The 230,686-nt window shown below is 59.5% G+C and carries 175 protein-coding genes, 2 tRNA genes and 5 pseudogenes (2 of these 182 running past the window's edge); 75 read left to right on the top strand and 107 right to left on the bottom strand.

The window, feature by feature from the left end; all coding sequences use genetic code 11:
- The 3 genes from rpoB to BE0216_RS10015 form a co-directional block, all read right to left on the bottom strand.
- Nucleotides 1-706, bottom strand: partial view of a DNA-directed RNA polymerase subunit beta gene (rpoB, locus tag BE0216_RS10025; protein ID WP_094636546.1) — the 5' portion only. The gene continues 2,825 nt to the left of window position 1, outside the view; the window shows 706 of its 3,531 coding nt (coding positions 1-706); it begins with the start codon at nucleotides 704-706; its stop codon lies off the left edge, out of view.
- Between the two features lie 363 nt (nucleotides 707-1,069).
- Nucleotides 1,070-1,651 (bottom strand): hypothetical protein, encoded by a 582-nt coding sequence (locus BE0216_RS10020; RefSeq protein ID WP_094636545.1) that lies wholly within the window; start codon nucleotides 1,649-1,651, stop codon nucleotides 1,070-1,072.
- A 511-nt stretch (nucleotides 1,652-2,162) separates the two neighbouring features.
- Nucleotides 2,163-3,164 (bottom strand): HhH-GPD family protein, encoded by a 1,002-nt coding sequence (locus BE0216_RS10015; RefSeq protein WP_094636628.1) that lies wholly within the window; start codon nucleotides 3,162-3,164, stop codon nucleotides 2,163-2,165.
- Nucleotides 3,165-3,184: 20 nt separating this feature from the next.
- Here BE0216_RS10015 and BE0216_RS10010 point away from each other — a divergent pair, with 20 nt between their 5' ends.
- On the top strand, nucleotides 3,185-3,829 hold the full coding sequence (locus BE0216_RS10010) for a tRNA (cytidine(34)-2'-O)-methyltransferase (protein ID WP_072723600.1): 645 nt from the start codon (nucleotides 3,185-3,187) through the stop codon (nucleotides 3,827-3,829).
- A gap of 185 nt (nucleotides 3,830-4,014) precedes the next feature.
- Here BE0216_RS10010 and BE0216_RS10005 read toward each other — a convergent pair whose 3' ends face one another.
- The 6 genes from BE0216_RS10005 to BE0216_RS09980 all read right to left on the bottom strand — a co-directional run bounded on the left by BE0216_RS10005 (nucleotide 4,015) and on the right by BE0216_RS09980 (nucleotide 10,679).
- On the bottom strand, nucleotides 4,015-5,379 hold the full coding sequence (locus BE0216_RS10005) for a PFL family protein (RefSeq protein WP_094636542.1): 1,365 nt from the start codon (nucleotides 5,377-5,379) through the stop codon (nucleotides 4,015-4,017).
- Nucleotides 5,380-5,399: 20 nt separating this feature from the next.
- Nucleotides 5,400-5,672 carry an ACT domain-containing protein gene (locus BE0216_RS10000; RefSeq protein ID WP_094636541.1) on the bottom strand — a complete coding sequence of 91 codons (273 nt, stop codon included), beginning with the start codon at nucleotides 5,670-5,672 and terminating at the stop codon, nucleotides 5,400-5,402.
- Nucleotides 5,673-5,734: 62 nt separating this feature from the next.
- Nucleotides 5,735-6,505 carry a potassium channel family protein gene (locus BE0216_RS09995; protein ID WP_158217190.1) on the bottom strand — a complete coding sequence of 257 codons (771 nt, stop codon included), beginning with the start codon at nucleotides 6,503-6,505 and terminating at the stop codon, nucleotides 5,735-5,737.
- Between the two features lie 151 nt (nucleotides 6,506-6,656).
- The gene (locus BE0216_RS09990) at nucleotides 6,657-7,613 is read right to left on the bottom strand and encodes an alpha/beta hydrolase (RefSeq protein ID WP_226805771.1); all 957 of its coding nucleotides are present in this window, start codon (nucleotides 7,611-7,613) and stop codon (nucleotides 6,657-6,659) included.
- An 18-nt stretch (nucleotides 7,614-7,631) separates the two neighbouring features.
- Nucleotides 7,632-9,353, bottom strand: coding sequence for a CocE/NonD family hydrolase (locus BE0216_RS09985; RefSeq protein WP_094636538.1), 1,722 nt, complete (start codon nucleotides 9,351-9,353; stop codon nucleotides 7,632-7,634).
- A gap of 69 nt (nucleotides 9,354-9,422) precedes the next feature.
- Entirely contained in the window at nucleotides 9,423-10,679 is a 1,257-nt protein-coding gene (locus tag BE0216_RS09980) for an MFS transporter (RefSeq protein ID WP_193042857.1), read from the bottom strand.
- 312 nt (nucleotides 10,680-10,991) lie between these two features.
- Between BE0216_RS09980 and BE0216_RS09975 the strand changes: the two genes are divergently transcribed.
- Nucleotides 10,992-11,615: a TetR/AcrR family transcriptional regulator gene (locus tag BE0216_RS09975; RefSeq protein WP_094636537.1), complete on the top strand. Its 624-nt coding sequence runs from the start codon at nucleotides 10,992-10,994 to the stop codon at nucleotides 11,613-11,615.
- Between the two features lie 87 nt (nucleotides 11,616-11,702).
- Here BE0216_RS09975 and galK read toward each other — a convergent pair whose 3' ends face one another.
- Genes galK through BE0216_RS09960 form a run of 3 tightly spaced genes read right to left on the bottom strand, consistent with a single transcriptional unit; the run spans nucleotide 11,703 to nucleotide 15,027 of the window.
- The gene (gene galK / locus BE0216_RS09970) at nucleotides 11,703-12,950 is read right to left on the bottom strand and encodes a galactokinase (protein WP_094636536.1); all 1,248 of its coding nucleotides are present in this window, start codon (nucleotides 12,948-12,950) and stop codon (nucleotides 11,703-11,705) included.
- Between the two features lie 17 nt (nucleotides 12,951-12,967).
- Entirely contained in the window at nucleotides 12,968-14,218 is a 1,251-nt protein-coding gene (gene galT / locus BE0216_RS09965; RefSeq protein ID WP_094636535.1) for a galactose-1-phosphate uridylyltransferase, read from the bottom strand.
- A 5-nt stretch (nucleotides 14,219-14,223) separates the two neighbouring features.
- Nucleotides 14,224-15,027, bottom strand: coding sequence for a DeoR/GlpR family DNA-binding transcription regulator (locus BE0216_RS09960; protein WP_072723585.1), 804 nt, complete (start codon nucleotides 15,025-15,027; stop codon nucleotides 14,224-14,226).
- Between the two features lie 238 nt (nucleotides 15,028-15,265).
- Between BE0216_RS09960 and BE0216_RS09955 the strand changes: the two genes are divergently transcribed.
- Nucleotides 15,266-16,414: a quinone-dependent dihydroorotate dehydrogenase gene (locus BE0216_RS09955; RefSeq protein WP_094636626.1), complete on the top strand. Its 1,149-nt coding sequence runs from the start codon at nucleotides 15,266-15,268 to the stop codon at nucleotides 16,412-16,414.
- A 13-nt stretch (nucleotides 16,415-16,427) separates the two neighbouring features.
- Here the strand turns inward: BE0216_RS09955 and BE0216_RS09950 are convergent, their stop codons facing one another.
- From BE0216_RS09950 to BE0216_RS09920, 7 genes are all read right to left on the bottom strand, one after another.
- Nucleotides 16,428-17,822, bottom strand: coding sequence for an NADH:flavin oxidoreductase/NADH oxidase (locus BE0216_RS09950; protein WP_094636534.1), 1,395 nt, complete (start codon nucleotides 17,820-17,822; stop codon nucleotides 16,428-16,430).
- 173 nt (nucleotides 17,823-17,995) lie between these two features.
- Nucleotides 17,996-20,263: a transglycosylase domain-containing protein gene (locus BE0216_RS09945; protein ID WP_094636533.1), complete on the bottom strand. Its 2,268-nt coding sequence runs from the start codon at nucleotides 20,261-20,263 to the stop codon at nucleotides 17,996-17,998.
- A 143-nt stretch (nucleotides 20,264-20,406) separates the two neighbouring features.
- A complete protein-coding gene (locus tag BE0216_RS09940) occupies nucleotides 20,407-21,126 on the bottom strand; it encodes a Crp/Fnr family transcriptional regulator (RefSeq protein ID WP_094636532.1) in 720 nt (239 codons plus the stop codon).
- A gap of 146 nt (nucleotides 21,127-21,272) precedes the next feature.
- Nucleotides 21,273-22,433: a lipoate--protein ligase family protein gene (locus tag BE0216_RS09935; protein ID WP_094636531.1), complete on the bottom strand. Its 1,161-nt coding sequence runs from the start codon at nucleotides 22,431-22,433 to the stop codon at nucleotides 21,273-21,275.
- Nucleotides 22,434-22,569: 136 nt separating this feature from the next.
- Nucleotides 22,570-23,604: a 3-isopropylmalate dehydrogenase gene (locus BE0216_RS09930; protein ID WP_094636530.1), complete on the bottom strand. Its 1,035-nt coding sequence runs from the start codon at nucleotides 23,602-23,604 to the stop codon at nucleotides 22,570-22,572.
- A 102-nt stretch (nucleotides 23,605-23,706) separates the two neighbouring features.
- On the bottom strand, nucleotides 23,707-24,909 hold the full coding sequence (locus tag BE0216_RS09925) for a glycosyl hydrolase (protein WP_094636529.1): 1,203 nt from the start codon (nucleotides 24,907-24,909) through the stop codon (nucleotides 23,707-23,709).
- An 86-nt stretch (nucleotides 24,910-24,995) separates the two neighbouring features.
- Nucleotides 24,996-27,188 carry an alpha-galactosidase gene (locus tag BE0216_RS09920; protein ID WP_094636528.1) on the bottom strand — a complete coding sequence of 731 codons (2,193 nt, stop codon included), beginning with the start codon at nucleotides 27,186-27,188 and terminating at the stop codon, nucleotides 24,996-24,998.
- 212 nt (nucleotides 27,189-27,400) lie between these two features.
- On the opposite strand from BE0216_RS09920, the gene BE0216_RS09915 reads away from it, so the two are divergent.
- Both BE0216_RS09915 and BE0216_RS09910 read left to right on the top strand, forming a co-directional pair.
- On the top strand, nucleotides 27,401-28,168 hold the full coding sequence (locus BE0216_RS09915; RefSeq protein WP_094636527.1) for a hypothetical protein: 768 nt from the start codon (nucleotides 27,401-27,403) through the stop codon (nucleotides 28,166-28,168).
- Nucleotides 28,169-28,266: 98 nt separating this feature from the next.
- Nucleotides 28,267-28,905, top strand: a complete 639-nt coding sequence (locus tag BE0216_RS09910) for a YesL family protein (RefSeq protein ID WP_094636526.1) — start codon at nucleotides 28,267-28,269, stop codon at nucleotides 28,903-28,905.
- A 105-nt stretch (nucleotides 28,906-29,010) separates the two neighbouring features.
- Here BE0216_RS09910 and BE0216_RS09905 read toward each other — a convergent pair whose 3' ends face one another.
- The 5 genes from BE0216_RS09905 to BE0216_RS09885 form a co-directional block, all read right to left on the bottom strand.
- A complete protein-coding gene (locus BE0216_RS09905) occupies nucleotides 29,011-30,054 on the bottom strand; it encodes a LacI family DNA-binding transcriptional regulator (protein WP_094636525.1) in 1,044 nt (347 codons plus the stop codon).
- A 103-nt stretch (nucleotides 30,055-30,157) separates the two neighbouring features.
- Nucleotides 30,158-32,839, bottom strand: a complete 2,682-nt coding sequence (locus BE0216_RS09900) for a glycoside hydrolase family 2 protein (RefSeq protein ID WP_094636524.1) — start codon at nucleotides 32,837-32,839, stop codon at nucleotides 30,158-30,160.
- 11 nt (nucleotides 32,840-32,850) lie between these two features.
- Nucleotides 32,851-33,744 (bottom strand): carbohydrate ABC transporter permease, encoded by an 894-nt coding sequence (locus BE0216_RS09895; protein ID WP_094636523.1) that lies wholly within the window; start codon nucleotides 33,742-33,744, stop codon nucleotides 32,851-32,853.
- Complete coding sequence (locus BE0216_RS09890) at nucleotides 33,741-34,805, bottom strand: carbohydrate ABC transporter permease (protein ID WP_094636522.1); 1,065 nt, start codon at nucleotides 34,803-34,805, stop codon at nucleotides 33,741-33,743. The genes BE0216_RS09895 and BE0216_RS09890 overlap by 4 nt, the downstream gene beginning before the upstream one ends.
- 103 nt (nucleotides 34,806-34,908) lie before the next feature.
- Nucleotides 34,909-36,306 carry an ABC transporter substrate-binding protein gene (locus tag BE0216_RS09885; protein WP_094636521.1) on the bottom strand — a complete coding sequence of 466 codons (1,398 nt, stop codon included), beginning with the start codon at nucleotides 36,304-36,306 and terminating at the stop codon, nucleotides 34,909-34,911.
- Between the two features lie 566 nt (nucleotides 36,307-36,872).
- Here BE0216_RS09885 and BE0216_RS09880 point away from each other — a divergent pair.
- Nucleotides 36,873-38,708 carry an ABC transporter ATP-binding protein gene (locus tag BE0216_RS09880; protein ID WP_211279916.1) on the top strand — a complete coding sequence of 612 codons (1,836 nt, stop codon included), beginning with the start codon at nucleotides 36,873-36,875 and terminating at the stop codon, nucleotides 38,706-38,708.
- Between the two features lie 112 nt (nucleotides 38,709-38,820).
- Here the strand turns inward: BE0216_RS09880 and BE0216_RS09875 are convergent, their stop codons facing one another.
- Nucleotides 38,821-40,188 (bottom strand): GH1 family beta-glucosidase, encoded by a 1,368-nt coding sequence (locus BE0216_RS09875; RefSeq protein WP_094636520.1) that lies wholly within the window; start codon nucleotides 40,186-40,188, stop codon nucleotides 38,821-38,823.
- Between the two features lie 186 nt (nucleotides 40,189-40,374).
- Between BE0216_RS09875 and BE0216_RS09870 the strand changes: the two genes are divergently transcribed.
- From BE0216_RS09870 to BE0216_RS09860, 3 genes are all read left to right on the top strand, one after another.
- Nucleotides 40,375-41,433 (top strand): GDSL-type esterase/lipase family protein, encoded by a 1,059-nt coding sequence (locus BE0216_RS09870; RefSeq protein WP_094636519.1) that lies wholly within the window; start codon nucleotides 40,375-40,377, stop codon nucleotides 41,431-41,433.
- A gap of 3 nt (nucleotides 41,434-41,436) precedes the next feature.
- Nucleotides 41,437-43,290, top strand: a complete 1,854-nt coding sequence (locus tag BE0216_RS09865; RefSeq protein ID WP_226805770.1) for a sialate O-acetylesterase — start codon at nucleotides 41,437-41,439, stop codon at nucleotides 43,288-43,290.
- A gap of 187 nt (nucleotides 43,291-43,477) precedes the next feature.
- Nucleotides 43,478-45,652, top strand: a complete 2,175-nt coding sequence (locus tag BE0216_RS09860; protein WP_226805829.1) for a glycoside hydrolase family 36 protein — start codon at nucleotides 43,478-43,480, stop codon at nucleotides 45,650-45,652.
- A 25-nt stretch (nucleotides 45,653-45,677) separates the two neighbouring features.
- On the opposite strand, the gene BE0216_RS09855 is transcribed toward BE0216_RS09860, so the two are convergent.
- The 6 genes from BE0216_RS09855 to BE0216_RS09830 form a co-directional block, all read right to left on the bottom strand.
- Entirely contained in the window at nucleotides 45,678-48,188 is a 2,511-nt protein-coding gene (locus BE0216_RS09855) for a S9 family peptidase (protein WP_094636517.1), read from the bottom strand.
- 224 nt (nucleotides 48,189-48,412) lie between these two features.
- Nucleotides 48,413-49,636 carry an App1 family protein gene (locus tag BE0216_RS09850; protein ID WP_226805769.1) on the bottom strand — a complete coding sequence of 408 codons (1,224 nt, stop codon included), beginning with the start codon at nucleotides 49,634-49,636 and terminating at the stop codon, nucleotides 48,413-48,415.
- A 45-nt stretch (nucleotides 49,637-49,681) separates the two neighbouring features.
- Nucleotides 49,682-50,089: a glycine cleavage system protein GcvH gene (gene gcvH, locus BE0216_RS09845; protein WP_094636515.1), complete on the bottom strand. Its 408-nt coding sequence runs from the start codon at nucleotides 50,087-50,089 to the stop codon at nucleotides 49,682-49,684.
- Nucleotides 50,090-50,182: 93 nt separating this feature from the next.
- Nucleotides 50,183-51,430 carry an NAD(+) diphosphatase gene (nudC, locus tag BE0216_RS09840; protein WP_094636514.1) on the bottom strand — a complete coding sequence of 416 codons (1,248 nt, stop codon included), beginning with the start codon at nucleotides 51,428-51,430 and terminating at the stop codon, nucleotides 50,183-50,185.
- 21 nt (nucleotides 51,431-51,451) lie between these two features.
- Nucleotides 51,452-52,294 carry an alpha/beta fold hydrolase gene (locus BE0216_RS09835; protein WP_094636513.1) on the bottom strand — a complete coding sequence of 281 codons (843 nt, stop codon included), beginning with the start codon at nucleotides 52,292-52,294 and terminating at the stop codon, nucleotides 51,452-51,454.
- A gap of 37 nt (nucleotides 52,295-52,331) precedes the next feature.
- Nucleotides 52,332-52,967: an NUDIX hydrolase family protein gene (locus BE0216_RS09830; RefSeq protein WP_094636623.1), complete on the bottom strand. Its 636-nt coding sequence runs from the start codon at nucleotides 52,965-52,967 to the stop codon at nucleotides 52,332-52,334.
- A 116-nt stretch (nucleotides 52,968-53,083) separates the two neighbouring features.
- Between BE0216_RS09830 and trxA the strand changes: the two genes are divergently transcribed.
- The 5 genes from trxA (at nucleotide 53,084) to BE0216_RS09805 (ending at nucleotide 56,463) form a co-directional block, all read left to right on the top strand.
- Complete coding sequence (gene trxA / locus BE0216_RS09825; RefSeq protein WP_094636512.1) at nucleotides 53,084-53,449, top strand: thioredoxin; 366 nt, start codon at nucleotides 53,084-53,086, stop codon at nucleotides 53,447-53,449.
- A gap of 316 nt (nucleotides 53,450-53,765) precedes the next feature.
- Complete coding sequence (locus BE0216_RS09820; protein ID WP_094636511.1) at nucleotides 53,766-54,779, top strand: aggregation-promoting factor C-terminal-like domain-containing protein; 1,014 nt, start codon at nucleotides 53,766-53,768, stop codon at nucleotides 54,777-54,779.
- 166 nt (nucleotides 54,780-54,945) lie between these two features.
- The gene (locus tag BE0216_RS09815) at nucleotides 54,946-55,368 is read left to right on the top strand and encodes a hypothetical protein (RefSeq protein WP_094636510.1); all 423 of its coding nucleotides are present in this window, start codon (nucleotides 54,946-54,948) and stop codon (nucleotides 55,366-55,368) included.
- The gene (locus tag BE0216_RS09810) at nucleotides 55,358-55,588 is read left to right on the top strand and encodes a helix-turn-helix transcriptional regulator (RefSeq protein ID WP_226805768.1); all 231 of its coding nucleotides are present in this window, start codon (nucleotides 55,358-55,360) and stop codon (nucleotides 55,586-55,588) included. The genes BE0216_RS09815 and BE0216_RS09810 overlap by 11 nt, the downstream gene beginning before the upstream one ends.
- A gap of 332 nt (nucleotides 55,589-55,920) precedes the next feature.
- The gene (locus BE0216_RS09805) at nucleotides 55,921-56,463 is read left to right on the top strand and encodes a hypothetical protein (protein WP_094636508.1); all 543 of its coding nucleotides are present in this window, start codon (nucleotides 55,921-55,923) and stop codon (nucleotides 56,461-56,463) included.
- Between the two features lie 536 nt (nucleotides 56,464-56,999).
- Here the strand turns inward: BE0216_RS09805 and BE0216_RS09800 are convergent.
- Complete coding sequence (locus BE0216_RS09800) at nucleotides 57,000-58,919, bottom strand: DUF4012 domain-containing protein (protein WP_094636507.1); 1,920 nt, start codon at nucleotides 58,917-58,919, stop codon at nucleotides 57,000-57,002.
- A gap of 232 nt (nucleotides 58,920-59,151) precedes the next feature.
- On the opposite strand from BE0216_RS09800, the gene BE0216_RS09795 reads away from it, so the two are divergent.
- Nucleotides 59,152-59,781, top strand: a complete 630-nt coding sequence (locus BE0216_RS09795; protein WP_094636506.1) for an arsenate reductase/protein-tyrosine-phosphatase family protein — start codon at nucleotides 59,152-59,154, stop codon at nucleotides 59,779-59,781.
- 88 nt (nucleotides 59,782-59,869) lie between these two features.
- Here BE0216_RS09795 and BE0216_RS09790 read toward each other — a convergent pair whose 3' ends face one another.
- From BE0216_RS09790 to BE0216_RS09740, 11 genes and pseudogenes are all read right to left on the bottom strand, one after another.
- Nucleotides 59,870-61,216, bottom strand: coding sequence for a hypothetical protein (locus BE0216_RS09790; protein ID WP_158217189.1), 1,347 nt, complete (start codon nucleotides 61,214-61,216; stop codon nucleotides 59,870-59,872).
- Between the two features lie 42 nt (nucleotides 61,217-61,258).
- Nucleotides 61,259-62,699: pseudogene (locus BE0216_RS09785) on the bottom strand (polysaccharide biosynthesis tyrosine autokinase).
- Between the two features lie 334 nt (nucleotides 62,700-63,033).
- Entirely contained in the window at nucleotides 63,034-65,670 is a 2,637-nt protein-coding gene (locus tag BE0216_RS09780) for a glycoside hydrolase family 2 protein (RefSeq protein WP_094636622.1), read from the bottom strand.
- A gap of 23 nt (nucleotides 65,671-65,693) precedes the next feature.
- Nucleotides 65,694-66,701, bottom strand: a complete 1,008-nt coding sequence (locus BE0216_RS09775; RefSeq protein ID WP_094636505.1) for a glycoside hydrolase family 130 protein — start codon at nucleotides 66,699-66,701, stop codon at nucleotides 65,694-65,696.
- 6 nt (nucleotides 66,702-66,707) lie between these two features.
- Complete coding sequence (locus BE0216_RS09770) at nucleotides 66,708-67,547, bottom strand: carbohydrate ABC transporter permease (protein WP_094636504.1); 840 nt, start codon at nucleotides 67,545-67,547, stop codon at nucleotides 66,708-66,710.
- Between the two features lies 1 nt (nucleotide 67,548).
- The gene (locus BE0216_RS09765) at nucleotides 67,549-68,469 is read right to left on the bottom strand and encodes a carbohydrate ABC transporter permease (protein WP_094636503.1); all 921 of its coding nucleotides are present in this window, start codon (nucleotides 68,467-68,469) and stop codon (nucleotides 67,549-67,551) included.
- Between the two features lie 2 nt (nucleotides 68,470-68,471).
- Nucleotides 68,472-69,761: an extracellular solute-binding protein gene (locus BE0216_RS09760; protein WP_094636502.1), complete on the bottom strand. Its 1,290-nt coding sequence runs from the start codon at nucleotides 69,759-69,761 to the stop codon at nucleotides 68,472-68,474.
- 113 nt (nucleotides 69,762-69,874) lie between these two features.
- Entirely contained in the window at nucleotides 69,875-70,888 is a 1,014-nt protein-coding gene (locus BE0216_RS09755; RefSeq protein WP_094636501.1) for a LacI family DNA-binding transcriptional regulator, read from the bottom strand.
- 281 nt (nucleotides 70,889-71,169) lie between these two features.
- Entirely contained in the window at nucleotides 71,170-71,484 is a 315-nt protein-coding gene (locus BE0216_RS09750) for a hypothetical protein (RefSeq protein WP_143249283.1), read from the bottom strand.
- Between the two features lie 471 nt (nucleotides 71,485-71,955).
- A complete protein-coding gene (locus BE0216_RS09745; protein WP_094636499.1) occupies nucleotides 71,956-72,660 on the bottom strand; it encodes a hypothetical protein in 705 nt (234 codons plus the stop codon).
- Between the two features lie 5 nt (nucleotides 72,661-72,665).
- Nucleotides 72,666-74,105: an AAA family ATPase gene (locus BE0216_RS09740; protein ID WP_094636498.1), complete on the bottom strand. Its 1,440-nt coding sequence runs from the start codon at nucleotides 74,103-74,105 to the stop codon at nucleotides 72,666-72,668.
- A gap of 460 nt (nucleotides 74,106-74,565) precedes the next feature.
- Between BE0216_RS09740 and BE0216_RS09735 the strand changes: the two genes are divergently transcribed.
- Nucleotides 74,566-75,975, top strand: a complete 1,410-nt coding sequence (locus tag BE0216_RS09735; protein ID WP_094636497.1) for a hypothetical protein — start codon at nucleotides 74,566-74,568, stop codon at nucleotides 75,973-75,975.
- Between the two features lie 113 nt (nucleotides 75,976-76,088).
- Nucleotides 76,089-76,910, top strand: a complete 822-nt coding sequence (locus tag BE0216_RS12100) for a hypothetical protein (protein WP_143249282.1) — start codon at nucleotides 76,089-76,091, stop codon at nucleotides 76,908-76,910.
- A gap of 267 nt (nucleotides 76,911-77,177) precedes the next feature.
- Here the strand turns inward: BE0216_RS12100 and BE0216_RS09725 are convergent, their stop codons facing one another.
- From BE0216_RS09725 to pssD (BE0216_RS09670), 12 genes are all read right to left on the bottom strand, one after another.
- Nucleotides 77,178-78,119: a capsular polysaccharide synthesis protein gene (locus BE0216_RS09725; protein WP_094636496.1), complete on the bottom strand. Its 942-nt coding sequence runs from the start codon at nucleotides 78,117-78,119 to the stop codon at nucleotides 77,178-77,180.
- 34 nt (nucleotides 78,120-78,153) lie between these two features.
- A complete protein-coding gene (locus BE0216_RS09720) occupies nucleotides 78,154-79,209 on the bottom strand; it encodes an NAD-dependent epimerase/dehydratase family protein (protein WP_094636495.1) in 1,056 nt (351 codons plus the stop codon).
- 36 nt (nucleotides 79,210-79,245) lie between these two features.
- Complete coding sequence (locus tag BE0216_RS09715; protein ID WP_211279915.1) at nucleotides 79,246-81,000, bottom strand: thiamine pyrophosphate-binding protein; 1,755 nt, start codon at nucleotides 80,998-81,000, stop codon at nucleotides 79,246-79,248.
- Nucleotides 81,001-81,129: 129 nt separating this feature from the next.
- Nucleotides 81,130-82,074: a glycosyltransferase family A protein gene (locus tag BE0216_RS09710; protein ID WP_094636494.1), complete on the bottom strand. Its 945-nt coding sequence runs from the start codon at nucleotides 82,072-82,074 to the stop codon at nucleotides 81,130-81,132.
- On the bottom strand, nucleotides 82,071-83,609 hold the full coding sequence (locus BE0216_RS09705; protein WP_094636493.1) for a lipopolysaccharide biosynthesis protein: 1,539 nt from the start codon (nucleotides 83,607-83,609) through the stop codon (nucleotides 82,071-82,073). Before BE0216_RS09705 ends, BE0216_RS09710 begins: the two co-directional genes overlap by 4 nt.
- Before the next feature lie 207 nt (nucleotides 83,610-83,816).
- On the bottom strand, nucleotides 83,817-84,905 hold the full coding sequence (locus BE0216_RS09700) for a polysaccharide pyruvyl transferase family protein (protein ID WP_158217188.1): 1,089 nt from the start codon (nucleotides 84,903-84,905) through the stop codon (nucleotides 83,817-83,819).
- Between the two features lie 64 nt (nucleotides 84,906-84,969).
- Nucleotides 84,970-85,848, bottom strand: a complete 879-nt coding sequence (locus tag BE0216_RS09695; protein WP_094636491.1) for a beta-1,6-N-acetylglucosaminyltransferase — start codon at nucleotides 85,846-85,848, stop codon at nucleotides 84,970-84,972.
- A gap of 3 nt (nucleotides 85,849-85,851) precedes the next feature.
- Entirely contained in the window at nucleotides 85,852-86,928 is a 1,077-nt protein-coding gene (locus BE0216_RS09690) for a hypothetical protein (RefSeq protein ID WP_143249281.1), read from the bottom strand.
- Between the two features lie 175 nt (nucleotides 86,929-87,103).
- Nucleotides 87,104-88,120, bottom strand: coding sequence for a glycosyltransferase family 2 protein (locus BE0216_RS09685; protein WP_094636489.1), 1,017 nt, complete (start codon nucleotides 88,118-88,120; stop codon nucleotides 87,104-87,106).
- A gap of 112 nt (nucleotides 88,121-88,232) precedes the next feature.
- Nucleotides 88,233-89,318 (bottom strand): glycosyltransferase family 4 protein, encoded by a 1,086-nt coding sequence (locus BE0216_RS09680; protein ID WP_094636488.1) that lies wholly within the window; start codon nucleotides 89,316-89,318, stop codon nucleotides 88,233-88,235.
- A 2-nt stretch (nucleotides 89,319-89,320) separates the two neighbouring features.
- Complete coding sequence (gene pssE, locus BE0216_RS09675) at nucleotides 89,321-89,815, bottom strand: PssE/Cps14G family polysaccharide biosynthesis glycosyltransferase (protein WP_094636487.1); 495 nt, start codon at nucleotides 89,813-89,815, stop codon at nucleotides 89,321-89,323.
- Between the two features lie 9 nt (nucleotides 89,816-89,824).
- On the bottom strand, nucleotides 89,825-90,280 hold the full coding sequence (gene pssD, locus BE0216_RS09670; RefSeq protein WP_094636486.1) for a PssD/Cps14F family polysaccharide biosynthesis glycosyltransferase: 456 nt from the start codon (nucleotides 90,278-90,280) through the stop codon (nucleotides 89,825-89,827).
- A 352-nt stretch (nucleotides 90,281-90,632) separates the two neighbouring features.
- Here pssD (BE0216_RS09670) and BE0216_RS09665 point away from each other — a divergent pair, with 352 nt between their 5' ends.
- The 13 genes and pseudogenes from BE0216_RS09665 to BE0216_RS09605 all read left to right on the top strand — a co-directional run bounded on the left by BE0216_RS09665 (nucleotide 90,633) and on the right by BE0216_RS09605 (nucleotide 105,139).
- Nucleotides 90,633-91,823, top strand: a complete 1,191-nt coding sequence (locus tag BE0216_RS09665; protein WP_094636485.1) for a glycosyltransferase family 4 protein — start codon at nucleotides 90,633-90,635, stop codon at nucleotides 91,821-91,823.
- A complete protein-coding gene (locus BE0216_RS09660) occupies nucleotides 91,810-92,424 on the top strand; it encodes a serine acetyltransferase (RefSeq protein WP_094636484.1) in 615 nt (204 codons plus the stop codon). The genes BE0216_RS09665 and BE0216_RS09660 overlap by 14 nt, the downstream gene beginning before the upstream one ends.
- Nucleotides 92,424-93,785, top strand: a complete 1,362-nt coding sequence (locus tag BE0216_RS09655) for a glycosyltransferase (RefSeq protein WP_094636483.1) — start codon at nucleotides 92,424-92,426, stop codon at nucleotides 93,783-93,785. The genes BE0216_RS09660 and BE0216_RS09655 overlap by 1 nt, the downstream gene beginning before the upstream one ends.
- A gap of 4 nt (nucleotides 93,786-93,789) precedes the next feature.
- Nucleotides 93,790-94,806 (top strand): capsular polysaccharide synthesis protein, encoded by a 1,017-nt coding sequence (locus tag BE0216_RS09650; RefSeq protein ID WP_094636482.1) that lies wholly within the window; start codon nucleotides 93,790-93,792, stop codon nucleotides 94,804-94,806.
- Nucleotides 94,807-94,818: 12 nt separating this feature from the next.
- The gene (locus tag BE0216_RS09645) at nucleotides 94,819-95,679 is read left to right on the top strand and encodes a glycosyltransferase family 32 protein (RefSeq protein WP_094636481.1); all 861 of its coding nucleotides are present in this window, start codon (nucleotides 94,819-94,821) and stop codon (nucleotides 95,677-95,679) included.
- Complete coding sequence (locus BE0216_RS09640; protein WP_094636480.1) at nucleotides 95,654-96,547, top strand: glycosyltransferase; 894 nt, start codon at nucleotides 95,654-95,656, stop codon at nucleotides 96,545-96,547. The genes BE0216_RS09645 and BE0216_RS09640 overlap by 26 nt, the downstream gene beginning before the upstream one ends.
- Before the next feature lie 28 nt (nucleotides 96,548-96,575).
- Complete coding sequence (locus tag BE0216_RS09635) at nucleotides 96,576-97,820, top strand: hypothetical protein (protein WP_143249280.1); 1,245 nt, start codon at nucleotides 96,576-96,578, stop codon at nucleotides 97,818-97,820.
- Nucleotides 97,813-98,697 carry a glycosyltransferase gene (locus tag BE0216_RS09630; RefSeq protein ID WP_094636479.1) on the top strand — a complete coding sequence of 295 codons (885 nt, stop codon included), beginning with the start codon at nucleotides 97,813-97,815 and terminating at the stop codon, nucleotides 98,695-98,697. Before BE0216_RS09635 ends, BE0216_RS09630 begins: the two co-directional genes overlap by 8 nt.
- 1 nt (nucleotide 98,698) lies before the next feature.
- Nucleotides 98,699-100,225 (top strand): flippase, encoded by a 1,527-nt coding sequence (locus BE0216_RS09625; protein WP_193042856.1) that lies wholly within the window; start codon nucleotides 98,699-98,701, stop codon nucleotides 100,223-100,225.
- A 12-nt stretch (nucleotides 100,226-100,237) separates the two neighbouring features.
- Nucleotides 100,238-101,398 carry a glycosyltransferase gene (locus BE0216_RS09620; RefSeq protein ID WP_094636477.1) on the top strand — a complete coding sequence of 387 codons (1,161 nt, stop codon included), beginning with the start codon at nucleotides 100,238-100,240 and terminating at the stop codon, nucleotides 101,396-101,398.
- Between the two features lie 87 nt (nucleotides 101,399-101,485).
- The gene (locus BE0216_RS09615) at nucleotides 101,486-102,610 is read left to right on the top strand and encodes a glycosyltransferase family 2 protein (protein WP_226805828.1); all 1,125 of its coding nucleotides are present in this window, start codon (nucleotides 101,486-101,488) and stop codon (nucleotides 102,608-102,610) included.
- Nucleotides 102,611-102,810: 200 nt separating this feature from the next.
- Nucleotides 102,811-104,379: an IS21 family transposase gene (istA, locus tag BE0216_RS09610; RefSeq protein WP_193042855.1), complete on the top strand. Its 1,569-nt coding sequence runs from the start codon at nucleotides 102,811-102,813 to the stop codon at nucleotides 104,377-104,379.
- Nucleotides 104,303-105,139: pseudogene (locus BE0216_RS09605) on the top strand (ATP-binding protein). Before istA ends, BE0216_RS09605 begins: the two are co-directional and overlap by 77 nt.
- A 706-nt stretch (nucleotides 105,140-105,845) precedes the next feature.
- Here the strand turns inward: BE0216_RS09605 and BE0216_RS09600 are convergent.
- Nucleotides 105,846-107,360: a polysaccharide biosynthesis tyrosine autokinase gene (locus BE0216_RS09600; protein WP_094637288.1), complete on the bottom strand. Its 1,515-nt coding sequence runs from the start codon at nucleotides 107,358-107,360 to the stop codon at nucleotides 105,846-105,848.
- A gap of 353 nt (nucleotides 107,361-107,713) precedes the next feature.
- Here BE0216_RS09600 and pssD (BE0216_RS09595) point away from each other — a divergent pair, with 353 nt between their 5' ends.
- From pssD (BE0216_RS09595) to BE0216_RS09545, 11 genes are all read left to right on the top strand, one after another.
- Nucleotides 107,714-108,148 carry a PssD/Cps14F family polysaccharide biosynthesis glycosyltransferase gene (pssD, locus tag BE0216_RS09595; RefSeq protein ID WP_211279943.1) on the top strand — a complete coding sequence of 145 codons (435 nt, stop codon included), beginning with the start codon at nucleotides 107,714-107,716 and terminating at the stop codon, nucleotides 108,146-108,148.
- 15 nt (nucleotides 108,149-108,163) lie between these two features.
- A complete protein-coding gene (locus BE0216_RS09590) occupies nucleotides 108,164-108,679 on the top strand; it encodes a glycosyltransferase (protein WP_094637286.1) in 516 nt (171 codons plus the stop codon).
- Nucleotides 108,680-108,700: 21 nt separating this feature from the next.
- Nucleotides 108,701-109,816 (top strand): polysaccharide pyruvyl transferase family protein, encoded by a 1,116-nt coding sequence (locus BE0216_RS09585; RefSeq protein WP_094637285.1) that lies wholly within the window; start codon nucleotides 108,701-108,703, stop codon nucleotides 109,814-109,816.
- Nucleotides 109,817-109,828: 12 nt separating this feature from the next.
- Nucleotides 109,829-110,320, top strand: coding sequence for an acyltransferase (locus BE0216_RS12245; protein ID WP_094637284.1), 492 nt, complete (start codon nucleotides 109,829-109,831; stop codon nucleotides 110,318-110,320).
- Between the two features lie 14 nt (nucleotides 110,321-110,334).
- Entirely contained in the window at nucleotides 110,335-111,348 is a 1,014-nt protein-coding gene (locus tag BE0216_RS09575; protein ID WP_143249325.1) for a glycosyltransferase family 2 protein, read from the top strand.
- 6 nt (nucleotides 111,349-111,354) lie between these two features.
- A complete protein-coding gene (locus BE0216_RS09570; protein ID WP_094637282.1) occupies nucleotides 111,355-112,302 on the top strand; it encodes a glycosyltransferase in 948 nt (315 codons plus the stop codon).
- Nucleotides 112,299-113,411: a glycosyltransferase gene (locus BE0216_RS09565; protein ID WP_094637281.1), complete on the top strand. Its 1,113-nt coding sequence runs from the start codon at nucleotides 112,299-112,301 to the stop codon at nucleotides 113,409-113,411. Before BE0216_RS09570 ends, BE0216_RS09565 begins: the two co-directional genes overlap by 4 nt.
- A 4-nt stretch (nucleotides 113,412-113,415) precedes the next feature.
- A complete protein-coding gene (locus BE0216_RS09560) occupies nucleotides 113,416-114,711 on the top strand; it encodes an O-antigen ligase family protein (protein ID WP_094637280.1) in 1,296 nt (431 codons plus the stop codon).
- Complete coding sequence (locus BE0216_RS09555; RefSeq protein WP_094637279.1) at nucleotides 114,698-116,146, top strand: oligosaccharide flippase family protein; 1,449 nt, start codon at nucleotides 114,698-114,700, stop codon at nucleotides 116,144-116,146. Before BE0216_RS09560 ends, BE0216_RS09555 begins: the two co-directional genes overlap by 14 nt.
- Nucleotides 116,146-116,874, top strand: coding sequence for a capsular polysaccharide synthesis protein (locus tag BE0216_RS09550; RefSeq protein WP_094637278.1), 729 nt, complete (start codon nucleotides 116,146-116,148; stop codon nucleotides 116,872-116,874). The genes BE0216_RS09555 and BE0216_RS09550 overlap by 1 nt, the downstream gene beginning before the upstream one ends.
- A gap of 231 nt (nucleotides 116,875-117,105) precedes the next feature.
- Entirely contained in the window at nucleotides 117,106-118,056 is a 951-nt protein-coding gene (locus tag BE0216_RS09545) for a glycosyltransferase family 2 protein (protein ID WP_094637277.1), read from the top strand.
- Nucleotides 118,057-118,594: 538 nt separating this feature from the next.
- On the opposite strand, the gene BE0216_RS09540 is transcribed toward BE0216_RS09545, so the two are convergent.
- From BE0216_RS09540 to BE0216_RS09515, 6 genes are all read right to left on the bottom strand, one after another.
- Nucleotides 118,595-119,002 carry a hypothetical protein gene (locus tag BE0216_RS09540; RefSeq protein WP_094637276.1) on the bottom strand — a complete coding sequence of 136 codons (408 nt, stop codon included), beginning with the start codon at nucleotides 119,000-119,002 and terminating at the stop codon, nucleotides 118,595-118,597.
- On the bottom strand, nucleotides 118,999-119,550 hold the full coding sequence (locus tag BE0216_RS09535; protein ID WP_226805766.1) for a helix-turn-helix transcriptional regulator: 552 nt from the start codon (nucleotides 119,548-119,550) through the stop codon (nucleotides 118,999-119,001). Before BE0216_RS09535 ends, BE0216_RS09540 begins: the two co-directional genes overlap by 4 nt.
- Before the next feature lie 48 nt (nucleotides 119,551-119,598).
- Nucleotides 119,599-120,105: a hypothetical protein gene (locus tag BE0216_RS09530; RefSeq protein ID WP_143249324.1), complete on the bottom strand. Its 507-nt coding sequence runs from the start codon at nucleotides 120,103-120,105 to the stop codon at nucleotides 119,599-119,601.
- A gap of 487 nt (nucleotides 120,106-120,592) precedes the next feature.
- Nucleotides 120,593-121,783 carry an ATP-binding protein gene (locus tag BE0216_RS09525; protein WP_226805765.1) on the bottom strand — a complete coding sequence of 397 codons (1,191 nt, stop codon included), beginning with the start codon at nucleotides 121,781-121,783 and terminating at the stop codon, nucleotides 120,593-120,595.
- 121 nt (nucleotides 121,784-121,904) lie between these two features.
- Complete coding sequence (locus BE0216_RS09520) at nucleotides 121,905-123,191, bottom strand: amidohydrolase family protein (RefSeq protein WP_094637274.1); 1,287 nt, start codon at nucleotides 123,189-123,191, stop codon at nucleotides 121,905-121,907.
- Nucleotides 123,191-123,436, bottom strand: coding sequence for a hypothetical protein (locus tag BE0216_RS09515; RefSeq protein WP_094637273.1), 246 nt, complete (start codon nucleotides 123,434-123,436; stop codon nucleotides 123,191-123,193). The genes BE0216_RS09520 and BE0216_RS09515 overlap by 1 nt, the downstream gene beginning before the upstream one ends.
- Nucleotides 123,437-124,170: 734 nt before the next feature.
- Here BE0216_RS09515 and BE0216_RS09510 point away from each other — a divergent pair.
- The 5 genes from BE0216_RS09510 to BE0216_RS12240 all read left to right on the top strand — a co-directional run bounded on the left by BE0216_RS09510 (nucleotide 124,171) and on the right by BE0216_RS12240 (nucleotide 131,366).
- Entirely contained in the window at nucleotides 124,171-124,605 is a 435-nt protein-coding gene (locus tag BE0216_RS09510; RefSeq protein ID WP_094637272.1) for a hypothetical protein, read from the top strand.
- Nucleotides 124,606-125,210: 605 nt separating this feature from the next.
- Entirely contained in the window at nucleotides 125,211-126,872 is a 1,662-nt protein-coding gene (locus tag BE0216_RS09505; protein WP_094637271.1) for a sugar transferase, read from the top strand.
- A 234-nt stretch (nucleotides 126,873-127,106) separates the two neighbouring features.
- Nucleotides 127,107-128,549 (top strand): ATP-binding protein, encoded by a 1,443-nt coding sequence (locus BE0216_RS09500; protein WP_094637270.1) that lies wholly within the window; start codon nucleotides 127,107-127,109, stop codon nucleotides 128,547-128,549.
- 1,164 nt (nucleotides 128,550-129,713) lie between these two features.
- A complete protein-coding gene (locus BE0216_RS09495) occupies nucleotides 129,714-130,949 on the top strand; it encodes an MFS transporter (RefSeq protein ID WP_404801814.1) in 1,236 nt (411 codons plus the stop codon).
- A 9-nt stretch (nucleotides 130,950-130,958) separates the two neighbouring features.
- Nucleotides 130,959-131,366, top strand: coding sequence for an MFS transporter (locus BE0216_RS12240; protein WP_404801813.1), 408 nt, complete (start codon nucleotides 130,959-130,961; stop codon nucleotides 131,364-131,366).
- 467 nt (nucleotides 131,367-131,833) lie between these two features.
- On the opposite strand, the gene BE0216_RS09490 is transcribed toward BE0216_RS12240, so the two are convergent.
- A complete protein-coding gene (locus tag BE0216_RS09490) occupies nucleotides 131,834-132,574 on the bottom strand; it encodes an HNH endonuclease family protein (RefSeq protein ID WP_169714285.1) in 741 nt (246 codons plus the stop codon).
- 138 nt (nucleotides 132,575-132,712) lie between these two features.
- The gene (locus BE0216_RS09485; protein ID WP_094637269.1) at nucleotides 132,713-133,588 is read right to left on the bottom strand and encodes an aldo/keto reductase; all 876 of its coding nucleotides are present in this window, start codon (nucleotides 133,586-133,588) and stop codon (nucleotides 132,713-132,715) included.
- 346 nt (nucleotides 133,589-133,934) lie between these two features.
- Between BE0216_RS09485 and BE0216_RS09480 the strand changes: the two genes are divergently transcribed.
- Nucleotides 133,935-135,896 (top strand): sugar porter family MFS transporter, encoded by a 1,962-nt coding sequence (locus BE0216_RS09480; RefSeq protein ID WP_094637268.1) that lies wholly within the window; start codon nucleotides 133,935-133,937, stop codon nucleotides 135,894-135,896.
- Nucleotides 135,897-136,125: 229 nt separating this feature from the next.
- Here the strand turns inward: BE0216_RS09480 and BE0216_RS09475 are convergent, their stop codons facing one another.
- From BE0216_RS09475 to pdxS, 9 genes are all read right to left on the bottom strand, one after another.
- On the bottom strand, nucleotides 136,126-141,360 hold the full coding sequence (locus BE0216_RS09475) for a glycosyl hydrolase 53 family protein (RefSeq protein ID WP_094637267.1): 5,235 nt from the start codon (nucleotides 141,358-141,360) through the stop codon (nucleotides 136,126-136,128).
- A gap of 231 nt (nucleotides 141,361-141,591) precedes the next feature.
- Complete coding sequence (locus BE0216_RS09470) at nucleotides 141,592-142,647, bottom strand: LacI family DNA-binding transcriptional regulator (RefSeq protein WP_094637266.1); 1,056 nt, start codon at nucleotides 142,645-142,647, stop codon at nucleotides 141,592-141,594.
- Between the two features lie 32 nt (nucleotides 142,648-142,679).
- Nucleotides 142,680-144,794 (bottom strand): beta-galactosidase, encoded by a 2,115-nt coding sequence (locus tag BE0216_RS09465; RefSeq protein ID WP_094637265.1) that lies wholly within the window; start codon nucleotides 144,792-144,794, stop codon nucleotides 142,680-142,682.
- 51 nt (nucleotides 144,795-144,845) lie between these two features.
- Nucleotides 144,846-145,814, bottom strand: coding sequence for a carbohydrate ABC transporter permease (locus BE0216_RS09460; protein WP_094637264.1), 969 nt, complete (start codon nucleotides 145,812-145,814; stop codon nucleotides 144,846-144,848).
- Nucleotides 145,811-146,728: a carbohydrate ABC transporter permease gene (locus tag BE0216_RS09455; protein WP_094637263.1), complete on the bottom strand. Its 918-nt coding sequence runs from the start codon at nucleotides 146,726-146,728 to the stop codon at nucleotides 145,811-145,813. The genes BE0216_RS09460 and BE0216_RS09455 overlap by 4 nt, the downstream gene beginning before the upstream one ends.
- Before the next feature lie 136 nt (nucleotides 146,729-146,864).
- The gene (locus BE0216_RS09450; protein WP_094637262.1) at nucleotides 146,865-148,217 is read right to left on the bottom strand and encodes an ABC transporter substrate-binding protein; all 1,353 of its coding nucleotides are present in this window, start codon (nucleotides 148,215-148,217) and stop codon (nucleotides 146,865-146,867) included.
- A gap of 792 nt (nucleotides 148,218-149,009) precedes the next feature.
- Nucleotides 149,010-152,921: an ABC transporter ATP-binding protein/permease gene (locus BE0216_RS09445; RefSeq protein ID WP_094637261.1), complete on the bottom strand. Its 3,912-nt coding sequence runs from the start codon at nucleotides 152,919-152,921 to the stop codon at nucleotides 149,010-149,012.
- Nucleotides 152,922-153,268: 347 nt separating this feature from the next.
- The gene (pdxT, locus tag BE0216_RS09440; RefSeq protein WP_094637260.1) at nucleotides 153,269-153,889 is read right to left on the bottom strand and encodes a pyridoxal 5'-phosphate synthase glutaminase subunit PdxT; all 621 of its coding nucleotides are present in this window, start codon (nucleotides 153,887-153,889) and stop codon (nucleotides 153,269-153,271) included.
- Between the two features lie 302 nt (nucleotides 153,890-154,191).
- The gene (pdxS, locus tag BE0216_RS09435) at nucleotides 154,192-155,067 is read right to left on the bottom strand and encodes a pyridoxal 5'-phosphate synthase lyase subunit PdxS (RefSeq protein WP_094637259.1); all 876 of its coding nucleotides are present in this window, start codon (nucleotides 155,065-155,067) and stop codon (nucleotides 154,192-154,194) included.
- A gap of 522 nt (nucleotides 155,068-155,589) precedes the next feature.
- On the opposite strand from pdxS, the gene BE0216_RS09430 reads away from it, so the two are divergent.
- Entirely contained in the window at nucleotides 155,590-157,410 is a 1,821-nt protein-coding gene (locus BE0216_RS09430) for an AMP-dependent synthetase/ligase (RefSeq protein ID WP_094637258.1), read from the top strand.
- 103 nt (nucleotides 157,411-157,513) lie between these two features.
- Here BE0216_RS09430 and uriT read toward each other — a convergent pair whose 3' ends face one another.
- A complete protein-coding gene (gene uriT, locus BE0216_RS09425) occupies nucleotides 157,514-158,944 on the bottom strand; it encodes a uridine transporter UriT (protein ID WP_094637294.1) in 1,431 nt (476 codons plus the stop codon).
- A gap of 403 nt (nucleotides 158,945-159,347) precedes the next feature.
- Between uriT and BE0216_RS09420 the strand changes: the two genes are divergently transcribed.
- Nucleotides 159,348-160,766, top strand: a complete 1,419-nt coding sequence (locus BE0216_RS09420) for an MFS transporter (RefSeq protein ID WP_158217235.1) — start codon at nucleotides 159,348-159,350, stop codon at nucleotides 160,764-160,766.
- Between the two features lie 53 nt (nucleotides 160,767-160,819).
- Here the strand turns inward: BE0216_RS09420 and BE0216_RS09415 are convergent, their stop codons facing one another.
- A complete protein-coding gene (locus BE0216_RS09415) occupies nucleotides 160,820-161,830 on the bottom strand; it encodes a LacI family DNA-binding transcriptional regulator (RefSeq protein ID WP_094637256.1) in 1,011 nt (336 codons plus the stop codon).
- A 123-nt stretch (nucleotides 161,831-161,953) separates the two neighbouring features.
- Here BE0216_RS09415 and BE0216_RS09410 point away from each other — a divergent pair, with 123 nt between their 5' ends.
- A complete protein-coding gene (locus tag BE0216_RS09410) occupies nucleotides 161,954-162,889 on the top strand; it encodes a nucleoside hydrolase (RefSeq protein WP_072723466.1) in 936 nt (311 codons plus the stop codon).
- Nucleotides 162,890-163,427: 538 nt separating this feature from the next.
- Here BE0216_RS09410 and araA read toward each other — a convergent pair.
- The 10 genes and pseudogenes from araA to BE0216_RS09360 form a co-directional block, all read right to left on the bottom strand.
- The gene (araA, locus tag BE0216_RS09405; RefSeq protein WP_094637255.1) at nucleotides 163,428-164,945 is read right to left on the bottom strand and encodes an L-arabinose isomerase; all 1,518 of its coding nucleotides are present in this window, start codon (nucleotides 164,943-164,945) and stop codon (nucleotides 163,428-163,430) included.
- Nucleotides 164,946-165,203: 258 nt separating this feature from the next.
- Nucleotides 165,204-165,896 carry an L-ribulose-5-phosphate 4-epimerase gene (locus BE0216_RS09400; RefSeq protein ID WP_094637254.1) on the bottom strand — a complete coding sequence of 231 codons (693 nt, stop codon included), beginning with the start codon at nucleotides 165,894-165,896 and terminating at the stop codon, nucleotides 165,204-165,206.
- Between the two features lie 282 nt (nucleotides 165,897-166,178).
- A pseudogene (locus BE0216_RS09395) lies at nucleotides 166,179-167,815 on the bottom strand (xylulokinase).
- A gap of 162 nt (nucleotides 167,816-167,977) precedes the next feature.
- Entirely contained in the window at nucleotides 167,978-169,093 is a 1,116-nt protein-coding gene (locus BE0216_RS09390; RefSeq protein ID WP_094637252.1) for a LacI family DNA-binding transcriptional regulator, read from the bottom strand.
- Between the two features lie 364 nt (nucleotides 169,094-169,457).
- Nucleotides 169,458-170,306 (bottom strand): ribonuclease HII, encoded by an 849-nt coding sequence (locus tag BE0216_RS09385; protein WP_094637251.1) that lies wholly within the window; start codon nucleotides 170,304-170,306, stop codon nucleotides 169,458-169,460.
- Entirely contained in the window at nucleotides 170,303-171,067 is a 765-nt protein-coding gene (lepB, locus tag BE0216_RS09380) for a signal peptidase I (RefSeq protein WP_226805764.1), read from the bottom strand. The genes BE0216_RS09385 and lepB overlap by 4 nt, the downstream gene beginning before the upstream one ends.
- A 100-nt stretch (nucleotides 171,068-171,167) precedes the next feature.
- Nucleotides 171,168-171,533 carry a 50S ribosomal protein L19 gene (gene rplS, locus BE0216_RS09375; RefSeq protein WP_072723454.1) on the bottom strand — a complete coding sequence of 122 codons (366 nt, stop codon included), beginning with the start codon at nucleotides 171,531-171,533 and terminating at the stop codon, nucleotides 171,168-171,170.
- A 269-nt stretch (nucleotides 171,534-171,802) separates the two neighbouring features.
- Nucleotides 171,803-172,237, bottom strand: a complete 435-nt coding sequence (locus BE0216_RS09370) for a DUF1893 domain-containing protein (RefSeq protein ID WP_158217234.1) — start codon at nucleotides 172,235-172,237, stop codon at nucleotides 171,803-171,805.
- Between the two features lie 8 nt (nucleotides 172,238-172,245).
- Nucleotides 172,246-172,818, bottom strand: a complete 573-nt coding sequence (locus tag BE0216_RS09365; protein WP_094637248.1) for an ECF transporter S component — start codon at nucleotides 172,816-172,818, stop codon at nucleotides 172,246-172,248.
- A gap of 175 nt (nucleotides 172,819-172,993) precedes the next feature.
- Nucleotides 172,994-173,899, bottom strand: a complete 906-nt coding sequence (locus BE0216_RS09360; protein ID WP_094637247.1) for a DUF362 domain-containing protein — start codon at nucleotides 173,897-173,899, stop codon at nucleotides 172,994-172,996.
- A 354-nt stretch (nucleotides 173,900-174,253) separates the two neighbouring features.
- On the opposite strand from BE0216_RS09360, the gene BE0216_RS09355 reads away from it, so the two are divergent.
- Nucleotides 174,254-174,475: a transposase gene (locus BE0216_RS09355; RefSeq protein WP_404801832.1), complete on the top strand. Its 222-nt coding sequence runs from the start codon at nucleotides 174,254-174,256 to the stop codon at nucleotides 174,473-174,475.
- Nucleotides 174,476-175,233: 758 nt separating this feature from the next.
- Here the strand turns inward: BE0216_RS09355 and pgi are convergent.
- Entirely contained in the window at nucleotides 175,234-176,931 is a 1,698-nt protein-coding gene (pgi, locus tag BE0216_RS09350) for a glucose-6-phosphate isomerase (protein ID WP_094637246.1), read from the bottom strand.
- Between pgi and BE0216_RS09345 the strand changes: the two genes are divergently transcribed.
- From BE0216_RS09345 to BE0216_RS09330, 4 genes are all read left to right on the top strand, one after another.
- On the top strand, nucleotides 176,924-177,139 hold the full coding sequence (locus tag BE0216_RS09345; RefSeq protein ID WP_143249323.1) for a hypothetical protein: 216 nt from the start codon (nucleotides 176,924-176,926) through the stop codon (nucleotides 177,137-177,139). The genes pgi and BE0216_RS09345 overlap by 8 nt on opposite strands.
- A 21-nt stretch (nucleotides 177,140-177,160) precedes the next feature.
- Nucleotides 177,161-177,233 (top strand) — tRNA-Thr (locus BE0216_RS09340).
- Between the two features lie 100 nt (nucleotides 177,234-177,333).
- Nucleotides 177,334-177,414: transfer RNA gene (locus BE0216_RS09335), tRNA-Leu, on the top strand.
- 199 nt (nucleotides 177,415-177,613) lie between these two features.
- Nucleotides 177,614-178,615 carry an AEC family transporter gene (locus BE0216_RS09330; protein WP_094637245.1) on the top strand — a complete coding sequence of 334 codons (1,002 nt, stop codon included), beginning with the start codon at nucleotides 177,614-177,616 and terminating at the stop codon, nucleotides 178,613-178,615.
- Between the two features lie 248 nt (nucleotides 178,616-178,863).
- Here the strand turns inward: BE0216_RS09330 and BE0216_RS09325 are convergent, their stop codons facing one another.
- The 5 genes from BE0216_RS09325 to rph form a co-directional block, all read right to left on the bottom strand.
- Complete coding sequence (locus tag BE0216_RS09325) at nucleotides 178,864-180,123, bottom strand: aminoacyltransferase (protein ID WP_158217233.1); 1,260 nt, start codon at nucleotides 180,121-180,123, stop codon at nucleotides 178,864-178,866.
- Nucleotides 180,124-180,165: 42 nt separating this feature from the next.
- Nucleotides 180,166-181,431: an aminoacyltransferase gene (locus BE0216_RS09320; protein ID WP_404801812.1), complete on the bottom strand. Its 1,266-nt coding sequence runs from the start codon at nucleotides 181,429-181,431 to the stop codon at nucleotides 180,166-180,168.
- Between the two features lie 6 nt (nucleotides 181,432-181,437).
- Nucleotides 181,438-182,706: an aminoacyltransferase gene (locus BE0216_RS09315; RefSeq protein ID WP_094637243.1), complete on the bottom strand. Its 1,269-nt coding sequence runs from the start codon at nucleotides 182,704-182,706 to the stop codon at nucleotides 181,438-181,440.
- Between the two features lie 114 nt (nucleotides 182,707-182,820).
- Nucleotides 182,821-183,531, bottom strand: coding sequence for a non-canonical purine NTP pyrophosphatase (locus tag BE0216_RS09310; protein ID WP_094637242.1), 711 nt, complete (start codon nucleotides 183,529-183,531; stop codon nucleotides 182,821-182,823).
- A 69-nt stretch (nucleotides 183,532-183,600) separates the two neighbouring features.
- Nucleotides 183,601-184,365: a ribonuclease PH gene (gene rph, locus BE0216_RS09305; RefSeq protein WP_094637241.1), complete on the bottom strand. Its 765-nt coding sequence runs from the start codon at nucleotides 184,363-184,365 to the stop codon at nucleotides 183,601-183,603.
- A 166-nt stretch (nucleotides 184,366-184,531) separates the two neighbouring features.
- Here rph and BE0216_RS09300 point away from each other — a divergent pair, with 166 nt between their 5' ends.
- Nucleotides 184,532-185,869, top strand: a complete 1,338-nt coding sequence (locus BE0216_RS09300) for a nicotinate phosphoribosyltransferase (protein WP_264299047.1) — start codon at nucleotides 184,532-184,534, stop codon at nucleotides 185,867-185,869.
- 163 nt (nucleotides 185,870-186,032) lie between these two features.
- Here the strand turns inward: BE0216_RS09300 and BE0216_RS09295 are convergent, their stop codons facing one another.
- Nucleotides 186,033-186,326 (bottom strand): DUF3039 domain-containing protein, encoded by a 294-nt coding sequence (locus BE0216_RS09295; protein WP_169714283.1) that lies wholly within the window; start codon nucleotides 186,324-186,326, stop codon nucleotides 186,033-186,035.
- A 107-nt stretch (nucleotides 186,327-186,433) separates the two neighbouring features.
- Between BE0216_RS09295 and coaD the strand changes: the two genes are divergently transcribed.
- The 7 genes from coaD (at nucleotide 186,434) to ilvN (ending at nucleotide 192,499) form a co-directional block, all read left to right on the top strand.
- Nucleotides 186,434-186,934, top strand: coding sequence for a pantetheine-phosphate adenylyltransferase (gene coaD / locus BE0216_RS09290; protein ID WP_094637239.1), 501 nt, complete (start codon nucleotides 186,434-186,436; stop codon nucleotides 186,932-186,934).
- Between the two features lie 2 nt (nucleotides 186,935-186,936).
- Nucleotides 186,937-187,692, top strand: a complete 756-nt coding sequence (locus BE0216_RS09285) for an ATP synthase subunit B family protein (protein ID WP_226805763.1) — start codon at nucleotides 186,937-186,939, stop codon at nucleotides 187,690-187,692.
- A gap of 126 nt (nucleotides 187,693-187,818) precedes the next feature.
- Nucleotides 187,819-188,439: a YceD family protein gene (locus BE0216_RS09280; RefSeq protein WP_094637238.1), complete on the top strand. Its 621-nt coding sequence runs from the start codon at nucleotides 187,819-187,821 to the stop codon at nucleotides 188,437-188,439.
- Between the two features lie 158 nt (nucleotides 188,440-188,597).
- The gene (rpmF, locus tag BE0216_RS09275) at nucleotides 188,598-188,792 is read left to right on the top strand and encodes a 50S ribosomal protein L32 (protein ID WP_094637237.1); all 195 of its coding nucleotides are present in this window, start codon (nucleotides 188,598-188,600) and stop codon (nucleotides 188,790-188,792) included.
- A gap of 322 nt (nucleotides 188,793-189,114) precedes the next feature.
- Nucleotides 189,115-189,795 carry a ribonuclease III gene (rnc, locus tag BE0216_RS09270; RefSeq protein WP_226805825.1) on the top strand — a complete coding sequence of 227 codons (681 nt, stop codon included), beginning with the start codon at nucleotides 189,115-189,117 and terminating at the stop codon, nucleotides 189,793-189,795.
- Nucleotides 189,796-189,990: 195 nt separating this feature from the next.
- Entirely contained in the window at nucleotides 189,991-191,919 is a 1,929-nt protein-coding gene (locus tag BE0216_RS09265; protein ID WP_094637235.1) for an acetolactate synthase large subunit, read from the top strand.
- Between the two features lie 25 nt (nucleotides 191,920-191,944).
- The gene (gene ilvN / locus BE0216_RS09260; protein ID WP_072723426.1) at nucleotides 191,945-192,499 is read left to right on the top strand and encodes an acetolactate synthase small subunit; all 555 of its coding nucleotides are present in this window, start codon (nucleotides 191,945-191,947) and stop codon (nucleotides 192,497-192,499) included.
- 206 nt (nucleotides 192,500-192,705) lie between these two features.
- Here ilvN and BE0216_RS09250 read toward each other — a convergent pair whose 3' ends face one another.
- The 3 genes from BE0216_RS09250 to BE0216_RS09240 form a co-directional block, all read right to left on the bottom strand.
- Nucleotides 192,706-194,508, bottom strand: a complete 1,803-nt coding sequence (locus BE0216_RS09250; RefSeq protein ID WP_226805762.1) for an MFS transporter — start codon at nucleotides 194,506-194,508, stop codon at nucleotides 192,706-192,708.
- A 25-nt stretch (nucleotides 194,509-194,533) separates the two neighbouring features.
- Entirely contained in the window at nucleotides 194,534-197,110 is a 2,577-nt protein-coding gene (locus BE0216_RS09245; protein ID WP_226805761.1) for an alpha-L-arabinofuranosidase C-terminal domain-containing protein, read from the bottom strand.
- Nucleotides 197,111-197,288: 178 nt separating this feature from the next.
- Nucleotides 197,289-198,659, bottom strand: coding sequence for a glycoside hydrolase family 27 protein (locus BE0216_RS09240; protein WP_094637234.1), 1,371 nt, complete (start codon nucleotides 198,657-198,659; stop codon nucleotides 197,289-197,291).
- A 420-nt stretch (nucleotides 198,660-199,079) separates the two neighbouring features.
- Between BE0216_RS09240 and BE0216_RS12015 the strand changes: the two genes are divergently transcribed.
- Nucleotides 199,080-200,459, top strand: coding sequence for a LacI family DNA-binding transcriptional regulator (locus BE0216_RS12015; protein ID WP_226805759.1), 1,380 nt, complete (start codon nucleotides 199,080-199,082; stop codon nucleotides 200,457-200,459).
- 123 nt (nucleotides 200,460-200,582) lie between these two features.
- On the opposite strand, the gene BE0216_RS09230 is transcribed toward BE0216_RS12015, so the two are convergent.
- Together BE0216_RS09230 and BE0216_RS09225 are read right to left on the bottom strand one after the other, a co-directional pair.
- Nucleotides 200,583-201,332: a hypothetical protein gene (locus BE0216_RS09230; protein WP_094637233.1), complete on the bottom strand. Its 750-nt coding sequence runs from the start codon at nucleotides 201,330-201,332 to the stop codon at nucleotides 200,583-200,585.
- 306 nt (nucleotides 201,333-201,638) lie between these two features.
- Nucleotides 201,639-202,607, bottom strand: coding sequence for a family 43 glycosylhydrolase (locus BE0216_RS09225; RefSeq protein WP_094637232.1), 969 nt, complete (start codon nucleotides 202,605-202,607; stop codon nucleotides 201,639-201,641).
- 434 nt (nucleotides 202,608-203,041) lie between these two features.
- Between BE0216_RS09225 and BE0216_RS09220 the strand changes: the two genes are divergently transcribed.
- Entirely contained in the window at nucleotides 203,042-204,061 is a 1,020-nt protein-coding gene (locus BE0216_RS09220) for a LacI family DNA-binding transcriptional regulator (RefSeq protein WP_094637231.1), read from the top strand.
- Between the two features lie 190 nt (nucleotides 204,062-204,251).
- On the opposite strand, the gene BE0216_RS09215 is transcribed toward BE0216_RS09220, so the two are convergent.
- Together BE0216_RS09215 and BE0216_RS09210 are read right to left on the bottom strand one after the other, a co-directional pair.
- On the bottom strand, nucleotides 204,252-206,057 hold the full coding sequence (locus tag BE0216_RS09215; RefSeq protein ID WP_094637230.1) for an ABC transporter ATP-binding protein: 1,806 nt from the start codon (nucleotides 206,055-206,057) through the stop codon (nucleotides 204,252-204,254).
- Between the two features lie 21 nt (nucleotides 206,058-206,078).
- Nucleotides 206,079-207,926, bottom strand: a complete 1,848-nt coding sequence (locus BE0216_RS09210) for an ABC transporter ATP-binding protein (RefSeq protein ID WP_169714282.1) — start codon at nucleotides 207,924-207,926, stop codon at nucleotides 206,079-206,081.
- Nucleotides 207,927-208,318: 392 nt separating this feature from the next.
- Between BE0216_RS09210 and BE0216_RS12295 the strand changes: the two are divergent.
- Both BE0216_RS12295 and BE0216_RS12230 read left to right on the top strand, forming a co-directional pair.
- Nucleotides 208,319-208,843 (top strand): annotated as a pseudogene (locus BE0216_RS12295) (ATP-binding cassette domain-containing protein); the annotation flags it as partial.
- A 264-nt stretch (nucleotides 208,844-209,107) separates the two neighbouring features.
- Nucleotides 209,108-210,818 (top strand): annotated as a pseudogene (locus BE0216_RS12230) (ATP-binding cassette domain-containing protein); the annotation flags it as partial.
- A 12-nt stretch (nucleotides 210,819-210,830) separates the two neighbouring features.
- On the opposite strand, the gene BE0216_RS09200 reads toward BE0216_RS12230, so the two are convergent.
- Nucleotides 210,831-211,562 carry a type 1 glutamine amidotransferase gene (locus BE0216_RS09200; protein ID WP_094637229.1) on the bottom strand — a complete coding sequence of 244 codons (732 nt, stop codon included), beginning with the start codon at nucleotides 211,560-211,562 and terminating at the stop codon, nucleotides 210,831-210,833.
- Nucleotides 211,563-211,653: 91 nt separating this feature from the next.
- Here BE0216_RS09200 and cysS point away from each other — a divergent pair, with 91 nt between their 5' ends.
- On the top strand, nucleotides 211,654-213,300 hold the full coding sequence (cysS, locus tag BE0216_RS09195; protein WP_094637228.1) for a cysteine--tRNA ligase: 1,647 nt from the start codon (nucleotides 211,654-211,656) through the stop codon (nucleotides 213,298-213,300).
- A gap of 40 nt (nucleotides 213,301-213,340) precedes the next feature.
- Here cysS and BE0216_RS09190 read toward each other — a convergent pair whose 3' ends face one another.
- Nucleotides 213,341-214,246 (bottom strand): cation transporter, encoded by a 906-nt coding sequence (locus BE0216_RS09190; protein ID WP_094637227.1) that lies wholly within the window; start codon nucleotides 214,244-214,246, stop codon nucleotides 213,341-213,343.
- 336 nt (nucleotides 214,247-214,582) lie between these two features.
- Between BE0216_RS09190 and ffh the strand changes: the two genes are divergently transcribed.
- The gene (gene ffh / locus BE0216_RS09185) at nucleotides 214,583-216,244 is read left to right on the top strand and encodes a signal recognition particle protein (RefSeq protein ID WP_094637226.1); all 1,662 of its coding nucleotides are present in this window, start codon (nucleotides 214,583-214,585) and stop codon (nucleotides 216,242-216,244) included.
- A gap of 340 nt (nucleotides 216,245-216,584) precedes the next feature.
- On the opposite strand, the gene BE0216_RS09180 is transcribed toward ffh, so the two are convergent.
- Nucleotides 216,585-217,538: a serine hydrolase gene (locus BE0216_RS09180; protein WP_094637225.1), complete on the bottom strand. Its 954-nt coding sequence runs from the start codon at nucleotides 217,536-217,538 to the stop codon at nucleotides 216,585-216,587.
- Nucleotides 217,539-217,786: 248 nt separating this feature from the next.
- Here BE0216_RS09180 and BE0216_RS09175 point away from each other — a divergent pair, with 248 nt between their 5' ends.
- Nucleotides 217,787-219,001, top strand: a complete 1,215-nt coding sequence (locus BE0216_RS09175) for an endonuclease/exonuclease/phosphatase family protein (RefSeq protein ID WP_094637224.1) — start codon at nucleotides 217,787-217,789, stop codon at nucleotides 218,999-219,001.
- 11 nt (nucleotides 219,002-219,012) lie between these two features.
- Here BE0216_RS09175 and BE0216_RS09170 read toward each other — a convergent pair whose 3' ends face one another.
- On the bottom strand, nucleotides 219,013-220,113 hold the full coding sequence (locus BE0216_RS09170; RefSeq protein WP_143249321.1) for a sensor histidine kinase: 1,101 nt from the start codon (nucleotides 220,111-220,113) through the stop codon (nucleotides 219,013-219,015).
- 115 nt (nucleotides 220,114-220,228) lie between these two features.
- The gene (locus BE0216_RS09165; RefSeq protein ID WP_094637222.1) at nucleotides 220,229-220,966 is read right to left on the bottom strand and encodes a response regulator transcription factor; all 738 of its coding nucleotides are present in this window, start codon (nucleotides 220,964-220,966) and stop codon (nucleotides 220,229-220,231) included.
- A gap of 175 nt (nucleotides 220,967-221,141) precedes the next feature.
- On the opposite strand from BE0216_RS09165, the gene BE0216_RS09160 reads away from it, so the two are divergent.
- The 4 genes from BE0216_RS09160 (at nucleotide 221,142) to rimM (ending at nucleotide 224,771) form a co-directional block, all read left to right on the top strand.
- Nucleotides 221,142-223,238 carry a C39 family peptidase gene (locus BE0216_RS09160; RefSeq protein ID WP_094637221.1) on the top strand — a complete coding sequence of 699 codons (2,097 nt, stop codon included), beginning with the start codon at nucleotides 221,142-221,144 and terminating at the stop codon, nucleotides 223,236-223,238.
- Nucleotides 223,239-223,409: 171 nt separating this feature from the next.
- Nucleotides 223,410-223,877: a 30S ribosomal protein S16 gene (rpsP, locus tag BE0216_RS09155; protein ID WP_094637220.1), complete on the top strand. Its 468-nt coding sequence runs from the start codon at nucleotides 223,410-223,412 to the stop codon at nucleotides 223,875-223,877.
- A gap of 16 nt (nucleotides 223,878-223,893) precedes the next feature.
- Nucleotides 223,894-224,127 (top strand): RNA-binding protein, encoded by a 234-nt coding sequence (locus tag BE0216_RS09150; protein WP_072723402.1) that lies wholly within the window; start codon nucleotides 223,894-223,896, stop codon nucleotides 224,125-224,127.
- A 29-nt stretch (nucleotides 224,128-224,156) separates the two neighbouring features.
- Nucleotides 224,157-224,771, top strand: coding sequence for a ribosome maturation factor RimM (rimM, locus tag BE0216_RS09145; RefSeq protein WP_094637219.1), 615 nt, complete (start codon nucleotides 224,157-224,159; stop codon nucleotides 224,769-224,771).
- Between the two features lie 317 nt (nucleotides 224,772-225,088).
- Here rimM and BE0216_RS09140 read toward each other — a convergent pair whose 3' ends face one another.
- Together BE0216_RS09140 and BE0216_RS09135 are read right to left on the bottom strand one after the other, a co-directional pair.
- Nucleotides 225,089-227,815 carry a family 16 glycoside hydrolase gene (locus BE0216_RS09140; RefSeq protein WP_094637218.1) on the bottom strand — a complete coding sequence of 909 codons (2,727 nt, stop codon included), beginning with the start codon at nucleotides 227,813-227,815 and terminating at the stop codon, nucleotides 225,089-225,091.
- Nucleotides 227,816-227,897: 82 nt separating this feature from the next.
- On the bottom strand, nucleotides 227,898-228,572 hold the full coding sequence (locus BE0216_RS09135) for a YesL family protein (RefSeq protein WP_094637217.1): 675 nt from the start codon (nucleotides 228,570-228,572) through the stop codon (nucleotides 227,898-227,900).
- 255 nt (nucleotides 228,573-228,827) lie between these two features.
- Between BE0216_RS09135 and BE0216_RS09130 the strand changes: the two genes are divergently transcribed.
- Nucleotides 228,828-229,877, top strand: a complete 1,050-nt coding sequence (locus BE0216_RS09130; RefSeq protein ID WP_094637216.1) for a glycoside hydrolase family 43 protein — start codon at nucleotides 228,828-228,830, stop codon at nucleotides 229,875-229,877.
- A 23-nt stretch (nucleotides 229,878-229,900) separates the two neighbouring features.
- On the opposite strand, the gene BE0216_RS09125 is transcribed toward BE0216_RS09130, so the two are convergent.
- On the bottom strand, nucleotides 229,901-230,686 hold the 3' portion of the coding sequence (locus BE0216_RS09125) for an alpha-L-rhamnosidase-related protein (RefSeq protein ID WP_094637215.1). Its footprint extends 2,016 nt past the window's final position; the window shows 786 of its 2,802 coding nt (coding positions 2,017-2,802); its start codon lies beyond the right edge, outside the window; it ends in the stop codon at nucleotides 229,901-229,903.

The raw sequence follows: 230,686 nt of genomic DNA, 5'->3' as shown, positions 1-230,686 counted from the left end.
CGGAGGCGATCTCGGACTTGCTCATGCCGATGGCCATCAGGAACACGATGGCGGACTGCTTGCGCTTGCGGTCCACGCGCACCTGCGGCTGGTCCTTCTTGTCCACCTCGAACTCAAGCCACGCGCCGCGGCTGGGGATGATCTTCGCGCCGAAGACCTCCTTGTCGGAGGTACGGTCCTGCTGGCGGTCGAAGTACACGCCCGGAGAGCGCACGAGCTGCGAGACGATGACGCGCTCGGTGCCGCCGATGATGAAGGTGCCGTGCGGGGTCTGCAGCGGGAAGTCGCCCATGAACACGGTCTGGGACTTGATCTCGCCGGTGTCGCCGTTCTCGAATTCGGCGTTCACGTACAGCGGCGCGGAGTAGGTGTAGTCCTTCTCCTTGCACTCCTGCACGGTGTGGCGGGGTTCCTCGAAATACGGATCGGAGAACGTCAGGCTCATGGTCTGGGCGAAGTTCTCGATCGGGGAGATCTCCTGGAAGACCTCGTCGAGGCCGGAGATGTGCGGCACGGTGTTGGTGCCGTTTTCGATATCCTCTTCGACGCGCTTCTTCCAGCGGTCGGCACCGATCAGCCAATCGAAGCTGTCGGTCTGCACGCCCAGCAGGTAGGGCACATCGATGGGTTCCTTGATGGAACCGAAGTTCACGCGGTCCGAAGCCTTATGCAGTTCGATTTCGCGGCTATCGGCGCGCGCGTTCATGGTGGTGTTCGTCGTAGCTTCAGTGGCAGCCAATGGACGTTCCTTATCGCTCGCTAATCTTTCGGCGGAATTCCGCCGTTTTTCCGGGTCAGACGCCGGCACGGCCACCATATGCCTGTGCGGGCGTTCATCGTCGTTGGTGGGGCTTAAAGCCCTGGTCGGCATGCCCGCAATATGACACACCTCATGCAAAGTCACGAGACTACCCGTACACACGGACATTCCCATCCGCCATCCCGACAGACATCCCCGCCTCGTCATCCCGAGCGGAGTCCGAAGGACGGAGTCGAGGGATCCCCACCCAGATGAGATCCTTCGACTCCGGCTGCGCCTGCGCTCAGGATGACACCGCGTAAGGCCGTTTCACTGGACGGTGAACACCACCTGGTCGCTGGTCACGTCGGGAACGTCTTTGAGACTGAGCCGCGCCACATAGGTGCCGGCGTTCACCGTGGGCCAGGACGCCTCATCCGTGCATTCGGTGAGTGTGGCGTTCGCATTCGTGTTCCACGTGATCGTCTGGATGTCCTTGTCGCCCTTGGCCATCAGCAGCATGCGCGGATCGGCCGCGCACACATCCGACCTCCAGATGGTCTCCTCGCCGGAGGTGATGGTGAGCACACGGCTGGAGTCCGAAGCGTCAATCAGACAGCTGCCCGAGCCTTCGTGCACGATCGAGGCGGAGAACTCCATCGCTCCTCCGACCGCAACGGACTGCGACTGCGCGGTGAGCTGCAGGCTCACGTTCTCCGCCGTGCAATCCTTGGTGCCGCTGGACTGCTTGCTTTCTGGCACCTCCTCGCGCGAGATCGCGTATATGTCGTCATGGTTGATCAGGGCTCCTATGGCGCTCGCGCCGCGGGTCAGGCTGTAGCAGCAGAACACCACCACCGCGATCACCAACACCAACGCCACCGCCACCACGATGCGGCGGCGACGGTACATCGCCCTCTTCTTGCGTGCCTTCGCGCTTAACGGCTTGCGTTTCTTCGACGACGTTCCGCCCGATCCTCCTCGAGTGGGGATGCCCGGCCTCTTCGACGAGGCGCGTGCGGCGGTGCCTCGCGAAGCTCCCGCCGCACGCGACCGACCGGCCGAGGCCGCGCGTTTGGACGGACCGCCGACTTTCGGCGACGAGGAACGCGACGAGGAATTCGCCCCGGATCCGCTCCCACGCCGGGTGCCCGCGGCACGGCCGGCGTTGTCGGCGCGGCCGTTCCCGGCGGAACGTGGATGTCTGGTCTGAGGCATACCCACGAGTGTATGCCCTCCTCACCGCATCCTCGTGCGAGACACGGCATCCCCATCTCCTTTTCACATGCGACCGCATCATCCGCCGTCACCCACGTTCGGCAATCCGTCGAAGCGCACGCGACGCCATCCGCCCCAATCCAACCAGCCGAACAAGGACGAGGGAATCCGCCGCGCCTCCGTCAGACCAAGCCGCCCTCAACCATTAGCGGGGCAGACGCAGCGAGCCGTCGGCAAGGATTTCGATCAGACCGTCCTCATCCAGCGAGGCGATGCAGGAGTCGAGCTGCACATGGTCCTTCCACAGCGATTCCACCTGTTCGCGCGGCAACGACGTTTGCGCTCCGGGCAGCGTGCGCAACGCGTTCAGCACGATGCCGCGCACCTGGCGATCGGTGCCTTGGAAGCGCTGCCGCGGCCGCGTGCGTTTCTCACCCAGTCCCGGCAGACCGGATTCGAGAAACAGGCACTCCCCCGCAATCGGGCAACGCTCGCACAGCGGCTTCTTCGCCACGCACACCACCGCGCCCAACTCCATCACCGACTGGTTCCACATCACCGAAGCGGACGGATCCTGGGGAAGCACGGTGTTGGCGAGTTCGCGTTCGGTCGCGCTGGCCGCCCCTCCCATCGATTCCTTACCGAGGAACACGCGACTGAGCACGCGGCGGATATTCGTGTCGATCACCGCGATTCGCCTGCCGAACGCGAAACTCATCACCGCGCTGGCCGTATAGTCGCCGATGCCGGGCAGCGCAACCAACTGTTCATAGGTGCGCGGCAGTTCGTCGGCGTAGCGTTCGGATACCGCTTGCGCGCATTCCTGCAATCGCAGCGCGCGGCGCGGATACCCCAGCCTTCCCCACATGGTGATGACCTCCGCCGTCGACGCGCCGGCGAGCGCCGTCGCGTCCGGCCACAATTCCATCCATGCCTGCCAGTACGGCACCACGCGGCTCATCTGCGTCTGCTGGCTCATCACTTCGGAGACGAGCACGCCCCACGGCGTCGCGCGTCCGAACCGCCACGGCAGGTCGCGCGCGTTCGCCTCCCACCATGCCGTCAGTCGCTTCGCGATCCGCGGCGCGGCAGCCACGGCCCGACTCTCCCCATCAGTTCGAGCACAGGCCGCAACCCGCTCCTCCTCGTCATTTCGAGCGGAGGGCACAGCCCGTAGTCGAGAAATCCCATACGCAGTGTCGTTCATCATTCATATTCTTAGCAGCTATGACGAACGATATGAAACGCCCTGAGGAATCCCAAGTCGGCAAGATGTTCGAATACGGCTACCGCAAATCGAATTACGGCCCGGACGAATTGGTGACCGACGCGCACGGCAATCCGATCTCCGTGGTCGACGCCATGCTCACGGCGGAGAAGGCCGCGGCGACGGAAACCGTGACGCCCCATCTGTGCTATTACTCGCCGCGCATTCCCGGCAACACCGGTTCCGCGATCCGCCTGTGCGCGGTGACCGGAACGATCCTGCATCTGGTGGAGCCGTTGGGGTTCAACCTGCGCGACACCAAGCTGCGCCGGGCCGGCCTCGACTATCACGATATGGCGCATGTGGTGCTGCATCCGAATTTCGACAACCTCGTCGAATCGATGCCGAACTCGCGTATCATCGCGTTCACCGCCCATGCCACCAAGCTCTACACCGAGGTGGAGTACCGTCCGACCGATATTCTGCTGTTCGGCCCGGAGCCGGGAGACATTCCCGATCCGATGGATATCATGGCCGGCCCGCATGTGGCCGAGCAGGTGCGCCTGCCGATGCGCCCGAGCCTGCGCTCTCTGAATCTCACCAACTGCGCGTCGATCGCCATCTACGAAGCATGGCGTCAGCTGAATTTCGCCGGCGGGAAATAGTCGTAATCGAGTTTGGTGTGTCCGAACTCGCAATAATGCCCTTTTCTCCGTCATCCCGAGCGAAGCCCGCAGGGCGGAGTCGAGGGATCTCTAACCTTTGGGATCCCTCGACTCCGCTCGGGATGACACACAACATGCCCGGCGTCCTGCGCTCGGGATGACGCACGACGAATAGACGTCGTGCGTCAGTTCTTGAAGCTGTGGATCGGGGCGGGGATGCGGCCGCCGCGGGTCACGAACGCCTCGCAGCTCGTCTGGTTCACCGGCATGATCGGCGCATAGCCCATCAGGCCGCCGAAGTTCGCCATCTCGCCCACGCCCTTGCCTTCGACCGGAATGATGCGCACGGCGGTGGTCTTCTGGTTCACCATGCCGATGGCCGCCTCGTCGGCGATGATGCCGGAGATGGTCGAAGCGGTGGTGTCGCCCGGAATCGCGATCATATCGAGGCCGACCGAACACACGCAGGTCATGGCCTCGAGCTTCTCAATCGTCAGGCATCCGGCACCGGCCGCGTCGATCATGTTCTTGTCTTCGGAGACCGGGATGAACGCGCCGGACAGGCCGCCGACATATGAGGAGGCCATGATGCCTCCCTTCTTCACCTGGTCGTTGAGCATGGCGAGAGCCGCGGTGGTGCCGGGCGCGCCGACCTGTTCCAGACCGATCTTCTCGAGCACCTCGCCCACCGAATCGCCCACGGCCGGGGTCGGCGCGAGGGAAAGGTCGATGATGCCGAACGGAATGCCGAGGCGACGCGACGCTTCCTGCGCGACCAGCTGGCCCACACGCGTGATCTTGAACGCGGTGCGCTTGATCGTCTCGCACAGGAATTCGAAATCCTTGCCCTTGGCCGCGTCGAGCGCGCGGGAGACCACGCCGGGACCGGAGACGCCGACGTTGATCACGGCGTCGCCTTCGGTCACGCCATGGAAGCCGCCGGCCATGAACGGGTTGTCGTCGGGCACGTTGCAGAAGGCCACGAATTTCACGCACCCGTAGGAATCGTTGTCGCGGGTGGCGTAGGCGATGTCTTTGACGATATGGCCGAGCAGTTCCACCGCGTTCATGTCGATGCCGGTTTTGGTGGAGCCGACGTTGACGGACGAGCAGACGATGTCGGTTTCGCTCAGCGCCTGCGGCAGCGAGCGGATCAGCAGCTCCTCGGCCGGGGTCATCGACTTGGAGACGAGCGCGGAGTAGCCGCCGATCAGGTCGACGCCGACCTCTTTGGCCGCACGGTCAAGCGCGTGCGCGATTTTCACGAAGTCCTCGGAGGTTGTGCACGAGCTCGCGCCGACCAGCGAGATGGGGGTGACGGTGATGCGCTTGTTCACGATCGGAATGCCGTAATCGCGTTCGATGGCCTGTCCGGTGGAGACGAGGTCGCGCGCGTAGGTGGTGATTTTGCGGTAGATGTTGTCGCACACCTCGTCCACGGTGTCGGCCGCGCAGTCGAGCAGGCTGATGCCCATGGTGATGGTGCGCACGTCGAGCTTCTCCTGCTCGATCATCTGATTGGTCTCGTGGACCTCCATGATGTTCAGCATGGTTCGTTCCTTTCGAGACGTCAGATGCGGTGCATCTTCGTGAAGATCTCTTCGCGCTGGCAGCGGATGCGCACGCCGATCTGCTCGCCCAGCTGGTCGAGCTCGTCGACGATGGTGCCGAACTCCTCGTCGGCCTCGGTCACGTCGACAATCATCATCATGTTGAAGAATCCGTCGATAATGGTCTGCGAGATGTCGAGCACGTTGATCTTGCGCTCGGACAGGTAGGTGCAGACGCGCGCGATGATGCCGACCGTGTCCTGGCCGACCACGGTGATGATTGCCTTGTTCATGGAGGTTTCTCTCCCACTTCGAAATATATGTGTGGACTCGTTCAGTATAGTAGAGGCCGGGATTATCGCATCCGTTTGTGCAGTTCGCCCACGCGGTCGGACAGCATCTCCAGCTTGCGTTCGATTTTGTCGGCCTGGGCGGTGGTGACGGGCGCGGTTTTGTCGCCGTTGAGGCTGATCTCCTTGATCACCCACGCGGCGCAGGCACCGGTGATCACACCGATCAGGGCGATGCCGGCGATCACCACCGCCACCGTGATGAGTTTGCCTTCGGCCGTCACCGGATAGTATTCGCCGTATCCGATGGTGGTCACGGACACGAAGGCCCACCACAGCGCGTCCGTGTAGTTGTCGATCGACGCGCCGGGCACGCCGCGTTCCGCCTCGAGCACCAGCAGCGCTCCGGTGGAGAGCAGCAGCGCGCCCGCGCAGGCGATGTAGATGTTGATATGCCCGCGCACCCAGGAGAGCGAGCCGCGGTGCAGCGCGTACAGCGCCGCCACCACGCGCACGAAGCGCAGGCCGGGGATCAGCGGGGCGACCAGGATCAGCAGGCCGAGGATATGCTTGCTCATCCACTTCCAGCTGTGTTCGGCCACGTACATGGTCAGTATGTAGTCCACCGCATAGAACACCCACAACAGGTTGAGCAGGATTTCGATGCCCAGCGAGACGCCCGCGGGCGGCTGGCAGATCACGTCGACCGCATACAGCGCCAGGAACGCGACCGCCGAGCCGAGCAGCGCCCACCGGTTGCTCCGATCCCATTCGGCCATCGGCATGTCATGCAGAATCCGCGGCACCCGTTTGGCCCATTTCACCAGACTCGTCATCAGCTTCATAGAAGACCACTGTATACAAACGAGGCTCCTGTTCGAGAAGGAATCAACAAAACCTTCCCCAACAGGAGCCCTAGGTTCAGACCGCCCTAGGCCTCGCGCTGAGCCGTGATGGAGAATCAGCGGATTCTCCCAAACCACGAAACTACGCGCAGTATGTGTTGCAGAAATCCGCGATGTCGGCGATGGCCTCGCGCGCCTCGCTCGCTCCCGGATCGCCGGCCTGGGTGATGTTGAACACGTGACCGAGCGGCCGTTCGCCGCCGCGCGCCCACACCTTCATCGCATGGTCGCGGTGGCGGGCATGGAGGATGCGCGCCAGCTCATAGCTGTTGTCGGCGATGAAATCCTCCACACTGGTGACCATATACACCGGTGGCAGCCCCTCGCCCGCATCCACCACCAGCTTGTCCAAATCCAGATAGGGGTTCATCATCACATGGTCGCCGGGCGTCTGGAAGTAGCCACGCCCGTAATACGACAGCGCGGTGGCATGCACGCCGCCGGACAGGCGGAACATGCCCGAGGTGACCGCGAGCGCGCGCACGTCGATGGCGCACGGCTTCACGCCCAATGCCGCGGCCAATTGCGCGGAGCCGTTCGCCGCGCACAGGTACAGCGCCAACGCTCCTCCGGCCGAGTCGCCCGTGACGCACACCCTGCTCGTATCCAGCCCGTATTCGGCTCCGTGGGCCGCGACCCACTCGAGCACCGCCATCGCATCCTTCAGCTGAGAGGGGAAGCTCACCGTCGGCACCAGCCGATAGTTGGCGTTCACCACGGCGAAGCCCCGCGCCGCCAGCAGCATGTCGCGACATTCGTTGTTCTCTTTGTTGCCGTAGTACAGGCCGCCGCCGTGGAAGTCCACGATCACCGGCAACGGGCTGTCGGCCGGCGAATCGGCGGGCTTGTAGATATCCAGCAGGTGGGCGGTTTTCGCCTCGTCGTCGACCGCGCCGTCCTGATTCCCCGTATAGGGCAGGTCCTTGATGCGTTCCACGCCGTCCGGCAGCTTCTGCGCCGCCAGATGGGGAGCGTCGCCTTTGGCCATGGCGGCGGCGTTGCCCGCGAACAGATTCAATACTTCCTGATCGATCATCATTAATCCTTTCTACGGTATTCACATTCGGTCGGCGGTTGTGATCGGCAGCACCACCGCCGACGGGGTGGCCGCTCCCATATGGATGGTTTGGCGCGCGGTCACCGCCTCACGCTGCGCGCTCCACAGTCCGGCGGTGTTCGTATGCACGGAGTATTGCGGGAAGTCGGATGATGAGATGTCGCATCGGATGCGTGAGCCGGCGGGCACCTTCCAGCAGATGTCCCACATGTCGACGCTCACCCGCCGCACTTCGCCGGGCGTGTAGTCGGGCGCGTCGGGATCGTCCAAGGCGAGGGTGGTGATGGAGCTGCGGTAGTTGCGCGCCGTGCCGTCCGGGTCCACGCACATCAGTTTGGCCGTGAACGCGGTGTCGGCGGCGGAGCTGGACACGTACAGTTCCACGCGGATCGCCCCTTGGATGTGCAGATCCTCGTCGAGCGGCTGCGACACGAAGCTCAGCACGTCGTCGCGGTAGCCGGACCGCGGCTGGATGCGCGCGCCGATCTCGCCCATTGTGGTCAGCAGCGCCTCCCCGCCGCGGGTGGGCACCGGGTCGTTGGGATCGTAGTCGTATTCCAGCGCGCCTTCCGCCGGCGGAGCGAGGGTCAGCTCGTTCTCGCCGCACGCGTCCTTATTCCGCCCGACGGCCAGGTACAGCCTGACTTCGCCGCTTCCGGCGGCATCGCCGGCGTCGAGCGGCCAATGATCCGTGGTGTGCCATGAGTCGTCGCCGATTTCGTAGTATTCCACCTTGCGGCGCGGAGTTTGGCGTCGTTTGAGCGTCAGGTCGAACCATTCGAGCGCGGCCGGCACTTCGGTGGCGTCGAGTCCGCTCGGTTCCAGTCCTTCCAGCGGATTGAGGAAGTAATGGTTCCAACAGCCGATGCGCAGCCAGGAATGCTCCTTGGCCTGCGGGTTGAGGCTCCGGTATCCGGTGAGTGCGCTGCCGAGATGGTGGTCGAACCACCCTTCGTGGATGAACATGGGCACCGTGACCTTCGCGGGGATGGATTTGAGCAGCCCCCAGAAACCCTCGTCCCAGTAGGGGTCGTCTCCTCGCGGATGGCTGATCCAGTCGCGGTACCAGTCCAACCGGCCGCCCCACATGTCCTCGTCCACACTCAGTTGGGGACGGTGGAGCGCGGATTGCAGGTAGTCGGCCTCCACCGGATGTCCCGCGTTCTGCATAGCCCACGCGGTCAGCACGTCGCAACGGAACGCGCCTTTCTGGTATGCGGAGGCGAAACGGTCGGTGCCGTAGTGGTTGGCGCAGATGGACGCCACTTTGGGGGTGGTGATGTCGGCCACCACCCAGCATGTCAGCGCCAGGTACGAGGTGCCCCACAGGCCGACCACATCGACCCAGTCCCGCTCCTCAAGCCAGGCGAGCAGATCCGCGCCGTCGTCGCGTTCGTTGACGTTCGGCTCCCACTCGCCACCGGAGGTGTGGGTGCCGCGGCACCATTCGCACACCATCGCGTATCCCCGACGCGCCAACTCCTCGCCGTGCAGCTCCCACAGCGGCACCTGCTGCGGGTATGGGCACCGCACCACAATCGTGGGGTACGGACCCGGCATCGCGGGCGTGTAGATGTCGGCCGTCAATTCCACGCCGTCGCGGCAGACAACCGTCTCGGTGCGTTTGGGATCGGCCTCGCATACGGGCGCGTAGGCGGACTGTTCGTATTGCCGGCGGATGTTCGCCAGATAGTTGTTCATGAATTCATCGGCATCGCTCATTGCGGCTCCTTGTGATGGGTCGTCCGTCATGCGCGGATGGCGGTTGTCCGGCCGATCCGCGCGCCGGTTTCATCGGTTGGTGCGCGCGTCCTTGGCGGGACGCAGTTTGTAGGCCATGATGGCCGCCGCGGCGGCGATCACATAGAACGCGACATTGCCCACCAGTGACGGCAGGTAGCTGCCGGTCAGGTCGTACACGGCGCCGTGCGCGGTGCCGGCGATGGCCGAGGCGACCGAGCCGAACACGGAGACCACGCTCAGAATCGTGGCGTAGTCCTTCTGGCCGAAGAACTGGCGGATCATCCAAGGCAGGGCCACCAGCACCACGCCTTGGCCGAGTCCTGCGAGGAATCCGGCGATGGTGGCGGGCGTCACGGCTCCGGACAGCGCCATCAATCCCCAGCCGATAAGACCAACGGCGGCGTAGATAAGGATCACCAGCTCGGTTTTCATACGGTCGAGCAGCATGCCGATGGTCGCCTTGCCCACCGCGGCGCCGAGCATGATGCCGGAGACCACCAGCGAACCCTGCTCCAACGTCAGGCCCTGCGCCACCTCATGGCCGGAAACGTGCTGCACCATGGCGGCCACCACCTGCAGCAGCACGGAGACCACGACCAGCAGCGCGAACGACTTGGTTTTGAACGCCTGCTTGGCGCTCATGCCGGTGAGTTCGGTCTGTACGCCCCGCTTCTCATCGGCGCTGGCCACATGGCCGTACGCATATTCGTTCCGACTCGCGTCCGGACGGAATTTGAACGCGAAGATCGCGAAAGGCAGGATGCATACCGCCAGCACCAGCGCGGTGATGCGGTATGACGAACGCCAGCCGAGATTGGTGATCCATGCGGAGACGATGGGGTTGAAGATCATGCCGCCGATGCCGCTGATGCCCAGGGCGATGCCCATCGCCAAGCCGAGTTTGTCTTCGAACCAGTTGGTGAGCAGCACGCTGGGAGCCAGGGAGATCGGGATGACGTATGCGACGCCCATCAGCGCAAACGACACGTAGAACTGCCACAGTTGGGTGAAGAACGACTGGAGGAGGAACAGCAGCGCGACCACGGTGATGCAGACGGAGATCAGCACGCGCGAGTCGACGCGTTTCATGATGCCGCCGGCCAGCAGCATCGTCGGCATGGCGGCGATGGCCATAATCGACGAGGCCAACGCGATCTGCGCGCGGGAGATGCCCAGCTCTTCGCACAGCGGGGTGTAATACAGGCCGGCCGTGTTGACGATCAGGCCGAAACCGACGAGCGAAAGCACGCAGCATCCGGCGAACACCAGCCACGGCCTCCAGTTGGTTTTGTGTTGTGACGACATATGAACCTCCATGTTCATGCGCGGTTTTTCCGCATATATGCGCGGGTCGGACCGGTGGTCCGCCCGCCCTTCGCGCCGGACAGCCTTGCCCGGCACGGCACCGTGGTCGATCGGTGACGCATCGCTGCGATACGACCGTCACCTTCGCGGTACTCGCTTCCTCTTGGTAAGTAAGTACTTACTTACCAATGTGGATTAGAATAATACGAGGAGGAAATCTTGTCAACGCGTGTCGTCGACGACGGGTCCGCCCCGCCGTCGGAGGCGCGGCGACTATATTGATGAAGACAGAGGCACACGAGGAGAGGCACCATGAGAAAACAACGTTCCCAACGGGTCAAGGACATCACGCAGGCGGCGATGGAGGTGCTGTCGGAACGCGGCTTCTACGGCATGACCATCCAGGAGGTCGCGGACCGCACCGGACTCAGCCAGGCGGGAATACTGAAATACGTCAAGAACAAAAACGGACTGCTTTCGCTCATCCTCGAAGAATACGACGAACACGGCAACGGGAATATGGGCAAGCAGTATCTGGATGACAAGCTCTCCCTATCCAAGGAGGAGCTGGAGCGCTCGCCGGCGCTGATGCCAGAATGGTACCGCATCATCGCGCAGGAAAGCCTACGCAATCCCATGCTCACACAGCTCTATATCGTGCTGCGCGCCGAAGCGCTGGACCCCCACCATCCAGCCCATGACTACTTCGCCCAACGAGGAGAGCGGCTGCGCGAAGAAGTCGGACGCTTCCCATGGAAACTGCCTCCGGAATTCTCCACACCGCAATCGATAGCGCTGCTGTCCATGACGGTGGGCTCGGCGATGGAGGGCTTGCAGTCCCGCTGGCTCGGCGAGCCCAACATCGATCTGCTCGACACCTGGGCGCAATACGAGAACATCCTCTTCCCGCTCCCCCACTGGCAGGGCTATCGCTAGCTCCCTCCGCGTCACACGCCCTTTCGGACGCCGCACAACAAAACGCCCTCCGTCTGAGACGGAGGGCAATGTCGTTACCGTAACTCACTATTCGCGTGACGCACTCGGCGCTGCATACGCAGCCAGTGCGCGCGGTGCGTGGAAGCCTTGACGTTCGAATTCGTCGGCGATAAGCTGGGCGACCTCCTGGGAGCGGCCCTTATCCACCAGCGCGATGATGGAGCCGCCGAAGCCGCCGCCGGTCATACGCGCGCCGTACGCGCCGTTCTTGCGGGCCACGTCCACGGCGATGTCGAGTTCGGGAACCGTCACCTCATAATCCGCGGCGAGCGAATCGTGCGAGGCGTTGAACAGGCGTCCGGACGCTTCGATGTCGCCCTGTGCGAAGGCGCGCACGAAGGAGCGCACGCGTTCGATTTCGGTGACCACGTGGCGCACGCGCTTCTTCATGGTCTCGTCGTCCAGCGCGTCCAAGGTCTCCTTCAATGCCTGGAATTGGTCGTCCGCTTTGGCGATGCCGTCGGCGGCGACGCGCAGGTTGGCCACGCCGAGGATGCGCGCGGCTTCCTCGCAGGTGGCGCGGCGCTGCGCGTACTGGCCGTCGTTAAGCTGGTGCGGCGCTTGGGTGTCGACCACGAGCAGTTCGAGTCCGTGGGCGTTCAGATCGAAAACCTGCTGGGAGACGTTCTCCAGCGCGGTCAGCTCCGGACGGCAGTCGAGCAGCAGCGCGTGTCCTGGAGTGCAGCGCATGGAGGCGGACTGGTCGAGGCCGCCCGTGGAGGCGCCGGCCATTTCGTTCTCCGACTTGATGGCGGCGTTGATCAGGGTCACGCGTCCCGCATCGGACGAGCCATATCCCAAGCCGTACACCTCGTCCAAGGCCAGCGCGGTGGAGCAGGTCATGGCGGCGGACGAGCTCAGGCCCGAGCCCAGCGGCACGCAGGAGGCGAAGGCCGCGTCGAAGCCCTGCACCTGGTCGAATCCGGCCTCGCGCAACGCCCACGCCACACCCACCGGATAGGCGACCCAACCGTCGACGCCGCCGGCGGCGAGTCCGTCGAGGTCGGCTTCGGCGACCTGATCGGGCTTCACGTCGGAGACGACATGCACCACGGTGTCCTCGCGCGGAGCGAGGGCGATGAAGGTGCGGTGCGGCAGCGCGATCGGCAGGCACAGGCCCGCGTTGTAGTCGGTGTGCTCGCCGATCAGATTCACGCGACCCGGAGCGGCCCACACGCCGGCGGGCTGCTTGCCGTAGGTCTGCACGAACAGGTCGGTGGCGATGCGCACGCCTTCGTCGTGCGAAAGCGGCGCGATGAATTCAACAGCAGTCATGATGATTCCTTGTGGGGTCAGTCGGCGATGTCGATGGCTCCCAGCTCATGGAAGCGCTGGGCGATGAGTTCGGGGGTGGTGTCGGAGATCCAGGCGGCCATGCCGGATTCGGATCCGGCGAGGTACTTGATTTTGTTGGCGGCGCGGCGGAACGAGAAGAACTGCAGGTTCAGACGGTAGTGCTCGCGGCGCGCGTCGTGGATCGGCGCCTGATGCCACGCGGCGATGTACGGCAGGTCCATGCCCAGGCCGTCGCCCTTGTCGAAGAAGGCGTTGCCTCGCTTGAGCAGCGTGGAGTACATCTGCGCCAGATCCCAGCGTTCCTGGTCGTCGAGCTCGTCGAGCGTGAGCACGTCGCGCACGGGTGCCACATGCACCTCGAGGGGCCAGCGGGCGGCGGCCGGCACGTAGGCGATCCACGAGTGGTTGCGCATCACGATGCGCTCCCCCGCCTCGATCTCGGCGTTCATGATGTCTTTGAGCAGGTTGCCGCCGGTCTTCTCGAAGTAGGCTTCGGTGTGCTTGAGCTCGGTTTCCATCTTGGGGGCGATGAACGGATAGCAGTACACCTGGCCGTGCGGGTGGGCGAGCGAGACGCCGATCTCCTGTCCGTGGTTCTCGAAGGGGAAGATCTGCTCGATGCCGTCCATCTTGGAGATCTCCGCGGTGCGGAAGGCCCAAGCCTCCACGACGGTGCGCAGACGGGTCACGGGCAGGTCGGCGGGCAGGCCGGTTTCGTTCGGGTCGAAGCAGATGACCTCGCAGCGGCCGGCGGCGAGTTTCCTCTCCCACAACGGGTTGCCGTCGATGTATTCCACCGCTTCGGAGCGGCCGGGCACCTTGACCATGGAGGGGAAGCGGTTCTCGAACACCACGACGTTGTAGTCGGTGTCGGGCACCTCGCCGTCCTGGTACGGGTCGCCGGGCTTGCGCGCGGCCAGCGGATTGCCGGTGGCGGTTGCGCCGGGGCCGGCGGTGATTGGGCGGTTCATGCGGGCGGTGGCCATGGGGATCCAGTCGCCGGTCAGCGGGTCGCGGCGCATCTCGGGGGCGGCGTAGGGCACCTCTTCGCCGGCGGCGTTCAGCTGGTTGGAGAAACGGTACGCCAGCTCGCGCGGATCGTTCAGTTCGCGCGTTTTCGCACCGGAGACGTATTCGGGATCGTCGTCCAGATAGAAAAAGTCACGTCCGTCCGCCAGGGTCGTCGGTGTGATGCGGATATGCTCCTTCGCATACGCCCCAGGGGTGTAGTTCGCGAATTGCGACATTGTTGTCACTCACTTTCCTCTTCGGGTTCGCTCTGATGGGCCAGAACGAGTTCTTTCACCAAATCCTTGGTTTTGGCGGCGGAGTCGGGGTCGAGTCCGTCGTCGGTGATCACCGTGTCCACCTGGTCGAAGCGTGCGAACAGCGACAGCGACGTGCAGCTCCACTTCGTATGGTCGGTCAGGATGATCGTGCGGTCGGCGATGTCCATCATCGCCATGTCGGTGGCGGCCTCCAGCGAGTTCGGCATCAGGAAGCCGCGCGGGATGGAGACCGAATGTGTGCCGAGGAACACGGTGTTGACGCGCAGGGACGCGACCACCTTGTCGGCGATGGGGCCCACCAGCGAGTTGGAGCGCGTGATCACGCCTCCGGTGACGATCACCTCGACGTCCTTCGATTCGAGCGCCTGCACCAGCTCGGCCACGGGGATCGAGTTGGTGAGGATGGTGATGCCGCTGGCCTGCTGCGATTCGAGCAGATGCTGGGCGAAGACGTAGGCCGTGGTGCCGCCGCCGATGGCGATCACGTCACCGGGAGCCACGTATTTCACGGCCTCTTGGGCTATGGCGTCCTTCAGGCCGATGTCCATCTGCGATTTGACCGAGAACAACGGCTCGCTCAGCAGAGTGCTGGTGGTCACGGCACCGCCGTGGACGCGTTTGAGCAGGCCTTTGTCGGAGAGTTCGGCGATGTCGCGGCGGATGGTCATCGCTGACACACCCAGCTCCTTCGACAACGCCGTAATGCGCACGGCACCACGCGTGCGCAGTCTGCTCAGAATGAGGTGCTGACGCTGTGACGAAATCATACGAACATTATCGCACATAAAAGCTCATATTTCAAACCCGAATGAGCGATTCTTATAAAATTTGCGTCAACTTTCGCACATGCCCATATTCCATTACAACGCTTTAACCACCGCGAATCAACAAACCTTGAAAACAAGCCGATCCCGACGCGGGCAGACACCCCTATGGTTAAAACGTTGTAAAACCGCGAGGCGAAACCGTTGTAAAAACGGCATCGACCGTGACACAATGGACCTCATGAGTTACGTTTCCGAAAGCTTTTGGCACGACGCCGTCAACAAAGCCACCACCGACCTGTTCACCTTCGGGTATAAGTACATCATCAAGCCGAACTTCGTGTTCAACGTGCCGCCGGACGAGGCGCACGACCGCATGATCACCTTCTGCCAGCTGACCAAGAACATCGCGCCGCTGATGTGGCTCGAGCGCCAGATGCTCAACTACACCGATCCCGTGCTTGAAACCACGGTGATGGGCGTGGACTTCGTCAACCCCTTCGGCCTGTCCGCCGGCCTCGACAAGAACTGCGAGATGCCGGTGCTGCTCGACAACGCCGGATTCGGCTTCGAGACGGTCGGATCCACCACCTCCCGCGTCTGCCCCGGCAACGCCAAGCCGTGGTTCCATCGCCTGCCCGAATACGATTCGATGATGGTGCACGTCGGATTGGCCAACATCGGCTCCGACACGGTGATCGAACGCGCCGAGCAGGCGTGGACCAAGGCCCGCTCCATGCAGATCTCCGTCTCCATCGCCCGCACCAACGATTCGCTCACCGGCGACCTCGCCGAGGGCATCGAGGACTACTGCGTCTCTATGCGCCGCGCCGCCGGCCGCACCGCCATGGTCGAGGTCAACGTCTCCTGCCCCAACACCAAGGCAGGCGAGCCTTTCACCGCCAGCCCCGACAATCTCGACCAGCTGTTCGCCGCGCTCGACCAAATCGACCGCCCTCAGCCCACGCTGGTCAAGCTCCCGCTCAACAAGCCGTGGGCCGAGCTCAAGGACCTGCTCGACGTGCTCGCCGAGCACAACGTGCAGGGCCTGTCCATCGCGAATCTGCAGAAGGACCGCACCGGTCTCGCCATCCCCCACGATTGGGAGGGCGGCCTGTCCGGTGGCCCCACCTACCGCGCCAGCAACGCCCTCATCAGCCAGGTGCGCCGCGAGTACGGCGACCGCTTCGCCATCGCCGGCATCGGCGGCGTCTTCACCCCCGAACAGGCCTATGCCAAGATTCGCGCCGGCGCGGACCTGGTGATGTTCATCAGCGCGCTGATGTACCGCGGCCCGCAGCAGATCACCGTACTCAAGCGCGGTCTGGCCGAGCTGCTCAAGCGCGACGGCTTCGAACACGTCTCCGAAGCCGTCGGCGCGGACCTGTAAGTCGCCTTACGAATCAGTACGTGCCGCGCAGATATTGCGGCGGGTACGGCATGTCGGATGCGCGCACGCCGAGCTTATCGGCGGCGCGCATCGGCCAATAGGGGTCGCGCAGCGCGGCGCGGCCGATTTCGATGGCGTCCGCGTCTCCGGCGCGCAGGATCTTCTCCGCCTGCTTCGCCTTGGTGATCAATCCCACCGCGGTCACCGGAATCCCGACCTTCTCACGCACCTGCTCGGAGAACGGCACCTGGTAATTCGCCTTCACGGGAATCGTCACGCCGTCGATGATGCCGCCGGTGGACACATCCACCAAATCCACGCCATGCCGCTTCATCATGGCGCACACCGCGATCGTCTGGTCCAGATCCCAGCCGCCCGCCGCCCAATCGGTGGCGGAGACGCGCACCAGCAGCGGCATATCCTGCGGTATCGCGGCGCGAACCGCATCCACGATCTCCAGCAGAAAGCGCGCGCGTCCGTTCAGGTCGCCGCCGTATTCATCGTCGCGTTCGTTGCACAGCGGATCGAGGAACTGCGAGATCAGATAGCCATGCGCGGCGTGCAGTTCGATCGCCTGGAAGCCCGCCGCCACCGCACGCCCGGCAGCATAGGCAAACGCGGTCACGATGCCGTGGATCTCGTCCACCCCCAAGGCACGCGGCGTATCCAACGAACCGAACGGGATGGGCGACGGTGCCACCGTGGGCCATCCGCCGGCCTCGGCGGGCACGTTTTCGCGGTCGTACCCCACGGCGAAGCAGCCGGTGGAGGCTTTGCGACCGGCATGGTTGAGCTGGATGGCGGGGACGGCGCCCGCGACCTTGATGCCCTCGACGATCCAACGCCACGACTCGATCTGCCCGTCCTCCCACAGACCCACGTCGCATGGGGAGATACGTCCCTCAGGCGCGACGGCGGTCGACTCGACGATGATCATGCCGAATCCGCCCATCGCACGGGACACGTAATGCTGGTAGTGGAACGGCGTGGGCTTGCCGTCGCGCGCGAACGCCGAATACATGTCCATCGGGGGCAGCCACACGCGGTTGCGCATGGTCACGCCGCGCAGGGTCATTGGCTCGAACAGTTTGACGCCTGCGGCACTCTCCCGCTTTTCGGAGCGCGCGGCCTTCATATCCGGATTTTCCGATTTCGGCTGCGACTTCGGCTTCTTTGCGGCTTTCGCCCGTTTCGCGTCCTTCACACCCTTCTCTTTCTTCCCGCTCTTCGGGTGTTGCGATGATTCCCCGCCACTCCGGGTCTTCGCGCCCTTCGGGCCTTTCGAGTTTTTCGAGCTCTTTGCGCTCTTCGCGGCCGCATCCTGGGCGGCCAGCGTCACCGCCTCCAATTCAGGCACGTCGAAACCCCGAAAATCGAAATTCTCATGCTTCTGGTCGTTCTGCGTCATTGGGCCCTCCGTTTCGATGGCGTCGCCTCGGCACGGACGCCTCTACCCACATATTGTAGACGGGCGTTCACCGCTGTCGGTGAACGCCCGTCGAATACACACCCAACTCAAGATGGGATCCGCCCGTGCCCCAGCGCCATCGCGTCCGAGGCGCAGACCCTCAGCCCTCGGCGTCAGTCATCCTGGTCGTCGGTGGTGCCGTCCGTCGAGTTGGTTGTCGTCGAGTTGCTATTGCTGTTGTTGCTGCGGTTGGTCGTACTGGACTGTGTGGTGCCTTGGATCGAGGTCACCGTGCTGCTGGTCGCCGTGTACTTCGACGACGCCTGTCCGTAATCGTTGTCGATGGCCAGCTGTTTACGCTCCGCATAGGCGTTCATGAATCTTCGCCATGCGGGGGCCGCGATGGTGGAGCCGTCCCAGTACGAGTTGTATACGCCGTTGATGGAGATGTTCTCGATCGCGGTCGAGCCCTGCGCGTCGCCGACGAGCACGAAGGTGGCGATCTCGTTGGGAATGAAACCGCCCGTCGTCACATAGGTGTTGCCGTTCGTACCGGTTTTCGCGAAGGTTTTGCGGCCGTTGTCCAACTGGGCTGAGCCGCCCGCGCCATCCGATCTGACCACGCCCTGGTTGAGTGTGTAGGCCAGTGTCTGGATGATCTCCGGGTCAACCGCCTGATGGCAGTTGGCGGAGGGCACGTCGATGTCGTTGCCGCTCTTGTCGGTCACCTTGGTCATAGCGATCGGATCGCACTGCACGCCGTTGGAGGCGTACACGGCGTAGATGCTGGCCATGGTCAGCGGCGAGACGTTCACCGTGCCGATCAGCATCGACGGCGTGAACGAGGTGCTCTCCTGCAGCGTCGATCCCGTGTAGGCGTCGTGGTAGCCCAGTTCGGTGGCGGTGTCGGCCACCGCGCATAGGCCGATGATCGCACCCATCGAAGCCTGCGTGGTGTTATGCGAACGCACCAGGCCCAGGAATGGGCTTTCCGGATTCGTGGTGCCGCTGCTCAACGCGTTCTGCACCGACCATATCGTCGAACCGCCGTTATAGCCGTCGCAGTCGAATTCCGACTGCGCGTATCGTGTGGTGGTCTGCAGGTTCTCGTTGATCGAGCGCCCCGCCTCCATCCATGCGATCAGGTTGACCGGTTTCCACGAGGATCCGATCGGGAAGCCCGTTCCGCCGCCGTCCACCATATCCACCGCATAGTTGATGGAGGTTTTGGTCGGGTCCGAAGCCGCGTCCGAAGTGGCATCGTATGTTTTGTTGATACCGAATCCCAACACCTCGCCGGTGCCCGGTTTGACCGATGCCATAACGATTTCCATGCCGCTGGCGTCATCCGCGGGAATCGTATTGCGGGCCTCCTCCATCAGCAGGCTGTTCGCGTCGACGTCCAGTGTGGTCACAATCGTCAGACCGCCCTCGTTGAGCAGCTTCTCTCGTTCCTCGGCGGTTTCGCCGAATTCCTCGGAGTTCTCGATTTTGTGCACCACATAATCGCAGAAGAAGGCGTAGTCGCCGGCATCCTGGCAGCCCACCTGCACGTCCTGGATATCGAGCGTGTCGACCAGCGGGGTGTTCACCGCCTCGTCGTGCTCCTCCTGCGTGATGTAACCCTCCTGCAGCATCAAATCAAGCACGATGTTGCGCTGCTGTTCGGCTTCGGCTTGGTTCTCCTCCACCGAGGGATCGTAGTTGCTCGGATTCTTGGTGATGGCGGCGATGGTGGCCGACTGCACGATATTGAGTTCGGAGGCCGTCGTATTGAAGTAACGTTCGGCGGCGGTTTCCACGCCGTACAGGTTGATGCCGAACTGGGCGATGTTCAGATAGCCCTGCAGGATCTCCGCCTTGGAGTAGGTCTTCTCCATCTGCACGGCGATAAGCATCTCGCGGATCTTACGCGCGATGGTGTCTTCCGAAGCGTGGTACTGCGCGATGGGGTCGTTGTCCTCAATCGCCTGCATCAGCAGCACGTTCTTCACATACTGCTGGGTCAGCGAGGATCCGCCCTGCTGGGCGCCGCGGAGCAGATAGGTCTGCACGAACGCGCGGAGCACGCCCTGCACGTCCACGCCGGAATGCTGCCAGAAGCGACGGTCCTCTCGCGCCACCATGGCCTGCTGCATCGGCTCGGAGATGTCCTTCAGCGGCACGACGATGCGGTTCTGGCTGTAGAACTGCGCGATCTCCGTGGTGCCGTCGTTCGCGTACATAATCGACTTCTGCGGCAGACTGGTCACGTCGAAGTCCACGCCTTCCACCTGCAGCGACGGCACGACGGCCCTGGCCACGGTATTGGCGCCGAACACGGCCGGCATGAACAGCAGACTGGCCACCACACCGCCGGACACGGCAAGCACGACATAGGTCAGCATGAGTACGAGCGCGCGATGAACTGTTACAGACTTCTCTTTGGGCATGCTGCTCATTCTAAAGGGGCCGCTCTACCAAGTCCGCCCCCGTAAACACCATCGCGACGAATCGTCACAAGAACCGCACTCTCCTAAAAAATACTGGGAGAAAGCCCGGAATACCGCCAAAGGCGACACAGACCCGATCGGCCGCGGGGACTTCAGCGACGGGAGCGCCGAATCAGCATGCCGGGCTGGTAGATGATGATCGAACGGCCGTCGCGAGCGATCCAACCGCGGTTGGCGAAATCCATCAGCGCCTTGTTCACCGTCTCACGCGACGAGCCGACCAGCTGAGCCATCTCCTCCTGGGTGAGATCATGCGGCACCTTCAATCCGGCTTCGACCGGCTCGCCGAACCGCGAGGCGAGGTTCAGCAGTGTTTTGGCCAAGCGCGCCGGCACATCCATGAACACCAGATCGCAGATGCGTTCGTTGTTGGCCCGCATGCGCCCGGCCAACACCTGCAGCATATCCACCGCCACACGCGGATGCTCATCCAGCCAGGCGAACAGGGCCTCGCGCTCCAAATAGACCACGCGCGTGCCGTAGTTCATCGCGATCGCGGAGGCGGTGCGCGGGCCGCCGCTGGGGTCGAATACCGGAATCTCCCCCAACACCTCACCGGGCGCGTGGATGGACAGCAGCTGAATGCGCTCGTCGTTCGATTGGCGGATCAGCTTCACACGCCCCTCTTCCAGCAGATACATGCGGTGATCGGTGTCGCCTTCGGAAAAGATATAGTCGCCCTTGTCGTATACGGCGGATTGCAGATGAGGAATCAGTTCCTCGGCCTCCTCGGGAGAGACCTGTTTGAACAACGCGGTATGCAGCAGCAGATTCTCCTCCTCAGGAGTCGCGTTCGGCTTCTCCATGCTCATCGCACCGTCCTTGTTCATCGTGATCGGTCAGCGTAGACCGTCCGCCTATTGTATCGCGGCGCATCCATGAAGGTCGATTTTGAATTTGGTGTGTCCGTTTGTCGACAAGGCCCCAAAATCCACACCGAACTCAAGAATCAATCGTTTTATATGAGATCGTCTTCGCGGCCAGGCACACCAAACTCGCCGATCAGGTAATCGACGAGTTCCTCACGGGTGAGTCCCGTCTGGCGTTTGAGCGGATCGACCCGTTTCACGGCGGATTTCACGGCCTTGTCCGACATCTTCTCGCGGCTGGTGTTAAGCACGCGACTCATTTTCCGCGCGTCGATGTCGTAGGAGAGCGTCACATGGTGCAGCACCGCGCCCATGCCGCGGCCGGCATCTTCCAGAGCGCCATCGCAGCCCATACGAGGCCGCGGGAACCGCCGTTGCGCGGCACCGCCGATTTTGCCCGACTGTGAGGCGATGTCGTTCAATCCGCTGAACCGCACGTCGATGTTCAATTTACGCAAGGTTTCGACCAGCCAATGGTCGCACAGACGATAGGATTCCTCGATGTCGATTCCCTCGACGAACCACAGAGGCGCATACAGCGAGTAGGTGAGGGTATTGCCCGGTTCGATGAACATGGCGCCGCCGCCGGTGCAACGGCGTACCACCGAGAAACCCAGTTCGCGCGCAACGTCGAGATTGACCTCGTCGGGTTCGGATTGGAACCGGCCGATCACCACGCATGGCGCGGCCCATTCCCAGAACCGCAACGTCGCGGGCCGCGTGCCGGCAGCGACCTCGCGCGCCCATCGTTCGTCGATGGCCATCTGCTCGGCCGGCAAGCGCGGATGGTCGCGCACCACCACAAGCTCACGCGCCAACGCCTCCCAGCGTTTCCACATATCACTCGCGTTCGTATCGTAGCCGTTCGCGTCATGAACGATCGTGCCACGGGAGTCATCGGCTCCATGGCCGGCGGTTCCATGAACATATCCCGACTGGTTCGTCGCGCGTGCGAACGCGGTTTCGATGGCTTGTGCGTCGGTACCCACAAGCCGCGCCCCGTTATGGCGGGCGATCGTTTCGCCCACCGGTTCTCCGCAAATCAACGCCCGTTCGAGGTCTCGTAACAACGCGTCGCACGCCTCATTCGTTCCCTCGATGAAGAAGTCGCCATCGATACGGCATGACGTCATATGCCCCGCCTCGTCGACATCCACACTGACGGCGACGAGTTTGCCGCCGGGGGTTTTGCATTCTCCTCGCCGCGCGCGCGTCGTTTCCCCACCGAGTTCAGATGTCGTACCAACCATGGCACACCAGCATAGCAACGGGAACGGCCGCCATCCCGATTCTAGGGATGGCGGCCGTTCCCGTGTGGTCGTGTTCGGTATTCAACGTCTTATGCGCAACGCGCGGCGTTCAACATCCGACATCCAGCGCTTGTCATTACGCGATGCGGGCGAGGATGTCGCGGCCCACCTCGTCGGTGGAACGCTGCGTGGAGCCCAACTCCTCGATATCCGCTTCCACGGCCGCGTCGATTTTCGCGGCGGCCTCGTCGAATCCGAGATGGCGCAGCAGCATCGCGGCGGAGAGGATCGCGGCGGTCGGATTGGCCTTGTTCTGCCCGGCGATGTCGGGCGCGGAGCCGTGGATCGGCTCGAACATGGACGGGAACTCGTTGGTCGCGTTGATGCAGCCAGAGGCGGAATAGCCCACGCCGCCCACCACTGCGCCGGCCTCGTCAGTGAGGATGTCGCCGAAGAGGTTGTCGGTGAGGATCACGTCGAAACGGCTCGGATCGGACACGAGGAAGATCGTGGCCGCGTCGATGTGCTGGTAGTCGTGCGTGACCTCCGGATATTCGGCGGCGACCTTCTCGACCAGACGCTGCCACATGTCGCCCGCGTTGACGAGCACGTTCTTCTTGTGCACGAGGGTCACATGCTTCCTGCGCTTCATAGCCAGCTGGAAGGCGTAGCGCACCACACGCTCCACGCCGTATGCCGTGTTGATGGACACCTCGGTGGCCACCTCGTGGGGGGTGTCGCGACGGACCGCGCCGCCCGCGCCGCAGTACAGGCCCTCGGTACCCTCGCGCACCACCACGAAGTCGATGTCGCCCGGGTTGGCAAGCGGCGAGGTGACGCCCTTGTACAGCTTGGAGGGGCGCAGGTTCACGAACTGGTCCAGATCGAAGCGCAGTTTCAGCAACAGGCCGCGTTCCAGAATGCCGGCCTTGATGCGCGGATCGCCGACCGCGCCCAGCAGAATCGCGTCATTGGTCTTGATGCGCTCCTCCTCATCCTCGGGAAGGATCGCGCCGTCACGCAGATAGCGTTCCGCGCCAAGATCGAAATGCTCGTAGGTGAACTCAGCCTCGCCCTGCGCGGCCTTCTCCAGCGCCTGCTGGGCCCACGGGGTGACTTCCTTGCCGATGCCGTCGCCGGGAATCACGGCGATCTTGTATGTCTTTGCCATGCAGGATAACCTACACGCGCGCGCGACCTCCAAGCCCGCCGCGTTCCGTCTGATGGACAGGCGCCCTGCCACATCACGCGCCAGCATCCGGTCGAACCGACGTCATTCGTACATCGGCGGCACTTCCCCGGCAAGACGCATGAACCCATCGCGCGCGAAATCACGGAAATCCGCGGCGTATGGGGATCCGACGGCCGGAGTGCCATAAGCGCCGGTTCCGACCGCTTCCTCGGAGTTTCGCCATGGCAGATACCACAACACACGTCGGGCGTCCTCATTGCACGTCGCCGCAGACAGCAGATAGCCGGTCCAAGGGCGGGATGAATCATCGGCGAATGCCGCGGCGAATTCCCTTGGCGATCCGATCTCAGTGGCGGCGGCGAGTTTCCCCCGCTCACGGGACATCCCTCCGACCATCGTCAGCATCGTCGTCAGATCACGGTGACGGTCCGCCGGGGAGGTGACGGCCAAATCCTGGTCGATGTCCCAGTAGTCGTCAAGCCCCAACACGTCCACATACGCGTCGCCCGGGTAGCCGAACAGATAATCATGCTCGCGGGAGGCTGTGGAGGACATATCGATGCGGCTTCGATCGGGGGAATACGCATACAGCAGATTATGCAGGCCACGCACGTCGCGCAGGTATTCCACGGTCATACGCCACAGGGCGGCATAATCGTCGCTTGACGTATCGGTGGTCTCCATGGACGAGCCCGGGCACCACCAGAACCAGGTACCCGTGTGCTCGTGATAGGGGCGGAACACCACTGGAATCGGCATTCCATCCTCGTCGGTCACCGAAACCAGAAAATCCGCCACCCGGTCGAGCCACTCACAGTATTTGTCATGCGATCGCCCGCCCGGCAATACGGCCGTCACCGAACCGAGTGCCATATTCTCGCCGTATCCCCGCTCCGTGATCGGATTGACCGAGTGCCAGCTCACGGTCACTACGGCACCCATGTCATAGGCGCGGCGCATCTGTTGACGGATATCCACGAAGGGGATGCGGTCGATATTCCGATTCCAGCCGAGTTCGATTCGCCCGAGATCGAATCCCCATACCGCGGGATAATCGTCGGTCACGGCGAGAACGTCCGAGTCATGGCCATCATCATGCACGCAGAACGTCTCGTCCTGATGGCCGACCATCGCGAATTCGCCCGAATGCCGATGCAGCGCGTCGAACAGCGCTCTGGCGCGCGGCGAAAGGTCCGGATCGACCGGAATGGGAGCATGCTTCGCCAGCGTATCGACGCCCTCCCCGTTCACGGCATGGTTGGAGACCTGCGATTGCGCATTCATAGCGTTTCCTTTCTTTTCCGGTGTTTCCGTCACTTGTCTGGCATCCGCCCATGGCATACCGCAGGCACGACGTTCGGATATCCCTCTCACTGCGCGTCGAATTCGAGGATGATGGCCTGCATCGGCCACAGGTTAGGCAGCTGCAGGCCCACTTCGGCGAGCAGACGGCCCGAAGCCACGAAACCTTCGGACTGCCGTGCCATGGTCAGCCACTGCGGTGTGATCCAGCCCCATTTGGCGGCCCCCACCTCCTCACGCAATCGGATGCGGTAGTCTCGCCGTGGATCCAGTCCCGGCACATACAACCGTTCGGCCAGCCAATCGGCGATGTTGTCCACACTCGCCACAACCCACACGGCGTGCTCACCCTCCGCGTCGACGACGCCGCGGGCGCGCAAAGATGGATCCGCAAGGTCGGCATGCAGGATCCGGCCCGTATGCAGCAAACCACGCAGTTCCTTATACAATGCGACGAATGCGGCAAGCCTCGCCACTTCGTCATCATCGCATTCCAGGATGTTCCATTCAAAACCGGCGCATCCGGTCAACGACACGGCGGCCCGATAACTCACTTCAGTGGCGCGCCCCGTGGAATGCGCCGGACTCGGCCCTACATGGGCGCCGATCATCTCAGGAGGCACGATGAGCTCGGTGAACCGCTGAATATCGACGCGGTCCCGCGGATCATTGGAATCGGAAGCCCAAATGCGGTCGGCATGCCGCAGAATCCCAGCATCGGTACGGGCACCGCCGGACGAGCAGCTCTCGATTTCCAATCCGGGGAATTCGGCTTTAAGCTCGTCGAACAGCCGGTAACAGGCCAGAGTCTGATTATGCAGTCCATATCGACCATCACGCTGATGCACCGGCTCGGTGACTTCACGGTTGTGATCCCACTTGATGTAATCCACACCAAGATCGCGCACGCAGGCGACCATCTGGTCATGGATATGGGCATACGCGTCTGGATTCGCCAGATCCAACACGTACTGGCTGCGGTAGGATAGGTCGCCGCGGTTCGGCACGGCCGAAGGTCTGGCAAGAATCCAATCGGGATGCACGCGGGCGAGATCGGAATCGAGATTGACCATCTCCGGTTCGAACCACAGTCCAAACTGCATACCCAGGGCATGCACATGATCGGCCAGGGCGTTGAGTCCATTCGGCCACACCTCGGGATCCACCCACCAATCCCCCAGACCGCGCGTGTCGTCGCGGCGCTTATGGAACCAGCCGTCGTCGAGCACGAACCGCTCCACCCCCGCCTGTGCGGCGCGGTCAGCCAAACGCATCAGCGTGGCTTCGTCCTGCTTGAAATACACAGCCTCCCAAGTGTTGAGGGTGAACGGCCTTGGATTCGAAACGGGATCGACCCGCTTCGGCATGGCGCGCAGCCATGTATGGAATCGTGCGGCCATGCCGTCAAGTCCGCAGTCCGAATAGGAGAAACACACCTCCGGCGACTCGTACCGTTCCCCCGTCGACAGGCGAATCTCCGCCGGCCCGACCAGTTCCCCGGCACCGATCAAGGGCTCGTGCTGAGGCAGGTTGTCCACGCGATAGGTCTGGTTACCGCTCCATGCAAGATGGCAGGCCCAGATCTCACCGGTTTCCCAGCGCGGCTCGCCCACGGATGCGATGAACAGCCACGGTGAATCATGCCCTGTCTTGCCACGTCGACAGTCTCGTGTGACGGAGCCGACCGGCATGGAGGCGACGAACGGCTGTTTTTCCAAAGGCCAACGTCCAGTGAACTGGGTGAGCGTGTCGACACGACGCGGGCACGGCATCACGCCATCGAGCCAATTGACGATCAACGGTTCGGCACCGGCGCCATCCGCCCCCGTATTGGTCAGTGCATGTCGGACGACGAGCAGGCCGCCTTGCTCCAGCGACAGCATGATCTCCAACCGAAGTCCGTTCATCTCATCCACAGCTTCGATCGACAGCTTGGTATTGGCCTGTGAGGCATAATCGATGGCGGTCCAGCTGGCGAATGCCGGCAGTCCGCCACGGTGGGCCTCCAATCCCGGCCTACCGCCCCACCCCTCGGCACCTTGCGGCAACAACGACGGGCGCCATGCGGCGTCGGGCTTGTTAGGCGGGGTGTCCTTCAAGGTCATGGCGTCAAGCGCGGCAAGCGCCGCCTCGTCCGCCAACAGCTCGCCGCCGAGGTCACGTCCCCAATACTCCACCTGCGGCATCTGATCGGGAGGCGTCTTGACCACCACACATACGCCGTCACGCCGAAGCACCTTGTGCGGGCCTTGATCGAACATCGTCGTACTCTCCTTCCTGCATGCCTCGCCATATCCGTCCTCGGCCCTTTCCGAGGACGCATCATGGCCGACGCGTCCGGCCTACGTTGCGGGACTTTGACGAGACGTTCAGCAACGGCATACCTTTACCAAGAAACACTATACATTAATCGGTTAAGTGACATGCGTTTTTTGCGTTATAGTGGAGACATATTCATTCCAAAGGAGGCACCATGGCATCAACGGCCTCTCCACCGAACCGGAATCGCGACGCCATCTCCGCACGACAGGCGGAGGCCATCGACACGTTGTCCCAAGACATCGCCTACCACAAACGCTCCCGTCTCCACATACTCCGTTCGCTGCCTTGGAACCGCAAATGGGCGTATTTCCGCGACCAGCTATTGGCACGCACGGTTGCGGCACTGGCCGTAATCGGCATAGCCCTATATCTGGCGATACAGCTGCTCACACCATCGGTGCCGCCAAAGCTGTATGTCGCGGTATTCGGCGACGTCATTTCCACCCAGGATGCGCAGACCCTGCAGCAGCGTGTGGCATCGGCGTTCGACCTGCCCGAGGGACGCGATGGCGGCGTTCGCATCGACGCGAACTTCGATATGGATGACAGTGGTCTGAACAAACTGCAGTCCATGCTCGCCAGCGACGAAATCGACATCATCATCGCCTCCCCCGATGATTTCAGCACCCTCTGCGGATACGGCTATCTCACCGACCTGAACGCATCGTTGGAATCGAAACAAGTCAAAGAATTATCCGATCTGTTCGTCACATACGCGGGATTCGATGACGACGATGACGCCGACCCCGACTACAACGGATCCGGCAAAGGCGCGGAAGCGCCATTCGGATTGAGACTTAAGACCTCCACAATCTGGGATACGCTTGAATCCGCCGATTCCGATGCGATTATCGGCCTCGCACAGGATTCCCGCAATCAAGACACCGCACGTCGTTTCGTGTCCTTTCTCATCCCATAGCCATCACCGGCGTCGGAAGCGGTTGGACGCGTGCGACTTGACAATCATGTTCCGGATACCAGACCAATCAACGCACACCACACACATCGAGGAGCCCCATGCAGATATTCAAGCAAGACAGCCCGTTCAATGAGTTCATGTCACGCATCGGCGACCTGGCGATGATCAACGTCGCTTGGATCATCTGCTGTCTGCCGATCGTCACCATCGGCGCGTCGACCGGCGCGATGTACGAAGTGACGCGACGTCTGCATGAGAACGACGACGCGCATGTGCTGCGCGCGTTCCTTGCCGCGTTCCGTCGTCGGTTCACGGTCTCCCTGGCATTGACGCTGATCGCTCTGGCCTTCGTCGCCCTGGCGTCGTTCGACCTATGGTGGTTGACGAAAGGCGTGCCGGATGCGCCATACGCGCCGGTGGTGTACGGCGCGACGATAGCGGTGGCGACGGTGGCATGGGCCGGATTCGGCTTCGTGTTCCCGGTCATGGCCCGCAGCACGCTGTCCGCGATGGCGCAGATCCGGCAGTCGTTCCGTGTCGCCGTCGCGCACCCGTTGACCACGGTGGCGACGTTGTTCCTCAACGCGTTGCCATGGATCATCGCCGTCGCCGTTCCGGGCGGGCTCGCCTTCACCGTATTTTTCTATGGACTGCTGCTTTCGGCCGTCACCGCCTACATCGTCGTATACCTCATGCTGCGTGCGGGCATGATCACGGCGAGAGCCACCGAGCAATAGACGCCACGACCATACGCAGCGAGGCGATCAGACGTCACATCATTGCCTGATCGCCTCGCTGCACATGATTGTCATCAATGCCTACCAATCCACCCGATAAGACGTTCAGCGAACGCCGCCGGGCACGCAGGCGGCGGCCGTGGAGCCGCGAGGAATCAGCTCATAGGGATCCTCGAGTTCGTTCTCGACCTGTTCGCCGGCGATCTGCCGCAACAGCATCGGCACCAACTGCTTCCCCGAAGCGGGCACGTTGCGTTTCAACGCCGTCAGCCCCGGCGTCACCGCCCGGCAGACGAACGAATCGTCCCATGAGACGATGGACAGCTGCTCGGGCACGGCGATACCTTTGGCGACGGCCGTCTGCAGGCCGGCGATGGCCATGCTGTCGCTATCGTAGACGATGGCCGTGGGAGGTTCGGAGAAAGCCATCAGACGGGCTGTGCAGTCAGCGCCCGCCTCCGGCGAATAATCGCCGTGCAGGCAGTCGTAGTGCATGCCCATCTCCGAAGTCTCCTCGATAAACGCACGATCGCGGCCGAAGGTATGGCCGTAGCGCTCCGGACCGGCCACACGCGCGATATGCGTATGCCCCAGCTCGTGAAGGAAGTCCACGACCAACCGCGCCGCCGCGACATCATCGCTGGTCAACGTGGGAAGACCGCCGGTGACGGACGGATCCGCCAACGCCACCACCGGCACCTCAGGATGCTGCTTATACAATTCGATACGGGGATCGCCGATCTCCACATTGGTGATGACCACGCCGTCCACGCTGCCATCCGCGATCCAGTCACGGTGGATGGACATGGTGTCGCCTCCGACGGGGATGATGCGCAACATCAGCGAATAGTTGTTCCGCTCAAGTTCGGTGCACATGCCGGAGAACAGCGCCATCGAATACGAATCGACGGAAATGGTCTCCGGACTATAGGCCAGCGCCAGGCCGATGGCACGGCTGCTGGCATCGGACAGCGCCTTGGCGGCGCTGTTGGGCTTCCACCCCATGCTGTCGGCGACTTTGAGCACTTTGTCCCGGGTCTTCTCCGAAACCCCGGGCTTGCCGTTCAACGCATAAGAGACAGCGCTGTTGGACACTCCTGCAGCTTTCGCGACGTCGGAAATCGTGACCTTCGATTTCAACAGCGCCATCGCTCCCTCCTTGGTCGTCGAATGAACGGTGAATACGTTCCACCGGCCGTATGCCCAAGCATACCGTGGGTTCGGCCGGTTTCACGACTTCATCCATCCGCCGTCAGCGTGCCGCCGCCTTTAAATCATTGGCGCAGCGCAACACGTTCGCGGCGATGAACGCCTCGGGGACAAGTCCCTTCGCCGCACGAATGTGCCAGGTCACCGTCTCGCCGGGCAGCAACGTGACCATACCGCCATCGATGCGGGCGTCGGCATCGACTTTGTCGACCATGCAGAACACGTCTCGCGCATAGGATCGCGCAGTGACGGTGAGGTCGTAGCCGTCCGCCGTCGTCTCGACCACAGCCTCCAGAGGCGCGGGATCAAGCGACTGGTCGATGACCTCGGCGGGGTTGAACACGGCGCGGGAGATGCTGCCATCCGCGCATTCGGCGACGATCAGCTCGTTCGCGGGGTCGCCGAATCCGGCCACCGCGTCGTCCAGCCACAGGGTCTCATGGGAAACGGCATCCATCGCCACCTCGAAATGCTGCGAGGCCAATACCTCACCACTCAATGTGCGACGTTCGACGGTCCAAACACCCCGCCACGGCTTCCTCGCATCGTTGAGAACCACCAGCGCCAGGCGGTCCGGCTCCACACGATTGCCCTCCCAGCTTCTATCCTCACGCTCCTGTTCGGACAGACGCGGTTGGATGGTGGCCAGACGAGGGGCGAAGAAGTCGCGCGAGGCGTGCCACAGGGGTTTACGATGCCCGTAGTAGTCCACGGCGGCCCAACTCACCACGGGCCAGTCGTCGTTCAGCTGCCAGATCAGCGTTCCCGCGTTCACCGGCTCAAGCGAACGCATATGCTCCACACCGAAACGGATCGCATGGGCCTGCTGCAGCTGGCACGCCCAATGCCAATCCTCGACATCGGACCAGTAATCGGTGGGGATGAGCCAGTCGCGGGTTCCGTCGGCACGATAGCTGACGTCGTCGATATGCCCCGGCGTCAGATGCGAGCGCATGCCGCGCGCCAACTTGATATTGCCTCCGGAAGCCTTCTGATGGACCAGCATCTGCTTGCCGAACGGATCGAGCTTCTCGTCATGCACCACTCTGGTGAGGGTGGAGAAGGCCGGCGGCGCCTGATAGCCGAATTCGTCGGCGAAACGCGGCGTATAGTTCGCGTAGGCGCGATAGTCGACCCGGTTCCACACATCCCAGATGTGCATGGTTCCGTCGACATCCTTATTGGCGTCGACGAATCGGGTGAAGCTCATCGGGGAGCTCGGCAGATAGACGGTGTGACCTGAATCGAGCTGAGACAGCAGTCGGGGGAACAGATCGGAGTAGTAGTAGTCGCCCCAATCCTTCTCACCATATCCGTAGGCGTTGGAGGGCAGATCGTCATCGCGCAAAGCCTGCTTGACGCCTCCCCATTCGCTGTAGGCGACGTAGTTCTCATTCGAACCGTTCCAGACCACCAAGCTCGGATGCGGCGCCAATCTGGTGATATGCTCACGCGCCTCGGCCTCGATCTCGGCCTTGGTGCCGGCATCCTCCGGATAGGCGGCGCAGGCGAGCATGAAGTCCTGCCAGACCATCACACCCAATTCGTCGCACAAATCGTAGAATTCGTCGGATTCGTAAATGCTTCCGCCCCAGGCGCGCACCATATTGGCGTTCGACTCGACGAGATCGCGCATGCGCGGCTCCACCAACGCGTCCCCGCGGGAGAGGAAGGCATCCACCGGAACCCAGTTCCATCCTCTGGCATGCACGGGCACATCATTGACGTAGATCTGGAACGGCCTGCCGACCTCGTCGGCCCGCGTATCCACTCGAACGGTGCGGAATCCGATACGTCCGCTCCATTCGGCCGCACCGTCGCCGGCGTCGACGGCCACGTCGTACAACGGCTGATCGCCATAGCCGACAGGCCACCAGAGTTGGATCTGGGGCAGGGTGACACTGATTTCGGCGGTATCCCGCCCTTGCTCGATTTCACCGACGACGGTGAGATCGGCACCATGTCCCTTCACAGCAACGCGGAACGGCACCGGGCACTGTCCTGCGTGAGCCTGTGATGAGGTCATAACCCGTCCTTGGCCCTCGCGCTCGATCTCCACGGTGACGTCGAGCGCACCGGTGCCGTCCGGAAGCACACGCGCGATCGGCCGAACGGCCTTAAGCCGCACGTCGGACCAGGAATCGATGCCGATGTCCCGCCACATGCCGGCGTTGGCCACGTCGATGCCCCAGTCCCATCCGAACTGGTAGGAGGGCTTGCGCAGCTGGTTGAACGCGTGGTGTTCGGTGTGGGGCCAGTATCCGAGCTCCTGCTCCCGACGGTCGGATTCGCGCACGGATGAGGCGAACGTCACGGTGAGCGTGTTCTCCCCCTCACGCAGCGCCGCCCGGGCATCCCATCGGTAAGAACGATGGTAGTTCTCGGCATGTCCGATGGGCTGGCCGTTGATCGCCAACGAAGCGACCGTATCCAGACCTAAGGCGACAAGATCGTGACGGGTTGCGCCCGCGTCATGCCATGCGAAGGTGGTTTCGAACTGCCAATCCACATCGCCGATCCACTGCTGGCGGGTCTCGTTGTCGCCGTCGAACGGCTCATCGATCAGACCGGCCGCCACTAGGTCAAGGGTGACCTCACCCGGCACGGTTGCGGGGATGCCGGCGGCTATGGCCTCTCGCAGGTTTTCAGGCGCCACCTGCGGATTCAGCGCGCGAACGGTCCAATGCTCACGAATGGGACGGAAAGTGTTGGGGGTGCGGGTCATATCCTATCCTTTTATTCCTTGACGGCACCTGCGGCGATGCCGTTGTAGATCTGCTTCTGGAACACCAGGAACAGGATCAGCATCGGCAGCAGCGTGATGATCACGCCTGCGCAGATCAGGTTGTACTTCGAGCCCATGGGCCCCGTGAACGAGTACAGGGCGATCGCTATGGTTTTCAGATCCGAATCCTGCAGATACAGGTTCGACGCATAGTATTCGTTGTACACGCCGACGCCCTTGAGGATCATGCAGGTGACGATGGCGGGCTTGAGCAGCGGCAGCAGGATCTTCGAATAGACGGTGAAGTACGACGCGCCATCCACGATGGCGGACTCGTCGAGCGAGACCGGAATGTTCTCGAAGAACTGGATGAACACATAGATGGAGATCACATCGGTGCCGCACATCATGAGGATGTATCCCCACATGGTGTTGACCGCGCCGATATTGACCATCATCTTGTACAGCGCCACCTGCATCGCGATACCGGGCAGCAGCGCGGCCACGGTGAACAGACCTCGAATCACGGTGTTGCCGGGGAAGGTGAAGCGGCTCAGCACATACGCCAGCTGGGTGCCGATCAGCGTGGTGATGACGAGCACCACCACCAGCACGATGATCGAGTTGCGGAAGGCCACCGCCATATTCGACGTGGTGAACGCATCGATGTAGTTCTGGAAGTTGAACCAGTTGCTCGGCATGTCCATCACGGACGTGCTCTGGTATTCCTTCTCGGTTTTGGCGGCGGTCACAAAACAGCTGACCAGCGGCAACAGGAAACAGAAGGCGAAAAAGATCAGGCTGAAATATTTCAGAAAGACGAAGAAGCCATTCTTGAACTTGTACCAGGGGGAGGCACCCCGCTGGAACGCGCGCTCCTTGGCCAACGCGACCGCATCAGTCATCGTGCCACCACCTTTGCTTTGGATTCTCGGGATGTATTGGGACCGTTTCGGAAGATCGGCGCGCTTTTCGCCGCGATCTTGCGACGCTGACGCTCGATTTTGCGCGCCCGTTTCTTGGCTTTGGCCACGCCATCGTCGGCGTCTTTGAACACGTAGTTGAAGAACAGCTGCTGCAGCATGGCGCAGATCAGGATGATGATCAGCAGCACGATGGCCATGGCGGAGGCCAGACCGACCTTCTGGTTGACGTGGGCAAGACGGTCCATGCGCACAAAGTAGGTGGCGGTGCCGTTCGCGCCCGTGGTGATCACGTAAGGTCCTTCGAAGGCGGAAAGCGAGCCGGTGATCGACAGGATGATGTTGAGCACGAGAATCGTTTTGATGCCGGGAAGGATAATGTGGCGGAATTGCTGGAATTTGTTCGCGCCGTCGATCTCAGCCGCCTCGTACAGCGATTTATCGATCGACATCATCGCGCCGATGAACAGAATCACGTTCTGGCCCAGATACCGCCAGATGGAGGCGCCCACCAGCGACCAGTTGTTGATGGACTGGTCCTTAAGCCAATACGGCAGCGAATCCAGCTGGAATCCACACCATTGCAGCACGGTGTCGAACACGTAACCGCGGGTGTAGAAGAATTTGAAGATGAAGCCCACCGCGATGCCGTTGATCAGGTAGGGGAAGAAGTAGATCGCCTTGAAGGCGCCACCGCAACGGACCTTGAACGCCAGGATGGTCGACAGGTACAGCGCGATGGCGACCTGGATGAGCGCTCCGGCCATGTAGTACAGGCTCAGTTTGAGCGACGAAAGCGTGTCCGGGCGGGTGAACACGTCGATGTAGTTCTCCAAGCCCACCCATTCGCGCGGGCCGATGTATTTCATTTTGAAGAAGCTGTAGCCCACCATACTGGCGAACGGCAGATAGGTGAATACGATGAGCAGCGTGAGCGGGATCGCGCAGAACGCCACGATGATGCCGGTTTTACGCCAGTCCCTCGGCTGTTTGTTGGTGGGGATCTCGGCCACGGCCGCCGATTCCGCGGTTGTTGAAGTCATGTCTTCCCTCTTTCGGGTATTCCGTCAACGTGAACATGGAAGGGGTGTCGGACGATGCCGGAGCGGTCCGGCACCCCCTAGATGGTTGGAATCGACACAGGGCTCAGTCGGCCACCGTGGTGTATTCGGGCTCGATGCCCTCGTCCTCAAGCGCCTGGTTCCACTTGCCGTTCCACTCCTCGACCATCTCGTCGTAGGTCATATCGCCGTTGGAGGCGTGCTCGACGATAGCCTGGACGCGGGCGTCGCCGCTGGCGTTGATGGCCAGCTCGGAGTCGGAGTTGAGGTCGTTGAACAGATCCTCCTCGCCGTCCACGGCAGGCTCGTCCTCAAGGAAGGTCACGTTGTCGAACTCACTGTACAGCTCGGGCAGCTTGTCGTTCTCCTCAAGCATGCTCACCGGCAGACCGCCCTCGTTGTAGGCGAAGCCGGACTTGTCGGTCATCCACTTGACGAAGATCATCGCGGCCTCCTGGTTCTCCTTGGAGGAGTCCTTGTTGATGCCGTAGGCGTAGTCGGCGGTGGAGGAGGTGTACTGCTGGCCGTCCACGGTGATGGGGAACGGCATGTATCCGATATCGTCGGCGTTGTCGCCGGCGGCCTGCATCTGGGAGACCGCCCAGGAACCGAGCACCATGGTGGCGATCTCGCCGTTGTTCATCTGGGTCTTGGACCCCTCCCAGTCGGTGGTGGAGTAATCGTCTTCGGTCAAGCCGTCGGCCACGGCCTCGTAAAGGATCTTGTAGACGTTGTACATATGCGTGCCGTCGCCCGGATCGGAGAAGGGATCCTGCGTGTGGAGCAGCTTCTGGTTCATATACGTGGCGTCGCCGGTGGCGGTGCCGCCGACGTAGGCGTCCCAGGCGCCCATCGTCCAGCCCGCCGCATAGTTGGTGTACAGCGGCGTGGCGTCGGTGTTGTCCTTGATGGCCTGCAGATCATCGAGGAACTCCTCCGGGGTGGTCGGCAGCTCGGTGATGCCGGCCTGCTCGAACACGGCCTTGTTGTACACGATGCCGACGGCGTTGCCGGTGGACGAGATGCCGTATACCTCATCCTTGTAGTGCTGCGCGTACACGTAGTGGACGAGGTCCTTGAGGTCGTCGACCTTGCCGTACGACAGGAAGTAGTTGCCCAACTCGGAGGCGTCCACGGTCGGGATCATCATGATGTCGCCCCAATCGCCGCCCTGCAGTCGGGTCAGCGCGCTGTTGCCGTAGTCGGTGCCGGCGTCGACCTCAACCGTGATGTTGGGGTACATCTCGTTGAATTCGGCGATGTATTGCTCCCAGGTGGTGCCGTTGTAGCTGTCCTGCAGCATGTCGGTGCGGTGCGAGTACAGCTTGATCGTGGTGGTGATGTCGGTGCCTGTGGTGCCAAGCTCGATGTCTTTGTACTGCAGGTCGGTGGTCTCGCTGGCCGATTCGCCTCCGCAGGCGGCCAAACTGATGGCGCAGGCGCTGGCGACGACGGCAGCGGCGATCTTCTTCAATGCCTTCATATCCGATCCTCTCACTATACGTGGATTGAGATGATGTTGTTGTTGGACGGAATCCGCCCGTCGACCTATGAGACGACTCAACAATGAGTCACGCTCGCAGCCTTCCGCACCAATTCATCGCCACTGAACTCTGTTTCAGTGCGGATGGCCTGAGCTTAACACAACACGCCGCAACATGTCAACCGGTTAAGTTGTCGGCGAGTCCACCCAAAAATACGCAGAGGCGCGACATCCATGGCATAGAGCCTTCACATCCCCTGATCCATCATAAGCCACCCTCACAGAAAACCGCTATATTACAACGTTTTCACACTATTCATCCCCGCTGCGGACGCTACACGAACAGCTGTCTGAAGGCATGGTCCCCAGCGGTTTTCACCGACGGCAGCCTGGTGTGCCGGACAGTATGATTCAGTACTTTTTCATCTCTTTTTCATATAAAAACGTCTTTTAGCATCTTTTTCTTACGGTTTTACTTAATCGGTTATGCTCTTTCGGTATTCTTGAATGTAGCGAAGAACAACAACGGTTATAGACGATTCCTGCGCAGATGGAGGCAACGCACCGTGGCAACAGACAAAACCGAGAATTCCCAGCACGTGCAAGACATCCCCGCCGACACCCCTTGGTCGTTCGAAGAATACCTGGCCGCATACCGCAGGCACGCCGGGCATCCCATCCAAATCCTGCTGAGGCTGATTAAGGGCAACACCGGCGACCTGTTCATCGCCATGCTGGGATTGGTGGCCAAACAGTCACCGGTATGGGTGATTCCGATCGTCACGCGCAACATCATCAATATCGTCACCTATCCGGAACAGCACTCGCTGCATGAGTTCTGGCTCAATCTCGGCATAGGACTTGCTTTCGTCGTGCAGAACATCATCACGAATTGGGTGTTCGCCTATCATCTGGGCAAGGCAAACCGTTCGGTCGAACAGAAACTCCGTGGCAGTCTCGTCGTCAAGCTCCAACAGCTGTCGATACGGTTCCACAACGAGACGCAATCCGGCAGATTGCTGTCCAAAGTGATGCGCGATGTGGAAAACGTCGAAACACTGTTGGACCAACTATTCCGCAGTCTGCCGTTGGTGACGCTCGACATCACCATAGCCGTCACGGTCACGGCTTTCGCCAGTCCTAAAGTGCTGCTGTTCTTCGTATGCTCGGTGCCGGTCGCCGTCATCGCGCTCTATTGCTTCCGCAAGCCCATCCGTGAGACCAACCATGACTTCCGTTCCCAAATGGAGCGGACGCAGGCTGCCGTGGCGGAGATGATCGAGATGATCCCCGTCACCAGGGCGCACGGGCTTCAACAGGTGGAGATCAAACAGATGAGCCGCAAACTCGCCGGCATCCACGACACGGGACTGAGACTGGATGTGGTCAACGGCGTCTTCGGCGCCACCAGTTGGGTGATCTTCCAAGCGTTCCAACTCGGATGTCTCGCTTTCACCGGATATATGGCGTGGCAGGGTCAGATTCAGGTGGGAGACGTGGTTTTGTTCCAGACGTACTTCGCGCAGATCGTCAACGGCATCTCCAGCCTTATCAACCTGTACCCTGTGCTCACCAAAGGCGTGGAATCCATCAGCTCCATCGGAGAGATTCTCCAGGCGGACGATGTGGAGCAGCATTCGATCCTCGCTCCGACAGGCGCAATCCCCAACGATTTCAAGGGCGATGTGGAATTCCGTAACATTGATTTTCGATACAGTCCGGAATATCCATGGGTGTTGAGGGATTTCTCATTGAACGTGCCGGCGGGGCAATCGGTGGCCTTGGTGGGGGATTCCGGCTCCGGCAAGTCCACCCTGCTCAATCTGCTCATCGGCTTCGCCCAACCGGAGAAAGGCCAGGTGCTCGTGGACGGCACCGACCTCAACGCCACCGATCTCAACACGTACCGTCATCATATCGCCGTGGTTCCGCAGAACACCATCCTGTTTTCAGGGACGCTGCGCGACAACATCGCCTATGGTCTCGACGATGTGGATGATGCCGCGGTGGAACAGGTCATCCGTGAAGTGGGGCTCGAGGACGTGGTTTCGGAATTGCCGAACGGCGTGGATACGAAGCTCGGCGAACACGGCGGCACGCTGTCCGGCGGGCAACGGCAGCGCATCGCCATAGCCCGCGCGCTGATCAGAAACCCACGCATCATCATTTTCGATGAGGCGACCAGCGCCTTGGACTCCGTCTCCGAACGCAAAGTGCAGGAGGCGACGGAGAAGATGATGGGTCGGTGCACGACGTTCATCGTCGCGCACCGGCTGTCCACCATCCGCAACGCGGACCGCATCGTCGTCATGGAGCATGGTCGCGTCATCGAGGAAGGCACCTACGACGACCTGATGGCCGCCCACGGCAAGTTCTACAGACTCAAGAAACTCCAGGAGTAGTCCTCGACGCGCAGGCGCGGTCCGTGTCAGCGCAGCGACATCGCGTCGTGGGGCGGGAGCCCGTTCGAGACTCGCGTCACGGACGTCCCGCCGCTGTTGGCTCCCGCGATTGTCACAGGCCCCGTTTCGCGATGACGTCGCGATACCACAGGAAGCTGTCTTTCGGGATGCGCTCCAACGTCTCGTAATCCGTATAGACGAGGCCGAACCGGCGCGCGTATCCCCAGGCCCATTCGAAGTTGTCCATCAACGACCAGGCGCAATAGCCCCTAAGGTCGACGCCTTGATCGATGGCGTCGAGAGCGGCGGCGAGATGGCGGCGGTAGTAGTCGACGCGCTTGACGTCATGCACGGCCTTGTCGCCGTTGCCATCCGTCTCCAGCGTGTCGACGACGGCGATGCCGTTTTCCGTGACGATGAGGGGCAGACGGTAGTCATCCCACACTCGCACCAGAAGATCGGTCAGTCCCTTGGGATCGATGTTCCACCCCATTTCGGTATGGGGACCTTCGGTGGGTAGGAAATCCACATCGGAGGCACCAGGGTTGGTGGACGCTTCGGTGGATTGCGGGAACTGCGGGCGGTCCGACATGGCCAGCAGGTTGGTGGAGTAGTAGTTGATGCCCAGAACGTCGATCGGCTGGTGGATCTGCTCCAGATCCCCATCTTGGACGAAGTTCCAATCGCAGATGCCGTGGGTGATGGCGAACAGCTCATCCGGGTAGTATCCACGCAGCATCGGATCGAGGAACGCGCGGTTGGCGATGAGATCGAGACGATGCACGGCATCCGCATCGCCGCGGTTCATCTGCAGATTCAGAGTGACGGACAGATCGGCCGCCTCACCAACCTCCGCCCGCACGGCCTGACACATCAGACCATGCGCGAGATTGAGGTGGTGCACCGCCGGGAACGCGCCGGGGCCCAACCCGAGACCCGGCGCGTGCTCGGTGCCTCCGTAGCTCAGGTATGAGGAGCACCAGGGCTCGTTAAGTGTGATGTATGTGTGCACCCGATCGCCGAGCCGCCCCGCCACGATGCCGGCATATTCGCCTAGGCGGTATGCGGTTTCACGGTTGAGCCACCCGTTCTTGTCCCCGAGATACTGGGGCAGGTCCCAGTGGTACAACGTCACGATGGGGGCGATGCCCTTGGCGAGCAGCATATCGACGAAACGCTCGTAATAATCAAGACCTTCGGCGTTCGGCGCACCGTTCTCGACCGGCATCACGCGCGGCATCGCCACGGAGAACCGATAGGCATCGACTCCGAGATCCGCGAGCATCGCGATGTCCTCCTGCCAACGGTGGTAGGAATCGCAGGCTATGTCACCGGTGTCCGAGTTGAGCACTTTGCCCGGGGTATGTGAGTACGTGTCCCAGATGGACGGGCATCTCCCTCCTTCATTGACGGCGCCCTCGATCTGGTATGAGGCGGTGGAAGTTCCGAACAGGAACCCTTCAGGAAATGTGGTGGTCATGGATTCCATCCTCGCAATCGTATGTCCATTGTCGATTGTTGTCGGTCGGGCCACGGCATGCCGGACACCCGACGAACAAAGTCAGTGTATCATGGGTATTAACCGGTTAAGTCCTTGTGCCGACGATGGTGTGTCGCACTCAATAGGACCGCGTAACCGTAACCGATACTCTGCAGTGGAAGGACCATGATGTTCGTCTCCCCCAATCACCCGGCCATCCGTACGATGGGACGAATCGACGAGACAGACCCGACGCGCCCCATATGGGTGTATCCCTACACGCAGGCGACGTTCCGTTTCACAGGAACCACGCTTGCCATGCGTGTCGTCAACACCCGCACCTACGGAGACAGCCACATAGGCGCGGTGATCGACGGATTCCAAGTCAAGGCGCGCATTCCCCTCGACGGCACGGAAACAACCATCCCCCTGGCCGAAAACCTGCCCGACATCGAACACGAGGTCACCGTGTTCAAACGTCAGGACGGTCAACACCATATCCAAATACTCGGTTTTGAGTTCGACGATGGCGCTGAGATCCTACCGCCGGCCACTCCATGCCCAGACAGACGCATCGAGGTGTTTGGAGACTCCGTCTCATGCGGCGAGCGCAACGAGGCCACACTCTACGCCGGCCGACCCGATCCCGATGTGGATCTAAGCGCCTACAGCAACGCCTGGTTCTCCTATGCCGCCATCACGGCACGCGACCTTGGCGCGCAGCTGCACGATGTCTCCCAAGGCGGCGTCTCCCTGCTCGACGGCATCGGCTGGTTCAACGGCCCCGACTACATCGGCCAGGAAAGCATGTGGGACCGCATCGAATACAACCCCGCCTTGGGCGAGTCCAAACCTTGGGACTTCTCCCGCTATACCCCGCACGTCGTGATCGTGGCCATCGGGCAGAACGACGCGAATCCCAATGATTTCATGAAAGACGACTACGACGGCGAACAGGCCCGCCATTGGCGCGCGCGTTATACGGATTTCCTGCGCTCGTTGCGCGGCGCGTACCCCCATGCGCGCATCGTATGCATGACCACCGTACTGCAACACGACCCCTCCTGGGACCGGGCCATCGACGAAGCCTGCCGGGCGAGCGGCGACCCGCTCGTCACGCATCTGCTGTTCTCCCGCAACGGATCAGCCACTCCGGGTCATCCCCGCATCAGCGAGCATGAAGAGATGGCCCGTGAGCTCATCGCATATCTCGCCTCGTTTGGTCCCGAAATCTGGGAGGATTGACCCATGTCACACGACGAATCCCATATGGGCGCGACCACCGGTCCAGCCCCCGGCGCGAATCTCACCGGCACCGCGAACATGGCGGAGGCGTCCGATAAGCCGCACGCCCCCATGGAGTTGCGCCCCGCCGCCGTGTTCTCGCACCGCATGGTACTGCAGCGACGCCGCCCCATCCCCGTATTCGGCACCGGAGAGCCCGGACGCACCGTCATGGTCACGCTGGCCTCGAGCGAGAGATCCGGAATGCTCGCCTTATGCGGCGACGGCCGCAGCGATTCCGTCGTCGCCAGCGGCACCGTCGGAGACGATGGGAACTGGCTGGTGGAGCTGCCGCCGCTGGAGGCCGGCGACGGATACGAGCTCACCGTCACGGACCGCTCCGGGATCAGACTCGTCTACCACCATGTGGGTGTGGGCGAGGTATGGCTTGCCGGCGGGCAGAGCAACATGGAGCTCGAGTTGCGCAACGCGGCGGACGGCGAGCGGGCGGTGAATGATTCCGCCGATCCGGGGCTGCGGTTTTTCAACACCCCCAAATGCGGGCATGTCAGCGACGAGCTGACGCGCCTCGAGAATGAATCCGTATGGGTCGTCTGCGCGCCCGACACCAGCGGCGCCATGTCCGCGGTGGCCTACTGGTTCGCGCACCGGTTGCGTGAACGGCTGGAGACGCACGTGCCCATCGGCATCATCGACTGCTATGTGGGCGGCACATCGATCAGTTGTTGGATGAGCGAAACAACCTTGGAGTCCTCTCCGTCCGGACGAGGATATCTCGAACGGTATCATGCGATCGTCGATGGCAAAACCGAACGGCAGATGCACGAGGAAACGGATGCCTGGCAACGTGACTTCGACGCGTGGAACGCCGCCATCGCCGCGGATCAGGCGTCGCAGCCGGATATCGATTGGGAGACGCTCAACGCCCGTCATGGCGAATGCCCGTGGCCTCCGCCGATGACCACGTTCTCTCAATACCATCCCACGGGACCCTTCGAGGCGATGATCTGCCGAGTGGCACCGTATGCGCTCCATGGATTCCTGTGGTACCAAGGCGAGGAGGACGAACGATTCGCCGATGACTACCGCGCGATGCTCGGGATGCTTGTCGGCGAATGGCGCGCACGGTGGGAAGGCGAAACGCTCCCGTTCATCATCGCGCAACTGCCGCAATGGATATCCAAATCGGATTTCGATGCGGGCATCGACCACCGCTACTGGCCCGTGTTGCGCGAGGCACAGCGGGATGTCTCGCTCGCCATCGCCGACGTATACACCGTTCCACTCATGGATTGCGGCGAATTCAACAACATTCATCCCACGGACAAGCGCACACCGGGCGAGCGCCTCGCAAACGCCGCACTCAACCGGATCTATGGATGCGCCGACGTTCCAGCGGACGTCCCCGAACCGGTGTCATGGTCGTATTCATCCAACGAGAATGCAAGCGATGACGACGCCGGCGACGCAAACGTCCACGTAAGCGCAGGATCCGTCATCGTACGGTTCGACCATGCCGAAGAACTACGCTTCTCCGACAAGAACGCCAGCCTCGAGCCTCCGAAGCACTTCGAGTCGAGGGAATCGACCCCGTCGTTCCGTCCGGCGGGCGCATCCGGATTCGAAGTCTCCACGGACGACGGCGTCTGGCATCCGGTCGCGGCACGGATCACGCATTCCGCGGATGATCCGGGCGAATCCTTTGTCACGTTGCCCTTGCCCGACACGCTTCATCCGACCGGCATCCGTTACGGATGGGCCAGCTGGGGCGTCCCGCCGTTGTCCAATCGCTGGGATATCCCGGCATTCCCGTTCTCCCATCTCATTCCCCACGCGTCATCGACTACCATTCGTTGATATCACCCACAGTAAGGAGAAGACCTTGCCTGCATTCTCAACACCTCCAGCCTGCCCATCCCCCGATGGCCATCGCATCGTTCCGGATGACCAAGGCCGTTTCGTCTGGGGCAACGGCGTTATCTCGCTGGCCTTCGAGGCGACGGCCGATCATCCCGTCAGTATGATCGGCATGTCGGGTCAAGGTATGACGCCGACGTCGCCGGATGGCGTCGCACAACGCGACGCCAAACCGATCGTGGAGATCTCGACCCCCATCACCGGATCCAACGACAACCGTCTAGAGCTGGCCGAAACCTTGGCCGGACAGCAGCTGCGGTTCGACCACGCCCGCGCAACAACGCCGCCGCGGCATGACGATATGACCCCATATCGGCTGGAGATCACACAAACGGCGTCCTTTGACGCGCTGCAACCGCACGGGAGGACGTTCGGCGACGAAGCCACGGAACATACCGACAGCTCACCATGCCCGGCGCAATGCCCGTCAGGCATCACCGTAACCTCGGTGTTCGAGGCCTACCCCGGCGTCTCCGCGGCGCGGACCTACACCCGCATCTCAGCCGATGCCCCGTTCATCGTGGAGGCGATATCCTCATGCAATCTCACCTTGCCGATGGACGCCAACGACTGCGATACGGAGCATGCGACCATATTATGGGCAGACTCCGCTTGGGCCGTGGAAAACGACTGGCATGCCGCGCCTTTGCGTGACACCACCCTGCGCGACCGCAGTTTCGCCATCAACCCGGGCATCTCAAGCTCCGTGTTCGCGCGGCGTTCCACTTCCACATGGAGCACCGGAACATCGCAGCCGGACGGCGTTCTCGAACTCGCGAGGCTTGATCGGAAGCCGGTTTGCTCCGTGATGTGGCAGATCGAACACAACGGCGCCTGGACTTGGGAGATCGGCGAGAACTTCCCTGGACTGCGCGTGGCCGCTTTCGGCCCCGAATACCGCGATCACCAGTGGTGGACCACCGTCGACCCGGAACATCCCTTCGAGACGGTGCCGGTGTCGTTCGCCATAGCGGCCGGAGACTGGCAGCAAGCCAACGCCGAGATGACGTTCCAAAGAAGGGCGCTGCGCCGCGCGAAGGCCATCGAACTTGGGCGGTCTAACGAATTCACGCATATGCAGCATACGGTCGTCTATAACGATTACATGAACACCCTGTTCGGCGATCCCCGCCTCGACAAAGAACTGCCGCTTATCGACGGCGCGGCGAAGGTCGGTGCCGACGTGTTCTGCATCGACGCCGGCTGGTACGACAGCACCGACGGCGGCTGGTGGAATATGGTGGGCGAATGGCAGGCATCCGACAACCGCTTCGGCGACATGGGCTTGGCTGGCCTGGCCGAGACGATTCGCGTGCGAGGCATGGGCTTGGGCCTGTGGCTCGAGCCTGAGGTGGTCGGCATCGGCTCACCGCTGGCGAGCAGCCTGCCGGACGAGGCGTTCTTCATGCGCCATGGGGTGCGCGTGAGCGATTCCGGGCGTTATCTGCTCGATTTCCGCTCCCCTGCCGCCCGCGATCATGTGACGCGGACCGTGGACCGGCTGATCGACGAATTCGGCGTGGTCTTCTTCAAATTCGACTACAACACCATACCGGGTGTCGGCACCGAGCTGAATGCCTCATCCGCAGGCGAGGGATTGCTGGACCACTGCCGTGCCTATCTGGATTGGTTGGACGATCTTCGCCGACGCCATCCCGATGTGATGATCGAGAACTGCGCGTCCGGTGCCATGCGCGCCGATTACGCCCAACTGTCCCGTCTCGACATGCAGTCGACATCCGACCAGTGCGATCCTCTGGTGTACGCGGCGATCGCCGCCGGCGCCGGTCTGACGATTCTGCCCGAGCAGCAAGGCAACTGGGGCTACGCCCAGCAGGAGATGGATGACGAGACGGCGATCCTCACGTTGGCCGCCGGCATACTTGGCCGCCTGTATCTTTCCGGATTCCTCGACCGCATGGACGATAATCGTCTCGCATTGGTGAGGGACGCCATCGCGTTGCACCGCACGGTATTGCAGTCGCAGCAATCCCTGGTTCCTTGGTGGCCTGCGGGCTTGCCTGACTTCAACGGCGACTGGCTGGTCGCCGGGCTTCGACCCGCTGCGAATTCGAATGACGACGGCTATCTGACGGTGTGGAGGCGGTCCGGTGACGCCTCGTGTTCCTTCGCACTGCCGGACCACGTCGGATTGGAGCAGGTATTCCCCAATCCCGACGCTCCCGAACATGCGCCGAGCGCGAAACCATGGTCCTTCACCCGCGGCGATGATGGCATGGTCACGCTTACCGCCGGCACCACCGACGTCCCGTCGGCACGCATCTTCCGAATCACCCGATAAGACGGACCGGGCGTGATGGGCGTCCTTAACGCGCGATGCCCATCACGCTCAGGCACCACGCGTTCTCGTAGGAGACCTCCTCCCACTGCTTGTAGCGGCCGGAGATGCCGCCATGCCCAGCTTCCACCTCGATTTTGGCCACGGCGTCGAATCCGCGCTCATGCATGGCGGCCAGCCATTTGAGCGGCTCCACCACCAGCACACGCGTGTCGTTCATCGACGTGGTGATGAAGATCTTCGGGAACGGGCCGCTTTCGGGCAAATTCTCATACGGCGTGTACGACTTCATGTACCGGTACACCTCGGCGTCGTGCAGCGGGTCTCCCCACTCGTCCCATTCGGTCACGGTCAGCGGCAGCGACGGGTCGAGAATCGAGGTCAACGCGTCCACGAACGGCACATCCGCCTCGATGCCGGCGAAACGGTCAGGCGCGAGATTCGCGACCGCTCCCATCAACAGGCCGCCGGCCGATCCGCCGTTCGCCACGGTCCGGCGCGCATCCGCCAGTCTCGCATCCTGCAGGGCGATGGTCGCGTCGACGAAATCCTCGAAGGAGTGCCGTTTGTTCAGCCGCCGCCCCTGCTCGTACCAGGCGCGGCCCATCTCGCCGCCACCGCGGATATGCGGCACGGCGTACAGCACGCCACGGTCGAGCATGCTCAGACGGGACACCGAGAACCCTGGATCCGAGCTGATCTCATACGCGCCATAACTGGTGATGAACATGGGGGCGTCCTGCACGGGCAGATCGCGACGCCACACCAGCGACACGGGCACGCGCTCGCCGTCGCGCGCGGTGATCCACACACGCCGTTCCATATAGTCGCGCGCGTCGAAACCGCCCAACACCCGCGCGCGCTTGAGCAGCACGTCCTCGCCGGTGACCGGATCGATTTCGCGCAGCTCACCGGGGCGTGTGTAGCTGGAGAAGGAGTAGCGCATGCGCGGCGCCTCATACGAGGGGTTGCCGCCCGCGCCGATCGAATACAGGCGACGGGTTTCGCCCGGCATCTCATCGGCCGACGCGCCATCAAAGGCGGAAAGACTGTCCTGCGCGGACGGCCGGCGATGCGGCCCGGCGGTGTCGTCGGCGATCAGCGGCTCGACGTCGATCTGCGCTCCGAACGCCTCCGCGAACATGGAATCGCCATAATCGTCCACATCCCAGTCGTTCTCCAACGCGGGCGGTGTGAGCTCGCGGAAGCGCCACGCACGCCCGGCCAGAAAGTCTTCGGCGGCATCCCGCTTGGTCATCATCGCCACGCGCGGCAGACCGTCGGCACGATAGCTCAAGCTGACGAAATGCTGGTGAATCGCGATCCCCTCGATACCCAATCCGTGCATGCCCTGCAGGATGGGCGGGTTCACGGGATTGAAATACGGCGTGGCGATCGGCCGCGCCGAAGCGCCCGGTTCCACGTCATCGCCACGCTCGCAACCGTATGGGGAGCCGGCCGCCACGCACACGCCCTCACCCAAACGGTAGGGCGGCTCGTGCTCGCGCATATCGATCACGTCGATTTCGAAGTTCGGATTCTTCGCATTGTGGTAGACCACCGCCAGCGGAATGTCCGCGCCGTTCTCGCCGGCCCCTTCGAAGCAGGCGAAGCTCACATCGTATTCCACACCCGACTCGCGCGGGATGAACGCGCGGAATTCACCCTCGGGCGTGTCGACGGGCAGCATCAGCACTTCGGTGGTGGTTTTCGAACCGGTGCCGATCACCACGTTACGCTCGTCGAAGCTGATGCCCACGCCGGCCCAGAATCGTTCGTCGGCCTCGCGGTACGCGCATGTGTCCGATTCGACCGGCGTGCCGACCTTATGCCGCCATATCGCGCACGGACGCCATGCGTCGTCGAGTTCCACCCAGAACACATATCGTCCGTCGGGTGTCAGGCATGCGCCGCCGATGCCGGTGAACACCTCCGGCAGTTCGGTATGCTCGCCGGCCCCTTCGGCCGACAGGTCGCGGATATGAAAATCGTAGCGTTCGTCGCCGGTCACATCCACGCCGTACAGCAGCCAGCGGCCGTCGCGGCTTAAATCCATGCCGCCCAGACGGAAGAAATCATGACCTTGCGCCTCGACGTTGGCGTCGAACACGATCTGCTCGCCGGGCATCGACCCCGGTTCGCCTTTGGGATCCACCTGCGGCGGATCCCAATCGTCAGCGCCGCGAATCGGCAATCGGCATTGGATGCCGTACTGCCGCCCCTCCTGCGTGCGCGTGAAATACCAATAGTCGTTCACACGCGTGGGCACGGACATGTCGGTTTCCTCGACATGCGATTTCAACTCCTCGAACAACGTGCCGCGCAATCCGACCAGATGCGCCATACGCGCCTCGCAGTACCGGTTCTGCGCGTCCACGTATTCGCGCACCTCGGGCGCGTCCTTGTCGCGCATCCACGCGTAGTCGTCGTTGAACACGTCGCCGTGGAACTCCCGCGTCTCGGGCGCGCGCCGCGCCACGGGCGGGCGCATGCGCGTTTCGTCAAAGGAGGTCATCGCCATCACCGTCTCGTCACTCATACGCGCGATTATATGGGTTCCCCCGCATTTTCCGCGCGTCACGCACGGCGAAGACCCGATTGCGTCAACTCGCTGCGTATCCAGTTGGCACTTGATGCCTCCAGTTGGCACCCGGTATCCGACACTTTCCAACAAGATGGGCGAAATCAAGCCGATTCCATTTACGGTAATCATCTCGCGGGTGCCAAATGGAGGCATCAAGTGCCAACTGGTTCAAAAAGGGATCAGGCCATATGCGTTTTGAGATACGGCAACATGGTTTTCAGCAGGTTCGACCCCGTGGTTCCCGTGAACACCGGCACGTCGGTCACCGGCATGGGCTGCGTGGTGGTGATGCCGGTCATCGGCGAGAATCCCAGTGATTCCTTGGGCGAGAGCTGACGGATTGCGATGGCGAGCACGCGCCCCGGATAGCGTTTGGCGATGGTCGCGTATGTGGTGGGGTCCTTCTGCCCATCGTCGCCCACGAGGATGAACTTCATATCGGGGAAGTCGGCCATGAGCTGCTCCGCGAATTCCAGCTTGTGCTGCACGCCCGACGGCACGAAGGTTTTGGGCCGCGGATCCAGATCCCGCAGCAGCAGCGGCCCCGGCGGATAGCCGTGATCTTTGATGAAATGCCGGATGGAGCTCTCCACGTTCCACGGCGAGGTCGACAGGTAGAAGAACGGCGCGTCCGGGAACAGATCGGCGAGTTTGTTGAACAGCACGTTCATGCCCGGAACCGGCGCTTTTTTCTTCGGATTCAAAAACAGCAGATTCCACGCGGCCTTCCAGAACACGGGCGCCTGCGTGACCATAATCGTGTCGTCCACATCGGAGATGATGCCAACCTTCGCGCTGGAGGGGATCGTGTACAGGTTCGCGCCCACCGGCTTGCGGCGGCTGGTGCGGTAGGAGACGCGGTGCACGCCGACCGGCAGCTCGTGCTCGGCCAGCAGGTCGAGGTATCCGGCCGTGTCGGAGACCGCGTATTCCAGGCTGGTCATCTGTTTGGGGTCCGGCTTGTCGTATACTTCGGACGCGCCGACCTGCAAGGTGTTCAGCGGCACTCCGTCGATACTGATGCGCACATGCGTGTGGGGCGCGGCGATGGCCAGCATGCCGCGGATGCCGCGTTTGACCGCCCCCTCCTGCGAGTGTTCGGGCCCGTAGACCGTGCGGCAGATGAGCCGTGAGTATTGGTCGGTGCCATAGCCCACATAGGGTTCGATGCGCGGATACCACCCGAGATGCCGCACCACCGCGGTCGACAGGCGCGACCAGACGCCGAATCCGCCGATGATCGCGCGGCGGGTGACCTGCACCAGCGGGGGTTTGCCTTCGATGCGTTCGTGCCGTGACGCCGTGTCGAAGTTGGTGACCGTGGTGCGCGCGGGAATGGGCACGGTGGCCATCTCATCGGCTTCCGTCTCGAATGATGCTGCTTCCCTGCGTGGACTATTCATGTTCCCCAATATAAGCCATGATCCTGAACCGGCGTGCGGTCTGGCTCAGCGCACCACTTTCGCGTATTGCTCGGCGTTCAGCAGTTCGGGTTCGTCGTCGTCGAGTTCGATTTTGAGGATCCACCCCTCGCCGTACGGGTCGCCGTTGATCACGGAGGGATCGTCGGCCACGTCGCGGTTGACATAGCGGATGGTGCCGGAGACGGGGCTGACCAGAGGCTGCACGGCTTTGGAGGATTCGAGTTCGACGATTTCGTCGCCGGCGTCCACATGCTCGCCCGCCTCGGGCAGGTCCACGAATACGAGTTCGCCGAACTGTTCGGCGGCGTATTCGGTGATGCCCACGACGGCGAGCTCGCCGTCCGTAAGATTCACCCACACATGGTCGTCGGAGTATTCCAGATGGCTGGGGATGTCGAGGTTCAGCGGTTGTTCTTCGTTGTGTTCACTCATGCTCTCCAGCCTATCAGCCCGTCATGTCGAGAGATCCCTCGCCTCATCCCTTTTCGTCATGCCGAGCGGAGCCGTAGGCGCAGTCGAGGCATCTCACAGCTCCCGTCCGAGCCACTCCTCGATCATGTAGCGGGCGATGGTGGCTTTGCCCGGCGCGACCATCCGCCCCGAAATCAGCTCGGCGGTGTATTCGTCGCGCGTCACCCACCGTGCGGTCGTCGTTTCGGTGCCGTCCGGCCGCGCATCGGTGTTGATCGCATGCGCTTTGAACGCCACCATCAGCGAGGCCGGATACGGCCACGGCTGCGATCCCAAGTACCGCACCTCGCCCAGCCTGATGCCCACCTCCTCCAAGGTTTCGCGCCGGCAAGCGTGTTCCAGGTTCTCTCCGGCCTCCACGAATCCCGCGGACACCGAATACAGTCGCGCGTCCTTCCACGCGGCGTTGTGCTGCAGCAGCAGCCGGTCCTGCCCATCGACCACCGCGGTGATCACCGCCGGTTCGACGCGTGGGAACAGCACGCGGTTGCCGTCCGCCTGGTTCGTGCAACGCTGCGCCCATCCGCTCATCGCCGTTTCGACCGGGGCTCCGCAGGTGGGGCAATGCCGCTGCCTGCTGTGCCAGATGCTCAGGGTGATGGCGCTGGTCGCCTGCCCCGCCTCACGCGCGGTGGCGTGCGGAGCGAAGCCTCGCAGATCGACCCAATCGAATCTGGTGACGGCCTGCTGCAGCAGCGTCGGCTTGGGAGTGTTCTCTTCCGGCGCACCGCCCACCGAGTCGTCGAAGGCGTCGTCCGCGCCGAGTCCGGCCGAATCCGGCACCGCCCGCAAGGCCGCGTCGGCGGATGCGGGAGATGTTCCGCCCACGCCCGCGCGAACACCCATCGTCCCTGCGGGGCCAGGCGTTCCGATCGCGCCCAGATGCCCGTCGACGGTTCCGGAGTCCTCGACTCCGGCCACAGACGGGGCAGCTGTGACTGTACCAACACCCGCCTCAGGCACGCGGGTGATGTCGATAGCCAGCACATGCTCGTCCCGCACACCGCCGTAGGCACCGAGGAACATGGCCACGGCTTGCGGATAGCGGTCCAGTTCCGCAAGCACGTACGCGCCGGGCAGGGTGGCCAGACGCATGCTGACGGTTTCGCGGTCCACGAGTTCGCCTTGGCCGCGCGGCACGGCGATCCGCCCGTTACGGGTCAGAATCACCTTGGTCGCGGTGTCGGCGAGCAGCGAGGCGACGAGACCGGGTTCGCCGCGGCGCTCGGTCTGATAGTCGATGTCGCCCTGCGCGAGCGGCAGAAACGGCAACGCCTGAGTGAGTGCCAATGGAGAAAACATAGGGTATCGCCTTTCTAACGTTCACCGTCCCTGCACGCGCTTGACGAGGTCCACGAGGGCGCGGGCCACCGTGTCTGGATGTTCCACGGCGCTGAAATGGCCGCAATCCTCAATCTGCGTGAACACGGCGTTGCCACCGATGCGTTCGGCGAGCGGACGCATCACGCTCGGATTACTGGTTGGGTCGAGAGTTCCGGACACCACAGCCACCGGCACGTCGATCGACGCCGGCACATCGGTCAGATCCGCGCGCCCGTAGGTCATGCGCTGCCGCCATGCGGCTCCGGCCGGCGTCTGGCTCTGGATCCACGCGGTCATTTTCTCCACAAACGCCGGCGAGCGCTTCACGCTGGAATCCCCCGGTTGCGGCTGCGCGAAATGCATCACCGGTTCCAGAGAATCGCTCCGTTCGCACGCGTCGGCCGTGGCGAGGCGCCCTTCGCCGCCGACGCCGTCGGATGCGGCCATGGTGTCGCATAACGCGAGTCCGGCCACCGCTTCGGGGTGGATTCGGTAGAGGTTCGTGGCCATGTATCCGCCCATCGACAGCCCAGCCCATATGGCTTGCTCGTATCCGCCTTCGCGCATCAGCCGCACGTAGGCCTCGCCCGCGCGGTTCAAGGCCTGCGGATAGGATCCGTTGGGCTCCTGCGGGCCAGATTCCTCCGCCGTGGGAACGCCGGATTCGCCCGAACCGGGCATGTCGGGTGCCCAGATCGGGAACGCGGGTATGCCTTCGGCGTCGGCGATGCGCGCGATTTCGGCCGCGCATTCGTCCCACATGCGGTGGTCCACCGGGTACGCGTTGATCAGGATGAGCGGCAGCCCCTCGCCGCCGCGGTAGATATGGTTCGCGATGCGCATATTCCTCCTATGCCCTATCTCTTATGCCCCTACGCCGTCAGATTCCAGCCCAGGCCAACGCCCGGCGCACGATTCGGTCATGGCCGTTAACCATCTGCGCGAGGAAGGTCTCCATCGTGCCGCCGCGCGGATCGACCCATTCCACGTCGAGCGTCTCGTCCTGCGGCTTGCAGTCGCCGGCGATCGGCACCACATAACATAGGGCGATCGCATGCTGGCGCGGATCGTAGTATTCGCTCAGTCCCGGTGTGGGGAAGAATTCCGCCACGGTGAACGGCTGGAGGTTCGCCGGCAGCATCGGCAGGGCGATGTCGCCCAGATCCTTGGCCACGTTGCGCGCGATCGCCTCGCGTAGGCTTTCGTGGAACAGCACGCGTCCGGTGATCAGCGTGCGTTCGATGTTTCCGTCATCCGACACGCATAGCAGCGATCCGACCTGGCTGATGCGACCGAGGTCATCGGTGCGCACCGGCACGATCTCCACATAAGTGATGGGCAGTTGCATCCGGGCTCGTTCGATGTCGTCGCGGCCGAGCCATCCGGGCGGATTGCCGCGGCCCGCGCCGCCCGATCCGCGGATGAAATCCTCGGGCGTGATCGAATCGAATTCGCCGCGACGGCGGCCGGCGTCGAAGTCGCCCTCGCTGGGCACCTCATCATTCAGGACTGGCATGGTTCCCATTATCGCGCGCGTTCGCGCATTCGCCTATTCTCCCGGCGTAAAGACGACGTAAATGTTGAGTGGTGATGGGAAGCTGAAGTCGTGTAATCCAAGGTAAGGAGCAGATTATGGCCACCCATGCCATCAGCACCGCTGAGTTCGAGAAGACCATCACCGACAATGAGATCGTGTTCGTGGATTTCTGGGCCACCTGGTGCGGCCCGTGCCGCTCGTTCGGCCCGGTGTTCGAGGAGGCGAGCGAAAAGAATCCGGATGTGTTCTTCGCGAAGGTCGATATCGACGCCAACCAGGAGCTCGCGCAGGCCGCCGGTGTGCAGGCCGTGCCCACGCTGATGGTCGCCAAGCAGGGGCAGATCATCTTCCAGCAGGCCGGCGCGCTGCCCGCCGAGGCGCTTGACGATCTGATCGGCCAGGCCAAGGCGCTCGATATGACGCAGGCCGCCGACGCTGCCGACAACGCCGACGCCGAGTAAAACGGTCTGAGATCCTTCGACTCCGGCTGCGCCTCCGCTCAGGATGACCCCTCTTCGTCATGCTGAGCGGAGCGTAGCGAAGTCGAAGCATCCCCATGCAAACTCCTTCCTCGTCATGCTGAGCGGAGCGTAGCGAAGTCGAAGCATCTCCCACACGAAGCGCAACGGAGTCGAAGAGCCTCTCACACGTGGCAACGCCAAGGCATTCCATCCCGTCTACCCTTTTCGGGCAGGCGGGATTTCACATTATGCACACACTGACTTACACTGGAAGAAGTGTGTGCGCACACGTATTATCCGCCGACCAAGGAGCGTAATGGCCAGCCATCGCAAGAACGTCCCCACCCTGAAGTCCCTGAGCAAGCGCCAGTGGATGAAGATCGCGGCATCTTTCGCCGCAGTGGGAATGCTTGCCACCGCCGGTGTGGTGACGAACACCTTCTACCGCAACGAGCTCGCCGCTTCGCAGTCCGTCACCGAATTCTCCGCCACCGACACGTCCGGCGTCACCGTCTCCCGTGGCACGTCGCGCGATTCCCTCAAGGGCGCCGACAGGAACACCACGTTCGTGACCGTGAAGATCAACGGCGAAACCCGTATCGTGCTTGGCGAGAAGGATTCCTTCACCGACGTCAAATCCGTGCTCGACGCGGGTAACATCACGCTTGAATCGGGCGACACCGTCTCCCCCGCCCTGACCGACGAGGTCGACGAGTCCACCGTCATCACCATCGAACGCGCGGGTGCCGAGCTGGAGACCTCCCAGACCGCCATCGCGTTCAACACCGTCTATAAGGAGACCGACGACCTCGCCGAAGGCGAGGAGGAGGTGGAATCCGAAGGCGAGGAGGGCGTGATGGAGACCACCAGTCTGGTCACACGCGCCGGAGACACGGTCGTCTCCTCCAACGTGTTCGCCTCCTATGTGAAGAAAGCGCCGGTCGACCGTGTGATTCTGGTCGGCACCGGCAGCACGGCGTCCAGCTCCGGCAGTTCGTCCGACGCGAACCTCGGCACCACAGTGCCGGCCAGCGAGATGCAACAGTGGGCGCATGACTATCTGATCTCCAACGGATACAGCGAAAGCGACTTCTCCGCCGCCGTGTACATCATCAACCACGAGTCCGGCTGGAATCCGACCGCCACCAACGCCAGCTCCGGCGCATACGGTCTGGCCCAGGCGCTGCCGGGCAGCAAGATGGCCTCGGCCGGCGCCGATTGGCAGACCAACTATCAGACGCAGTTCAAGTGGTTCGTCAGCTACTGCAATGGCCGCTACGGCTCGCTCGCCGGCGCGTACGAGTTCTGGGTCGCCAACCACTGGTACTGATCGCGAAACGCCTTCGTAAAGCCCCGCCGCGTGCGGGGCTTTACCATATCCCCCCGTCATTTGCCCTCGAAATTGCGTCAACGGTGCTAGATTCTTCTATAGAACGGCCGCATGGATTCGATGGCGGCGCGTCGGTACCGCGATATGGAAGAGGAGCGATTTCACGATGACCTTCAACCGATATATCTCATTGCGCATGGTCGTCGAAATAGTGGGAGCGGTGTGCTGCGCCCTACTGCTGCTGTTCCAGAACAATCTTGTTGGGGTGATCGCCACGGCCGTCGTCGCCGTGCTGTGGATCGTCGGCGAGGTGCTGGTGTTCCTGGTGCTCGACCGGCAGGATCCGCGCCGCGACGAGCTTTCCGACAAGCATCAGAGCGACGCCATGCAGTTCGCGTTGACCACGATGATCGCCGTGCTGATTCTGCTGGGGTTCGTCTATACCATGCTGGCGCTGCTGCAGCCTGGGATGCACCAGATTCGGCCGATGACGCTGCCGACGCTCGCCATGGCCGCGTTGGCGCTCTCCGACGCACGCTACCTGTGGCTGGAACATCAGGGGGCCAAGGGGGATGACGATGAGGACTAGCCTGAAACTGCACCGTCTTGAGAAGGATATGAAGCAGTCCGATCTGGCGGATCTGGTCAATGTGCGCCGCGAGACCATCGGGCGCTTGGAGCAGGGCCTGTATTGCCCGTCGCTGCGGTTGGCCATGGATATCGCGAAGGTGTTCGATACCACCGTGGAAGACCTGTTCAGCTTCGACGACGAGGACGACGCCGCGTCGACGTCGGGCAAGGCCGCCTGACCAGCGAAAGCCATACCCGACACGGTGAAACGACACGCCGAAACGCGATTCGATGCTCGATTTTTCGTAACATACGTCACATTTCACCGGCATCGTTGATATTCCGCGGGTTTCCCCACCTGCACATCGTTCGGGGGTGTGCGAATCCCCTCACATCACGTGATGGACTTGTCACACAGCGGCGATTTTACGCCGTTTTCCGTAAGTTTCCCTCGTCTGAAGGGGGTGTATAGTAAAGCACTGTACACGGAGCAAGGGGATGACTCTGAACTCCACAACCCAAGTCTCAGGGGACTTCGAGTCCCGCATCTGAGAGGTAAAGGACAACTACTATGAAGAAGAAGATCGTGGCCCTCTTCGCCACCATCGCCGCCGTTCTCGGCTTCGGCTTCGCCACCGGCACCGCCATGGCCGTTGAGAACTACTCCACGACCGGCACCATCTCCGGCAACACTGTGACCGCTTCCGCTCCGGCCGGCACCTTCGCTGCGAACGAATCCGTCGACGTCACCTACGACACCACCTACGTCTCCGACGTTGTGGCGATCGCCGTCAAGACGGTCAACGCCAAGGCCGATGGCTCCCTGACCCTGAAGTACATCCTGACCGACGCCGGCCTGGAGAAGGCCGATAACGGTGGCTTCACCATCTCCGCCGTTGGCAAGACCTCCGGTAGCTCCTTCAGCGCCACCGTCAAGACCGGTGACAACACCCCGGCGACCGGCGCTCCGTCCAACGGTGCCAGCAACAATGCCACCGGCACCAAGACCACCGCCAACACCGGCGCCTCCGTGGCTCCGTACGGTGTGGCCATCGTCCTGATGGCTGCCGCTGGCGTGGCTCTGTTCGCCGTGCGCAAGAAGGCCACCCGCTGAATTCACCTTCAGTAGGTAATTCTTCAAAGGTCCTCGAGAGGCAACTCTCGAGGACCTTTCCGTATTGTCGTCACTAAGCGCAGCGAACGCAGAAAGCCCCATCCGTAAGATTCCCTTTACCGGCCGTCATCCTGAACGCAACAAACGCAGTCGCCCCATCCGCGCTCCCTTATCGGTCGTCATCCTGAGCGCAGCAAACGCACGAAGCCCATCCGCGTTCCTTTTATCGGGTCGTCATCCTGAGCGGAGTGAGCGCGGCGAACGCAGTTGAAGGATCTCACTCCACAAACCGCATTTCGCCTGGGGCCAGATGCGTCACGAATGCATAAGTTCTGAAGGTGCCACCTCCCCGCCGCACGAGATCCTTCGACTCCGCTGCGATCCGCTCAGGATGACGACAAATAAAAGTTGTCTCCCGGCTGAGGGGCGCCTAGAACGACGACAAAATAAGACGACAAGAATGGACGGCAAAAAGTAAGAAAGGGCGGGTGCCGCGTGTAAGCCAGCACCCGCCCTTTGCCGTCCGTTCAGGAGAATTACTCCAACGTCGGAGTCTGCCGCAAGGTGATCTCCTTACCCTCCGCCTCACTTGACGACGACACGTGAATCGTGAATTCACAGCTCTCGCCAGGCTGCAACGTCACCGTTTTCGAACCGTAGGTCAATCCCTCGTGCACACTCAACGTATCGAATTCGCTGTCGTCCACTCCGCTGCCGTCGAACTCCCAGCTCACCAGACGGCCTCCAGCCGGCGCATACACATACGTCGTGGTCTCGATCTCCCCGGATCGCGGTTCGCCATTCCAATATCCGCGTACCAGCTCAGGCAATGATGTGGCGGCATCAGTGGGGGCCGTATTCGTCAACTTCACATGCAACGCATACTGGCGTTCCCCGTTCGGATAGGTTTTCTCATATTCCAATGAGACCTCTCGTTCGAGATACCAATCCATTTTGCCCTGGGTCAGATCGTTGAAATACAGGCCGGCCACCGGTTCGGTGGGATCGTTCTCCAATTCGCCCGCGATGGTGGTGCCAGCGAGAACCTCCTGTTCGTCCTCATGGGCCGACCACAGCATGATGTGTCCGTCGGTGACGGCGCCGCTGAGCGCCTTGATCAGTTCGGTGTTATTGCCTGACGTATGCGTGACATGCTCGAACACCTCTTGGGCGGCCAGCGCGAAGAACGCGTCCTGCGTCGTCTGTGTGTCGAAGCGAACATAACTGTCGCGCAGCAGGGTCTGCACCGTGTTCTGTCCGTCCAGAACCGTGCCATCCGACATGGTCATGCCGCCGGTGACCGCCAGCATACGCTGCAAAGCCACCGGATCCACGCTGATCACACCGTCGACGTCCTGGTTCTTCAACAGCTTCCACATCACCGTGCCGATATACGCGGAGCGCGGGAAATCAGGAGTGAAATTGATATCCTGCTGGTATTCAGCAAGATACTCGCCGAACAACACCTTCTCTTCACCAGTCAGCTCCACCACAGGTGTTTCGGACACCTTGCTTGCCGAATCGAATTCCGAAACCGAAATCGCGCCATTGCTCACGGTGATCACACCCCATGAGCCAGGAATGCCGCCTGTGGTACGCAATTCGGCGTTGTTCTGCGATATCAGCAGATAGTTGCGTGTCTGCCCGTCCTCAAGCCCCAGCATCTTCGGCAGCAGCTGCGCCGCGCGCGAGACGGTGTCGAGCAGCGACGAAACCGTGTTGAATTGGGTTTTCGCACTATCCACCGCGTTGGCCAACTGTTCGATCCGCATGCCGTCCACGGCCTGCAGCTCGTCGTTGGCCTGGCTGATCACCTCACTGGCCGTTGTCAGATCCGTCGCCCGGCTGGCCAGATCGCCGATCTGTACCTGTCCGTTCTGCACACTGATGGAGTCCAGAGAGAATCCATCCAACGCAGAAGACAACGACGGCAGCGCGTCGGTGGACACCGTCTCCAACGCGCCCACCACGGATCGCACCGCGCCGATATCCGACCCCACATACGGCATCCAAGAGGCGAGCGCCCAGATCGGACTGTTGGTCTGCTGGTAGGCCGCGTCGATATGGTCCGCCAGGTCGTTCAGCCCGCTGACGGCTTGGTCCATATCGCCGCCGCTCACACTGGTTTGGATCTGCGAGACGGCCGCCACCGCCTGTTCGACCTCGTTTTTCGCTTTCAATCCGGAGATGCCGAACCATGCGCCCAAGGCGATCAGCACGCCCAGCACCACCGCCACGGCGATCAGAATGCGACGGTTGCGCTTGCGCCTACGTTCACGCAGCCGGCGTTGGGAGGCGCGACGGGACCGGTGCTGCCCTCCCGGGTTCCCGTCGCCCGATGATCGTGCCGATGGCGAGGACTCCGATGCGGACGGCGGCGTCGGCGGTTCCATCCTCGCCATAGGGGCGTCCGTCAGCCCGTCGAACAGATTGTCGCCATCATTGTTGAATGTCATGGATTCGTCTCCTTCCACGCCTGAAGTTCCGCTCTCCCAGGGCGGTGGCGTGCTCGTGTCCTTATCCCGGTCGATATCCCCACTCCACAATACCGTGCCCCACCCCCGAAGCCGCAAGGTTTCCTACCCCCTTGCAAAACACCCAAAAACGTTCTCGAAACCCCCTGTTGTATAGTGCTGTCTGAAGCACAACGGCCGTCGGTCGATGCCGATTCGAGTAAAGGGGCTTTTCATGCATATCATGTTCGTCTGCACGGGCAATATCTGCCGATCCCCCATGGGCGAACTGTTGACCCGCCGCTACTTGGAACGCACCACGGTGCAGGTGTCCAGCGCGGGCACGCAGGGGCTTGAATCGCATGCCATCGACCCGTCCAGCAAATATCTGATGAACGCGGTGGGCATCGACACCACTAGTTTCCGCTCCCGCCGGCTGACCCGGCAGATGGCCGAATCCGCGGATCTGATCCTGTGCTTCGAGAAGCGCCAGCGCGCCGATATCGTCACTTTGGCCCCGAACGCCAACCGTTACACCTTCCTGCTCACGGATTTCGCAAATATGTGCGAATACTGCGCCAAAGACAATCTCGTCAAGGGCACGACCATCCAGGACCGTCTGCGCTCCGTGATCTCCGCCTCCACGCTGATCCGCCCGATGCTGCCCGTTTCCCAGAACATCGCCGATCCGCACCGCCAGTCCTTCGACAAGTTCCAGCTCGCCGCCGAGCAGACCAACGCCGCGTTGCGCACGATATTCGCCAGTATGCGCAAGCATTATGTGGATGAGCAGGCGCTGCAGGTCGATCAGAATCTGCAATTCCCCGATTTCATCGACGTGCTTCAGGGCGCGCCCGACGAATGATGCCGTGAGCGCGGATCGGGGCCGTGCCGCCGACGGCAGGAATCCGATGCTCCCGGTTTCAAGTGTTGCGCGCTCATGCGCTATTGCGTTATTGCCCTGACTCGGCGCTTGTCCCGTTTTCGCCGCCAGTGGCGGACTCCGAGCCTCCAGCGCCAGGTTGGGTATTGGCTGTCCCGCCGCTTTGGCCACCACCGTCGCTACCAGTGCTACCAGTGCTGTCGGTATTGCCGGTTCCGCCAGTATTACCGGTGCCGCCAGTATTACCGGTGCCGCCAGTATTACCGGTGCCACCGGTATTGCCGGTGCTACCGCTATTGCCAGCGTTACCGCTATTGCCGGCGCTACCGGTGCTGCCGGTACCGCCCGTGCCACCGCCGGCGTTCGGCGTCGACGTGTTGTTCCCCGCGGATTGCGACGTGCCGGCGTTCGATTGTTGCGGTGTATTGGTCGTCGTGTTCCGCTGGTTCTGATAATAGTTCTGCGCCGCAGCCTCGAGGTCGCTCGCCGATGTGTCGACGTTCTGCACGGCCGTGTTCAACGCCGTGACGGCGTTGTTTAAAGCGTCCAATGTGGGATTGGATTGTTCCAGCAGCGTGTTGGCGGTCTCGATGGCCTGCAGCAGCGTCTCGCGCGTGGATTCGTCGGCGACCGCGCCGGCCGTCTCGTCGTATCGGGTCTGCGCGTCCGTGGTCAGGGTTTGCAGACTCGCTTTGGCATCGTTGACGTCTTTGGTGTTCTTGCTGGCGTTGACGTTGGCGACCGCTGTTTTCAACGTGGTGTTCCGGTTGTTGATTTGGTTGACCAGCGTCTGATTGTTGGAGGCCGCGCTGTGCAGTTCGTCGGCCGTATCCGCATCGCAGGGAACGGGGTCGTCGCCGGATTGCGCTTCGCTTATGGCGGCCTGCAACGCCGTGATCGTATTCGAGTCCGCCACTTGGCCGGCGGTGATCGTCTGCGCGTCGACTGCCGTTTCGAGGGTGCCGTCCAGTCTGCTTATGGCGCGTTCCACATCGCTCACGCTCTCGTCGCATGTGTTTTGGGCGCTGGCCAGAGCACGCTGGTCGCTTTGCATGGTCCAAACCACCCATGCCGCAACCGCCGACCCCACGACGATCACGCCGGCGGCCACGGCGGCGATGATCACACGCCGTTTGCGCCGGGCTTTGCGCGCGGCGCGTTCGGCATCCTGGGCCGCGGCGGCTTCGGCGTCCGGCTCGTCGTCCACCGAGGAGTCGAAGCGGACTCCGCTGAAGATGTCGTCGTCCGCTTGCGCTCCGGCGGTCATTCCCGTGCCCGCATCGGCGGTTCGCTCCGTTGGCGCCGCCGATTGTTCCTTGGGCGCGGGCACCTGCGAGAAATCGATCACAGGAATATCCCAGTCGGTGGTGACGATGTCGCCGCTCGACCGGGGTTGTTCGTCCGGCACTCTGTTCATACGTTCACGCCATTCGAATCTGTTTGCTGGAGGATTTGAGGATTACTGGTTGTCGGTCTTGTGGCGGCGTGTTTTGTCTTTGCCGCGCGCGTGGCCGCCATCCTCTTCGTAGTAATAAATAGTAGTAGCTGCCTTCGCGCTTCTTCTTCGGGTCGGCGAAGTTGAACACGAAGCCGAGCACCGGTACACCGGCCGATTCGAGCGAATCGTAGGCTTCGGCCAGATCCTTCTTCTCACACACGCCCTTGCCTGCCACCAGAATCACGCCGTTGGCCCAACGGCCGAACACGGAGGCGTCGTTCGAAACGCTCAGCGGGGCGGTGTCGATGATCACATAGTCATACTGCGTGACCGCCTGTGAGACCAGCTTGGCCATGGTTTCGGAGTTGAGCAGGATGCTGGGGTTGGCTGGGCGCTTGCCGGCGGCGAGCACATGGAGATTCGGCTTCCAGTAGCTCTGCACCACATCTTTGGGCATCATCTGGCCGGAGAGCACGTGGGCGAGGCCCACATGGCCTTCGATGTCGAGATGGTGGGCCACCGAGGGGTGCCGCAGGTCGGCGTCGATGAGCAGCACCTTGGCGCCGTCCTCCGCCAATGCGGCGGCCACGTTGATGGTGGTGGTGGTTTTGCCCTCGGCCGGAGACGACGAGGTGAACACCAGCACCTGACCTTGTTCGTTCGCGCGGTCGGCACGCAGGAACGACAGGTTGGTGTGGATGCGACGGAATTCCTCGGCGAGTGGACCGCCCGGCTGTGCGACCACCATCGGACGGCTGCCTTCCAGCAGCTCGTCCTGCGGCACGGTGCCGAGCGACGAAGCGCCCACAATGCTACGCACGTCGGAGGATTCCTCCACCTTCGTGTTGAGCATCTCACGCACGACCGCGCAGCACACGCCCAGAATCAGGCCGGCCAGCGCGCCGACGGCCAGATACAGCGCCACGCGCGGCGAGCTGGCCGACTGCGGCACCTGCGCCCGCTGCACCACGGACAGCATGACGGGATTCACATCCTCGTCCAGCGTGCCCAGCGAGGTGGAGACCTGGTCACTCAGACTGTCCGCCACGGCGTTCGCCAGCTGCTGGGAAAGCTCGGGATCCACGGTTTCGGCCGTGATGTCGACCATCAGCGTGCCCGAGGGGTTGCTCACCGTGATCAGTTCGGCGACCTCGCTGACCGTCATGTTGAGGCTGAGATCGTCGATGACCGTATCCAGCACGGTTTCGGTTTTCGCCAGTTCCGGATAGGTTTCGATCTGCGAATTGATATACGAGCTCGCCGTGTTGAACTGCGACAAGTTGCCGCTCGCCGTATCGCTGACCGCCCCCTGGCCGGACATGGCCAGCAGCTCGGCCGTGGCGGAGTACTTCTTCGGCGTGGTGAACGTGTATGCGGCGACTGCGGCCAACACCACCACGAACACCACCACGACCATGATGACGTGCTTGCGAATCATCATCAGCAAATCGGCAAGCGTCACACCCTGTTCCTCAGACGCTTCCATTTCTTCTTGAGTCATAACCCCTACTGTTCGCCTATGTGACAGAATACGGCTGTTAGCCTATCAGATCGGGGGTACGGCTTACCTCGTCCGTTCCCTTCTTCCGCATCTCTTCACGAAACACCGACCATACCCTCCTCAACCTCACCCCACCACACCCCCACTCGCCGTCATATCGCTCCATCGCCATACGACCGCTCACAGTCATGCTGCAACCACGGCACAGGTCTTTCCAAACACCGATCCGAACAATGCATAATGCCGGCTTGCCATGACAGTGAGAGCGCCATGGCAAGCCGGCATTATGAATTGTTTATCGGTTCTTCAGATCGTTGGCGCAGCGCAGCACGCGAGCGTCGCCATACATGGGCGGATCGTCCACTTGCCCGCCTGTGATATGGAACGTCGCGGTTTCGCCCGGCAGAAGGCTGACCAGTCCATCGTCGACCGTTCCACCCACTTTATCGGCCATGCAGAAGAGGTCACGGACATACGATCGAGCCGTGACGTCAAGGCGATAGCCACCGATTTCCTCGCTCACTTGAGTATCGAACGGCCGCGTCTCCAACGTCTGTTCCACGATCTCAACCGGGTCGTAGATGACGCGCGACCAATTCGCATCCTCGGTCGAAGCGACCACGAGCTCATTGCTTGGGTCCGAGAACTCGACGACTTCCCTCGGCAATGGAACACGCGTCACGCAGAACGCATCCACCGATGTCTCCAAAGCGACCGATGCCAGTTCCCGTCCACTGAGGTCGACGCGTCGACAATTCCAGACGAATCGATACGATTCAGAACTGTCGTTGACCAGGATCAACGACAAACCATCCGGTTCAAGCGCCACGCCGTCCCACGAATACCGTTCCCGGCATTCGTCGCTGACCGTCGGCCGAATCATCGCCAGACGTGGGGCGAAGAATCTGCGGGACGCATACCATAACGGCTTGCGATGGCCCTCATAGTCGACCGCGGCCCAAGAGATAACCGGCCAATCGTCGTTGAGCTGCCATATGAGCACGCCTTGATTCACCGGTTCCAGCGCACGCATATGTTCGGCTCCGAACCGCACCGCCTGGGCCTGCTGCAGTTGGCACGCCCAATGCCAGTCCTCAACGTTCTCCCACCTGTCGCTGTCGAGCAGCCACTGGTTGTCGGCGTTCCTATCGGGATTGACATCCTCGAACCGGCCGGGCGTGATATGCGATCTCATGCCTTTCGCCAGTTTCTCGTTACCGTGGTCGATGGCTTTCTGATGGTTGAGCATCTGCGGCGCGAACGGATCCATCGGCAGGTCGTGGACGACTTTGGTCAGAGTGCTCCATGCGGGTGGCGCTTGGTATCCGAATTCGTCGCAGAATCGCGGCACACGTTCCGCATATCGACGATAGTCGGCCTTATTCCACACATCCCACAGGTGGCAGGTGCCATCCTCCGGTTTGTTGGGGTCGGTATATGGGGAGAAACTGATGGGGGAACTGGGAATATACGCGGCGGTCGTCCGAAGCTCCTTGAGCAGTTCCGGCAACTGGTGAGCGTAATAGTGGTCGCCCCACGGTTTGTCATGGCGTCCGGCGTCGTCAGCGGGAAGATCGTCATCACGCAGTCCGATGCCGAGCCATCCGGTCGCCTCCATGTAGTTTTCATTGGAGCCGTTCCAAATGACCAGACTGGGATGCGTGTTCAGCCGCGCGATCTGCTCACGGGCTTCGACGTCGACCTCCGCTTGGGTTTCCAGATCCTCCGGATAGGCGGCGCAGGCGAAGGGGAAGTCCTGCCAGATCATGACGCCGTGGCGGTCCGCGAAATCGTAAAGCTCCTCGCTCTCATAGAGGCCGCCGCCCCATATGCGCAGCATGTTGCTGTTGGATTCGACAAGATCAACCATACGTGCGGTGATGAGTTCAGGCGTGGCACGGCTGATAAGCGCATCCGCGGGAACCCAGTTATATCCCCGCGCATGCACGGGACATCCGTTGACATGAATCGAAAACGGCCGACCATATCGGTCCGCGTCCACATCGATCGCGACGGTTCGGAAGCCCACACTCCCCTGCCATTGCGAACATGAACGCGACTCTTCCGGCAACCGGATTTCAAGCGTGTAGAGATGCGGTTCCCCGTATCCCACCGGCCACCACAACGCCGCTTGCTCGACCGTCAAACGCATCTCGATCGTATTGCGGTTCGCGGGAATCGTCCGCTCGCATGAGGCGACCAGATTATCCCCGTCGTACAGCTCCGCGATCACCGGCGCTTCGGAACGGTCGCCGGCACGCGTGGTGTCCACGACGCAATCCAAAACACCCGTACCGTCTTCCCTGACGTCGGCTTGGGTGACGACCTGCTCCAGTCGGCAGCCGGACCAGGATTCCAAGCCTATAGGCTGCACGATGCCCACGTTGACGGCGTTGACGCCCCAATCCCAGCCGAATGAGGAAGCTGGCTTGCGAATCTGGTTGAACGCCGGCAACGACGCATGCGGGTACACGCCGTAATCACGTTCGCGCATTTCGGTGTATGTCGTGGGTGCCGCGAACTCGACCGTCAGCGTATTCTCCCCGTCACGCAAGTAGCGTCCGACATCCCACCGGTAGGTGCGATGGAAGTTCCGCGCCATACCGACCTGATGGCCGTTGAGTCGAACGGAGGCGATGGTGTCCAACCCGAACGCGACCAAATCGTGCCGTTCGAGCCCGTCGTCGTTCCAATCGAACGTGCAGCGGTATTCCCAATCGCATCGGCCGATCCACTGCAGCACCTGTTCGTTGCAGCCGTCGAACGGGTCGTCGATAAGACCGGCCTCCATCAGATCGACCGTCACCTCGCCGGGGACCCGAGCCGGGATCCCCCGGCCGAGCGTGTCGCGCAGCTCGGCCGGAATCTCCTGTGTGGTGAGCGCCCGTACCGTCCATCCGTCCGATAAACCACGGAAGACGTTGTCTCGCATATATCCCATGTCGTCTCGCTGTCTCAGTCGAGCGCGGCGACGAACGCGTCGCCCCACTGCCGTTCCGGATCATGGATCGCGACCGCGAGCGTCGTATCCGATTGTCCGTAATAGGCGAACCATTTGCCATGGAATTTCACCAGGCCTTCCACGAACGTCACGTTCGGGATCAGACCGTGGTGGTCTTCGAAGCTTTGCGGCTTCAGCCACGGGGTCTGCATGCGGGCGATGACCTGGTCCGGGTGGTCGGGATCGATGGCGAACTGTCCGCAACGGTAATCGACGTCCCAACCACCCTCCGGCTTCGGGGTGCGGGTGGCGCCATTCATCACGAACAACAGTAGGCCGTTGTCCGTGAGCACCGGGGGCGCGCCGATTTCGACGAGGTCCGCGTCGAACGTGCCCGCGGTGGGCTTGTACATGGGTTCCTCATCGGTGGTGCCGGGAGTCCAGTGGATCAGATCGTCGCTGGTCGCCCAATAGATGCAGCCCTCACCGAAGTACATCCACCACTTTCCCTGCATTTTGTGGGGAACGATCACGCCCGCCTTCGACCAATTGTGTCCGTGCGCGTCGGGCGTGGGCTTGAACGTGTCGAAGTCCTTGAACAGCGGGCCGTGTTTGGTCCAATGCTCGAGATCCGTGCTGGTCGCCAGGCACAGCTGCGCTTCGCGCCGGTCCCAACCGGTGTAGGTCAGGTAATAGGTGCCATCGATGACGGAGATGCGCGGATCCTCGCATCCGTACCGCTCGTATTCATGCTCCGGGGAGATGATGGGATCGCTTTGCCGCTCGAAATGGACGCCGTCCTTGCTGCGGGCGATACCCAGATGCGAAACGATATCGTCCGCATGGGCCCGGTAGATGAGCACGACTTCGTCGTCGACCACCAGCGCGGCGGGATTATACAGGTTGGACGACTCCCATGAACCGCCCAATGGGGTCAGGATCGGATTGTTCTCGTAGGGGACGAACGGTCCGAGGGGGAAGGCTGCTCCGGTGAAGAAGCTGGTTGCGTGGTGAGCGGTCATTACAGATTATCCTTTCGTTGCCGCACCGATGTTGGTGGTCTGGAAATACTTTTGGAACACGCAGAACAGCACGATCACGGGGAACGCCAGCACCGTGGCGCCGGCGAGGATCGCTCCGTTCGGATTGGCCATGGATGTCGAGACGCTGGCGATGAAGTTCGCCAGAGATACGGCCAACGGCTGCATGCTCGTGTCTTTGGTGATAAGGAACGGCCATAGGAACTCGTTCCAGGGGCCGATGAACGTGACGAGGATCGCGGTCACCAACGCGGGACGAACCAGCGGAATGGCGATGGTCCAAAGGATTCTGATCTCGCCGGCCCCGTCGATTCTCGCGGCTTCGAAAATGGATCGAGGCAGCGCTTTGAAGAACTGCGCGAAGATGAACACCGCCGTCGTGTTGATCAGGAACGGCAGGATCATGCCTATGTAGGTGTCGCCCAATCCGTAGGAGCGGGTGATCTGCACATACAGGGGAATCATCAACAGCTGGAACGGAATCATCTGCACCAGCAGCATCAGTACCCACACGCCTCCTCTGCCACGGAAATCGAGGCAGGACACCGCATATCCGGCGAGCAGACCGAACACCACCGTGCCCAGCAGAACACCACCGACGAAAATCAGTGAATTGCACAGCGATTGCAGCAGATCGATGCGGCTGTTCGTCTCCACGAAGTTCTCAATGGTCCAACCGGAGGTCGGCAGGAGCTTGTCAGGGGTGTTGGTCGGATTGTCCTGGAACGCGCCGACGACCATGAAGTAGAACGGGAACGCGAACATCAAAGCCGCCAGTATGATGACGACGTAGCGCAGTACGACGCGCACGGGATGTGGATGTCGCATGTCACTTCTCCTTATTCAACTGGTTGGCGATCATCGACATCAGACCGACGAGGATGACAAGGAGCATGCCGATGGCCGACGCCAGATCAGGATTCTGCTGCTGGATGCCGAGCTGGTAGATCAGCAGCACCGGAGTGGTGCTGGATCCATCGGGGCCTCCGCCGTTGGTGAGTAGGTAGGGTTCCGTGAAAAGGTTGGAGCCGGTGATGATGGCGAGCACCAACACCAATGTGGTGGTGGAACGAACGCTGGGGACCGTCACATGCCAGAACCGTTGCAAGCCGTTGCATCCATCCATTTCGGCCGCCTCATGCAGTTCCTTGGGCACGTTCTGCAACGCCGCGAGATACAGCAGAATATAGAATCCGAGCTGTTTCCATGTGACGTACAGCGCGATCAGCGGCATCGCGAGCCGTGTGTTGGACAACCACGACGGGTCGGGCGCCCATGAGCCGAGGATCGAGTTGATCAGACCGTTCTGGGAGAACAGCAGCAGCCATACGCCGACCAGGGACACGCTTGCGGTGATGTAGGGAAGGTAGAACGCGATGCGGAACATGGCCGCCCAGCGGACGCCGGCGTTGAGCACATTGGCCAGAATCATCGAAAGGACCACGGTCAATGGAACGTTGATCACCAGGAACACCAGAATGTTGCGGAACGCCTGCAACACGTCCGGATCGCTCAGCACGGTGATGAAGTTCTCAAATCCGACAAACGGCTTATCCACGTTCACGCCGGGAGCGGTGAAGAAGTAATCATGGAACGCCATATAGATGGCATATCCCAGAGGATAGGCGAAGATCACCAGGACGAAGATCACATACGGCAGGGCGAACAATCCGCCAATCGGCTGTTCGCCGAGCCACCGCCGCCATCCGCCGGTACGGGGATGGCGGCTCGTGTGGGTGGCCCCGCTCATGGTCAGCCTTCCTTGACCAGATCGTTCACCGCGCTTGCCGCGTCGGCGACGAACTGCTCGGAGGACGCGCCGCCGAAGATGATGTCGGAGGACCACAGTTTGCGGAACTCCTGCCACACTTCGGTGGAGTTCGTCAGGCTCGGCACATCGCTCATACGCTGAGCCTGTTCGATGAACGGCTCATAGTCGGGATTCTGCGCGGCATACTCGTCGAACACGCCTTCATCGTCCTCGCGCATGGGAATCTGTCCCGTCGTTTCAATGAACTTCTTGTCGGCCTCCTTGCTGGTGGTGTACTGCATGAAATCCCACGCCGTGGCCTGGGCCGAGCATGTGGTGAACATGGACACGTTCTTCGAATCGGCGAACGTCGTCACGTCCTCACCGCCATCCTTGGTGGGCACAGGCATGACGCCGACGTTCACGTTGTCCTTGTAGGAGGCGATGGCCCAAGGTCCGGCGAGCTGCATGGCGGTGTTGCCCTGCACCATAGGATCGTCCGTATACTTCTCCTTCGGAGCGAGGTTCTCGTCATACAGGGTTTTGAACAGTTCGCTGACCTCCTGCCCGGCCTCGTTGTCGAAGGTCGCCTCGCCGTCCTCGACAAGCGGGGTGCCGCCGGTCGCGGCGAGATACAGCGGATAGAAATCGTTCCACGGCTGGTAGAAGTCGTTGGTCGGCACCGGCCAGATGGCACTTTGCGAGGCGCCGCTTTGCACGATCTTCCTCGCTCCCTCAAGGAATCCCTCGTAGGTGTCCATGCCGGGGTTCTCCGGGTCGATGCCCGCCTTCTCGAAGATGTCCTTGTTGTACAGGATCATCACCGGATTCGCCTTCCACGGCATCTGGTAATAGCTGCCGTCGGTCTGGTAGAGTTCCGCGCTGTCGCCCGTGCGCGATTCGATGTATTCGTCCGCGCCTTCGAATTCTGACAGGTTCACCAATCCGCCCTGACGCACCCAGCCAGGCACGGCGGCCGCGGAAATGTTGTAGATGAGGCACGGGCTGGTGCCTGCGGTGATCGCCGCCGTGATGGCTTCTTCGGACGAGGACGACGCCGGAATCTCCTGGGCGGTCACCTGCTCGTCAGGATGCTCGGCGTTCCATGATTCGACCATTTCCTCGCCCCACGCGACTTCCTGCGCGTTATTGGACAACCAGATCGTGATGGGACCTCGCGCGGATGCCGCGTCATCGGAAGAGTTGGCGCTGCTTCCGCATCCGGAAAGCATCATCGCCGCCGCGGTGACCAAAGCCGCAGGCGCCACCAGTTTTTTGAATAGTTTGTTCATTGTTTTCCTCCTTGAAATGCAATGTTTGGAAAAAGGCAAAGCGGTACCCACACCACGGCCCTCATGGCCTGGCGAAGGATATGTTTTGGAATGATAGGGGGTCGAGAAGGCCTCTAGGCCAAATGTGACCCTTCCGTGCTTGCGCGCCATCGAATGGTCTCAGGCAAAGACTGCACTGCCTTCGGCATGTCACCATCGATGTCGGCGAGTAAACGTTGAGCGGCCAATTGGCCTCGATTGTATGCATTGGTGGACACGCTGGTCATAGGAGGATTCAAATGTACCGAAATCGGATCGTCCTCGTAACCAACGATGGCAAGATCTTCGGGAATGGCCAGTCCCTGCGATCCCGCGTACGACAGTCCTCCGATCGCCATCACGTCATTCGCGTAGATGATCGCGGTCGGGGGTTCAGAAAGAGCCAGCAATTCACGCGTCAGCTCCACACCTTGTTTGGCTGTGAAATCCCCCTCATAAAGCAGTTCACGGCTTCCGACCCGCTCAACGTACCCTTGGGCGCGTTGCTGCGAGTGGACATATTCGAGAGGACCGGACACATGCGCGATACGTGTGTGTCCGAGTTCATGCAGATGATCGACGACCTCCTGCATAGGGCCCCGGTCGTCCACCCACACCGTCGAGAAATCCTCGAATTGATAGTCGTCGCCCGATTCCATAAGAACCGCCTTCATATGCAGTTCTCGCAAAAGGCCGACGCGCCAGTCGTCACATCGCATATCCAGTACAACGAACCCGTCGACCCGCCCTTGAGACATCGAACGGTACGCGCGCTCTTCCGCTTCACGATCGGTGACCGTCTGCAGAACAAGCGCGATCTCCCTTTTCGAGAGTTCCAGCTCGAGACCGGAGAGGAACACCGGAAAGAACGCATCCGCATACAGCACCTCCGGATCCCTCGCCAGCACAATGCCGACGGCGTTGGTTTTCTTCTCCACCAGCGCACGGGCGGCCTGGTTGGGGATCCATCCGAGCTTTGCGGCCGCGTCAGTGACTTTCTTAGCCGTTGCCGCCGATATGGTGCGATGCCCGTTGAAAACATGCGAGACGGTTCCTTTGGTCACGCCCGCTTCTCTGGCCACGTCCGCTATCGTCGGTTTGCTGCTCATGATTCCTTGTTACCTCCTTCCTTGGATTTTCAAACTCGAGAGGCACTCGAGCCTTGGTGGTATCAACCATATGGCCTTTCACGCAAACAGTCAAACCGATTTGATTATCGGCGTGTCAAATCGGTTTGATTGGTTTGCGTAACAGTGAAGCCGTTCCACAAAAACTCTCGCCTGACCATATTTCGCTGCCATTTGCATCACGCCGCACACGCCATCGAGCCGCGACACATCGTTGCGCCACGCCGTATCCGTCGCCCCATACCTCGCCCGTCGCAGCGCCATCACACCATCGCGCCACACCTCGCCCGCCGCAGCACCATCACATCTGCATCGTCGCGCCACGCCGCATCCGTCGCTCCACACCTCATCCGCCGCAGCACCATCGCACCACACTGCATCGTCGCCCCACACCACACCTCGCCCACCGCAGCGCCACCACACCATTGCCCGCATCGCACCGCCCTCCCCGGCACCATCACGCCGTCGCGCCACACCGCATCGTCGCGCCACGCCGCGTCCACCACGGCACCACGGCACCACGGCACCATCACACCGTCGCACCACACCGCATCGTCATGCCACGCCGCGTCCACCACGGCACCATCACACCGCCGCGCCACACTGCATCGTCGCCCCACACCACACCGTTGTTCACCCCCTACACCATTCAACATGGGCGAACCATTAGCCATCGCAGCTCATCCGCATCAAGCACCCCATCGCGACCGAATCGTCAATACGCTGCGCACCAGCCTCGACCAAGTCCCCAATTCAAACAATTAGTGATTTCGGCAACACCCACAGCCGCCCGGGCATCAATCCGCGTTAACGGTAGTGGATTTGGGGACTTGCGGATATCGATCTGCGTTAGCGGTAGTGGGGTTTTGGAGTTGCCCCGCGTATGCGCGTTGAAATACAAGGCCGGATACTTGGCGTATGGCCCAAAGCCCACTACCGCTAACGCAGATGGATGTTTGCAGACGCTCAAATCCACTACCGCTAACGCAGATATCCGCGTCCAGAAAGAAGCGCCACTGAAACCAGACTCCGCAGAACAGCGAAAGACACTATTCGGGAATGGCCAGGTGCAGGTTCGAGCCTCGTCGCAGCGAGGAGACACCTTCTTGCAGAACGCTCCAAGTAGTTTGGTAGTCGCCGGGCACCGCCACTTCCGGGCTTCGCATAAAAGCCTTGAATTGGGGCAGGTCGTTGGAGAACCGCCTGCGGAACGATTGGGCGAGTTTCGACTTCTCGGAGTTGGAGAGGCTGTCGGATCTGTTATGCAGGGCATGCTCCATATTTCTGGAGAAGTAGTAGATCCGGTACGGCACCTCATGCTTTTGATACGTCAGGCACGAGATATCCGATAGTTTGCGCAATGATTCCCTTTTTCTGCGGTTGCGCAGGCGTATGCTTTCCGTTTTGCTGGTGAGTATGCGATCCTCACGATATTCGATCGCGTCCGCCTCGCCCGCAAGCACGAGGTCGTCCGGAATGAAGGCGCCATCCGTATCGCAGATCTGCACGATCTGCGCGATGTCTTTCCACTGGTAGCCGCGGTCACGCTTCAACTCGCCTAGAATCAGCTCGCGCACCCGGTCACGAGGTTCTTTGGAGGTTTGCGAGACGGTCATATCGCCATGCACAACGTCGAATTTCACGAGACTGTCGCTGAACAGTCGTTGGAACACGCTTCCGAGCGCGGTTTCCTCCGTGGGCCCTTCCACGATGAGCAGAACAACCTTTTTGGTCACCGGAGTCGCGTTCGCCATGGGGATCACTCGCCTTCGGGGAAGCCGGAGTCGTAGAACGCGCCGTCGATGTCGAATATGTTGGTCGGCTCGTACACGGTTTCCGCTTGCCCGCCGAGGTTGATCGCACGCAGGTATTGGCTGCGCAGGTTGCTTTTCTCCCGGCTGCCGCGGAATTTGATATAGCGCCGTTCAGGATTGGTGGTGGTGAACACCAGCGATCCTTTGTTCAAGGTCTCCAGAGGGCGCAGGTTATGCGCGGTGAAGATCAGCTGCCCTCGGCCGTGATTCTGCAGCACCTGCAGAATCTCCCCCAGGAGGAATTCGAATACGCCGGAATCCAATTCGTCGATGGCGACGCAGGCGCCGGGCTTAGAGTACACGTCAATGAGCAGGGTGAGAATCGAGACCAGTTTTTTGATGCCTTCGGATTCACACCGCAGCGGCACGGTCGTTCCGCCGCGGGTGCAGGTGATTTCCACTCGTTCGGCAGGTGTTCCGTCATTGCCCAGCATGCCGCCAAGCTGGACGATGCCCAATGAGAGTCCCGGCACCAGTGCGGAAAGCACCGGGGTCATTTTCTCGACCGTGTTGCGCAGATCGCGAAGCTGCTTCGCGTTGAGGGTGGCCGGTTCGGACAGGTTCACGGTAAACGACGCGTCCGCCAGTCCGCCCCGCTCCCCCTCGTGAGTCGCGATGCTCAGATAGTTCAGCATAGAGACCGCGTATTGCGAAACGCCGACCACCGCCAGGTCAGCCAAGGCGAACCGCTTCATGCTCGTGACGAGCCGGGTCAGAGATGCGACCGCCGAAGCGGTGCCTGACATATTCGCGGAGACGTTCGCGGCCGCTTTTTTCAGCTCGGCGCTGGCGCTGAGCTTATTCATCAGGGATATGAAGTCTTCCGAGAACATCAGCGTGGTGTTCTTCTCGATCGCCAGGCGCTGCGCCACGGCCAATCCGGTTTTCGCGTTGCCATCCAACGATAGAGCGTCTTTCCAGAACCGCTTCGGCTTCAGTTCATACCCCCATGAGGCACCGGTATGCAGAGAATACGACAGCATGATGCGCATGGGATCGTTTTGGCAGAGGTCTTTGCATGCGAGTTCCTCACCAAACAGCGTCGCCCCTTTGTCGCTTTCACGGATTGTCGCCCTATAGATGAATTGCGTCTCAGCGGCTTGCGTTTCGTCATTGAAGAGAACGCCTTCGACGACGATTTCCGCCTCGCCGCTTTCCTTTGACACGCAGTCGACGGCGGCTTTCTGAATGCTTTTTCCGCTCCACAGGCGTTTCACTATGCCGAGCGCTTGAATCACGGAGGTCTTGCCAGAACCATTCTGTCCGTAGATGCCCACAATATCGGCATCCGGAGCGGGCTCGCCTTTTTTCCACGCTGACAACGCGATTTCGCCATGCCCAACGTTCTTGAAACCATTCAGCGTGATCGACTGAAGACGAATCATGGCGCTCCTTTCGCCGTATTCACCCCATTCTATACGCAATCAAGGTAAACCACCTTAAAATTCGTAAAAACCCAACGCTTTTTACGACAGTTTACCCCCAACAATAAAAACGCAGCCACGGGATTCCACTGCCAAACTTTGGAATCTTTGTCATTTCAGCATGTTCTAGACATGGAATTTTTGTCATTTTCGCCTATTTCAAACATGGAATTTTTGTCATTCGGGAGCAAGGCCGCTCTACATCACTCTCGCCAGTGGTTTCACGCCCGCACGGCAAACCGCGAATACGTTGCCCGAACGTTAGTGCTCGCGCAGTGTATTCGCCGGTGTATTGTTTAGGGGGCAGGGTTATGCGCTCGCGCACCTGCCGCAACCGCCACGAAAGCGATGCCCACGGGGGAAGAGGAACGCTCGGGCCGCAACGCACGTCTCCCCTACCTATCCGGAGCCAAGGAGTTTTGTGATCACGCAACCTTCCGCCACCGCCACTACTGCTGACAGCACTGTCACCGCCGCCTCCGACGGTGCCATCATGCCGCGCCATGACCTCGACCGTCAGCATTCCAACGCCACCGCCACTACCGCCGCCTCGCGAAGCGACATCCTGTTCTTCGCCGCATTGGCGCTTCTGCCCGTCGACGGCACGGTCGTCGGCTTCTACCAGCCGTTTTGGACTCCGATCAGCCCGTGGCTGTTCGTGGCGTATTGCTTGTGTAATTGGCGGTATCTGCGCGAAACGTTCCGCCATTATGCCGCATTTCTGATGTTGCCGGTGGCATTGGCCGCGCTTTCCATCCCGGGTTGGCTGGCGTTCGGATTCCACCGTATGGCCGTGGTGATGAGTCTGACCGGCGTGTTGGGCGCGGTGGCCACGCTGGCGGCGGTTCATATCGCCGTCGATTGCAAGGGTCTGCCGTGGCGGCGCATGGTGCGCGTGGTGCTCGCCGCGTATTGGTTCGCGTTTGCCGTGGGTGTGTTGCAATGGGTGGCTTTGCGTCTGCAAGTCGACACGGTGGTGGATTATTTCACGCAGTTGATGGCCCGCGACTATCTGCCGGCGGATTCGCCCTGGGGTGGCAATCGACCGCAGTTCCTGTTTGCTGAACCGAGTTATATCGGCATGCACTTGTTCGGCATTTTGCTGCCGTTGTTCTGGCTGGCCCGCCCGCGTGATGCGGTGTTGGCGAAGCGTCTGCGCGATCTGATTGTGGTGTTCGCCGCGGGCAGCATGCTGATGGGTGCGGGCACGCGCATCGTTCTGGACACGGTGGTCGCCATGGTGGTGGTGATTGTGGCGCAGGTTCGCTGGCGTGACGCTTCGCACAGGCGGCATGGTTTGCTCGCGCTGGCCGGAACGGCCGTGTTCGCAGTGGTTGGAGTGTTCGCCAATTCGCGTTTGAGTTCAATTCTCGATCATGGCGCGGAGGGCGACGGCTCGTTTTTCGCGCGCATCTGTCAGAGTCTGGGACCGTTGTGCGGTCTGCCGGAGCATCCGTGGACGCTGATTTGCGGATATGGCGCGGGCAATATCATCGAGGCCACGCATGCCGGTGCCGGCCGCGCGGTGGGATTGCTGAACGCGTGGGGTATGAATTCCACCGGTCCTGCGAATTGGTATGCCACGAAAACCGCGGACACGATGTTCACCATGAGCGGTTACACGAGTTTCCTCACCGAGTTCGGTCTGGTTGGCCTGTGCGGACTTGTGGCGCTGGTGCTTTGGCATATCGCGCGGCATCATGCGTGGAGCAAACAGACGGTGTGCTGGCTGTTGCTGGTCGCGTATCTGTATGTTCAGTTCGAGGGATATGCCTTCGCCGCCATTCCGCTGCTAGTGTGGGGTGTCACACATGATGAGAGGCTGCGGTAGCACCTGCTCGTTTCGCTTCTTGAGGGTTTCCTGGATATCATGGAGTGAAGTGGTTCGACAACGACGTCGCCTCCACGAACCATCGCAGCGTCCCCTGAAAGCAAAGAAACATTATGAACATTCGTCAGCATTTTCCCCACGCATTAATCGCGGCCATAGCCGCAGTCCCATGCTGTATATTCACCGTTCCCGCATTGGCGAACGATTCCCCCACCGACACGTTTGCCGTGTCAGTGAACGAATCCTCGATATCCGTCACCGCCACGATTCCCGACGAGTTTATGGAAAGCGGTTTCCCGTATCTCTGGGCCACGGTCAACGACGAGATATGGGGCCCTTACGGCGACGGCGTCAATTCTGCGGTGTCGTTCAGCATGCCGATTACGCCCGAGTGCGGAATCACCTACCATATCGCCGTACACGCCGGCGATGATCTATCCATGGTGGCCGAGCTCGGCACCACAACCGCGGCACTCCCCGATTCCACATGCACACCCGGAGGCGATGCCGAGCAACCCGCTCCCCCACCACCGACTGAACCAGCCGAACCGACCAAGCCAACTGAACCAGCCGAACCCGTTGACCCCATCGAACCATCTGAGCCTTCAAACCCTGTAGAGCCGTCAAATCCAACAGTCCCCACAGATCCAATCGAGCCCGCCGAACCGACCGCTCCAGCAGTTCCGACGGAGCCGACCACTCCCACAAATCCAACTCCATCAAATCCCGCGACGCCCACGAATCCTCAGGATTCCCCAACCTCCGCAGACCCCACTTCCACACAAAACACCACCACTCCCAAAGACTTATCAACACCAATGCCCACCACCGGTGTCAACATCACCGGCATCGTATACCTCCTAATCACCATTCTGGCCATAAGCCTCGTTGTCTGCGGTCTCCTTCTGTCGCTCCGCAAAACCCGTAACGCATAGTTATAGTCACAATAAATTGTTGGCAAGTGTCGGTAGTGTCCAAAAGGATGCGCACTTGTAGCTCACCTCTCCTCATCAAGACCGAATCGAAAGCGCGCAGGAATCCAGACGTTATCCTTCTTGGAGGCTTAACAATTCTAATTCCCCGCCTAATCTCCAAGAAGGCATTTATGACCATGTGGGATTAGTACGATATAAGGGCCGTGAACATCGTCTCAGAGATGACGTTCACGGCCCTTATATCTGCGACAGGATGCGGCAGTTTCACTAGATCTGAGATGAGTGATACAGATTAGACGGTTCTTTCATTAGGAGTGCATATAATGTCGGTTTGCCGGAGTCCGATATTAGCTGGTATTTCTCTTTCCAAGACAACTTATATAGAGAAGTGGAATCAGATGGAAGGAAATCAGCTGCGGGCTTGTTCAGCATCGACTGCATATACAGCGTATCTCCGTTGTTGTCAGGGATGCCTTCAATGGCATTGTGTGCATCAGTTATGGTTGTATACGCGAGGTTGATGACTCGGTCAACAAGGAGATAATCAATCATTATGTCCACTCTATGATGATATTCATCAAACATATCGATAATCCATTTGAACAAGGGTTCGCCTGCACATCCGCCCCAGCAATATGCCGTCCAGAAAAGAGACCATTGAGAATCCCATACTCCTCCGCGGAATGTTTGACTTCCTTGACGTATGGAAAAGAGTCGTTTTCCCTCTAACATCGAGTCGATACTGTTGGACATGAATAAAGTGGCGTCAAGCCAAATGCCGCCATGCAAATACAATAATTCAAAACGTAAAAAATCAGAAAAATGTGTTAATGTAATTTCGCCGGTTTCTACATATCGTAAAAAAGTTTTAGACCTTGGAGCGAAATCGGCAAAATTCTTTTCTGACAATAAGTGGACAGGACGATTTCCTGCATGGTCCAGAACGGATTGATAGCATTTTTTCACAATCTCAGGAGCTTCTTCCAGTCCCTGCCACCACATAATCCATATAGGAGCGTCCGAAGAAATCGTGGAATCTTCCATTGAATTCGATTTATCGTATTGCACATACGGTGCAATACGCGTCGCTAAAAAAGCCTCAACTTTCCTTGAGTACCATTTTCCGCACGCTGGTATTTTTTTAGATAAAACTCGCAAGAAAGTAATGGTGAGGCCAAAGTGATGTAAATAATTAACATATTTCTTCATGAAGTATTATCAACTTTCTTTTGTCGCAGGTTGATTAGAGGAATCGCCTAATCAAGTATTTCAGAGTGGGTTTGGCTCCTGTTTTGGTGATATGTTTCAGTGAGGGGGTGCCTCCGATGAGTCGGTCGAGTCGGCCTTGTCGGCCGGGGCTTTCGAGGTGTGGCTCGTTCTCGTGTCCGTTCAGGTAGGCGCGTAGTTGCGCCTGCAGTCCGGTTCGGGTGTCGGTCAGTTGTTCTTGTGTCAGGCCGGTGGTGGTGAGGATTTTGTTGTTGTCGATGACGCGGTCGTACATCCTGTCGTAGCGGATCTGGTATTTCGCTCCGTGCGCTTGTTCGAATTCGTCCATCGGGCAGTCTTTCACTACCAATGGCACAATTTGCGCGTAGATGTCGGCCACCGTGCGCCATGTCTGATGTTCGGAGGTCGAGACGGTGAACGCCTCGCCCATCGCCTGGTCGTTGCCGATGAGGAGGGCTATCATGCGGGCGACGTCGCCGCCCCAGGTCATCGTGCCTTGTTTCTGCAGGATCTCGTCGGGCAGGGGCACCGGTATGTGGCGTCGCGCGCGCCATAGCCAGGCGTCGGATTCGTGGACGGCGAGTTGGAATCGCCCGCCGCCGTCGTAGGTGACGGCGGGGCGGACGATGGTCCAGTTGGTCGTGCCGCTTTGGAACAGCATGTCCTCGCAGCGGGCCTTGGCCAGCGCGTATTCGTCGGTCGCCAGGTAGTCCGGGTCGTCGACCACGTCGAGAAGGCGTGGGGATTCCTCGCGGATCACCGGGGAGTCGGCGTACACGCGGTAGGAGGACACGAACACGTATTGTCCGGTGGCGTTGAGGAACGAGGCGGCCCGGTTCCGGAACTCGGGCGTGGACCAGATCATGAAGTCGATGATCGCGTCCCAGCGCGTCGAGAGCAGACCGTCGAGAAAGGATCCGTCCTTCGCGTTGCCGGTCCGGTACTCAAGGCGCGGGTCGTTCGAGGCCCGTTGCCTGCGGCTGGTCACGGTCACCTGATGTCCCATCCGTGTGAGGAGCTCGCTGACGTGCGCGCCCATCGCTCCGGTGCCGCCCAGGATCAGTATGCGCATGGAGATTCTCCTTCCCGTTCTTCTTTCCTCCGTCGTCTATCGTCCGAGGATTTTCTTGATGGTGTTGACGCCCTTGTCGCCGAGCACGCCGCGGACGGCTTCCTTGACCGCTCCCGCGGCGTTGGTCTCCAACGTAGACATGATACGTAGGGCGTCGCTCTCGTTCTGACTGTCGGTGAACACCTCGAAGAGCATGGGTTCGTCCGTCTGCTCCGCGGTGGTGAACCGGTCGATGTTGTCGTGGTATTCCTTTTTGCTGCTCGCGCTCAAGTATTCGAATCCGAGGTCCTGCGCGTAGTGTTTGAGCAGTTCGTGGGAGCGGTTGCCGTAATGGCCCCGCGCGGCCATGTACGCGTCGGCCTCCTGGCCGAATCTGGCGGCCTTGTGGTTGTAGTTTTTGAACTCGGTGCCGACGCCGTTGTTGATGACCATGATGCGCACGTTCCTGCCGATGTGGTGGTTGCCGAGCGAGTTCAGGTCGTAGAAGCACGCGAGGTCGCCGATCACACCGAAGAACAGTTTGTCCGGAGCGGCGAGGGAGGCCCCGATGAGGGAGGACATGCAGCCGTCGATGCCGAATCCGCCGGTGTTCGAATAGCAACGGATGGATTGATCGACGGGGAAGAAGTTCCAGCTGCGCAGCGAGTTCAGGATCGCCAGATGCAACACGGATCCGGCCGGCAGCTTCGACGCGGTTTGTTGCGCGCACCAGATGTTGGAGAACGGCAGGGTGGGGATCTTCGACCTGAGCTTCGCATCCTCGGACCGCCACTCGTCGAGCAGACGGTTCGCGGGGGTTGCCGGGCCGTCGGTTTGCGATGCGTAGGCTTCGAAGAACTCGGTTTCCCTCATGTCGAAGATGTATCGCAGTTTGTTGAACGCGTCGCGTGGTTCGCCGTCCGGGCTGACCCGCCAGACCTCCCTGGCGTTCGGACTCGCGTACGCTCCGGAGATCTCTCCGAGGTGGATCATGACGTCCACCATCCGGCAGCCGGGCATGTAATTGGTCTGATTGAGCAGCAAAACGGATTCGACCCAGTATTCGCCGGTGTAGTTCGAGGTGCGGTCGCCGATCACCACGGCCCCGTATTCGCGGCAGAAATCGTCGACCGCCTTGGCGAGCCGCTCGCTCCAAACCGTGTGGGCCCCCACGTACACGGCTATGCGCTTGCCTTTCAATGACGGAAGGTCGTCGCCCCGTTCGACGCGGTCGACGTAGTGGACCGCGGGCAGTTGGGCGACGTCGAAGTTGTCGCTGTAGGTGGTCACGAGGTTGACGTGCACGGGCCCGCCGCCGTTGCGGGTGAGCTCAAGCAAGGCGCGGTTCAGGTTGGCCTCGCACAGCCAGCGGTCGTCGTTGCTGTGCACGGACGGGCATTGCACGCTGGCCCTGCAGACGTCGTTCGGCTCGTTGGTGCGGTCGAGCATCTGCGGGGACATATTGCCCGCGCGGCCGAGGTGCTGGGAGCTGGTCACGGCCAGCACGGGCAGCTTGCGATAGTACGCTTCGGTCAGTCCCGGCATGTAGTTGCGCGACGCGGTCGCGCCGGTGCAGGTCAACGCGACGGGCTCGCCCGTTTCCGCGGCCATGCCGCATGCCATGTAGGCCGCGGAGCGTTCGTCCACGGAAGAGAAGACCGTGAAATACGGATCGCGCTGCAGGCAGGCGACGAACGTGATGTTCGTTGCTCCTGGGCTCGCCACGACCCTTCGCACTCCGTGGTGCTTCATGAGCGCCACGAGGATCTGCACGTTCACTTCATCTGTGTATCCGGCGGATGTCGTCATCATCGTTTCCTTTCCTTGTCATTCGATTGGTGTGGGGATTCTGGTAGTGTCGGAGCGGGGAAGGAATTCCCATTCTTTAATGAATATGTGCTGGAAGCTGTTGGCGATATCTGAACATATGCAGTTGTGTAATTAATAGATGTCGCACGCATGATTGGGTAGTTGTTGCTCAGGAGGACGACTTATCTCTAATACGAAAGTTTTAATACCGTAAATAAGAAAATCGACGGGCTGAAAATTTCTTAATGCATAATTGCATTTAGTGCGCATACATTTTAAGCGAGCCATTTTTATCCATGCGCTTTTGTCTTTGTCGTCCATTTGTGGGATGGAGGTGATCGTCTGTTCCAGCGCCGTGAAGAGTCCTTCTTGCCTGGAAATGAGATCATCGTAAGTTCGAGGCATGTGTGAATGGCTGTTCTCACGTACAACGTATTTGTATAGTGGCTTTTGAATATATCCGCATTTTGATATAAAGCTGATAGGAAGCAAGAGCTGCCAATTCTGCCCTTCACGATATTCGTATATGTGCATGGTGGGAATGGCTTTGTGTAATATATCAGTCCTGGCGATATAGGCTGCGGGGGTGAAGACGCAGTTCCTTTCATATATTAAATCCGAAAAGAAAGGATCGTCGGATGTGGACGGCTCAACACGTTGTTGGGTGGAGCAGGTGGTTGTGGGATCTTTGTCGTTAACAATCAAGCCTTGGCAGACTGCGAAGCCGCAATCCGGGTGTCTCTCCAGAAAGTTGATTTTCTCAGCTACCGCATCCGGCATGAGAATATCGTCCGCATCCATCCACATGACATAAGGTGTGGTGAGCTTTTGCAGTCCCAGATTGATAGCGGCAGCTTGACCTTTATTGGGCTGGGAAAGATAGAGAATTTGGTATCCCCTTTTTTTGAATAATGGTTGATACGAGTCCAATATCTCTTTAGTTCCGTCTGTGGATCCGTCATTGACGAAAATAAGTTTGATATCGGGATAGGTCTGAGCCAAAAGCGAATCAAGAAACCTTGAAATATATTCTTCTCCGTTGTAGCAAGGGACTATGAGAGATATTGCTTTGGTCATTTCTGTCTCCTTAATCTTTTGATGATGTTTGATGTCATCTGTATGCAATATCGCATCTCTTCAGTTTTTCTATATCTCATGTACAACAGCGCAATGGGCAGAAGCGTGGTAATCGGAAGCATCGTTCCGAACTGAATGTATGCGTTACCAAATGGGATGTTGTGTGAAACGATTGAAAGGATGGCTGCGCAAAGGACCACCTCCACTAGATGACATCCATACTCGGCCAAATATGGCATACAGCTCCGGTGGAACATGTATTTGTATACGATGTAGGGTCTTGATATGCTTGCCACCAGACCGCTGACAACTATGCCTAAATACACTCCGGGCAAGCCCAAGAAATATGCCGCTATAACCCCTATGGTTATGTTCAGTATCGCTTGGCATACGGGGACCCACTTGTCCGGTTCAAATATTCCAGCGGCATCTTTCACGTTGGTGAGGCCTACACGCATGCCTGTAAAATAATAGTTGAGACACAGCAAAGCGATTGTGGCATCATCGATCAGCATGTTGGGCCCTAACCATATGATTATGAATGGTTTCATTAGGACGAATAGACAAATAGAGCTCCAGCCGAAGAAGCAAAAACAGAGGAAATCATATCTCTTTGTGATTTCCATTTGTTTTTCTCTTGATTCCGTCGCTATTAGATTGCCAAAGCCTGCAGTAGCGCTGTTGAAAAACGATGCAATGAATGTGTTCACGAGATTGATTATCATCGTGAAATTTGAGACTAATCCTACAACTTTTGTGCTTATAAATATGGAAGTGATAATATTTGATGTTTGATAGACAGATACTCCTCCAATTTTATGAAATATTAATGCTTTGATCTTGGTGAAAATGATTGAACGTTCTTCTTTTGATAGTTTCGAACTATTTTTTTTGCGAAGATATGGATATTGTCGATTTGTGAACCAGTTCAAATATAGCTTTCCCACCAACTGTAGAACAGCATTGATGATTAGATAGCCGATAAAATTTCGATAAATCAATAAATAGATGATTTGTATGATTGTGATTGATAGTTTTATTACGAGATTAATGTTCGTGACTAGATAGTTTCTCTGATCAGCATTTAGTATCGTGGTTTTATAACTAATGAGATAGGAAGTTATGGAATCAAAGAGAAAGATACAGTAAATCAGTTCGATATTTTCAATTTCGTCAACTCCATTCACTACGTATCCAAGAAATGGTATCAGTGAAACACCGAGGACGGCAACGATCAACGCGATGATTCTATAAGCAATACGGTAGAAGTTGATTAATGCTTGAATCTTTCTTATGTCACTCTCTGCCAACGGCTTGTACAAGCTGAAACTAATCGCTGCGCCGACTCCCAGCTCTGTGAGTGACAACATCCCAAGAATATTGGTGAACAGTCCATTGATGCCAAGATATGACGCGCCAAGCGTATAGATAAAAACTGTTCTGGATATAAAACTAATCAACGAGTTCGACAAATTGCCGATTGTTGCCCAGAAAAAATTTTTCAAGGCATATTGCGTACGGTTTTTTTGTTTCATGAATGATTGTCTTCCAGAAAAGCTCATAATAGTTTGAATTAATTAGCAAAACATATTCAAATCTGACAGGTTTTGCGACACAGCATCGGAATATGCCAAGATATGGCCGATAGATTGTAAAGACACATGCGTCAGACCGGAGAAGGTTTCTTCATGGATTAGGCCTTTCTACTGAGACAACGGCTAGCCCGATATTGTCAGTCGCCATCATTCAATTTCCATAGCTTTATCGAGCCAGGCTTGCGACTCAGCACGGTGACGTTCGAGCAGCCGGTCGACCTTGTCGTAGTCGATCACGGGGGCGAGACCGTCGTCCATCACGACAGCGTTGAGATCGAATAGACGAAACAAGGTCTCCATGCGCGAGTTCATACTACCCTTCATGCCATCTCGATTGAATACAGTAAATTGCTTATGGAACAGAATCGAGAAACAGCAAGCGTGATAGGAATCAGTGAACACATACTCCGACTTGGAGAAGAGCTCAACAAAATCCTGCGGGCCTGACACATATGTCTCCGGATCACGCAAATCAAGCATGCGGCGCACCCTGCAGTTATGAGCAGTCGCGTATTCCTGAATAGTGCGCTCCTGCGCCGCACTTGGTTTCCCTATAAAGTAGGTGAGCACGTATCGGTCATCACCTGAGACAAAGTTTTCTGTAATCTTAAGCCACTCTTTTGAGGTAATCATGAGTGTAGGATCTAGCACAACAGCCGCATTCAAGTCTGCAACTTCTTTAATCAATTCTCGAGCGCGATCCTCGCGAACTGAAATCGCTTTTAAGCGAGGGAGATATTCCCGAAATACAGGACCCACGCTACCGTCAATCCTAGATACACCTATACTGGCGGCATAACTGATGGTAGGCACATCAGAAGAAGCAAAAGATCCTAGACGAAGGGATAAGTCTTCTTTGGAAAGCCATTCATAATTCCATACCTGATCAGAGCCTATAACTACCGTCTTCAGTTGATTATTGCCTCGAACCTTTAGACCTTTATAAGCAGTCAAAGAAAAGATGTTGTTAGAAGCATATCTGGTTGTAAACTGCTTTGCCTTGCTGATGCGTTTCCAATAGAGTTTATGATTTTGTGAAATACTCGCCTTAATCATCCTGAGGACTGTAGAAAAAGGACGAATATAGTATTTAAAGATACTATATCGGTATATATCTAAATGAATCGTTGTGCATGTATCCTTCCCACCCAGTAACTGCACAAGAGCATAGTTCTGTAGTCTGTTACCATAGTTGTCGATATCGTTGATAGTTAGTATTGCAATTTTCTCGTGCACGATGATTACCGTAAGCCTTTCAGTAAGATATATTGAAATGTGCACAACATCTCAATTTGAAAATCTAATTAGACGATCTGATTTCTTTTGCGATTTTCATAATTACGTTGTTGTCAATTCTTTCATCAAATTTTCTCGCAAAAAGCATAGCAGAATTGCGTAATGTCTCTAAGTCACAAGCTCTGAAGACATAAGGATTTCCTCTCTCCCAATCGATAATACGCATAATTGATGCATAGTCATCGTCTGGTTCTGGACGAAAAATATTTTTTCGGAGCGGAGAATTCAGAAGCATAGTCTGTAAGAACATTTCATCTGCACAATATGAATTGGTAAACATTTTTTGATAGTATGACCAATTTGTGATTACATAGTCTACAAAATTTCGAGTAATACTGAACCACTGCGCGCCTTTACCAAGTGTTTTTGTGCATGACTGAAGCCTATCGACGTGTATACTCTTTTGAATATTACTTAGAGCGAAATCGACATAACTGCAGTGCCTTCCGAGTTGATTTTGGAAAGGGTGCCAGATCGCGATTCTATCACGTGTACTAGTGCTTATAGAATCACCTATCTCCGTAAAATGAACAAATTCTTTTCCGTTATGCTCTTCAAAGAAACGATCAATATAATCTATCTTATGCAATGGTAAATCCATGCCAGACAATAGATGATAATAATCACAATTGCTCTTGCGAGATTCTTTTAGTAAAAGCATCTCGCAAAAAATCTGTCTATCTCCACCCCACGAGATGTTCATGCGAGGAAGAAACCTCAAAGACGCATGTTCGGTCAATCCTTCAAACATTTGTTGATTAAAACTTTTCGATCCATTATCCACATGTAAGAAAATAGAACAACGTTCGTCATCAAGAAGAGATATAAGCGTCTTTAGTTGATTCCAGTTGTTGTGAGCCATAATCAAAAAAGCATGTTTCATATCTCATCCTTTTTTATGTAAAGCATTTAGGCTGCTATACAAGTGGCTATGAGTGTAGATATTTTGTTTGCCTGCAGATTTTTCAAAGAAGTTATCTCGCTCTTTCGACATATAAACAATCATTCCAATAACAATGAATGTTAAGCCCCATTTGTAATTACTGTTTAAAGAATGAGAGGTTAAAAAATTAGCAAATTCAAATAGGATAATAAATGTGATATAGATGTTATCTGCTGTTAAGTTCCAAAAACTGTTTATAAAAAGAAATAAGATTATCGGACCCATTTCAAGAGCAATTTGTATTAAGTCCATCTCTAAACTGAAACCGAGTACGATATCGGTTGAGCCATATCCAAATGCTCTATAATCAGAATTGATTAGCGTATCCAAAAAAACATTGCGTCCCATGGTGAAATGCTGTTGAGTGTCATGAAAAATATTAAAAAAGATTTCTTCCGTTTGAGGAAGTAACAGCCAGTAGTATATATAGGTGACAAGTAAGAAAAATAGTTTCAATACTTGACGATTCCAAGTTGGAAGCTTTTTATCCAGATTCAGAAAAAAGGGTAAAATGAAAAAAAGAATTGCGAAAATGATTGCCAATCGTTTAAAAGTAGCTATAACATAGAGGACACTTAATATTGTCAGAAGACGGTTCTTTCTGTAATAACAATAGAAAAAACATAAAGTAATCGACATTCCAGCAAAGTAACTAGACTCAAATGGCGATGAAGAATTTGCATAATCAGCGTTGACAATCATATCGATTGAAACATGTTTGAAGCCAAGTTCGCATAGATAGCCAATCACTGAAGAAATGAATATTATTACCATGCAATTTTGAAGCTCTTTAAAAGAAAGCGTATTCAACACCCCATAAGCCATTATGGCTGGTAATAAAATCTTGAGAAGATTATCAACAGTGAGGGAGGTAAACTGTCCTGTCTGAAGAATTTGAAGGCATGAAACAAACGTGATTCCTATTATGAGCAGAATAATCTGCTTCGTCTCTTTCCAGAAATAATTGTGATGTCGATAAAAGAACATATGTATTATCGAGAATCCAATAGTGGTCAACATGGTGAAATATTTCATTCTCACCAATAAATTGTCCGAACTAACTCCTTGCGCTATCAGAAGACCATCTGTCATGCTTAGCAGTATGTATGTGGCACAGAAGAAGAAACAAGTTAACTGTCGTGTTATGTCAAACTCGACTAGAAAGCCTCGTTTCGCGACTTTTTTGGGAAAAAACTTATTTGTTGTTGAATTCATCTTTATTACAGCATTTCATTAGGCGAGTGCTACGAGAAAAAAAGATACCTAAATCATATAAACCTATGTCAATAAGAAACAGTTTCAAAGCATATTTTTGAGGCAATTGTTGAAAAAGATTATATTTCGTGGCTTGGCGTAATTGCTTAGATAGCCTTCGGGCAGTTTTTTTAGTATTGGGATCTGTTTTTTTATCTGGCAACACACAATAGGCATCGATAAGTAATTTGGTTCGATAAATTGAATAAGTTGGAATCTTTGGTAGAGATTCGTATAAAACATCAAGTTGCTGGACAACATATTCATCATCAAGAGAAAACTGGAGTTTTCTCATTGAGGAAACCCCATCCTCCTCCCGATATCGATATATCTGCCGGTTGAGATATGCGACAGAATCAATTGATGCAAGCAATTCATTGACAAATAATGCATCTTCTCCGAATATGAGGTTTGGCCTGAATCGCAGACCTTTCTCCTTCAAGATTGATGTCTTAAGAAGAAATGCCCATACGTAATTGCCGATAGCCCCTCGATGAACATGTTCCATGGCGCGTTCGGAACCAGAGAAATCATCTATAGGAAACGATGCAAGGACTTCTTTTGTTCTAGGTAGCGGACCATAACTGTTAAATGGCTGAAAATCGAAGTGAAGAACATCAGCTGGTTTTTTTTGCAATGCTTGAATTTCTAATTCTAAAGCATCGCCGATGAGTTCGTCATCTGCATCAACGAACTGTAGATATTTACCAGAGGCATGATCTATACCGATATTTCTAGCAATTGAGACACCTGCATTTTCTTGATGAATAACATGTATGCGATGATCAATTGAAGCCATTTCATAAGATAAGGCCAACGTATTATCGCTCGAGCCGTCATCAACAATGATAATTTCGATATTATCGTAAGTTTGTGCAGTAAGACTCGTGATGCATGAACGTAAATATTTCGCTGCATTAAAAGCAGGAATAATCAAAGATACAAGAGGCTTTGTCATAACGTCGCCTTTGGACAGGTTTCTTCGACAAGATATGGGCAAGAATCAAAGGACGAACACATGAGAGGACTGAGTGCCATATGCGGTGTATGCGCTGTTAAGGGATAGTTCATTAGAAGCCCTTTTCGTCATGGGAATGATCAGCAAGCAACTCGTCATAGATGGACAGCAGACGTTTAATATGCGAATCCAAAGAAAAAAAATCATAGGCCTTCGTATGAGCATTGTTGCTGAATTGTTGCCAAAGTTCTTTGTCCGTGCATAGCTTAAGCAACCTTTGTTTCAAAGCTTCTACATCACCTGGTCGGACAAGGAAACCATTTACGCCATCGTCCACAGCTTCGGGAATCGCCGCGATGTTAGTGGAGATATTGGGAATCCCATAGCCCATACTTTCAAGGATTGTCATGGGCAAACCCTCATTGTATGAAGGCAATACGTTCACTAGTGTATTGGCAAACACTTGTTCACGATTGTCCGGAGTGACCCATCCTCCATATGAGGCACGTCCTTCCAAGCCGAATTCAGAGATTTTCTCAATCGGACGATAATCCTGGTCGTCTCCGTATAAACGAAGATTCATAGTTGGAATCTCATCTTTGATGGCGGCGAATGCTTGTAACAAGTCGTCCACACCTTTTCGTTTGATTAGTGCACCATAGAACAGTATGTCCGTTGCGGATGCACATGCCATATTCGATGACTCGACATGTACGGCATTGCGAAGGACCTTTATCTTCTGCGTTTGTCCTTGCATAACCTCGCTGATGAAGGGTCTCCATTTTGTGCCGAGAATTAGCATACGATCGGCGGAACAGAAGATATAGCGGATCAGTTTTCGTACTAAAGGCCACTGGTTTTTGTACCATGTCTCGATTTCCGCACCGTGCATGTGAATAATAGTTTTTGAACCAAGAGTGTTGGCAAGAAGTACAACGAACCCTTCACGGAACACACTGCCTCGCTCTGACATATGCACGTGTACGATATCGATATCGTGCTTGCGGATGGTGAAGGCAATGCGCGCGAAACCGAGCAGCATCTTCTTGATTTTCCCCCATGCGCCAGCTCTCGTTGCAGTGGCAATATATTCCAGATGAGTCGAGTCACAAAAGTCTGACGCCTTTTGATAATTCTGCACAACAGTCAGCATGCCACCGACAGTATTCTCATCGACCCCTACCATAAGAACCCGCATGACTATCGTTCCTTCTGATTAGAGGATGTTAAGAATTTTTCAATTACATCAATAGCTTTGCCCTGTTGAGAAACATATCGTTCGAAGGAATGTGTTTCAGCTACGTAGAGCAACGACGGCAGACTATTGACATCTATGCACTTCAGTATGTAATTCTTTGCGGCAAAGGCATCAGCGATTTCAATTTGATGATTGTCGACATGCTCTCGGAATTGTTCTAAACGAGGAACGACGACAACTGGTTTGTTGGCTTTAAGTCCTTTGACGATAGTCCCAACACCGCCATGCGTGACAAGAACATCACAGTCGTCGATATACGTATCGAACTTTTCTGGAGAAAAAAATTTGTGGGATTCTATTAATCGAGGGAGATAACTGCTATATCCTGTCTGCATAACAACCTCGTCCTGTATTTTTCCATCACGGACAAAGTCATCAATGGACTGAATGAGACGGTTGAACTGGAATTTTTGAGTTCCAACAGAAACGAAAATCACCCATACTCCCTAGAAAATCGGTCCAACGTATACAGATTTGGGATATATAGGAAGAAGTTCACGCCATTGCACTAGGAAAAGATCAGCAAATGGGTACACAAGTTTCCCTGTCAGTGATTTATCTTTCACGCGCGCAAAAGATTCAATGTAAATAATTTTGCATCCGCATAGCTTTCCAATGAGACAGAATGGAAACGCAACCAAGGCACCTGTCGAAATGATAACATCTGGACACTCTTGCGTGAGCATTTTATATGCAGTTGCAACTAGTTGAAAGAAATGTTTAATGAACCCTTTCTCATGCCGATTAATCTGTGGAACGGTGTAAATTCTACGAGTTTGGCTATCTATTGCTTGTTCACATGTCTCAGTGACAAAGAAGGCATCATTTTTCTTTGCAATCCCACTTAAACAGCATAATTCTTCCCAATGTCCCCCAGATGAGGAAACAAAACATATCTTCATCTGGCGCTCCATCCGTTTACGTATAAGAAACGAGAAATAGGCAGAGGAGAAAAAAATCCGACATAACGGCCGTTATCGGTCAATATCAAGCTGTCCACAACTCACCCTTCCTTGGCCATGCAATCCCAGTCTTTCCAATAAACTACAGGTAACTATAGTCATTAGGGGGGTACGTTGTCGACATACCCTCGTCGATGATTCAAAAGTCTTCACATGCCGCACGGCAACCGCAGCCAATTTAACGAATTGGCGTTATTCCTGGTGTTTCATCACATCCCAGGTGATTCCCCTCGTCCGATAACGGCCGCTATGTATTCGTAATACCGTTCGGCATGTCTTCTATGGAACGCTGATGAAGATTGCGTTTATTGGTCACAAGCGCATCCCTTCCCGCGAAGGCGGCATCGAAGTCGTGGCGGAGGAGTTGTCTACTCGCATGGCCGCGCGAGGCGAACAAGTAGTCGTATACAACCGTAGGGGGCACAATGTTGCCGGCGCCCAATACGACAATTCAGCCAATCGGGATGACACGCCTTATGTATATAAAGGAGTGAAGGTCATACCTGTCACCACCATTGATGTCAGGGGGCTGGCCGCGCTGACCTCATCGTTCTTTGCCACCCTGAAAGCGATCAAAGCCCGCCCTGACGTGATTCACTATCACGCCGAAGGTCCTTGCGTGCCGTTGCGATTGGCTCATTGGGCGGGCATCCGCACCGTGGCCACAATTCATGGTCTTGACTGGCAACGCGCCAAGTGGGGCAGGTTCGCATCCGCGTACCTGAAGTTGGGAGAGCGGATCGCCGCGAAGTACGCGAACGAGATCATCGTGCTGAGCCGCAACGTGCAGCGGTATTTCAAGGATACGTATGGTCGTGATGTGCGGTTCATTCCTAACGGAATCGAGCGTCATCAGCCGGTGCCGGCTAAGGAGATCTCCGAACGCTATGACTTGGGCAAAGACGACTACGTGCTGTTCCTAGGCCGCATCGTTCCGGAAAAAGGCGTGCACTATCTGATCGAGGCCTTCAAACGACTCGACACCGACAAGAAGCTGGTCATCGCCGGAGGGTCTTCGGACTCTGCTGACTACTACGAGCAGATCAAAGCCGCCGTTGCAGAAGACCCGCGTATTATTCTCACCGGCTTCGTCGAAGGTCGAACCTTGGAAGAGCTGTACAGCAATGCGTACCTCTATGTATTGCCCAGCGATCTCGAAGGCATGCCGATGAGTCTGCTGGAGGCCATGAGCTACGGCAACGCATGCCTCACCTCGGACATCCCCGAATGCGCCGAAGTAGTGGGTGACCATGCGGTTACGTTCCATCACAGCGATGTCGATGACTTGCGAGACCGGTTGGGTGTCCTGCTTGCGGATTCTACCCGCATAAACGAGCTCAAGAACGAAGCCTCAGACTACATCACCGACAAATATGAATGGGATAAGGTCACTGGTCAAACCCTTGATCTCTACGAAGGGAAAACGAATGCGCCTTTCCTGCAGGTTTGCGAGAGCGGATGGAGAGCATATGAATATGTGTGAGCTGGTTTCTGCTGATTTTCACCGTTATTCAACAGATGTTTCTTTTGTGGCTCATGCAAAGACACGTTATGCCGAGCAAGGTTTTCGTTATATGGAGTTATTCAGGAAGGCGAAAGCATCTCGAGGAGTGTTGTATTACTGGCGTCGTTGGCGTCTATTCCAGTTTTCAAAGAAAACAGGAATACAGATAGGATTTGATGCCACTATTGGCGCTGGTTTATATCTTGGACATCGTGGCGTTGTGCTCGTCAATGGCAAGGCTAGGCTCGGCAGCAATGTCAACATTAACCCGGGTGCTGTCATAGGTCAGGAGAATAGAGGGAAACGTGTTGGAGCCCCTCAGATAGGTAATCGCGTATGGATTGGTTCCAACGCGGTGATTGTCGGTAACGTGCGCGTCGGCAACGACGTTCTTATATCGCCTAACGCCTATGTCAATTTTGATGTCCCAGACCATAGTGTGGTTATTGGCAATCCAGCGCGAATCATCCACCGGGACAACGCAACCGATATGTATTGCCACAATCTCGTTCCTAATCTGGAACCAGATGAGGATTTTTCGGTAACGGTAGATTTTCTCTCTAACGGGATGAGTGTCTGATGAAAATCCTGTTGGTCAACAAATACTTTTACCGTAAAGGTGGAGCCGAGACCTATTTCTTCGATTTGGCCGAAGGATTGCGGGCGCTTGGTCATGAAGTCGCGTTCTTCTCCATGCAGCATCCGAACAATGAGGATAGCTATTGGAGCAAGTACTTTGTTTCTGAAAAAGATTACGTGGGCAAGATTTCTGCGTTCCGACAGGCTAAGGAAGCCGCGACACTTATTTATTCCTTTGAGGCCAAACGGAAGTTTGAAGCACTGTTGGAAGAATTCAAACCGGACGTGATTCATCTGAACAACGTACACCGTCAGCTGACTTTGTCGATTCTGGATGCCCCATATCTGAAACGACACCACGTGCCTGTGGTCTACACCGCGCACGATTACATCCTGCTCTGCCCCGCCTACACGATGGTGAACGGGCATGGCAAAGTGTGCGACCTGTGCCTGAATCGTCGGTTCAAGCACGCATTGGATAATACCTGCGTCAAAGGCTCCAAGGCGAAAAGCGCTCTGGCCATGATGGAGGCCGAATTCCTTAAATGGCATAAGAGTTACGACAAGATCGATTTGATCATCGCTCCCTCCGAGTTCATGAAACGCAAACTCGAGGAAGGCGGGTATGCCGGTCGCGTTGTTGCCATGCAGAACTTCCTGACCACCAGTCAGATGGAAATGGCTCAGAAGGTGGTCAATACTCACAAATTTGAGGACGAGGCTGCCGGACAACACCCCTACTTCCTGTTCTTCGGTCGTTTAAGCAAGGAAAAAGGCATCCTTACGCTCGTGCAGGCCTTCCTCAAAGCCGCAGGATTGCGCTCCGCGTCTTCGTCACCCCGAGCGGAGCAAAGCGAAGTCGAAGGATCTCATCCCGTGCTCCCTTCCAACTGGAATCTGCACATCGTCGGCGACGGCCCTGAACGCCAAGCCGTCGAACGGATGATCAACTCCGCTGGAGCCGAAGCCCAATCTCGTATCAAACTCCTGGGTTACAAAACCGGCAAGGACCTCCAACGAGAGGTCGGCAACGCCCGATTCTCCGTACTTTGTTCCGAATGGCGCGAGAATATGCCTTATTCCGGCCTTGAATCGTTGGCAGCTCAAACACCAGTAATCGGCGCAAACATCGGGGGCCTCACCGAACTCATTAAAGAAGGAGAAAACGGTTTGGGTTTCCTGCCTCAAAATATAGTAAGCCTTGCAAATGCTCTTCTCTCGGCTGTGAATATCAAGAAAGACAATTATGCCCAGATGCAACAACGAAGTGCAGCGTATATAAATCGGCGGTGCAAGCAAGACGGGTACGTCAGTTCGTTAGAAAAAAGGTACCAAAGCGTTTTAGTGAGAGAAAGCGAATGAAGGAATGACGAAGAATCACAATAGGGTTAGTCGTCTAGCCCATCGGTTATGCGAAGAACTTTATGCAACACAAGAAGTTGCCACAGAAACCTCTTGGTATGAAGCACTAGAAACCCTCCGTGCCAAGATGGATATTCAAATTATGGCGCACAATGGTGTGGTAGAGACCTCTTCCAAGCGCAAGCGCTTGATTCGCAAACATGAGATAATGCTTGATTATCTCGAAAAGAAATATGGGGTTTTTTATCGTAATTATGACTATGATGCTTCGTTATCATTACGTAATCCAAATTTGGAGGGAAGAGTCTGGTCGTGCTGGTGGCAAGGCATTGAGAACGCTCCTGACATTGTGAAATGTTGTGTGGAATCAATTCAGCGCAATGCTGGCAAGCATAAAGTAACAGTTATAACTGAAAAAAATCTGAGCCAGTATGTGCAGTTCCCAAACTGGGTAAATGAAAAAAAACGCAAGGGGATTATGTCTCTGACGCACTATTCTGATTTATTACGAATGAGTCTGCTTGCACAGTATGGAGGACTTTGGTTAGACGCAACATTTCTATGCACAGAAAAAATTGAAGATGCATTGTTCTCGATGCCGCTTTTTACAATCAAACGCCCGGACTATTTGCATTGCTCTGTAGCGCAAGGGTATTATGCCAACTACTCACTGGGTTGCAATATAGATAATCGATGGATTTTTCGCACACTTCGAGATTTTTATTTACATTACTGGTCTCAAAATGATTACTTGGTTGACTATTTGCTAACGGATTATCTCATTGCGCTCATGCAAAAACATAATAAGCGTATTGCTGATGCTTTTGCTGAGGTAGAACCAAATAACCCTCGATGCGATGATTTATGCAAATTGCTCGGAGAGCCATACGAAGGAAAGAAATGGACTGAACTTTCCGAAAATACAGGATTGTTCAAGTTGACATGGAAGCAATCATTTCCTATAGAAAAAAAGGGAAAGCAAACATATTATGGAAAGATTCTACAAGAATACTATCCGTAATAGAGCGTACCAATCGACTGTCTATCGATAGAGGAGTCAAGATTGAAACTTGAGAACAAGACTATACATTACTGCTGGTTCGGAGGTAAAGAACTCAGCAAAACAGCCCTTAAGAGTATTGCTAGCTGGGAAAAATATGCACCTGAATATAAAATTCAGCGATGGGACGAAAGTAATTTCAATTACGAAGATTGTGTATTTTCAAAGAAAGCATATCAGTCGCAAAAATGGGCGTTTGTATCTGATTATGCACGTTTTGCCATACTGCATCAGTACGGAGGAATATATCTAGATGTGGGATCAGAGTTGATACAGCCTTTGGCTGCTGTGGAGAATGATGTGCCATTCAGCTCTTTTGAATTTTTCTCAAATACAGTGAATTCTGGATTGGTACTCGCGGCTAACCCATATGACGCATTGATAAAAGAAACAATGGATGTGTATCAAAAACTGGATTTTGTAGACAGCTCTAATTTTCTTGCAGTGCATACTGTAAACACGATTTTTACTTTTGTGTTGTCAAAGCATGGACTTGTCCCTAAAAACAAAAAACAGAAAATTGGAGATTGGATTATCTTTGACTCACAAGTTTTTAATCCTTTCTTTGGTTTTTTCGGATATCATCTTAAAAAAGATACAATTGCTATTCACCATTACTCATCTTCATGGTGTACTGCTGTGGAAAAAAAGAAATCAAATATTTTTAAAAAAATAACTCCTTTTTTGGGATGGAAAATTGCAAATATTGTTTCGTCAATGATTGCTGAATTACAAGTCAATGGCATGACAAAAGGTTTTCAGCATATTAAAGAAAAAGTAAAAGGAATTTTAAGAAGGGAACGGGGAAATGCCTCAGAAAACTTCTGGATATGATTCTCTCGCTTTTGTCATCCTAAACTACTGCTCCGAGAAAGATACGAAAAAATGTGTTTCACAGCTCCTATCTTTTGGCAAAGATTATCATATTATCGTTGTTGACAATATGTCTCCTGACGACTCCTATATCAATTTGTTGAATCATTTTTCAGAAAGTGAACAAGTTGATGTGATTCAGTCAAGTTCGAATGACGGTTATGCAACTGGAAACAATTTTGGGATTCATTTTGCGAAAGGAAAATATGGAATAAGAACTATAGGAATCATGAATCCAGACGTATTCATTCCAAATGTCGGAGTGATTGATGACTTGGTTGCATTGCTTTGGTCTGACGAGGAATGTATCTACGTTGGGGGACGACCCATTAATTCTGCCGACCCCAAAACTTCTATGCCAGCTTTTTGGAACATACCAGATTCAATCGGAGTGGTAAGAAATACAAGTTTATTAACAAAATGGACTGATGCGCAGCACCAGTCTCATTGTTTACGTATTTCTGATGATGTCTATAAGGTCGAATGTGTGACTGGATGTTTTTTTCTGGCAAAATATAAGCTTCTGAGTGAAATCAACTTTTTTGATGAAGGCACCTTTCTTTACAACGAAGAAAATATTCTTGCTCTGCGTGCGCAAAAAGCGGGTTATTATGGGCTGGTTAACAATGAGGTGAGTTACTATCATAATCATTCCAGCGTGGAAGAGAAGCAATCATTAAGTAGCAAACTAAATGCGACGAAACCTTTTTTTCTCTCTCGGAAATATTTGATTAATACATATTATTCAAAGCTTCTCCTTCCTTTTCTCTATATAAGTGAAGGAATTAATAAGGCTGTTCTTTTTTTCTCTTTTTTAAAAAACCGGTAGAACCAATTTTAATAAAGCACTAGTTAATATGTCTAAAATATTTTTATCAGAGAAAAGCAATCCATCGGTAAACGCATTAGTTTTTTTATTGGCGCTATCCTTTTCGGACAGTTTATTTGGATTGGTGAATGACGACACTTTTAATATAGCCAGTATTGTAAATGCGAGTTTTATTGGGCAGGTTGGTCTGTTATTTTTTTCGACATATCTTTATTTCCGAAACTGCAAAGTAAAAATATATGTCAATTATTTAAACATATTGATTCTTTTACTGATTGCTATGTGTTTTTTTGCAGCATTTAGATCTTTTCAATTAACAGGGCAGCCCTTCCTGCGTGGCATATTACCTCAGAGAGGATTTGTGATTTGTTTGATTTGCGCATTGTTGCTCAAACGTCCCATCGCAAATCAAATGATCGATGTGAAAAAAATTATTGATGGGATTATCATTATCGGCACAATCGTTTCTTTTTTATATTTTCTTCAAGCTTTTTCAGGTGTACAACTTTTTCAAGTAATGTCAAATGAGCGTTACGGATCAGTGAGGTTGTATATTAAAAACTGCTTTTGTGATTTAGCTGGTATTTTTGCCTTTTGGAAACTATGCAACACAGGTATTCTTCGGTATTTGCTTCCATCTACATTAACAATTGCTCTCTGCATTCTTGTTTCTAAAAGCAGATTGGAACTTATTTCGCTGATTGCTGTATATATCTTTATCTTTTGTATTGCAAAATGTAGAGCTGACTATAAGTTTCTTTTGTTGATTCTTTTTATTCTGGTTGCTTGTTTGTTTCTTTCTACCAATTATGGACAAACTCTTTTAGCGAATTTTAATCCAATTACTGCCGAAGATACAAGTTCAATTCGAGATGAAGGGAAAGCGCTCTATGCTAATCAACTTAACAGCTCCACTGTAAGTTGGTTGTTTGGGTGTGGATACCCAAGTTCAATCTATTATCCTGCGTATGTGAGATCTGGCATGGATCGTGGATTTTTGCTGGTTGATAATGGTATTTCAGCGTTCACATATGTATATGGCCATGTTGGATTGATGCTTATCATATGTGTTTTCTTGTTTATGTTGCGTCAATGTATTAGACGATCAAATGAGACAAATAGAGTATATTGTCTTGCTTTTCTTATATTTAATCTTGTTTTATCTTCAAATATAACTTGGTGGTGGACTTCAAGTTCTTGGCAAGTTGTGATGGCTTTTTTCGTTGCTTTTTCTGCTGCTGATCCCATCAACAAAGGAGTGCAGCATGTTTAACTATTGCATTGTCATCGTCACTTTTAATCGTCTTTCTTTGCTCAGGGAATGTTTGGAACATTCAATTGAGCAGATAACCAGACCTAGCTCGATTGTTGTAATTGACAACTGTAGCACTGACGGTACACGAGAGTTTCTCGATGAATTTTCGAAAACTGTTTGCGACATCCATATCCATCATATGAAGGAAAATATTGGTGGCGCGGGAGGCTTCAAACGTGGACTCCAAGCCGCTATCGAAGAAACTGATGCTGATTGGTTCATGCTGATTGATGATGATGCAATTCTTGATTATGATTGCATGTCTCAGCTTGTGCCGAGTTTTGATAAACAAATACATGCATATGCTTGCGTAGTTCGTACAGATGATGAAATCATTACTATGCATCGACGTCGTAACGATTCTCCGGTATCAATTTCAGAATATTCCCTCCCATCTTTCAACTGCGATTTGGCATCATTCTGTGGACTTATGATAAGTCGTTTGCTCGTGAGCAAAATTGGCTATCCACAAGAAGATTATTTTATCTGGTTTGATGATACAGAGTATTCCATGAGATTTAAGCAGATCACACCCATAGTGGTGCGAACTGACGCAGTGTTAAATCACAAAATTAACCGCCGGTCTGACAAGGAAGAGATAAATGTAATCTCATGGAAAAACTACTATGGCACTCGTAATTGTATTCATGCATATAAAAAACACAAGCAATGGAGTAAATTCCGCAAAGCAATTTATTTCACTGTCAAAGAGATTTTTTGTCAAATAGCAAAAGGAAATGTATCAGCCGTAAAGTTATATTGTTCGGCACTATTTGATGCTGTAGTGAATCGTATGGGGAAAAACTCACATTATTTGCCTGGAGTAAAATATTAAAATGGTTGAGGAAAATGTACCAAAGATTCAAAGTATTAAACTTAATTTGCTGATGAATGCAATATTGAGAACGTCTGCATTTATTTTTCCGCTAATAACATTCCCATATATATCTCGTGTTTTGGGAGCATCCGGTAATGGCGCTGTCACTTTTGCTGAATCAATTGTCAATTATTTTTTAATTTTTGCGCAGTTAGGTATTCCCACCTATGGAATAAAAAAATGTGCTGAATGTCGTCACGATACGAAGAAGCTCAATCGTACAGTACAAGAACGTACAGTACAAGAATTATTGATTATCAATATTTCTACAGTGATTGTGTCGTATATCGCGCTCATTGTTATGGTGTTAATAGTTCCACGCTTAATTGAGTATCGTGTACTTATTCTTATTTCCTCTATATCAATTTTACTTAACGCATGCGGTATGGACTGGTTGTTTCAGGCTCTTGAGCAATACTCATATATCACATTCAGGAACCTTGGATTTAAATTCTTATCCATTATCTTAATGTTTATTTTTATTCATTCTCCAGAAAATTATGTGATTCTAGGAGCAATAAACGTAGTAGGTAATTATGGATCAAATATTCTGAATCTGTTATATGCTCGGCGTTTTTTGTCGTTTAAGCCGATGGGGGAGTATAATTTTCGACAACACGTCAAGCCAATACTTGTTTTCTTCCTCTTGTCGGTGTCAATCACCATCTACACAAGTCTTGACTCTGTGATGCTGGGCTTTATGTCGACCACTGCCGCAGTTGGATTCTTTGCGGCGGGAACAAAAATGAAAGTCATTCTTACTAGTGCTGTTTCTGCCATTGGGAATGTCATGCTGCCCCGTATGTCAGACTATGTCGCCAATGGTAGGATTAACGATTTCCATCGAATGGTGAGGAAGTCGCTCAACCTTGTGCTGTTGATTACTACGCCGTTGACAATCTATTTTTTTGTAATGTCTGATGCTACTATCGATTTTCTTGCAGGAAAGGGATATGCGCCAGCCATTGTGCCTATGAGGATACTATCGTTCACTGTAATCATTATCGGTATTACCAATGTGCTCGGCCTTCAGGTGCTAGTACCTACTAATCGCGAGAAATATGTCGCTATATCAACTATCATTGGTGCAGGTGCAGACTTTTTCGTTAATTTAATATTTATCCCTAGGTTGGGTGCTTCAGGCGCCGCGTGGGCAACCTTAATTGCTGAATTCTCGGTACTTATAGTCCAGGTTGTTGTTCTACGGCATGAAATCAACATACTCATACAAGATATCAAGCCATTTCGAATCGTGTTCTCCGGAGTCATTGCTTTTGTTGTTTTGCTGGTATTGCATACAGGGTTTGAGGGCTTGTCTTCTTTCCTTCAATTATTGATCACTGCCCCTGTGTTCTTTTTTAGCTACTGTGTTTCTTTGTTCATTTTCAAGGAGCCATTCACGCAGATATATTTGCAACAATTGATTACTCAAATTAATAAATCTCGCCGTTTGAACAATCTTTCAAATAAAAACATGAAACGATGAAAAAGTTTTAATATGACCACCTCAGATTCTTACAAACAACTTCTCGTATTTGCAAGCGGCAACGCTCAGGATCCGCTCACCTGGTCTAATGTACCTTACATGTTTATTAATGCGTTTAAGCGAAATTACCCTAATATTGAAATTTCAATCTGCGATATTCAAATAGAACATCCTAACTCAGCCATTTGGCTGTTTGGCAAAATTTATAACAAAATCATTACTCCGTTTTTGGGTTCACTATGCACATTCAATAGAACTTCTATTTATCAGCATTATATCAATGCTATATTGCGTAAATCTGTCATCCTGTTGAAATCGGAGCCCGCAATTCTGTTGTCATTCGATTTCAGTAATCTTCCGCCCAAACGCCCTGATGATATCAGCTGTCTGCTATGTGATTGGACGATTAAATACGAGATTGAAGAGCATCAAAAACGTCAACCAACATATTTTGAAAAGAGAAAAATCCGGCGACAGGAGCACATAATCGCCAAAGCGGATCATGTGACTTCAATTTTCCCTTACGCAGCTCGATTTATCGAACAAGAATGCCCTAACGTGCAGGTGTATTATTCTGGAAAATCAGTCAACATTGACAAAAACATTCCTGCTAACGTAAATCGCGAACACAGTAACAGATTCCTGTTTGTGGGGAATCAGACGTATTTACCTGGATTGTGTATCATTATAAAAGCAATCAAACAATATAACGTCAAGCATGCTGATAGTCCTGTATGTCTGGATGTCATAGGTATGACAGAGGAAGTTTGTGCTGACCATGATTCTCATGTTGTGTTCCATGGATATCTCAATAAGAGCAACTCTGAGCAAGCTGAACGTTATTACTCAATGATAAGAAATGCAAGAGCGCTGATTGCCGTTTCTGATAGATGGGTCGGGGCATCTTCGATTATGGAAGCTATGAGTTTGGGAACACCAATGATCATAACACCAAACAGAGAGTTGGAAACAATGTTTGGGAAAGAATTGCGATCTGGATGGTGGTGTTCATATTCGTCGCAAAGCGTTCTTAACGCTATTGAGGAATCCATGGTATTGCCAAGCCGCAAGCTAAGGGAAATGTGCGAAAACGCTATTGCGGAACTTGACCAATGCGACTGGGATTCCCTAGTCAGGCGATGGGCTCGCAATGTCGGCATCGATCGTGAATAAAAGCCACAATCAGATTCCACTCGCTATTCTCTTGGAGCATTGGACGGCTGGTTATCATACCTATCTGAAATGGAGGCAAAAGTGAAAATGCTTGCGCGGAAAACAATCAAATTTGCATGGAACGCATTGCCTGGAAAGAAAGTGTTTTATCGATGGATTCTCAATCGCGCTGTATATTGTAAAAAAGAGGAGATCCCGAATTGCCGAGAAATCGTTGAAGCAGCTTCACCTCGACCGCGACCAACTTCTCTCGCCTTAGATTCCTTCAAATATCCGGCATCATTGGACGTATCGATAATCGTACCTTGCTATAACGTCTCGGAGTATGTGGAAGACTGTCTAGAATCCTTGAAGCAAAGCGATTGTTCATATGAGATCATAGCTGTGGATGACGGTTCAACTGATGACACTTTACTCAAACTGGAAGCTTGCGCTAGGCGTGACAGCCATATCAAAATAATTCATAAAGAAAATGGTGGATTAGCCTCCGCTCGTAACACCGGTATTCCGCATGCCTGTGGACGATTCATATTATTTGTTGATTCCGATGATTTAATCAAAAACGATGACTATCTGAAGCACCTGCTGCATACACAGAAAAAAACAGAAGCAAAAATCGTTACGGGAGTTTGGGAACCAGTCGACGAAAAAGCCAACATCAAGGGGGGCTCTCGCTCTTTAGTTCAAGAAGGGTTTGCGTGGGGGCGTCTATATGACCGTTCAGTCTGGGAACACCTGCGTTTCCCAGAAGGGTATCTATTCGAAGACAGTGTCATCGGGTACTGCTGTATACCGTTTTTTCAACGAAATCAAATTGAGGATACAGGTGCCGTCTATTTATACCGCACTCGCGATGGTTCAATCATGCGCTCTCTAGGTAATAATCCTAAAGGGGTCGATACCTATTGGGTAATTGTGGAAATGCTTCGACTTCGTGATGAACTCGGCTTAGCTGCAGACATGCAGCTTTACAGGATGCTAATTCGTCAGTTTGGCACCATGGCCTACGAGCGCATCTATTGTTTGTCCGATGAGCAGAAACGAGCGTTCTTTTGTCTATGTTGTGATTTGCTTGCTGAAGAGCCTTTCAAAACAATGAAGCTTGAATCACCAACACTCATAGAACATTATGTGGAGTTGGCGTTGAAAACCCATAAATACGACTTGTGGGAACAAACTGCGAAACTTCCGCCACTAAATTTCGAACTTTGAAGTTTTATAGTCAGGGGCTTTGAATGGCCATGAGTGTACTGATTATTTGATTTGTTGAGGTCCGTGGTTATTGCGGTTGGGGGCCGTTGTGGGTTTTGTGGGTTATTTTGTTTCGAGGCCGGGGTTATTGCGGTCGGAGACATGGTTGGTTAGGCTCCTTTCACCATGCGAGGGACGTGTGGTGAAAGGAGGTACCTTCAATGGTACGGAAAATCAAGGCGAAGACGATCCTGCGCCTGAGCGAGCGGGGTCTGTCGGGCCGCGCGATCGCGAGATCCCAGGGGGTCGCGCGCCGAAGCGTCGCCGAGACGCTCGATGCCGCGACGTCGGCCGGTGTCGGCTGGGCTGACGTCGCGGGCAAGACCGATGACGAGGTGTACGCCCTGTTGTTCCCGGGGCGTGGTGATCGTGAGAGCGTGTACGAACGGCCGGACTGGGCGAGGGTGCATCGTGAGCTGGCGCGTGTGGGCGTGACGTTGAGGATCCTGCACGGCGAGTACATGGACGGATGCCGGCAGGCCGGGAAGCCCTACATGGGGTACGACAGGTTCTGCAAGCTGTACGCGGCGTATGTGGCGGGACTCGGCGCGGCCTCGCGCGTGGAGCATAAGGCCGGCCGGACGATCGAGGTCGACTGGGCGGGCAAGACCATGCGGATCGTCGATCCGGTCACCGGGGATTCGTCGAGGGTGTACCTGTTCGTGGCCGTGTTGCCGTTCAGTCGGTACGCGTTCGTGGAGCCCGCCCTGGATATGGGGCAGAACTCGTGGCTGCGCTGTCATGTGGCGATGTTCGAGTGGTTCGGCGGTTCCACGCCGCGCCTGGTGTGCGACAACCTCAAGACCGGCGTGGTCAAGCATCCGCGTGAGGGCGAGGTCGTGTTGAACGACGCGTACCGGGGACTGGCCGAGCACTATTCGGCGGCCGTGCTGCCCGGACGGGTGAGGAGGCCGAAGGACAAGCCCTCGGTGGAGAACACCGTGTGGCATGCCACGATGGCGTTGGCCGGAGCGATGCGCGACCGTGAATTCGGCTCGCTCGACGAGCTGCGCGCGGCGATACGCGCATGGCTCATGGAATACAATTCCCGCCCGTTCCAGAAGCGCGACGGATCCAGGCTTTCCGTGTTCGAAAGCGAGGAGGGGCCACTGCTCATCGCGCTGCCCCCGTTGCCGTACGAGGTGGCGGACTGGGTCTACGGCAGGAGGGTCCAGGCCAACGGCCACGTCGCGTGGGCGCGCAACTGGTATTCCGTCCCGCACGCGTACGTCGGCTCCGCCGTGGATTTGCGGATCGGGGCGAGCACGCTCGAGGTCTGGCGCAAAAACACCAGGCTCTGCACGCACAGGCTCCTGCCCGCCACCGTCGCCAACAGGTATTCGACGAACGAGGCCGACCTTCCCGATAAAGCCACATGGAAGCCGTGGGACAGGAAACGCTGCGAGCAATGGGCCCGGCGAATAGGCCCCGGCTGCGCCGCCGTGATCGGCAGGCTGTTCGCCGCGGAACGACTCGACGAGCAGGGCGTGGATCCCGCGCTGGCGGTGCTGAGGCTTTCGAAACGCTATTCCGCGCAACGCCTGGAGAACGCGTGCGCGTTGGCGTTGCGGTCGGCCGCCTCGCCACGCTATTCGCATATCCGGCCGATCCTCGAATCCTGGCAGGACCGGACCGACGAAATCCCCGACGACGATGGCGGCGGCATCGGCGATGGTCCCGGCGCCGGTGGCTGGGTGCGCGGCGGCTACTACGCGAGCATGGGAAGGTGACGGGCAGATGATCATCGACACCGAGACCAAGCGCAAGCTGCGCGAGATGAGCGCCCAGGACCTGCTCGACGCGTTCGAACGCCTGGACGAGCGAACCATCGTGCCCCTGAGCCATGCGGAGACGGTCAGACTCGCGGTCGACAACGCCCACTCCGTCCACGTGGACGCCAAGATCCAACGCCTGGTCAAACGCGCCGGGCTGCGCTACCCCCAGGCCGACCTGCGGAGCATCGACCTCGTGGAGAAACGCGGGCTCGACAGGAGCGTGCTCGCCGGCCTCGACACCGGAAACCATCTGGAGCAACGGCTCAACACCGTGTTCCAGGGAGCCACCGGCTCGGGCAAATCGCACCTGTTGTGCGCGCTGGCGAAATCCGCCTGCCGGGCGCGGTACCGCGCCATCTACATCCGCTTGCCCGACCTGGCCGAGCAGGTGACGGTGGCCGCCGGCAAGCCGGGCGGCGTGCCCAAGCTCGTGCGCAAATACGCCACCTACAACCTGCTCGCGATAGACGAATGACTCGTCGACAAACCCGACGAACCATTCAAACGCTTCCTCCTCGAACTCATGGAACTGCGCTACGACACCGCCAGCACCGCGTTCGCCACCCAATTGGCGACCAAGGAATGGCACCGCCAACTCGGAGGAGACACCATCGCCGACGCCATCCTCGACCGCATCGTGCACAACACGATATGGATCGACACCGGCGAATACAACATGAGACAACGACACGGGCAAACCATGCTCGACAACTAACCGAACAGGCCGGTGGCGCCCAACCAGTCCGCCACCGGCCCCACCCCGCCATAACCCCGGCCTCCAAACACAATAACCAGCGGCCTCAAACACTACAAATACTCATCTACGTGTGTCGTCCACAGCCCTAAGCCTTGTCACAGGCGGTGGCTTCAAGAAATGATAACGCCCGGTTTTTCCTGCACACTTTCTGATTCGGGCTTGGAAAGGGGAACATGTTCCTGTAACGGAGCAATGACGTTTGATGAGGGCCGCGGATGTTTTCGGCGGCAAAACTAGGCATGAACTCGCATTGTGATATGGGGAGACGTGTGGGCATTGTCGACCGTAAGCGAAGTTATCTAGTTGACTATCGCGCATCTTTGAACAGAAAGCATCCATCTAATTGGACTGCCTCTTTCCAGTTGTCGGGAATCTCATCGGTTTGAGATCCACTGTCGGATACGTGTCAATTAGAGCGACGAGGGTCTGCGGCAGCACATTCCATCTCTCCGGCCGCATTCTTTCACACATGCGTTTGAGCACGACCGCCGTGGGGAATACCTTCGGCCCGTCGTATGTGGAGTCCGCTCGAAGCATGCTCGAGCGAGTGGTCATCGTCCGATTGTGGATCCTGTTGTGGTGCCTGCATAAATTGCGGATTGACCGTCGAATCTCTTTTTCGGTTTTTCACCTTCGCAGTAGAGACTCGACCTTCGCTATCCTTCTAAGCTTTCCGGCTTCTTTTGGCGCGGCGTTGCGATGAACGGTGCGAGCTTTTCTCTTCTCCGTAGTATGCGGCGTAATTGTGGTCGCCGTAATAGCCGTTGTATCCGCCGCCGTCGGCGAGGTTGAACACGAAGCCGAGCAGCGGCACGTTCACGTTGCGCAATTGCTCGGCTGCGGCGCGCAGTCCGCGTTTGAGGGTGATTCCACGGCCGGTGACCAGCAGCACGCCGTTGCCGTGCGCGCCGAATACGGTGGCGTCGTTGGCCACGCCCATCGGCGAGGTGTCGATGATCACATAGTCGTATTGTTCCATGGCCTGTTCGATGACCATACGCATGGTTTTGCCGTTGAGCAGCACGCTGGCGTTCTGCAGGCGGGGACCTGCGGGGATGATGGAGAGGTTCGACTTCCAATAGGTCTGCGTCACATCTTCGAGGCTCGCTTGTTTGGAGAGCACGTGCGCCAATCCCACACCGCCTTCCAGGTCGAGGTGTTTCGCGACCGATGGGTGGCGCAGGTCGGCGTCGATAAGCAGCACGTTGTCGCCATTTTCGGCCAATACGGCGGCCAGATTGCAGGAGATGGTGGTCTTGCCTTCATGCGGCGAAACCGATGAGACCACGATGAGATGGCTTCGCTGGTCTTCCGACGCGGTGACGAACGAGAGACCGGTGCGCAGGCGTCGGAATTCCTCGGCCAAAGCCGATCCGGAGTCAGCGACCACAATCGGTGCCGCTTGGGCGAGCGCTTCGTCGCGCGGCACGACGCCCATGATCATGGCGTCGTCGACGACCGAGTGAAGATCCTCCACATCCCGGATATGGCGCGACAGCATGTCGCGCACTATGGCCGCGCATACACCGAGTATTAGGCCTGCCATCAGCCCGACTGAGAGGTAAAGGGCCACGCGCGGCGAGCTGGGTTCGGCGGGCGTGGTGGCGGTTTGCACTACGGAAAGTTTGACCGGAGACACGGTGCCTTCCGTGTCGTACAGCGAAGTGGCGACCACTTCGGAGAGCGCGTTGGCCACGGCATTGGCAGCATTGGCGGCCAGCTGCGGGTCACCACTGACGGCGGAGACGTTGAGCAGGTAGGTGTTGGACGGATTGGTCACGGTGATCATGGACGTCAGCCCTGCAGCGGTAAGATCATCGTCGCCGAGTTCATCCAAAGCGGGTTCGAGCACCGCTTCGGTGGTGGCCAACGTGGGATAGCTTTCGATCTGCCCACTGATGTAGGAGCCTGCGGTGTTCACTGTGGTGATGCTGTCGTCGCCGGTGTCGGCCGAATATGTGGCGAACATCTGCGCTTCGGCGGTGTATTGCTTGGGGGCGAGGAACGTGTACGCGCACACGCCCACCACCACGATAACGAACACGACGATGGCCGTGGCGATATGCTTGCGCAGCATGCGCGCGAGATCCAGCAGCGTCAGCCCCTCTTCGGTCTGATCGTCCATCTTCAGAGGCTGGTTCATGACGTTCCCCGTCATCATCTGCTGCGCAATCGTCATCGAGGGGCTGCCACCCCCTTCAGTATTCGTCTGCGATACATGCCATGCAGCCATGATTCCCTCTCGTAACAGCTTTCCCAACATTGCACTAAGAGGAATTTTACGGGGGGATTGTGACGAGAACTCGCCGTAAAATCCCCCTAATTAACCCCTACTAGGGGGGTGTGAATCTCGCAAAGCGGGTCTCACAAAGTCCTCTCTCTAAAATCGCTCATTCTTCTCGTTCGATATCGCACTAAGCGCACTTTTGAGCCCCTGACGCGGTACCCATAAAACTCTCCCGATAACGGCCGTTATGTCGGAAGTGTCGTTGTGGGTTTCTTGCGCGGGGTCGTTCGGTGAAGGTGTGTCTGGTGGGGTCCAGCGGCGGGCATCTGGCGCATCTTTACATGCTTCAACCGTTCTGGCGTGACAAGGATCGTTTCTGGGTCACCTTCGACAAGGAGGACGCGCGCAGCCTGCTGCGGGACGAGCGGGTCTATCCGTGCCATTATCCGACGAACCGCAATCTGAGGAACCTGGTCCGCAATATCGGGGTCGCCTGGCGGGTGCTTCGTAAAGAAAAGCCGGATCTCATCGTTTCGTCCGGCGCGGCGGTCGCCGTCCCGTTCTTCTGGCTGGGCAAGCTCTTCGGCGCGAAGACCGTCTACATCGAGGTGTTCGACCGCATCGACAAACCCACGATGACCGGGCGGATGGTCACTCCTGTCACGGATCGTTTCGTGGTGCAGTGGGATGAGATGCGGCGCGTGTATCCCAAGGCGGTTTGTCTGGGAAGCATCTTCTAAAGGCGGGGCGAGCAGATGATATTCGTAACCGTTGGCACTCATGAGCAGCCCTTCGACCGTCTGGTCCGGGCCGTGGACGAGTTGAAGGGCGATGGCGTCATCGCGTCGGACGAGCAGGTGTTCATCCAGACCGGATTCAGCACCTACACGCCCCGGCATTGCGAGTGGGCGAAGCTGCTGCCGTATCAGGAGATGCAGCAGCGCGTTCGTGATGCGAGGATCGTCATCACCCACGGGGGTCCGTCCAGTTTCCTCGCGCCGTTGCGAATCGGCAAAATCCCGATCGTCGCGCCCCGTCGGGTGGAATACGGCGAGCACGTCAACGACCACCAGGTCGATTTCACACATGACGTCGCCCAACGATTCGACAACATCATCATCGCTAATGACAAGAACGAACTCGCCGACGCCATCCAAAATTACGGCCATCTGGTGGCTGACATGTCAACCGAGGGGCTCTCCCACAACGACGAATTCTGCCAGCATTTCGAGTCCCTGGTCACCGACCTGCTCCCCGCAAAGGAGGCCTAGCCTGTGGCGAATGTAGGAATCATGTCGATGCAGAGGATCGCGAATTACGGTTCGTTCCTGCAGGCGTACGCGTTGCGGACGATGCTGGAGGAACTCGGTCACGACGTGCAGTTCGTGGATTACCACGTCTGCCCGCCAGTGATTCGAGACGCTTCGGAAAGCGACGGACGTCTAGCACGTACAGCGAAGAAGGGATTGGCTGCTTTAGGCGGCAAGGCGCCGCTGTCTCAGAGGCTTGCGTTCATTCGGCACAAGAAGAACTTCGCGCAACGCTACATGCCGCTGTTGGGAGTGACCGAACGACCGAATTACAATCCGCAACTCGACTGTCTGGTCATCGGCAGCGACGAGGTGTTCAACTGCATCCAGAAGAACACGAACGTCGGATTCTCGCCAGAACTATTCGGCGCAGACAGCCAAGCGAAGCGTGTCATCACTTACGCCGCGTCCTTCGGCAACACCACATTGGAGAAGCTGGACCAGTACGGTAAAACGGAAGAGATCGCCAACTATCTGCGCGCAATCGATGCCGTGTCCGTACGGGACGCCAATTCCGGAGCAATCGTCAATGCGTTGACCGGCTCGACGCCTGAATATCATCTCGACCCGGTACTGGCCTACGATTACATGGGCAAGTGCGACCGCATCCCGAATCTGCGCACCGACGAGAAGTATCTGATTCTCTATGCCTACTCCAACCGCATCACCGAGGCGGAAGGACGATGGATCGCGGAATACGCGAAACAACGCGGTCTGAAAGTCTACGCGATCGGCGGGGCGCAGCCTTGCGCCGACCGTTTCATCGACTGCTCGCCATTCGAAGTGCTGGCGTATTTCAAGAACGCCGAAGCCGTCATCACCGACACGTTCCATGGCACGATCTTCTCCGTCATCACGCATCGCCCATTCGCGACCTTGGTACGCAAAAGCGTGGGAACCGGCTACGGAAACGAAGAAAAGCTGACCGATTTGCTAAGGCGTCTCAACCTGTCCTCACGCGCAACCTACGACATCGCCAATGTCAAGCAGCTGCTGGAACAGCACATCGACTTCGACGCAACAGATGCCATCATCGCCGAGCAACGCCAACATACTTTCAGATACCTCTCAAAAGAAATTGCTTTACACACGGTTTAGAAAGAACTCGAAATGATTAGATTCTTTAAACGAGTCTTACGTATGCTTCAAGCGGCTCATATGCCCTCATGGCTAAGAGTCATTCTTCTTAACAAAAGTGGATATGACATTGATAGCACAGCATTAATACGTTCTGGAATCCGTTTTTATGTGTCTGACCTGCAGATGGAAACTGGTAGTTTCTTGGGGAATAATTGCGCCTTATATTCAAGTGTACGTTTTCCCTGCAAAGTTATCATAGGGCAAAACAGCAAGATAGCTCCCGAAGTAGTGTTTTGTGGAAGCACCCACGAAATAGGCACACCGAACTGCCGTGCAGGAAAAGTCTTTAATAAGGATATCGTAATCGGTGACGGATGTTGGGTCGGAACAAGAAGTATTTTACTCCCTGGAGTCACTATAGGTAGCGGATCAATCATCGCCGCAGGCGCTGTTGTCGCTTCTAACATACCCGAAAATGAGCTATGGGGGGGGGTGCCCGCTAAAAAGATACGCTCCTTGTGAACGTTGGGAAAAACATGAAGTACGATAAAGTTTCAATAATCATTCCAGTGTTCAATGTTGTCAATTATATTGAACACTGTGTAACTTCGGCCTGTGCCCAAACATACGGCAATATCGAAATCATTCTTGTGGATGACGGTTCTTCAGATGGTTCCGGACAGAAATGCGATGAGCTAGCAGAACAAGATGCAAGAGTACGGGTGATTCATAAAGGAAACCATGGAGTAAGTGCAGCACGTAATACCGGCATTGAAGCAGCTCTCGGTCAATGGATTTGCTTCATTGATGGCGACGATTACGTGGCTTCTGATTATGTTGAATACCTTCTTGGCTTGGCTCAAACTTTCAACGCACCGACTGCAGTGACACTTGATGTGATAACCCCATGGAAAAAAGGAAATCAGGCAACGGGCAAAAACTTATTGTATACACCAGAACAGGCAACTATAGCGATGCTCTGCTATCGCTTTCCCATAGGTGTCTATTCCAAGATTTTCCGCAAAGATTTTCTCGATGCGAACAAAATACGTTTCTTTGAGGATTTAATTATCGGCGAAGGTTTTAATTTCAACTGTCTGGTTATGCAAAAAGCCGAAAAAATCGCAGTCGGAAGCCATACTGTCTATTACTACAGAAAAGACAATCCTAATAGCGTTACAACAAAGTTTGATGCTCAAAAATGGGAGAACGGGCTTCATGCAATCAATGTAATTCGAGAGAATTTGTCTCTAGAAAACAAAAAGATAATGAGAGCATTTTTATATACCTATTGGAGAACACATACGGATGCATATGATTTGATTATATTATCGCATTCCGAATGCAAATATCGAGATATGTATGAAAAGACATTATCTGTTACCAGAAAATACGCACTCCACTCTCTGAGCGTACCAGTATCGACACAAAATAAAATACGTGCCATCATCATGTTCATTTATCCAAAGATAATCCCTTACCTCATGTTAAGACGTCGCCGAAAGCACAATGCAGAAGTGTCAACGCAAGGAAATGATGGAGCTAGGTGATTCTCAATGATAAGAATTGCTGCAGGAGTTGTGCTTTTCAATCCACAAGAAATAGCACGGGTACAGATGGGATTACGTCATATTGCAGAGCAAGTCGAAACGTTGTACATCTATGACAATTCCACTGTCCCTACCCCACTTGATATGCCAAGTGACGTGGTGGTGATATCAAATCATCGTAATCTTGGTATAGCCCACGCATTGAATGCCATTATGCACCGTGCCGATCAAGATGGATTTGATTGGGTCGTCACACTCGATCAAGATTCTGTAGTGCCCAAAGGTCTGGTCGAGGCTTTTTCTGATGAAATCAACTCCTCTCAAGAGAACATAGGGATTATATGTCCTCAGGTCATTGATAAACGGCGGATATACAATAGCCAACCCGTTCAATCACCAGACAGAGAATACGTTTCTAAGGCCATCACTTCAGCAAGCTGCACTTCAATCAAAGCCTGGAAGATGATTGGACAATTTGACGAATGGATGTTCATCGATCTTGTCGATAACGAATTCTGTAAACGTATGACTACTTCAGGATTCAAAATCCTTCGGTTGAATCGTTGGGTGCTTGATCAGGAATTTGGAACAATCACTCCGAAACCAATATCACAGCAGCGTTTTTGGCTGGAACTATCCAAAATCACTCATATAAAGAATCTCGCAAAGTTCTCATACAGCAAGCAGGTAAACTCACTCCGCGTTTACTACGTGCACCGCAACATCATCTACGCGAATCGCAAACTACGACACTATGGGCAGGTCGGATACAACAGTTTTAACTGCAGAGGTTATCTGGGCTTCATCATTAATTATTCATTACCGAGCATATTGAGAGCGCAACATAAAAGACGTGTTCTACACTCCATCGTCAAAGGAACTCTTGACGGGTTGAAGGCTCCAGTTGAGGTGTGGTCCGCTCCGGAACTGGAGCTTCGTGGGGTGGCGGAATGACTCGAATTCTCATTATCAACACTGCCGGTATGGGTGTCGGTGGTATCACCACGCATATGTTGAGTTATTTGCGGGAAGTCATCAGCGATTTCCCTCAAACCAGTGTCGACATCGTTGTAACCGGGGTTCGCGACGAGAATATGTTGCAGCAATTTCGAGATATCGGTTGCAATCTGATTGAATTCCCGGACCGTAAAGCAGCGACTACATCATACCTGTTCAAGCTTCGGCTGCTGATGCGCCGCAATGCCTATGACGTGCTTCATGTTCATGGCAACAGCGCCACGATGGCATTGGAGCTCTTATGCGGTGCAATGTGTCGGATTTCCACGCGCATTGCCCATTGTCATAATTCGCTCAGTGGACACATGCGGTTGCATAAGGTCCTGGGCCCGGTGTTCCGAGCGTCATACACTAAAGCTTTCGCCTGCTCTCAGCAGGCCGGGGAATGGCTGTTTGGTCAAGATGGTTTCACTGTGCTGCCGAATGCTTTGAATCTCAGCCTGTACCGATTTGATCAGGCAACCCGAGTGGAATGCCGCAGTCAGTTGGGCATTCAAGATCACACTATGTTGATGGGACATATCGGCAACTTCAACAATCAGAAGAATCAGACGTTCGTGTTGGATGTGTTTCAGACCTATCGCAATCAGCATAATCGTGATGCCGCGCTTGTCTTCATTGGCATTGGAGAGAAACGCGCTGCCGTCCAGGCCAAGGCGGAGCGCCTCGGGCTAAGCGGTTGCGTTTTCTTCCTTGGAATACGCAACGATATACCGCGTTGGCTGCAAGCTATGGACTGCTTCGTGTTTCCTTCGTCATGGGAAGGTTTCGGCACTGTCATTATTGAGGCTCAGGCTACTGGTTTGCCTGCGTTGATTTCTTCGAAAGCTCCTGAGGCTGTGAAGTGCTCCGAGAATTGCCAATTCGAAGATCCGGCGCATTCCGCATTGGAATGGGCGGACAAGGTGGACAAGCTTTTGAAGATGCAAACAAAGAGACGTATTCAAACACATGCTTTCAGCGAATACGACATCTCGAAAACCAAACGAATCCTTGAAGAAGCTTACCGGTTGACCGAAAACGGCAACAACAGGCAGGAGTTATAAGACGATGACAATATTCGGCATGATATGGCTTGCGATTGTCATCTTTGCTTTCTGCTTGAAAGACATACGTCCCCTGATAGTTATGACGATACTGGGATCGGTTTTTCAGTGCAATAACGTCATTACATTCGCTGGAACCGGTATCGGCCCGCAGATCATCACCTCAGCTCTGTTCGTGATACGAGTTCTCATCCTGCGGCTTGGCAGGTGGTATCCAAGACGTGCAATGAGAACTGTCCGTATCGGCACCATAGTGGTACTGCTTGCTGTTTTTCTTTCCCTGTACGCCAACGAAGCTTCCGTAGCAGCCCAACCGTTATCCTACAAACTGCGTATCGTGCAGCTTTGCGTCTATATAGCATGCGCGTGGGCCATGAGCTCAGTGTCCAGTCTTGTGGACAACCAATTTGTTTTCAAGATGATTCTCTATATCACAGTATTCCTTCTTGCGGTCGGAGTATTGCAGTTAGCAATCACGTCAGGGCTTCTCCCCCATCTGACTCTAGTTAATGAGTTGTTTTATAATGACCACGGCGAGGTGACCTATTACTATCGGACAGGCTACTTCAGAATTCTGTCAACATATCAGGAGCCCTCGTATTACGCCTGTTTCATCGTCGGCGCATTCTATTTCCTCCTCTGTATTCAAAAGTCTTTCCGATATAAAAAACTGTTAATTTCAGTTATTTTGATAGAAATTCTTCTGACTTTCTCATCGACAGCTTATGGAGCTTTAGCAATCGGTGGAGTTCTATTCGTAATCGCGGCTCCTGGAATAAAGCGCAAAGCTTATCTAATCGCTATTGGTCTCGTAACTGCGCTTCTCATGTTCAGTTTCTTCACTGAGTCCCTTAATGAAGTGATCTTCAATAAAAGCAGTTCTGGATCTGCTGCTGCGAGAAATGGGTGGAATGCGGCTGCGCTACGCATGTTTGAATCATCTCCTTTTTTTGGAGTTGGATATAAAAAATCACGTGCCAGCTCTTTTTATTTGACAGTATTGTCAGAGCAAGGAATCATTGGTATGACAGCTATTGTTTTACTAATAACTGCAGTATGTCTTCCATTATTAATGCGAAGAAGTATAGCAAAAATAGGAATAATTAATTTCGCTCTTCGAATTGCCGTATTGTGCGCTTTCGCATGCATGTTCATCGCAGTGCCGGATTTGGATATTGCGCCTCTATGGATGTGGATGAACTGTTTGCTGCTTTCTTCATACCCCTCCGAGCAAGCTCTAAGACAACGAGATTACAGCCCTACCCTTACTGCAGGAGCCAGGAATATTGGCAAGTATTAAGAAAAATTTTCTTTATGCATCAGCATATAAGCTTCTAGAGCTGCTGCTGCCTCTCATAACATCGCCGTTGCTGTCTCGACGGCTAGGTGCGGAAGGCCTAGGCGCATATTCGTACAGCTATGCCATTGTCTCCCTGTTCGTTATGGTCGCCGAGCTGGGTTTGTATCGGTATGGGATGCGTGAGATCGCCAAGGCGAAAACCAGTCAAGATTTGTTAAATCAGACATTCTCGGACATCTTCGCTACACATGTGGTGAACGCCGCCATTGTGATAACGGCATATTATATGATTGCGCCTTTACTATGGGGAAACCATCCGTGGATTTTCATGATACAAGGGCTATCGATTGTGGGCAACATGATTGATAACGCTTTTCTCTTCGTCGGCATGGAGAATATGCGGCCACTAGTAGCCCGCGACACAACGGTAAAAATCGTTACTTTCATATTGATCGTGATACTTGTCCAACAGCCGTCGGACTTGTTGTTATATATCGTCATCATGTGTTTTTCCAGCCTAACTGCGCGATCTATTGCTTTATGGTATGGACGACACTATGTTTCCTTTGTCAAGCCATCGGTTTCTAACTGTCTGAGGCATTATCGAGGCATGTTTAAATTGATGGTACCCGTGGTGGCGGAAGGCGTTTACAACAATATCGGCAAACTCATGGTCGGCTCGTTGTTCAGCAAATCTGATGTCGGATATATGGAATTATCGTCCAAAGCGACAACGCCTAAGACCATCATTGCCTCACTTGGGACCGTGATGTGCCCCAATATCGCCAGAATGCATGCAGAAGGCAAGCACCAGCAAGTGCGGAGCAAATTTATCGAATCATTCACAGCGTGTATGGCTATGTCCTACGCCGTCGCGTTCGGCATCTCTGCCGTCGCGCCGGAATTCGCGCCATGGTTCTGGGGGCAAGACTTCGCTTTCTGTGCGCCATTGATGACCGGCTTCGCCATCAGTATTCCATTCTGGACCGTGGGCGAAGTAATCCGCAACCAGTACCTACTGCCCACTGGAAAGGATAACCAGTACATGGCGGCTTTCCTAATCGGCGTCGGTTCTCTATCGATATTCTGCATTCTCTTAGTGCCAAGATTCGGAGCCTTGGGCGCGGTCACCTCCACCATCTGCGCCGAGGCCGTGATGAGCATCGCTCAGACGCTTTTTATTCGTGGTGAAGTACCAGTCATCAGCCCGCTGTTGGGAACATTGCCATACCTATGTTGCGGCGCGTTTATGTTGTTGGATGTCAGATTATTTGCTTCCGTATTTTCAATCGATGCCGGATTTCAAGTACTGGCGGAAATTTGTATAGGAATTTTGACGTTCGTTTCTACCGCAGCAATTTATGAAGCCGTCACCAAACGGTATCTACTATTACGGGTGGTTGCCGGCACGCTAAAAACAATGAGGAGTCGATAATGAACAGCGTTTATACAGCCTGGTGGCAAGGCTTTGACAAAGCTCCAAAAATAATAAGAATGTGCCATTCAAGTCTGCTGCACGCAGCAGATGCGTGTTCGGCACAGGTTATTTCCATAACTGACAAAAACTTGGACGACTATATCGATTGGCCCGGGAAGATTGTCGATAAATACCGCAAAGGCATTATCCCCGCAGCGCATTATTCTGACCTTCTGAGGTTTTCGCTACTTCGTAACCATGGTGGCATATGGAGTGACGCATCCATGTACTTCAACAAACCTTTGCAACAAGATTGGTTTGAGAAAGAGCTATTCACTTTCGCGAGAGAAGCACCAGATTCAAAACGTATAACCAATCGGTGGCTTATGTCATTCATCGGAGGGCAGCGCAACTTCCCGCTCTTTGGATTACTGACTGATTTTTGGATTGATTACTGGATGCATGAGGATGATCTGATTGCATATCTGATCACCGATAACATCATGTATCTAGGATACAACACCAACAAATCCATTCACGAGGCATTTAATAAATGTCCCAGGATGACGCTCCCTGTAGATTATTTCGAACGAAGACTGGGAACAATTTTTAGCTCAGACACTCGAGAAAAGCTCGAGAAAAATGACGGATGTTTTAAATTGACTTATAAGCAGGATTTTCCAGAAGCCATCCATGGAAATCTTACACTATATGGCCATCTTTTAAAGGAGCAAGGAATTGAATAGGTTCATATACTATTGTCGCAAATTTTTTTCTGCACTAAAGAATAACTTTAAAATTTCTCGAGTAAAGAAATGGGGAATTAGAATACCTATATTCAATACATTGGTTTTTTTGTCGCATCGCCGCCCGACAGCATTTTCTTTATTCTGCGAATACCAACACGACAAACTGGTCAATAAATATCTTCTTAGAAAGTATTCAACTGTAATCAAATCATACGAACTAAGGTAATAATGACGATTTCCATTGTTGCGCCTGTCTATAATGTCGCTCCTTATCTTGATCAGTTCATATCGAGTATAACCAACCAGACATATTCTGATTTTGAATTACTTCTAGTTACAGATAAACCCACTGACGCATCCGTAGAGATTTGCCAGCACTATGCCCGAGAAGATCAAAGAATTCGCGTCTTAGAACAATCCACCAACATGGGTGTGGCCAAAGCGCGCAACCGTGGGCTACAAGAAGCCCAAGGCGATTATCTTATGCTGGCGGACAGCGACGACTACTTAGCGCCTTGCGCATTGCAAGACAGCCTGAATCTCCTCACGGATTCACAAACTGATATTGCATATTGCGGGTATTGGACCGATCGCGATGGGGATATCCGGCAAAAACGTTTTCGCTTCTTCAAAGGGCGATACTCGCATAACCAAGCGGTGACAGAACACCTGAATCTCCACACGTTGTACGGGTATCCATGGGGCAAATTATTTCGCAGGGAAGTGCTCGAAGACGTTTGGAACCCAGAAGACATGTCATATGGAGAAGACGGCGTATTCAGCTATCGCGCTTTATACAACGCGGAACGAGGCGTGGCCTTCACCGACAAACCGATCTACTATTACCGCATTCGGCGAGATTCATTGACCCAACATGGGCAAGGCTTTAGGGAAAGAGATCTCGAAATACTCAAGCAGGTTCAATATGTACGCGAATGGACCAAAGACGAAAGCTTTGCGCATCCTCTTAACGTATTCGAATTCATTTCATATACAGGTATGATGCAGAAGTATCTGGCCGCCGACGCAACCGTACGCAACGAATTCACCGAAGAATTCATGACCATGAAAACCGCCTGCGACAGCACATGGAAGAGTTGCCTGTTGCATGCCAAGAACCCCGCCTTCAGACTTCGCGCGCTTCGTTATGGCTTGCGCAGGCTGGAATCGTTGCGTTAATCAGAGGCTGTGGGTGTTTTCTTGGAGACTGACAAAGAACTCAGTCTCCAAGAAAACACCCACTCCCCTATCGCTCGTCCTTAAACAGTTGAGAGATCAAGCGGCCGATGATGCAACGCTCCTGCCGTCGTGATCATCACCAGTGCAGAGGAAGCGTTCCAAGCGCTTCTGGAAAGAGAGCCAACGGGTTCTCATCTTCCTACACCACCAGCGCGTCGAGCCCAACACAAAGCCACTCAAATTGACAGTAAAACATGGAGGTGAGTAAGCTAGGCGCTTGTAGCTCCCCGCCGTCCTCCGGGACTGGCGGGGTTTATTGTACTGCAAGGAAGCATCATGGAACAGAAGAAAGTGGCAGATAGCGCCCGAATGGTTTACGTACAACGATCTGAAGCGAACATGTTCATGCCGAGGTAGTGGCATGCGGACCATCTGCGTGAGGTAACGTAGGTTGTGCCCGATAAGGGGCTATGGGTTTTTCAATACGTACACGGGCCTCTGCGAGCGCAGGTCCATGCTGCCTTGGCGGAGACGCCAATCATGCTGATTCAAGTTCCGAATCACTGGAGACAAATCGTAAAGGAATCTGCAGCGGCGGAATTTCATGCTTCCGTAACCTCTCAAGCAAATCATGCCTGATGTATGGCCATATCACCACAGCCGCTTCCGACGCATTGATTTCAGCTGCATCATTCCGGTCAAATGCAACAGCATATCTATGTTCTGATGTGAAAAAAGGAACCAAATCGTCATTCGACGAATCCGTCTGAGACGACGTCTGCACTTCCGAGGTCATCACGAATTCAAAAGGCCACGGCTTGTCGGCAACGGCATCAAGCTCAAAAGCAATAGAGATACGCGGAGATAACGTTTTATCAGATAGTTCTACCGCAATATCTCTATCACTGGTTTCTCGCATAAGGACGATTCGTTGCACTTGCATCATTGACCAGCCGTTTCTTGCGCAGGATGACAAGAATCAATGGAGAAATCACCGTCATCAAGTTTCTCGCCATCCGCATCCCCAACGCCTGTGACAACAGCCATAGAGACACCGCTGTTATCCCCATCACCAGATGAGAGAATTCCCACTATGGATCCCGGCGCTTTCGTCTCCCAGCGCACAGTCCCCCAGGCCGGCCCCATGGACCAGGTGTCTGACTCAATTACAGCGGTGCCCGGAATGACGAATTCTTTGCGAGAGTACTGACGAAGCCCCTCCGGCTTGTTCTCAGCAGGTTCAATCTTGTATTCAAGACGCGCCCCGACTTCCAAAGCATAATCGGTAAGCAGTGAAACAAGTTTGGTTTTCCCGTTCTCAATCTGTGAAACATATGCCTGCGAAACGTTCATTTCCTCCGCAAGCTGCGCTTGCGTCATGCCACGACGTTTCCTCATGGCGACGAGTTCTTCCAAAAGATCATTGCCTGCTTTATACAAGTCATAGGCAAGCTCTCGATAGTCATATAGGCTGCTGTCGACCACGTCAATCACCCACCTTTAGAAACAGTCTAGACAATATATAACTAATAGTTATATAAATCAAGTCTGGCGAGCCCATCCGTCAAGACTCCGTCGCTGATGTATAGCAATCGCACGATCAATATGCTCATTCTGAGCGGCATTAATCGCCGCATCATCGCCGCTTCGCACGTCTTTCAAATGCATATGAAGCCCGAACACACAGTCGGATAATTCTTCTGGCTCCGACTCGTATTGGCGAATCTGCTCTTTCTTCACCCCATTCAACTGCCGCACATCACGATGCCAACGAAGTTCAAAAAGCGGACACCCCTGTTGCCGTGCGCGAGCGACCGCCACGACTTCCGTACCAGGACGCGCTTTACCCGCCGACACTCGTTCAATCGCCTCTTCCACATAGGCCTCAGTCTGATACTTGCATTTTTCAAAACGTGTTGACGAAAGATTCCCCCAGCGAAGCTCCTCGTTCGCGGCTTTCTCAGCGAACCAACGTGCGATCGCGCGCGGAAGCGTCTCGCCTTCCTCGCGAGAAATGTCTTCACCAAACCAGTCATAATGAACAGGCACACCTCTAGCGCACCTGCACTGTACCTCTTGCATAAGCCCTCCCCGTCGAAGCCTTTTGCCATATCGTATACCTTGAACCAACCGTTAGCCACTGGACGTTGCCGTTGTTCGAGAATCCCAGGATAAGGACTGGCAGCACAGGAAGAATCTCCAAGAAGAACGTCCACCTCCTATCTCCCATCTTCAAATGGTTGAGGATCAGACTGCCGCCGGCGTAGCGATCTTCGCAGCCAGAGATATGAAAAGATAGAAAAACATAAACAAAGATATGAAAAGATAAACAAAGATATGAAAAGATATGAACTAGGCAAAGAGTATAGGCATCAACAGCAACAAGCGCATGTCCTTCGCAGCGAAAGATGCACCTAGAGCACTGAGTCAACCCGAACCATGGAACAAGTGTTAGAATAATCGAACATATGCGATTATGTTTGAAATACCGAACACATACAGATTGTTTGCAATATGGCTCAGCCTATCAACAAACTCACCAGCGACCGTCATAGGTCTGTTGAGTTGCTGGGACCGCACGGAGGATGTATTCACCCATACCAGGAATGGTATATGCGACTTTCCCATGTTCCGGCTGATATATCAGCCCAAGTTGTATCAACGATTCACGCACCATGGATACCTCTTTGGGTTTCTTGCCCATCGCTTCGGCCACCCGCGCCGAATCACACGGATCATCCTCACTGATTCTCGCCATCGCAGCCAGATATCTCCTACCAGACTCCTTAGCTCGTTGCCATCTCGATGTATAGAGCCCTTCATCAAGTTCCGCCCTGGCGATTGGCTCGCCCTCAAGCACAGCTTGCAAACCTGTGGGATTAGAAACGGACGCATCCCATGCGGCCCTTCCATACGCCTGAATGAAATACGGGTAGCCATGTGAAATCTCGACGAGTCTGCTGATTGCCTCGTCATCGAACGGGCGACCCATCCTCTGCGCGGGTTTTTGGAAGCCATCCGCCGTGTCCTCATCCGACAGCTGCCCGATACGCTTGTAGGAGAACAGCCGTTCCGCGTATGAGCGAGACTTCGTCAATGTTCCCGGCAAGTTGGGAAGGCCAGCACCGATGATGTAGAAAGGAAGCCCGTCCTGCCCCATTTTATGCTGTAACGCAACGAGGGCACCAAGGGGCTTGCTAGCCATCTCCTGCAGTTCGTCGATAAATAGGAACAGTCCCGAGTTCTCCTTGGCCAGTTCTTCCGAGAGTCTCCTGACGATGGCCTCCAACCGGAAGGGATTCGTACGAATCCTCTCTTCATCCGAGAGCCTCACGTTGGCACCGATACCGAGGAAGCTGAACTCTACCGAATCAATCCTCGACATCACCTCCGACAGCTTCTCGCGCAGCGCCATCGATCTCACGTTGACCGCGGCAAGAGCGATTTCGTTAAAAAGCTCGTCGTAATCGGTTTCCGCGTTCCCAGTCGCTTCCATTCGAGCTGTGACCATTCCCTGTCTCGCGGCGAGATCCTGCAGAGAAAGCAACAGCACCGTTTTCCCCATGCCCCGAAGTCCACTGAAAATAACCCCTTGGTTCATCAACTTCAGTTTCGTGCGGGCGATTATTCGACCGATGCTTTCAATGTCGGCATCACGCCCCACCAGTTCGGGAGGGCGCATACCAGCTCCAGGCATGAAAGGATTCAGAGCATCGAGAGCAACCACTACCCCACCTCCATCACATCAAGGCTTTCTAAACTAATCTATCATAATCTAAATAAATCTAATGTAATCTAAAGCAATCTAAAAACCTGGGGGCATACATTTGAAGATCACCTGCAGCTCCCTACCTCTCATCTTCAAACGGTTGGGGAATCAGGCGGCCACTGACGTAGCGCTCCTTGATGTCGCGATCGTCACCGGTGTAGATGAAACGTTCCAAACGCTCCTGGGGCGAGAGGTCCAACGGGCTCTCATCCTCGCGCACCACCAACGCGTCGAACTCATACCCCGGCTCAAACGATCCGACCTTGCCGAAGAACGAGCCCGGCACCTTGGTGGCCATATGGAACGCTTCAGACAAACGCAACGGTCTGTCCCGCTCACAACCGGCCTCGAACGTCTTCGCTTTGGACGCTTCGACCGACATGACGATATGCCGATTCATATCCGGCTCATGACTGCCGGCCACATCGCTCGCCACACACACCTTCAACCCCGCGTCCAGGTTGCGGCGCACCGGCATGATCCCGCTGGACAAGTCAAGATTGGACTGCGCGCAATGCGTAAGCCACACCTCACGCTCCCGAAGCACGTCACGCTCACGATCGGTCAACCACACGCAATGCGCCATAATCGTGCGGTTCCGCGGCATCAGACCATACCGTTCGTACACCTCGGCATATGACGGCACATCCGGATGGAGCTCACGCACCCACGCGATCTCGTCGCGGCTCTCATCCAAATGGGACTGCACCGGCAGACGATACCGCTCCACAAGCTCCCCCAGCCCTTCCATCAGCGCCTCCGTAGTGGAGGGGACGAAACGCGGCGTGACGATGAAGCCCACGTCCGGCGTGGTCTCGCGTGACTTTCTGATCAACTCCTCAGTGCCGGCGAGACTCGCCTGCGTGCTTTCGACAAGGTAGTCGGGCGCGTTACGGTCCATGTTCACCTTACCGACCACGGGTTTCAATCCGGACTGCTGGCACAGTTCCATAAGGCGCAGCGTGGATTCGTTATGGAGCGTGGCGAAAGCGCTGAATCGCAACGTGCCCGCACTCCACATCGCGGTGATGAACCTGCGATACCAATGGTCGGCCATAGCCAGGTCCGCATACTTGGACTCGGCGGGGAACGTGTATTTCTCCAGCCAGTCAAGCAGCTCATAGTCAAAGCCAAGACCGGCAAGCGGGTATTGGGGTGCGTGGACGTGCAGGTCGTTGAAACCGGGAATGATCAGGCAGCCGCTGCGGTCCACGATTGTGAGATCGGCATCGGCATACGCTTTCGGCAGGGAGCTGACGACATCGATGACCGTGCCCTCGTCATCGACCACCACGTATCCGTCTTCGAACACTTCGAAGCGATCCGGAGTGGGCGTGTGCAGAACATCGCCTTTGTAAGCGAACATCACAGGGCCTCCTTAGCGACGACGCCGGCCACGGGCATAGATGCGACGCCCGATGACGCCGGCGAAAACGTCTTCGCACCAACAGAAGCAACCATATCCGATTCCTCGGTCTCTTCCTGCTGCTTGGGCTTGGGAAGCAACAGATTCAGCACAACCGCGGTCAGCGCGCCCACGGCGGTGCCGGAGGACAGGAAATACTGCACCCAGTCGGGGAACATCTGCAAAACATCAGACGAAATACCCATGGATCCGACGGATAACGCCCGGTTTCCCGCGCACTTTCTGGCTTGGGCCTTCGGGAGGGAACATGGCTCGTCTCGGATACGATTTCAGTCGCCAAACAATGAAAACCGCGATTTGTCACTTAACCTCATAATCGCAGGTAGCGCGAGAGCCGGCCCCTAAGATACTCAGGGCGTCCGGCTCTCACTTCCATTCCCCAGCGGGGTTGGCTTGCTTCTAATATAGTAACCTTCACCGATTATCGTCCGGCTCATGACTGTCGACCACATCACTCGCCACACACCTTCAATCCCGCATCCAAATTGCGGCGCACCGACATGATGCCGCTGGACAAGTCAAGATTGACAGTCTGTAGCGAATTACTAGTGAGAGTGAGAGTAAATAGATCGCCCAATTGCAGCTCCCCATCGGACTCTGGGACCGAGGGGCTTATCATACCTTTCCGTGTATTCGAATCCAGCCTTGTCCCAACTGCTCCTAGGCGGCTGGATTCAACGGAACATACGTTCCGTGTGACCGATGATGATACGACTCGGGTTTTCATATTCTGTGTCAGATAACCGGACAGATACAGCATCAACCAGACGACTTTGAGATCGGGTTTCAGACAGGAGAATAACCACTACTTTATCCAGATATTAATAGTTCGAATTAGCTGAAATATACCTGCGGATTTAATCAGAGTTATTGTTATGGGCTATCATGTTGTAGACGCCGATAATATGGAGGTATTTACATGAAAGCATTGCAGGGATTTAAGGCCGTGGAACTCGTTGTTCCCACCGGCAAATCGACGATGACCGTCACGGATTCCGTGATCCGTTTCAACAAGGCCACTGCCGTCGAGCTCGGATACCCCACGTACGTTCGCGTGCTGGTCAACGAGAAGGAACAGCAGATCGCCGTCCAGGCATGCACCGCCAAAGACGCCAACGCCATCAAATTCAGCAAGGGCGACGGCAAGCAGGCCGGCTCCGTGAGCATCAAAACGCCTGCCGTGCTCGAAGCGGTCACGAAGTTCTTCACGCTGAGCAACCCCAGCGACGACGAGATCGACCAGCGCGTGATCAACGGCGTGAACATGCCCGACAGCAAGGCCATCGTCTTCAACGTCGCCGACGCCGAAACCAGCGTCACCAAGCGCCGCGGACGCCGCAAAGTCAGCGAATAATCATCCCCAACGGTGGTGGGCCACGCGCTTCGCATGGCCCACCACCATTTGCCACTACTCAAGCGGCAATCGGATGGTGGCCCGATCCACCAATCAGACCATCATTCCCCTCTCACATCATCGAGTCGATGGGCGAACCCCAGAACAATAAAAGATATGAGAGGAAAGAAATACGACTTCGTAGGGAAATAAAAACCACTTTCCGTATTTCATCTTTCCTCTATAGATTTATATTTCCTCTTCCACGGCGTTATCAGGTATTAAGAAGTATCACGTCACTAAAACGCCAAACGAAACTCGTTATATCCTCCGCGCCTTGGGCACCACTCCTTTCCCACAAAGCCCATCCTCATTCTTCGCGGGAATACGGGCGGAAGCGTGCTCTATAGACTTGCCAAGGCAGACTCAAATAAAGCCCCCTTTCTGTCATAAACATCCATAACCCCCTTTCATATCTGCGCATACTGGCAGAAGCCCAATTACTGCACGAAAATCGCTCCCCTCGACTATTCTCGCATTCGACACACCTCTTTCGCGATAAAGGGGGTATACTCTGTATCTTGAATATAGGGAATCAGACGAAACGAAGGAATGCTTAACAACCGATGACGCAGTCAGAGTACGGGGCGGGTCGTGGTGCGGCGTCACACAGTCAGACCGGGAGAACAGCCGATGCGCGCGAATCAGCGCCGGCCACGTTCTTCGATGGCTCATATTTTTCGGTCGACGCCGAAGGCATTCCGCAACCGACCGGCGAAAGCAAAGAACCCCGTATCAAGGATCATTCCGTACCGCAGTGGCGATATGCCTACAACGCCACGCTTGTGGTGCTCGATGCGATCATGCCGCTGATCGCATCGGCCATGATGTTCCTGTTCAATCGGGCGAACTACAACTATCTTCTGCACAACCACGACTACCCGGTCAGCAATCTGGTGGTGTTCCTGGTGCTGACATGCGTCTCATGGCTCGTGAGCCTCGCCGCGATGCACTGCTACGAGCGGCATCTTATGGGCGAGGGCTACACGCTCTACAGTAAGATCATCAGCGCGGGATTCGTCTACTTCATCATCCTGTGCACGGCGGCGTACCTGTTCAAAATCGATTTCCCACGGTCGATGAACGTGCTCGTGCCCGTACTGACCACACTGTTCACCCTGGTGGAACGCTGGTGCATGCGGATGGCGTTGCATCGCAACCGCAGAAAAGGCGAATACAACTATCCCACCATCCTCGTCGGCTCACCCGAAGGGATCCACGCGGCAATCACACGCCTACGCAAAAGCACCGGCATCGGATACAAGCCCATCGCAGTATGCCCAGTCGCCCTGGACAGCGTAGATGACGGAGGCCCCACGGCGGCGCAGCATCTCGTATCGGTGCCTTTCACACCACGGGACGAGGCGGAGGCGCGACTACGCGTGCTCGCCATGAACTCGCATCTGCCGCAGACGGCGAAACGACTCGGAGCTTCGACTGTGCTCATCGCCGACGTGCTGACACGCGAATCGGAAACCATGCGCACGCTCTCGCTTGCGGTGGAATCCATGGGTATCGAACTGGCGTTCACCACATCGGTCGCGGACCTCGGCGGATCCCTGCTGCATCTGCGCAACGACCCGACCATGCCGGTCCTCACCGCCCGGCTGCCGCAGTATTCGCAGACCACCCGCGTCATCAAACGCATATTCGACATCGTGATGTCGTCCATCGCGCTGATCGTCAGCTCGCCGGTCATGCTGTGGGTGGCGTTCAAGGTGAAGCAGGAAGACGGTGGTCCCGTGTTCTATTCGCAGCAGCGCGTCGGCATCTACGGCAAACCGTTCACCATGTACAAGTTCCGCTCCATGCGCACCGACGCGGACGAGATCAAGGCGCGGCTCGCCAAGGAGAACGGCATGGAGAACCGGTTCATCTTCAAACTCAAAGAGGATCCGCGCGTCACCAAGATCGGCAAGTTCATTCGCAAAACCTCGCTGGACGAATTTCCGCAGTTCTTCAACGTACTCAAAGGCGACATGAGTCTGGTCGGGCCGCGCCCGCCGCTGCCTGAGGAAGTCGCCCGCTATGGGACGCTCTATTCCACCCGACTGCTCGTCAAGCCGGGCATCACCGGACCATGGCAGGTCTCCGGACGAAGCGACCTCACGAAGGAGCAATCCGAATTCGCGGACGTCTCCTATATCCAGACGTGGTCCATCACCGGAGACATCGCCCTGCTGTGCAAAACGGTGATGGCGGTGCTCAGAGGCACCGGATCATACTGATCGCGGGCGGAGCGGCTATTGGCGTTTCGACGCTCTCTCGTTTGTTCATTTCGGTTTTCGGCCGGGGACAGTCCCGGCCTTTTTCTTTTCGCGACTCGTGCTTGCCTCTGATTCTTTGAGGGGCATTTCGGTGCGGAGATGCGGAGGCACAGGCATTGGGGAAAAATCGCAGGCTCCTCATTAGACCTCCGTGCGTATAATACTTATGAGTATTATACGCACGGAGGTCTAAATATGTTTGTGGGACGCGAACACGAGTTAAGGGCATTGAGACGTCAATGGGAACGTGACAACTTCCAAATGATGGTGATCCTCGGGCGCCGGCGTGTGGGGAAAACGGCCTTGTTGGACGAATTCTCGAAGAACAAACGGACCCTGTACTTCACCGCAAGCCAGCAAACCTCGACCAACAATCTACGGGACTTCTCTCGCGTCATCAACGCATTCTTCAATCAGCCCTCTGCCACTCCGCAGTTTTCGACATGGGGCGACGCGTTCGATTACGTCATCGCAAAAGCCAAAGCACAGCCAAGAGAACGGATTCTCCTCGTTTTCGACGAATTCCCCTATGCGGCTCTGAGCGAGCAATCACTGCCTTCCACCCTGCAGATTGCCATCGACCATGGTTTCAACGACACCAACGTCATGATGGTGTTATGCGGCAGCAACGAAGGCTTCATGGAAAGCGAGGTGTTGGGCTACAAAAGTCCTCTGTATGGCAGGCGAACCGGGCAGATCCGCCTCAAACCATTCAACGCCTTTGAAGCCGCACATATGCTGGAGTTCGCCTCCACCGAAGATAAAGTGCGATACTACGCCACGTTTGGCGGCACTCCGTATTATCTCAAGCAGATCCGCCCCGATTTGAGCTTCGAACAGAACGTCACCGAACTCATGTTCGATACCAGCGGACTGCTGTATGAAGAACCCCTGATGCTCCTTAGACAGGAGCTACGAGACCCAACGGTATACAACTCAGTGATGAACGCCATCGGAGCAGGAGCCACCAGGCAAAACGTCATCGCGGACCAAGCGGGTGTCTCCCCCGCCAGCGCGGTCAGCAAATATCTCAAAGTCTTGGAGGATCTTGGACTCATCGAACGACAGGTGCCTTTCGGAGAGGATCCTTCGCGATCCCGTAAGGGGCTGTGGCGGATCCGCGACCCCTTCTTCGCATTCTGGCACCGATTTGTCGGGCCTCATATGGCAAGCATAGAAAACGGCACCGGCGAGACGGCGGCCAGAACGGCGGTGTTCGGGCCGGCTCTCGACACGTACGTCGGACAGCAGTTTGAAACGATATGTCAACAGTGGATCACGCGTGCGAACGGCGAAGGAGACTTGCCTTTCCTCGCATCCGAATTCGGCAAATGGTGGGGCGGAGACCCGCGCACGCGCGAACAGGCCGATATCGACGTCATCGCTGCCAATCGCAGTGAAGGGAGGCTCCTGCTCGGCGAATGTAAATGGAAGAACAGCCTGAACGTCGCGGATACTATCGCCACACTACGGTCGCGCTCCCACCTGATTGCCGGTTTCAATGAGCGCAGCTATGCGTTGTTCCTCAAAACCGAGGAGCTCGCCGAGACCGCGCGGCAAAGGAATGAAGCCGATCTACTCGTCATCTCAGCCGAAATCATGTTCGGCGGCGACGCGGGCACAGCATCGAACGCATAAGCATGACGTGCGGGCGCGGCGGCTAGCGGTAAAGGTCTTGGGACGAAAGGAATTCGACTTTGCCCGCGTATTTGCTTCGCGTCGCTTCGGAGACTTCAACCTTGCTGAAGAACATGAAATATGTGGTGTCGTAGCCGGAGATAAGTCGCCCTCGACTCTGTAAATAGCATACTTATAAGTATCCTACTCGTAAGTATGTTATTTGCATGCTTACGGGTCTCTTGTATGCAAGCAATCGGTGCAAAGGAGCGATAGGCCACTCAAACGCTGCGGGAGCTTTATCCCGCGCGCTGTAGTCAGGGAAAATCGCACGGTGTCCTAATACGGCATGGGCTGCAACTTGAGCATTCCGGTCGCGCGGCCATATAAAGGCGACTTCGTCCATGCAGCCTATGAATGACATATATCAAATCACGTTTCATCAAATTACGATTTGATAGGTTTTCAAGCGAAAGTAGAGCCGTTGACGTTTGATTGGTTCTCAGCGTGGAAGGGTCGGCGTATGCTGACGATTCATCCACGCTGAGGGGCATGTAAGCGTGGATGAATTGTTACATACTGTCGACTCATCCATGGTGAATGTGGTGAGCGTGGATGAATGGCTAGTAACTGTCAATCCGTCCACGTTAACGAGGCCGTCACCGTGGATGAATGGTCACTAACTGACAACCCATCCACACTGACGAGCGTTACCGTGGACGAACAGTCAGCAACCATCAATCCATCCACACTGACACAGACGCTACCGTGGACGAACGGTCAGTAACTGACAATCCATCCACGCTGGGGGAATATGAGCGTGGATGACATGACAGTAGCTATCGAAGCATCCACTCCAACATAACCAGACCAGGCGCAATCAGACCGAAACCGGATGGGAACGGACCGGGCCCAAACGCAATCAGACAGGATTGGACGGAAACCGACGGGACGGAAACGGACCAGGCGCAATCAGACCGGAATCAAACGGAACCGGACAGAACGAACCGTAACCAGACGGAACCATCAAAACGGAACCGGACGCAATCAGACAGGATCGGACGGGAACGGATGGAAACCGGACGGGACCGGAACCAAACGGATGGGCACAGGTGGGCGTAAAGTGTTCGCGTCGCCGCAAGCCTAGACAGGGCGCGCCGACGGCAGGAAGAAGATGCAGAACGAATGGCCGGAGCCGTAAGCACAACACGCCGTAACGCAGTGCTGACCCAAGAGGACTCGTATAAGAACGGACACCTCACAAGGGCCGCCTTCATCTCCATCGCCATATTGACCTTCATCACCTTTGTCGGCAATTTCACGCAATTGCAGTTGAGCGCCGCCCTGCCAACCATCGTCTCCGAATTCGGCATCTCCGTGACCACCGGGCAATGGCTCACCTCCATCTTCCAGCTCGTGATGGGCGTGATGGTGCCGCTGACCGCGTTCCTCACCCGGCGGTTCTCCACACGCCAGATCGTCATCGCGTCCATGGCGGTGTTCACCATCGGATCGCTGCTGGCGTGGCTCGGATCGTCCTTCGTGCTGGTGCTGCTCGGGCGACTGCTCGAGGCGGTCGGCACCGGCGTGATGTGGCCGGTTCTGCAGATCACCGTCTTCTCCATCTATCCGCTGTCGCGGCGCGGCATGGCCATGGGCACGGTCGGCATGGCCATGAGCGTGGCACCCGCCATCGGACCGACCATCGGCGGATGGCAGACCGACATGAACGGTTGGCGCTCCATCTTCCTGACGCTCACCGTTATCGGCGCCATTTCCTTGATTGTGGCCGCGCTCTGGCTGCGCAACTTCGGCGCGAACGATAAGGATGCCAAAGCGGACTTCTTCTCCGTGGGCCTGTCGATTTTCGGATTCGGCGGGCTGATGTTCGGATTCACGAACATCGAATCCTATGCGTTCACGCATCCGATGGTGTGGGTGCCCATGATCATCGGGTTGGGCGGCATCGTATGGTTCGTGATGCGACAGGTGCGTGGGGCACGGCGTTTCAAGGAGGCGGCACAGTTCGTGGCGCGAGCCAAAATGGGCGTCGCCGCCGGCGAGGGCACGGCGCCCAGCGCCGAAGCCATCGCGCGGGCCAAAGCCACTCAGCCGCCCCTGTTGGATCTGGGCGTGCTCAAGAACCGATCGTTCACCATCGGCACGCTATGCGCGTCGCTGTCGTTTTTCGCGTTCAGTTCGATTATGGTGATCATGCCGCTGTACATTCAAGACGACCGAGGATATTCGGCTACCATGAGCGGCCTTATCATGCTGCCCGGCGCACTCGGACAGGCCATCTCACAGTTTCTCGGCGGCAAAACGCTCGACCGTCTCGGCGCGCGACCAGTGGCGCTGATCGGGTCGATCACCTTGCTGTTCGGAACCGCCATGATGAGCACCATCAGCGCGGATTCGTGAATCTGGTGGGTGTCGATCTGGCAGTTCGTGCGGCAGATCGGCATGGGCTTCGTGCTGATGCCCATCACCACATGGTCGTTGAACTGCCTGGAGCCTTCGGAGGTGTCGGCAGGGTCGGCCGTGACCAATACGGCGAGGCAGATCGCGGGTGCCGTGGGCGCGCCCGTGCTGGTGATTCTTATGGAGACGTTCACCGACATGCGTCATGCGGCGCTGGGTGGCGGAGCGGAAACCTATGCGGCCGCGAACATCTTCGGAGTGCAATGGGCGCTGCGCATCAGCGCTTTTCTGGTGTTGTGCATGGTGGCGCTTGTGCTGTTCGGCGTCAAGGGCGACGGTGCCGGTTCGACGCGCGACGTGACCCAGCGCGCCTTGGCCCGCGCCCGCGCCCAACACGAAGCGCACCGCGGCAAATAACCCACTTCCCCGCTCTCCTCGCCCTCCGACAGGACGGGGTTCGGGTTTGGTGTGTCCGAATTGGGAGAGAAGGCGTTTTCCCCACACCAAACTCGAGAATCAAACGTTTTACCCACGCACCTCTTCGAAGCCGGACACACCAAACTCGATATCACTGCGTGCGCAACGCCAAAAGGGCAAAGCTGACGAGCAGGGGGAGCGAACCTCACAGACAAGATCCGAACTCCATGGGCAGGATTCAGAAAACGACGTCTGCAAGATTTGGGAAAATACGGGTTATGAGAGTTTGAGGAATAGCGGTTGCGGGCACAACCGAAATTTACGAAACGCGTGGGTGGGCGACTCTGACGAGTTATTCTCCGCATGGAGAACGCACGGATAGAAATAACAAGACAGAGCCAAACGAACCCCCTCCGGACATCGAATCGCTGGCGAGCAAAGCGCTGGCTCCAATAGGAGACAGCGCTTCAGGATTCGGGAACGGGCTGGCCGGGGCAGGAGTGGAGCACGGCGAGCATGGCGTCCTTCTCCTTGGAGGTGACGGTGAGCTGGTATTTGGCTTTGACGCCGATCTGGCGGGCCACGTACGAGCAGCGGTAATCGCCGTTCGTCGGCAGCCAGTAGGCGGCCGACGCGGAGCCCTTATCCTGGTTGGCGGCGCCGTCCACCGGCAGCAGGTTGTATGGATCGTTGCCGAAACGATACCGTTCGGCGGTGGTCCAATCGCGTGCGCCGGACTGCCACGCGTTCGCCAAGGCCACCACATGGTCGATCTGCACCAGCGCGCTTGTGTCGACGCCGCGCACAAACTGGATCATTTCGCCGGTGTAAGGGTCGTCAAGCGTGCCGGACTGCACCTGGCAACCGCCCGGATACGTGTAGACCACGTCGGTCAGATCGCGCGCCAGCACATCCTCACGCACGTCGCAGCCGTTGCCGTCGTCGTCGGTTTCACGGAAGCCGAACAGATCGCGGTCGTAGCCGGACGAGTCGGGATCGTCATCCACGGTGAGCGTGGCGAGCGTGTCAGCGGCATCGCCGGTGGCCGTATATCCGCCGGTGATTTTGGACACGGTAGGGCTGAACATCGGCAGTCCCAGACCGATGCTGACGCCTGCCATCGCGGCAATCACCAGCAGGATCAGCACGCGTTCCAAAGGATTCGACGCGTTGAAACGACGCTTCCTGAAATGCGTTCTACGCGCCATCATGCCTCCACATCCACTGCATGGCACACCCGAACCCAGGACTGTCCGACAGCATCATCTGACGCACGCCTCCTCATGACGCGTCCGTCGCATGGGCGTACCCACCACATGACGCCCCACCGTGTGGCGCATTCGTCGTCACGCATAGGTGAAGGTGAGCGGGTCGTGGCCGGCGCGGGTGGGTCCGTCGAGCGCGTCGATCGCGGCGTGCTCGTCGGCGGTGAGCGCGAAGGAGAACAAGTCGAGGTTCTCACGCTGTCGTTCGGCGTGCACGGATTTGGGGATGATGATCGTGCCGTTCTCCACATGCCAGCGCAGAATCACCTGTGCCGGGGAGACGCCGTGCGCTTCGGCGATGCGTTCGATCGCGCCGTCGCCGGCCGCCAGATCCGCGCCGCGGGCCATCGGGGAATACGCCTCCACCGCGATGCCGTGCTCCTTGCAGAAGGCGACCACGCTGCGCTGCTGCCAGGTGGGATGCAGTTCAATCTGGTTCACGGTGGGCCATTCGCCGGTCTCATCATGCAGGCGTTCAAGATGTTCGGGCAGGAAGTTGCATACGCCAAGCGTGCGCACGCGGCCTTCCTCACGCAGGCGCGCGAAAGCCTTCCATGTTTCGCCGCTGCGCCAGTCGAAGGGGGTGGGCCAATGCAGCATGTACATATCCACGTAGTCGAGCCGCAGCAGGCTCAGGGAGTCGTCGAAGGCTTTGAGGGCCGAATCGTAGCCCTGCTGCGAGTCGCGCAGCTTGGTGGTGACCCACAGGCTCCGTCGGGCTTCGCCGGCGTTGTAGCCGGTGGAGGCGAGCGCGCGGCCCACGCCGGCCTCGTTGTTGTATCCGGCGGCGCCGTCGATATGCCGGTAGCCGGCTTCCAAAGCGCTCTCGATGACGGGCACCACGCCTTCGTCGTCGATGCGCAACACGCCAAGGCCGATCTGTGGGATCCGATTGCCGTCGGAGAGCTCGATGGACGGGATGGCGGGGGCGGTCGCTGCGGTCTGGTCGTCGGTCATGGTTCCTCCTTCGATGCTGTGTTCAGAGTACGTCCCGCACGCGATATGCGCACGCCTTCGACCCGCCCACGCGCGGCCGCCTGTCTGCGCAGTATCGCCGGCATACCCACCTGGTCTCGCACCCGCCCGCGCACGGCCGCCTGCCACGGCCCCGTCCGGACTCACGCAGTCCGGACCTCGGCCCCGCCCGTGCGCGGCTGCCCGCCCTCTCTCCCCTGCCCCGCGCGGCCGATATCCGTTTCGCTTGCCGAATATTCGGCAACATACGATAAGACGCCGCGTGACGAACCCGTCCGAAACGGCTAGGATGGTCATGTTCCCCGTTGAGCGTTTGAGAGGAAGAGCGATGGCGGGACTGTTTCAGGCGGTTTCGAAACACAGCAACCCGTTGGGCAATCGCGTGCAGCCGCGTGGCACCGGTCGGTATACGTTTGGCCTGGCGCTCAGCGCCGGTCTGGCCGGTCTGCTCTACGGATACGACACTGTGTCGATCTCCGGCGCGATTGATTTTCTGCAGCACCGTTATCACCTGTCCACCATGCTGCAGGGACTGGTGATCTCGTCGATTATGATCGGCGGCGTGTTCGGCGCGGCGATGGCGGGTTTCCTGTCCGATAGGTTCGGCCGACGCCGCATCCTGCTGGCCGGCGCGGCCTTCTTCTTCGTGGCGGCGTTGTGGAGCGCGTTCACGTTCTCGCCGTTCGATCTCATCATCGCGCGCATCGTCGGCGGCGTGGGCATCGGTTTGGCGACCGCGTTGGCGGTGACCTACATCACGGAGTCGGCCCCCACCAGCATTCGCGGAACACTGGCGTTCTCGTTCCAGCTGTTGGCCATCTGCGGCATCTTCCTGACGAATGTGATCAACTATTTCATCGCCGAGAACGGCTCCCTGTTTTGGAATGTGGAGTGGGGCTGGCGTTGGATGCTGGGCCTCGGCGCGGTGCCGGCGGCCGTGTTCTTCATCGCGATGCTGGTCGTGCCGGAATCCCCGCGCTTCCTAATCCAGCAGGGCCGTGAGGATGAGGGTTTCCAAGTGCTGGAGCATATTCTCGGCACCACGCGCGCCCGCGAGCAGGTGGAGGTCATCCACGAGTCGGTGGTGCGTGAGCGCGAGCTCAACGCCTCCTTCCTCGACCTGTTCCGCCCCGGCCTGCGCAAGGCGTTGGGAATCGGCATTTTTCTGGCGATCGGCAACCAGCTCGTCGGCATGAACGCGATCTCCTACTATGGTCCGACGATGTTCAAACATCTGGGCTTCGGCGACAACACCGAGTTTTTGGCGGCCTCCTGCGTGGGCGGTGTGGAGCTGGTGTTCACCGTGATCGGCATGTATCTGATCGACGCGGTGGGACGCAAACGCCTGATGGCGATCGGTTCGGCTCTGATGGCCGTATTCGCGCTGCTGATCAGCTACGCGTATCTGATCGGCGACCAGACGCTCACGCTGGTGGCCGTGATGCTGTTCACCGCGTCGTTCGCGTTCTCGATGGGGCCGATTCCGTGGATCATGATTCCCGAATTGTTCCCCACATTCCTGCGCGGGCGCGCCACCGGCATCTGCACGGCGTTCCTGCTGGCCACGAATTGGGCCATCGGCCAGTTCACGCCGCTGATGTTCGAACGTTGGGGAGGCAGGGGCACGTTCTTCCTGTTCGCCATCTGCAACCTGATCTGCCTGATCGGCGTGATCACATTGGTTCCGGAGACGATGGACCGCATGTTGGAGGATATCGAATACGATTGGCAGCCGCGCACGCCCATGGCTTCGGCCCGCATGGCGTTGGCGTCCGCCGGCGCGCAGATCCGTTGGGCGGAGATCACGCTGGCGCGTGTGGAGAACGAACGCATGCAGGCGATGGGTGTGATCGAGCAGGCCGAACGCGAGCGCGTCCGCGCGCATAAGCAGCTGTTCGAATTGGAAAATCAGGCGGCCGAATGGGCCAATGCGAGGGAGACGGCACGCCTGGCCGAAGAGGAGCGCTGGCATGCCGAGCGTGTGGCGCATACGGTGAATGCGGCGATCGTCGAACCGAAACTGCATCACGGGACCGAGCGGTCTAACGACGATTCCTCCACCATGGAGGTGGACGAGAACGTGGTGGACGCCGCCACGATTTCGATCGACGTGGAACGCTTGGCCGAAGCCGAAGCCGCCTTGGAGATCCTCCGCAAGGCCAAGGAGTCGTCCACCTCGCAGGAGAGCGACGAACCGGAGCAGAGCGCCGAGGACCGCGCCCGCGAGGACCGGGCCATCGACACCGTGCTCGACTTCCTCGACACACTCATCGTCAATAAGAAGCAGTAGGGGTTCGCGCCATCCTGTGAAGATGCTTCGACTCCGCTACGCTCCGCTCAGCATGACGAATAACCATTTTCTGCCGTCATCCTGAGTGGAGGGCACAGGCCTTTCTCCTCGTCATCCTGAGCGGAGGGCGCAGCCCGGAGTCGAAGGATCTCCGTCACTATTCGCAAGAGATGCTTCGACTCCGCTGCGCTCCGCTCAGCATGACGAGCGTTTGACAATCTATTCGAGATCAGGCACGACGCCGCACGACGAACGCGACCACGGCACCGACGGCGCACAACACCGCCACGGCCGCAAGCGCGACCACGCCCGCACCAGTGACGGCGACGGACGGACCATCCGAACTACCGTCCTGCGAAGACTCGCCGTCGGAACCCGCACCCGAACCCGACCCATCACCCTCACCGGGACCGGGAGTCGGATCCGGTTCAGGTTCAGGGTTCGCAGACGGATCCGGGTCAGGATCAGGAGCCGGATCGGGGTCCGGGTCTGGGCTCGGCTCAGGTTCAGGCTCAGGGTCCGGAGTCGGCTCAGGTTCAGGATCCGGAGACGGATCTGGCTCAGGCTCAGGATCCGGGTCAGGATCAGGAGTCGGGCTCGGCTCGGGGTCGGAATCCGTCGTGGCCTCTTTCACGACGACCGTGTAGCTTTCCGTGATGCTGGCGTCGGCTTTGAGTGTCACCGTAACCGTAGCCGCATCCGAGGGCTTGGAGAAGTCGTACGACAGCGTGTAGTCGTCGGCCGTCAGCTCCACCGTGCCCGCTCCCGCGGCGTACACGCCGGTGACGTCAAGATCGTCGGCCGCGATCTCATCACCCACCTGATATTCGGTTTTATGCGGGTCGACCGTGATATTGGCCAGCCGCTCGCCGGACAGGCCCGCGATGGCATCGTCGATCAGCTTCGCTACATCCGCGATGTCCTGTTCGGTGTAGGTGCTGCCGGCAAGCAGCACCTTGGCCGCCATCACCGCCTGGTCGAGCAACGACAGGGACTCGCTGGTGTAGGCGTCGCGATCCACGTCTTGGGCGCGTTTGACGGCCTCGTCCAATGCGGTCGAGTCGGGTTTGGTGTGGCTTTCGGTTTTCTTGACCAGAGAAACCTCATCGATCGAACCCCAATCGCCGGCCCCGAACGATCCACCGATGGAGATCTCCACGCTGCCCTCCTCTCCCACGGTGACGGTCGCCGAAGCGGAATGCCAATCGTTCCATGCGGTCAGGCCCAATGTCGCCGAGACGGCGGCCTCGTCGGCGTCGCCTTTGCCGGAGAGCGTCAACGGATTGCTCTCGGCGTCGCCTCCTTTGTACGCGCCCTCGCTTTTGGCAGTCAGCGTGTATTCGCCGGGTTCCAAACCGGAGATGGTGCGTGAGGCGGAGAATTCGAAGGCCGAACCGTACCAGAAGCACAACGCCCGCTCTCCGTCGGAGGGGTTCTGCTTTTTGATGGATGCGGCGCCGGAGATGCCGGAGATGGTCCACGCGCCATCGTTCGACGAATCCTCGAAACTGCCGTCCGTCACACGGTTCATGGTTGCGGTGTCAACCACGGTGATGGTGGCGGTGGCCTCATGGCCGGCGGTTGTGGTGCCGGTGATGACATACGTCCCGGCGCCCCGAATCCAGTCGAGCGCATCGGACTGCCAGGTGACGGATTCGGTTTCATCCACCCCATCCGTATACTCGGCGGTCACCTCGGCGGGAAGCATCGCCTTGATGGCTTCGATGGAGTCCGTGTCCGCGGCGGAGATCTCCACCGGCGTGATCGCGGAGAACACGTGCTCGGTGGCCGCTCCCGTATGCAGGTAGGAGAAGATGTTCAACGAAGGCAACGCCTTGCCGTCGAAATCGAACAGCGCCTGGTTGTCGACGCCCGTGCCTCCCCAATACTTGCCGGCGTCGGCCGGATCGTATTCGCCTGCGGCTTCGGTTGCCCAGCCTGCGCCATAGGTGTTCCACAGCTCAACAAGCTCAGCGTTGCCTTTGCCTCCGGTACCGACCGGCAGCCAAGAGGGTTCCCAGTAGAACACGCCCAGACCGTCGTTTTCGCCGTCGCCGTCGTTGTCGCCAACGTTGTTGACGGCTTCCGCGACGTCATGAACGGCATCGGCCTGACCTTGCGGGCTGATGTCGTATTTCTTCAGCTCCGTGCCCGAAACCTTCTTGGGAACCGTGTTGCTGTCGTCATCGCCGTCCTCCAACGTGTATGCCCACGACGTTTCCGCGACCATCACGTCCTTCTTATAGGTGGAGGCCACCTGCTTGAGCACGTTGGTCAGATTCTCGGTCGTGCCATGCCAGAACGGATAGTACGAGCTGGCGAACACGTCGTAGTCCACTTGGTTGTCGTTGAGCCACTTGGCGAAGTTAGCATAGCTGCCCACACGATCCGGATTGGTGAAATGCAACACCACCTTGGCATCCGGAAGCGTTTCACGAACGGCGCGGGAGCCCGCGTTGAACACCTTCGACATACCGGTCCATCCCGTGACGCCCGCGATTTTCGCCGTGGTCTCGTTGCCGATCTGCACCATGCCGACGTCCACACCGGCTTCCTTGAACTTGTTCAGGCTTTCCACCGTATACTCGTACACGGCGTCGGCGGTCTTATCGGCGTCGCCTTCGAAGGATTTCCATGCCTTCGGCGCCTGCTGTTTGCTGGGATCCGCCCAGAAGTCGGAGTAGTGGAAATCGACCAGCACTTTCAGCCCGGCTTCGGTGGCGCGCTTGCCCATGGTGATGGCGCGGTCCACGTCCACGTTGCCGCCGCCGTAGCCCTGCCCGTCCGCGGTGTAGGGATCGTTCCACACACGCAGGCGCACGTAGTTCATGCCGCCGGCTTTCATCAGCGCGAACAGGTCTCCGGCGTTGCCGTCGGAGTCTTTGAACACGACTCCGCTTTCCTCCAGAGACAGCATCGACGAGATGTCGCCGCCGCCGATGAAGTCGTCGGAGAGGCCTTCGATTCTCCGTACGTTGATATCCGCGCGCACCGGTTCCGGATCAACAGGATCGACAGGATCGACGGGATCCGGGCTGACCGGAGGCTGTCCGTTCTGCCGCACGGCGATCACATAGGAGCGTTTGGCCAGACGGTTCTCCGAAGTGACGTCCACACGCAATGTTCCCGTGGTCGCGTCATAGCCGACTTCGGCGGACTGTTGCGGCTGGGAGGTGCGGACCACCACATCGGCGCCCGCGTCGAAACTCACATCCTGCGCAAGCTCGACGGTCGCACCGCCCTCTTCCGCGGCGGCGTTCATATCCACGGCCACGCCGGCCACGGTGATCGACTGAAGCGTCGTACTGGATTCCGAACCGACGTATGCCGCCATAATGCGCGTGTATTCGCTTTGGGTGATCGGCAGAATCGAGCCATGCCGCTTCTTCAACGAGCCGAAATCAATATTCGCACCCTTCGACCAGGCGGCACCGGTTGCGTCGGATAGATCGGTGGTCACGTACGGCACATAACCCTGCTTGTTGGCGAAACGGTCGGCCATCACGCCATAGGTCGGCACGCTCTCGCCGTCGTCGCCGGCCGCCCAATCACTCTCGTTGTATAGGAACAGCTCGCCGCCTTCCAAGCCAATGGTGGTATTGAGCATCGTCTGCGCGCCGGAACCGGCAGTGTTCTGATAGTTGTTCAACCAACCGACGAATTCCCATCCGCCTTTCGCATTGAGGTTCTCGGTCGGGCTGTTGCCTTTGGCCACGGCATACAGGTCCTTGCTGCGTTCCATGAAAATGGTGCCGGAACCCGTGGCCCGATACCACCAGTCACCCACTTTGAGCACGGAGGAATCCAGCATGGGATTGGTGTAGTCGATCCACTTCACCGGCTTGGACGCCGTTTTGAAATCCTTTGTGGTCACGTAATACACGTTCTGGGATCGCGAGGTGATATTGCCTTCGGCGTCTTTGACCACGCCGAATTCGTCGCCGGGATCGTCGCCGACCGCGAAGAACACCACATACTGTTGGTTCTCCTCATCCCATACGGCTTCCGGTGCCCACGCGTCGCCGCCTGCCTCCGTCTCTCCGGTGACGATATTGGTGATGTCGCTGGCCACATCCAGCGTCCACGGCTCGCTCCAGTGCACCAGATCGTCGGATTGCCAGACGATGAGCTGGGTGCTGGCGTCGTCCACGGTCCCGTCCCAATTGCCGCCTCGTTCGTAGATGCTCAGATCGGTGGCCAATAGGGTGAACGTGCCGTCGTGTCCGCGCAGAATGTAGGGGTCTCGCACGCCTTGTTCGCCGAGGTCGCTCATCAGCGCGGGATAGCCGTCCTTTTTGGTGTCGGTCCATGAGACGCCGTCCTCGCTGACCGCGAAGTACATCTGTTCGTCGGTGGATTTCAACTCGTCGCCGGTGAAATGCGCGAACAGATACGCACTGGTGGGTTCCTCCTCGCCCTGCGCCTTGACGGTGACGATGAACTCCTTGTTCGAGGAGACCTCGCCGCTGGCGATGGTGGCGGTCAGCGTCACCGTCACATCGGCATCCTGACGCGACACCACGGCCTTCGTCGCTCCCCCATCCGTCGCCAAGGACAGCGCTTCGGAGGGCTCGACGTTCCATGCGATGGAGGATCCGTTGACGCCCGTCGAGGGAAGTTCCATATCCTCGTACAGTGCGTCAGCCACCGTCAACGCCTCTTTGTCGGCGGCAACCTTCTCCTCATCGCTCAGCTGCGATTCGGCGAACACCTCCAAGGCATCCGCCTGCGCGATCGCGCGCACCTCGTCCGCGCTGAGCGCCCTGTCGTAGATTCGCATATTGCTGACGTCACCGGTGAATAGCTTGTCGTTTTTGTACGCGGATTTGGCGATGTAGTTGCTGGTGTGCGCCTTCAGGTCGGCGATGCCCACCGTGGATTCGACCGCGGTTCCCACCTGCTCACCGTCGACGTAGGCCGTCAGCGTCGACACGCCCTCGCTCTCGCCCGGTTCGATGGTGACGGTCACCTGCTTCCAGACGTCGGCGGTAAGTCCCAGACCCTCCACGCGCTGCTCGTTATTCCAGTTGGTGGAGGAGATCACGGCTCTGTCGCCGTTGGCACTGACGAAGAACTGCCCCGTGGCGGCGTCGCCGTCGCCTCCCAGATTCCACAGGAAGTTGTTTCGCGTTTTGGCCGTCGCGTCAGGTTTCGCCATGATGCTCACCGTCGCCGCGGTTTTCCCTTCCAACAAGCCATCCGGCAGTTTGACGTAATTGCCGCCGTCGAAGGATAGGACGCCGCGCCCCCAGGTTTGGGAGCCCTCCACCGTTCCGTCGTGGCCATGGCCACTGATGTCTTTCAGCGACTGTCCTTCGCCATCGGCGAAGTCGTATGCGGCGATAAGCCCGTCCGTCGCGACCGCCGGTTCGCCCACGTCCTCCGCCATGGCCGGGGCAACACCCAAGCCCAGCGTCGTGACGGCAGCCGTCAGCGCCGCGAGTAGTCGTCGAGACTGAATCATTATGCTCTCCGAATCATCTGTGATTTGCGATTCTCTGGATTTGGATTCGAGGCGAGCAGATCACCCGCTCATCCACTCACAGCACCATCATTGTGCTGCGAAATCCAGTAATTACAGTTGGTACACCTGTATACCAACATCGTAAGCGTATCACGGAAATCATTTTGGTGCAACTGTGTACCACAGTTACGTCAAACAGAGCGGATGCACCAACCGACAATGAGCCAAACGCTATCGGGTGGTGCTGCGTTCGATGACGCGCGAGGGGGTGGTGAGACGCTCGGCGGACAACTCCTCGCCGCCGATGCGCGCGAGGATGCGCTCCACCGCGGTGGGCGCGGTCCAGTCGAGCCGCGAATCCATCGTGGTCAGCGGAATCTGCAGGTACGCGGCCTCTTCGATGTTGTCGAAACCGATCACCTGCACCTGTTCGGGAATCTCCACGCCATTGGCCTTCAATGCGGAAATCACACCGATCGCCAACTGATCGTTGAACGCGACGACGCCGTCGAAGGGCACTCCCGAGTCGATCAGCCGTTGCGTCACCTTCGCGCCCGAACCGATGGTCCAGTCCTGTCCGGTGTTGCCCACCAAACGCGGATCCAGTGGGTGCCCCTCGCGCAGGCACTCCTCCACCACGCCGCGCAGACGCAGTTGCGCGTTGCCTTCGATGGCCCGCAGCGCCTCGGCCTCGTCGTATTCCTCTCGCGCGCCCACCACGGCCAGCGAGCGCACGCCGCGCGAGAATAGATAACGGGTCGCCTCGCTTGCGGCCTGCACGTCGTCGGGCGTCACATGGTCGGCCCGTCCCCATGTGGTGCGCGCGCCGACCACCACGAGGGGAAAGTTCACATCCAGGTCTTCGGGGTCGAGTTTTTCGACCTCGCTCATGGAGAGGATCATGCCGTCGGAGACGGTGTTGTTGAAGGATTCCAGCAGCGCGCGGGCGCCTTTCGCCGACCCTTCGGCGTAGGTGGTGACGTAGACGGAATAGTCGCGTTTGCGGGCCTCGTCGATCACCCGGTTGGCCAGTTCGGCCAAATACGGCGGGGTGAGGCTGGGCACGGCGAGGGTGATGAAGCCGGTGTGGTCGCGGCTGAGGTTGCGGGCGGCGACATTGACCTGGTATCCCAGTTCGTCGATCACCTGCTGCACGCGAAGGCGGGTTTTCTCCGCCATACGCCCGGACCCGTTGATCACATTGGACGCGGTTTTCAATGAGACGTCGGCCTCGCGCGCCACGTCTCGAAGCGTCACACGCCTGCCGTTGCCTCCCTGCGCCACCATACCTCACCTCCGTCCGCTTGATGCACTCCTTGTTAGTCTAGCCGCTGACGCGTGATCAGCACGCCATTGCGCTGAAGCACACGGCCATGCGCGACGCCGGGGACCGGCGCGCAGCGGTATTCGACCAGCGGAACGCCCGTGAATTCCGGCACGTTCACCGGCTTCTTCGATCCACGGTTGAAGTAGAAATCGAAGACCACCCTGTTTCCGCTCTCGTCGACGCCGACACGCCTGGTGTGCATCAGACGGCTGTCCGCTCGGGTCGAGGCATCGCCGAACTCGGTTTCGACGAACCGGGCGATATCCTCACGCCGCAGATCGCAGCCGACGTAATATCCCACGCCGGCACCGTACGCATGACGGGTAATCGCCGGCCTACCGCCCAACTCCCAGTCTTCGGCACCCTCGCCCTCATAGGTGGCGAGCACCGCGACATCGTCGGCCTCCCCATCAGTGACCGTGGCGACGCTCTGCCACAGGCGACTGCACGCGCCGTTGGACAATCCCACCGCGGAAGCCTCGCCTTGCGCCTCATCGCCCACGATATTGAACTCCTCCGCGCGCACGCCGAGCACGTCGCGCAGCAGGCCGCCGCCCGCGCCCGGATATCCACCCAATCCGACGCGGAAGGAGTCGTCGACCAGACCGGTGGCGTATCCGACCACCACCGTGCCGCCGGCGGCCGCGAAATCGGCGATACGACGCGCGTCCGCGTCCGAAAGCACCAGCACGGTGGGCAGCACGACGATGTCGTATCCACTCCAATCGTCGCGCAGGGGCGTCACGTCGGCGCGAAGGCCCGCATCGAGGAACGCGCGATACCAGTCGCGCACGTCATGCCAGTGATTGAGCTTCATCGTCGGCAGGGTCTCGCTGCGCGTGGCCCATTCGGAATCGGCGTGGAAGAGGATGGCCGCGCGCGAACGCTCCACCTCGCTCCCCTGGATCCCCGCGTCGGACAGCGCCTGCAAACTCTCCCCCAGCTCGCACACCTCGCCAAACAGCGCGCTGTCGGCGCCCGCATGCGGCACCATCGCGGAGTGGAAGGCCTCCGCGCCGGAACGCGACTGCCGCCATTGGAAGAAATTGATCGCATCCGCGCCGAACGCCACATGGGCCAACGCGTCACGCACCAGCTCGCCGTGGCGTTTGCGGGCGTTCAACGGCTTCCATTGCACACCGGAGGTGGAATGTTCCATCACATACCACGGCTTGCCCTGCGACAGCCCGCCCATCAGCGCGTCGGAACAGGCGAGTTCGTCGAGATGGGACTCACCTTCGTGGAAATAATGATCGTTGGAGACGAAATCCACCTCGTCGCTCCACAGCGCGTAATCCATGGCGCACTGGTCGGTGGACACCATGAAATTCGTGGTGAACGGCTTGCTCGGGCAGATCGCCTCGATGGCGTCGCGTTCGGCCTTGTAGAAATCGAGCAGCATATCGTTGCCGAAGCGCTCGAAATCGAGCTGTTGGGCGGGGTTGACCATGGAGTCGCCGCCCATGTGGCGCGGTATCAGCACCTCGTCGAAGGAGTTCACATGCTGCGACCAGAAGGCGGTGCCCCACGCGTCGTTCAGCGCCTCGACAGTGCCGTAACGGCGCTCGCACCAGTCGCGGAAGGCGGTCTGCGCGTTGTCGGAGTAGTCGTGACGGTTGTTCCATCCGTACTCGTTGCCTATATGCCAGGCGGTGACGGTGGGATTGTTCCCGTAACGCTCGGCGAGCCGGCGGCACATGGCCAGCGCGTACTCTTTGAACACCGGACTGGTGGGGCTCCACGACTGGCGCGAACCGGGGTTGACCACATGGCCGAACCTGTCGCGCGGCAGCACCTCGGGATGCCGTTCATACAGCCACATCGGCGCGCTGGCCGTGGCGGAGGCGAGGTCGACGGCGATGCCGGCCTCGCCGAGTTTGGCGATGATGCGGTCGAGCCAGTCGAAATCCCACTCGTCCTCGCGCGGCTGGATGCGGCTCCAGCTGAAGATGGCAAGCGCCACGGTGTTCACGTGGGCGCGGCGCATCAGTTCGATGTCCTCATCCCACACGGATTCCGGCCATTGGTCGGGATTGTAGTCCCCGCCGTAGGCGATGCCGCCGCCGTTCGGCGTGAGCAGCCGCGGCCAACGAAATTCTCGACGCATACGTCCCGTCCTTTGTCTCTCGCTCCTCGAGTGGACCCTATTCCTTGACCACTATTCCTTGACCGCGCCGGCGGCGAGGCCGGACTGCCAGTACTTCTGCAGCATGAGGAACGCGATGACCAGAGGAATGATGGTGATCAGCGATCCGGTGATCACGAGGTTCTGGATCGCCTGACCGCCGGCGGTGCTCGCCTGGTCCTTCCACTGGTTCAAACCGATGGTGAGCGGATACCAGTCGGAATCCTTAAGCATGATCAACGGCAGGAAGTAGTTGTTCCAGGTGGCAACGATGGCGAACAGGGCGGTGGTGACGATGCCGGGCGCGAGCAGGGGCAGGCTGATCTGCCAGAAGGTGCGCCATTCGCCGGCGCCGTCCACGCGGGCGGCCTCAAGCAGTTCGTCCGGCACGGCCTGGTCGGAGAAGATCCACATGAGGTACAGGCCGAAGGTGGAGACGAGGCTGGGGATGATCATCGAAGCGGGGGTGTTGGTGAGCCCGAGCTTGGCGAACAGGAGGAACTGCGGGACCGCCAGTGCGATGCCGGGCACGCTGATCGCGCCGATGATGATCACGAAGCAGGCCTTGCGGCCCGGGAAGCGGAATTTGGCCAGCGCATAGCCGCCCATGATGGCCAGCAGAGTCGCGCCGCCCGCGCCCAACACCACATAGAGGATCGTGTTCAAAAACCAGCGGGCGAAGATGCCGTCCTGGTAGGTGAACACCGTGGCGATGTTGTCCCACAGGGCGAAGGTTTTGCCGAATCCGAGGCCGAAGGTGGAGGTGAAGTCCGCCTGCGTCTTGGTGGCGTTGATCATGAGGTAGACGAAGGGGAAGAGGCAGTACACGGCGAAGATCGCGCACACCGCGGTCAGCGCGACGGAGCGGGTAGGATTCGCCGGATTGGAGAATCCGTTCTTCGCGAAACGCTTGCGCTCGGCCTTCTCGTCTTGGGCGATGCGCTTTTGACGCGCCTTCTCGGCCTTTTTCGCGGCCTTTTCCTGTGCTTTGAGGTCGGTCATTTCATCTGCTCCTTCATGCTCTTGAGCTGCACGATGTAGGCGATGGCCATGGTGATCACCGCCATGGTGATGGCCAGCGCGGCGGCGTAATTCGACTGGTTGCCGCTGAAGCTCAGGTTGTAGGCGTACATGTTCGGCGTGTAGTACGTGGTGATCGCGTTGCCCGGAACCATGTTCTGCAGAACGCTCGGCTCGTTGAACAGCTGGAACGAGCCGATGATCGAGAAGATCACCGTGATTGCCAGCGAACCCTTGAGCTCGGGCAGTTTAATCTTGCGCACGATCTGCCATTCGCTCGCGCCGTCGATGCTGGCGGCCTCATAGAGGCTGTGCGGAATGGTGGAGAGCGACGAATAGAAGATCAGCATGTTGTAACCGGTGAATTCCCATGTGTTGATGTTCACGATGGCGGCGAGCAGCACATCGGGGCTGAGCACGTCGATATTGGTGCCGAGCAGGTCGTTGAGCGAGCCGACCAGACCGTACTTCGCGCCGTACACGAAACCCCAGACCATCGTCGAGACCACGGCCGGCACCGCGTACGGCAGGAAGGTCGAGATGCGGAAGAACTTCGTGCCGTGCAGTTTCATCGAGTCGAGGGCGAGCGCCATCGCGGCGGCCAGGAACAGCATGATCGGCACCTGCACCACCGTGAACAGGGCCACGCGGCCCACCGAACTCCAGAACTGCGTGTCCACGAACAGTCGCGCGTAGTTCTCGAGGCCGACGAACTTGGTGCCGCCGACCATCTGCCGCTTGAAGAAGCTGATGTAGATGGCGTAGACGATCGGGATGATGAACACGAATACGAACACCACGGCGAACGGTCCCATGAACTTCCAGCCGCGCCAGTCGCGCTTGTGCTTGTTGACGGGGATTTCCGGCGCCGTCGCCGCCGAGGTCTGTGCGGTCATGACTTGTCTCTTTCGGATGAGGTGTGGGGGTGGAGCTGCGAGGCATGACGAAGGCGGGTCCCACGCGGGGTGGAAACCCGCCTTCCGCTGCTACGCGTTATGAGAAATCGGTTGATTTCGATGGGCTGTCGACGTATCAGCCCTTGAGGGTGATGGTGTAGCCCTGCTGTTCGCCGTTGTCCGCGAGAGCTTTGGCATAGTTGGCGAAGGCCTCTTCGAGGGTGATCTCCTTGTTGTAGGCCCTGGAGATCTGATCGCCGAAGGTGGACTGTGCGTACGGGTTGTACGGCAGATACTGGAATTCGGTGACGTCGGCCTGGGCCGCTTCGGCGAGGATCTCGTTCACATTCTGCCCGCCGAAGTAGTCGTTGGTCTCCTTATTGGAGTCCGCATCGGTGAATTCGTCGGAGTTCAGGATGGACTTCAGGCAAGACAGCGTACCGGTCTGGGAGTTGAGCACGGCACCGTTGCCATGGGTGATGTACTCGACCCACCTATAGGCGGCTTCCTGCTTGTCGGACTGCGTGGTGATGGCCCATGCGGAGCCACCGTCCTCGGCGCCGATCGACTGGCCTTCCTCCCACTGCGGCATGGTGGTCACGCGCCAGTTGCCGGCCTGGTCGGGAGCGCCGTTGATCAGGTTGATGGGCATCCAGCCACCGATGGTGAGCGAGGCGAGAGTGCCGTCGTTGAGCTCGCGGTTCCAGTCGTCGGACCAGTTCTGGGTCTTCGTGTCGATAAGGTCCTCATCGATGAGTTTCTGCTGGAACTCGATGTAACGCTGCATTCCCTCGTCTTCGGTCATATCGATGGTGATGTTCTCTCCATCGACCTTCCAAGGCTGCGCGCCGGCCTGCCACGCCTGCGCGGTGAAGGGCTGGTATTCCATGGAGCTGCCCGCGTTGTTGGTGATGTAGGAGCCGATGGCGCGGATCTTCTTGGCGGCCTCGTAATAGTCGTCCCACGTCTTGATGTCTTCGGCGTTCACGCCGGCTTCGTCGAACACGGCCTTGTTGTAGAAGAACATTTCAGGACCGCAGTCAATCGGCAGAGCATAGGGCTTGCCGTCGTACTGCACCTTGTTCCACGGGCCGGCGGTGAAGTCGTCCGCGTACTCGTCGGCGCCGAACTGGCTCAGATCCACCAGGTCGCCGGTCACCGCGAACTGGGTGACGGTGGGATCCTCAAGCATCACGGCGTCGGGGGCGCCGTTGCCGGCCTGCACGGCGTTGCTCAAAGCGGTCTGGGTGTCGGCCGCGGTGCCGGTGTTGTTGAATTTGACGGTGATATCGGGGTTCTCCTCCTCGAAGGCCTCAATCACTTCGTTGATGACGTTGCCGGAATCCCAGCCCCAGATGACGATTTCCGTGGTGGCGTCTCCACTCGAGGAACCGCCATCCCCTGCACCGTTGCTGGAACCGCAGGCGGCCATACTCACAAGGGTCGCCGCGGCGGCCGTTGCGGCGATGATCTTCTTACCGTTGCGCATGTTGCTCTCCTTCACTCGCGCCGCCCGACCGGCCTTGCGGTGGCTTCCGCTGCCACCGCGCCCAGCAGGCGACGCTGTTTGGTTATTGGGGCCTTCCCCGTTGGTACATCTGTGTACCAATGCCTCTATGATACACCTGTGTACCAATCTGTCAAACATCCCCGACACGCCTGGTATTCCCAGGAAAACAGCCTCCAGCACCCGTGAATCACAGCCCACAGGAACCAATCATGACCTCGTAAAAGTCCTTGCGGTCCTGCCGGCACTCGACACTTCCAGTCCACGAGAACCTATCTGCTTCGCGGTCCGCAAGAACCTATCTGCGTTACGGGTAGTGGATTTGGCGGTCTGCGGAGGTCGATCTGCGTTACCGGTAGTGCCATATCGGCCATATCGCTTCTAGCAGGCCCGGTATTCCGCGGATCATATACGGCCTCAGCGCATATGGGCACTACCCGTAACGCAGATCGACCTCCGCAAAGCCTCTTGAACACTACCGGTAACGCAGATATACCAGTATCGGACGTATGAGATGCTTCGACTCCGCTGCGCTCCGCTCAGCATGACAAATAACCATTATCAACGTCATCCTAGAGCGAAGGGCTTCAGCCCGAGGCGCAAGGAGCTCCGTCGCCATTCACGAGAGATGCTTCGGCTCCGCTGTGCTCCGCTCAGCATGACAAAAGAGGGAAACGTTCTGCCCGAGATGACGAGTAAACGGATTACATCGACAGCACGATGTTGGCGAAGTGCGGGATCACATCGGTAGTACGATATTGGCGAAACGCGGGATTACATTGTCAGTACGATGTCCGCGATGCGCATGGCAGATTCCCGGTGTGAGACCAGTACGACGGCCTTGCCGGACGGGTTGTCCATGCCGGTCTCAACACTCTCATCGTTTGTGCCGTGCGCATGTTCAGCACCGCACGCACCTTCAGCGCCGTGCGCGTTTTCAGTGCCATCCTTGTCAATCCTGCGCTCACGGGCATTGGGACGCGCCAGATCGTTGATCGACTGGAGGATCACGGCTTCGTTCAACGCGTCCAGGCGACTGGTCGGCTCGTCGAACAACACCAGATCGGCGTCACGCAAGAATATGCGCGCCAGGCCAATGCGTTGGCGCTCTCCCTCGGACAGGCGGTCACCCAACTCCCCCACCTGCATGTCAAGGCCATCAGGCAATGATTCAATCAAATCCAACACCGAGGCTTTACGCAGCGCCTCGTGCAGCATGCCATCAACGTCATCGGCCCTGCTATCCTCATCAACCCCATCAGGCAGGGCGATAAGCAGGTTCTCGCGGATGGTACCGTCGAAGAGGTGGGTTTCCTGACTCATCATGGTTTGCACGCGGCGGCGATGATGCGCGTCGACCCGCGGCAACGCCATGCCGGACAGAGTCACCCGACCGCCTTGCGGATCCCAATAGCGCATCAGCAGCTTCAATGTGGTGGACTTGCCCCGGCCGGACGGGCCCTGCACGCCCAGCACGCCATGGCGCGGCACGTCCATGCCGAAGTCGTCGAGCACCTTCTCCCCCGGCTTGGAATCGTAAGCGAAATCGACATGCTCCATCGCCATTCCCGTATAGGCAGGCGATTCGAAGCCTGTTTCCGTCACGGCCGGCGCTTCGTCCATCAGCGCGAACAGTCGGCGTGCGGAGGCGAAGGTCTGCGTAAGATTCGCGGGCAGCGCACTCAGCGCCAAAGTCGGCCCGAATGAGCTGGACAAGAGCACGACCGCCGTCACCAATACGGGGATGCTCGCCGGCTCGACAGTGGCCTCGGCGATCGCCACAGCCGCCGCGGCCGCTGTCAGCACCAGCACCAGCACGCCGCCGACGCCGGCGAATCCGGCGTTGACGCGGCTCAGATGCGCATGTTCGGCCCACAGCGCCTTGGTGCGTTCCACGATGCCGGCAACGCGGTCCTCGCCGCGGCCGAAGCGGATGATCTCGTCGAGGCCGCGCATATCATCGAGTACCGCGTCGTCCAGCGAAGAGGATTGGCGGCGGATGGTGGGGCCGAGGTTCTGCACGCCGGTGGTGAAGAAACGCGGCACGATCACACCGATAATCAGATGCGAAACGACAAGCAGTAGCGCGAGCCACGGGCTGAGCGTGAGTAGGACGAGCGCGTACACCACGCTGGTCGCCACGGCGATCGCGACCGGCGAGATCGTGTGCGCGAAGAAGATCTCCAGTAGTTCCACGTCGGTGGTGACCAACGCGATCAGGTCGCCCTTGCCTTTGCCGGCGAGCTTCGCGGGGGCGAGGCGGCGCAGCGCGGCGAACGCTTTGGACCTGAACAGGGCGAGCAGACGGAAGGCCACGTTGTGGTTGAGATACTGTTCGACGTAGCGCATCAAACCGCGCAGCAGCGCGCACACCACCATGCAGATGACGGCCGGCGCGACGCCCATCCCCCAGACGGGATTGCCGGCGAGCGCGAACGCGGCGACGATGCCGAACACCGGCAGGAAGGTGGCCGCGAGATGGCCGACGGTTCCGGAAACGACCGCGGCCGTCATCAGATGCGCGAGCGGCGTGGCTTCCTTGAGCAGACGCGAGACGAGACGGAAGGTGCTTTCCGTCGGCGCGTTCGGCCCATCGGGTTGTTGACCACTGTGGGAGGTCGCGTCGGCGGCGACCGTGCCGATGGTTGCGGATCGGCTTGCGGACGATGCCGACGCCGACGATGATACCGGCGTCGATTCCGGCACCGCGGCCGGTGACGTTGGTGCGGGGTCAGCCGTTGCATCCGCGGGCTCATGCCCCCGGTCCATGAGGCTCCGGTCGGCGTGATGGGCGGGATTGGAGACGGATTCGATGGCTTGCTGCGTGTGGTACAGCGTGGCGTAGGTGCCGTCGGCGGCAATGAGTTCGGCGTGCGTGCCGGATTCGACGGCCGCGGCATGCGAGAACACGACGACCTGGTCGGCATCGACGGCGTTGGCCATGCGATGCGTAATCATAATGACCGTTGCGCCACGGTCGGCGAGTTCACGGATTGAGGCGAGGATTAGCGCCTCACTTTCCACATCCACGCTGCTGGTCGCCTCGTCGAAGATCATGATGGCGCTGTTGTGCAGCAAGGCGCGGGCGATGGCGATGCGCTGGCGCTGGCCGCCGGAAAGATTCGCGGAGTCGGCAGCGATGGGCATGTCCAATCCAACCGGCTGGACGCGTACGAAGTCAGCCACGCGGGCGCGCTCCAAAGCCTCCCACAGCTGGTCATCGGTGGCGGCGGGATCGGCCATCAGCAGGTTCTCACGCAGGGTTCCGGCGAAGAGGTGGCTGCGTGCGCCGACCAGAGTGATCGCGCGGGTGAGCGAGGCCGCGTTCAGGTCGGCAAGTTCCATGCCGGCGATGCGGATCGAACCGTCGTATCCGGTGATTTGGCCGGCGAGTAGGGCCGCCGCGGTCGATTTGCCGGAGCCGGAGACGCCGACGATGGCGGTGAGTTGGCCGGGGCGAGCGGTGAAGGAGACGTCGGCGAGCGCCGTGGTGGATTGCCCTTCATCCGACATATAGGCGAACGAAGTCGCGGAGAACTCAACGTCCACGCTCGTATCCGCAGGCAGATCGCCATCGCCATGCTGGGGTTCGGGCGCGTCCAGCAGCGCGAAAATGCGCTTGGTGGAGGTCATGCCGTTCATCGCCACATGGAAGTAGGAGCCGAGTTGGCGCAGGGGAATGAAGAAGTCGGCGGACAGCAGCACGATCAGCAGCACGCCCGCAAGGGAGAGCGACGTCCCTACGGTGAACGGCAGCAGCGAGGAGAGCGCGCTCTGTGTCTGCCCGGTGGCGGCGGATCCATCCGAACCGGCGTACTGCCAGAGGGCCACGCCGATGCCGGCCGCGGTGCCGCCGTAGGCGACCGCGTCCATGGCGGCCAGCGAGCGCAACTGGATCTGCAGCACGCGCATGGTCATCACGCGGAAGGATTCGGCCTTCTCATCCATGCGTTCGGCGGCCTGCGCGTCGGCGTCGAAGGTTTTGAGGGTTTCCAGGCCTTGCAGGTTGTCGAGGAAGGCGGCGCCCATATCGGTGTAGCGGCCCCAATACTTTTTGAACGCTCGGGAGGCGCTCATGGCGACCAATCCGACGACGATCACGATCAGGGGCGCGCAGACCAGCAATGTCACGGCGGTGGGCATGTTCAGCGGCGCGATCACGGCGAACAAAGTGATCGGCGCGAGAATCGCATAGAACAACTGCGGTAGGAAGAGTTCGAAGAACGATTGGATCTGTTCGACGCCTTCGCCGGCGGACTGCACCACGTCGGCGGTTTTCACGCGCGAGGAGTAGGAGGGGCCGAGGGCGAGCATTTTGCGGTACAGCCGCTCGCGCAGGCCGAGTTTGACGCGTTCGGCGGCTTCGGTGCCACAACGGGCCGCAAGACGGGTGGTGATGTAGCGCACCAACGCGCAGGCGATGAGGACGCCCGCGTACAGCATCATGTCGCCGGGCAGCACGCCCACGGCCGCGATGCCGAAAAGATTGGTCGGGCAATCGGCGCCGGCGGCGGCATCACAGGCGAAGGAATGCGGATCGGCGGCAAGGACCATGGCGGACAGCATCATGACCAACGTGCCCACGAACACGATATTGGCCAGCAGGCCGATCCACATGCACAGCACTTTACCGGCGATCAGCCGTCCGATGCCGGGCGCCACCTGAAACAGTCGTTTGTCGAACATGCGAACCTCTCAGCGAACCGTCGGCGCGGTTGTTCGCGCCTAGCCACCTGTCACCTTAGCGGCCCGCGCATACCCGTGGCAAGGGATTCGCCCGACTTTTCGCATGCGGCGTCGTCGCCTTGCGAATTCCGTGGGCAGTCCGCGGCGTATCACGCATAATCATGCGTTCGAAATCGGCTTGGTATCAGGGTTCACGCAAACGAGCGCCATCACGGGCTCCATCAGCGCATATGGCCGACAACCTACGGAGCTTCAACGCTCTGCTCAAAGCCTTGCCGTTACCGCAATCGGAGCGGAAGCACGGACGCCCCACCACCCGAATCGACCTTCGAGCTCGCGCGCTCTTTCTACAGGCTGAGGAAGAGCTCGTGGATGCGGGTGTCGTCGGTGAGTTCGGGATGGAAGGCGGTGGCGAGGATATTGCCTTGTTTGAGGCCCACCACGTTGCCGTTCACCTCGGTCATGACCTGGGCGCGCGGGCCGACCGAGACGACGTAGGGGCCGCGGATGAACACGAGCGGGAAGTCCCGCACCTCGCCGAAGTCGGCGGTGGCGGCGAAGGAGCCGAGCTGGCGGCCATAGGCGTTGCGACGCACGGTGGCGTCGAGCGCGGCGAAATATACGTTGTCGTCGTTCTCCAGACGGTCGGCGAGCAGGATCATGCCGGCGCAGGTGCCGAAGACTGGCTTGCCGGCGGCGATATGCGCGGCCACTTTCTCGAACAGGCCGGTCGAACGCAGCAGCTTGCCCTGCGTGGTGCTTTCGCCGCCGGGCAGGATCACCCGGTCGATGGACCCGTCGAGGTCGTCGGCGGCGCGCAGCAGCTTCCACGGCGCGCCAAGCCGGTCGAGCATGGCGGCGTGTTCGGCGAACGCGCCCTGCACGGCGAGGATGCCGGTCACACCGTGGGTGGCGTTTTCAGCGCCCTCGGACGCCTCTTTACTGATGTATTCGACTGCTACGACCATAAGTGCTTCTCAATCCATTCTTTAGAGGGTCTACTCCCGCCTTTGGTGCGAGATGCTTCGACTCCGCTGCGCTCCGCTCAGCATGACGGAAAAGGCCGGCCATCTGGGGAGCAACCGTCCCTTCCTGTCATCCCGAGCGGAGGGCGCAGCCTGGAGTCGAGGGATCTCATCTCATGTCGTCGCGGAACGGAAATCTTACGATTCGTACGGAGTGGGTTTTGTTATAAGGATGGCTCCGGCGGCACGGAAGCCCACTGGGCTTCCTCTTCGGCCGCCTCGTGGCGAATGAGCTGCCAAGCGGCTCATTCGCCACGCGCCGCCATGATGGTTTCGATTTCGTCTTCGTTGATGCCGACCATCGCCTCGCCGAGGTTTTCGCTCAGGCGCGCGAGCAGGTCGGCGTCCTGCCAGTTGGCGGTGGCCTGCACGATGGCGGCCGCGCGCTTGGCCGGGTCGCCGGACTTGAAGATGCCGGATCCGACGAACACGCCTTCGGCACCGAGCTCCATCATCAGGGCCGCGTCGGCCGGAGTGGCGACGCCGCCGGCGGCGAAGTTGACGACCGGCAGACGGCCGTTGTCGTGCACGTAGCGGGCGAGTTCCACCGGCACGCCCAGCTGCTTGGCGGCCTCGAACAGCTCGTCGCCGCGAAGCCCCACGAGTTCGCGGATCTGCTTGTTCATCGTGCGCATGTGGCGCACGGCCTGGATCACATCGCCGGTGCCGGGCTCGCCCTTGGTACGGATCATGGACGCGCCTTCGGCCACACGACGCAGCGCCTCGCCGAGGTTCTTCGCGCCGCACACGAACGGCACATCGAATTGGGTTTTGTCGATGTGGTAGACGTCGTCGGCCGGGGAGAGCACTTCGGACTCGTCGATGTAGTCGATTTCGATGGCCTGCAGAATGCGCGCCTCGGCGACGTGCCCGATGCGCACCTTCGCCATCACCGGAATGGACACGGCATCCTGGATGCCTTTGATCATGGCCGGGTCGCTCATACGGCTCACGCCGCCGGCGGCGCGGATGTCGGCCGGGATGCGTTCCAGTGCCATCACCGCGCACGCGCCGGCGTCCTCGGCGATGCGCGCCTGTTCGGGCGTGGTCACGTCCATGATCACGCCGCCCTTGAGCATCTGGGCGAGGTTCTTGTTGAGTTCGTTGCGGTTCTCGGCCATGTTCTCTTCCCTTCCATGACGTGCGGTAAGTGCCGCGGGCGCACAGTGTCGCGCCTCGGCATCGCATACGACGCCGGCGTCGTGCCCTCCACGCGCCGGTCATCCTCCCACATGCTAAAGCGCGTCCGCATCATGACACGCGGCGCGCCTATATTCCGGCAATAAGCAAAACCTATAGCGTCTTATCGAAGGCCGCGCTCCCACCGACAAGTCCCGCTCCCAAACCTCGGTCTCAGGCAGGCAGCTCATCCTCAGACAAATCCATCCACACGCCCCACCACCCGCTGTCACAATCCCACCCGGCCGCGCCGCTCCCGCATTCCGCACATCGTCAGGCCAAGCCAAGCGCAGGCTTCGCCGGCACCCAGCACCCGGTCATCCACATTTGTATCGGCGGACAAAAGGAGCGGGACCTTTTTGATGGAGGCCACAAAGCCGCGGTCGGCTACGGCCGCGTAACCTGAGCGATAGTGTGGCCACGAACCCCTTAAGGCCACGTTCGCAGAACGGATATGTGCACGAATGCTGACCGAATACACCACCCCCGGCACCATCGAGGTGCGTGACGACGAAACGCTGTACTCCCTGCTCACCGAACGCATCGCCCGCACCGGCGAAGACACGGTGATCGCCTCGAAGAAGCTGGGACCGGGCCGCTGGCAGGACGTGACCACCGGCGAATTCTCCCGCCTGGTGCGCGCCGCGGCGAAGGGCTTCATCGCCTTCGGCATCGAAAAAGGCGATGCGGTGACCCTGTTCTCGTCCACCCGCTTCGAGTGGGGCGTGCTCGACTTCGCGCTGGCCGCCGTGGGCGCGGTGAACGTGCCGATCTACGACACCGATTCCGCCGCGCAGGCCGAACGCATTCTCAACGATTCCACGGTCCGTCTCGCGATCGCCGACGACCGCGAGCGCTTCGACCGTCTCGACTCCGTGCGCGACCGTTGCCCCGCGCTGCGCCAGATCCTCATGATGGACGGCAACGCGCTCGGCGCGCTGGAAGGCATGGGCGTGGCCGTCTCCGACGAGGAGCTCGAGGAGCGCATCGCCTCGGTGCGTGCCGACGACCTCGCCACCATCGTCTACACCTCCGGCTCCACAGGCACGCCGAAGGGCGCCGAGCTCACCCACCGCAACTTCCTGTCCATCGTGCGCGCCGGCTATGAGTGCCTGCCTGAGATGATCTGCGAGGGGCTCCCGCGTCTGCTGCTGTTCCTGCCGCTCGCCCACTGCTTCGCCCGTTATATCCAGTATTGTTCGATCGGCTCCGACACGGGTGTGGTCGGCTATCTGCCCGACACCCGCTCGCTGCTGCCCGACCTGCGTTCCTTCCGCCCGACCTATCTGCTCGGCGTGCCGCGCGTGTTCGAGAAGGTGTACAACGCCGCCACGCACAAGGCCGGCATGGGTATGAAAGGCCGTCTGTTCGCCAAGGCCGTGGCGGCCGCGCGCGTGTGGAGCCGCAAGGAGCAGAACGGCGAGGCGCACACCGCCCGCGAGATCGCCGAACGCGCGACCTACGAGACGCTGGTCTATCGCACGGTGCGCGGCGCGTTGGGTCCGAACATCAAGTTCGTGGCGTGCGGTGGCGCGCCGCTCGACCCGGATCTGGCGCATTTCTACGCCGGCATCGGACTGCCGATGATCCAGGGCTACGGCATGACCGAAACCGCCGCCCCGTTCACCGTGACCCGCGCGTCCGACAACAAAATCGGCACCGTGGGCCAGCCCGCGCCCGGCTCGTCGGTGCGCATCAGCGAGGACGGCGAAGTGCAGGTCAAGGGCGCGAACGTGTTCGTCGGATACCATAACCTGCCCGAGAAGACGGCCGAGACCTTCACCGAGGACGGCTGGCTGAAAACCGGCGATCTGGGGTCGCTGGACGACGAGGGCCGCCTCGCCATCACGGGCCGTAAGAAGGACATCATCATCACGGCCGGCGGCAAGAACGTCTCCCCCATCCCGCTGGAGGAGGAGATCGTCAAATGCCCGATCGTGGAGCATTGCGTGGTGGTGGGCGACGCGCGTCCGTTCATCGGCGCGCTGGTCACGCTCGATCCGGAGAGCCTGCCGATGTGGCTGGCCGCGCATGGCCTGTCCGTGGATACGCCGGTGGACCGTCTGGCGACGAACGCGGCGGTGCACGAGGAGATCCAAACCTATGTGGACCGCGCCAACGCGACCGTTTCGCGCGCCGAATCCGTGCGCAAGTTCGTGGTGCTGGGCACGCAGTTCACCAATGAGAACAAGTGCCTGACGCCTTCGCTGAAGGTGGTGCGCCCCGCAGTGAACCGCGTCTTCGCCGAAACGATCGCCACCCAGATCTACGGCGACAAGCGCTGACGCGCGCTCGGGCTGCGACGGAACGGAGCCGCGTAACGCAAAATGGGCCGGCCGATCGCCATCATCTCGATGCGATCGACCGGCCCGCCTTATCGTCCGTCGCCTACGCCACGTCGGACTCCGGTTTGGGGATCAGGAAGGAGCTGAGCAGCGCGAGGAGCAGAATCACGGCGCCGCCGATCATACTGGCCGTATATCCGGCGGTCGCGCCCGAGGATTCAGTGAACGCATCCATAATGCCGTACAGAATCGTATAGCTGATGCCCGCGCCCAGATTGAACGCCCCGGCGTTGAAGCCCGGCAGGTAGCCCGGATTGTCTTTGGGCGAGAGCACTATGCCCAGACCGTTGAGCATGATGTTGGCGGTGCCGGCATAGCCCACGCCCATGGCCAGCGACATGCCCAGCAGGCCGACCGCGCTGGGCGACTGCGCGACGAACACGCCGAACACCGCGGCCGCCACGCTCACGATGAGACCGCAGCGCAGCACCTTGCGATACCCGAATTTGGTGGCGAGCACTCCGGAGATCGGACCGAACACCAAGCCGATGATGGCGTATGGAGTGAGCGTCACGAACGAGGACACACTTGCCGAGATGTCCGCGCCCGCCTCGGAGTCCTGCGCGATGGCGGGCACCACGCCGTTCATAATCGCGAACACGCCAGTGAGGGTCAGCAGGGCGGTGAGCAGCAGCCCCCATGTGCGGCGCTGTTTGATGTAATGGATCGGCGACATCGGATGACTGCTGCGCTTCTCGATGTTCCAGAACACGACGAACGCCACGGCCGCGACCGCCAACAGCACGCCGATCAGCAGCCAGTTCGCCTCGGTGATGCGCTGCATCGAATTCACGGCGGTGAGGGCGGTGCCCACCGCGAGCACCAGGAACAGCACGCCCGGCCAATCCATACGCTCGTTCGACTCCTCAGCTTTGCTCTCATCGGCGACGATGGCGACCAGAATCGTGGACAACAGTCCGATGCCCGCCATAACCCAGAAGATCGGACGGTATCCCCACGTGCCGGCGATCCATCCGCCCGCGATGGCGTCGACGCCGGCGATGCCGCCGTTGACGGATGTGATGATGGCCATAAGCTTGGTGTATTGCTTTTCGTCAGGGACCCTCACATGCAGCATGATCATGCACAGGGTCACAATCGGTCCGGCCGTGCCTTGGAGCAGTCGGCCGAGCAGCAGAACCGGCACGTTGGGCGCCAGCGCGGCGACGCTGCATCCGCAGACCGTGGCCAGCAGCATGCCCAGCAGCACCTTCTTACGTCCGACAAGATCGGCCAGGCGGGGAAGGAACAACGAGAACAGCGCCGACGAGGTGAAGAACACCGTCTGGGAAAGGCCTATCTGAGTGGCGCTGGTGTTCAGTTCCTCCTGCATCGTCACCAACGCGGGCGACAGCATGGAGGCGTTGAGTTGGAACGCGAACGTGGCGGTCAGGAACGCGACCATAAGGAAGGCGACGGATTTGCCGCCTCCGTTCCGCCGCACGGACGACGAGGATCGGACGGTATCGTTCATCGCGGTTCTCCGATCGTGTATGTCGACTTCGACATGGATAAACTCCTTCGTTTTCTTCAGCGGATAACGCGATGTCACAGGCCCCGCTTCGCGGCCTTCATACCGTGACAGAAAACAAGATAAATCGTTTTGGCATTAATGTCAAAACATAGTTTTTTGAAAAAACAGCCCACCGATGGGCACCGGAGCCCTGTTTTTAAGCCAACATGCGCCCATCCGCGGAGACCCCGCGCCGGCGACACGCCGATTCAGTCCGAAAAATGCAGCGCATGAATCTTTGACATCAATGATGAAACGTTTTATCTTGAGTTCAGCCAAAGTCTCCCCACTCCACGACCCGGCCACCGACAACCATGGCCGCGACGACCCCGGCCAGCCACACCCATTCCGAAGGATCCCACCCATGCCTCACACAGCACACCCCACGCCGCGACGCGATCGCGGATTCCATCCCGACCCCACCCTTATCGGGCTGATGGCATCGCTGTTCCTCGCCATCTTCTCGTACCAATTCAACGCGTCCATGGTCTCCCCCGCCCTGCCGACGATGAGCGCCGAACTCGACATCACCGCCGCGCAGGCGGCGGACACGCAAACCGTCTTCTTCACATCCTCCGCCATCTTCTCGCTGTTCCTCCCCCGATTGGGAGACATCGCCGGACGCAAACGCACCACCATCGGCATGCTGGCCGTCGCGACCATAGGCAGCGCCATCGCCGCCGCCGCGCCGAATCTCATCCTGCTCACGCTGGGACGCGTGCTGCAGGGCGTGACCGGCCCGATCATCTCCCTATGCCTGCTGATGCTTCGCGAGCGCGTCACGGACGACCGCACCTACGCCGTTCTTCTGGCGGCGGTGACATGCACCAACGGAGGCATCGCCGGCCTCGACGCCATCGCGGGCGGATGGCTCGCCTCCGAATTCGGATACCGCGCCGTGTTCTGGACTTTGGCGGGCACCGGAATCTGCGGCATCGTGGCCATTGCGATCACCGCGGACGAAAGCCGAACTCCCACCGCGGCGACCATGGACTGGCCAGGAGTGGCCTGCCTCGCCCTGGCGGTCGGCACGCTGCTCTGCGCCATCTCAGCCCTACGTTCAGGCAGCATGCCCACATCGACCTCGATCGCGCTGATACTCGTGGCCGCATGCGCATTCGCCGCCTTCTGGCGGATCGAACGCCGCGCGACATCGCCGCTCGCTCCGACCGGCTATCTGACCCAGCGAAGCACCTGGGGCTTTCTCCTCACCGTTTTCATCGCCCTCATCGGCGTATTCGCCCTGATGAACGGACTGATACCGGCGATCGCGCAGGACGCGCAGGGCGGCCTCGCGCTCAGCGCAGGCGATTCCACCATCGTGACGCTGGTGCCATACGCGCTGGCGGGCATGCCCATGGCGATCCTCTCCGGCGTACTCGCCGCCCGCAACGGATATCTTGCGGTGTTCCGCGCCGGACTTGCGCTCACATCACTGGCCGCGTGCTTCGGCGTGTTCGCCGCCCTGCACCCAAGCCGACCTTCGATCGCGGCGCTATCCGCGATGCTTGGCCTGGGGTATGTGGGTATCGTCAACATCATGATCAACGCGCTGGCGGTCGAACTCTCCCCGAGCGACAGCCCCGGCACCCTGCCTGGACTGACGGCGGGCACCTTCAACCTCGCCTCCGGCATCAGCTATCTGCTGCTGTACGGCGCGCAAGAGGGCGTCGCGGACAGGATGGGAGCCCAATGCGGATACGCCGCGGCCTTGGCGGTCAGCGCCGCGACCATGGCGCTCGCTTGGGGCTGCTCCTTGCTCATCCCACGGCGCGTCCCCTGAGCGGACGAGCCATGGGACGCGAGGCGTAGCTCCCCCGCGCGGAGCATGGCCGTCTACCGGCAGGGTGCCGTGCTGTCCCGCACCACCAGCTGCGGCGTGTACATGGTGACCACGCGCTCGCGGTCGGGATGACGCACCCGCTCCATCAGCATGCGGGCCGCATCCATGCCCATCTGTTCGTTGGGCTGGTGCATGGTCGTCAGCCCCGGAGTCATCAGTCCGGCGAACAGCACGTCGTCATAGCCGATGACGGATCGGTCGGCGGGGATGGAATACCCCATCTCCGCGGCGACCTTGCACACGGCAAGAGCAGTCAGATCATTGCAAGAGACCACCGCCGTGAACGCTTCCCAATCCATCATGCGGGCCAGCTGCAGGGCGGTTTCGTAGGTGTAGTCCCCCTCGTACACCAAGGATTCGTCATACTCCACCCCTTTGGCGGACAGCGCCTCCCGATACCCCTCATAACGGCTGCGCGCGCCCTCCAAATGCATGGGGCCCGTGATGCAGGCGATACGGCGATGGCCGAGCCTGAGCAGGTAATCCGTCGCCGTCCGGCCGCCGACATGGTGGTCTCCCGCCACGGCATCGCTTTGGTCCGTGCCGGAAAGATCCATCAGCACATGGGGGACGCCCCGGGAGACAAGCGTCCGCAGACTCGCCGAGGTCTTCCGTTCGTCACCAGCGGCATTGGCCAGGATGACGCCTTCCACGTTTTTGGAGTACATCAGCTCGATGTACTCCGCCTCGCGCGACGGATCGTTGTCGGAGTCGTTGAGCAGCAGACTCCAGCCCGCATCGTGGCAGGCGCGCTCCACCCCTTTGGCGAACGAGGAATAGAAGCCGTTGCTGATGTCCGGAACGATCAGCCCGAGGGTGTGGTTGGCCCCTTGCCGCAGATCGCGGGCCGCCTGATTGCGCACGTAATGCATCTCCTCGGCGGCGCGGAGCACCTTCCGGCGGGTCTCCTCGGAAACCCTAAACGGTTTGTCATTCAGTATCAGCGATACCGTCGGCACCGATGTGCCGGTCGCCTCCGCGATGTCCTTCAACGTCACTCGCATGTTCGCCCCTTTCCTCACCTCATTCTATGCGTTGGCACACGGCGTGTCGCGCAGTTGACATTTTTTCGGATAGATGTTTAATATGTCTTTGCCAAAACGATTTATCAACAAGGAGGTTCCGTAATGGCAAAGCACAGGATCATCATCGACTGCGACCCCGGACACGACGACGCCGTCGCGATTCTGATGGCGGCCGGCCATCCCGACATCGAGCTGCTCGGCATCACCACCGTGCGCGGCAACCAGTCGCTGGAGAAGACCACCCGCAACGCGCTCAACGTCTGCCAGTATCTCGGCATCGATGTGCCGGTGTACAAAGGCATGAGCGTTCCCATGGTCATCGAGCCGAGGCCCGTCGAGGAACGCGTGCACGGCGATTCGGGACTTGACGGCCCGGTGTTCGACGAACTGACCAAAACCATCGAGGACAAGCACGCCATCAACTACCTCATCGACACCCTGATGGCCTCCGACGGCGACATCACGCTGGTTCCGACGGGTCCGCTGACCAACGTCGCGATGGCGATGCGCATCGAACCCCGCATCATCCCCAAGATCAACCAGATCGTGCTGATGGGCGGCTGCTACCAGCTCGGCAATGTCACGCCTTCCGCGGAGTTCAACATCTGGGCCGACGGCGAGGCCGCGCACATCGTGTTCTCCAGCGGTGTGAAGGTGACCATGATGGGACTTGACATCACCCGCAAGGTGCTGTGCTATCCGTCCGTGATCGAGCGGATGAGCAAGCACGACAACCGCGCCGGTAAACTGTTCTGCGATCTGATGACGTTCTTCAACAAGGGGCAGAAGAAGACGTTCGGCTGGGAGGGCGGCCCGCTGCATGATCCGACCACGGTCGCCTATCTGATCGACCCCTCCATCGTGACCGTCAAGAACATGCACACCGACATCGAAATCAACAGCGAGCAGAGCTACGGCCGCACCAACTGCGACTACTTCCTGCTCACCGACGACGTCAAGAACACCGATGTCGCCATCGACATCGACGTGGAGAAGTTCTGGGATCTCGTCGAGGAGTGCATCAAGTACTACGACTGAAATCAAACCAATCTCGAATAACCGCATGCGCTGGTGGCCTGGTTCGCATATCTGACGAACCAGGCCACCAGCGCATGCTGACGATTCGTCCACACTGAGGGTCAAGGCACCATCATGGCACCATGGATGAACGGCCAGTAACTGTCAATTCATCCACGTTGAGGGTTATGTGAGTGTGGATGGATGGTTATCTACTGTCGCTTCATCCACGCTGAGGGTGTCAGGCGTGAATGAGTCGGCCGTTACCGTCAATTTATCCACGATGACAGATACGCCACAGTGGATGAATAGTCAGTAACTGCCAATCCGTCCACACTGACCACACCCCCAGCGTGGACAGTCCTGTGGAGCTCCATGGGGACAGTCCACTGGACTGTCCCCATTTCGCCGATCACGCACTTATATGCGATTGCTTCGCAATCGCGCAAGTGCGTCAGTGCGAAGCGCTGAGATAACGCGTGCGGCACCGGTGCGGCAGAAGGCGAAGGCGTACGAGGGTACGTCGAGTCTTCTGCCGTGCCGGTGACGCTCCGTTATCTCAGTGCTGGTTGTTGAGACGGTGGTACATTTCGCTAATCTGCAGCTCGCGTTCGAACGCGGCCGGGGTGGTGTCCGCGTCGATGGTGGCGAGTTCGACGCCGGCCATGCGGGCGAAGTCCTCCCAGGCCTCACGACCGATGGAGGTGGTCATGCAGGTGTGGTGGGAGCCGCCGGCGCGCAGCCAGCATTCGGCGGAGACGTTGAGGCTGGGCTGCGGCTTCCAGAGGGCGCGGGCGCAGGGCAGGGCCTTGAGGGAACCTTCGGGTTCGACGATGTCGACGACGTTCATGAGCAGGCGGAAGCGCTCGCGCACGTCGGACATGGAGACGACGACCGCGTCCTTCTTGGGCGCGCCGGTGAAGACGAGGCGCACGGGGTCGGCCTTGCCGCCGATGCCGAGCGGGTGGATCTCCAGCTTGGGTTTGGCGATGGTGCCGATGGACGGGGAGACCTCGAGCATGTGGGCGCCCATGTTGAGCTCATGGCCGGGCACGAAGTTGTAGGAGTAGTCCTCCATGAGAGAGGCGCCGCCGTCGAGGCCGTAGCCCATGACCGCGCCAATGCGCACGAGGACGGCGGTCTTCCAGTCGCCTTCGGCGGAGAAGCCGAAACCATACTCCGAAGGGAAGCGCTGCGGGCCGACGCCGGGCAGCTGCGGTAGGGCGCCGAGGTCTTCGAAGTTGTCGACGCCGGCGGTGCAGCCGTTGGCCTGCATCATGTTGACCATCGCGGCCTCTTCCTTGGCGGCGATGAACAGGGAGTCGTACTTGGCGTCGAGCAGCTCGGGTGCCACGTCGTACTTGGCCTTGTAGTCTTCGATGATGGCCTTGACCTGGTCGTCCTTGACGGCCTCGTAGGCGGCGACGAGCTCGTTGACGGCCCAGGTGTTGATGGACGCGCCGAACACGCGCTCGGCCTCGGTTTTGTCGCCTTCGGTGACGGCCACGTTGCGCATGTTGTCGCCCCAGCGCATGACCTTCATGTTCTGGGAGGCGTCCCAGCCGGCGCAGGCGCGGGCCCAGGTGGCGATCTTTTCGGCGACTTCGGGGTCGGTGTAGTGGCCGACGACGATCTTGCGGTTGATGCCGAGGCGGGAGACGATGTAGCCGAACTCGCGGTCGCCGTGGGCGGCCTGGTTGAGGTTCATGAAGTCCATGTCGATGGTTTCCCACGGGATCTCCATGTGGTGCTGGGTGTTGAGCTGCAGCATCGGCTTGGTGAGCACTTCGAGGCCGCGGATCCACATCTTGGCCGGGGAGAAGGTGTGGCACCAGGTGATGACGCCGATGACGTTCGGGTTGGCGGAGGCTTCGACCATGAACTGCTTGACGCCGTCGGAGGACTTGAGGGTGGGCTTCAAGACCAGCTTGACCGGGATCTTGCCGGTGGCGTTGAGCGCGTCGACGATTTCGGTGGACTGCTCGGCCACCTGGCGCAGCGCCTCCTCGCCATAGAGGTCCTGCGAGCCGACGCCGAACCAGATTTCCTTGCCCTCAAAGGGATTTTCCATTGCCATGGGTTGTTCCTTACTTCGTTGTGATTGGGTTGTTGCGTTATCGAATTATTCGTCATGCCGAGCGCAGTCGAGGCATCTGCCGCCAGTTCATGGCCGGGATCCTTCGACTCCGGCCAGGCCTCCGCTCAGGATGACGATATGTCGCCATCAGACTGGTGCTGTAAGCATTGGCGCAATGCGTGTGTCATCAAGGCGCACCGAGGGAAGGCGTACAAAGGTACGTCGACCGAGGAGCAACGCAGATGACACTCCATTGCGTCAGTGCTGGCCGTAGACGTTTTGGTAGCGGTCGTTCAGCTTATCGATGTCTTCCTGCGCGATCGGGATGATCTCGCCGAGCTGCTTGGCGGCCCACATGGTGTGCGCGACCTCTTCGGTCATGGCGGCGGCTTTGACGGCGCCCTCCGCGTCCTTGCCGATGGTGAAGGGGCCGTGGTTCTGCATGAGGACGGCCGGGGACTTGGGGTACTTCTTGAGCGTTTCGACGACGCCTTCGCCGATGGCTTCGGAGCCGATGAGGCGGAAGGGGCCGACGGGGACTTCGCCGCCGAACTCGTCGCCCATCATGGTCAGGCCGCACGGCACGTTCTGGCCGGTGGCGGCCCAGGCGGTGGCGTAGGTGGAGTGGGTGTGCACCACGCCGTACACGTCGGGCATGTGGCGGTAGATGTAGGCGTGGGAGGCGGTGTCGGAGGACGGGGCTTCGGAGCCGTCGACGACGTTGCCGTCGAGGTCGCACACGACCATGGAGCTCGGGGTGAGGTATTCGTAGCGCAGGCCGGAGGGCTTGATCACGAACAGGTCGGCGGTTTTCAGACGCTGGGACACGTTGCCCGCGGTCCACACGACGAGGTTCCACTTGATGAGCTGGTCGTGCAGGGTGGCGACGATCTCGCGCACCTGCTTGACTTCGGCGCGCACTTCGGGACCGTAATCAGCCAAAGTTGCCATTGTTGTTCCTTCCTTGTTGGGATTGGACTGGTGTGCTGAGCGGAATGTCTGGGAGGCTTGGAGATCCTTCGACTCCGCTGCGCTCCGCTCAGGATGACGATGTTCAGTTATAGGCTTCGTTCCGTCATGCTGAGCGGAGGCGGAGCCGGAGTCGAAGCATCTCGACTGGGAGTGGAGGGCGCTCCAGCGCTGGGAGGCGGTGATGTGTGTGTGTCATCAAGGCGCACCGAGGGAAGGCATACGAAGGTATGTCGACCGAGGAGCAACGCGGATGACACTCCATCACCGCTCTTCCAGCGGGATGGCGGCGATGGCGGCGTGTTCAATCGGCAGCCCCTTGGTGAAGCGGTCGAAGAAGTCTTCGAATCCGACCACGTCCTGGGTGTCCGGGGCCTCGGTGATGGAGGCCGCGTCGGCGAAGACGCGCTCGTCGAGGTAGGCGTCGAGGGCGGTGTCGGCGTGCCACAGGTAGTCGGCGAGCACGGCCATGCCCCATGCGCCGCCTTCGGCGGCGGTGGCCATCACCTTGATGGGGGTGTTGAACGCGGCGGCGAGGATCTTCTGCGCGACCTTGGGGTGGCGAAGATGCCGCCGTGGCCCACGAGGGAGTCGACCTGCACGTGTTCGTCCTTGGTCATCACGTCCATGCCGATTTTGACCGGGGAGAACGCGGAGAACAGCTGGGCGCGCATGAAGTTACCGAGGTTCATGTTGGCTTCCGGACCGCGGGCGAAGACGAGGCGGCCTTCGGGCAGTCCGGCGAGGAATTCGCCGGCGCGGAACGGATAGTTGATGAGGCCGCCGGCGTTGCGGTCCACGTCGTCGGCGATGGCCGCGCGGAACAGCGTGCCGTACAGGGTGCCGACGTCGACGGGGGTGCCGAGCGCTTCGGCGAACTGGCCGAAGAGTCCGACCCAGGCGTTGAGGTCGGAGGTGAAGTTGTTGGCGTGGCTCATGCCCGCGAGGTCGCCGGCCGGGGTGGTGACGAGATCGACTTCGGGGTGCAGGCGTTCCAGCTTGCGCTCCAGCACGACCATCGCGAAGATCGAGGTGCCGGCGGAGACGTTGCCGGTGCGCACGCGCACGGAGTTGGTGGCGACCATGCCGGTGCCGGCGTCGCCTTCCGGCGGGGCGAACACGACGCCCGGCTGCAGGGTTCCGGTCGGATCGAGCAAGGCCGCGCCTTCGGCGGTTAGTTCACCGGCGGGGGTGCCGGCGACCAGCGGTTCGGGCAGCAAATCCTCAAGCGACCACGGCTGGGCTGCGACCTCGGGCAGCGCGTTGAACTGCTTGACGAATTCGGTCTCCCACGTGCGGGTGGCGGGGTCGATGGGGAACATGCCGGAGGCATCGCCCACGCCAAGCACCTTCTTGCCGGTGAGCTTCCAGTGCACATAGCCGGCGAGCGTGGTGAAGAAGGCGACCTTGCCGACATGCTCCTCGTTGTTGAGCACGGCCTGATAAAGATGCGCGATGCTCCAGCGTTCGGGGATGTTGTATTGGAACAGTTCGGAAAGCTTCTCGTGCGCCTCGTGGGTGTTGGTGTTCTGCCAGGTGCGGAAGGGCACGAGCAGTTCGCCGGCTTCGTCGAAGGCGAGGTAGCCGTGCATCATGGCGGAGAAGCCGATATGGCCCACGTGGGTGAGTTTTTCGCCGTAGGCGCGTTCGACGTCGTTGGCCATGGCGGAGTAGGCGGTTTGCAGGCCGGTCCAGATCTCGTCGATGGAATAGCTCCACAGGCCGTCTTCCAGATGGCTGGCCCATCCGAAGTCGCCGGAGGCGATGGTGGCGTAGGTGTCGTCGATAAGCACCGCCTTGATGCGGGTGGATCCGAATTCGATGCCGAGCGAGGTTTTGCCCGCGCGGATCTTCTCGGCGATGGTGGCGACCTGCTCAGCGGCATTCTCTGTTGCTGCCATGTGTGGACTCCTTTGGTTGATCGCGCGGCCATCCGCGGTGATCGCTGGTTCTTTTGGCGCCCGCAGCTTCCCGTCCTCGGATGTGCTGTTAGCGCTCACAATCTTGCCGATACACATTGTACCGGTTCCTGTGAGCGTTCACAACCTCGTCGTGTCCTCACATTACCGGCGCGGAGCGGGGCCCAGCGAACGGCGGTTGACCACTTCGGCGGGAATAAGCCCCACGCCATGCTGGCTGGTCAGGAACGTCGAGTCCGCGCCCTCCCCCAGCAACCGCAGCACCTCGCGCATGGCGGCCACGCCCAGCCCTTCGAAATCGGGGCGCACGGTGGTCAACGGCGGATACATATTGTCCATGGCGGCCATGTCGTCGAATCCGACCAGACTCACATCCTGCGGAATGCGCAGCCCATGCTCGTGCAGGGCGCGGGCGACGCCGACGGCCTGGCTGTCGTTCGCGGTCACCACCACCGTGGGCAGGGCGACGCCGTCGCGACCGTATTCGTCGATCATATGGTTCATCTGCGCGTACGCCTCGGAGGAATCCCACGTATGGCAACGCACCACCCGCATGTCGATGGAGCTGGCCGCGGAAAGCTTGCGCCACGCGTCCAAACGGGTGTGGGCGTCGCGCCATTCGTTGGGCCCGGCGAAATACACGGCGCTTTTATGCCCGTATTCGACCAGCAGCCGCACCACGTCGGCCATCGCGCCCCATTGGTCGATGCCGACCAGTGCGGTGCGGCGGCGGTCGGGCGCGGAGATCAGGCCCAGTCCCTCACGCACCGTCATCTGCCCGTGCGTGGAGGTGACGATCACGCGCGGCTGGCTCACCTTGACCCGGCAGGCGGCAGCGAACATCACGTCGGTCGGCGTCAGGAAGATGAACGCGTCCACGTTCTGCTCGTTGAATGTGTCGGTGAGGTTGTTGAAGTCGGCCTGCGTGCACAGGGCCTCATGCACCATCATCACCGACATGAACAGGCCGTGGTCGCGCGCCATCGACTCGATGGAGGTGATGGCGGAGATCGGGCCGAAGAATTTGAGACCGCCGGCGATCAGGCCGATGGTGCGCGAGCGGCGCGAGGCCAGTGCTCGGGCCGAATTCGAGGGGCGATAGCCGAGTTGTTTGATGGCCTCCTGCACGCGGGCGCGCGTCGCGTCGGAGACGTCGGGCGAGTCGTTGATCACGCGGGAGACGGTCTGATGGCTCACGCCGGCGAGTTTGGCCACCTCGAACATCGAAGGCCGTTTGCCTGTTGTGCGGTTTGCTGCCATATCCCGATCCTCCCCGCTGGGCGACACTGCACGAACACGTTTGCGAACGGCGTTGCGCGAATCTCGCAGGCGACGCCCGTACTCGTCGCTCATGGCAATGCGAGCCCGTCGCGTCCCGCACCCAAAAACGTGAACGCTCACAATTGTACATCCCAACCGTGCGCTCCGTATACCCCGCGTTACATAACGCAGCCAGACGACCTCACGGCAGGCGATTTTCGAGTTTGGTGTGTCGACTCGCCGAGCCTCGCCCAGGTAAAACGATTGATTTTCAAGTTTGGTGTGCGAAATCGGCTCAATCGGGCGAACCGGCCACACCAAACTCGCGCTCCCTCAGTGAAGACGCGTCCGGCCCGAGGTGGGATTACCGCAGTTTCCAGCTGACGCGATGCAAGGGAGTGACGCCATGCTCGGCGATGGCGGCGCGGTGCGCGGCGGAACCATATCCCTTGTTATGAGCCCATTCGTAGGGTGCGTAGCGCGGATTGCCCTGCGCGATCGAGGTCATCAGACGGTCGCGCGTCACTTTGGCGATCACTGCCGCCGCGGCGACCGTGGCGCAATGCTGGTCGCCTTTGACTTTGGTGGTCACCTGCGCGGGAATCGGCACGGATGGTGCGTCGAAGGTGTTAAGCGCTTTGGTGATGTAGTCGCTGGGACCGTCGAGGATCGCGCCCACGCGCACATTGGATCTGTCGAACAAATCCACGACGCCGAACTCGTCGCGACCGCCGCGTCCGTTTCGCGCAGCCGAAACGTCCGGGGCGTTCGAGCCGGTTTCCATGACGCCCACGGCCGCCGCGCCATCCACGAAACCGGCTGGCTCGCTGGCCCCCACACCTGCGCCGTCGCCGAGCCCCAAGTCACGTTCGACCTGGTTGAGGGCGCGCAAGGCGGCCACGCCCAGCGCATAGGTGATGCCCCACTCGTCGATTTCCGTGTTGCTGGCCTGCCCGACCGCGTAGGCGGCAGGCCATGCGCAGAGTTCGTCGAACATGGCTTCACGGCGATGCTCGGTGAGCATTTTGGAATCGGCCACGCCGGAGGGAATCTCCAATGTGGGCAGGTCCCGCGCCCAGATCGCGGCGCAGCCGACCATCACCGGGCCGGCGAGCGCGCCGCGCCCGACCTCGTCGAATCCTACGATCAGGTCGAAACCACGGGACGCGAGCTGGCGTTCCAGGTCGAGCGTGGGCGTCACGGAGACGCTCATTGCGACGCTCCGGCGGCATCGGACGTATCACCGTCGGGCACGTCGGCGAATACCTCATGATGCGCGTCCAGCAGACCGATGCGGTTCAACGGCCAGTAGCGCACCACTCCCACGCCGACCACATCGCTGATGGGCACCAGCCCGTTCGAACCATCGTCCTGATGGAAGCGGGAATCCGCGGAATTGGAACGGTTGTCGCCCATGACGAACACATGCCCTTCGGTGACGGTCACACTGAACGCGAAGCTGGAGGGGTCCACGCCGGGGCGGATGTAGCTCGTCTCGTTGATGGCCACGCCGTTGATAGTGACGGGCTCGCCTGGCCCCTCGCAGGCGACCACATCGCCGGGTAGGCCGATCAGACGTTTGATGAGATAGTCGCCGACGATGTCGCTGCTCTGCTCACTGCTCAGCCAGTTGGCCGGATCGTGGAACACAATCACGTCGCCGCGCTGGAGACTGAAGACGCCGGGGCTGAGTTTGCTGGTGAGCACGCGGTCGCCGGGTTCGATGGTGTCCATCATGGAGCGGCTGGGAATCGTATACAGTCCGACGAGGAAGATGCGCAACAGCAGCACGATGATGATGGGGACCCCGCACCAGACCAGCATGTCACGGAAAGTGAAGCTGTCTTCGCGGGCCGCCGCGTGCCGGCCGTTCGTCGCCGGCGGGGGCACCGGCGTCGGGTCCACGCCGTGGTCGGCGACTTGGAAGGTGCGGGCGTCGCGCGCTTCGTCGCCTGTGGGATTCTCCGGCTGCATGTCCCTCCTCATGGGCTCGCTGTGGTTTCCGTGGGCCATCATACCCGTCGAAAATGAAAACAGCCCGGAAGCCGAAGCCTCCGGGCTGAATTTCACAAACTCACTTAGCGGAGTTGTCGCGACGCTCGACGATACGAGCGGCCTTGCCACGCAGGGCGCGCAGGTAGTAGAGCTTGGCGCGGCGCACACGGCCCATACGCACGAGCTTGATGGAGTCGATCGCCGGGGAGTGCAGCGGGAAGCGGCGCTCCACACCGGTGCCGAAGCTGATCTTGCGCACCACGAAGGTCTCGCGCACGCCAGAGCCCTGACGGGCGATCACCACGCCGGTGAAGGTCTGGATACGGGAATTGTTGCCTTCCTTGATCTTCACGTTCACGTCGACGGTGTCGCCGGGACGGAAGGCCGGGATCTCTTCGGCCGGCTTGACGTGCTTGGCGTCGAATGCCTCAATAGCGTTAACCATTGTTGTTCCTCGTTCGCCGCCGCATATCGGCGATAGGTCGGGGCGTCGCCCGGCGCGAAGCCGTGCGATACGCCTGCATCATCCCCCACGGGTCCGCCCGAGGGGAGGTGCCGATCCGCCGGGAGTCGGGCCTTCGCAGGCCGCCCGGCTGGACCTCGTGTGGGGCGGGTTTATGCGGCAACCCGTCTCACAGCACAATCAGCGAACCAGTGTACGCGCCCTCCTCGACCGAAGCACGACCTTGACGGCTCGGCGGCGCATGGAAGATCTTACGAATTCGACGCCATCAGCTTGGCGACGGCGGCGCGGATGGCGGGTTCGGCCTCGTCGGGCGTGCGGATGGACTGCACGGATGCCTCGATCGGACACATGCCGGTGTGGGTGCGGTTGAGGATTATCGGCACCAGCGCGTCATAGCTCGCCTCGATGCCGTGGGATTGCAGCACGGACAGGCCCGCCTCGCTCATCGTCCGCCCATGGACGGCGGCCACGCCGAGCTTGACATACAGCAGAGCCGCGGCCTTGCCGACCACACGATCAGCGGCGGAGAATCCATGGATGTCCTGCCCGTTGGCCAGCCATTGCAGCAGCGGCCTGACTCCCCGGCCCATGCCGGTGACAATCTCCCCGCCGAGGCAGGCCGCGCATCCCAGCGTGGGGTCGCTGGCGAGCGCGGCCTTCGCGCGTTCGATATCGGCGAACATCGCGCCTCTTACCGGCCCGCGGCCGTGCGGCGGTCCACCAGCCATACGATCAGCGGCAGCATCGCCCACTGCAGGACGAGTCCCGGCAGTCCGGCGATGACGCTTGTCCAGATGGAGGCGACGGCCACGGTGGTGTTGCTCAGCGCGAACACGGCGACGAGAATCGCCACGGCGCGCACCGCACGGCCGGCGACCTGCGCGATCAGCACTTTGACGACGGTCGGCAGGTTCACACCGCGCAGGAACCCAGCGAACAGACCGTAGGCCGCCAGTTCGAGAATCATGAACGGCACCATGGCCGGGCCGGGCATGCCGGAGAGCGCGAAGCTGACCAGCGGACCGAGCGCGCCGGCGGCAACGCCCGCGTAGGGGCCGGCGAGCAGTCCGACCAGCAGCACCGGCAGATGCATGGGCAGCAGGGTTTCGCCCAGGGCGGTGCCGAGTCCGAGCGAGGCGCCGGCCACGTGGAAGACCTGCGGCAGGGCGACCGCGCCGACGACGGCAAGCAGCGTCGCCCACACCTGCGTGGTGACGGAAGGCAACGGACGTGCGGTGGAACGGGTGATTGTCGTGGATGTCATATCAATTCCTTTGGTCTGGTTGTTGCGTCATGTCAAGCGGATCGTCCTCGTCATACCGAGCGTCCCTTACTCGTCATGCCGAGCGGAGTCGAGGCATCCCATGGGATCCTTCGACTCCGGCTACGCCTCCGCTCAGGATGACGAGAGGAGAACGCGATTCCAATCGGCACGATCGTTAGTCGAGGTCGATGAGGCGGTAGTCGCGGCTGCCGAAGCCGAGTTCGACCGCGTGTTCGATGATGTGGATGCCGTGGCGGCTTTCCATGCGTTCGATCAGGGGCCCGGTGTTGTCGTCGGAGAGGTAGATCTGGTCGACGCACGCCTGATCGACGGCGACCGGGTCGAGCGAGGCGAGGATACCGATATCACCCATCTGAGGCGCGTGCGGATTGCCGTCGCAGTCGCAGTCCACGGACAGGTGGTTCATCACGTTGATGAACAGCATATTGCCTTTGAGCGCGTTGAACACGGCGGACGATGCCTCGGCCATCGCCTCGAGGAACGAGTCCTGGTCACCGCTGAAATGGTCGGGCAGGATCTCGTCCTGGCCGGAGTGGATGCGCTTCTTGCCGTTCGCCGAGGCGATGCCGATGGAGATGTTCTTGAGCGCGCCGCCAAATCCGCCCATCACATGGCCTTTGAAGTGCGAGAGCACGGCGTAGTAGTCGTAGTTCGTGAAATGCGAGCCGACGATGTCGCCGGTGATGCGGCGGCCTCCTTCGACCGGCAGGGTGATCTCGCCCTCCTCGTCCTGGATGTCGACGGGCGCGATGTCCAGGAAGCCATGGTCTTTGATGGTTTGCCAATGGGCGTCGAAGGTGTCGCGCGTGCCCGCGTAGGCGGTGTTGCATTCGACGATGGTGCCGTCGAGCTTGTGCACGAGATCCTTGATGAGGTTGGGGTCGAGATAATGCGTGTTGCCGCCCTCGCCGGTGCTGAGCTTGACCGCCACTTTGCCTCGGGGCCGCGCGCCCAACGCCTCGTAGGCCTTCATCAGTCCGGCGGGACTGATGTCGCGGGTCATATAGACCGTCGGCGCCATCGGATAGTCGGTGATATGGGGCTGATACGTGCCTGTCATTCATGCCTCCTTGCGAACCTTCACGTGTGATTCCCTCATCCAGAATACCGCCAGCGATATAACAAACCTTGATTCCAATCGCCCCCTCTCCTAAAAGAGGCTCTTACACACCAGAATGCGAAGAGCCAAATTAACAGCATGCCCCACCTCGGAAAGCAGCCGATTCAAGACCTTAATAAAACGCATCACACGCTGGCTTTCCTTGAGAATTCAGGGATGATTCTTGAATTCAGAGAAAGACGCCAAATTCAGAGGAAGACCACTTCTCAAAGGTAGTGGACCACGGACATTCTCGGAGACCGGACGCAAGAAGCATGAATGGTCAGTCTTGAGGAACATAGGAAGGCGGCGGAGTTGTATTTCGCCACGCTGGACCGCACCTTCAAACGCCGCATGGGCGACGTCCTCGCGTTCTTCGACCGGCTCTACGGTTCCAACAGTCCCACCGAGGCCATCAACGGCAGGCTCGAGACGCTGCGCGGCATCGCCCTGGGGTTTCGCAACCTCGACAACTGCATCACCCGCAGCCTGCTGCACACCGGCGGCTTCAGACAAACCATCCTCAACCACCTATGACCAACACAACCCATACACACCAAAATGCGAAGAACCGCGTTAGCGGTAGTGGATTTGATGGGCTGCGGATGTCGATCTGCGTTAGCGGTAGTGCCGTATCGGCGTCATAGCCGCCGTCGTCGTTGATATTCCGCCACGTATACTCGGCGGTAGGACATAAGGCCACTACCGCTAACGCAGATCGAGTTTCGCAAAGGCCCAAATCCACTACCGCTAACGCAGTTGGACGCAATCCGACCGCCCTCGGCCAGCCTCGGCCCCGCAATGTCGCATCCTGCTTCTCGGGAACCGCGGCCGGCTGGCCCAGCTGCATCCCGGGCAAAGCCGCGACCCTCCGTCCGCATCCTCGAGCTCACAGCTCGTATCAGCCACATGCCGGCACGCCCGCCACCATCCAGATGCCGTTGAGACAGCAGAACCAGCCCCAGTCTGTCAAGGCCGAGCAGGACACGGCCATCGAACGCGCTAGACTCGGAGACAAGCCGCGCGGTTTCCTTCACTTTTTCGATCACACAACGAATGAAACCGCACGGCCCATACACACCAAAATGCGAAGAACGGAAAAACACCCTCCCATCACCATCGACAAACCCATATACGCCGAGGGGGCGTCGATTCCACGCGGAACCGACGCCCCCTAAGTGCAGTCAGACGGACAGCCTGAATCAGAACTCCCTACGAACAGTCCAGTGAACTGTTCGTAGCAGTGCATAGCGATAGCGTCATGCACGTCGCTAAGCACAGCGTTCTGACTCTAGTCAGAACTCCCTGTTCGCGCGGTAGAACTTGATCAGGGACTGGGTGGAGGCGTCCTGCTCGGCGAGCGCCTCATCGTCCTGGCTGATGGCCGGGGTGATCTCCTTGGCGAGCTGCTTGCCCAGCTCGACGCCCCACTGGTCGTAGGAGTCCAGGCCCCACACGGTGCCCTCGACGAAGGTGATGTGCTCGTAGAGCGCGATCAGCTCGCCGACGGCGAACGGGGTCAGCGCCACGCCGAAGATCGAGGTGGTCGGGCGGTTGCCGGTGAACACACGGGCCGGAACGATCTCTTCGGCGGTGCCCTCGGCGCGCACCTCGTCGGCGGTCTTGCCGAACGCGAGCGCCTTGGTCTGCGCGAAGTAGTTGCCGAGGAACAGCTCGTGCACGTCCTGGTCGCCGTCCTTGGTCGGGTTCGGGGTGTTCACGAACGCGATGAAGTCGGCCGGGATGAGCTGGGTGCCCTGGTGGATCAGCTGGTAGAAGGCGTGCTGGCCGTTGGTGCCGGGCTCACCCCAGAAGATCTCGCCGGTCTCGCAGGTGACGGGGGTGCCGTCCCAGCGCACGGACTTGCCGTTGGACTCCATGGTCAGCTGCTGCAGGTAGGCGGGGAAGCGGTGCAGGTACTGGTCGTAGGGCAGCACGGCGTGCGAGGCGACCTTGAAGAAGTTGCGGTACCACACGTTGAGCATGCCGAGCAGCACGACTACGTTCCTCTCGAACGGGGTCTTCTCGAAGTACTCGTCGATCTCGTGGAAGCCGTGCAGGAACTCCTCGAAGCGGGCCGGACCGAACACCACGGCGAGGGAGGTGCCCACGGCGGAATCGACGGAATAACGGCCGCCGACCCAGTTCCAGAAGCCGAAGGCGTTGTTCGGGTCGATGCCGAACTCGGCGACCTTCTCCAGGTTGGTGGAGACGGCGACGAAGTGCTTCTTGACGGCATCGGCGTTCTGCTCGTCGGAGCCGTCGATGGCGCCGGCGGCCTTGAGCTCCTCAAGCAGCCAAGTGCGGGCCTCGCGGGCGTTGGTCAGGGTCTCCAGGGTGGTGAAGGTCTTGGAGACGACGATGAACAGGGTGGTCTCCGGGTCGAGGCCCTTGGTCTTCTCGGCCAGGTCGTTGGGGTCGATGTTGGAGATGTAGCGGGCGGAGATGCCGGCGTCCGCGTAGGGCTTGAGCGCCTCGTACACCATGACGGGGCCCAGGTCGGAGCCGCCGATGCCGATGTTGACCACGGTTTCGATCTTCTTGCCGGTCACGCCGACCCATTCGCCGGAGCGGACCTGCTCGGCGAAGGCGTAGATGCGGTCGAGCACCTCGCGCACGTCGGCGACGGTGTCCTGGCCGTCGACGATGAACTTGCCGGCGTCGGTGGCGGGGCGGCGCAGCGCGGTGTGCAGCACGGCGCGGTCCTCGGTGTTGTTGATGTGCACGCCGGTGTACATCTGCTGGGTGCGCTCGTCGAGCTTGACGGCCTTGGCGAGGTCGGCGAACAGCTTCAGGGTTTCGGGCTTGATCAGGTTCTTGGACAGATCGAAGTGCAGGTCGCCGGCGTCGAAGGACAGCGCGTCGACGCGGTTCTCATCATCGGCGAACCACTGCTTGAGGCTGATGCCCTCGTTCTGCAGCTCGTCGTAATGCTTCTGCAGGGCGGCCCATTCGGGGGTCTTGGTGGCGTCAACAGGAGGATTGATGGCCATGAATTCCATTCCTTTCATCATTGCTGAAGGCGATGCGGTCGCGCGCCGAAAAGCATACGCCGCAACACTTCGCTTCATCTCACAAGATACTCACAAAAGAGGACAGAACAACACAAACCACATTCCGCTCGGGCAACACGCGCAACGAAGAAATCCGTCTTGCTTTTTCGACGGGTTCCTCTATACTTTTCTTTTTGTGCGCGAGTAGCGAATGCTTCTCGGGCCGCACGCCACTTTAGCTCAGTCGGTAGAGCGGCTCACTCGTAATGAGCAGGTCGACAGTTCGATTCTGTCAAGTGGCTCCCCTACCCCGGTTTCGGCCGGGGTTTTTCGTATGCCCCGGACGCCCGCGCACCCCGCAGGTCCGTTCTGGGCAGACGGCTTGCTACAGTTGTGGCGTTCGCGCGAGTGGCGTAATTGGTAGCCGCGCAGGATTTAGGTTCCTGTGTCTTTGACGTGTGGGTTCGAGTCCCATCTCGCGCACTTCGGTGGGGCCGTTGTCCGTCGCAATGCAAACTTAGGCATATTCCGAACACGCCGTTCGACGAACACTATACTTTCTTCATGCCGGTGGCGCGCGATGGCGTGGAATCGGCCGAGCCGCCGCGCACGGACCGTGGGAGAGGCCGCGTGCGACGCGCGTTCCCGACACGAGCCAAGCGAACGAAGAGTGGAGGAACCCATGTCCGCCATCATCCAGCCTGCCAGTCTGCTGTTGATCATCCTCGCGGGATACCTGTTCAAACGTTTCGGACTGTTCGGTCCGCGCGACTACCGCGTGCTGCAGACCGCGGAGTTCAACATCGTGCTGCCCGGCGCCATCGTCTACTCCTTCGCCACCAATCCGCACGATATCAGCCTGCTGTGGATCGCCGTGTTCTCGTTCTTCTGCGCGCTGATTCCGCTGCTGTTCATTTTCGCGGCCACGCGCAGGCGCAAGGTCTCCGATCGCGCGTTCCTGATGCTCAACGGCGCGGGATTCAACCTCGGATGTTTCTGCTTCCCTGTGGTGCAGGCGTTCTGGGGCGCGGGCGCGGTGGTGCCCGCCGCCATGTTCGACATCGGCAACTGCGTGATGGTGGCCGCCGGCACGAATGTGATGACCCAGCAGTTGCTGCATATCCGCCCCGGTAAAACGCTCGCCGAGCAGCATGCGGGCGATGCGCCCACCCTGCCGTATGAAAGGCCGAAGGACCGCGACGCGCGCCGGCTGGCCCGCCACGCGATGGCACGCAATATCGCCCACAGTTTCTTCGGATCGGTGCCGTTCGACACCTATCTGCTGATGATCGCGCTGATGCTCGCCAATGTGCAGATTCCTGAATGGATCGCGATCGTCTGCCAACCGTTGTCCAACGCGAACGCCTTCGTGGCGATGTTCATGGTCGGCATGCTGATGGATCTGCCCAACTCGCGGCATGACGTGCGCGAACTGCTGGAGGTGGTCGCCTGGCGTCTGCCGTTCGGACTGCTGTTCGCCGCGGCCGCATGGTTCATCCTGCCGTTCGACGCGACCACACGCGCCGTCGCGGTCATCTGCTGCCTGGCGCCGATCGCGCTCTTCTCCACGCTGTTCACCGACAAGGTGCTCGGCAATGCTCGTCTGGCGGGATTCTCGCTGTCGGTCACGGCGATCATCTCGCTGGTTATGATGACCGTCGTGCACATGTTCCTGCCTGTGTAGACGGCGTTCTTGCCAGTCCAGACGGCCCGTACACAGCCGTCGACTACCCGACCAAAAGACGGAGCAACGAGTTTGGTGTGTCGGATTCGCCGAATACGGCCGATTTCACACACCAAACTCACGAATCAAACGTTTTAGCAGAGCACGGCTCAGCAGCCCGACACACCAAACTCGCAGCAGAGGCGGAATGAGGCGTTTCCGGGAGCGGAAACACGCGTGAATTCACGCCAGCGCCCATGAATTCACGGCTAGCGACGCAGCAGTTTGGACGCGAATTCCTTGACGCCGAACCGCAGTTTGTCCACCGGCAAAGTGAATTCGCCCGGCATCTCCTCCACAAAACCATTGAACCTGGTTTTGAAATCATAGACGCCATATCCGGGATCGTCAGTATCGAAGTTACCCGTGATGCCATAGAAGTTATACCGTCCGATACCCCGTTCGACGCCTTCCACCATGATCGAATGATGCAGCAGCGCCGACCCGTAGAATTTGGCGTATTTATCGTTGTTACCGGCTGAAAGGCCGACAAGCTCACGCGCATGGCGCAGATACACGATGCATCCGACCGGAACCACTTCCCCGTCCTCGGCGATCAGACGCTCAGCTTCTTCGATACGCCGACGCGCGCCATCGACCTCCTTGCGCTTGGCCTCCAGACGGTTGCGCACCTTGTCGCTCAACGACGCCTCGTCACCTTTGGCGCAAATGGAATCCACCACTTCCTGTTCCTGGGACAGCTTGCGCCGGCATTCGCATATATAGTCGTTGAGATGCAGCTCGGCCACCAGGAACTGGACCTGGTCGCCGAAAGCATCGTACAGGTTCTCGTAGTAATCCACCGAGCGCCCTTCGAAATGCTGCTTCTGCGAACTCATCGCGCAAAGTTCGACGAACAGACTCATTTCGTCGCGCTGCAAAGCCCGGACCACCACGTGGCTGTCCCTCGCGATGCGGATGTTCTTGCGGCGATACTTCGTATACGACTCCAATAAGGCTTTCTCGTCCGCCAGACCGTTCAGGTCCTTGACATACACCCAACGATTGCAGATGCTGTCATAGCCGACGGTGAACCCGCCATGCCGCCAGCCCAGCCGACGCAAAGACTCGAACGAGACGTCATCCGCATCACCTTCGCACGAACCATCCGAGGAATGCCTCTGATATACGAAATCCGGCCAACAGCTCACCGACAACGCGCCATGGCCGCGCGCCGAACGACGAATCGCCTCAGTCAGCGCCGCGGTCAACTCAAAGTCATGAAAATCGCACATGGGTCCGCACCAGATGGACCCCTCAAGCCCCATACGACCACGCAAGTACGAGATGAAACAGCCGGCGACCACTTCACCGTCACGACGCACGCCCACGATGTCGTAGGAATCCGCCCGTCGCGACGACAAGTCGATCATATATGAGGTCTGCTGAAAGTTGCCCAACGGATGGGTCTCTGACAACGCGTCCAGCTCCTGACGGCTGATCGTGCCGATACTTAGTTCCTGCGCCATATCACTCACCATTCTCGAAATCGCAAACCATCATCCATCACGTTACCGTCTGAGCAGGCGACGCAACATACGTCCGAAACCGTATCTCAACCGTCGTATAGGAAGCGTGAACTCGCCAGGCATCTCCCAAACATATCCATTGAATCCCTGCTTGAATTCCAACACACCGCGCCCCTCATCGTCGGGGTCATCGAACACACCCGAAATGCCATAGAAGTTATAGCGCGCGATACCCAGTTCCAAACAACGGCTCATGGCCCAATGCTGAATCAGCGCCGAAGCGTAGAAAGGCTTGTAACGCTCCACGCTGCCGGAATACAGATACACCATCTCCTGGGGATGCTCCACGATCAAAGACGCGGCCGCGGGTAGAACATCGCCTTGTCCGACGAGTTCGACGGCTTCGTCCAAACGCTTTTGCGCGGCGGTCAGATTGCGTGTCTCCTCGCCCAGCTGACGGGAGATCTTCGTGGTCGGACGCTGATCGTACTTCGCCTGCAGCGCCGCAACCTTGGCCTGCAGGGCGTCACGTTTGGCGGTCATATCAGCCAGATACTCGTCGACATGGATCTCAGCGACCATGAAATGGGCTTTATCCCCGAACGCCTGTTTGAAATCCCGGAAATAGCGCTCGTCGCGGGTGGAGAAATTACGGCGCTCAGCCGTTTGCTGCTCAATCCGCGCGAACACATGCAATTCATCCATATCAAGCTCGCGCACACGAACACCCATCGAGCGGGAACGCTTCACGCTCCATTGCATGCGCTTGTCATAGCTTTCGAGCAACGCCCCCTCATCGCTGAATCCAGCCAGATCCTTGGCGTACATCCACCGGCACACGATGCCATAACCTTGGGTGAACCCGCCATGGGTCCACCCCTGCGAGCGGAATTTGCGTATCAGCCCATCGTCCGCAGCGCCACAGGGGGTGCCATCGGAAAGACGGCGGCGATAGACCGTGTTCGGCCAGCAACTCACACAAACCGCGCCGTGCTTGCGCGCGGAATCACGAATCGCGTCCGTCATGGCGGCGAGCACGCCGTCATCGGTGATGTCCCCTATCGGGCCAAACCAAATGGAACCTTCGGCACCCAAACGGCCTCGCGTATATGCGATGACGCATGCGGCGACCAGACGGCCATCGCGGCGAACGCCGACAAGATCATGGCCCGCACCCCTTCTATCCAGCAAACGAACCTGTCCTGAACTCTGCTGAAATCCCCCTTGAGGATGACCGGCGGACAATTCGTCCAATTCCTCCAACGTAATGGTTCCCGATGAATAGTTGGAACTCATGGATCTCACCATACCCTTTCAGCGGCCCAGCAGTTTGTGCGCGATCTTCTTCAGCGCATACGTCAGCGGCTTCACCGGCAGCACGAACTCGCCGGGCATCTCCTCCACGAAGCCGTTGAACCGTTGCTTGAACTCCAGCACGCCGAATCCCGGATTGTCTTCGGGAGTGAACAGACCGTTGATGCCGTACAGATTGTATCGGGGAATGCCGCGCTCCACGCATGTGAGCATCATCTCATGGTGCACCAATGCGGGAGCGTAGAACTTGTCGAAACGCTCGTCCGCGCCGCTGGTGGTGCACACGACTTCCCGCGGGTGATACAGGAACATCGAGGCGTCAAGCGGCACGATCGCGCCGTACTGCTCCAGCATGCGCTTCGCCTCATCGACACGTTTGGCCGCGGGTTCCATGTCCTTTTCGATTTTGCCGAGTTGGGCGGTCAGCTGCTTGGTTCGCTTCTCCGTCTTGGAACGGGTCAGTTCCGATTCCACGCGCTTTTGGTCGGCGGCCAGCTTGTCGAATTTGTCCTGCCAGGTTTTGAGGTATTCGTCGAAATGAATCTCCGCCACGCGATATTCGATATCATCCCCGTAGGCGTCGTACATCTCTTGGAAAAAACTCAACGGGCGATTCTGGAACCCCTGCTTTTCGCAGCTCAATTCGCAGAGTTGGTGGAAAAGCGCCAGTTCGTCGCGGTCCAGCCGGCGCGTGCGCACCCCGGACTCGCGCGCGATGCGCACGTTGCGACGACGATATTTCGCATACGTGCCCAACAGCTCGCTCTCATCGTGGATCTCGCTCAGATCCTTCACCCAGCGCCAACGCGGAACCGCGGTGTATCCGGTGGAGAAGCCACCGACATGCTCGAATCCCAGCGCTTTCAGATTCTCCACCATGGAGTCGTCGGGAGCGCCCTGAGGTTCCCCCTCCTGGGTGCGCCGGCAGTACACCGCTTCGGGAGTGATATCCAGCTGCGACGCCCCTCCTTCTTTGGCGCGGGAACGCAATCCCTCCACGAAGAAACCAAGCAACTGCGCATCGTCGAAATCACACAGCGGACCGTCGTGCATCAACGCGAACGTGGATCTGCCGGCTTTCACGATCTGCATAAGACCGGCGGCCTTCAGCTCGCCGTCTTCTCGCACACCCAGATATTCGACCGTTTTGCCCTGCGCCTCACGCATTCTCCCCATGGCCGAGGTCTGCTGAAAATTGCCCTGGGAATGGTGTTTGGCAAAGACGTCGAACTCATCCGCCGAAAGCACTACGAAACTGAATGAGCGCATAGTGATTAGGATTCCTTATCTATTCGGGATATCACGCTGATACTAGCATCACGTTCACACGAGCCAAACGACGCCCATGCGAACCGTCACGACTTCGCCATCAGACGGGCCCGGCTAACGCAGCAGGCGTTCGACGGCCGGCGCGAGGGCCCGCAAGGCCTTGCCGCGATGGGAGATGGCGTTCTTCTCGGCCGGGGTCATCTCGGCGGAGGTCAGTGCCGACCCGCCGGCGTGCTCCGGCTGGTCGTCCGGCACGAACAGCGGATCGTAGCCGAAGCCATGCTCGCCGCGGGGAGCGCGGATGATCACGCCCGGCATCTCACCGGTTTCCACGACCTCCTCGGCGATTCGGTACGGCGCGCCGTCGGGGTCGGCCACGTCGGCGAACGCGGATTCGCCCGCGGTCCCGTCGGACACGGCGGGAACCTGCGGCACCACCAGAGCGGCGGCGCAACGGAAACGCGCGGTGCGCCTGGCGTCCGGAATATCCTCGATCTGCGCGAGCAGCAGCGCGTTGTTCGCCGCGTCGTCACCATGCGCGCCGGCCCAGCGGGCGGAGAGGATGCCAGGGGCGCCACCCATCACATCCACGATCAGCCCGGAATCGTCGGCGATGGCGGGCAGTCCGGTGCGGCGGGCCACGTCGCGGGCCTTGAGCAGCGCGTTCTCCTGGAAAGTCACGCCGTCCTCCACCGGGTCGGGCAGGTCGAGGCTGCCGGCGGAGAGCAACTCCACCCGGGCCGCGTCCGCGCCCAACCGTTCCTCGAGAATACGGCGGATCTCGGCCAGCTTGCCTTCGTTATGCGTGGCGACGACCAGTTTCATACGTGATGCTCCTTGATTAAGACGTGCTATTGCGTCGTGATGTTGCGGCAACCGTCGGGCCGCGTGGTTTCAGTCCAGTGACAGGGCGGCGCGCTGGGCGGCCTGCAGTTCCTTGTTGCCCTTGGCCGCCAGGTCGAGCAACGCGTCCAGCTCCTTGCGCGTGAAGGGACGATGCTCGGCGGTGCCCTGCAATTCGACAAACTCGCCCGAACCGGTCATGGCCACGTTCATGTCGGTCATGGCCTGGCTGTCTTCGAGATACGGCAGGTCCAGCATCGGCGTGCCGTTGACCACGCCCACGGACACGGCGGAGATGCTGTCGCGCACCACCCGGTCCGCGGAACGGATGCAATGGTGCTTTTCGGCCCAACGCAGCGCGTCCACCATCGCCACATACGCGCCGGTCACGGAGGCCGTGCGCGTGCCGCCGTCGGCCTGCAGCACATCGCAGTCGAGCTGCACCTGATTCTCGCCCAGCGCCTTCATATCGACCACCCCGCGCAGGCAGCGGCCGATCAGACGGCTGATCTCATGCGTGCGGCCGCCGACCTTGCCGCGGATGGACTCGCGGTCGGTACGTTCGGCGGTGGCGCGCGGCAGCATCGAGTATTCGGCGGTGACCCACCCCAGTCCGGAATCCTTGCGCCAGCGCGGCACGCCGGTGGTGAACGTGGCCGTGCACATCACGCGTGTGCCGCCGCATTCGATCAGCACCGAACCCTCCGGAGCGTCGGTGAAGTGGCGGGTGATGCGCACCGGCCGCAGCTCGTCGACCTGGCGGCCGTCCGAGCGGATGACCTGCTGCTTGCCCAACATATCTTTGATTTCAACCATGATGCAACCTTTCCTTGAGCCGAGCGTAGCACCCGGCTTGGTGATTCCCGCTTGTCATCCATCCTCCGACGCGGGCCAGACGCGGCGGGAGTGATCCGCGCGGGCAAATCGCGCCGGCGCGGCGGAACGCGACTAGACTTGAAGAGTCGAACCGAAGTATGAGTCTATGAAAGAACAGGCCATGATGGATTACTCTGCGGCGCTGATGACCGATATGTACGAGTACACGATGCTGGACGCCACTTTGAAGGACGGCACGGCGAACCGCAAATGCGTGTTCGAGGTGTTCACCCGCCGTCTGCCCGAAGGCCGCCGCTACGGCGTGGTCGCCGGCACCGGCCGCATCCTCGACGCGCTGGAGGACTTCCATCTTGACGACGAGGATCTGAGATTCCTCTCCGACCGTGGCATCGTCAGCAAGGAGACCATCGCGTGGCTGGAGAACTTCCGCTTCACCGGCTCGATCAAAGGCTATCGCGAAGGCGAGATGTTCTTCCCGAACTCGCCGATTCTGCAGTTCGAGGGCACCTTCGGCGAATGCACGCTGCTGGAGACGCTGGTGCTGTCGGTGCTGAACTATGATTCCGCCGTCGCCTCCGCCGCCTCGCGTATGACCAGCGCGGCGAAGAACCGCCCCTGCATGGATATGGGCGGCCGCCGCACCAACGAATGGGCGGCCGTGGCCGCCTCGCGAGCCGCCGTGGTGGGAGGATTCCAAGGCACCGCGAATCTGCTCGCCGCCAAAATGTATGGACTGAAGGCCATCGGCACGGCCGCGCACTGCTTCACGCTGGTGCATGACAGCGAACGGGACGCGTTCGAGTCGCAGATCGCGGCGTTGGGCAAGAACACCACGCTGCTGGTCGACACCTACAACATCGAGGAGGCCGTGAAAACCGCGGTCGAGGTGGCGGGCCCCGAACTCGGCGGCGTGCGCATCGATTCGGGTGATCTGGCGGCGTTGGCGCAGCGCGTGCGCAACCAGCTCGACGCGCTGGGAGCCACGAACACGAAGATCACCGTCACCAACGATTTGGACGAATACGCGCTGGCCGCGTTGCAGACCGCGCCGGTCGACTCCTACGGCGTGGGCACGATGCTGGTGACCGGATCGGGCGCGCCGACCTGCGCCATGGTGTATAAGCTCACCGAGCGCGAAGGCGTGGACGGTGTGATGCAGCCGGTGATGAAGAAGTCCAAGGACAAGGCCACCGTTCCGGGACGCAAGCTCGCCTACCGCTCGTACGAGTACAATCTGGCCGATTGCGAACACGTCATCTCCGGAAGCGAGGAGAAACTCGCTGCGTACACGCCCGACCCCGAATGGAAGGATCTGCTCGTCGACTTCGTGGATCACGGCGAGATCGACCCGCAGTGGCGCGGACACGACGCGATCATGAACGCGCACGACCACCACGCGAAGGCGCTGGCCGAACTGCCGATCACCGCCCAGTCGCTGATGCGCGGCGAGCCGGTGATTCCTACCGAGACTACGGTTCTATAACCTATTCGTCATCCCGAGCGGAGTCGAGGGATCTCTCATGCCTGACGACATCAGAGATCCCTCGACTCCGCTGCGCTCCGCTCGGGATGACGTGAGGTAACACGCTCCGCTCGGGATGACGGGTGACAACCACCGAGAAGACGGATGACGCGAACGAAGGAAATTAGCGCATCATCTCGTCGTAGATGCGCTTGCAGTCGGGACACACCGGATACTGGGAGGGGTCGCGCTTGGGCACCCATACCTTGCCGCACAGGGCGACCACGGGGCGGCCGGTCAGACGCGATTCGTTGATGCGGTCCTTGGACACGTAATGCGCGAAACGATCGGCCTCGCCGCCATCGTCGCGCTTCGTCTCCTCCTGCGTTTCGGGGCGTTCCAGCACCGCCGTTCCCGTGCTCTGATCCGGATTGGACAGCGGCGACACCGGGTCTTCAAGATCGAACATGCTCGTCATGGCGTTCCTCCACATCATTTCGTCGGCCGCGTGGGACCTCGGCGATTCCGCCGGCCGTCGCGGCCTGTCGTCCACCATCATAGACATGACGCGGTACTCTTGGACTCATGACTATCGCAGTGTGCCCAGGCTCGTACGATCCTCTGACGTCCGGCCATTTGGATGTGATTGAACGCAGCGCGCGCTTCTTCGACGAAGTGCATGTTGTGGTGGCGGTGAACGCCGCCAAAACGCCGATCTTCCCGGCGGCGACCCGCGTCGACGTGATCCGCCGCGCGCTGGCGGACGCCGGCTGCACGAACGTCACCGTCTCCTCCACCGACGGGCTGATCATCGACTACTGCGCCAAGGTCGGCGCCACGGTGATCGTCAAAGGCCTACGCCAGAACGGCGACTATGAGGCCGAGTTGGGCATGGCTTTGGTGAACCGCAAGCTCGCCAATGTGGAGACCCTGTTTCTGCCGGCGGATCCGGTGCTCGAGCATATCTCCAGCTCCGTCGTCAAGGACGTGGCGCGCCACGGCGGCGACGTGACCGGCATGGTGCCGGACTGCGTGGTTCCTATGCTCGCCCAAGCCCTCGCCCAAGAACGCCAGACAAAGGAGTGACCATGACGAACGATACCTCCAATCCCTCAGACGGCCGCCCGACCGGATACGTGGATCTGACTGGCGCGCGCGACACCGACCTGTTCCCGCCGCTGGCGCAGGACGATACGGAGGCGTCCGACCCGCCGACGCCGTCCGCCCTGTTCTCCGCGGGCGCGATGCCGGACATGCGCGAGGGACTTTCCGCCGACGATGCCGAAGGTCAAAGCCACGCCGAATTCACCACCGTCTACGACATCATCGATGATCTGGACAGAACCCTGGACGAGGCCAAAGGCGGTCTGTTCACGCCCAATCAGGTGAAGGTGGACCGCGACGTGTTCACCGACCGGCTGACCGAGCTCAAGAAGATGCTGCCTGTGCAGCTCGAACGCGCCTCCGCGCTGATGCGGGAGGCGGAGCGCCGGCTCGAATCGGCGCAAACCCAGGCCAACGCCATCATCGCCTCGGCGCAAAGCCGCGCCTCCGACATGGTCAGGGAGGCCAACGAGCAGGCGCAGTTCCTCGCCGGGCAGGAGAACGTCACCGAAATCGCACGGCAGAAGGCGCGCGCGATCCTCGACCAGGCACAGGCCAAATCCGACCACCTGACCCAAGGGGCGGACCAGTACTGCTCCACGATGATGGAGGGATTGCAGCAGCAGCTGAACAAGCTCAGCCAGGACGTGCAGGCGGGCATCAACGTGCTGAACGAACGCCAGCGCGCCGCCGCAAGCCGTTTGCCGTCGCTGGACGAGGACGACCAACCGCAGGCGTAAAGACCCGCCATCCAGTCGGCGTCGTCCGAAACGCCGCTATGATGGCGTCTCTTGGACGTTTCCGGCGCGCCCGCGCGGAAACGACGTACAAGACGTACATGACACCACCGGAAGGAAAGCAGAAGTATGGCACGAGTTGAGGATTCCCCATGGGCGATTTCCGTGGCGCAGGTCGCCACGCGGGCAGGCCAGTCGAAGCCGGTGGATGCGGATTTCCCCGCGCCCGAGGGCATCGGCGACGCCATCGTCGGAGTCGCGCCCGGCGCGCCGATCCATGTGAGCGGATCGTTCGATTCGATTGTGGACGGCCTGATTTTCTCCGGTCGTCTCAGCGCTCCGGTCAGCACGGAATGCACGCGTTGCCTCACCCCCATCGAACGCGATTGGCCGGTGGACGTGACCGTGTTCTTCCCTTACGCGAAGGCCGAGTCCAAGCGTGACGCGCGGTCGGGCAAGAAAGCCAGGCGTGAGACGGAGGTGGACATCGTCGCGGGCGAGGACGAGTCTGAGGACACCTATCCGCTGCTGATGGACGGCGCGTTCGCCGACATCGAGGCGATGCTGCGCGACTCGCTGGTCGAGGCGCTGCCTCTGCAGCCGCTGTGCCGCGAGGATTGCCGCGGCCTGTGCTCGCAGTGCGGGGAGAATCTCAACGAGCATCCCGATCACCGCCACGACGTGACCGACATCCGTCTCGCGGGACTGGCGGCGCTCAAAGCCCAGCTGGAAGCCGAAGCCGACGAGTGACGGCGGTCCGCGCGTGCCGAACGCGAATCAACTCGGCAGGACCGGCATGAGCGCGTCCAAGCAAGCCCCGCGCATGTCGAAATGGACTTTGTACGAGCATTGCGCTAACATACTGAACGCTTAAGCTCAATCGTTCGAACGAAACAGAGGATACTGAAATGGCACTGCCTAAGTACAAGACCTCGCGCGCCAATACGCACTCGCGTCGCGCGAACTGGAAGGCCACCGCTACCGCTACCGTGAGCTGCCCGAACTGCGGCGCTCCGGCCCTGCCGCACATGGCCTGCCCGAGCTGCGGCTCCTTCCGCGGCCGCGTCTACCGCGAAGCCATCCAGCCGGCCCACACCAAGTGATTTCGGCTGCATAACGGCATAGAAGGCCCTGCCATCGACGGGTGGCGGGGCCTTCTGCATAATCCCTCCCCGCCGGCGGCGTCGTGGATTTCGCACTTTGACGGACCTTGTGCGAAATCCGCGACGTTTGTCGGCCATGCAACGTCGTGGATTTCGCACACCATCCGTCGAAGTGCGAAATCCACGACGTCCCCCACCCTGGCGAAGAGACGAGAAGCACATGAAGAACCAAAACACGCACACATCCGCACACGACGTGTCCGGTGCGCACGACGCGACCGCGCCCCGCACCCGCGTCTCACGCGCCTCGCAGTCGGACCAGATGGCCGGCGCGGAATTGTTGGAGGCGCTGGGCACCACCATCAGTCCGGACCTGCTGGTGCAGGCGCTCACCCACAGCTCCTTCTCGCACGAGCATCCCGGCGTGCCCGACTACGAGCGTCTGGAATTCCTCGGCGACGCGGTGCTCGAACTCGTCGCCACCGAAACGCTGTTCGCCCGGCACCCAGACAAGTCCGAAGGCGAGCTGGCGAAGATGCGCGCGCGGGCCGTGTCGGAGGACGCGCTCAGCGCCATCGCCAAGAAAAAGCTACATGTGGGGCCGTATATTCTGCTCGGCCATGGCGAGTCCGATCAGGGCGGTGCCGAGAAGAACTCGATTCTGTGCGACATCGTGGAGTCGCTGATCGGCGCGACCTTCCTGGAACACGGCATCGACGAGGCGCGGGCCGTGGTGCATCGTCTGATCGACGAGACGCTGGACGAGGTGGCCACCGAGGGTCCGGCGCTCGATTGGAAGACCTCGCTCACCGTCAAGGCGCATAAGCTCGGCAAAGGCGAGCCCGTCTACCATATGGAGGTCTCCGGCCCCGAATACGCGCAGGTGTTCACCGCCCGCGTGAGTTTGGGCGAGGACGGGACCGTCATCGGCGAAGGCCGCGGCTCCAGCAAACGCAAGGCCCAGCTGGCCGCCGCCGAAGCGGGATGGAAGGCCCTGGGCTAAGGGACAGCCAGACTTCACCATTCGGGCGGAGCGCCGCGCCGCGTGATATCCGCCGGTACCATAGACTGGAGAGACAACCGTATTGGATTCGCGCACGCGCCACAAGCGCCGCGCCGAACCGCCGACGCCGCCGGAGGGCTTTGCACCGAAAAGCCCGGCCTAAGGCGAGAAGTTCATCGAAGTGTGAGAGGAACCATGGCATTACCTACGCCGCTTCAGGCATTCAGCAGCGTGCCCAAAACACCTGCGGGCAACGATAAGCAGACCATCGTCAACGGTGAGAAGATGACCGGCGCGCAGGCGCTGGTACGGTCCCTGGAGGAGCTGGGCGTCAAGGATGTGTTCGGCCTGCCCGGCGGCGCCATCCTGCCGGTGTACGACGAGATCAAGGACAGCACGAAGTTCCGTTTCGTGCTGGTGCGTCACGAGCAGGCGGCCGGCCACGCGGCCGAGGGCTACGCGATCTCCACCGGCCGTGTGGGCGTGTGCCTCGTCACCTCCGGCCCGGGTGCCACGAACGTGGTCACCGCCATCGCCGACGCGAATATGGATTCCGTGCCGATGGTCGTCATCACCGGCCAGGTGGGTGTGGGCGCGATCGGCACCGACGCCTTCCAGGAGGCCGATATCGTCGGCATCACCTACCCGGTGGTCAAGCATTCGTATCTGGTCACGCGCGCGCAGGACATCCCCCGCGTGCTCACCGAGGCCTTCCACATCGCCGCCACCGGCCGCCCCGGCCCCGTGGTGGTCGATCTGACCAAAACCGCGCAGACCGGCGACATGTACTTCTCATGGCCGCAGCGCATGATCCTGCCCGGATACAATCCCACCACGAAGGCGCACGGCCGCGTGCTCGCCGACGCGGCGAAGATGTTCTCGCAGTCGTACCGCCCGGTGCTGTATGTGGGCGGCGGAGCGGTGCGTTCCGGTGCCCAGGCGGAGATCGCCGAGCTCGCGCGCGTCACCGGCGCGCCCGTGGTCACCACGTTGCAGGCCCGCGGCATCATGCCGGACTCCGATCCCGCCAACCTCGGCATGCTGGGCATGCACGGCGCGGTGGCGGCGACCGGTGCGGCCCAGCGATCCGACCTACTGGTGGCGATTGGCGCGCGGTTCGACGACCGCGTCACCGGCGATCTGGCGTCGTTCGCACCCACGGCACGCGTCATCCACATCGATATCGACCCGGCCGAAATCGGCAAGAACCGCGTGGCCGACGTGCCGATCGTGGGCGATGTGGCCTGCGTGCTCAAGGATCTCATCCCCGAGATCGAGCGCGCCCAGGCGATCCACGGCAAGCCGGACCTGACCCACTGGTGGGCTTCGCTCAACAAGCTGCGCGAGGACTACCCCATCGACTACGACCAGCCCGAGGACCAGCCGACCGACGGATCGCTTGCGCCGCAGTGGGTGGTCAGGCAGCTCTCCGACATGGCCGATCCCGAAACGATCTGGGTGGCCGGCGTGGGCCAGCATCAGATGTGGGCCTCGCAGCTGGTGGACTTCACACGGCCGCGCTCGTGGATCTCCTCCGGCGGTCTGGGCACGATGGGCTACGGTCTGCCCGCGGCCATCGGCGCCTCGCTCGGCTCGCAGCGCGACTTCGAGGGACGCAAGCCGGTGTGGCTGATCGACGGCGACGGATCGTTCCAGATGAGCTCCGAAGAGCTGGCGACCGCGTTCCTCGACGGCGCGCCCGTGAAAATCGCCATCCTCAACAATTCCGTGTACGGCATGGTGCGCCAGTGGCAGACCCTGTTCTACAACAAGCATTACTCGGCCACGATGCTGCGCGACGGCGAGGCCACGAAAGACACCGCTCCCGAGGATTTCGTCGACGTGCCCGATTTCGTCAAGCTCGCCGAGGCGTACGGTTGCGTGGGATTGCGCGCCTTCACCGAAGAGCAGGCGATCGAGGCGATCAAGCGCGCCAACGAGATCAACGACCGTCCGGTGCTGATCGACTTCCGCGTATGGAAGGACGCGATGGTGTGGCCGATGGTCGCCGCCGGCGCGCCCAACGACGAAGTCACCTACCGTCCCGGAACCAAGCCGCTGCGTCGCGCCTCCTCCCAGGGCGCGGATGACGCGGCCCAGGTGTCCGGCGCCGCCTCGGTGTGAGATCCAGCGTGTAAGGAGAAACGATATGGCCAACTATCCCGCATCCCAACCCGGCTCCCAGCGCCACACCCTGTCGGTGCTGGTGGAGAACCGTCCCGGCGTGCTCGCCCGTGTGGCGGGTCTGTTCGCGCGCCGTGCGTTCAACATCAACTCGCTGTCCGTCTCCCCCACCGAGCGTCCGGACATCTCCCGCATCACCGTGACCGCCGATGTGGACACCGTGCCGCTGGAGCAGATCATCAAGCAGCTCAACAAGCTGCTGCATGTGCTCAAAATCGTCGAACTGGACGCCGCCACCACCGTGGACCGCGAGCTGGTGCTCATCAAGGTCGCGGCGGACGAGTCGAACCGTTCGGACGTGCTGGAGATCGTGCGTCTGTTCCGCGTGAACGTGGTCGATGTGCATCCCGAGTCACTGACCATCGAGGCGACTGGCGCGGAGGGCAAAATCGACGCGCTGCTGGGACTGTTGGAGCATTACGGCGTAATTGAGCTGGTGCGTTCCGGCTCCGTGGCCGTCACGCGCGGCCCGCGGGCGCTGAGCGAGAAGGTGCTGGGGTCGGAGATCACGGGACGATAAGCCCAGTGGGCTTATCGTGAAACAAAACGCACGGACGGGCGGACATAGCCTCCGCGTGCGACCCTCACCACCACCCCAAATGAACATAGTAATGGCGGATTTCCTTGGAAATCCGCCATTTTACATTTCACTCACCGAACATCACCCGTGCGATTCATGTAAGAAAAAGTCACACGACCGCACGAGATACGCGCCTCCGTGCGAACTCATCCAATCAGCCGCTCAATGGTCCGACGCGTCTCCTCGTCCGCATCCTCCTTACGGCCGCCCGCACGCAAGCGGTCGATCTCACGCAACACCAGCAGATTCGTCTCGCGGTCGATCGTCAGCTGCGACGAAATAACCCAAGCGAGCACCATGGCGATGGCGAACCATCCAAGCAGCACCGCGCCCAAACCATCGCGCGCCATTTCGGACTGCGTATCCAGCGTGGAGTCGAACCCCACCCAGCCGAGTATCGCCCCCACCGCGATCACCACAATACCGGAGCCCAACTGGCGCAGGCAGGATTGGATGCCGGAGAAGGTGGCGGAACGGTAGCGTCCGGTGACCAACTGGTCGATATCCGCGATGAACGGGAACACCGACCAGGGCAGATATCCGCAGAGCGATTTGAACACGAAGAACACCACCACACCGGCCACCGCGAACACCGTCCACGCCGTGGAGGGCAGCACGTCCACCAACCGCCAGGCCGCGAACATCCAACCCACCCCCGCAAGACACCCGATGAAATTCACCGCATACAGGCGACGGGGCCCGATGGCGGAAAGCAGCCAGCCGAACAGAGGCATCAGCGGCAGCGAGATCACGCCGCATCCCAGCAGCAGCGAGGCGAAGGCGGCGGTGCGGTTCCAATCGTAGATCACGAAGAACACGAAGGTCTGCCCGAACACATCCATCGCCAGCTGCACCAGCAGGTAGATGGACAGGTGCCGGCGGAATTCGGCGATGCGCAACGTCGAGGCATACTCCCCCAACACTTTGCCCAAGCGTCGCAGCCAGCCAAGCAACCCCACGCGACGGCGCGGGACCTCGCCGCGCGCCCACGCTCCGAAGCCCGCCTCCTCCGGCGTCATCTCCCAAGTGGCACGCCAGCACAGGAACAGGGACAGCGAGAACCAGACGGTAAAGCCGATGGCGAAGATCATATAGCCGACCGGGCGCCACTCGCCGAACACCGCCAACGTCGCGCTGCCGGCCAATGGAATCAGCGTGCCGGTTCCGGTGGCGATGAACAGACGCGTGGTCGACAGCTTCGTGCGTTCGTCAAAATCCTGCGCCATCTCGCCGGGAAGCGGGTTGTAGCAGGCCTGGAACGCCTGCGGAAGCATTGTCCACAGCGCGTATGCCACCGCATACACGCCGACCGGCAGTCCCGGAATCCACAGGAACACGCCGATCAGCACCAATGGCGAAAGCAGGGCGAGCAGGAAGCGGCGGCGGCCGAAGCGCAGGCCGATCGGAAAACGGTAGAGATTGTCGTCGAGCACGCCGAACACCAGCGCCGCGAACGCGCTGACGATGGCGCACGCGCCGATGATGCCCTGGGCCGTGGTGATCGACATGCCGCCGAATCGGTTCCAGAACAGCGCCAGATAGGTGGTGCCCAGCGCGAGCTGTCCGCCTCCGAAACAGTCGCCGATGCCGAAACCGATGGCTTCGCGCAGGGTGATGCGCCGTTTGTCGGATGCGGCGACCGCCTCGCGCAGGGCCTCGCTTTCGCCGGCGGACCGCTGGCCTGGCATGGGATCGACCGGCGGATTGACGGGGTCGGCTGTGGGATCGACCGTCGGGTCGTCGGACTCGACCGCGGAATCAGACACGGCCCGCCCGTCGAACTCATTCACGGGACCAGGCACGACCCGCCCGTCGGACTCGACCGCGGGACCAGGCAAGGGACGCCGCCCCATACATGCGCCCGCCGCCTCAGCCGCGCCGCCGTCCGCGGGTTCGCCACCGCTTTCACTCACGCGCCCAACCCCGCTTTCGATTGTGCTTCCGGTCATGCTTCCGCTTGCATAAGGTTCGCGCTCACAGCGTAATAACCGTGAACGACCATGCGGGAGCCTCGTACGTGCCGCCCGCCAAATCGATCCGCACGGACTGCGGCGCGTACGGCGCCTCCTGCCCCACACGCCCGGCGTATTCGTCGTCACCGGCAAGCACGACGGCCTTCGCGTGCGCACGCCGTTCGGGCGCAAGTCCCAGCCCATCGCACACCTGCGTCAGATCCACCTGAACCGACTCGGGCATCGCGTTGACCACACGCACATACGTCATGCCAGCGGCCGTATCCTGCGCGACGGTGACGGTGCGGCGCGGCTCGGCCGGATCCTCGCGCCCGTCCGCGATCAGCTCGCCGTCGATGAACAGACGCATACGAGCGCCGCGGTCGGCGACTTCGACGCGCACGTCCCACGTGGTGCCGGGGCGCACGGCGTCCATCGACACCTCCGTGCCGGCGAGCGCGTACCCGCTGCCGTCGCGCACCACCTGCACGCTGTGCCCGCGCCCGAGCGAGACGATGTTGTGGTTGGGGCCGTTCACGTCGCCCATCGCGAACTGCACGCCCCACATGCCTTCCCAATACGTGACCCGCGCGCGCAGCGTGTAGCTTTCGCCGCTTGCCGCCAGCGTGGTGTCGACGGGGCCGTTGCCCAGGTAGTGGACGTCGGGCAGGGCGATGGTTTCGCCGTCCGCCGTTTCGATGCTGAGATCGCGGATGTCGGCGTGCGCGCCGCCGAGGATGCGCAGGCCGATGTTCTCCGGCAGTTCGCGGGTCAGCGTGGCGGGCCCGTCGAGCGCCACCGGATAGGCGACGTCGCAGGTGGTGGTGGCGAACATCCGCTGCACCCAATAGCTGATGGTGCGGTAGACGCGCTCGTTGTCGAAGTAGATGAGGTCGGGATTCCAGCTTTCGTGGCCGTTTTTGGCGAACAGCGGCGCGTAGGAGGCCATCGACACCACGTCGCCGTTGAGTTCCATATGGCTCATGAACGCGGCTTCCGACAGGCCGTTGATGAGCTGGGTGCCCCATGAGCCGTATTCGCCGAGGTACACCTTCGGGCCGCCGCGGTCGGCGTCGTCGTAGTGGTGCAGATTGTGGAACCACCAGCTCGGCGACTGGTAGGAGTGTTCGTCGACGACCGGGATGCCGGCCTCGCGCGCGTAGGCCCAGCCGAGTTCGTAATCCTGCCCTTCAGGAGCGGGACCGACGGTGCCGACCACGACGATTTCGGGGTACGCGGCCTTCACCGCGTCGAAGATGCGCTGGAAGCGGTCTTTGAACACGGGGTCGATGAGGTCCTCGTTGCCGATGCCCAGATATTCCAGCCCGAAGGGTTCGGGATGGCCGAGTTCGGCGCGGCGCGCGCCCCATGGGGTGTCGGCGTCGCCGTTGCAGAATTCGACCAGCGCGAGCACCTCGTCGATGTAGGTGGGCATGTCGCGTTCGGCGATGGGCACGGGGCCTTGGCTGGTGTTCTGGCAGCTGACGGCCGCGGGCAGCACGGGCAGGGGTTTCGCGCCGATCGCCTCGCACAGGCACAGGTATTCGTAGTAGCCTATGCGGAAGCTCTGGTGGTAGCCCCACGTGTTGAAGTTGTGCGGGCGATGCTCAACGGCGCCGATGGTGCGGTCCCAGTGGTACATGTTCTCCATGCCCAGGCCGTGGGTGATGCAGCCGCCGGGGAAGCGCATGAACCGCGGCTTGAGTTCGGCGAGCGCCTGGACCAGATCGGGGCGCATGTGGGCCGTCAGGCCTTGGGTTGTGGCGGCCGGTTCCAGCGAGATGAAGTCGAGGTCGAGTTCGCCCGGTTGGGTGAAAGTGAAGCGCAGCATGCCCTGGCGCGCGACGGTCGGCGGGTTGGCCGGGCCGACCGGATTGACCGGATTGGTCAGGTTGGACGAGTAGGCCGGGGCGGCTGGATTGGCTGGATTGGCCGGGTCGTCCGGAGCGTTCGGCTTGCCCGAAGGCGCGTCCTGCGCGGAATCGTCCGCGGCACTGGCGCAAGCGTATGATTCGCGGGCGATGCCGTCGGTTCCGCCGCGCGTTTCGCCGTCGTCATCGGCCGCATCGTACGATGCGGTTCCGTCGGCCGCGACGGTGAGGTCGACGGCGAGCTGGCACCACTGCCGCGTTTCGGCCGTAACCCGCGACCGGGCCAACGTTTCGCCCCAGTCGCCGATCAGGGCGATGTCGATGGGCATCGCGTCGGTTCCGCCGCGCGTGCGAGCCCACAGAGAGCATCGGTAGGTTTCGCCGGCGCGGAAGACCATGCCGTCGAAGCCGACGTTCTCCAGCGAGGCCGGGGCGTCGCGCACCTCGACCACGGCGTAGCGCGGGTTCTCGTTTGCCACCGGATCGTCGACGCCGACGCCGAACGCGGCGAAGGATCCTTCCGGCACGATTTTGCGCCAGGCGGTGTAGCTGCTCCAGTCGCGGCTGTCGGCGCGGTTGTATTCGAAGGCGCCGTTCTGCACGAGTTCGCTGGCCAGGCCGCCGTCGGCGGAATGGCTGATGTCCTCGAAGAAGATGCCCCACAGGTCGGTGCTGATTTTCCGTACGCCCGCCTTGTCGAGGGCGGCGGTGAGTCGTTCGTTTGTCATGATGTTCCTTTTTTGGGTTGTGGGATTCCTTGACTCCGCTGCGCTGCGCTCGGAATGACGGAAGCGAAGAGCCGTCACGCCGAATGACACGGCACCTGTCCGCGTCATGCCGAGCGAAACGACGCACGCCCACGCTGTACCGAGCGCCGGCGCGGCCGCCCTTGATTGCGATGGATGCTCAGCGACGGTCGAGCGCGATCCACAGCGCGCCGTGGGAGGGGATCGTGCCGGCGACCACCCGGTCCGCCCCTTCGCCTTCGATGCGCACGTCGGCCGGAGCCGCGCCGTCGGCCACGCCGGCGAACAGATCGGTGAGGGTCCACGGATCGTCGCGTCCGTCGATGCCGACGATGGATTGCAGTTCGATGTTGCCGCCGAGCTCGTAGTCGTCGTCACCGGTCCAGAACAGGGCCGCGTACCGGCCGTTCGGATGGGCGGATGGCGTGCCGTCGGCCCAGTCGGCGGCGTCGGCGGCCCAGACGATGAGTTCGCCGCGATAGCTGTTCTCGTCGTCCCAGCGGGCGAAGATGCGTTCGCGCACGGTTTCGTGGTTGTCGGCCGAGCCCGCGGTCACCTCGCGCAGGGCCGGGTTGGCGAGCAGGGCGATGGTTTCGGGCGTGCTGGTGGGCAGGTCGCCGCCCACCATCAGCGGCGAGCGTCCCATGCACCATAGGGCGAGCAGGGTGCGGCGCTCGTCCGGGGTCAGACGGCAGTCGCGGTCGTCCCCGCGTTCGGCGCGCAGGCCGATATGTCCCAAAGGCAGCATGTCGGCGTCGGCCCAGTGGCCGGCGGTCTGGAACGGGGCCCAACGGGCGAGGCGAGCGAACTGTTGGAGGATATCCTCCCAACGGTCCCACAGGTCGTCGGAGATGCGCCACATCTGGGCGTTCTCGCGCAGGAAGTCGACGTAGCCGGTGCTCACCCAGCCGCCGGGCGAGAGCGAAAGGCTGATGGCGCGGCCGTGCGCGGCCTCGGCTTTGGCGATGGCGCGCCGGTAGGCGGCGATCTCCTCGGAATGGAACGGGGTCTGCATGTCGTCGACTTTGAGGAACTCGAGCCCCCATTCGGCGAATTGGTCGATCTGCGCGTCATACCAAGCCTGCGCGCCGGGGTGGGATTGGTTGAGCCCGTAGTTGTCGGGGTTCCATTTGCACACGTGGTCGAGGTCGGCCACGTCGCGCGCGGTGTATGCGGTGCCTTTGACGGGCAGGTCGCGTTCGACGGCGAGGCGTGGGATGCCGCGCATCATATGCGCGCCGAATTTCAGTCCCAGCGCGTGCACGGCGTCGGCGATCGGCTTGAAGCCCGCGCCGTTCGCCGCGCTCGGGAAACGCTCCGGGTCGGGCAGCTGACGGCCGTATTCGTCGAGCACCAGCGGCGCGTTCTCGTTGTAGCCGTGCGCGCGGGCGGTCGGATCGTACCAGTCGATGTCCACGACCAGCGTGTCCCATCCGGCGGCGAGCAGATGCTCGGCCATGAAACGCGCGTTGGCGAGCAGCTCCTGCTCGTTCAGCGTGGTGCCGTATGAATCCCAGCTGTTCCAGCCCATCGGTGGGCGACTTGCCTTGAGATGCCCGCTCATATCGATTCCTTTCCGTCCTTCGCCGCACGCCGGCCGCGTCGCGAGGCCGCCGATGTCGGGCGGCGGCCGTCCGGCCCGTTCCGATCCGTGTGGAATGGCCCCACACAAATATGTACCGTTACATATTCTAAAGCAACATCATCACTTCGCAAACGGAATCCGCCTATCGGAGAGTTGCCTGTTATTTCGCTGAATTACAATGATTTTACCTCAGTTTGCATTTTGTTCAGCAAGACAATATCGTTAAATAAACCTATCCATATCATGCGGACATATCGCGGTCCGGAGCCGGCAGTCAGGCGCACCCGACAAGAAGACGCACAGCTGAAGGTCGTGATATGCGTACGATATGCGGTATCGGCCGTCAGACGCACCCAAGGAGGAGTCATGGGCACAGGCAGCACCCCGACATTACGCGATGTGGCGCGAGCGGCGGGAGTGTCCCCCATGACCGCGTCGAACGCGCTGCACGGCAAGCCCGGCGTCAAGGAGTCCACGCGGCTCAAGGTGGTCGCGGCCGCGAAAAAACTCGACTACCGCATCAATCTCACCGCGAGCATGCTCAAATCCGGCCGCAGCAACATCATCCACATCGTCGTGAACGAATACGACTCGCCTTTCTATTCCAAACTCGTGCAGTCGCTCAGCGCGCACACCACCGCGCGCGGACTCACCCCCTTCCTCGAACAGACGCGATATTCGCCGGACGCGGCCAAACAGGCGCTGCAATCCTCCCCCTTCTCCGACCAACTCTTCGACGGGGAGATCCTGCATGCCTCCGGACTGAACCCGGACGCCCCAATCGACAGCATGACCCACGGTCGCCCCTTCGTGCTGATCGACTCATGTGAAATCCAGCCCACCACCGACCAGGTGAACTTCCCCAACGAGGAGGGGGCGCGCGCCGCCGTGCGCCATCTGATCGACCGCGGATGCCAACGCGTCGCGCTCGTCGGCGAAACCTACATGGAGCGCGGCGAACTCGCGCAGGCGCAAAGTTCCGGAGCCTTGCGTCTGCGCGGCGCCAGCGGCGCGCTGCTCGACGCCGGACTGCCCTACGACGAGCCCACGGTCTTCCACGCCTACGGGATCGACGACGGCATCGCCGCCGGAGAGCGCATCGCACGTCATATTCTGGCGGCCTACGGCACGACATCGGAGACCGCGAACCAAGACCCCCGCCCCGCGCGGATCGGCAACCAGACAACCACCGGAACGCATGTGTACGACCGCGGGGGCCACCCACAATCCGTGCAGATCGGCAACCAGACAGCGGCGGGTGCTGGTCAGTCCGCCGCTGCGCAGACCGACCGACGCACCACGGCGAACGCGAGGCAAACCACCACCGCACAGAATGACCCGCACACCGCGGAACGGACGAACGTTGCCGAGGAGACCGCGCCGATTCCGTTCGATGGGGTGTTCTGCGCGAACGACTGCGTCGCCTTCGCGGTGATCCGCGGCCTGAACAATCTCGGACTCGACGTGCCGCGCGATGTGAAGGTGATCGGCTTCGACGGGGCCAGCGCCGGCGCATACGCGACCCCCAGCCTGAGCACCATCCAAGTCGACCTCGACCAACTCTCCCGCTTCGCGCTCGACCTGCTCGTCCGACGCATCGAACGCCGGGCCAGCGGCGAAACGGACGAACCTCCCGCGCAGCTCACCATCGGATATCGGCTCGTCGAGCGCGAGTCCACAAGCCTGTTATCGCACGACGGAGGCCGGCGCTCCCACGCGTGCGACCCATCCATCAACCTCAAATGAACATACGAATGGCGGACTTCCTTGGAAATCCGCCATTATGTCATCCACGCAACGCACACGGGCTGTGCGATTCATGTAAGGAAAAGTCGCACGAGCGATACCGCGCAACCGCTCCGTGCGACCTCACTCAAACAGATAATCAACCAACTCGCGCATGCGGGTCAGATGCGTCTCATCCTCCACATTGGAGATGACCAGATAGGCGTCGTCGGGCGCGCCGTCCAGCGACGTCCACGTGGCCGACTTGCTCAGGTCGAGCGCGAACGCCTGCGACGCGTCGGTCACCGGCTCGCCGTCGACATCGACCAGGGCGTCGGCCACCGCCTCCAGCTGCGAGGACTCGAGCTTCTCCGACAGAGACGAGGCGTATCCACGCGTCTCCACCAATGTCAACGTCTCTTCGGTGGTGATCAGCACATTGATGTCCCCCGCGCTGATACGGGTGAGCAGACCGGCGGAATCGTCGGTGTAGATGTTTCCGTCCTCGGTGATGTCGTAGGAACCGTCGAACTGCGCGATCCGCTCGTCCTCGATGCCCGCGCGCTCGATGAAGCCGGTTTTCAGCTCCGACATCGGCTGCGCGTAGGACTCGCCGGCGTTGAGCCGCACGACCGTGAGCTCCGCATCGGGCCCACGCGTCACCATGGTGACGACAAGCGCCACGACAAACGCCACGACCACCAACACCAGTCCCGTCTCCACCAGGAAATTCTGGCGGAAGAAGGGCCAACGGTCCTTAGGCGGAAGCTCACGCAGCGTTTTCCATTTCGACTGCTTCGCGTATTTGTTCTCCGAGGCGAGAGCGGCGATGGCGTCCTGCTGCTCCTGCGTGAACACCACCCCACCTTTATGGTTGCTGTCGTCTGCCGTCACACGGACCTCCTTATATGCTCGCGCTGACAGTGTACATCGTCCGCACCATCGCTGGCTGGGAGCGGGTCGCACGAATGCCTTGGTCTCGTGCGTTCGTGCGACCCTCCCGTCGGCCCCAAACGCACACAAAAAAGGCGAATTTCCTTGGAAATCCGCCCTTTTGCTTCTTACGGAACGCACACGACCTGTGCGATTCATGTAAGGAAAAGTCGCACGGGACCGGGTTGGGGCAGGGTCTGTGCGAAGTCCGTGCGCTTCTCTCGCCCGATGGCCCCAGTCGCCGCCCAGCCGACGGCCGCGCCGGACTCAGAAGGTCAACGACCGCACATATGACCCCACGGCCGGACGCACCTGCTCCAGCGTGCCGTCGGTGTTGTGGGTCAGGGGAGCGAACACCACCTCACGATGGCATCCGTCGCCGCCCGACCAACGCCCGCCAGGATGGTAGGCGAATCGATGGTAGGCGATGATCCATTCGTCGGTGCCAGGGATGTTCACGATATTGTGGTGTCCGGTACCATACAAGTGATGCTCGGGGTCCTGCTCCAGCAGTGTGCGCGGCTCGCTCCACGGCCCATGCAGGGAATCCGACATCGCGTATTTGACGCAGTATTCCGGATCGCGCGTGTCGTTTTCGCTCCACGAAGCGTAGTACGTGCCGTTACGGCGGTGAATCCAGATGGCCTCGCGAAAATCGCCGGGAATCCACGACCAGGCCCGCGTCTCATCGAACGACAGGCAATCGTCGGAGAATGGGGCCATCCACGCCCGGCCGTTACCCCAGAGGAAGTACCGACTGCCATCGTCATCGACGAACGCGCCGGGATCAATGGTATGGCAGTCGAATGTGCCCTTACGCACCAGCGGCTGCGGCTGGGGGACGAACGGGCCGTACGGGGTGTCCGTCACGGCCGCGCCGATCTGTCCGCCCGCGACAAACAGGAACACATACTTGCCTTGGGATGATCGCACGACGGACGGTGCCCACGCGCCGTTCTCGCCGTCCCACCATGGCACGTCGCGCAGGTCGAGCGCCGGATAGCGCTCCCAAGTGGCCAGATCGTCGGAGACGTACACGCTAAACGCGGTGGTCCCCCAATCGTCGACGCCGTCGTCGGTGCAGTAGAGGAAATAGCGTCCATCGAAAATCGCGAGATTCGGATCCGCGCAGTAGCGATGCAACGGATTGGTCGGCAACGTCGCGTCGTTCACGCGGTGCGGAAGCAGCTCACGCTCCGCGACGCGCACGACGGAAGGTTCAAAAGCGTTGGTCATTGTAATGCCTTTCTCATGCCCGCACCCGCGGGCGTAGCTTGTTATCAGGTCGCAGGCGGAGCGAAAGGAGAACATGCTCCGCCGCGGCCTCGACCATGGGAGGACTGGCGTTCCATGCCAGCCATCAGCCCGACAAGACCGGAGACGATCCGCTTCTGGCAGAAACCGCGCCGAGGACGGCCTTCATCGTCTTCGTGATCCTCATGACTCCTCCTTTATCGAGGCCGCTATGCCCCTGTGGTCGTTTCATGGCTGCATCGCCATGTATTTCCCGCTGAATTCTTGTTTTGACACGATTCAACAGGTGGTGGACACCGTTATACACCATTGAATTGAATCGTGTCAAATCATCGGGGTACACTAGACCCAGGAAAGGGATATTCCCAGCGAAGCCCAATAGCAACGCAACTATTGCAATATCCAAGGAGCGCAGCATGGTCACGATGAGCGATGTCGCCAAGGCGGCAGGCGTGTCGCGCGCCACCGCATCCTACGCACTGCGCGGCGACCCACGCATCGCCCCCGCAACCACGGACCGCGTGCTTCAAGCGGCGCGCGCGTTGCAATACACCACCAATCTCTCCGCCCGATCACTGCGCTCAGGGCGCAGCGGGCTTATCGGCGTGGCGATTTTCGAACTCGACTTCCCATACCCCTCCGAAATGAGCGCCGCCATCTCCCGCGAGGTCGCCCGCCACGGGCTCGAAGCCATCGTCCAGGAGACCTCCAATTCCAAAGAAAGCGAAATCGCGATTCTGCAGAAGGTGACGAGCCAACTGTGCGACGGCACGATTTTCAGCCCCGGTAAGGTTTCCGACGAAGAGATTCGCGACCTGTCCGGAGGTAAACCGGTAGTGTTGCTCGACGACATCTCCCCCGACCCGGTGTTCGATTCGGTGGCCACCCCTTGCGAATCCGGTTCCGAAGCCGCCATCCGCCATCTGATCGAAGTCGGATGCCGACGCATTCTGGTCGTCGGCGCCTCTTACGACATGCTGGCCGAGGATCGCGCCGCCATGTCTGTTTCTGGACGCCGCCTTATCGGATGTCTCAACGCGTTCGAGAACTTGGGAATCACTCCGGACCCCACGCAATTCCTCCGCCCTGAACAATGGCAGAACGGCGCGGCACGCAAACTCGCCCATAACGTCGTCGACGCGGGCACACCCTTTGACGGAGTGTTCTGCATGACCGATTCGATCGCACTTGGATTCATCCGCGGCTTGGCGGACAGGGGCATCCACGTGCCGCAGGATGCCGCCGTCATCGGATTCGACGGCATCAACGAATGCGACTACTACATCCCCTCGCTCTCCACCATCGCCACCGACATGGAGGATCTGGCGCGCAAAGCGGTGGGACTGCTGCTCGACCGCATCGACGGCGGGGACGCCCCCACCCGCACGCTTACCGCCGACTATAGGCTGGTCGCCCGCGAGTCGACCCGACGGTAGAGGCGGGTCGCACGGATACGGGCGGCCGCCATGCCCGTGCGACCCTGTTTCGACCGCCAAACGCACACGGAAGGGCGGATTTCCTTGGAAATCAGCCCTTCCTCCCGTTTTGAATCACACACGACCTGTGCGATTCATGTAAGAAAAAGTCGCACGGGACCGAGATGGGGCGAGGTCCGTGCGAAGCCCCCTACGCACCACGCCCGACGCCGGCCGTGATCATCGCATACTGCGACTCATACAGCCGCCAATACGCGCCACGCTCGTCCAATAGCGTCTTATGCGCGCCATGCTCGACGATCTGCCCGTGGTCGATGTAGAAAATCTCGTCCGCGTTCTCAATGGTCGACAACCGGTGCGCGATGATGAAGCTCGTGCGCCCCTTCAGCAGCGCGGCGAGCCCGGCCTGCAGCGCCTCCTCGGTGCGCGTGTCGATATTCGACGTCGCCTCGTCGAGGATCAGAATCCGCGGGTCGGCGAGCAGCACGCGAGCGAAGGCGATGAGCTGTCGTTGCCCGGCGGAGAGCGTCGAGCCCCGCTCCTCCACCACGGTGTCGTAGCCGTCGGGCAGCTCCATGATGAACTCGTGCGCGTGCACGGCCCGGGCCGCAGCCTCGATCTGATCGTCGGTGGCATCGAGCTTGCCGTAGCGGATGTTCTCGCGCACATCGCCCGAGAAGATGAACGTGTCCTGCAGCATCACGCCCATCTGCCGGCGCAGCGATTCAAGCGTCACGTCGCGCACGTCGTAGCCGTCGATCGTCACCGACCCCTCCGACACGTCGTAGAAGCGCGACAGCAGCGAGATGATCGTCGTCTTGCCCGCGCCCGTCGGCCCCACCAGCGCGACCGTACGCCCCGGCGAGACATGGAAGTCCACCAGATTGAGGATGTTGCGGCCGCCCTCCTCGTAACGGAACACCACATCGTTGAAGTCGACCGCGCCGCGCACCTGCGGCAGGTCGGCGGCCCCCGGCTTGTTCTCGATCTCGGGCACCACGTCCAGCGTCTCGAAGATGCGCTCCAGATAGGCGGAGCAGGTGATGAGCTGGTTGTAGAAGTTGCCGATGTTGATGACCGGGTTCCAGAAGTTGTTCGCGTAGCCAACGAACGCGATGAGCACGCCCGTGGTCACGTCCACGCCGGCGAATCCCGTGATGCCCACGAAATAGATCAGCGCGATCGTCATCACGGAGATGGTCTGCACGCCCGGCCACATAAGGAACTGGATGTGCACGGCCTTCATCCACGCGGTACGCACCTCGCTTTGCTGCTGCTGGAAGGTGTCGAACTGCGCGCGCTCCTGCGCGAAGGTCTGCGTGGTTTTCACGCCGGCGATCGACTCATGGATGTACGCGTTGAGATTCGACTGCTTGTTCGACAGCCGCTGGTAGGCGCGCCGCTGGAAATACTGCAGCACGCGCACCCAGATGATGAGCGCGGGGAACAGCACCAGGCTCCACAACGCGAGCCGCCAGTCGACCGCGAACATGATCACCAGCGTGAGCAGGAAGGTGAACACGTCGGAGATCACGTTGATCAGACCGGACGAAAGCGTGTCGGACAGCGTGTTCACATAGTTGACCACGCGGATCAGGATCTTGCCGTGCGGACGCGAGTCGAAGTAGCTGAACGGCAGCGTCTGGATATGCGTGAAGATGTCGCGTCGCATGTCCTTGAGCATCATCTGCCCCACGCGCGTGATCTCCACCGTGCGGTAGCGCAGGCACAGCTCGTAGACCACGATCAGCACGGCGAGCAGACCGGCGAGCAGACCCAGCAGTCCCAGGTCCTCGTTCGGAATCGCCTCGTCGATCATGATTTTGGTCAGGTAGGGCACGGTGACCAGAATGCCGCTCATCGACACGACGACGATGAGGATGCGGGCCACGCGGCCAAGATACGGTTTGAGATACCCGCCGACGCGCAGGATGTCGTGCAGGTTGATCTGCTCCTCGAGTTCCTCGTCCTCACGGAATGTGTTGCGTTGCGCCATGGAAGTGCGTCCTCCTCTCTCTTATTCGCCGTAGCCTTGCGAACGGCCGGATTGCAGGCCGAGTTGTTTGTGATAGATGTCCCAATACCGGCCGTGCGCCTTGACCAGCTCCTCGTGCGTGCCGCGTTCGACCACTTGGCCGCGTTCCAGCACCAGGATCAGGTCAGCGTCCTTCACCGATGAGATGCGGTGCGCGATGGTGATGATCGTCTTGCGGCTGTCCATCTCCTGCAGGCGGCGCTGGATTTCCGCTTCGGTCTCCATATCGACGGCCGACGTGGTGTCGTCCATGATGAGGATCGCCGGGTCGTCCGCCAGCGCGCGGGCCAGCGACAGACGCTGCTTCTGCCCGCCGGACAGGCCCACGCCGCGCTCGCCCACCACCGTGTCGTAGCCTTCGGGCATCGAGGTGATGAACTGGTCGGCGCCGGCGATCTGCGCCATCCGGCGGATGAAGCACTCGTCACGGTCGCTGCCCGCGCCGAACGCGATATTGCCGCCGATGGTGTCGGAGAACAGGAAGGTGTCCTGCGCGACGATGCACACTTGCGAGCGCAACGTGGTCAGCGGCCAGTCGCGCGCGTCGATGCCGTCGATCATCACATGGCCGACGGTCGGATCGTAGAAGCGCGAGATGAGGTTGACCAACGTGGATTTGCCCGATCCGGTCTCGCCGAGGATGCCCAGTTTGCCGCCCGCGGGGATGCGGAAGTCGACGTCCTTGAGGATCGGCGTTTGGGGGTCGTCGGGGAAGGCGAAGCTCACGTGGTCGAAGCGGATCTCGCCGCTGATACGGTCGGAGGTCGGCGGATGGGCCACGCCGACCTGCTCGGCGATGGCCACGGCCTGCTTGACTGTGTCTTCGGCACCGTCCTTCTCCACAATGCGCGGTTTGGCGGTGAGCAGCCTGCGGATTTTGATGCAGGAGGCGTTGAACCGCTGCCAATCGTTGATCAGCCAGCCGGACTGGCGCACCGGGCCGTCGATCATCCACAGGAAGGAGTTGAAGCTCACCAGATTGCCGAGGGTCATATAGCCTCGGATCACCAGGAAGCCGCCCAGCCCCAGGGTGATGAGCTGCAGCGAGAAGCCGAGGCCGTCGAGCCAGGGCATATAGCGACGGGTGTTGTAGGCCTGCGCCATGTTGCGCTGCATGTAGTCGTCGTTGCGCTCGTCGAATTTCTCGGTCTCGTATTCCTCGCGCACGAAGGCCTTGACCACGCGGTTGCCTTCGATATTCTCCTCGACCATGGAGTTGAGTTCGGCCAGCGAGTTGCGGATGGCGAAGAACAGCGGTCGCGCGTGGCTCGACAGGCCGCGCGTGAGCAGGAACAGGAAGGGGGTGATGCAGGCGAGCGCGAGGGCGAGCCGCCAGTCGATGGCGAACATGACGGCGAGCGCGCCGATGAACATGACCACGCAGTCGAGCACCTGATAGGTCACCCAGCTCAGGGCGTGGCGGATCGCGTCGGTGTCGGAGGTCATGCGGCTCATGATGTCGCCGGTGCGCGTGTGGTTGAAGTAGGTGAAGTCGAGCTTGTGCAGCTTCTCGTATTCGTCCGAGACGAGCCGGTACACGGAGTTCTGCCCGAAGCGCTCCATCCACATCACATAGCCGTAACGTGAGGCGACGCGCACCAAGGTCATGACGACCATCAGCACGCACAGGCGGGTGAGCTCGTCGACATGCCCCTGCACGATCACCCGGTCGACGATCATGCCGGTGATCAGCGGAATGGACAGCGCCATGGCGTTGTTGACGATGAACAGCACGACTGAGCCGGCCACGCGCGGCCAGTCGGGTTTGCAGTATGGCAGGATCCAGCGGATGTTGCTGGCGTTTTGGTTACGGTTCGGATCGACGTACATAACGAGGATAACCCCTCATATCTTCTCTGTGCGGATTGTATGGTCGTGTGTGCTGTTGGGAACTGATGGTGGCTGACGTTTCGGCCGTCGACGGCATCGACGTCCCGTGGCCTTTGGGTGTGGTGGACCGCTGCGACGACATCGCATTCACGCGAGTCGACTCGTCTTCGCTCGAGGCGCGTACGCCAGCATCACCCCTGTCCCCGCGGGATCGCGACCGTGCCGCCTCAGCGCGCCTCGGTAACGCCCGCGATGTGAATTTATCGTTGTTCCTTGAAGGTTTTTTCACCTTGTGAACTCGGTTTATTTTATGCGGACGATACCCGATCGCAAGCCCTTGATTTCACGGCGTGTTCGGCTTGAATACGCCGATATTGGGCATATGTCAACATATGGTTCCTTCTGCTTTTTCACAGTTTAGGCAAACGTTGTACCATAATCGGGCCGCAACCGTCGAACAACGGCCCGGAACACGGCTCCGCATGGCGGCCGGTAGGCCGCAGGCGCTAGATTGGTGCCTTATGCCGACTTACGATATTGGACTGGAACACGTTTCGCTCGCCTTCGCCACCAAAACCATCTTCACCGATGTGACGCAGGGCGTGTTCGAAGGCGACCGCATCGGCATCGTGGGCCGCAACGGCGACGGCAAATCCACGCTGCTGCACCTGTTCAACGGCACGCAGGAGCCGGATTCCGGACGCGTGACCAAACGCGGCGGTCTCACCTTCGGCATGCTCGACCAGCGCGATCCGCTCGACGACGATGCCACGGTGCGCCAGGCCGCGCTGGAGAACCGCGAGGACTACGAATGGGCGTCCGACACCACCTCGCGCGAAATCGTGCAGGCGCTGCTCGGCGGCATCAGCCTCGACGCGAAGGTCGGCTCGCTCTCCGGCGGCCAACGCCGACGCGCCGACCTGGCCCGGCTGCTGCTCAAGGATTGGGACATCCTCGCGCTTGACGAGCCCACCAACCATTTGGATGTGGTGACGATCCACTGGCTGGCCGAACATCTGAAGCGCCGCTGGTCCGCCGGCTCCGGCGCGCTGCTGCTCGTCACGCACGACCGTTGGTTCCTCGACGAGGTGTGCGAGTCGATGTGGGAGGTGCACGACGGGGTGATCGACCCCTTCGAGGGCGGCTATTCCGCGTATATGCTGCAGCGTGTGGAGCGCGACCGCCAGGCCGACGTGCGCGAGACCAAACGGCGCAATCTCGCGCGCAAGGAGCTCGCCTGGCTGACCCGCGGCGCGCGCCCGCTCCACCAAGCAGAAATTCCACGTCAAGGCCGCGCGCGAACTCATCGCCGACGTGCCGCCGGTGCGCAACAGCGTCGAATTGAAGCAGATGGCCACCTCACGCTTGGGCAAGCAGGTGGTGGATCTGATCGATGTGACGCAGATCTTCGCGACCCAGGCGGTGACCGCCGAAGGCGTGGCGCTGCCCACCGGCCGGGATCGGGCGCTGGGACGCGACCGTCTGGCCGATATCGACCCCGACGTGGCGGCGATGAACGACTCCGCCTCGCGCGTGGACGTGGTGCCGGCCATGCACGCCGAGCCGCAGTCGCACGGCTCCGTTGAGGTCGCGGTGGATGACTGGGACGATCCGCGTCTGCTGGATGCCGGCGTGGGCATGACGCCGAACGGTGCCGCCCGCACAGTCGATGCCGCCCGCACGGCCGATATGGACGACGCCGCCGGCACCGGCACCGTCGGCGATGCCGCGGATGCCGCCGATCCGCACGAGACGGCGGATATGACGGCATCCGCCACCTCCGCCGCGCAGAAGGTCACGATCCACGGACGTAAGATCCTCGACGACGTGACCTGGCTGATCGGCCCGGGCGACCGTTTCGGCATCGTCGGCGCGAACGGCGCCGGCAAATCCACTCTGCTCAAGATTCTCGACGGCACGCTCACCCCCACCGTCGGGCATGTGAATATCGGCAAAACCGTGAAGTTCGCGGTGCTCTCCCAGCGACTCGACGAGCTGGAGAAGCTCGGCAAATACAAAGTCAAGGAAGTGCTGAGCCGTTACAAGCCGAGCTATATCGTGGATGGCAAGGAGGTGACGCCCGGCCAGCTCATGGAGCGGCTCGGCTTCGAATCCGCCCAGCTGATGACGCCGATCAGAGACCTTTCCGGCGGCCAGAAGCGCCGTATGCAGCTGCTGCTCATCCTGCTGGACGAGCCGAACGTGCTCATTATGGACGAGCCCGGCAACGATCTGGACACCGACATGCTCGCCGTGATGGAGGATCTGCTCGACACCTGGCCCGGCACGCTGATCGTGGTAAGCCATGACCGGTATCTGCTCGAGCGCGTGACGGACCAGCAGTTCGCGCTGATCGGCGGCAAGGTGCGCCATCTGCCCGGAGGCGTGGGCGATTACCTCGATATGGTCGAGAAGGGCGATTTCGGCGGCGTGGGGGATTCTTCGACTCCGCTGCGCTCCGCTCAGAATGACGGAGGAAAAGGACGCACCGCTCAGAATGACGGAAGGGGACGTTCCGCGCAGAACGACGGGAAAGGACGCTCAGCTCAGAATGACGATAATGCGGATTCATCCTCTCGTCATGCCGAGCGTAGTCGAGGCATCTCCGACGTCTCCGCGGGCGGTTCAGGCGACGACGGCTCATCGAACGGCTCCGCAAAGCCGAAACTGAGCGGCAAGGAGTTCCATCAGGCCTCGAAGCGCGTGAACGCCATCGAACGCAAGCTCGCCAAACTCGAGGAGAGCCGGATGCAACTGGAACAGCGCATGGCCGAGCACGACCCCAGCGACTACGCCGGACTCAACGAACTCAACCAGCAGCTGCAGACCATCGCCGAGGAATCCGAAACCCTCGAAATGGAGTGGATGGAGCTTTCCGAACAGCTCGAATAACCGCGCCGCAGGCTACGCGGCCTGCAAGGTTTTGGCGTAGGCGTTGCAGCGGACCGCGAATCCGGAGAACACCGATTCGGCGAGCGGCTGCAGGGTGCAGTCGTATTGGGCGAATTGCTCGCGCAGCTGCGATTTGGAGCCGCCGGCCTTTTTCAGCTCCTTGACCATGCTCGGCTCGTCAAGCCATTCCTCAAGCAACGCCCCCGTGACCTCGAGATGGAATTGCAGGCCCAACGCCGAGCCGATACGGTACGCCTGCACTTTCGTGGACGCGGACCGCGCCAGCAGCTGCGCATCCGGCGGCAGACCCACCACGTCGTTATGCCAGTGCAGCACGTCGATCTGCTTGTCCCACATCGAAAAGAAGTCGTGCTTGTCCACACGTTTGATCGGCGCGAATCCGATCTCCGGTGCCTCGCCGCGGGACAGCTTCGCTCCCAACGCCGTGGCGATGATCTGATGCCCCAGACACACGCCCAGCACCGGCTTGCCCACGGCCACGCAGGCGCGCACGAGTTTCGCCTCGGCCTTGAGACCGGGATATTGGTCGTAGTCGGTCGCCGACATCGGACCGCCCATAATCACCACACCGGCCACCTCGTCGAAATCCGGCAGGTCCGGCTTCTTGACCGTTGCGACGTTCAACGTCTGCGAGCCCAGTTCGAGGTCCTCGAGGTTCGCAAGAATACGCCCCGGTTTCTCCCATGGGACGTGTTGCATGATGAGCACTTGTGGTGTGGCCATGACCTCTATTGTGACACGAGGCACGTAAACCCGCGCTTTGCGGGACGATCGCCGAAACGTTTGTCTTGTTGCGAGAATAGCCTTGGCGTTTATGGAAAACGCTCAAGAACCGCAGAATCACGCCGTTGACATGCAGTCCGCAGCCTCCGGTCTGCAGGTGTACGACACCGCCACGCACGCCGTGTCGGCGTTCACGCCGATCGCACCCGGCAAGGTGGGCATCTACGTGTGCGGCGCGACCGTGCAGTCCTCGCCGCATATCGGCCATATCCGCGCCGCCGTGGCCTTCGATGTGGTGCGCCGCTGGTTCATGAGGCTCGGATATCAGGTCACGTTCGTGCGCAACGTGACCGACATCGACGACAAGATCCTCGACAAGGCCGCGGCCGCCGGCCAGCAGTGGTGGGAGCGCGCGTATATCTACGAGCGCGAGTTCACCCAGGCGTACGACGTGCTGGGCGTGCTGCCGCCCACCTACGAGCCGCGCGCCACCGGACATATGCTGGATATGGTCGAGCTGATCCAGCGCATCATCGACAACGGCCACGGCTATGTGGTGACGGACGACGAGGGCCGCCCCACCGGCAATGTGTATTTCGACGTGGCGAGCTGGCCTCATTACGGCGAGCTGACGCATCAGAAGCAGACCGCCGGGGAGCCGGCCACGGATGAGGCCGCCGCGGTGGCCGACCGTATGGGACCCAGCGTGGACGCGGCCGGCGACGACAAGTACAATCCGGTCGATCCGGCCGATCTTTCGCCCGACAAACGCGATCCGCGCGATTTCGCGCTGTGGAAGGCGCCGAAGGATACCGATCCCGAGGACGCCCGCTGGGCCACACCGTTCGGCACGGGCCGCCCCGGCTGGCATATCGAATGCTCGGCCATGAGTCGCCGCTACCTCAAGGACGGCTTTGACATCCACGGCGGCGGTCTCGACCTGCGATTCCCGCACCATGAGAACGAGATGGCGCAGACGCGCGCCGCCGGCTGGGATTCCGCCGCGCATTGGATGCATTCGGCGTGGGTGACCGCCAAAGGCGAGAAGATGTCGAAGTCGCTGGGCAACGGCTTGAGCGTGCCGGCCGTGCTGGCCCAGAATCCCGCGTGGGTGGTCCGCTACGCGTTGGGCGGCGTGCAGTACCGTTCGATGCTGGAATGGTCCGATCAGACGCTGGCCGAGGCGCGGGCCGCCTACGATCGCGTGGGCAATTTCATCGAACGCGCGGGCGTCGTGTTGGGCGAGCAGCCCTCGCGCGGCGAGGTGGGCGCGATGATGGCCGACCAGCTGCCGGCCGAGTTCACCGCCGCCATGAACGATGATTTCAACGTTTCCGGCGCGATCGCCGCGATGTTCTCCGCCGTGCGCGCAGGCAACACCCTGCTCGCCCAGATCGCCGCCGATACGGGCGCGGGCGATGACGCCGCCGGCACCGCCAAGGCCGAGCTGCGCGGCACGCTGCTCGCCGTGCGCGCGATGCTGGACACGCTGGGATTGGATCCGCTGGCCGAGCCGTGGATCGGCGCGTCCGCATCGGGCACGGGCACCGGAACCGCAGGCGATGCCACCGCCGAGCACGACGCGCTGGACGCGCTGGTCGCCGGACAATTGACCGCCCGCGCCGAAGCCCGCAAGGCCCGCGACTTCGCCACGGCCGACGCGATCCGCGACGCGCTGGGCGCCGCCGGCATCGCCATCGAAGACGGCCCGCAAGGATCCACCTGGAGCCTCAAATAACCACAACGGACGGCGCGGACGGCGCGCAGCGACGGAGGATTTAGTCAAAGACGAAGTCGACGTCGACGATATGCAGGCGGCGGGTGAGCTCGCGTTCAAGCGCGCGCTTGCACTCCACCAGATTGTCGACGTCGATGGTTTCGCCGGTGCCGGCGAGGTACACGTCGATGGTGTAGTTCATGCCGGTTTTGAAGATCAGCGTACGGTCGTACTCCGTGCCCTCCGGTAGATGGCGTTGCGCGGTCTCCTCGACGAAGGCGTTGGTCTCGTCGTCCTCGTGCACGCCGCCGATCAGCTCGACATACGCACCGTACAGCACCTCGAAGGGCTCCTTGATCACGGCGAGCACGATTAGCAGCGTGATGAAGAAGTCGCCCGTGTAATGCAGGAAGTCGAGCGGCGTGCCGTCCGGCAGGAACACGAGGATCACCGCGGCCGCGCCGATGCCCAGCGAGATCGCGCCGTCGATGAACGTGCTTTTCTCCTCGGCGACCAGCATGGTGCTCGCCCCGCGGATCGAATGGTTCTCGCGGCGATAGTACAGCCACAATCCCAGGCAGGAGAGCACGGTGACGGCCTCGTACACCACCACCGGGCCGAAGGCGGTTCGCTCGCCGATCCCGTAGGCGAAGTAATCGTAGGCGACCTGCGCGGTGTCGATCAGAGTGAACAGCAGCAGAGTGAGGGTGAACACCGCCTTGCAGATCGCGTAGATCGGCTCCAGCGCGAACCGCCCGTTGGGGTAACGCTCGGTGGTGCGCACGGTGTGCGAGGACAGCGCGATCGCCACCAATCCGGAACATACGGAGATGGCGGTGTAGGCGGTGTCGAGGAACATGGCCTTCAGGCCGGTGATGAAGAAGACGATGACGCCTGCGGCGACCATCAAAACGTTGACGACCAGCCCCACGGTCAGGGCTTTGCGTTCTATCTGCTTATGTTGCATCGGTGGGCCTCCATATTGCATGGCAGTCTGCGTTGCAGCAACGCGACCCATCACATCGTGGACGGGTGCGCCAGCGCACGGCATGTCTGCGATAAGGGGTGTCCAGCGATATGTACGGAACCGAAAATCGAAGTTCAATCAACAATTCGCGAATACCACTGAAGGTTTACCCTTCCATGGTATCGGCCCGAAGCGTGCGGGGCGGCCCGATCAGCGGAAAGCGGATTCGGTGGTCGCGAACCGTACACGCCGCAGGTCCGCCCCATTCGGCTCGCCCGGCTCCCAAGCTCGCCTTGCGTGCGCTTTTCCCGCGTCACGGCTAGACTGGAGCGCATTATGGCAGCATTTAGTTCTTTGACTGATAGGCTCTCGAATGCGTTCAAGCATCTGAAGAGCAAGGGCAAGCTTTCCGAGGCGGATATCGACGGCACGATCCGCGAGATCCGCCGCGCACTGCTCGACGCCGATGTGGCGCTCGACGTGGTGCGTTCCTTCACCGCGCGCATCCGCGAGCGCGCGCTGGGCACCGAGGTGTCGCAGGCGCTCAATCCGGCGCAGCAGGTCGTCAAAATCGTGGACGAGGAGCTCACCGAGGTGCTCGGCGCCGGCGTGGACCGCCCGCTGAACTTCGCGAAGAATCCGCCGACCGTCATCATGCTCGCCGGCCTGCAGGGCGCCGGTAAGACGACGCTCGCCGGCAAGCTGGGCTACTGGCTCAAGGACAGCGGCCACACGCCGCTGCTGGTGGCGGCCGACCTGCAGCGTCCGAACGCGGTGACGCAGCTGCAGGTGGTGGGCGAGCGCGCCGGCGTGCCGGTGTACGCGCCCGAGAAGGGTGTGCAGTCCGATGGCGGCGAGGCGGTGGCCTCCCCCGGCCAGACCACGGGCGATCCGGTGAAGGTGGCGCGCGACGCGGTCGCGTTGGCCAAGCAGAAGCTGTATGACACGGTGATCATCGATACCGCCGGCCGTTTGGGCGTGGATGAGGAGCTGATGAAGCAGGCCCGCAACATCCGCGACGCCGTGCAGCCCGATGAGATTCTGTTCGTGATCGACGCGATGATCGGCCAGGACGCGGTGCGGACCGCGAAGGCCTTCGACGAGGGCGTGGATTTCACCGGCGTGGTGCTCTCCAAGCTCGACGGCGACGCCCGCGGCGGCGCGGCCCTGTCGGTGGCGAGCGTGACCGGCAAGCCGATTCTGTTCTCGTCCACCGGCGAAGGCCTCAAGGATTTCGAGGTGTTCCATCCGGACCGCATGGCCTCACGTATCCTCGACATGGGCGACATCATGACCCTGATCGAGCAGGCGCAGCGCCAGTTCGACGAGGAGGAGGCCAAGAAGGCCGCCGCGAAGATCTCCGAAGGTTCCTTCGGCCTCGACGACTTCCTCGACCAGCTGCAGCAGGTGCGTAAGCTCGGTTCGATGAAAAGCCTGCTGGGCATGATGCCGGGCATGGCGCAGCACCGCAAGGAGCTGGAGCAGTTCGACGAGCGTGAGATCGACCGCACCGAAGCCATCATCCGTTCGATGACCCCGGCCGAACGCCGCGACCCGAAGATCATCGACGGCTCGCGCCGCGCCCGTATCGCCTACGGTTCTGGCGTGACCGTCTCGCAGGTGAACGCGCTGCTGCAGCGTTTCGAGCAGGCCGCGAAGATGATGAAGCGGATGAGCAACAAGGCCGGCATGGGCGGCATCCCCGGCTTCGGCGGCCCCGCGATGGGCGGCGGCAAGAAGGGCAAGGGCAAGAACAAGAAGAAGGGTTCGAAGTCCGGCAATCCGATGAAGCGCGAGGCTGAGGAGAAGGCATTGCGCGACCGTCTGTCCGGCAAGCCCGCCGACGGCGCGTCCGGCGGTTCCGCGTTCGCCAAGAAGCCACAGAATCCGGCGCTTCCCGCCGGTTTGGACGAGCTGATGGGAGACGCCGCCGGCAATGGCACTCCCGACCTGCCTCCGAATCTCGGCGGCGGCCTCGGCGGGCTGTTCGGCCGCTGACGCCAGTCGGAGAGTCCCGTCGTTCTGAGCGGAACGCCGTGTCCCAGCATTCTGAGCGGACACGGCGTTCCCGTCATTCCAAACGGAGCACCGTTCCACCGTCAACCTGTGGAGATGCTTCGACTCCGTTACACTACGCTCAGCATGACGAACAACCATTATCAACGTCATTCTGAGCGGAGCGCAGCGGAGTCGAAGAATCTCATCACCTCGTACCCGTCGGTCAGAGATCCTTCGACTCCGGCCTGACGGCCTCCGCTCAGGATGACGGGATCAGGACGCCGAAAACAAGCCGTGCTCCGTTCAGGATGACAAGGAGCAGGAATGACGAAGCCGTTGTTTACGCCTCCGGGAGCGCGTCGTAGATAATGGAGGTCGCTTGGGCGATCGCCTCCCATGAGGAGTTGTTGGTCAGAATCACGAACACGTAGTCGCCTTTGTCGCTATAGACGATGCCCGCGTCGTTGAGATAGCCGTCGAGGAATCCGACCTTATCGGCCACAACCCCCGAGTCGCCGATGCCGGCGGGTATGCCGTAGCGGTACACCTGCGCCATCATCTCGTCGATCAGCGTCTCTTTCGAGGATTGAGACAGCAGCGTGCCCTCATAGACGCCGGTCAGTATGGTCGCCAGATCGGACGCGGTGGTGGTGGCCGCCTGCCCGTCGACGAACGCGGTGCTGGTGGCGCCGATGGAGTGCGCCTGCGCGGTCACCTCGTCCCGCGAACTCACGTCGTACAGCCATGCCTCCGGGCACGCATTGTCGGAGATCTCGATCATCTGGGCGAAGCATTCACCCAACGTGGTGCCGTTGAGTTCCGATTCCCACGTCATCGTGCCGCTGTCCACCGCGCTCAGCATGGAGTAGGCGACGTACAGTTTGTAGGTGCTGGCGGAGACGAAGACCTCGTCCTCGTCGATGGCGACCGGAGTCGTGCCGTTTTCGAGATCCACGACCTCAACGGCGTATTCGGCGCCGGCGAACACCTCATCCAATTGGATCTCCACCTCGGCGGAGATGGCGGCGGCCTCGGCCTGCGCGGCCGCAAGGGCCTCCGCTTCGGCCTGCGCCTGCGCCTCGGCTTCGTCATCCTCGTCCGACGCGCTCGACACCTCGGCTGAGGACGATACGTCATCCGCCGCGGCCTGTGCCTCGTCACCCACCAGTTGGGAGTGGATCATCACGCCCAGTCCCGTCACGCACGCCGCCACCGCCACGATCACCATCACGACCACCACTCGACGTCGGCGATACATGCGCTGCATTTCCGTGTAGCTGCGCGGGGTCGGCATATTCACGATGATGGGCTCCTGACTTGCGTGGCGTCATCCGGCAGGCATGGCACGGTTGACGACCGATGGTGCGAACGGTTACGACCGTACTCCTCAAACCGATAGACAACATGTCGCGTGTCTGAAAAAGAGGTAACACAATCTTGGATGTTTTCTGAAAGCCGTGTTCGCCGATGGCGTCGGATGGACGCGCGCGCATACAATGGGCCGTCGGGACGACAGCTTCCACGACCCCAAAGGAGCCCCGCATGACCGTTCTGTTCTTCGTGCTATGGATCATCGCCGCGCTATGGATCGCGCTGACCGCGTTGCCCGCGGGTTGGGAGGGACATATGCCGATGCCGTATCTCATCGCGTTGGTTCCCTTCCTGTGGATTCCGCTGGTCGCCTTGGCCGTATGGGCTGCCGTTCTGCACGAATGGGGCATTGTGGGTGCCATGCTGGTGTTGGCGTTGGCCGCCTCGTCGCGGCGCATGCAATACCTTGGATCCGGATTCGATATGAGTCCTTCCGCCGTGCGTCCGATAGGAGGCACCGGCAGGGCATCGACCACTGCAAAAAGCCGTGAAACATCTCGTGAAACACTTTTTGGCAGTCGTGAAACAGATCGTGAAACATCAACGGCGGCCAATACGGATGGTCCGGAGCGATCATCGGGCACGACGGCTGCGTCGCCGATCGCGCCCAACGAACCGTTCTCGGTGATGACGTTGAACTGCCGGTTCGGCCGAGCCGACGCCGCGCATATCGTGCGCGAGGTGCGCGAGCGGAACATCACCGTGCTCGCCCTGCAGGAGCTCACCGGCGAACTCGTCGCCGCGCTTGACGAGGAGGGCCTCGCCGAACTGCTCCCCTACCACCAGCTGGGCGAGGAACGCGACACCGACAACGGCGGTTTCAACGGCATCTGGACCGCGTACGAGCCGGCCAGCGCCACATCCAATGCGGTCGACATCCCCGCGGCGGACGTCCCCGCAGTCACCATTCCGCTGTCGCGTGACGAAGACGAGACCCCGGCCGTCGATACCGACGATACCGATGGCATCGAGCCGGCGGACGAAAGCGAGCCGGACGTCGCGCCGGCCCGTCGGTACATCACGTTCGCGTCGGCGCATCCGAAATCCCCGATGCGCGGCTGCCCCCAGTGGAGCGCCGGCATCCGCGGATTGGGCGCATTGGCCGACGCGGCGAAGAGCGGAGGCGATATCGCCGTGGTGATGGGCGACCTCAACTCCGGAACCGACCACCCGAGCTTCCGCGCGCTGCTCAAATCCGGTTTCACGGACGCGAGCCTCGCCTACGCGCACGGTCCCAATCTCACCTTCCCCTCATGGCTGCCGTGGCCGCGCATCGAACTCGATCACGTGCTGGTCACGCGCGGTCTCAAAGTCTCGCACGTTGAATCGTTCATAATCACCACCACCGACCATCTCGCCGTGACGGCCACACTGGTCGTGCGGTGATATCCGCGCGCTTATGCGTACGGTATGCGAAGTTGGCAGGACCATGCTTCTGGGGAGCTCTCTACCACGCAGCTTCCGCCGAGAGCCTCCGCGGATCGACGTAATCGCGCCATGCCGCTGCCGCCGCCTCCGCTTGGCGCCTTGCTGTGATTCGGCGTATCGGCCACGCTGATCGTCAACGTTGCGGCATCGCGTTGGATGACGAACGTGTAGCCGTCTTCAGGGCTCGCGTACTTGGCGATATTGCCGAACAGCTCATCCACTGCGGACAACGCCAGATTGCGCCCTTGTTCATCCAGACCTTCCTCTATGCCGTCCGCGCACAACACCTCACCTTGGATGCCCAAGTCGGCCAATCGGCCCACATGCCCCTGCAATCGCGCCTGCAACCCGTCATCGACGCGCAACACAGCCGCATCTCGCGTGTGCGGCGATTCCAGAGCGGACACGACCGCCCGCACATCATTCAATGCGTCGGCAAGACCCTGACGTATGCCAGCAAGATTCTGGTCTTCTCCGTTGTTGATTTGGTCGACGCGCAGCACCAGACAGGACAGATCGTTGCATATCCGGTCATGTAACCGCGCGGCGGTGGCTTCACGCCAGCGCGACAGACGCAGTTCGTGACGCAGACGTTCGGCATGGACGGCCTGCCGCAACAGCACGCCCAGCACGGCGAATCCCGCATAATACACCAGGTTCATCAGTTGGTTCGGTGCCAGCATCCGGCTCGCAGGCAGGCCGAACATGGTTACGAACGACCAGCTTTCCGCACAGCCGGCCAGTACCGCCGCGCATAGTCCGACGATGGTATGTCGGTAGCCGATCGCCGCCAGCGCCACGATGACGGCCAGCCCCAGCATGCCGGATGTATGGAACGGAAGCATCGGCGCGATCATGTCCGCGATCAGCACGAGTATCGCGGCGGCCATGGGCCAGCGAGGCATGGCCAGCACCGCCGCAACCATCACCAGCGCGTACGACAGGTGGCCCCAAGCGAAACCATAGGCATACGCCACAGCGGCTTCACCCATCGTGATGGCCACGGCCAACGCGATGGCGCCGCACATCGCAAAGCCGCGTGTAGGCAACATCCTTGCAGCAGCGATCATCCTCGAACCTCCACCAATCGACATATCGCCCGGCCACCGCACCGATTACGAGCGCCGCTTTCGATGGGCCGAGAATCCTCTCCGCGATCGGTCGCGACCGTCACGCCCGGCACCATTACCGCGCCAACCACGGCGAACGTATCCGCCGCACCGCCTCCGCCCGCGTGCCCACACCCAATTTGGCGCATGCCCGTCGCGTGTAGGTGAACACACTGTTGCGGCTGATGCCCAGCGAGGCGGCGATGCCGTCGGCGTCCTCACCTTCGGCGAACCGACGCAGAATCTCGCGTTCGCGCGAGGAAAGCGAATCCATGTCTCCTCCCGCACCAGGTGTCTCGGCCAGTCTGCGGTGGGATTCCTCCACGGTGGCGAATATGGCGGCGACGGCGGCTCCACCGTTGGCCGATCGCACCGGCCATACACCGCCTTGAACGATGGCGGCCATCGCCGGCGCCAATTCCCGCATCAGCGCATCCTTGGCGAGCAGCGCCTGCATGCCGCTATCTGCGGCGTCGGCCAGATAATCGGCCGGATTGTAGGCGGTGATGCCGATGATGGCGGTGCGCGCATTGCGTTTGCGAATTCTGGCGGCGACCTCGCCGCCGGAGATACCTCCCAACGCCATATCCAACAACAGTACGTCCGGCGCACCTTCGCCTGATGCGCACCGGTGCAGCGCCAAAGCGACCGATGTGGTCTGCCAGACCACCGTGCAGGTCGATATGCCGGGCGGATGCAACCGCGACACCACCACGCGCAAAGCTTCGAGGGCGAGCACGTCGTTGTCCAGTATGCCCACCGAAATCGGCGTATCGCGCGCGTTGGATCTCATATCGCCCATTGTAGAAGCCATGGTAGGGATTCCACGGCCGCGACGCCAGTTCTGTCACGTGCGCGCGTGACAAGACTTGCACCGCAGCGCCACCGCGGGCTACCGTTGGCGTATCGGCGGCATTCGCATCATAGGCGATGCGTAACCATCACCGGCCGCAGAGTCGCAAGGTCGCACGGTCGCATGCAAGGAGGTCATGATGGACGACTACATCCCCACCGCGCAGCGACCCAAGGCTGAGTCCAATACGCCATCCGCGCCGCGGACGCCGTCACAGAACATGCTGCAACGCCACTGGCCCCTCATATGCGTGGCGCTGGTGCTGGTCGCCGCGTTGGCCGTCACCGGCGCCGGGCTGCTGCACCGCATGCAAACCCGCAACTCCACAACGTTCGCGGATGGCACGATGTCCACGGACTTCGATTACACAACCATCGCATTGGACGACGATCCGCAACGGTATTATTCCATCAGCGACGGTACTGTTCCCGCGCTTGACGATCTATCCCAAAGCACGATGGACAGCATGTTCCCGTCCGCCGCCGTGTTCGAGTATCCGGACGGCACGTATTTCACGCCGCTGCGGCTCGATGAGAGAGGCGTCTTATACGGCGAGGCGAAGCCGTCAGACGATGCGCAAGCCGATACCGCAACGCAGACGAACAGGTTGTCGCTGGGTGCCTACGATCTCGCGCAACAGTCGTTCTCTATGCTTGCGGAGAAAACCGATGCCTCCACGTATGAGACGTATCGAATCGCGGCCGCCAGCGAGGGGCATGCGCTGGTCGAACTGAGCGATCAGCACAATCAGACCAGCACGTATACCCTGTACGACCTCGATGAAGGAACCTCACGCGAGCTGCTGTCCAGCACGCTGATGCCCAATCTGCATACCACCGCCGCCTTCTTCGACGCCGATGGCGTGATGCTCAACCGTTTCGATCCGGAAGCGGAGCATTACATCCTCGAATACCACGATTTCCAAGGCGGTGTGACTCCCGTCGAACGCGGCAACTGTTCGAAGGCCGTCAAGCTCGGCGAACTGTGGTACTACGTCCTGTCGGATACTGCGACGGGCGAGAGTCGGCTGGTGGAGCTGAATGTGCGGAATCATACGAAAACCGTGCTGGCCTCCACGGCGGATGGTGACCGGCTGGGGCAGCCGGCCATGGGTGGGGATTCCCTGTTCGTACCGCTGATTGCGAACGGTGGGGTTCAGATCTGGCGCGTCGCGGTCGCCGACCGCACGATCACTCCGCTGCTGTCCCTCGATGTTATGGAGGATGATCTGCAGGCCAACGAACGCTTCCTCGCATGGACCGGCACGCCGCTGGTCGAAGGACGGAACCGTCTGCAGACCGTGCTGCTGGACTTGGAGACGATGACGGTGCTGTCGCAGGATAACGGCGGCATCTATCTGTCGCCCGATTCGCTGGCGTGGGTGCGCTACAAGCAGCCGGACGCGAGCATCGCCAAAGGTGAGGTGTATACCGACCGCAACAGCGAGATCCGGTATGTGCGGGATATGGAACAGGCCGTGGACCCTCGGCAGGATTCCTCGCATTCGGCGAAACCCGACGACGGCGCCGACGATTCGTCCTCATCGCATGACGCCGATGGGAACGGCTCCGCGGATGGAGACACCGCAGGCGGCGACACTGACGGCAACGATACCGACGGTAACAATGGCACGAATGACGGCTCATCCGACGCACAGCCCAACGGCGGCGATCAGACGCAATCAGTCCGGTTGAGCGTGCCGACCATGCTGCAGGACTCCAACGATTGGTGCGGACCGGCGGCATTGCAAAGCGTGCTGCGATACAAGGGCATCGACGTCTCCCAATCAACCCTCGCCGCGGAGCTCAACACCAAACCCGTGACGGGCACCGAATACGTGGACCTGGCTCGGGTCGCCAACGCATACCTGTTCGGTGTCGCGGACGCGAATCCGAGCGGAGCTGGCTATCATGTGCAGACCATCGCCTTCGGAGACACCAGCGTGCAGACCGCGCAGCTGTTCGAGCAACGCGTCAAAACCGATATGGCCTCCAACGATCCGGTGTTCGTGGCCATCGATGTGGCAGCCATGTACGACGGATTCGGGCACGGCAACCATATGATCGTCGTCACCGGTTACGACACGGATGCGAACGGCGCCATCACCCACTACCGGTTCATCGATTCCATGCGTTCCGTACAGGATGCGACATATGGAGGATTGAAGATCGTCGACGCGGCGACCATGATGCGTGCGATCGTCACCAACGAGGAGCCGGCCTATGTGTGGTAGCCCCGGCCTCCCGCGTTTTGCGCGTCCGGGGAGTGGAGTTATAATGTCCCAGTTATTCGCAATCCGTGGCGCCCTCTACACCCCGGCTTGCGAGGAACGCGTGGGTTATCGGTTTGCCGTGCCCCACACAGCAGCCATAACGCACAAACCAACACTATAAGGAGAGCCATTTTGGCAACCAAGATTCGTCTGAAGCGACAGGGCAAGAAGTTCTACGCGTTCTACCGCGTGGTCGTGGCCGATTCTCACGTCAAGCGTGACGGCAAGGTCATCGAGGAGATCGGTACCTACAACCCGAACACCCAGCCCTCGACCATCAAGATCGACTCCGAGCGCGCCCAGTACTGGCTTGGCGTCGGCGCTCAGCCGTCCGAGCCCGTGCTCGCCCTGCTCAAGATCACCGGCGACTGGCAGAAGTTCAAGGGCCTTGAGGGTGCCGAAGGCACGCTGAAGACCGTTGAGTCCGGCCCGGATGCGGCCGCCCGCGTGGAGGCCGTCGAGTCCCAGGCTCAGAAGCTGAAGGCCGCCAAGTCCGAAGCCGCCGCGAAGGCCAAGGCTGAGGCCGAGGCTGCCGCCGCCGCTGAGGCCGAAGCTCCGGCCGAGGAAGCCGCTGAAGAAGCTCCGGCCGACGCCGAGTGAGTGAAAGGCACTGATCATGCTTGCCCAAGCTGTGGAACACCTCATCAAGAACATCGTTGATTTTCCCGACGATGTCTCCGTCAAGTCCCACGAGAACGCGCGCGGCGAACTGCTTCGCGTGCGCGTGAACCCGGAGGACATCGGCCGTGTGATCGGCCGCAACGGACGCACCGCCAATGCGATCCGCACCGTGGTCCAGGCGCTTGCCGACCACAAGGTGCGCGTCGACATCATGGACGTGCGTCGCTGACCGAGACGAGCAGAATAGGTTTCCCAGGCATGGCGCAACAGAACATGTCCGACGACCCTCAGCAGCGCGAGCTGTTGAGGGTCTGTCGTATCGGCCGCGCGCAGGGACTCAAAGGCGAAGTCACCGTACGGCTGTTCACGGACGATCCCGAATACCGCTTCTCCCCCGACTCCGTGCTGTACACGAAGGACGGCGAGGAGGAATACGTGGTCGAATGGTCCCGCACGTTCAAGGACCGTTGGATCATCAAATTCTTCGATGTGGATGACCGCGACGCTTCCGAGGCGATCAACGGCGTGGAACTCTACGGCGAGGCCGACGATCCGGAAGAGATGCTCGAAGCCGACGAATGGTATTCCAAAGACCTGATCGGACTTGAGGCACGTCTGGCCGAGGGCAACGGCCTGGGCCTGCCGGCCGGGCAGGTGGTCGGCAAGGTCGTGGACGTGATCGACGGACCGGCCCAGTCGCTGCTCAAAATCCGCTTGGTCGAACCGGTGGTGACCGGTACGAATTCCAGCGGCGAAGACGTAGTGGAGAAAACCGCTCTTGTGCCGTTCGTGGGCGCGATCGTGCCCGACATCGATCTGGACGCCCAATACCTCACCCTAGACCCGCCCGGAGGCCTGATTCCCGGCCTATAAGCCTGGAATCGTGCTAATTCCACCCTCAGTAGACCTTGGAATCGTGCAAACTCTGACTCCACAACACCTTGGAATCGTGCAGTGGCCAGAATGATCACGCCAACAACAGTGAACCGTATCGGTCGTTCAGGCCTTGCCACAGACGCTCGAATTCAGGGGTGTAGTCGACGATGATCGTATCGACCAGGCGGCGGCGTAGTTCTCATACTTTCTCATACAGCATCCTTTCATCGTAGACTAACGCGACCTTCGAGACGCCTGTACCGCCCCTTCCTCGCCGAGGCGCGGCCCGAAGGCAACCGTTTGAAACCGTGTGCTCAGAGCAGCACGCCGATGGCATCGACCTGCCAGAGGGCGTGGTTCGCGAGGCGCAGCGTCACGGTGTGACGGCCGCGTTCCAATCCTTCGACGCGCAGTTGCGTGCGCAGCGCGCCCGACGTGGCCATGGTGCGGACCTGCGGGGCGACCAGCGATCCGTCGACGAGCACGTCGATCCGTGCGCCGCCGTCGGATGGTCCGAACACATCCAATCCGGTGCCGTCGAACGTATGGGACAGCGAGGCCCCAGCGCTGCTAGTGCGGGAGATGGTGCGCATGTAGGTGAACATGCCCTGCCCGTTCTCATGCGTCCAATCGCCGTCGTATTCCAGCACCGACGTAACGCCGTCGTCCCAACTCACCAGATGCATGTCATCGATCAGCGCCGTATAGTAGGGCGACCATCCGTCGAGCCGCTCCACGCGCAGGTTGGAGAAGCGCACGTGGTCGAAGCTGGTGCCGAGATTCACACGCCCTGCGGATTGCGGGCGATCGTCGGTCCATTCCGTCACCTTCGCGCCGTTGAGCCGCACGGTGATGGTGGGGCCGGCCACTTCGAGCGCCAACGTGAACCATCCGCCCGCGCCGGGAAGGAACGCGGATGCTCCGGCGCGGGCGGCGGCCTTGCGCAGGTCCTCGAGATGCCCGCGTCGTTTCTCGTCGCCATAGCGGCGCAATAGCCACACGCCGTCCGCGCGCAGTTTGAAATCGTATCCGCAGATGTCGGTGGTGAACTTGTCGCCGCCCATCTCGCGCGCACCGAGCAGCACATAGGGTGCACGGCCGGGATACTCCTCGAACCGCACATCCACGGACACCCGGTAGTTGGCCCAGCGCATATCGCCGATGGCGGTGCGCGGATCGCCTTCGATCCACGCGTTACCCGCATGGGTCCAGTCGATCTGCTGGCGCAGCGCATGGCCGCGCGTCTCATCCGGCACGATTTCGAACGCGCCGTTCGAGTCGGTGGTGTAGCGCGGGGTCGCGCCCGCGTCGCCGCCGCGCGATGCGAGATAATCCTCGCGAACCAACTGGCCGTGCTTCATCGTTTCGACCGTCGGCGCGTCGGCATAGGCGAAATCATCCGCGTACAGCACGCCATGTTCCGGATCCTGGTCCAGCACGGCGCGGCTGTGTTCGGCCGCCACCGGCAGGTTCGGCGAGAACGCCGGCTTCGCGGACAGGGTTCCGTCCTGCGCGCGGTTCACGGTATCCAACGTGGTGATGGTGACCATCGACCACGGTTCCACCGTGATGTCCGCCTCGCCACGCGTCGGCTCGACGATGGCGACGGGCTTGAGCCAGCCGGCGTCGTACCGTTCGCCTGGGTTCGCCGCAGCGGTCCGCCATATGGTGAGCGGCTTGCCGCAGGCCGCGAGCGCCGCATCGACGACCAGCCGGTACCGTGCCGTCAAGCCACTGTCATTGACGATGACGGTGCTGAAGTCGCCGCCGTCGGGCGCGGCCAATGTCAGATAGGAGGGTTCGCCGTGCCGCGCGCCGTTGACGGGATTGTTTCCGCCGACCGCGCAACCGCTGGCCTGCGGGATCGCGCGCCAGATGCCGTGCGTGTCCGCAGGTTCGTCCGGATCGGCGCTTTCCCAGCCGAGCTTGGAGAATCGGGCGAAATGCCCCAACGCCGCGCATCCGGCGTCGTAGTAGATCCATCCGCTCCACGGGTCGCGGGCGGAGACCAACTCTTTGGCGGCGTATTCCATATGCTCGTAGCATGCGCCGATGGCGGGCTGGTAGATGGCGTGCGTGCGGCGGGATTCCACGAATCCTTTGATCAGGGTGTTCGCCATCTCCAACGAGCCTCCCGGCCCTCCCAGCCCCGTGCAGGCGCGCGGATCGTCCACGCCGTCGCCGTTGGTGTTGTTCGGGCGGTCTGCGGAGTTCGAGAACACGGCCTGCGCTTCGGAGTTCCAGACCTCCTTGTCGAATTCCTCGGCCAGACGCGTGAAGTTGCCGTCGGGGTCGTCTTCGACGGAATAGTGGTAGCTGGCCACGTCCATCGCGTTGAGATAGCGCGGCTGAGCGATCACATCGCCGGCGAAGGTGCCGGTGATCTCCTCGTCGGAGGTGATGACTTTGATGCGGCGGAACAGCTCGCGTTCCTCGTCGGAGGCGAAGCCCGCGTTCGGATCGTCGGTGCCGTCGCCGAGGAATCCTTCGGTGTCCGTCCGCACGCGCCGGGCGAATTCGGCCACCCATTCCAGATCGGCGGTGCGCTCGTTGACGTCGGGGTTCACGGAGTCGGCCATCACCCCGTATTCGCGGTAGACGGCCAGAATGGTGTTCTTGTACCAGCGGTAGACGTCGTCGTTGGAACGCACCCATGTCGGTGCCATCCAGCGCAGCAGGCTCAGCCGCACGCCGGGCTGATATCGTCGGGCGTCGGCGGCCAGTTGGAAGCCGGGCTCGCGCCCCACGGCCGGGTATTCGCTCCTATCGCGCATAACACACGGGTTCGGGCCGGTGGAGTTGTTGCGGTCGTTGCCCATTTCGACTTTGACGGTGTTCATCAGCGGTCTCTCGCCGCCGAACAGTGTTTCGAGAAGCCGCCAGTAGGCCTGTGGCTGTTCGGCTTTGTAGTCCATCAGCAGGCTGGATGTGGCGTTGCCCGACAGCACGCCGAATCCTTTGTAGGTCAGGCCGTTGCGGTTGCGTGCGGCGGCGGCGACGTCGCCCGCGGTGAGGATGATGGTGGTACCGGCGCAGGACATGAGCGTATGGCTCCTTCTCTGTGGATATGGGCAAGCGGCTCGGGCGGGGGATTCGCCTGTGGGGCGCGCGACGGCGATCCGATCACCGTTGGGTTGTATTCCGCTCCTTCTCCGTGGGTTCCAGCACATGCACGTCCATGCCGGGCAGGCGTCCCCATGAGTAGATGGCCATCATCGTGGCGAAGATCGGCACCCCCACGCCGAACGCCATCATCAGCCCCGGCCATGTGTAGTAGGCCCAGACCGTCAGCAGGAATAGGCACAGCACCATGAATCCGCATAACGGTCTGGCGACGACCATGGTCAGCGAAGTGCGCAGCACCCACAGCGCGTTCTCGTCGAAATTCACATGGATCGCCCAGCTCATGAACACGAACAGGCCGTAGACGATGTTAAGCACCAGAAGCACGCCGGACACGCCCACGCCAACCATGCCCATATCGTTGTTCATCATCAGCCAGTACTCCCAGACCAGCAGCGCCCACACCAGAAACTGCGGCCATCCGAACGCGTTCGCCGATTTCAGCTCGCCCTTCCATGCCTGGTGGAACACCGTCCACGTACGCCGCACGGTCCACGACCGGTCGTCGACGTCGAGCAGCCATTGGCGGTACGTCGCATAGCTGGCGGCCACCGAGGGGAACAGCCCGGCGACCACCAGGCCCATAATCGTATGGACGATGAACGCGACGTTCACCACCACGATCATGAGAACAATCCGGCACAAATACTCGTAGCCGACAGCCACACGTTTCATCACGGCCTCCTTAGGACAGTCCCGAACGCACCCCATCGTCAAACACCAACCGAGCACCGAAAGCGAACGTCCTATTCGACCGTCGCACGCCCGGAATCGGAAACGGGCCGTCTTTTTATCAACGACCAACAATATGTTAACGTTAACTATATACGTATGATTAGAGAACCGCGCCAGTCGGACACGCACGTCCCGCCGGTGTGGAATCCATGGACCACGGAACGCAGCCCCATACCCCAGGGGAGAAGGAACATCATGACCGAACCCACCAGCGCGTATCTGTTCGTGCATTTCATCGGCGACGAACGGAACCCCACCGACGAACAACTGTACTTCGCACTCAGCCACGACGGCACACACTGGCGTGACCTCCGCCCGGCGGGACGACCGGCGCTGACCTGGCTCGGCGGCGAGCGGGGCACGCGCGACCCGCATATCGTGCGCGACCCGCGCGGAGGATTCCATATCATCGCCACCGATCTGAGCATCCACCACCGCGGCGGATGGGGACCGAACGACGGCGCCACCACCAACGGCTCCACCGGACTGGTGGTCTGGGACTCCCCCGACCTGGCGCATTGGAGCGAACCACGCCTGGTCGACGTGGCCTCCACGATCCCCGGCGCGGGCATGGCCTGGGCGCCCGAGGCCTGCTGGGATCCCGACCGCGGCCAATGGATCGTGTTCTGGGCCACCACAACCAACGCCGACGCGCCCGAAGGCGCTCCGGAGGCGGCGCTCAACAACGAACTCGGCGACCGCACCAACATGTACTACGCGACCACCGAGGACTTCCGCACCTTCTCCGCCCCAGTCAAATGGATCGACCGCAGCAGCAGCGTCATCGACACCACCATGATCCGCGACGACGACGGCTGGTGGTACCGCGCGTCCAAGGATTCCGAAATCACCATCGAACGCACGCGCAACCCCTACGCCGTCACCCACGAGGCGCGACGCACCGACGATCCGCAGGCCTGGTCCTTCGTCGGCACCCTCACCGACATCCTCGGCAACGGACGATACTCGTGCCGCTACCTGGAAGGGCCGGAGCTCTTCCGCTACAACGACGCCGACATACGCGTGGTCGACGGACGTACGATGGCCTACGGACTGATGTGCGACCAGTTCGGCGAAGCCAAGGGATACCTGCCGTTCCGCTCGGCCGACCTGTCGTCGCGCGACCCACAAGACTGGGCCGTGGCCGACGACATCGACTTCGGCACGCTGAAGAAGCGTCACGGGGCGATCCTGCCGATCACCGCAGCCGAATACAAGGCCGTCGAGGCCGCATTCGCCGAGTGAGACGGGCATCGCCAATCGGACCGTCATAACCGCAACCCCTCAGATCCTGAGGCATCCACGCCCATCCGCGCGATAACGACGTGTTTTCCGGCCGTCATACGGCGAATAACCACCGAGCCGGGGAGGCATCTCACACCGGCGATACGAGACTCCCCACGCTCGGTGACGACCGACGTCGGGACGCCGTCGACGTCCACATGCGCCCCATCCCCCGGCGCGACGGCTCGGATGGGCGGCAGCACCACGGTGGCCTCGGTGCGTGGCGGCACCGTCACCTCGATACGGATGCCTTCGACCCGTGGATCCGAGCCGCTTGGCGCATGCCCGAACACACGGTAGGACGCGCCGATCACGCCCGCACGGGTCGGCAGCTCCGCTTCGGCCGCCGCCAAGGCACCCGGTTGCGGCATCACCGCGAAGCGCCGGTAGCCCGGCTCGATGGGGCGGATGCCCAGCAGGCCGTGCGGCAGCAGCGATGCCGGGGACGCGGCCCACGGATGCGAATACGTGGTGTTGGGTTTCAAGTCGGCATCCCATGCCTCCATGGTGGCGCCGGCACCCACGTCAAGCATATGCGCCCACGTGCGCATGTCTTCGGTGCCAGTCAGCAGCGTCACCGCGTCGGCACCCAAACCGGCGCGGAACAGACCGTCGAGATACACCGCGGCGGTGTACACACTGCACGCCATGCCCCGCGAGCGCAGGTACGCCCCAAGCGGCGCGATCCGGTCGGAGGGAGGCTCGGCGAAGGCCAGCACATAAGCGCTGGCATGCAGCGAATGGTGGCGCAGCGGCTTGACCGAGCCGTC

The organism is Bifidobacterium eulemuris (genome assembly GCF_014898155.1).
Lineage (GTDB): Bacteria > Actinomycetota > Actinomycetes > Actinomycetales > Bifidobacteriaceae > Bifidobacterium > Bifidobacterium eulemuris.
This window is presented reverse-complemented; position numbering and strand designations above follow the sequence as displayed.

Coding starts and splice junctions, on each gene's coding strand:
- BE0216_RS10020 (WP_094636545.1), bottom strand. CDS start 1,651: ATGTACCGTCGCCGCCGCATCGTGGTGGCGGTGGCGTTGGTGTTGGTG.
- BE0216_RS10015 (WP_094636628.1), bottom strand. CDS start 3,164: ATGAACGACACTGCGTATGGGATTTCTCGACTACGGGCTGTGCCCTCC.
- BE0216_RS10010 (WP_072723600.1), top strand. CDS start 3,185: ATGACGAACGATATGAAACGCCCTGAGGAATCCCAAGTCGGCAAGATG.
- BE0216_RS10005 (WP_094636542.1), bottom strand. CDS start 5,379: ATGCTGAACATCATGGAGGTCCACGAGACCAATCAGATGATCGAGCAG.
- BE0216_RS10000 (WP_094636541.1), bottom strand. CDS start 5,672: ATGAACAAGGCAATCATCACCGTGGTCGGCCAGGACACGGTCGGCATC.
- BE0216_RS09995 (WP_158217190.1), bottom strand. CDS start 6,505: ATGACGAGTCTGGTGAAATGGGCCAAACGGGTGCCGCGGATTCTGCAT.
- BE0216_RS09990 (WP_226805771.1), bottom strand. CDS start 7,613: ATGATGATCGATCAGGAAGTATTGAATCTGTTCGCGGGCAACGCCGCC.
- BE0216_RS09985 (WP_094636538.1), bottom strand. CDS start 9,353: ATGAGCGATGCCGATGAATTCATGAACAACTATCTGGCGAACATCCGC.
- BE0216_RS09980 (WP_193042857.1), bottom strand. CDS start 10,679: ATGTCGTCACAACACAAAACCAACTGGAGGCCGTGGCTGGTGTTCGCC.
- BE0216_RS09975 (WP_094636537.1), top strand. CDS start 10,992: ATGAGAAAACAACGTTCCCAACGGGTCAAGGACATCACGCAGGCGGCG.
- galK (WP_094636536.1), bottom strand. CDS start 12,950: ATGACTGCTGTTGAATTCATCGCGCCGCTTTCGCACGACGAAGGCGTG.
- galT (WP_094636535.1), bottom strand. CDS start 14,218: ATGTCGCAATTCGCGAACTACACCCCTGGGGCGTATGCGAAGGAGCAT.
- BE0216_RS09960 (WP_072723585.1), bottom strand. CDS start 15,027: ATGATTTCGTCACAGCGTCAGCACCTCATTCTGAGCAGACTGCGCACG.
- BE0216_RS09955 (WP_094636626.1), top strand. CDS start 15,266: ATGAGTTACGTTTCCGAAAGCTTTTGGCACGACGCCGTCAACAAAGCC.
- BE0216_RS09950 (WP_094636534.1), bottom strand. CDS start 17,822: ATGACGCAGAACGACCAGAAGCATGAGAATTTCGATTTTCGGGGTTTC.
- BE0216_RS09945 (WP_094636533.1), bottom strand. CDS start 20,263: ATGAGCAGCATGCCCAAAGAGAAGTCTGTAACAGTTCATCGCGCGCTC.
- BE0216_RS09940 (WP_094636532.1), bottom strand. CDS start 21,126: ATGAGCATGGAGAAGCCGAACGCGACTCCTGAGGAGGAGAATCTGCTG.
- BE0216_RS09935 (WP_094636531.1), bottom strand. CDS start 22,433: ATGGTTGGTACGACATCTGAACTCGGTGGGGAAACGACGCGCGCGCGG.
- BE0216_RS09930 (WP_094636530.1), bottom strand. CDS start 23,604: ATGGCAAAGACATACAAGATCGCCGTGATTCCCGGCGACGGCATCGGC.
- BE0216_RS09925 (WP_094636529.1), bottom strand. CDS start 24,909: ATGAATGCGCAATCGCAGGTCTCCAACCATGCCGTGAACGGGGAGGGC.
- BE0216_RS09920 (WP_094636528.1), bottom strand. CDS start 27,188: ATGTTCGATCAAGGCCCGCACAAGGTGCTTCGGCGTGACGGCGTATGT.
- BE0216_RS09915 (WP_094636527.1), top strand. CDS start 27,401: ATGGCATCAACGGCCTCTCCACCGAACCGGAATCGCGACGCCATCTCC.
- BE0216_RS09910 (WP_094636526.1), top strand. CDS start 28,267: ATGCAGATATTCAAGCAAGACAGCCCGTTCAATGAGTTCATGTCACGC.
- BE0216_RS09905 (WP_094636525.1), bottom strand. CDS start 30,054: ATGGCGCTGTTGAAATCGAAGGTCACGATTTCCGACGTCGCGAAAGCT.
- BE0216_RS09900 (WP_094636524.1), bottom strand. CDS start 32,839: ATGACCCGCACCCCCAACACTTTCCGTCCCATTCGTGAGCATTGGACC.
- BE0216_RS09895 (WP_094636523.1), bottom strand. CDS start 33,744: ATGACTGATGCGGTCGCGTTGGCCAAGGAGCGCGCGTTCCAGCGGGGT.
- BE0216_RS09890 (WP_094636522.1), bottom strand. CDS start 34,805: ATGACTTCAACAACCGCGGAATCGGCGGCCGTGGCCGAGATCCCCACC.
- BE0216_RS09885 (WP_094636521.1), bottom strand. CDS start 36,306: ATGAAGGCATTGAAGAAGATCGCCGCTGCCGTCGTCGCCAGCGCCTGC.
- BE0216_RS09875 (WP_094636520.1), bottom strand. CDS start 40,188: ATGACCACCACATTTCCTGAAGGGTTCCTGTTCGGAACTTCCACCGCC.
- BE0216_RS09870 (WP_094636519.1), top strand. CDS start 40,375: ATGATGTTCGTCTCCCCCAATCACCCGGCCATCCGTACGATGGGACGA.
- BE0216_RS09865 (WP_226805770.1), top strand. CDS start 41,437: ATGTCACACGACGAATCCCATATGGGCGCGACCACCGGTCCAGCCCCC.
- BE0216_RS09860 (WP_226805829.1), top strand. CDS start 43,478: ATGACGCCGACGTCGCCGGATGGCGTCGCACAACGCGACGCCAAACCG.
- BE0216_RS09855 (WP_094636517.1), bottom strand. CDS start 48,188: ATGAGTGACGAGACGGTGATGGCGATGACCTCCTTTGACGAAACGCGC.
- BE0216_RS09850 (WP_226805769.1), bottom strand. CDS start 49,636: ATGAATAGTCCACGCAGGGAAGCAGCATCATTCGAGACGGAAGCCGAT.
- gcvH (WP_094636515.1), bottom strand. CDS start 50,089: ATGAGTGAACACAACGAAGAACAACCGCTGAACCTCGACATCCCCAGC.
- nudC (WP_094636514.1), bottom strand. CDS start 51,430: ATGTTTTCTCCATTGGCACTCACTCAGGCGTTGCCGTTTCTGCCGCTC.
- BE0216_RS09835 (WP_094636513.1), bottom strand. CDS start 52,294: ATGCGCATCGCGAACCATATCTACCGCGGCGGCGAGGGGCTGCCGCTC.
- BE0216_RS09830 (WP_094636623.1), bottom strand. CDS start 52,967: ATGCCAGTCCTGAATGATGAGGTGCCCAGCGAGGGCGACTTCGACGCC.
- trxA (WP_094636512.1), top strand. CDS start 53,084: ATGGCCACCCATGCCATCAGCACCGCTGAGTTCGAGAAGACCATCACC.
- BE0216_RS09820 (WP_094636511.1), top strand. CDS start 53,766: ATGGCCAGCCATCGCAAGAACGTCCCCACCCTGAAGTCCCTGAGCAAG.
- BE0216_RS09815 (WP_094636510.1), top strand. CDS start 54,946: ATGACCTTCAACCGATATATCTCATTGCGCATGGTCGTCGAAATAGTG.
- BE0216_RS09810 (WP_226805768.1), top strand. CDS start 55,358: ATGAGGACTAGCCTGAAACTGCACCGTCTTGAGAAGGATATGAAGCAG.
- BE0216_RS09805 (WP_094636508.1), top strand. CDS start 55,921: ATGAAGAAGAAGATCGTGGCCCTCTTCGCCACCATCGCCGCCGTTCTC.
- BE0216_RS09800 (WP_094636507.1), bottom strand. CDS start 58,919: ATGACATTCAACAATGATGGCGACAATCTGTTCGACGGGCTGACGGAC.
- BE0216_RS09795 (WP_094636506.1), top strand. CDS start 59,152: ATGCATATCATGTTCGTCTGCACGGGCAATATCTGCCGATCCCCCATG.
- BE0216_RS09790 (WP_158217189.1), bottom strand. CDS start 61,216: ATGAACAGAGTGCCGGACGAACAACCCCGGTCGAGCGGCGACATCGTC.
- BE0216_RS09780 (WP_094636622.1), bottom strand. CDS start 65,670: ATGCGAGACAACGTCTTCCGTGGTTTATCGGACGGATGGACGGTACGG.
- BE0216_RS09775 (WP_094636505.1), bottom strand. CDS start 66,701: ATGACCGCTCACCACGCAACCAGCTTCTTCACCGGAGCAGCCTTCCCC.
- BE0216_RS09770 (WP_094636504.1), bottom strand. CDS start 67,547: ATGCGACATCCACATCCCGTGCGCGTCGTACTGCGCTACGTCGTCATC.
- BE0216_RS09765 (WP_094636503.1), bottom strand. CDS start 68,469: ATGAGCGGGGCCACCCACACGAGCCGCCATCCCCGTACCGGCGGATGG.
- BE0216_RS09760 (WP_094636502.1), bottom strand. CDS start 69,761: ATGAACAAACTATTCAAAAAACTGGTGGCGCCTGCGGCTTTGGTCACC.
- BE0216_RS09755 (WP_094636501.1), bottom strand. CDS start 70,888: ATGAGCAGCAAACCGACGATAGCGGACGTGGCCAGAGAAGCGGGCGTG.
- BE0216_RS09745 (WP_094636499.1), bottom strand. CDS start 72,660: ATGGCGAACGCGACTCCGGTGACCAAAAAGGTTGTTCTGCTCATCGTG.
- BE0216_RS09740 (WP_094636498.1), bottom strand. CDS start 74,105: ATGATTCGTCTTCAGTCGATCACGCTGAATGGTTTCAAGAACGTTGGG.
- BE0216_RS12100 (WP_143249282.1), top strand. CDS start 76,089: ATGAACATTCGTCAGCATTTTCCCCACGCATTAATCGCGGCCATAGCC.
- BE0216_RS09725 (WP_094636496.1), bottom strand. CDS start 78,119: ATGAAGAAATATGTTAATTATTTACATCACTTTGGCCTCACCATTACT.
- BE0216_RS09720 (WP_094636495.1), bottom strand. CDS start 79,209: ATGCGCATACTGATCCTGGGCGGCACCGGAGCGATGGGCGCGCACGTC.
- BE0216_RS09715 (WP_211279915.1), bottom strand. CDS start 81,000: ATGATGACGACATCCGCCGGATACACAGATGAAGTGAACGTGCAGATC.
- BE0216_RS09710 (WP_094636494.1), bottom strand. CDS start 82,074: ATGACCAAAGCAATATCTCTCATAGTCCCTTGCTACAACGGAGAAGAA.
- BE0216_RS09705 (WP_094636493.1), bottom strand. CDS start 83,609: ATGAAACAAAAAAACCGTACGCAATATGCCTTGAAAAATTTTTTCTGG.
- BE0216_RS09695 (WP_094636491.1), bottom strand. CDS start 85,848: ATGAAACATGCTTTTTTGATTATGGCTCACAACAACTGGAATCAACTA.
- BE0216_RS09690 (WP_143249281.1), bottom strand. CDS start 86,928: ATGTTGACCACTATTGGATTCTCGATAATACATATGTTCTTTTATCGA.
- BE0216_RS09685 (WP_094636489.1), bottom strand. CDS start 88,120: ATGACAAAGCCTCTTGTATCTTTGATTATTCCTGCTTTTAATGCAGCG.
- BE0216_RS09680 (WP_094636488.1), bottom strand. CDS start 89,318: ATGCGGGTTCTTATGGTAGGGGTCGATGAGAATACTGTCGGTGGCATG.
- pssD (WP_094636486.1), bottom strand. CDS start 90,280: ATGAAGATATGTTTTGTTTCCTCATCTGGGGGACATTGGGAAGAATTA.
- BE0216_RS09665 (WP_094636485.1), top strand. CDS start 90,633: ATGAAGATTGCGTTTATTGGTCACAAGCGCATCCCTTCCCGCGAAGGC.
- BE0216_RS09660 (WP_094636484.1), top strand. CDS start 91,810: ATGAATATGTGTGAGCTGGTTTCTGCTGATTTTCACCGTTATTCAACA.
- BE0216_RS09655 (WP_094636483.1), top strand. CDS start 92,424: ATGAAAATCCTGTTGGTCAACAAATACTTTTACCGTAAAGGTGGAGCC.
- BE0216_RS09650 (WP_094636482.1), top strand. CDS start 93,790: ATGACGAAGAATCACAATAGGGTTAGTCGTCTAGCCCATCGGTTATGC.
- BE0216_RS09640 (WP_094636480.1), top strand. CDS start 95,654: ATGCCTCAGAAAACTTCTGGATATGATTCTCTCGCTTTTGTCATCCTA.
- BE0216_RS09635 (WP_143249280.1), top strand. CDS start 96,576: ATGTCTAAAATATTTTTATCAGAGAAAAGCAATCCATCGGTAAACGCA.
- BE0216_RS09630 (WP_094636479.1), top strand. CDS start 97,813: ATGTTTAACTATTGCATTGTCATCGTCACTTTTAATCGTCTTTCTTTG.
- BE0216_RS09625 (WP_193042856.1), top strand. CDS start 98,699: ATGGTTGAGGAAAATGTACCAAAGATTCAAAGTATTAAACTTAATTTG.
- BE0216_RS09620 (WP_094636477.1), top strand. CDS start 100,238: ATGACCACCTCAGATTCTTACAAACAACTTCTCGTATTTGCAAGCGGC.
- BE0216_RS09615 (WP_226805828.1), top strand. CDS start 101,486: ATGCTTGCGCGGAAAACAATCAAATTTGCATGGAACGCATTGCCTGGA.
- istA (WP_193042855.1), top strand. CDS start 102,811: ATGGTACGGAAAATCAAGGCGAAGACGATCCTGCGCCTGAGCGAGCGG.
- BE0216_RS09600 (WP_094637288.1), bottom strand. CDS start 107,360: ATGACGATTGCGCAGCAGATGATGACGGGGAACGTCATGAACCAGCCT.
- BE0216_RS09590 (WP_094637286.1), top strand. CDS start 108,164: ATGATATTCGTAACCGTTGGCACTCATGAGCAGCCCTTCGACCGTCTG.
- BE0216_RS09585 (WP_094637285.1), top strand. CDS start 108,701: ATGTCGATGCAGAGGATCGCGAATTACGGTTCGTTCCTGCAGGCGTAC.
- BE0216_RS12245 (WP_094637284.1), top strand. CDS start 109,829: ATGATTAGATTCTTTAAACGAGTCTTACGTATGCTTCAAGCGGCTCAT.
- BE0216_RS09575 (WP_143249325.1), top strand. CDS start 110,335: ATGAAGTACGATAAAGTTTCAATAATCATTCCAGTGTTCAATGTTGTC.
- BE0216_RS09570 (WP_094637282.1), top strand. CDS start 111,355: ATGATAAGAATTGCTGCAGGAGTTGTGCTTTTCAATCCACAAGAAATA.
- BE0216_RS09565 (WP_094637281.1), top strand. CDS start 112,299: ATGACTCGAATTCTCATTATCAACACTGCCGGTATGGGTGTCGGTGGT.
- BE0216_RS09560 (WP_094637280.1), top strand. CDS start 113,416: ATGACAATATTCGGCATGATATGGCTTGCGATTGTCATCTTTGCTTTC.
- BE0216_RS09550 (WP_094637278.1), top strand. CDS start 116,146: ATGAACAGCGTTTATACAGCCTGGTGGCAAGGCTTTGACAAAGCTCCA.
- BE0216_RS09545 (WP_094637277.1), top strand. CDS start 117,106: ATGACGATTTCCATTGTTGCGCCTGTCTATAATGTCGCTCCTTATCTT.
- BE0216_RS09540 (WP_094637276.1), bottom strand. CDS start 119,002: ATGATGCAAGTGCAACGAATCGTCCTTATGCGAGAAACCAGTGATAGA.
- BE0216_RS09520 (WP_094637274.1), bottom strand. CDS start 123,191: ATGTTCGCTTACAAAGGCGATGTTCTGCACACGCCCACTCCGGATCGC.
- BE0216_RS09515 (WP_094637273.1), bottom strand. CDS start 123,436: ATGGGTATTTCGTCTGATGTTTTGCAGATGTTCCCCGACTGGGTGCAG.
- BE0216_RS09510 (WP_094637272.1), top strand. CDS start 124,171: ATGAAAGCATTGCAGGGATTTAAGGCCGTGGAACTCGTTGTTCCCACC.
- BE0216_RS09505 (WP_094637271.1), top strand. CDS start 125,211: ATGACGCAGTCAGAGTACGGGGCGGGTCGTGGTGCGGCGTCACACAGT.
- BE0216_RS09500 (WP_094637270.1), top strand. CDS start 127,107: ATGTTTGTGGGACGCGAACACGAGTTAAGGGCATTGAGACGTCAATGG.
- BE0216_RS09495 (WP_404801814.1), top strand. CDS start 129,714: ATGGCCGGAGCCGTAAGCACAACACGCCGTAACGCAGTGCTGACCCAA.
- BE0216_RS09490 (WP_169714285.1), bottom strand. CDS start 132,574: ATGGCGCGTAGAACGCATTTCAGGAAGCGTCGTTTCAACGCGTCGAAT.
- BE0216_RS09485 (WP_094637269.1), bottom strand. CDS start 133,588: ATGACCGACGACCAGACCGCAGCGACCGCCCCCGCCATCCCGTCCATC.
- BE0216_RS09480 (WP_094637268.1), top strand. CDS start 133,935: ATGGCGGGACTGTTTCAGGCGGTTTCGAAACACAGCAACCCGTTGGGC.
- BE0216_RS09475 (WP_094637267.1), bottom strand. CDS start 141,360: ATGATTCAGTCTCGACGACTACTCGCGGCGCTGACGGCTGCCGTCACG.
- BE0216_RS09470 (WP_094637266.1), bottom strand. CDS start 142,647: ATGGTGGCGCAGGGAGGCAACGGCAGGCGTGTGACGCTTCGAGACGTG.
- BE0216_RS09465 (WP_094637265.1), bottom strand. CDS start 144,794: ATGCGTCGAGAATTTCGTTGGCCGCGGCTGCTCACGCCGAACGGCGGC.
- BE0216_RS09460 (WP_094637264.1), bottom strand. CDS start 145,814: ATGACCGACCTCAAAGCACAGGAAAAGGCCGCGAAAAAGGCCGAGAAG.
- BE0216_RS09455 (WP_094637263.1), bottom strand. CDS start 146,728: ATGACCGCACAGACCTCGGCGGCGACGGCGCCGGAAATCCCCGTCAAC.
- BE0216_RS09450 (WP_094637262.1), bottom strand. CDS start 148,217: ATGCGCAACGGTAAGAAGATCATCGCCGCAACGGCCGCCGCGGCGACC.
- BE0216_RS09445 (WP_094637261.1), bottom strand. CDS start 152,921: ATGTTCGACAAACGACTGTTTCAGGTGGCGCCCGGCATCGGACGGCTG.
- pdxT (WP_094637260.1), bottom strand. CDS start 153,889: ATGGTCGTAGCAGTCGAATACATCAGTAAAGAGGCGTCCGAGGGCGCT.
- pdxS (WP_094637259.1), bottom strand. CDS start 155,067: ATGGCCGAGAACCGCAACGAACTCAACAAGAACCTCGCCCAGATGCTC.
- BE0216_RS09430 (WP_094637258.1), top strand. CDS start 155,590: ATGCTGACCGAATACACCACCCCCGGCACCATCGAGGTGCGTGACGAC.
- uriT (WP_094637294.1), bottom strand. CDS start 158,944: ATGAACGATACCGTCCGATCCTCGTCGTCCGTGCGGCGGAACGGAGGC.
- BE0216_RS09420 (WP_158217235.1), top strand. CDS start 159,348: ATGCCTCACACAGCACACCCCACGCCGCGACGCGATCGCGGATTCCAT.
- BE0216_RS09415 (WP_094637256.1), bottom strand. CDS start 161,830: ATGCGAGTGACGTTGAAGGACATCGCGGAGGCGACCGGCACATCGGTG.
- BE0216_RS09410 (WP_072723466.1), top strand. CDS start 161,954: ATGGCAAAGCACAGGATCATCATCGACTGCGACCCCGGACACGACGAC.
- araA (WP_094637255.1), bottom strand. CDS start 164,945: ATGGCAATGGAAAATCCCTTTGAGGGCAAGGAAATCTGGTTCGGCGTC.
- BE0216_RS09400 (WP_094637254.1), bottom strand. CDS start 165,896: ATGGCAACTTTGGCTGATTACGGTCCCGAAGTGCGCGCCGAAGTCAAG.
- BE0216_RS09390 (WP_094637252.1), bottom strand. CDS start 169,093: ATGGCAGCAAACCGCACAACAGGCAAACGGCCTTCGATGTTCGAGGTG.
- BE0216_RS09385 (WP_094637251.1), bottom strand. CDS start 170,306: ATGAGCGTCTCCGTGACGCCCACGCTCGACCTGGAACGCCAGCTCGCG.
- lepB (WP_226805764.1), bottom strand. CDS start 171,067: ATGCAGCCGGAGAATCCCACAGGCGACGAAGCGCGCGACGCCCGCACC.
- rplS (WP_072723454.1), bottom strand. CDS start 171,533: ATGGTTAACGCTATTGAGGCATTCGACGCCAAGCACGTCAAGCCGGCC.
- BE0216_RS09370 (WP_158217234.1), bottom strand. CDS start 172,237: ATGTTCGCCGATATCGAACGCGCGAAGGCCGCGCTCGCCAGCGACCCC.
- BE0216_RS09365 (WP_094637248.1), bottom strand. CDS start 172,818: ATGACATCCACGACAATCACCCGTTCCACCGCACGTCCGTTGCCTTCC.
- BE0216_RS09360 (WP_094637247.1), bottom strand. CDS start 173,899: ATGACAGGCACGTATCAGCCCCATATCACCGACTATCCGATGGCGCCG.
- BE0216_RS09345 (WP_143249323.1), top strand. CDS start 176,924: ATGGCCATGAATTCCATTCCTTTCATCATTGCTGAAGGCGATGCGGTC.
- pgi (WP_094637246.1), bottom strand. CDS start 176,931: ATGGCCATCAATCCTCCTGTTGACGCCACCAAGACCCCCGAATGGGCC.
- BE0216_RS09330 (WP_094637245.1), top strand. CDS start 177,614: ATGTCCGCCATCATCCAGCCTGCCAGTCTGCTGTTGATCATCCTCGCG.
- BE0216_RS09325 (WP_158217233.1), bottom strand. CDS start 180,123: ATGGCGCAGGAACTAAGTATCGGCACGATCAGCCGTCAGGAGCTGGAC.
- BE0216_RS09320 (WP_404801812.1), bottom strand. CDS start 181,431: ATGGTGAGATCCATGAGTTCCAACTATTCATCGGGAACCATTACGTTG.
- BE0216_RS09315 (WP_094637243.1), bottom strand. CDS start 182,706: ATGCGCTCATTCAGTTTCGTAGTGCTTTCGGCGGATGAGTTCGACGTC.
- BE0216_RS09310 (WP_094637242.1), bottom strand. CDS start 183,531: ATGAAACTGGTCGTCGCCACGCATAACGAAGGCAAGCTGGCCGAGATC.
- rph (WP_094637241.1), bottom strand. CDS start 184,365: ATGGTTGAAATCAAAGATATGTTGGGCAAGCAGCAGGTCATCCGCTCG.
- BE0216_RS09300 (WP_264299047.1), top strand. CDS start 184,532: ATGAAAGAACAGGCCATGATGGATTACTCTGCGGCGCTGATGACCGAT.
- BE0216_RS09295 (WP_169714283.1), bottom strand. CDS start 186,326: ATGACGAGCATGTTCGATCTTGAAGACCCGGTGTCGCCGCTGTCCAAT.
- coaD (WP_094637239.1), top strand. CDS start 186,434: ATGACTATCGCAGTGTGCCCAGGCTCGTACGATCCTCTGACGTCCGGC.
- BE0216_RS09285 (WP_226805763.1), top strand. CDS start 186,937: ATGACGAACGATACCTCCAATCCCTCAGACGGCCGCCCGACCGGATAC.
- BE0216_RS09280 (WP_094637238.1), top strand. CDS start 187,819: ATGGCACGAGTTGAGGATTCCCCATGGGCGATTTCCGTGGCGCAGGTC.
- rpmF (WP_094637237.1), top strand. CDS start 188,598: ATGGCACTGCCTAAGTACAAGACCTCGCGCGCCAATACGCACTCGCGT.
- rnc (WP_226805825.1), top strand. CDS start 189,115: ATGGCCGGCGCGGAATTGTTGGAGGCGCTGGGCACCACCATCAGTCCG.
- BE0216_RS09265 (WP_094637235.1), top strand. CDS start 189,991: ATGGCATTACCTACGCCGCTTCAGGCATTCAGCAGCGTGCCCAAAACA.
- ilvN (WP_072723426.1), top strand. CDS start 191,945: ATGGCCAACTATCCCGCATCCCAACCCGGCTCCCAGCGCCACACCCTG.
- BE0216_RS09250 (WP_226805762.1), bottom strand. CDS start 194,508: ATGACCGGAAGCACAATCGAAAGCGGGGTTGGGCGCGTGAGTGAAAGC.
- BE0216_RS09245 (WP_226805761.1), bottom strand. CDS start 197,110: ATGACAAACGAACGACTCACCGCCGCCCTCGACAAGGCGGGCGTACGG.
- BE0216_RS09240 (WP_094637234.1), bottom strand. CDS start 198,659: ATGGGCTGGAACAGCTGGGATTCATACGGCACCACGCTGAACGAGCAG.
- BE0216_RS12015 (WP_226805759.1), top strand. CDS start 199,080: ATGGGCACAGGCAGCACCCCGACATTACGCGATGTGGCGCGAGCGGCG.
- BE0216_RS09225 (WP_094637232.1), bottom strand. CDS start 202,607: ATGACCAACGCTTTTGAACCTTCCGTCGTGCGCGTCGCGGAGCGTGAG.
- BE0216_RS09220 (WP_094637231.1), top strand. CDS start 203,042: ATGGTCACGATGAGCGATGTCGCCAAGGCGGCAGGCGTGTCGCGCGCC.
- BE0216_RS09215 (WP_094637230.1), bottom strand. CDS start 206,057: ATGGCGCAACGCAACACATTCCGTGAGGACGAGGAACTCGAGGAGCAG.
- BE0216_RS09210 (WP_169714282.1), bottom strand. CDS start 207,926: ATGTACGTCGATCCGAACCGTAACCAAAACGCCAGCAACATCCGCTGG.
- BE0216_RS09200 (WP_094637229.1), bottom strand. CDS start 211,562: ATGGCCACACCACAAGTGCTCATCATGCAACACGTCCCATGGGAGAAA.
- cysS (WP_094637228.1), top strand. CDS start 211,654: ATGGAAAACGCTCAAGAACCGCAGAATCACGCCGTTGACATGCAGTCC.
- BE0216_RS09190 (WP_094637227.1), bottom strand. CDS start 214,246: ATGCAACATAAGCAGATAGAACGCAAAGCCCTGACCGTGGGGCTGGTC.
- ffh (WP_094637226.1), top strand. CDS start 214,583: ATGGCAGCATTTAGTTCTTTGACTGATAGGCTCTCGAATGCGTTCAAG.
- BE0216_RS09180 (WP_094637225.1), bottom strand. CDS start 217,538: ATGCCGACCCCGCGCAGCTACACGGAAATGCAGCGCATGTATCGCCGA.
- BE0216_RS09175 (WP_094637224.1), top strand. CDS start 217,787: ATGACCGTTCTGTTCTTCGTGCTATGGATCATCGCCGCGCTATGGATC.
- BE0216_RS09170 (WP_143249321.1), bottom strand. CDS start 220,113: ATGATCGCTGCTGCAAGGATGTTGCCTACACGCGGCTTTGCGATGTGC.
- BE0216_RS09165 (WP_094637222.1), bottom strand. CDS start 220,966: ATGGCTTCTACAATGGGCGATATGAGATCCAACGCGCGCGATACGCCG.
- BE0216_RS09160 (WP_094637221.1), top strand. CDS start 221,142: ATGATGGACGACTACATCCCCACCGCGCAGCGACCCAAGGCTGAGTCC.
- BE0216_RS09150 (WP_072723402.1), top strand. CDS start 223,894: ATGCTTGCCCAAGCTGTGGAACACCTCATCAAGAACATCGTTGATTTT.
- rimM (WP_094637219.1), top strand. CDS start 224,157: ATGGCGCAACAGAACATGTCCGACGACCCTCAGCAGCGCGAGCTGTTG.
- BE0216_RS09140 (WP_094637218.1), bottom strand. CDS start 227,815: ATGTCCTGCGCCGGTACCACCATCATCCTCACCGCGGGCGACGTCGCC.
- BE0216_RS09135 (WP_094637217.1), bottom strand. CDS start 228,572: ATGAAACGTGTGGCTGTCGGCTACGAGTATTTGTGCCGGATTGTTCTC.
- BE0216_RS09130 (WP_094637216.1), top strand. CDS start 228,828: ATGACCGAACCCACCAGCGCGTATCTGTTCGTGCATTTCATCGGCGAC.